Here is a 200,703-nt window from a genome sequence, read left to right as displayed (position 1 = left end):
CACAAGCACCCACACGAATTGCTTGATTCAGTTGTTAAAGAGCGGTTGGTTAAGATCTTTCGTCTCAACCGAGGCGCGCATTCTACAGCAGCCTCATTTGCTGTCAAGTGATTATTTTCAGAAGCTTTCGAGGTTTTCCTCAACAACTTCAACCACTTGCGCTTTCGATCTCTCGTCAGCGGGAGGCGAATTCTACAGCGTTACACGCTGCTGTCAACACCTCTTTTTCAACTTCCTTTTGGCTTCGATGCACTGAAGCAACCTGCTGCCGAAAACTACATAACTCTTTGTTTACCAAGGAGTTTTCCGTTTCGACTGCGCCGGAAGTGGGGCGAATTATAGACTTCTAGAATCTGCCGTCAACCATTAATTCAATTTATCTATCGAAGACCCCGAACCCCCTCAGAACCCTCTCTTTATAGAGAGAAGAACCCACTAATTGAGCAATATATTGCTCAATTAGTGGCAGTTGATCATCATAGTGCCTTCTGCCTCTATATGAACCTGGACGAACACCCCCAATGACCACTTCATCCCGCAGCCTGGGCTCAGCATTATTCCCCGTCGGCCTGCTGCTGATTGCCATGGCCTCGATCCAGTCGGGCGCCTCACTGGCCAAGAGTATGTTCCCGATTGTCGGCGCCCAAGGCACCACCACGCTGCGCCTGGTTTTTGCCAGCATCATCATGCTGCTGTTGCTTCGTCCCTGGCGCGCAAAACTCACCGCCAAAGCACTGCGCACCGTCATCGTGTATGGGATGGCGCTGGGCGGCATGAACTTCCTCTTCTATATGTCATTGCGCACCGTTCCCCTGGGTATCGCGGTAGCCCTGGAATTCACCGGCCCACTGGCCGTAGCCATCTATGCTTCGCGCCGCGCTGTCGACTTCCTGTGGATAGCCCTGGCCATCGTAGGCCTGCTGCTATTAATACCGGTTGGTGAAGCCAGCCAAGGCATCGACCTGACCGGCGCCGCCTACGCACTGGGCGCAGGCATCTGCTGGGCCCTCTATATTTTGTTCGGGCAGAAGGCCGGCGCAGACAACGGCGTCCAGACCGCCGCCCTCGGCGTGATGATCGCCGCGCTGTTCGTGGCCCCTATCGGGATCGTTCACGCCGGTAGCGCACTGCTGACACCCTCGCTGATTCCAATCGCCATTGGCGTGGCGATTCTTTCCACCGCCCTCCCCTATACCCTGGAGATGGTCGCCCTGACCCGACTGCCCGCACGCACCTTCGGCACCCTGATGAGTATCGAGCCCGCATTCGGCGCGCTTTCGGGGCTGTTTTTCCTCCAGGAATACCTGTCCCTGGCGCAATGGCTGGCGATCGCCTGCATTATCATGGCCTCCGTCGGCGCTACCCTGACCATGCGCAGCCAGTCGAAGCCAATCGTCGCGGCAGATTGAGACAGGATTTAACGAAGCTCTGGTATTTGCCGCTCAATTAGGCCATGTTTAGTCTGTAACTCAGTGTCAGTCATGGAGATTTTCGAATAAGGACATCCACGGACGCTACACTTGAGAGCGAGCAAAGCCAGCATCGGGCATTCCAACGGCGCGGCTATTAAGGATGGTAATGAAGCGAATTTTGATAGTGTTTGTCGTGATCGCCCTGGCTGGGTGTGCCGCGACCACCAAGACAGAAGTCAAACGCGGAAAGAAAGGGTTGCATATCAACTGCTCTGGCCTGTCCTCCTCCTGGGACCAGTGCTACACCAGCGCAGCCAATTCGTGCGGCAAGAAGGGCTACCGGGTCATCGCCAAGTCCGGCGACAACACGGAAGAGCCGGGTGATTATCCCTTCGGTATCAACCCTGCCGGCTATACCAGCCGCAGCATGATAGTGCTCTGCAAGTAAGAGCTCATTGTTGGGTGATTCTCTGGCTGAGCTCTTTATAGCTCGATGAAAGCACCTGCGCTTGAACGTGCGGGTCAACCATCATCCTGGCAACCACCAGCGCCCCCACACACTGGGACAAAATGGCCCAGGCCAGGCTGTCACTCTCCAACGTCCGCGCCCAGTTGGCCTGCAGCCGACAGATCCACGCTTGCGCCTGCTGGCGTACAGCTATATCCGCACGCGCAATATCCGCCCCCATGCTTGGCAACGCACACCCGTCCTGCACCTGCTCTACGTGGGTCATGCTCAAATAGATCTTCAGGCACCGCCCCAGGCGCTCCCGACTCTGCACTTCCCCCGCCCCCAAACGCTCAAGGCTTTGGCTCAATTCTCGTTCGACGATTGAACCGAACAGCGCATCCTTTGAGGAAAAGTGGCTATAGAACGCGCCCCCACTCAAGCCAATGGCTTTCATCAAGCCGTCTACACCAACGCTGGCAAACCCTTCTTTCTTGGCCAGTGCCGCGCTGCTCTGCAGAAGCTTGTCTCTGGTTTGCTGCTTGTGACTGACTGAATAGCGCATTGCCTCTCCCCCAAAATACATGACCTTGACGCCTGTCGAATCGTAGCATAACGTTCGTTTAGTTAACGATCGTTTACCCAAGGATCTGCCATGACTGAGAATAAGAAAATCGTACTGGTCGTCGGCGCAGGCGATGCTACAGGCGGCGCCATCGCCAAGCGTTTTGCCCGTGAAGGTTATGTCGCCTGCGTCACCCGACGCAGTGCCGACAAGCTGCAACCCCTGGTGGACAGCATCCAGGATGCCGGCGGCGAAGCCCATGGCTTTGCCTGCGATGCACGCAAGGAGGACGAGGTGATCGCGCTGATCGAGCAGATCGAACACGAGCTGGGTCCGATTGAGGCCTTCGTGTTCAACATCGGCGCCAACGTGCCGTGCAGCATCCTCGAAGAAACTGCGCGCAAATATTTCAAGATCTGGGAGATGGCCTGCTTCTCAGGCTTCCTCAATGCCCGGGAAGTGGCCAAGCGCATGGTGACGCGCCGACGCGGGACGATCCTGTTTACCGGTGCCACCGCCGGGCTGCGCGGCGCAGCGGGATTTGCCGCCTTCGCCGGGGCCAAGCACGGCATCCGCGCCCTGGCCCAAAGCATGGCGCGCGAACTGGGCCCGATGAACATCCATGTGGCCCACGTGGTGGTGGATGGCGCCATCGACACTGACTTCATCCGCGACAACTTCCCCAGCAAATACGCCCTCAAGGACCAGGACGGCATCCTTGATCCCGCGCATATCGCCGATAACTATTGGCACCTGCACAGCCAGCCACGGGATGCCTGGACCTTCGAACTGGACCTGCGCCCCTGGAACGAAACCTGGTAAGCACGCCTACATAACAATAAGCAGCGAGCATCCGACATGAGCAAAACCCTGGAATTCTTCTTCGACCTCGGCAGCCCCACCACCTACCTGGCGTATACCCAACTGCCCGGAATCTGTGGCGAAACCGGCAGCCAACTGGTGTACCAGCCCATCCTCCTGGGCGGCATTTTCAAGGCCACCGGCAACGCCTCGCCCATCACCATCCCGGCCAAGGGTCGCTACATGCTGCAAGACCTGGCACGCTACGCCAGACGCTACGATGTGCCCCTCAAGTTCAACCCGCACTTCCCCATCAACACCTTGACGCTGATGCGCGCCGTCACCGGCATTCAGCTACGCCAGCCAGAGCGCTTTGTCGACTTCATCGACTGCCTGTTCCAGGCGTTATGGGTGGAGGGGCGCAACCTCGGTGATCCGGCCGTCGTCGCGCAAGTCCTGACGGAACACGGCTTCGATCCGGCAAAGGTATTGGAGCTGACTCAGGATGAGGACGTAAAGGACGCCCTCAAGCGCAAGACCGAAGAGGCGATTGCCCGTGGCGTGTTTGGTGCGCCGAGCCTGTTTGTCGATCAACAACTGTTCTTTGGCCAGGATCGCCTGGACTTTGTCCGCGAAGCCTTGAGTTAAAATCTGCAAGCCGCTCGCAGGCCACACCTGCGAGCGGCCGGTCCTTATATAGCGGCCGTGCGCAGCTGCAACCATTCCAGCGCAGCGCCACTGAGCAACGGGCTCAGGCGTTGACGCACCTCGCCATGGTAGTCGTTGAACCACTGCCGCTCCTCGGTCGTCAGCAACGACGGCACCAGGCAACGGGTATCGATTGGGCACAGCGTCAGGGTTTCGAACTTGAGGAACTCGCCAAACTCGGTCTTGCCCGCCTCTCGGTTGAGCACCAGGTTCTCGATACGTACGCCCCAACGGCCCGGGCGGTAGGTACCCGGTTCAATGGAGGTGATCATGCCCGGCTGCATGGCGGTTTGCGGCGCGGCTGCGGCTTGGTACGCAATCACCTGCGGGCCTTCATGGACATTGAGGAAGTAACCCACCCCGTGCCCGGTGCCATGACCATAATCCACGCCTTCGGCCCAGATCGGCGCGCGAGCGATGGCGTCCAGCAAAGGCGAGAGGATGCCCTTGGGGAATTGCGCACGCGACAGGGCAATCACCCCCTTGAGCACCCGCGTGCAATCGCGCTTTTGCTCCTCGCTCGGCGTACCGATGGGCACCATCCGCGTGATATCAGTGGTACCACCCAGGTACTGGCCGCCCGAGTCGATCAACAACAGGCCATCACCTTCGATGACTGCATGTTCTTCTTCGGTGGCGTGATAGTGCGGCATCGCGCCATTACTGTTGAAGGCGGCGATGGTATTGAAGCTCAACGACACGTAATCCGGGCGCCGCGTACGCGCGGCCGTCAGGTGTTCGTCAATCGTCAACTCGGTGATGCGCTCGCGGCCCAGGGCCGAGTCCAGCCAGGCGAAAAACTCGCACAAGGCCGCGCCATCCTGCTCCATGGCCCGGCGAATATGCTCGGCGTCCGCCAGGCTTTTACGGGACTTGGCCAGCGTGGTCGGGTTGAGCCCTTCCACCAGCTTGACCCCACTGGCCAGGTTATCCAGCAACCCTGCGGTCACGCGTGCCGGATCAACCTGCAGGCTGGCACCGCTCGGCACCTCCCCCAGGGCCGCGGCCACTTCGCTGTAGTCACGCAGCGTCACGCCATCGCGCTCCAGCACCCCACGCAACTGGGTATCGACCTTGCCGAGAGCCACAAACAGGGTGGCCTGCTGCTGGTTGATCAGGGCAAATGACACAAACACCGGGTTGAACGAAACATCTGCACCGCGCAGGTTGAACAGCCAGGCGATGTCGTCCAGGGTGGCAATGAAATGCCAATCCGCGCTCTTTTCTTTGAGGCTGGCGCGCAGTGCCGCGAGCTTTTCGCCACGGCTGACCGTGGCCTGGGGTGGCAGGTGTTGATAGATCCGCTGGTTTGGCAGGGCCGGACGGTCAGTCCAGACCTCGTTCAACAGATCGATATCGGTCCGCAGGCGCGCGCCCCGCTCAGCCAGTTTGCCGCCCAGGGTGCGGGCGGACGCAACGGCCATCACCGCACCGTCCACCGCCACTACGCCGCCTTCCGGGGTTTGCTCACCCAGCCATTCCAGCGGGCCGGGCTGCCCTGGTTGCAGCTTCACCAACTCGATGCCGCTGCCGTTGAGTTCCTTGCTCGCCTGCTCCCAGTAACGGCTGTCAGCCCAGACCCCGGCAAAATCAGGCGTGACGATCAGCGTACCGACCGACCCATGAAACCCCGACAACCACTGCCGCCCCTGCCAGTAGCCCGGCAAGTATTCGGACAGGTGCGGGTCGGCCGATGGCACCAGCAAGGCATCGATGCCCTCCCGTTTCATCAACTCGCGGGTATGCGCCAGGCGCTGGGGAACCGTTCCATGGGTCAAAGGCTGCGTAGTCATCATGTCTCCTGCTAACCACTCATAATTGTTATGTGTTTCAAACTGCCCAGAAGGCCGGTGCGCTGGCCAGCGAGCGCTTGATCAATTGCACCGCCTGATCGATATCCTGCGCGGTGGTAAACCGCCCAAGGCTCAGGCGAATGGTGCGACCGGCGCTGCGCGCATCATGCCCGAGGGCAAGCAGAACATGGGACGGCGCATTGCTTGCCGAATTGCAGGCAGAGGTCGCCGAAAACGCGATATCGGCGCTCAAGGCCGCCGAGTTGAACTCACCTTCGCTGAACGTCAGGCTCAAGGTGTGAGGAATGCGCTGGGTGGCGCTGCCGTTCAGGCGCACACCGGGAATGCTCAGCAATTGTTCAAGCAGACGCTGGCGCAGGGCGACAATACCCGCCGACTCTTCGGCAAAAAATTGCCCCGCCAACGCGAAGGCGCTGCCCATGCCGGCGATCTGGTGTGTTGCCAGGGTGCCCGAACGCAACCCGCCTTCATGGCCGCCGCCGTGGATCTGCGCCGTGACGTTCTGCTGCGCCCGCGGCCCGACATACAACGCGCCGATACCCTTGGGGCCATACAACTTGTGTGCGGAAAACGACATCAGGTCGACCGGCCAGCGCGCCAGGTCGATCTCGACCTTGCCGGCGCCCTGCGCCGCATCCACATGCAACAGCGCCCCATGCTCACGCACCCGCGCGCCAATGGCCGGGATGTCGTTGAGCGTACCCAATTCATTGTTGACCAACATCAACGACACCAGGAACGTGTCTTCCCGCAGTGCCTGGCTGACGGCCTCGGCGGTGATCAGGCCCTCGGTGTCCGGCACCAGGTAGGTCACGGCAATCCCGGCTTCCTGCAATTGGCGTGCGGTATCCAGGGTCGCCTTGTGCTCGATCTGGCTGGTGATGATATGGCCACCGGCCACACCCCGCGCCTGGGCCACACCCTTGAGCGCAAGGTTGTTGGATTCGGTAGCGCCTGAAGTCCAGACGATCTGTTCGGCCTGGGCCCCCACCAGTTCCGCCACCTGCCGGCGCGCCTGCTCGACCGTGTGCCGGGCCTGTTGGCCAAAGGCATGGGAGCTGGACGCAGGGTTACCAAAGTTGGCGTTGAAACCCAGGCACTCGATCATGACCTGGATGACCCGCTCATCCACCGGTGTGGTGGCGGCGTAGTCGAAATACAAAGGACGTTTATTCATGACGTTAAAGACCCGCAGAGCATGTTCCCGAGAGCAGCGTCCCAGGGGCAGCGATCAGTACAGAGATCGTCAGGTTAACCCGATCGGATGCCGTTAAAGAATTTAAAAGTGCGTAGGAACGCTCCTGAAATTGAGCTTAACAGGCTCGATGAAAAGGATGGAAAACAAAAAGCCCGAAGTTCCTGCGGGGAACCTCGGGCTCGGGACCACCGCCAGTGCTTTTAGCTGGGGCGGTCATGCAACATCACGTTGCGTTCGGCATTCATTTCGCCCTGGCGATCAAAGCCAAACGGCTTCTGCGACCGGCCAGCCAGCTCGGCTTTCTTCTGTTGATATTCGTCAAACGACAGACCACGACGATTGAGCCCCTCCATCGCCAACTGCCTGGTTTCCTCGGCGGTATACGGGCGCAGTTCGGGGCCTGGCTGGGCGACACAACCGGCAAGGAAAGAGGCAATCAATAACAAGACAACAGAGAGGGAGTGGTTCATGGCGAAGGTCCGGCGAATGGGGCGTCAAGGCAATGAACACAGGCTACTCCTGCCCCCTCCCAGGGAAAAATCATCCGCTGTGATAGTCGCTATCAGCCAATCCTGCATATTCTTTACAGGTCTATAAATAGAGAAATACGTTCATTTACGGAATAAACAAGACGCTCTATAACGGTCCCCCAACGCCGCAACTGTTGTTTACACAACTGTTGGCCAGGCGACACTCTCTGTTGAACATCGCTCAAGGACTTGTCATGGATGTTTTCTGGTTCCTTCCGACCCATGGCGACGGCCATTTCCTCGGTACCACCCAAGGCGCTCGCCCGGTCACCCTCAACTATCTGAAACAAGTAGCCCAGGCCGCCGACAACCTTGGTTACCACGGCGTGCTGATTCCCACTGGTCGTTCCTGCGAGGACTCCTGGGTGATTGCCTCGGCGCTGGTGCCCCTGACCGAACGCCTGCGTTACCTGGTGGCGATCCGCCCTGGGATCATCTCGCCCACCGTGTCCGCGCGCATGGCCGCCACCCTTGACCGCCTGTCCAATGGCCGCCTGCTGATCAATGTGGTGACCGGCGGCGACCCCGATGAAAACCGTGGCGACGGCAGCTTCCTCGACCACAGCGAGCGTTACGAGGTGACCGATGAATTCCTCAAAATCTGGCGTCGGGTATTGCAGGGCGAATCCGTCGACTTTGAAGGCAAACACCTGAAGGTGCAGAACGCCAAGGCCCTTTATCCGCCGGTCCAGAAACCCTACCCGCCGCTGTATTTCGGTGGTTCGTCCGATGCCGCCCACGACCTCGCCGCCGAACAGGTGGACGTGTACCTGACCTGGGGTGAACCACCGGCAGCTGTCGCGGAAAAACTCGCCGATGTACGTGAACGCGCGGCGCGCCATGGGCGCACCGTCAAATTCGGCATTCGCCTGCATGTGATCGTGCGCGAAACCGAAGACGAGGCCTGGAAAGCGGCAGCCAGGCTGATCGAGCATATCAGCGACGAAACCATTGCCGCCGCGCAAAAATCCTTCTCGCGCTTTGACTCCGAAGGCCAGCGCCGTATGGCCGCCCTGCACGATGGGCGGCGCGACAACCTGGAAATCGCCCCCAACCTGTGGGCCGGCGTCGGCCTGGTACGCGGTGGTGCCGGCACCGCCCTGGTGGGCAACCCGCAGCAAGTGGCCGAACGGATCAAGGAATACGCCGACCTGGGCATCGAGAGCTTTATCTTCTCCGGCTACCCGCACCTGGAAGAGGCCTATCGCTTTGCCGAACTGGTGTTCCCGCTGCTGCCCGAACCCTACGCCAGCCTGGCCGGACGCGGCATCACCAACCTCACCGGGCCGTTCGGCGAAATGATTGCCAACGATGTACTGCCTGCCACCGCCAAAGCCGGCTCCTACGGTGGGTCCTCAGTGCATTTGATTTTTTCAGGAGCTGCGCGTGACAGCCAAACCCCATAGCGTCCTGCCGTCCCCCCTGCAGACCGCCAAGCTGCTGGCCGCCGAGTTCGCGCTCAGCGCCGTGGAGCGTGACGAGCGCGGCGGCACGCCCAAGGCTGAGCGCGATGCCCTGCGCCACAGTGGCCTGCTGGCCCTGAGCATTCCCAACCAGTACGGCGGCCTTGGCGCACGCTGGAGCGAAACCCTGGAGATCGTGCGCGAGTTCGCCAAGGTCGACAGCTCCATCGCCCATGTCTTCGGCTTTCATCACCTGATGCTGGCCACCGTGCGCCTGTTTTCCCGCCCGGAACAATGGCAGCCCTGGTTCGAGCAGACCGCCCGCAAGCACTGGTTCTGGGGCAACGCCCTCAACCCGCTGGACACCCGTACGGTGGTCAAGGACTTTGGCGGCTGGCGCGAATTCTCCGGCAAAAAAAGCTTCTGCTCCGGCGCCAGCGATTCACAAATGTTGATCGCCTCGGCGGTGGATGAAAGCGCCGGCGGCAAGCTGTTGATCGCCGCCATCCCCAGCGGGCGCAGTGGCATCACCGTGCACAACGATTGGAACAGTATCGGCCAACGCCAGACCGACAGCGGCAGCGCCAGCTTCGAACGCGTGCGGGTCGAAGAATCTGAACTGCTGCTCGACCCCGGCCCCTTGAGCACGCCCTTTGCCTGCCTGCGCCCGTTGATTGCGCAATTGACGTTCACCCATATGTTCCTCGGGATTGCCGAAGGCGCGTTTGAAGAAGCGCGCAACTACACCCTCGCCGAGACCCGGCCCTGGCACAAATCCACCGTCCAGGATGTGCGTCAGGACCCTTATGTGCTCAACCACTACGGCGAGTTCTGGGTCGCGCTGGAAGGCGTGCGCCTGCTGGTGCAGCGGGCCGCCGAGCTGCTGGACCAGGCCTGGGACAAGGGCCCGGCCTTGAGTGAACAGGAGCGCGGGCAACTGGCGATTGCCATCGCCACGGCCAAGGTCGCCGCCACCCGCAACGGCCTGGAGCTGTGCAGCCGCCTGTTTGAAGTCACCGGCGCCCGCTCCACCCATGCCTCGCTGCGCCTGGACCGCCATTGGCGCAACCTGCGCACCCAAAGCCTGCACGACCCGGTGGACTACAAACTCCACGAACTGGGCGACTGGGCCTTGAACCAGTCCCTGCCCACGCCAACGTTCTATTCCTAGAGGTGCCCATGCAGCTTTTGACCCTCCCGCCCTCGCCCGCCCTCGCCACGTCGATTCGCGCCACCGCGCAAGTCTTCGAAGACCCGAAATCCCAGGCCTTGCTCGCGCATATCCAGCAAGTGGCCCCCAGCGAAGCCAGCGTGCTGATCATCGGCGAGACCGGCACCGGCAAAGAGCTGGTGGCCCGCCATATCCACAACCTCAGCGCCCGGCGCAACCGGCCCTTCGTGGCGGTCAATTGCGGGGCGTTTTCCGAATCCCTGGTGGAAGCGGAGTTGTTCGGCCATGAAAAAGGCGCGTTCACCGGTGCCCTCAGCGCCAAGGCCGGCTGGTTCGAAGAGGCCGACGGCGGCACCCTGTTCCTCGATGAGATCGGTGACCTGCCCATGGCGATCCAGGTCAAGCTGCTGCGCGTTTTGCAAGAGCGCGAAGTGGTGCGCCTGGGCTCACGCAAGAGCATTGCCATCGATGTGCGAGTGCTGGCGGCGACTAACGTGCAATTGGAAAAGGCCATCAACGCCGGGCATTTCCGCGAGGACCTGTATTACCGCCTGGACGTGGTCAGCCTGGAACTGAGCCCGTTGCGCGAACGCCCCGGCGATATCCTGCCCCTGACCCGGCACTTTATCGACGCCTACAGCCAGCGCCTGGGCTACGGCCCCATCACCATCAGCCCCGAGGCCGAGCAAAAGCTCAAGAGCTACAGTTGGCCGGGCAACATTCGCGAACTGGAAAACGTCATTCATCACACCTTGCTGATATGCCGCAATGGCGTGATCGAGCGCGATGACCTGCGCCTGTCGAACATGCGCATCGAGCGCCAGGACGATAGCCAGCACGGCGTCGACAACAGCGCCGAAGCCTTGTTGGAGCGGGCCTTCCAGAAGCTGTTCGACGAACAGGCCGGCGCCCTGCATGAGAAGGTCGAAGACGCATTGCTGCGCGCAGCCTACCGCTTCAGCCACTACAACCAGGTACACACCGCCAACCTGCTGGGCCTGAGCCGCAATATCACACGCACCCGCCTGATCAAAATCGGCGAACTGGCGGTCAACAAGCGCCGCCCAGGGGCAAACCTGCAGGGCGAACGCATGTTGCACCTATCGATATAGGTTGGCGCTGCGCTCGGTGCAATCGTGCGCGCCGCTGCTTGATGAAATGTTCAGGGAGCCGTGACAGTCGTCGGCTAGCCAGAGGCCACGAAAGACCTGGCCTATAGTGAAAAGACCGGAAAACCGGCCCCTGGCAACCTTCAAGGAGAGCGACATGAGCGTCAAACCTATCCCCGAGGGCTATCACAGCATCACGCCCTACCTGGGCATCGACAAGGCCGCGCAAGCCATCGAGTTCTACAAAAAAGCCTTCGATGCCACTGTTTTCATGCGCCTGGACATGCCCGACGGCAAGGTCGGCCATGCCGAATTGCGCATCGGCGATTCGCCGATCATGCTGGCCTCGCCCTGCGATGAAATGGCCTTCGCCAGCCCAGGAGCGCACCCCACCAGCGTTGGCCTGCACCTGTATGTGAAGGACGTCGACGCCCAGTACAAACAGGCGATCGCGGCAGGCGCCATTGCGATTTCCGAACCCAAGGATCAGTTCTACGGCGACCGCTCTGGGACACTCAAGGACCCGTTCGGGCATGTCTGGTTCCTCGCCACCCATATAGAGGAGTTGACCGAGGAACAGATTCGCCAGCGCGCCAAGGATCTGTTCGCATAACCCCCATCACCTGTAGAAACCGGCTTGCCGGCGAAAAACCCGGGAACAACGCGGGGCAGCCAATACCCAGCGTTATCGCTGGAGATTTTCGCTGGCAAACCAGCGCCTACAGGGCGCTTGTTGCGCATCGGAAACATTTGCTTTCATTTGCGTCTTAGGGTTTTGCGATTCTCATCCGTCTTAACTTAGATACAGCCCGTCGCGTAAGCAAAAGCTACGACCGGCCTTTCCCGGGCCTCCTCTGCCCCCCTCCGATCAAGACCCCCATAGACATGTCGAAGAAGTCACGCTCCAAACTCTGGTTTCTCGTACACAGCTGGCTGGCGTTGCCCATCTGGTTCTTCGTACTGATCGTGTGCGTTACCGGGACCCTGGCGGTGGTCAGCCAGGAAATCGTCTGGCTGGTCAACCCGGAAATGCGCGCCAGCAAGCCGTCGGACGATGCCGAACTGCTCACCTACGACCAGATCCTCGCCGCGATCAAGCAGGCCGAGCCCAAGGCCATTGTCGAGTCCATCGTCCGCCCGGATGAGTCGCACTTTGCCCTCGACGTCGACATCAGTTACCCCGACGGCCGCTCCGTAGCGGTCTACGTCAACCCGTACACGGGGGTTATCCAGGGCATCAGCCCGTCGTTCAACTTCCGCCAGTTCACCCGCGCCCTGCATGGCTGGTGGCTGGTGCCGTTCACCAATGGCTTTAGCTGGGGCTGGTACCTGGTGTCGTTCCTCGGGCTGCCCATGCTCGCGTCGCTGGTCACGGGCCTGGTGGTCTACAAACGGTTCTGGAAGGGTTTCTTCAAGCCGACCCTGCGCTTCAAGCATGGGGCGCGGATTTTCTGGGGCGATTTCCACCGCCTGAGCGGCATCTGGTCGATCTGGTTTATCGCGGTGATTTCCATCACCGGCACCTGGTTCATGATCCAGGCGATTCTTTCGGACAACCAGATCACCATCTCCAGCGAGGCCATCGTGCCGGTGATTTCCCGGGACAAGGTGCCGCTGTCGGCCCCAGGCGTACCGCCGCCCATGATTGCCCTGGACGATGCCATCAACATCGCCACCCAACGCATCCCAGGGTTCGAAGTCAGCTTCGTCGGCCTGCCGAGCAATGCCTACAGCCACTTGAGCATCGGCGGCCGCGGCTGGTACCCGCTGATGTTCCAGACCGCCGACATCAACCCCTACAACGGTGAAATCGCCGCCACGCACCTGCTGTCGGACCGCTCGGGCCTGGAGTTCGTCACCGAATCCATGCGCCCGCTGCACACCGGCGACTTCGGCGGGATCTGGATCAAGCTGGTGTGGTTCTTCTTCGGCCTGTTGCTGAGCATGATGGTGCTCAGCGGTCTGTTGATCTGGAGCAAGCGCACCGCCCTGGCCACGTTGCACGCTCTCAAGCGCAGCGCCAAGGCCCCGCGCAACACGGCGCCGGCCAATCCTGTCGGCGCCATGCAGGCTGAAACCTCGGAGGGCAAATAATGAGCAAGGCCACCACCGTTCAGGCGCCCTCGCCGCTGCGCGCCTTCTGGCTCAAATGGCGCTTCCACATCAATATCCTGCTGTTGCTGGTACCCCTGGGCTTTATGCCCAAGTACTTTGCCGACGCCGCGCTGTTTCGCGGCGACAGTGGCCTGGGTGAGCGCGAGGTCGGCGAAGTGCAGGTCGGCCCGTGGAGCATCACCCTGGCCGAGCTGCGTAATGAAGCGCCCCGCCCCAATCCGGCCGGGCCGATGAAATCCTTCAATGCCGCCCTGTGCGCCACCTGTGGCGAGCAGGTCAAGGCCACCTACCTGCGCATCGGCAAGCCTCGCAGCCTGCGGGCCGCCGGGGTGATTTTCTTCGGCACCCCGTACCGCATGGGCGCCGCCCTGCCCATCCCTGAACGCACCCCACCCGACGCCGAACTGTGGATCACCATGGAAGGCTGGGACGGCAGCATGCAGCAGGCCTCCATTCCCTTGAGTCAGGCATCGCCTGCCACCGTCGCCTGGTTGAACAAGCAAGGAGTTAAACCATGACTTTACTGCGCCTGACCCGCGCCTGCGCCGCGCTGATCCTCAGCCTGGGTGCGAGCAACTACGCCCTGGCCCACAACCCGATGTGCGAATGCAAGGAAATCCCCGGCGAGCAGATCCAATGCACCGGCGGTTTTTCCGACGGCAGTGGCGCGCCCGGCGTGACCCTGGATGTGATCGGCTACGACGAGACCATCCTGGTGCCCGGCAAGCTGGGGGCCGACTCGACGCTGACCTTCAAGAAACCTGCCAGCGAGTTCTACGTGCTGTTTGACGCCGGTCCCGGCCATGTTGTCGAGATCGACCAAGCGGATATCCAGGCACCATGACCGGCACGAGCCCAGGCAGCACCCAGGTGGTCCGGCCCGCCGGCGCCGGCCATGAAACCCTCTACGTCCTGCTGCTGTGCCTGATCATCCTGGCCGTCGCCGGCACCGTGGTGTCCCTGCATGGCGAAACCCAGGCCGTCGAGGCCGTGGCCAGCCACCAACTGGACGCGCGCCGTGACCTGAGCGCCGCCGAGCAAGGTATCTACGCCGACCTGCGGGTGACCCTGGATGAAATCCAGTTGCTGGAGCAGGAACACAGCGCCCTGCCGACGCCCGCGCAACTGGCCGAAGAAGGCTTCGCGCCCTTCGCCCAGGACGCCAGTTCGGTCAGCCGTGGCGACCATCGCTGGCAGTTGCTGGCGCCTTCGGCGTACCTGGGCTTGAGCCAGGCCAATGACACCAGCGGTTCGCTGCTGATGCGCGTCAACGGAGCCGAGCCGGATATCTGGCTCAACCGCAGCGCCAACCTGGCTGCCCCCACCGACCTGAGCGATCAGGGGTTGATCGCCGCTGGCTGGCAGCAGGTCGTTGCGCAATTCGACGCTGGCGTCACCCGCCAGCATCGCCACTGAATTCACGCTGTTTCCGAGAGAAGATCGATTACCCATGTCTATGTCATCTCCCTTGCTCCGCCTGCTGCTGGTGGGCCTGTTCAGCGTCCTGCTGACACCCCTGGCCAATGCCGAGGCGGCCAAGCGCCTGCGTATCGGTATCACCCTGCATCCTTATTACAGCTACGTGGCCAATATCGTCGGCGACAAGGCCGAAGTGGTGCCGCTGATTCCGGCCGGCTTCAACCCCCACGCCTACGAGCCGCGCGCCGAAGACATCAAGCGCATTGGCACCCTGGACGTGATCGTGCTCAATGGCGTCGGCCATGACGACTTTGCCGACCGCATGATCGCCACCAGCGAGCGCCCGGACATCCCGGTGATCGAAGCCAACGCCAACGTGCCGTTGCTGGCCGCCACCGGCAACGCGGCCCGCGGCGCCGGCAAGGTGGTCAACCCGCACACCTTCCTGTCCATCAGCGCGTCTATCGCCCAGGTCAACAACATCGCCCGGGAACTGGGCAAGCTCGACCCGGACAACGCCAAGACCTACACCCAGAACGCCCGCGCCTATGGCAAGCGCCTGCGCCAGATGCGTGCCGATGCCCTGGCCAAGCTCACCAGCGCGCCCAACGCCGACCTGCGCGTGGCCACGGTGCATGCCGCCTACGACTACCTGCTGCGTGAATTCGGCCTGGAAGTGACCGCCGTGGTCGAACCGGCCCATGGCATTGAGCCAAGCCCGAGCCAACTGAAGAAGACCATCGACCAACTGCGTGAACTGGACGTGAAAGTGATCTTCTCGGAGATGGATTTCCCGTCCTCCTACGTCGATACCATCCAGCGTGAGTCGGGGGTCAAGCTGTACCCGCTGTCGCATATTTCCTACGGTGAATACAGCGCCGAGAAGTACGAAGTGGAAATGACCGGCAACCTCAACACCGTGGTCCGGGCCATCCAGGAGTCGGGGGCATGACGGCGGCTGAACACCTGAGCGTGGCCAGCATCGGCCCGACGCTTGAATTCGATAACGTCTCGCTGACCCTGGGCCGTACCGCGATCCTCGATAACGTCAGCTTCCAGGTGCGACCGGGCAGTATCCACGCCCTGGTCGGCCCCAACGGCGGCGGCAAGAGCTCGCTGATCAGGACCCTGCTGGGGCAGACGCCACACCAGGGCCAACTGAGCCTGCACTGGCCGAACACTCCCGGCACCATCGGCTACGTGCCCCAGGCCCTGGAGTTCGACCGTGGCCTGCCGATGACCGTTGACGACTTCATGGCTGCCATGTGCCAGCGGCGCCCGGCGTTTCTCGGTGTGTCCCGGCATTACGCCGGGGCGATTGGCGAGGCGCTGGAGCGCGTGGGCATGCAAGACAAGCGCAAGCGCCGGATGGGCGCGCTGTCCGGCGGCGAGCGCCAGCGTGTACTGCTGGCCCAGGGCTTGATCCCGGCGCCGCAACTGCTGGTGCTCGATGAACCGATGTCGGCCCTCGACGAAGCCGGGATCCAGGTGTTCGAACGCCTGCTGGGCGACTGGCGCCAGGCGGGGATTACCGTGCTGTGGATCGAACACGACCTGGAGGCCGTGGGCCGCCTGGCAGATCGCGTCACCGGCCTGAACCGCCGCTTGTTGTTCGACGCCACGCCCAAGGAGGCACTGACCCCGGAGCGCCTGCTGACGCTGTTTTCCACCCACCCACGGAGCGCAGCCCAATGAGCTACGAAGCCTTTCGCTTGATGGTCCAGGGCTGGGCCTCGTCCGGCTACCTGCCGGAAGCCCTGGCCTATGGGTTTGTGGTCAACGCCCTGCTCGCCGGCCTGCTGATCGGCCCTGTACTCGGTGGCCTGGGCACACTGGTGGTGGTCAAGCGCTTTGCGTTCTTCTCCGAAGCTGTCGGCCACGCCGCACTCACCGGCGTGGCCGTGGGCATTCTGCTGGGGGAACCCTACACCGGGCCTTATGGCAGCCTGTTCGGCTACTGCCTGTTGTTCGGCATCCTGCTCAACTACCTGCGCAACCGCACCGGCCTGGCCCCGGACACGCTGATCGGCGTGTTCCTCTCGGTGTCCCTGGCGCTGGGCGCGAGCCTGTTGCTGATCCTGGCGGGCAAGATCAACGTGCACATCCTGGAAAACGTGCTGTTTGGTTCGGTCCTGACCGTCAACGGCAATGACCTGCTGGTGCTGGCCGTTGTCGGCTCATTGGTGATGGCCCTGGCCTTGCCGCTGTACAACCGCATCATGCTCGCCAGCTTCAACCCGCAACTGGCCGCCGTGCGTGGCGTGGCGGTGAAGACCCTGGACTACCTGTTCGTGATCCTCGTCACCCTGATCACCGTGGCGGCGGTCAAGGTCATCGGCGCGATCCTGGTGGGTGCCCTGCTGGTGATCCCGGCCGCTGCGGCCCGCCTGTTGAGCCAGTCGCTCAAGGGTTTTTTCTGGATCTCGGTGGTGATCGCCACACTCAGCACCCTGTGCGGGATTCTGCTGCCGATCATCTTCGACCTGCCCATCCCGTCCGGCGCCGCGATCATCCTCGTCGCCGGCATCGCCTTCGCCCTGGCCGCCATCGCGCGCGGCACGGTCCCCAGCCTGAAAGGGAATCTCGGATAATGCGCCCTGTTCTACGCCCCCTCGCCCTGGCCATCGCCTGCCTGATCAGCACCCCGCTGCTGGCGGCCGGCACCGCCAAACCGCTGCCGGTGGCAGCTCAATCCGCCAAGCCGGTCAAAGTCCTGGCGGCCCTGCCCGTGACCTTCGGGCTGGCCGAAACCCTGCTCAAGGGCACCCAGGTCAAGCTTGAACGCGCGGCACCGGCCAACCTGCCGGGCTCGCGCCAGACCTCGTACTTTACCGGGCGTGGCGCGCCGGCCTTGCATACCCTGGCGCTGGATGCCGACGCGGCCATCGGCCTGCGTTCGCTGTGGCCGGACGACCCGCTGTACCCGGTGGCCCGGCGCAGCAATATCCGCATCGTCGAAGTGGACGCCGCCCGCCCGGTAGACGGCGGTTTGCCGGGCGTGGCCCTGCAACCGGGGACGGTGGATGGCCTCAATAGCCAGCCGTGGCAATCGAGCAACAACCTGGGGCGCATGGCCGATGTCATGGCCGCCGACCTGAGCCGCCTGGCGCCCGGCGCCAAGGCCCAAATCGACAGCAACCTGGCCAGCCTCAAGCAACGCCTGCTCAAGCTGACGGCTGACAGCGAGGCGCGCCTGGCCCAGGCCGACAACCTGAGCGTGGTCAGCCTGAGCGATCATTTTGCTTATCTGGTGAGTGGGTTGAACCTGGAGTTGCTCAGCACCGATCCACGGCCGGATGTCGAGTGGTCTGCGCAGGCGCTACAAACACTGACGACCAGCCTGAAGGACAACGACGTGGCGTTAGTGCTGCACCATCGTCAACCGGCTGAGGCAGTAAAAGCCGCGATCAGTGCAGGGGGGGCGAAGTTGCTGGTGCTGGCTACTGACGGCGCGGACCCGGTAGCGGAATTGGAAGGGAATGTGGATCAGGTGATCAAGGCCTTGGTGCCCTGAAAGCAACGCAATACCCCTGTGTGTGCGAGCTTGTGTGGGAGCGGGGTTGTGTGGGAGCGGGCTTGCCCGCGATGGCGGTGTATCAGTCAACTAATGTATCGACTGACACTCAGCCATCGCGGCATAGGTATCTACACAACTCTTTTATCTAGTGCTTATTGGGTTTGTGTACATATCCGTTGCTGCGGTCACGGCGGCTTAGGGTTCCGCCCTTACGGCGGGTCACTTTCGAAGAGCGCGAAAGTAACCAAAGCGCTTTTGCCCCACCACTCGGTGCCTCGCCTAGGCTCGGCATGCCCGCAGTCAGGCATTGCTCCGTGGGCCCGCCGCGATCGGCCATCCATGGCCGTGTCGCGGCTACCCCGGCATCCATGCCGGGGTGCCCACTGCGCAATACCTGCCTGCGGCCATCGTGGTTTAACGGGGCGCCTAAGATCAAAAGCCAGATCAAAAGCAGAGCAACAGCAGAACCAGAGCGCGAAGCTGCATTCCCCTGTAGGAGCTGGCTTGCCTGCGATGACGCCCGAAAGAACACATCAGAGTATCTGGTATTCATTCGTCATCGTTAACGACCATCGCAGGCAAGCCAGCTCCTACAGGGGTACGCGCACGCCTTGACGATCAGGTCGGCTGTCAGGCCGCCTCGCTTTGCTTGTGATTTTGATCTTAGGCGCCCCGTTAAACCACGCTGGCTCCTACATTTGCTTGTGTTCAGCCAGCAACAACCTGCGCATCCATCTTCTGGCGCAAGCTCAGCGGGCGCATATCAGTCCAGACCTCTTCGATGTAAGCCAGGCACTCTTTCTTCATCCCGCTTTTACCCACGGTGCGCCAGCCTTCTGGCACGGCCTTGTAGTCGGGCCAGATGGAGTACTGTTCTTCATGGTTGACCACCACCTGGAACAGGATGTCTTCGCGGTCAAATACTGAGGTCATTGCGGTTCTCCGTCACTTAAAGGCTGCCACGCACTGCGCGTGGCTGATGTATGTAGGAACGTATAGCGGTGCAGGAAAATTAGAGGCTCGCCACAGCCGCCGCCAAAGCCCGACCGAAGATCTCTGCCACGCGGTCGATTTCTGCCCCGGTGATGACCAGCGGCGGCAGGAAACGCACCACGCCGCCATGGCGCCCGCCCAGCTCCAGGATCAACCCGCGCTTGAGGCATTCGCGTTGCACCAGCGGCGCCAATTGCCGATGGACCGGCGGGTGGCCCTGGACGTCGAGCGTGCCGTTGGGGTTGACCAGCTCTACCCCGAGCATCAGGCCGCGCCCGCGGATATCCCCCAGTTGCGGGAAGTCCCGCTGCAGGATGCGCAGGTGTTCAGCCAGGCGCTCGCCCATGGCCGCCGCGTGGTCGGCGACGTTATGTTGCTTGAGGTAGCGCATCACCGCCGAGCCCGCCGCCATGGCCATCTGATTGCCGCGGAAGGTCCCGGCATGGGCGCCCGGCAGCCAGGTGTCGAGCCACTCGCGATACACCACCACCGCCAGCGGCAAGCTGCCACCAATGGCTTTGGACAACACCACCACATCCGGAACAATGCCGGCATGTTCAAAGGCAAACATCTTGCCGGTGCGAGCGAAACCGCTCTGGATCTCGTCGACGATCAACGCCACGCCGGCCTGCTCGGTAATGCGGCGCAGGCCGCGCAGCCAGTCGAGGTCGGCCGGGATCACGCCGCCTTCGCCCTGCACCACTTCGACGATCACCGCCGCCGGCAGCAAAACGCCGGCCTCCGGGTCGTTGAGCAGGTTTTCCAGGTAGTGCAGGTTGACCTTGACTCCCTCTGCCCCACCCAGGCCGAACGGGCAGCGGTAGTCATAAGGGAATGGCAAGAATTGCACGCCATTGGCCAGCAAGGCGCCCAACGGCTTTTTCGGCCCCAGGCTGCCCATCAGGCTCAATGCACCCTGGCTCATGCCGTGATAGCCGCCCTGGAACGACAACACCGTGCTGCGCCCCGTGGCGGTACGCACCAGTTTCAGCGCGGCTTCCACCGCGTCGGTGCCGGTGGGGCCGCAAAACTGGATCTTCGCCTCCCGCGCCAGTTCCGCTGGCAGCAGGCCGAACAGGTCCTGCACAAACTGGTCCTTGACCGGCGTGGTCAAGTCCAGGGTATGCAGCGGCAACTCGTCGAGCAGCACCTGCTGGATCGCCTCGATCACCACCGGGTGATTGTGCCCCAGCGCCAACGTGCCGGCTCCGGCCAGGCAGTCGATGAAGCTGCGACCTTCAACGTCCTCGACATAAATACCCTTGGCCCGCTTGAGCGCCAGGGGAATGCGCCGTGGGTAGCTGCGGGCATTGGATTCCTGCTGGCGCTGGCGGGCCAGCAGCGGCGATTCATCGAACTGGTAAAGCGCTTCCGCAGGCGTCGGGCTGGCCGACACCTGCAAATCTTCAATGCGACTGGTAGCGACTGACATCTCTAGATCCCTCAATACGCTGATGATGGTGACCAAACTGCCAACCCGTTGACGTCTGGCCCCCAAAGGGCGTGCGCACGGATTTCCTGTTCTGGAAACGCTTCAGCGGCGTGAGGATTTACACCCGGCTCAGTGAAAAACCGGCAAATGGCCGGTCACTCGCCGGCACTGGTGTACTTTTCGTTCAGTGCATACAGAATCGCGCAGGTCTCGATATCCAGTTGCCCACGATAATCGGCGGGCCGGAAGTGCATCTGGAACGCACGCAGGCGTTGCTGGAACGCCTGGCGGTTTTTCGCCGGGGCGTAGCCGTAGCGCTGGAAGGCCCGTTCGACCTCCACCTCCTGGGGCAACCCCATGCGAAAGCGCCGCTCATAGGCACTTTTGGCCTGTGCATCGAACCAGGCGCCAATGCCCGCTTCGAATAAACCGTGCCAGGGCAAGCGTGGCCCCGGGTCACTCTTGCGCCAGAACGCCACATCCGAATGGCCGACGATATCGGTGGCGCCGATCTGCGGATGACGGGCGCAAATGTCGCGCAGCAGCGCGATCAGCACGGCGATCTGCTGCGGATCATAGGCAGGAAAGGTAAACACCCCACCCTCATCGCGGGCCAGGTTGACGATCTCGATGCCGATGGAGCGACTGTTGACGTTATCGCGACCCGCCCAATGACTGGCGCCTGCATGCCAGGCGCGCTGGCGTTCATCCACCAGTTGGAACACCCGCAATTCGTCGTAGCCGGCACTTCGATAGCTGGCCTCATGGGGGGCGGGTAACAGGTAATGGGCACTGACACCCTGCTGCGTCAGGGTGCGCAGGGAGGAGGCAAAGGGCGCGGCGGTGTAATGCACCACCACCTGGCGCACGGCTTCACCATTGCGTTGATTAAAATCTTTGGCTGGATAAGTGGAATCGATGACCAACATAGGCGCTGTCCTTTTCAATACAGGCTGAGTCATTCAGCCGGCAAACCTGCAAACACAAAAATTGCCGCCATCCTGAAGCGTCGGGCCCCAGGATGGCGGTAGTTATGTGTATGCAAGCAAGGATCAGCGCCGCAGCGGCATCCCCAGGTCGACCCGCAGGCCGTCGGGCTGGCTGTCGAAGGCCAGGGAACAAGAGCATCGCTGGACAATCGCCTGCACGATGGCCAGGCCCAGGCCACAACCGCCGCTGTTGCCATTGCGCCAGAAACGCTGGGTCAGGTGTTGCAGGTCTTCGCTGGAGATCGGCGCGCCATGGTCACGCACGCGAAACACCACTTGATTGCCCTGGGTGAACACGCTCAACTCCACCCGCGTATCGGCCGGGGTATGGCGCAGGGCGTTATCCAGCAGGTTACGCAAGGCCGCCACCGCCAGGCCCACGGGCATTTCCACCGGATCCTGGGGCAGGTTGTCCGGCAGGATCAGGTCGATGCGGCGGTTGTCGCCGGCGTTGGCGTCCTGGATCGCCAGGCGCGCCACCTGTTCGGCACTGGACTGCAAACCATCATCAAACGACAGGCTGCCCTCGACCCGCGCCAGCAGCAGCAACTGCTCAAGGGTGCGATGCAGGCGGTCGGCGCCCTCCTCGGCATGGGCCAGGGATTGATCGCGGGCGGCGCCGTCGGTCATGCGTGCCACTTGCAGGTGGGTCTTGATCGCCGTGAGCGGGCTACGCAGCTCGTGAGCGGCATCGCCGGTCAGCCGGCGCTCGCGCTCGATGGTCTTGGCGATGCGTTGCAACAGTTGGTTCTGGGTGTCGAGCAGCGGCTTGAGCTCGCTGGGCAACGGGTGAATCTGCAACGGCTCAAGGGAGTCGGCACTGCGCCGCATCAAGGCATCGCGCATGCGGTTGAGCGGCACCAGGCTCTGGCCGATCCCCAGCCACAACAGGCACAGGCAACCCAGCAAGGCCACGCCCACCGGCACTGAGGCCGCCAGCAGGATCGACATGTTCAGCGCCTCGCGCTCCACCTGGCGGTCGGCGGTGGTGATGAACAAATCACCCCGGGCCAGGGTAAAGCTGCGCCAGGCAGCGCCGTCGATGATCTGGTCGCGAAAGCCACTTTGCCGCGATTCCAGCCCCTGATCCGGCGTGGTGTGGCTGCGGGCCAGCACTTCACCCCGCAACGAGCTGACCTGGCACGCCATGCCACCGGGCACATTCAGTTGTTCGGCGCCAAAACGCTTGCCCTCGCCCACGCTGGCCAGGCCCGGCATCTGCTCCATCAGCCCGGCCACCATGCGCGCCGAGGCCACCAGGCGCTGGTCCAGGGAAAACATCATCTGGTTGCGCAGGTCGTTGAGCATCCAGGCCGCCGCCAGCGCCCAGATCAGCACAAAAGCGGCGCCCAGCTTGAAGGTCAGACGCAGGCGCAGGCTCATCACGAGGCGTCGTCTCCAGTATCCGCCGGGCCCAGGCGGTAGCCCAGGCCGCGCACGGTCTCGACAATACCGTTGCCCAACTTGCGGCGCAGGTGGTGGATATGCACGTTGAGGGCGTTGCTTTCCAGTTCATCGTTGAACCCGTAGACGCTGTCCTTGAGCTGCTCGCTGGACAGCACCCGGCCACGGTTGTGCAGCAATGCCTGCAACAGGGCCTGTTCGCGGCGAGACAAGTCCACCGGCTGGCCGCCGAGCAAGGTTTCGCGGCTGCTGGGGTTGTAGCTCAGCCGGCCATGCTCGATCAGGTTGACGCTGCGCCCGGCCACCCGGCGCAACAGGGTTTGCAAGCGTGCAGCCAGCTCGCGCAGGTCGAAGGGCTTGAGCAGGTAATCGTCGGCACCGGCTTGCAGGCCGTCGACGCGGTTGGTCACCGAGTCGCGCGCGGTGAGGATCAGCACCGGGATCTCCAGCCCCGCACTGCGCTGTTGCTGCAGCAGTTTGAGGCCGTCTTCATCCGGCAGGCCGAGGTCGAGCACCATGATGTCGAACTCCGCCGCCTTGAGCATCGCCCGCGCCGCCGCGGCCGTGGCTACGCGCTCGACCGTAAAGCCCTGGGCCCCGAGACCGGCAACGATGCCACTGGCAATCAGGTCATCGTCTTCACAGACCAGTACGTGCATGCTGAACCCTTTGCAAAAATGCTGATTTAAAGGAGGGCGGATTAAGCACGCATTATGACGGCAAAAGATGCGCGCCTTGAAAATCCCTACACTCTAGAATAGCCCGGTTAATCATCGGTTAATCAGCACCACACATTGTGTGCCCACTTGCATCGAACTAAGGCTTGACCATGCGGCATCTGTTTATCTTCCTGTTGGTGTTGTTCACCGGATTGGCCCAGGCCGCGCCTGGCAACAATCCGTTCGAGACCAAAGCCGAGTTCCTCCCGGTAGGCAAGGCCTTTACCTTTACCTCCGAGCGCCTGGCGTCCGGTGAAACCCAGCTGTATTGGCAGATTGCCGACGGTTATTACCTGTACCAGCAACGCATGAAATTCGAAGGCCTGGCCGAACAGCCCGTGCTGCCCCAGGGCGAGGCCCATAGCGACGAGTTCTTCGGCGAGCAACAGGTGTACCGCCAGGGCCTGGAAGTGAAACTCCCGGCCGGTGCCACCGGCAAGGTCAAGCTGGGCTGGCAGGGCTGCGCCGATGCCGGCCTGTGCTACCCGCCGCAATCGCTCACCGTCGACCTGGGCGGCAACCCCGCCGTGGCCGCCACCGCCGAGGCCCAGGATGAAAGCCTGGCCAGCGGCCTGCAACAACGCAGCCTGGGCTGGAGCCTGCTGGTGTTCTTCGGCCTGGGCCTGCTGCTGGCGTTTGCCCCGTGTTCGCTGCCGATGCTGCCGATCCTCGCCGGCCTGGTAGTGGGCAGCGGTGCCAGCCCACGCCGTGGTTTTGCCCTGGCCACCAGTTATGTGGTGTGCATGGCGCTGGTGTATGCCGCCCTTGGCGTACTGGCCGCGCTGGCCGGCAGCAACCTGGCTGCGCTGCTGCAAACCCCGTGGATCCTCGGCAGTTTCGCCGCCCTGTTTGTGATCCTCGCCCTGCCAATGTTCGGCTTCTTTGAACTGCAACTGCCGGCCTTCCTGCGCGATCGCCTGGACAACGCCAGCCGTCGGCAAAACGGCGGCAGCCTGGTCGGCGCCGGCGTGCTCGGGGCCTTGTCCGGCCTGCTGGTAGGCCCGTGCATGACCGCGCCCCTGGCCGGCGCCCTGCTCTACATCGCACAAAGCGGCAATGCCGTGCACGGCGGCCTGATCCTGTTTGCCATGGGCATCGGTATCGGCGTGCCCTTGCTGTTGCTGGTGACGGTGGGCAATCGCTTCCTGCCCAAGCCAGGCACCTGGATGAATGTGCTCAAGGGCGTGTTTGGCTTCCTGTTCCTCGCGACCGCCGTGTTGATGATCCGCCCGGTCGTCGACGGAAGCCTGTGGCTCGGCCTGTGGGGCGTGCTGGCACTGGTGATGGCCTATTGCGGCTGGAGCCTGGCCCGCGAGTACGGGCTGGTCGCCAAGGCACTGGGCGCAGGTTCCCTGGTCCTGGGCCTGTGGGGCGCGATCCTGGTGATCGGCGCAGCCGGTGGCAGCGATGACCTGTGGCAACCGCTCAAGGTGTTCGGTGGCTCGCCGGTGGCCGGCGCGCCGACCGCCCATGACAGCTTTACCACCATCAACGCCCCGTCAGCCCTGCAAACCCAGCTCGACAGCGCCAAGGCCCAGGGCCAGTGGGTGCTGCTGGACTACTACGCCGACTGGTGTGTGTCGTGCAAGATCATGGAAAAACAGGTGTTCGGTAAACCCGAAGTCATGGAGGCCCTAAAAAACGTGCGCCTGCTGCGCCTGGACGTCACCGCCGACAACGCCGCCAGCCGTGAGCTGCTGGGCCGCTACAAAGTCCCCGGCCCACCGAGCTTTGTGTGGATCGGCCCGGACGGTGCAGAGCGCCGCGCCCAGCGCATCACAGGCGAAGTGGACGCCGCAGCCTTCCTGCAACGCTGGACCCAGACCCGGGACGCACCCTGATGCTGACCTTGACCATCGGCACCTTTGCCATTGCCTTGAACCATCTGCTGCTGATCAGTGCGCTGGTCCTCGCCACGGTGGTGGGCTGGCGCGTGGCCAAGCGTGGCGGCGAGAACCCCGAGTCGGTGCTGTTCAGCCTGTTCCTGCTGGGCATGCTCAGCGCGCGCATCGGTTTTGTATTGATGTACTGGTCGTACTACCGCGATGACCCGCTACAAATCGTCGACCTGCGCGACGGCGGCTTTCTCGTCTGGCCGGGGGTGATCGTGCTGATCATCGCCGCCCTGCTCTGGAGCTGGCGCCGCCCGGCCCTGCGCAAGCCGCTGACCGCCGGCGTGGTCAGTGGCCTGGCGTTCTGGGCGCTGGCCAGTTTCTCGTTGAACATCTATGAAAAAGGCACGCGCCTGCCGGATATCGCCCTGCGCAACGCCGATGGCGAAACCGTGCAACTGGCCGACTACCAGGGCGGCCCGTTGGTGATCAACCTGTGGGCCACCTGGTGCCCGCCCTGCCGGCGGGAAATGCCGGTGCTGGAAAATGCCCAGAAACAACGGCCTGACGTGACCTTCCTGTTCGTCAACCAGGCCGAAAGCATGCAAAGCGTCAGCACCTACCTGGCCACCCAGGGCCTGAACCTGGACAACGTCCTGTTCGACGCCAGTGGCCGCCTGGGCCAAGCCGTGGGTTCGATGGCGCTGCCGACCACGCTCTTCTATCAAGCCGATGGCCGGCTGATCAACAGCCACCTGGGCGAGCTGTCCCAGGCCAGCCTGGCCCGCGCCATGGAATATTTCGACCCCACGGACTCGACCGCCGCCAAGACGGCCCCTTCAAGGAAACCCTTATGCCCCGCCTCCGTCACCTGCTGACCCTGCTGCCCCTGGCACTCGCCGCCAACCTCGCCCACGCCGAAGAATGGCCGGCGCCGATCAAACAGATCGAAGCCAAGGGCGCCAAGATCATCGGCAGCTTCGATGCACCGGGCGGGCTCAAGGGCTATGCCGCGCAGTACCAGAACCGTGGCATGGCGCTGTACCTGACCGCCGACGGCCAGCACGTGCTGGCCGGCAACCTGTACGACGCCAAGGGCAATGACCTGAGCACCGCGCCCCTGGAAAAACTGGTCTACGCGCCGATGGCCAAGGAAATCTGGGCCAAGATGGAACAGAGCAGCTGGATCCAGGACGGCGATAAAAACGCGCCGCGCACCGTCTACCTGTTCAGCGACCCCAACTGCCCGTACTGCAACATGTTCTGGGAACAGGCGCGGCCCTGGGTCAAGGCCGGCAAGGTGCAGTTGCGCCACATCATGGTCGGGATCATCCGCGAGGACAGCCCCGGCAAATCGGCGGCGCTGCTGGCCAGTAAAGACACGGCCCAGGCCCTGCAAGAACATGAGTCTGCGGGCAAAGCCAGCAAGCTCAAGGCCCTGGCCAAGATCCCGGCCGAGATCCAGGCCAAGCTCGATGCCAATATGAAGTTGATGGAAGAGCTGGAATTGTCGGCCACCCCGGCGATTTTCTACCTGGATGACAAGGGCCAGTTGCAGCAGCAGCAAGGGGCGCCGTCGCCGGATAAACTGGGGAAAATCCTCGGCCCGAAATAATCGCTCGACGCTGGCCGGACAAGGCCTCCAACGGTTGGAGGCCTTGTTGCGCAGCTTACATCTCTGTCACAGTCAAGCCAGTCACGTCGTAGTCATTGCCCGGCCCCCCCCCCATCTGCAGGTTGTCCAAGGTGAGCCGCACCGTAGCGGCCTTGGCCTGGAACACGCCCTGGAGCAAGTACCAGGTGGCAGGAGGTAACATTTCCGCTGAGATTGGCACCCCCTGGGCCGTGAGGATCAAGCGCGGCCTGTTCACTAACAGCGGAATATCACGGATCCACGCACTGAACCGATAGGAACGCCCCACCTGCAGCCCGCTGAAGTCCTTGAACAGTTTCACACGCTGCGTGGCTGGATCGCTGGTATCGGTGTACCCCCAGTCCTGCAAGAAATACCCGTTCGCCGCTCCAGGCACAGCACCTAGCTTGAGCACCAGATCGCCAGGATTGGTGGCGCCGGGTCCTCTGTTCCAGCCATTCCAGCCTTTGCCGGCAGGATCGAAGTCGGTGTGGTCGGAGAATGCCTTACTTAACAGCAGCTGCAACACCGGAAACACCACCGCCGTACTTTCCTGGCTGCTTCCATCAGCAGTGACTTTGCAGGTGAACGTCAAGGTGCTGAGATCCTTCAAAAGCTCAAGCTCGATTCGCCTCAACGCTTGCTTGAGCCCGGCGCTGACTTCTGCCGCCGTCACGACCTTGCCCAGGTAAACATTAAAAATGTACGGGCTGCCATCCTCCCTGGTCCCAATCCCGCGCAGCCAGACTCTCTGGTTCGGCAAGATAAACCACCAGGGTTGCACGGTAATGTCCGCATCGGCGCTGAAAGTGCGCAAATCCAGAATGTTGTTGGTAGCCTGCGGCACCACCGGCGTCGGCAAACGTACGGGCACACTAATCTGCAGGTCGAGGTCCGGGGAAGTTGCCACTTTGCACAGACTGGTGACGGTGTAGTTGATCTTCACCGTCTTGCCGATCCCATGGATCACTGCTTCCCGGGGAATATGGAAATCCACGTAGCCTGGATCACTGCTGCCAGGCTTCGACATCAGTGGTAGGCAAGTACCGTCTGTGCGCGTCCAGCACACACTGATTGTATGACTAGGGTTGATCAGCTCGTAGGCCACGCGCACCGTCACGCCATCCCGGCCGTTGTAAACCGTGAGCTGGGTGCCCACCGCTTCGCACACCGTGGGCGCCTTGAGCTCCAGCCCCTCCTGTGCAATGTCCAGAGGCAATACCGGGAATCTGTGGGCACTGTCCTTGTCCAGCTGGCCGTTGAAGTTCACCGCAAAATGCACTTCAAAGGCGCTGCAATCCGCCAGCTTTTGCAGTTCGTGGCGCGGTAACGGCGCCTCGACACCGGTCAACCACTGTTCGGTGACCGGTACCCCCTCCAGCACCTCAAAGCTATATGGGCTGCCGTCTTCCAACTCTCCGGTCACCCACAACCAGCAGCGCTGGCCCAGGGCAATGTAAGGCCAGGCAACTACCGTTGCGCTAGCATCGCCGCCGAATGTACTGAGGTCCAGGGTGCTGCCCGTCGCCTGTTCCACCGCCAGGTTGGGCAGGCCGCTGATATCCAGGACATGTACCTTTTGTGGCGGCGACTCCCATTCGCCGCCACACACACGTGACACGCTGTAGCCCAGCAATATCTGCTGGCGCAGGTTGGCGCTGATCGCCGACGGCGCAACGGCGAATACCAGGCTCTGCTCCCCCTGCGCCACAACGCGACACTCCAGCCCCGGCGACCCAGGCCCAGGCGTGCCGATGAACGTGGGGCAAACCATATCCCCCGGGCACATACGCTCGTACGCCACCTGGATATGCGCGCCGTCCTGCGTGTTCACCGGGTTGACGATCCAGCCGTCGGCGCCGCAGTCCACCGCCTCGACAAGATGGGGCTTGGGCAACTCCAGGTGCGGTTCGGTGAGCAGGTTCACCAGCAGCGAAGGAAACGCACGATAGACCGGCCGCGAATCCCTGGGTGGCAGAAACTCAACGCTGAACAGGATGTACAACTCGCTGTCATGCTTGAGCGCCGCCAGTTCGGCCCGGGGCAAGGTCCGGGTCCAACCGTTGCGAATATCCTCTTCACTGACCGGCTCCCCATCAAAAAGGTACAGCCGGGCTTTTGAGCCATCCGGGTAGACACCACCGATATACAGCTGCACACGTTGCGTGGTGCCGATAAATGGCCAAGGCGCAACATGGATCGTCACCGGGTCATCACAGCACATCTGCCCAAGGTCCAGGCTGTTGAACGGGGCTTCGAGGATTTGCGGCCGGGGCAGGTTGGACGGCAGCGGGATCCAGACCACGCCATCAGGCGACGCTTGCTCGCCGCCATCACGGGTCACGGTGTAGCTGAAATTCGCGAAGTTATCCAGGCGCATACCCACGAACTGCGGCGGGATATGGAAGTCGATACAGCCTTCGTCCATACCGTTCTGTGGGGGGATAGGGGCACAATCGCCGTGGGTCGATTCCCAGCACAGGGAGATACTGTCAGTGCTGCGCATATCCTCGTAACAGACACGTACCGTTGCGCCCTCCAGCAATTTTAGCGGGTCCACCTCAGCCTGGCCTTGCGCCTCGACCAATTTCGGTTCGGGCAAGTGCAACGACGCATCCACAAACAACAGCACGGTTGTACGGGGATGAAACTCGTGGGCGTTTTCCGGAAGCTGGGTTTCGTAGATCGGATCAACCGGCACCGGCGGCTGGGGTGAGGTGCCATCAAAGATCACGGCCATGTGGATGGTCAGGGCCGAGTAGTCCTCGCGCCGTGCCATCCAACTGCGCGCGAGCTTGAATTCAAAGATATGCCCGGCAATGGCCTCGGCGGCCGTCACCACATGGTCCCGAGCGACCCAGCTAAACGCGAACGGCGGCTTGTGCTGATCGCCTGCCACATTGATAAACAGCCGCTGCCCGGCCTGGATCATCGGCCACGCCTTGACCCTGATGGTCTCATCGCCGCTGAATGCCTTCATATCCAGTTGCCAGGTGCTATGGATGTATTGCGCATGGGCAAACACCGGCAGCGATGCCTGGAGGTCCTGCTCGCGGATCTGTTGGACCTCCAGTTCCAGCACCAGCGACTGCTTGAGTTGACCGCCCACAGACGCTGTGTACCAGATCAACACGGTATGCCCGATGCAGGTACTGACCCACTGCCATGGAATGGGAATGTCAATGCTGCCAGTGGTACTGCCTGTTCGCACAATCGGCTCGAACACCGGCTCGTCCTGATCCCGGATGGCCCAGTACAACGTCACCGGTGTCGCGCCCATCCCGGCAAATGCAATAGTTGCGCGCGTGCCGTCGATGGCGTCGATGGGATACAGGATGTTGTTGTTGGCGGCGTATTGAATCTGCGGATAGGGTAATTCGACGGTGGCTTCAACAAGGGGCTGGGCAGCGGCCGGTGACGAACTTTGGGGCGCAGTTTTTTTAACCATGACAGGACCTCCAGTCCAGGGAAAGTTAACCAGCAGGCCTGACCGCCAGGCCAAAAACTGCTGTTATCTAACGCTTGGAATACAAGCCTTGCCTACTGTCAGAATTGACAGTTCACACACCGACAATGCGCATAACCGACCAACGGCGGACCGCCCGCTGCATCTGCGGGCGCCGCCTTTGCCGGCTTAAAGCCCCTCCAGCTCAGCCATCAAATCACTCAGCCGGTCCACTGTGCCGGCGCTGATGTCATGGGCCGCCAAACCCTCGATGTACGTCGCCAGTTCTGCCACCGTGCTGCATTCGAACATCGCCCGCAGCGGTACATCCCGTTGCAGGCTCTTCTGCACCCGCGAGGCGATTTGCGTGGCCAGCAGCGAGTGCCCACCCAGCTCGAAGAAGTTATCCAGCACGCCCACCTGCTCGACCTTCAGCACCTGGGCCCAGATCGTGGCCAGGGTCTGCTCCAGTTCGCTGCGCGGCGCCAGGTAGTCCTCGCTGTGCAACTGGCCAATCTCCAGGGCCGGCAGGGCCTTGCGGTCGAGCTTACCGTTGGCGTTCAGGGGCAGGCGCTCCAGCCACAGCCAGTGCAACGGCACCATGTACTCCGGCAGTTCGCTGCGCAGGCGCTGCTTGATGCGGTCCAGGCGCTCGCCAGGGTTAAGGCTGGCATCGCTCGCCACCAGGTAACCCACCAGGTGTTTGCCATTGACCCCCTCCTGCACGCCCACCGCAGCATCACGCACCTCGGGCTGCTCATGCAGGCGCGCCTCGATTTCACCCAGTTCGATGCGGTAGCCGCGAATCTTCACCTGATGGTCGATACGCCCGACGTACTCCAGCACCCCATCGCTGCGCCGCCGCGCCAGGTCGCCGCTGCGGTACAGGCGTTCCCCCGGCGCGCCAAACGGATCCGGCACAAACACTTGGGCGGTGCGCAGCGGATCGCTGACATAACCGCGCCCGACCCCGGTGCCCGCCACGCACAGCTCGCCCACCGCACCTTGCGGCACCAGCTCCAGCGCGCCGTCGAGCAAGTACAAACGGTTGTTGTCGGTCGGCGTGCCAATCGGCAAGTAGGTGCCACGGGTCGAGGCCAGGTCGACATGGAAGAACGCCACGTCATCCGAGCATTCCGCCGGGCCGTAGGCGTTGACCAGGCCGATGTCCGGATAACGCAGCAGCCATTGGTGCGCCAGCGCAGGCAACATCGCCTCGCCGGTCGGCAGCATCCAGCGCAGGCCGTCCAGGCTGATGTGGTCCTGGGCGAGCATGCCCTGAATCAGCGACGGCACGCTTTCCAGCACCGTGATGCCCTGGGCCTGCACATGCGCCAGCAAGCCCTGCGGGTCATGGGCAATGGTGTTGGGCACGATATCCACCCGCGCGCCAAACAAGGGCGCGGCAAGGAACTGCCACACAGAGATATCAAAGCTTTGCGAGGCGGTCTGGGCGATCACATCCTGCTCGCTCAAATGCAGGTACGGCACCTTGCTCAATTGGTTGTTGAGCATGCCGCGCTGCTCGACCATCACGCCCTTGGGCAGCCCGGTGGAGCCGGAGGTGTAGATCACGTAGGCGAGGTTGTCCGGGGCGCTGTAGATCCCAGGATTGCTGTCGATACCTGCCAACTCCTCCCACACCAGCAACTTCGGCCGCGCGCCACAGGCAAAATCCTCGAGCAACGCCTGCGCCTGTTCGCGGCAGGCCGCAGTACACACCAGCAACGGCGTGCGGCTCAGGTCGATGATCCGGCTCAAGCGCTGGCTCGGCAGCCCGGGATCCAGCGGCAAGTAACCGGCACCGGCCTTGAAGCTGCCGATGATCATGCCCAACAGATCCAGGCCACGCTCGGCCAGCAGCGCCACCGGCTGGTCGAGGCCGACACCCGCCGCGACCAGGGCATGGCCCAGGCGATTGCTGCGCTGGTTCAGCTCGGCATAGGTCCACTGCCGGTCCAGGCAACTGGCGGCAATGCGCTGCGGATGCTGCGCCACCTGCGCCTCGAACAGTTCGACGTAGCTGCGCTCAAGCGGGTAGTCATGGGCGCTCTGGTTGCAAGCGTCCACCAGGAACTCACGCTCCTGCGCGCCAATCAGCGGCAGGTCGGCCATATCGCCATGGAAGCCCTGCACCAGCGCCAGCAGCAGGCGCTTGAACTCGGCGAGCATGCCTTGCACGGTGCTTTGATCGAAATAACGCTGGTCATAGGACAAGTGCAAGCCCAGGTCATCGCCCGGGTAGCACACCGCCGTCAGCGGGAAGTTGGTGTGGGTGCGCCCCGAGTCCGAGGTCGCGTTGAGGCTTTGCGCGCGGTCCAGCACCGAGACTTCCACCGGAGCGTTTTCAAACACGAACAGGCTGTCGAACAGCGGCTGGCCCTTGGGCAGTTCGCTGTGCTCCTGGATGGTCACCAGCGGCAGGTATTCGTACTCGCGCAGCTGCATATTGCTGTCGAGCAAGGCGCTCAACCACTGGCGCACGCTGCACGGCTGATCGTCCTCGGGCAACTTGACCCGCAGGGCGATGCTGTTGATAAACAGGCCGACCGTGCGCTGCATGTGCGGCATGTCCACCGGGCGCCCGGCCACGGTGACGCCGAACAGCACGTCACGCTCGCCGCTCAAGCGCCGCAGCACCAAGGCCCACGCCGCCTGGGCGAAGGTATTGACGGTCAGTTGATGAGCCTGGGCCAACTCGCGCAATTGCGCCCCATCGCGTTCATCCAGGCGGGTATAGCAATCCCCCACCACCATGCCGCCGCTATGGCCGGCGTGTTCCCGCAGGAATGGCCGGTCGCTGGGGATCGGTGTGGTGCGCTCGAACCCTTGCAGGTTCTGCTGCCACCACTGCCGCGCCTCGGCCAGGTTCTGGCGTTGCAGCCAGGCAATATAGTCGCGATAGCGCGGCGGCGCGGCCAGTTGTGCCTCGCGGCCCTCACCCAGGGCGGTGTAGATATCGAAGAAGTCATTCATCAGCAACGAGCGGCACCAGGCATCGATCAGGATGTGGTGGTTGCTCATCATGAACCAGTAGCGAGCCTCGCCGACGCGGATCAGGCGCAGGTGGAACGGCGCCTGGTTGAGCAGATCGAAACCGGCCTCGCGCTCGCTTTTCAGCAGGGCTTGCAGGCGTGGCTCCTGTTGCTCGGCCGGGGTGCCGGTCCAGTCCAGGTACTCGATCGGCGTGCTGCCGGGCTTGTGGATCACCTGCAACATATCTTCGCCGACGTTCCAGCAGAACGACGCACGCAAGGCTTCATGCCGGGCGATCACGGCCTTCCAGGCCAGGGCAAAACGCTCGGGGTTGAGCTCGCTGTTGATGCGGTAGCGATCCTGCATGTAATAGAGGCCGGTGCCCGGTTCCAGCAGGGTATGCAACAGCAGGCCTTCCTGCATGGGCGTCAGCGGGTACACGTCCTCGATGGCGCAGGCCGGCACCGGCAACGCATCCAGCTGCGCCTGGGTCAGGTGCGCCAGGGGGAAGTCGGACGGCGTCAGGCCACCGGCATCGTCACGCAGGCAATGGGCGATCAGGCTGTGCAACTCGCCCAGGTAGGCATCGGCCAGTTCGCTGATGGTCTGGTGGTCGTGGCGCTCGCGGCTGAAGGTCCAGCGCAGCACCAGTTCGCCGCCGTACACCTGGCTGTCCACACTCAAGGCGTTGGGCAGCGGTGCGGCCGGGTCATGGGCCGGGCCGGCAGATACGTCCAGCGGGTGGAACAGCGCCTGGCTGTCGAAGCTCTGGTCGAACTGCCCGAGGTAGTTGAACGTAATCGAAGCGCTCGGCAACGCCGCCATGGCCTGGCGACAAGTGCTGTCGGCCAGGTAGCGCAGCACGCCATAGCCCAGGCCCTTGTGGGGCACCGCACGCAGTTGCTCCTTGATCGCCTTGATCGACGCGCCCTGCCCGCTGGCCTCCTCGATATCCACTGGGGTCAGGCGCAGCGGGTAAGCGCTGGTGAACCAACCCACACTGCGGGTCAGGTCGATTTCATCGAACAGCGCTTCGCGGCCATGGCCTTCCAGCTGGATCAGGGTCGATGCATGCCCGCTCCAGCGGCACAGCACGCGGGCCAATGCCGTCAGCAGCAGGTCGTTGACCTGGGTGCGATAGGCGCTCGGCGCCTGCTGCAGCAACTGCCGGGTGCGCTCGGCATCCAGGCGCACGCTGACCGTCTCGGCATCACGATTGCGCATGCTGCCGTGCGCCCGGTCCACCGGCAGCGCAACCGGCGGGCCGGCCAACTGTTGCTGCCATAGGCTCAGTTCTTCGCGCAGGGATTCGCTGCTGGCGTAGGCCTGCAAACGGGCGGCCCAGTCGCGCACGGCACTGGTCTTGGCCGGCAGGCTGACCGCCTGGCCGTCGCCCAATTGGCGATAGACGTTTTGCAGGTCTTCAAGCAAGACGCGCCAGGACACGCCGTCCACCACCAAGTGATGGATCGCGATCAGCAAGCGTTGCTGGCCAATCGGCCCGTCCACCAGCAAGGCGCGCAGCAGCGGGCCATGCTCCAGGTCGAGGCTGCGCTGGGCATCGGCGAACAGCGCCTCGCACTGCTGCATATCCGTCACCTGGGCCAGCCACAACACGCCGCCTTGCGGCACGGCCAGATGCTCGGCATGCCATTGCGCGTCGCGCTGGGTGAAACTCAGGCGCAAGGCGTCATGGTGTTCCAGCACGGCCAACAGCGCCTGCTCCAGGCGACGGGGATCGAGGGCCTGCACCGGCGCCAGCACCAGGGCCTGGTTCCAGTGCTGACGCGCCGGGATCTCGCTGTCAAAGAACCACTGCTGGATCGGCGTCATGCCCGAGGGGCCAGTCAACACACCTTGCTCGGCAGTGATCTGCTCACTGCGCGTGGCCACTGCGGCCAGGGCCTGCACGGTCTGGTGCTGGAACAGGTCGCGGGGGCTGAAGTGAATCCCCGCCTGCCGCGCCCGGCTGACCACCTGGATCGACAGGATCGAATCGCCACCCAGCTCGAAAAAGTTATCGTGCAGCCCGACCTGCTGCACGTTGAGCACCGCACACCAGATCGCGGCGAGGCTCAGCTCCAGCTCATTACTCGGCGCCACGTATGCTTGCCGATTGGCCTCGGGGTCCGGTTGCGGCAAGGCGCGGCGGTCGAGCTTGCCGTTGGCGGTCAGCGGCATGCTGTCGAGCACCATCAGGTGCGCGGGCACCATGTAGTCCGGCAGTTGCGCCTTGAGGTGGGTCTTGAGTGCCTCGCGCAAGGCGGTGTGGTCGCTGGCATCGCTGACCAGGTACGCCGCCAGTTGCTTGCCACTCGGCGCATCCAGGGCCAGGACCACCGCCTCACGGACCGCTTCATGCTCAAGCAGGCGGGTTTCGATTTCGCCCAGCTCGATGCGAAAACCACGGATTTTCACCTGATGGTCGATCCGCCCCAGGTACTCCACCAGGCCATCGGCGCGTTGGCGCACCAGGTCGCCCGTGCGGTAGAGCCGTCCGCCATCGGCATACGGGTCGGCTACAAAACGTTCGGCGGTCATGCCCGCACGCTGGTGATAACCCTGGGCCAGGCCAGCGCCGCCCACGTACAGCTCACCGGTGGCACCCTGGGGCACCAGCGCCAGGTCGGCATCCAGGATGTAGGCAACGCGCGCGCCGATGATGCTGCCGATCGGCACACTGGCGGCGCCCTCCTCCAGCACCTCGGGGGCCAGGCTGGCCAGGGGCATGACCACCGTTTCGGTCGGCCCATAGGCATTGAAGAACAGCGCCGGCTGGAACGCCGCGCGGATGCGCTGCAGGTGTTCGCCAGTCAGCGCCTCGCCGCCGGTGATGCACATGCGCACCGGTAGGGTCTGGTTTTGCGTGGCCAGCCATTGCGCCAACTGGCTGCCATAGCTTGGGGTAAAACCGAGGATATTGATGCGATGCTCACGGATCAGCCCGCAGATTTCTTCGGCATCCCATTGACCCTGGGCGCGCAACACCACCTGCGCGCCACTGAGCAGCGGCACCAGCAGACGCTCGGTGGCGGCGTCGAAGTTGATCGAATAGAAGTGCAGCTCGCAATCGTCGGGGCGCATGCCAAAGCGCTCGATCACCGCCTGGCAATGCATGGCGATTTCACCGTGGGACACCACCACGCCCTTGGGCTTGCCGGTGGAACCGGAGGTGTAGATCAGGTACGCCTGATGCTGCGCCAGGCTGATCGCCGGCAGGTCGCTGGCCGGGTAGTTGGCGAGCACCGGCAGGTCATCTTCCAGGCACCAGCAACTGACGCTGGCGGGCAACTCGCCAAGGGCCTCGAACATCGCCGCATCGCTGAGCAACAGGCCGATGCCGCTGTCTTCGATCATGTAGTGCAGGCGGTCCAGCGGGTATTCCGGGTCCAGCGGCACATAGGCGCCACCGGCCTTGAGGATCGCCAGCAGGCCAATGACCATTTCCAGGGACCGCGGCAGCGCCAGGCCGACCCGCACCTGCGGGCCCACCCCACGCTCGCGCAGCATCCAGGCCAGGCGATTGGCGCGGCTGTCCAGCTCGCGGTAGCTGAGGGTGTGGCCGGCGAACGTCAGCGCAGGCGCATCCGGACGGGCTTGCACCTGGGCGCTGAACAGATGATGGATGCACTGGTCGAGACGATGCTCGCCGGCCTCGATGCCGAGGCTGTCTTGCAGGGCGCGCTGTTCATCGACTTGCAGCAGCGGTAGCTCGCTCAGGCGCTGTTGCGGATCGGCGATCAGCGCCTCCAGCAGGTTGCACCAATGGGCGGCCATGCGCGCAATGCGCGGCTCGTCGAACAGGTCGGTGCTGTAGGTCAGGCAGCAACCCAGGCGATGGTCGAGGTCGGTGACTTCCAGGTTGAGGTCGAACTTGGTGGCACGCGCGTCGTTGGCCAGGTATTCGACCGTCATCCCGGCCAATTGCCGGCTTTGCTGGAACTCCCAGCGCTGCACGTTGCACATCACCTGGAACAGCGGGTTATACGCAGCACTGCGCGGCGGTTGCAGGGCTTCCACCAGGTGGTCGAACGGCAGGTCCTGATGGGACTGGCCTTCGATCACGGTGTGACGCACGTGCTCAAACAACTCAGCGACACGCATCTGCCCGTCGAGCTGGCAACGCAGTACCTGGGTGTTGAGGAACGCACCGATCAGCCCTTCACTTTCCGGGCGGATGCGGTTGGCCACCGGCGCACCGATGCGCAAGTCGGTCTGGCCACTGTAGCGGTAGAGCAGCGTCGCCAGGGTCGCGGTCATGGTCATGAACAGGGTCAGGCCATGCTCGGCATTGAAGGCGCGCAGCTTGGCGGCGAGTTCATCGCCAAGGTCAAAGCGGTACAGCTCGCCCTGGTGACTTTGCACCGCCGGGCGTGGCCGGTCGGCGGGCAGTTCCAGTAGCGGATGCTCGTTGCCCAACTGCGTGGTCCAGTAATCGAGCTGGCGCTGGCGCTCACCGGCCTCCAGCCATTGGCGCTGCCACACGCTGTAGTCCAGGTACTGCACCGGCAACGGTTCCAGGGGCGATTCGCGCTCATCGATAAAGGCTTCGTAGAGCGCGCTGAGTTCACGGGCAAAGATGTCCATGGCCCAGCCTTCGGTGACGATATGGTGCAGGGTCAGCACCAGGTAGTGCTCCTGCTCGCCCGCCTTGACCAGGCAGGCGCGCAACAACGGCCCGGTTTCCAGGTTGAATGGGCTGTGAGCTTCCTGATCGGCCAGTTGCTGCAAGCGCTGTTGACGCTCAGCCTCGTGCAGCGCCGAAAAATCCTGCCAGCTCATGCGTACGCTGCTTTGCGCGGCGACTTTCTGCTGGGCCACGCCATTGACACTTGGGAAGGTCGTGCGCAGGGTTTCGGGGCGCATGATCAGGGCTTGCAACGCTGCCTCGAAACGCCCCACATCCAGCACCCCGCGCAAACGCGCCATGCCGCCGACGTTATAGGCCGGGCTGTCCGGCTCCATTTGCCAGAGGAACCACATGCGCTGCTGGGAATAGGACAACGGCACCGCCTGGCGGCGGTCCACCTTGCCAATCGCGGTCTGCTGGTTGCGTTGGCCACTGGCCTGGATCCGCCGCACCTGCTCGACAAAATCCCCCAGCTCACTGGCTTCGAACAAGGTGCGCAGCGCCAGCTCCACATCACAGGCCTGGCGTGTGCGGGAGATGATCTGCGTGGCCAGCAGCGAATGGCCGCCAAGGGCAAAGAAGTCGTCGCGCAGGCCGATGCGCGGCAGGCCCAGGACCTGGCGCCAGATCGCAGCGATCTGCTGTTCCAGGGCGGTTTGCGGCTCCACATGTTCACGCACCTGCCACACCGGTTCCGGCAAGGCACGGCGGTCCACTTTACCGCTGGGGCTCAGGGGCATGACGTCGAGGCGGATCAGTTGTGCCGGCACCATGTACTCCGGCAATTCGGCGGCCAGGGCGGCTTTCACGTCCGGCTCATCCAACTCGCCGCTGGCTGTGTAGTAACCGATCAACTGCGCACCGCCGGCGGTGTCGCGGATCAGCACCAGCGCCTGGGCGATACCGTCCTGGGCCAGCAACCGCGCCTCGATTTCTTCCGGTTCGACCCGAAACCCGCGCAGCTTGACCTGCTGATCCAGGCGCCCGAGGTACTCCAGTACCCCGTCGGCCGCCCAGCGCACGCGGTCGCCGGTGCGGTACAGACGTGCGCCGGCCGCGCCCAGTGGGTCGGCAACAAACCGTTCGGCGGTCAGCCCCGCACGCCCCAGATAACCGCGCGCCAGGCCGATGCCGCCGATGCACAGCTCACCCGGCACACCTGCGGGCAGCAGGTTGAATTGCTCGTCCAGCACCCGGCAAATCACATTGCCCAAGGGGCGGCCAATCGGCGAGCGTTCGCCATCGGCACGCTGGCAGTGCCAATGGGTGACGTTGATCGCGGTTTCGGTGGGCCCATAGCGGTTGTGCAACTGCACCGCCGGCAGTAGCGCCAGGAGGCGATTGCGCAATTGGGCGGGCAAGGCTTCACCACCGGAGAATACCCGACGCAGGCTGGTGCACTCGGCCGCCAGCGGCTCATCGACAAACAGCTGCAACAGGGGCGGCACAAAATGCAGGGTAGTCACCCCATGTTCCTGGACCAGTTGCGCAATCCGATGGGGGTCACGATGTTCGCCGGGACCGGCCAGGACCAGGCGGCAACCAATGATCAGCGGCCAGAAGCATTCCCATACCGACACGTCGAAACTGATCGGTGCCTTTTGCATCAGCACATCGCTTTCATCCAACTGGTAGGTGGCCTGCATCCACTGCAAACGCTCCGCCAGGGCCCCATGGGTATTGCCCACGCCCTTGGGCTGGCCGGTGGAGCCGGAGGTGTAGATCACATAGGCGAGGTTGTCGGCATTGAGATGCAGGCCCGGCGCCTGGGTCGGCCAACTGTCGAGCTTGAGGCTGTCCATGGCGATCACCGACACGCCCGCGGCCACCGGCAACTGGTGCAGCAGGTGGGTCTGGGTCAGCAGCAATTGCACGCCGCTGTCGGCCAGCATGTAGGCCAAGCGGTCGGCCGGGTAGTCCGGGTCCAGCGGCACATAGGCGCCGCCGGCCTTGAGGATCGCCAGCAAGCCAATCAGCAATTGCGGCGAACGCTCGGCGGCAATCGCCACGCACACGTCCGGGCCGACGCCTTTGTCACGCAGGTAATGGGCCAGGCGGTTGGCCTGGGTGTGCAGTTGGCCAAAGGTCAGGCTAGCGCCGTGCCAGACCAGGGCGGTGCGCTCGTCGGTGTGCTGGTTGAGTTGCTCCGGCACCAGGCACTGCGCCGGCGCGCAGGGTGCCTCGCTCCAATGGCGTTGCTCGGCGTGTTCGTCGGCCTGCAACAGTGCCAGGTCGCCCACGGACTGCTGCGGTTGCGCGCAGACCGCCTGCAACAGGTTGACGAAATGCGTGGCCAGACGCGCGATGGTGCTGGCGTCGAACAGTTCGTCAGCGTAGTCGAACGACAGGCTCAGGCGCCCATTGCGGTCTTCTTCGCTGTGCAGTTGCAGGTCGAACTTGGCTTCGCGGCTGTGCCATGGCAGTTCTTCGGCCAGCAGGCCCGGCAGGCGGCGCAAGGCGCCGAGATCACGCTGCTGATGGTTGAACATCACCTGGAACAGGCCTTGCTCACGGGCTTGCGGGAAGGCTTCCAGCAGTTGTTCGAAGGGCAAGTCCTGATGGGCCTGGGCCTCGGTGGCTGCCAGGCGGGTGGCCGCCAGCAGCTCGCTGAACGGCAGGCGCCCATCCACTTCGGCGCGCATCACCAGGGTATTGATAAAGAAGCCGATCAGGCCCTGGGTTTCATGGCGCCCCCGGTTGGCGTTGGGCACGCCGATACGGATATCGCGCTGGCCGCTGTAGCGGTGCAACAGGCTCTGGAACGCCGCCAGCAACAGAACGAATGGCGTGGCCTGGTGGGCCTGGGCGGTCTGGCGGATGGCTGCGCCGAGGCTTACATCCAGGCGCACGCTGTAGCGTGAAGCGCTGCGTCGGTGCTGGGCCGAGCGCGGGTGGTCGGTGGCCAGGCTCAGGGTGGGATGGTCGTGCGACAGTTGCTGCTGCCAGTACGCCAACTGTCGCTGGCCCTCGCCTTCGGCCAGCCATTGGCGCTGCCAGCTGCCGTAGTCGGCGTACTGCACGGCCAGGGCCGGCAGCTCGAGGGCCTGGCCCTGGGACGCGGCGGCGTAGAGGCGCGAGAATTCGTCGAGCAGTACATTCAGCGACCAGCCGTCCGCAATGATGTGGTGCAGGGTCACCAGCAACTGATGATCTTCATCGTCCAGGCGCAACAGGGTGACCCACAGCAGCGGGCCCTGTTCCAGGTCGAACTGGGTGCGCGCCTCGTCCTCGCGGATCTGCGCGGCGCGGGCTTCACGCTCGGCCACGGGCAAGTCGCGCAGGTCGATGACTTGCACGGCAAACTCGCGCTGGGCATCGACACACTGCATGGCCTGGCCGTCGCGCTCATAGAAACGTGTGCGCAGCGCCTCATGGCGCTGGACCAATTGCGCGAAGCTTGCGTGCAGCGCGTCTTCGTCCAGCTCGCCGCGCAGGCGCAGGGCACCGGGGATGGTGTAGGCGCTGCTGTGCGAGTCCAATTGCCAGGTGATCCACAGGCGGTTCTGCGCCAGGGATTGCGGCATATCCTGCTGGCGTGACAAAGCGCTGATTGCGCCTTGGGCCACGCCACCGTCCTGTTGCAATTGGCCGACGCTGGCGGCGAAATCAGCCAGCACCGGCGCCTCGAACAGCAGGCGCAAATTGAGTTCCAGGCCCAGGGTCTCGCGCAGGCGGGCGACTACCTGGGTGGCGCTGATGGAGTTACCGCCGAGCAAGAAGAAGTGATCATCGGCCGCCACTTGTGCGACCTGCAACTGTTCGCACCAGATCGCGGCGATCTGCTGTTGCAACCCCGACGCAAGCGCCTCATCACTCGCCTGCACGGCCTGGCCAGGGAACTGCGCGTAGCTGTCGAGGCTGCCATCGGCCAAGCGGGTGCGGCAGGCCGAGCGCTGGACCTTGCCACTGGAGGTTTTCGGCAAAGCGCCGGGATTGAGCAGCACCACCACGCACGGCGCTTCTTGATAGGCCTCGGCCACGGCCTGGCGAATGGCTTTGACCAGGGCCTCGGGCGGCAGGATTTTCTGCACGCTGCGGCTGATTTCTGCGGCGATGCCGATGCCTTCCAGGCCCTGGTCATTCACCGCAAACGCGGCGACACGGCCCTTACGCACCACTTCCACTTCGCGCTCGACGGTTTGCTCGATGTCCTGGGGGTACAGGTTGTGCCCGCGCACGATCAGCAGGTCTTTCAGGCGCCCGGTGATAAACACCTCGCCGCCGCGCATAAAGCCCAGGTCACCGGTACGCAACCAGGTGCGACCGGCGTGCTGCACGAACGTCTTGGCGGTGGCTTCGGGGTTGCGCCAGTAACCGTGGGCAATGCTCGGGCCGGTGGCCCAGATTTCGCCGATGCAGTTGTCGGCCAGTTCGGCCAGGGTATGGGGCTCGACGATCAGCACCCCATGTTCGGGCTGGCTGCTGCCGCAGCTCATGATCGCACTGCCCTGCCCAGGCTCCGCCCGGTTGGCGGCCAGCGCCTGTTCGTCCAGGCGCAAGGCCGGAATGCCCTGGCCACGGGTACCACCGGCGACAAACAGAGTCGCCTCGGCCAGGCCATAGGAGGCAAAGAAGTTGCTGGGGGTAAAGCCGCATCGGGCGAATTTCTCGGCGAAGCGTTCCAGGGTGTCCAGGCGGATCGGCTCGGAGCCGGAATAGGCCACGCGCCAATGGCTCAGGTCGAGGCGCTCGAGGGCCGAGTCGCTGACCCGCTCGCTGCACAGGCGGTAGGCGAAATCCGGGCCGCCGCTGATGGTCCCGCGGTATTGGCTGATCGCTTCCAGCCAGCGCAAGGGGCGGCCGAGGAAGTATGCGGGCGACATCAACACACACGGCACGCCACTGAAGATCGGTTGCAACAGACCGCCGATCAGGCCCATGTCGTGGTACAGCGGCAGCCAGCTGACAATCACGTCATCGGGGTTGAGGTCGATGCCAAAGCCGCGACGGATCAGCAATTCGTTGGCCACCAGGTTGCCGTGGCTGACTTGCACGCCTTTGGGCAAGGCGGTGGAGCCGGAGGTGTATTGCAGGAAGGCGATATCGTCGTCCTGCAGGTGTGGCGCAACCCAATCGGCGGCGAGTTCGCTGTGCAGTTCATCCACGCAGAGCAACGGCGGCGCTGCCTGGATCTGCCCCAGGGCGTCGCGCAAGCCGCTGCTGGTCAGCAACAGGGTTGGCTCGGCATCGGCGATGATCGACAGCAACCGCTCCTGGTGATGACGGCGGGTGGACTCCGGCGGATAGGCCGGCACCGCGATCACCCCGGCGTACAGGCAACCAAAGAACGCCGCGACATAATCCGGGCCGCTGGGGAACAGCAGCACCGCACGCTCGCCCGGGCCGGCCGAGGCCTGCAAGGCGGCGGCGATGGTGCGGGCGCGCAGGTCCAGGTCACGGTAGCTGAGCACCACGGTGTCGTCGGCGGACTCGGCCAGGAAGCGCAGGGCCACCTGGTCCGGGGTCTGCGCGGCACGGCGCTGGAGGGACTGGACCAGGGTACGGGGAAGTTCGAAGGCGTCCATCATGAGGGGTTCCTGCCTGAAATCGGCTTACGGGGAAATCGGGGATAGAGGGCGTGGGCGTGTGGCGGCGTGTTCAGCCGGTCGCCAGGGCCGCCCGCCGTGCAGCGCCATGGCGCCAGCGGGTCAAATGTTCGTCGGCGTAGCGCCGCACGCAGCGCAGCAGCGAGCTTTGCTGCTGCACCAGGAAGAAGTGGTGCCCCTCGAACATGTCCAGGGAGAAACCGCTGGCAGTGTCTTCCTGCCAGTCGAGCAATTCGTCGGCGCGCACGTCATCCTGCTTGCCACCAAATACATGGATCGGCATCGACAGCGGCTCGCGCTCGCCGTACTGGAAGCTGCCGCACAAGAGGAAGTCGGCGCGCAGGATCGGCAATGTCAGCTGCATCAACTCGCGGTTGGCCAGAGCGTCCTCGGGGGTGCCCTTGAGCGTGCGCAGGCGCTCGATCAGTTGGGTGTCGTCTTTTTCCTCGGCGTATTCACTGACATCCCGGCGCGCCGGGCCGGCGGTGGCCGAGGCAAACAACGCCAGCGGCGCAGGCAGGCCGCGTTCGCGCAGGGCGTGGGCCAGCTCGAACGCCAGCAGGCCACCGAGGCTGTGGCCGAACAAGGCATAGGGGCCATCGAGTTCGGCGCTGATCTCGCCGGCCAATTGCGCGGCGAGCGCCTTGATATCGCGCTGCAAGGGTTCGTCCATGCGCATGCCACGCCCTGGCAACTCCAGCGGGCACACCTGCAACCACTCGGGTAACGCCCGGCGCCAGCGGCTGTAGAACATGGCGCTGGCGCCCGAATAGGGCAGGCAAAACAGGCGCAAGCGGGTCGACGTGCTCATCTCAGACCACCCCTGCCTGGAACGCTGGGTTCTCGCGATACAAACGCATGTCGTCGTCCTCCGGGTGCAAATCCATGGCCGGCGTGTTGGCTGGCCTGTCACCAATGAGAACGGATGGCACGGCAAAATAATTAGTCTGCAGGCCGGGGCCCGCACACAAAGAGATGCACCTCACAGTTTGCATTTCGGTATAAGATTAGTTCCACTTCTCATTTGACAATCATTATCATTAAGAATAATTTGTTGCCCGATGTGTAGGAGGCCTCAGCAGGGATGCCCTCCACTAACCTCATTTGCAGCAAGGTGATTTCCATGACGGAACAAGTATCCACAAGCAGGTGCGATTCACCGTTACTCCAGGCGTTTGTCGATAACCGGCTGATCCTGGTCAAGATCGCGGCGCGCATTACCGGCTGCCGTTCCCGCGCCGAAGACGTAGTGCAGGACGCCTACTTCAGACTGCAATCGGCGCCGCAGATCACCTCATCGTTCAAGGCGCAGCTGAGTTATCTGTTCCAGATCGTGCGCAACCTGGCTATCGACCACTACCGTAAACAGGCCCTGGAACTGAAATATTCCGGGACGGAAGAGGAAGGCTTGAATGTGGTTATTCATGGCGCTTCACCGGAAACCTCGCACATCAATTTTTCCACCCTGGAAAACATCGCCGACGCCCTGACCGAACTGCCCCAGCGCACGCGCTACGCGTTCGAGATGTACCGCCTGCATGGCGTGCCGCAGAAGGACATCGCCAAGGAACTGGGCGTGTCGCCGACCCTGGTCAACTTTATGATCCGCGATGCGCTGGTGCACTGTCGCAAGGTGTCGGGAACCCATAGCGATACCTTTGCCCGACGGGTCTGACCACCGGGCAAATGCAATGAGGGGTGAGCTTGTGTGGGAGCGGGCTTGTCGGATCGCCGCATCGCCGCGAAAGCAGTGGGTCAGGCAACATCAATGTTTGCTGGGCCGACGTCTTCGCGGCGATGCGGCGATCCGACAAGTCCGCTGCCACAGTTGATCTTCATTGCCCCGAAGATCTCAAGCCAACCCACACCGCTCAAAAAACCGCTCCCGCCCCAGAATCATCAGCGCCGCGCGCTTGTGGGGGAAATCGAATTCCTTCTCGCAGTGGAAGCACTGGTTCTGCATATGCCCGATCATCTTCCCATTGTCGGCCCTGGGCTCGGCTACCACGCGCTGGGTGCGCGGGTCGTCGAGAAACAGGTAGTGCACCAGCGCCGACAGCCAACTGGCAACCTTGTGCGGCCCGCGATGATGCTCCTCCCCCACCAGCATGTGGATACCGCGGTCGTAGTCGTCCACCTCATAGAACGGCGCGATGCGATCTTCCTTGGCCCAATACGCCTCGAAATAGGCAAAGGGCTCATCGTCGAAACAGCCGATCAGGGTCAGGGTATGCGGGTCGGCGGCAAGCTTGTGCAGATAGTCCCGGTGTTGCTCCAGGCTGCCGCTTTCCTGCCAGAAGTTGGCGACCCGCGCGCTGTTCTGCCAGCGATTGAAGCGAGCCAGGTCCACATCGATCTCAAGCGTGCGCAGTGAGATCCACGCGCCCAGGCGTGCGTCAAAACGTCGGTAGACTTCACCCTGCGGCTTGGGCGCACGCAGCGGGTGGCGCTTGCCCATGCTGAAGATCATCTGCTGTGGATAGGCACCGCTCGACGGCTGGCCCAGCCAGGGCTGTGGCAATTGCCAGAACAGCGTGCGCTCGCAACGCAACTGCCCCGCCACGTCCGTGGCCAGCAGCAGGCCGCTGCGCAGGGCCTCATCCGGGGCGTGTTCGAGGTGCCAGAAGAGTTGCTGGCGCCCAGGCTCCCGTGCAAACAGCCAGTAACACGCGGCCCACACGGCCTGTACCGACGGCACCTCAGCGGGGTTTTGCAAATGCAGGTGCAACGCGTCGCCGCGCTCCAGGCGCAGGCGCACCAGGGGCTGGCCTGCAAGGGTCAGGGTCAGGCGGCTATCGCTTTCATCTGCGTTCAGGGCGGGCCCTGCCGGCAGTGGCAGGGCTGACAAATCTTGGGGATTGGGCATGGAAGGGGCTCACGGTAATCGTCGACAGTTAGACGAAGTGACGTGAACCAGCCGCAAAAATTTAAGGCGCAGGTGTCGCGATCAGGGCGCGTCAGCCACCGGCAGCACATCGATGCGGTACGGTTCGAAGATCTTCACCAGTTCGCCGCTGTCGCGCAGGCCCTTGAGCAACGCGGCAAACGCCGGGCCGCTGATCGCCGCCTTGGGCCGCAGCAATGCGTAGTGGTGGTAGACCTGATCAATGCGCTCCGACACCAGGAACTGCCCGGCGGTGTCGACATTGCGCACCATGAAGTCGCTGAGGTAGGAGCGCGTCACCAGGGCGATATCCGCGCGGCCACGGGTGACCATCAGCAAGTTGCTGTCATGGGAATAGGTCAACGTGGCGTTGAACTGCGCGGCCATGGCCTTGGGGTCGGGGTTGAAGTTGGCAAAGGCGTAGTGATAACCGCTGAACACCGCCAGGCGCTTGCCCCTGAGGTCGGCGAAATACGCCTGGTCACGACCGGACTGGCGCTGGGCGACGAAAATCTCGGCGTCCTCCAGGCCCATGTCAACGCTGGTATGGGCAATATCCTGCCATCCCCACTGCGGGTTCTCGAAGATGGCCATGTCGACCCGACCCTGCTCGAAATCACGAAAGCGCCGGGGGATGGAAGTGGGTACCAGCACAAACTGGTAGTCGCTCTGCGCACGGTTCAGTGCCTCCAGCAGTTGCGGCAGCAACCCGGTGTCGGCACCCTGCTCCGGGCGCACGGTATACGGCGGAAAATGCGCGGCACCGATCCGTACCAATTGGGCCGCCCAAACCTGCGTTTGCCACAAGGTGCCCATCGCCAACACTGTAAGTCCTGCAGCCAGCCGCCATGGCGAAAACATCAGGCACGCACCGTTCAAATCTGAATCTCGCTAAGCTAGGCGTTTTTGTCTGTAGAGACAACTTTCTACCCGACAATTAATGACCTGCGCTCCCCGCCTAATCGGCCTTGAGCACCAGCAGCAACGCCTCGTCGGCCAATTGTTCGAGGGTCATGCTGCCCTGGGCGCGGAACCAGGTCGTGGTCCAGGACAACGCCCCGGTCAGGAAACGCCGGGTGATAAACACGTCGCCCTTGATATAACCCGCCTGCTTGGCCTCGCCCAGCACTTGCAGCCAGATGTCTTCGTAGACATCGCGCAACGCCAGCACCTGGGCCTGCCCTTCTGCCGACAGCGAACGCCATTCGTACACCAGCACCGCCATGGCTTCGCCGCTGCCCCCCATGATCGACTGCAACTCGCAGCGAATCAGCGCCAGCACCCGCTCGCGCACGTTGCTCGCTTGGGCCAGGGAGGCGCGCATCATCGCGGTGTTGTAGTGGATGGTTTCTTCCATCACCGCCCGCAGGATTTCGTCCTTGCTCTTGAAGTGGTGAAAGATGCTGCCGGACTGGATCCCCACCGCACTGGCCAGGTCACGCACGGTGGTGCGTTCAAAACCCTTGTTGCGAAACAGGTGAGCCGCGGTCTGCAGCAGCTTGCCCCGGGCGCTGTCGGGGTCGGTCAGTTGCCCGCCGTCCACCATGCTGCGCATTACCTCCAGGGCTTTTTGCTCGTCCATGCTGCTCTCCTCAACTACTTTGATTGCGTCATGGCCGGCAATTTAGGCCGTGACAGCCACCCAAGCAAGCGCTTGGGCAGAAGTTGTGCTCCCAGTTTACAAACCAAGCGCTTGCTTGGTAGTCTCGACCCAGCGATTTTCCAGAGAAGGACTTCCCATGGACAAGACCGTTCGTATCGGCTGCGCCAGTGCATTCTGGGGCGACACCAGCACCGCCGCCGCGCAGTTGGTGCAAGGCGGCGCGCTGGACTACCTGGTATTCGACTACCTGGCGGAAGTGACGATGTCGATCCTCGCCGGGGCGCGGATCAAAGACCCCCAGGCCGGCTACGCCACGGATTTCATCGAAGTGCTGGCGCCCTTGCTCGGCGATATCCAGCGCCAGGGCATCCGGGTGATCAGCAACGCCGGTGGCATCCACCCCAAGGCCTGCGCCGCCGCCTTGCAGGCCGCCTGCGACCAGGCCCGGGTGCCGCTGAAAATCGCCGTGGTGCTGGGCGACGACCTGCAACCACAGTTCAAGCAACTGCAGGGCATCGAGGATATGTTCAGCGGCGCGCCGTTGCCGGCGATGTGCGTGTCGACCAACGCCTACCTTGGCGCACCGGGCATCGTCCAGGCCCTGCAACTGGGCGCCGATGTCGTCATCACCGGGCGCGTGGTGGACAGCGCGGTGGTCAGCGCGGCCCTGGTGCATGAATTCAACTGGGCGTGGCAGGACTACGACCACCTGGCCCAGGCCGCGCTGGCCGGGCATATCATTGAATGTGGCGCGCAGTGCACCGGCGGCAATTTCACCGATTGGCGCCAGGTGCCGGACTACGAGCACATCGGTTTTCCGATTGTCGAAGTCAGCGCCGACGGCCAGTTCACTGTCAGCAAAGTGCCGGGCACAGGCGGCCTGATCAGCCAACTGAGCGTCGCCGAACAACTGCTGTATGAAATCGGCGACCCGCGCGCCTATCTGCTGCCGGATGTGATCTGCGACTTCAGCCAGGTCACCCTGGAACAACAAGGCGAAAACCGCGTGCGCCTGCGCGGCGCCAAGGGCCTGGCACCCACCGACCAGTACAAAGTCAGCGCCACCTACCCCGACGGTTTTCGCTGCACCGCCAGTTGCCTGCTAGCCGGCATCGATGCGGTGGCCAAGGCCGAGCGGGTCAGCCAGGCGATCATCAACAAGACCTCGCAGCTGTTCAGCCAACGCGGCTGGGCGCCCTACAGCGAGGTCAACATTGAACTGCTCGGCAGCGAAGCCACCTACGGCGCCCACGCCCGGCGCCAGGACTGCCGCGAAGTGGTGCTCAAGCTGGCGGTGCGCCACCCCAGCAAACAGGCGCTGGTGCTGTTCGCCCGGGAAATCGCCCAGGCAGCCACCGGCATGGCGCCGGGCCTGACCGGCATTGTCGGCGGCAGGCCCACGGTGTACCCACTGATCCGCCTGTTTTCATTCCTGATCGACAAGAGCGCGTGCCGTCTGAGCGTCGACTTCCAGGGCCAGTCCCACCCCTGCGAACTGCCTGCCAGCGCGGCCCTGGGTACGCCCCGCGCGCCCCTCGACCCGCCCAAGCCCGAAGGCCGCGCCGATGCCAGCGTGCCCCTGGTCAAACTGGCCGTGGCGCGCTCCGGTGACAAGGGCAATCACAGCAATATTGGCGTGATTGCGCGGCGGCCCGAATACCTGCCGTGGATCGCCGAAGCATTGACCCCAGAGGTGATCGTCGACTGGATGAGCCATGTGCTCGACCCGCTGCACGGGCGCGTCGAGCGCTGGTACCTGCCCGGCAGCCACAGCCTCAACTTCCTCCTCGAAAACGCCCTGGGCGGCGGCGGTATCGCCAGCCTGCGCATCGACCCGCAAGGCAAGGCCTTTGCCCAGCAACTGCTGGAAATCCCGATTGCCGTGCCCCGTCACCTCGCCGATCAACTCACCTAAGGAACTCCTGCCGTGGCCTTCGACTCGATCTTCAAAGCCGACCTGTTCCAGGGGCAAACCATTATCGTCACCGGCGGCGGCAGCGGGATTGGCCGTTGCACCGCCCATGAGCTGGCGGCACTCGGCGTCCATGTGGTGCTGGTGGGGCGCAAGCCGGAAAAACTGCAACAGGTCACCCAGGAAATCAGCGAGGACGGCGGCCGCGCCAGTTGGCAGGCCTGTGATATCCGCGATGAAGAGGCAGTGAAGGCGCTGGTCAGCCAGGTCATCGAAGCGCACGGGCCGATCCACGGCCTGGTGAACAATGCGGGCGGCCAATACCCCTCGCCCCTGGCGTCGATCAATCAAAAAGGTTTTGAAACCGTGTTGCGCACCAATCTGGTGGGCGGTTTCCTGATGGCGCGGGAAGTGTTCAATCAGTCGATGAGCAAACACGGCGGTGCCATCGTCAACATGCTCGCCGACATGTGGGGCGGCATGCCCGGCATGGGCCACTCGGGCGCGGCGCGCGCGGGGATGGACAACTTCACCAAGACCGCCGCGTTCGAGTGGGGTTACGCCGGGGTGCGGGTCAACGCAGTGGCGCCGGGCTGGATCGCCTCCAGCGGCATGGACACCTACGAAGGCGCATTCAAGGCAGTGATCCCGACCCTGCGCGAACATGTGCCACTCAAGCGCATCGGCACCGAATCGGAAGTCAGCGCGGCGATTGTGTTCCTGCTCAGCCCCGCCGCCGCATTCGTCAGCGGCAGCACCTTGCGCATCGACGGCGCCGCCAGCCTCGGCAGCCGCGCCTGGCCGCTGCACAAGGCCCAGCCGCCGAGCCCGTCGTTCAATGGTTTTCACCGCGCCTACCTGCCGGATGTGCTCAAGGAGGGCCAATAAACCATGCCGGTCATCGACTCCCAACTCGACACCCACAGCCCGCAGTTCGCCCAGAACCGCGAGGCCATGCTCAGCGCCATCAACCACCTGCGCCAATTGGAACAGAACCTGTTGGACAAGGCCGCCGAGGCCAAGGGCAAGTTCGACAAGCGCGGCCAACTGCTGCCCCGTGAGCGCCTCAACCTGTTGCTCGACCCCGGCGCTCCCTTCCTCGAACTGGCGAGCCTGGCCGGCTATAAGCTGCACGACGACAAGGACGGCAGCGCCGCCGGTGGTGGGCTGATTGCCGGTATCGGTTATGTCAGCGGCGTGCGCCTGCTGGTGGTGGCCAATAACAGCGCAATCAAGGGCGGGACGATCTCCCCCAGCGGCCTGAAGAAATCCCTGCGCCTGCAACAGATCGCCATGGAGAACAAACTGCCAGTGGTGACCCTGGCCGAAAGCGGCGGCGCCAACCTGAATTACGCAGCGGAGATTTTCGTCGAAGGCGCGCGCAGCTTTGCCAACCAGGCGCGGATGTCGGCCATGGGCCTGCCGCAGATCACCGTGGTGCACGGCTCGGCTACGGCCGGCGGGGCCTATCAGCCAGGGCTTTCGGATTACGTGGTGGTGGTGCGCGGCAAGGCCAAGCTGTTCCTGGCCGGCCCGCCGCTGCTCAAGGCCGCCACCGGCGAAGTGGCCACCGACGAGGAACTGGGCGGCGCCCAGATGCATGCGCAAACCGCCGGCACCGCCGAATACCTGGCACAAAACGACGCCGATGGGGTGCGTATCGTGCGTGAGATTGTCAGCCTGCTGCCCTGGGACGACCGGCTGCCGCCCCAGCCGGCGCGGGCCTATGCCGAGCCGCTGTATGCGATTGAGGAACTGCTGGGCTTGATCCCCGAGGACCCGAAAAAACCCTACGACGTACGGGAAATCATCGCGCGTATCGCCGACGCCTCCAACTTCCTGGAGTTCAAGGGCGAGTTCGATGCCCACACCGTCTGCGGCCACTTGCAGATCCAGGGCCGGGCCTGCGGGTTTATCGGCAACAACGGCCCGATCACGCCCAAGGGCGCGAGCAAGGCCGCGCAATTTATCCAGCTGTGCGACCAGAGCCAGACGCCGCTGCTGTTTTTCCACAACACCACCGGTTTTATGGTGGGCACCGAATCCGAACAGCAAGGCGTGATCAAGCACGGCGCGAAGATGATCCAGGCGGTGGCCAATGCCCGCGTGCCCAAGCTCACGGTGGTGGTCGGCGGCTCCTACGGCGCCGGCAACTATGCGATGTGCGGCCGTGGCCTGGACCCACGCTTTATCTTCGCCTGGCCCAACAGCCGCACCGCCGTGATGGGCGGCGCCCAGGCCGGCAAGGTGCTGCGCATTGTCACCGAGGCCAAGCAGTTGAAAGACGGCCTTGTGCCCGACCCCAAGGTGCTCGACATGCTCGAACAGGTCACCGCGCAGAGACTCGATAGCCAGTCCACGGCCCTGTATGGCAGCGCCAACCTGTGGGACGACGGGCTGATTGACCCGCGGGACACCCGCACGCTGCTGGGCTACCTGCTGGATATCTGCCAGCAAGCCCAGGTGCGCCAATTGCAACCCAACAGCTTCGGCGCCGCGCGCTTTTAACGATCAGGAGAACAATAAAAATGATCTTCACCCAGGAACACGAAGAGCTGCGCCGTACCGTACGGGGTTTTGTCGAACGCGAGATCAACCCCCACGTCGACGACTGGGAAAAAGCCGGGCGCTTTCCCATCCACGAGATTTTCCGCAAGGCTGGCGACCTCGGCCTGCTGGGCATTTCCAAGCCTGAGAAGTTCGGCGGCATGGGCCTGGACTACAGCTACTCGATTGTCGCCGCCGAAGAGTTCGGCACCATTCGCTGTGGCGGTATCCCCATGTCCATCGGCGTGCAGACCGATATGTGCACCCCGGCCCTCGCACGTTTTGGCTCCGATGAACTGCGCGACGAATTCCTGCGCCCGGCCATCAGCGGCGAACAAGTGGGCTGCATCGGCGTCTCGGAAACCGGTGCCGGCTCCGACGTGGCCGGCTTGAAAACTCACGCCCGCAAGGACGGCGACGACTACGTGATCAACGGCAGCAAGATGTGGATCACCAACTCCCCCAGCGCCGACTTTATCTGCCTGCTGGCCAATACCTCGGACGGCAAGCCCCATATCAACAAGTCGCTGATCATGGTGCCGATGAACACCCCCGGGATCAGCGTCAGCCCGCCCCTGGAAAAACTCGGCATGCACAGCTCGGAAACCGCCCAGGTGTTTTTCGATGATGTGCGCGTGCCCCAGCGCAACCGCATCGGCCATGAAGGCGCGGGGTTCATGATGCAAATGCTGCAATTTCAGGAGGAACGGCTGTTTGGCGCGGCCAATATGATCAAGGGCCTGGAGGCCTGCGTCGACAGCACCATCGCCTACTGCAAGGAACGCCAGACCTTCGGCAAGGCCCTGATCGACAACCAGGTGATCCACTTTCGCCTGGCCGAGCTGTCCACCGAGATCGAATGCCTGCGCGCGCTGGTCTACCAGGCCACCGAGCAATACATCAAGGGCCAGGACGTGACGCGGCTGGCCTCGATGGCCAAGCTCAAGGCCGGGCGCCTGGGCCGCGAAGTCAGCGACAGCTGCCTGCAATACTGGGGCGGTATGGGCTTTATGTGGGACAACCCGGTGGCCCGCGCCTATCGCGATGTGCGGCTGGTTTCGATTGGTGGCGGCGCCGACGAGATCATGCTGGGGATCATCTGCAAACTGATGGGCACGCTGCCGGGGAAAAAGTCGTGAAGGCCTGTGAAACCCTGGTGCTGGAACCGCACAACGGCGTGCTGCACATCACCCTCAACCGCCCGCAGAGCCGCAATGCCATGAGCGTGCAGATGGTCAGCGAACTGCGCGCAGTACTGGCGGATGTCGCGCCTGACGAGCAGGTGCGGGCATTGGTGATCAGCGGCGCCGGCGGGCACTTCTGTGCAGGCGGCGATATCAAGGACATGAGCGGCGCGGGCAGCCGTGAAGGCTTGCGTGATCTGAACCGGGTGTTTGGCGCGCTGTTGCAGGAAGTCGAAGCCCTGCCGCAGGTGGTGATTGTGGTGTTGCAGGGCGCGGTGCTGGGCGGTGGGTTTGGCCTGGCGTGTGTCAGTGACATCGCCATCGCCGATCACCAGGCGCAGTTCGGCTTGCCGGAAACCAGTTTAGGCGTGCTGCCGGCGCAGATTGCGCCGTTTGTGGTGCGGCGCATCGGCCTGACCCAGGCCCGGCGCCTGGCGCTGACTGCGGCGCGGTTTGACGGGGTCGAGGCGCAGCGCCTGGGGCTGGTGCATTTTGTCGAGCATGACCCCCAAGGGTTGGCGCAGCGCCTGGATGAGGTGTTGGGGCAGGTATTGCGTTGTGCACCGCGCGCCAATGCGCAGACCAAGGCGCTGTTGCTCCAGAGCCTGGATCAACCGTTGGAACTGCTGCTGGACCAGGCTGCCGATTGGTTTGCTGACGCGGTGACGGGGGAAGAAGGAATCGAGGGGACGCGGGCGTTTGTGGAGAAGCGCAAGGCCAGGTGGGTGAGTTGATCTTGAAAACACCACATTCCCTGTGGGAGCTGGCTTGCCTGCGATGCGGGCAGCTCGGTCTGTCAGGGATACCGAGATGATGCAATCGCGGGCAAGCCAGCTCCCACACAAGCCCGCACCTGCGCAACCAATCAAACAGGGAGCGAAAATGCCCAGTTTCAATAAAATACTGATCGCCAACCGCGGCGAAATCGCCTGCCGGATCCAGCGCACCGCCCAAGCCCTGGGCTACCGCACCGTGGCGGTCTATAGCGAGGCCGACGCCGACGCCCTGCACGTACACATGGCCGACGAAGCCGTGAACATCGGCCCAGCCCCGGTGCAGCAGTCGTACCTGAACATCCCGGCCATCCTCGAGGCCGCACGCCTCACCGGCGCGGACGCGGTGCATCCAGGCTATGGCTTTCTTTCGGAAAACCCGGAGTTCGCCAAGGCCTGCCTCGCCGCCGGCCTGGTGTTCATCGGGCCCAGTGCCCACGCCATCGAGTTGATGGGCAGCAAGCGCCTGTCGAAAATCGCCATGCTCGCCGCTGGTGTGCCGTGTATTGCCGGCTACCAGGGCAGCGCGCAGGACGACGCCACCCTGCAAAGCGAAGCCGAGCGCATCGGTTACCCACTGATGATCAAGGCCAGTGCCGGCGGCGGCGGGCGCGGCATGCGCCTGGTGCACACGGCTGCGCAGTTGCTCGAACAACTGCATACCGCACGCTCCGAGGCCCTCAATGCCTTTGGCAGCGACGAACTGATTCTGGAGCAGGCGCTGATCGCGCCGCGCCATGTGGAAATCCAGCTGTTCGGCGACGCCCACGGCAACCTGATCTACCTGGGCGAGCGTGATTGCTCGGTGCAGCGCCGCCATCAGAAGGTCATCGAAGAAGCGCCCTGCCCGGTCATGACCAGCGAGCTGCGCCAGGCCATGGGCGAAGCGGCGCTCAAGGCCGGGCGCGCCGTGGAGTATGTCGGCGCCGGCACCGTGGAGTTCCTGCTGGACCGGGACGGACGCTTCTATTTCCTGGAGATGAACACCCGCCTGCAGGTGGAACACCCGGTCACCGAACTGATCACCGGCCTGGACCTGGTGGACTGGCAACTGCAAATCGCCGCCGGCCAGCCCCTGCCCTTGCGCCAGGAGCAAGTGACGCTGAGCGGGCACGCCATGGAGGTGCGCCTGTACGCCGAGGACCCGGCCCAGGGTTTCCTGCCACAAACCGGCGAGGTGCTGCGCTGGGAGCCGGCGGCCGGGGTGCGGGTCGATCATGGCTTGCTGGCCTCCCAGCGCATCAGCCCGTTTTATGACCCGATGCTGGGCAAGATCATCGCCCACGGCGCCACCCGCGAAGAGGCGCGGCGCAAGCTGCTGCGCGCGGTGCAGGACTGCGTGCTGCTGGGGATTGCCAGCAATCAGCGCTTACTGGTGGACTTGCTCGAGCATCCGCAGTTTGTCGCGGAGGATTTCAGCACCGGGTTCATCGCCGAACACTTCAGCGACATTGCCCGCCCCGCCATCAGCGACGAACAACTGGCAGTGGCCGCCGCACTGTTCTATCGGCACAGCGCGGCAGCGCATCACCCTGCCCTGGCGGGCTGGCGCAACAATGCCAGCGTGCCCTGGACCTATCGCCTGGGTGTTGATGAGCAGCGTCATGAGGTCAGCGTGCGGGTATTGGCGCAGGATCACGTGCAAGTCGGCGCTGTCGATATCCACATCAAGGGCAGCGACGGGCGCTGGGCCAGCCTGGTCATCAACGGCATCCGGCGGCGGCTTGCCTATCACCAGCACGGCTCCCAGCTCTGGCTGTTGTACTCAGGTCACAGCCTGTGCGTGAGCAACCAGACGCAAACCGTGGCCAGTCGGGAAGAGGCCGCCAGCAGCGGCACGGTCAAGGCGCCGATGGACGGTGCCATCACCCTGCTGCAGGTGCAGGAGGGGGATGTGGTGAGCAAGGGCCAACTGTTGCTGGTGCTTGAAGCGATGAAAATGGAGCACCCGCTCAAGGCAGGGATCGATGGGGTGGTCAAGGCCATTGCAGTCACCGCCGGCGATCAAGTGCGTAATCGCCAGGTATTGCTGCAGATCGAGTAGCCCTGGGCGGAACTACCAGGCTTGGCTACGCTCTATCCCCATCAGAAAGGGATGAGTACGGGAACCTGCGATGCCTGATTGGCTGATTATTGATCTTGAAGCCACAACGGATGACGGCGGCTGGCCCGTGTCGGAGATGGAAATCATCGAGATCGGCGTGAGCCTGGTCAACCGCCAGGGCCGCGAGCTGGACCATTTCCAGCGCTTCGTGCGGCCCTTGCGCCGGCCATTGTTGACGCCGTTCTGCCGCCAGTTGACGCACATCAGCCAGGCCAATATCGACAGCGCGGCGCCCTTGACCGAGGTCTGGCCACTGTTTGAGCGCTGGCTGGGCCAGCATCATCCGCGCCTGGAAAGCTGGGCCAGTTGGGGCGACTATGATCGCCAGCAACTGGAACTGGAGTGGCAGCGCCATGGCCTGGCCAGCGTGCTGGCCCAGACGCCCCATGTGAACCTCAAGCAACGCTTCGCCAAGGCCCGGCGCCTGGACAAGCCATTGGGGCTCAATGGCGCCTTGCAACTGGCGGGCATGCAGTTCAACGGCCAGCAACACCGGGCACTGGAAGATGCGCGCAATACGGCGCGTTTGCTGCCGTTGATTTTGCCCGTGTAGAAGGCATACTGGCCGACCTTTCTTGCCCCTTTTTTCGAGGATTCACCCATGTTCAAAGTCAATGAGTACTTCGACGGCACCGTCAAGTCGATCGCCTTCGGCACCCCAGAAGGTCCGGCGACCATCGGCGTCATGGCCCCGGGTGAATACGAGTTCGGCACCGCCCAGCGTGAAATCATGCACGTGGTCTCGGGCGCGCTGACCGTCAAGCTGCCAGGCAGCGACAGTTGGGAAACCTTCGCCGCCGGCAGCCAGTTCAATGTGCCTGCCGACAGCAAGTTCCAGCTCAAGGTGGCTGTAGACACCGCCTACCTGTGCGAATACCGCGGCTAAGCCTTTCCCGCGCACAAAAAAATGCCCGTCTCGCTGAGACGGGCATTTTTCATAGGGCCTGGGTTATTCGAGGATCGTCACCGGCATACCGACTTCCAGGTGGCCCACCCCGTCATTGACCAGGTTCTGGCCGAACATCACACCATCGGGCTCCTTGCGGTAGGTTTCCAGGGTCGCCAGCGGCTGGCGGTCGGCGCTGCGCTCACCCGTTGCCGGGTCGATGGTGGTGAGGATGCACCGCGAGCAGGACTTGACCACCCGGAACTCCACCTCCCCGATGCGCAGGCGCTTCCAGCCGTCCTCGGCAAAGGCCTCACTGCCTTCGATCACCAGGTTGGGGCGAAAGCGCAGCATTTCCATGGGCCGGCCGATGCGCTGCGACAAGTCGTCGAGGGACGCCTGGCCGATCAGCAATAGCGGGAAACCGTCGGCGAATGCCACCTGGTCATCATCCTTGCCATAGCCGGCCGCCGTGGTGCGCGCGCGCTCCAGGGGCACCTGCACCAGGCGGGTCGGTTTGCCGATAAAGTCGCTGACCCAGCGCGCGGCTTCATCGCCGGCATCGGGAACCCGCAGGGTGTCGCGCCAGATGGTCACACCGCGCAACTCGGCGTCAGCGCCGGGCAATGCCACGTCCAGCGTGGGCTGGCCAGCAGCACTCAAGGTCAGGCCTCCAGCGCCGTTCCAGAGGGCCGACAACTGACTCATCTGCGCTACTGCGCGCTGGGTCAGGAAGCGCCCGCTGGCCTCGTCCACCAACATCCAGCGTCGATCCCCGTCCAGCCCCAGTTTATCCAGGCCGATATGCGCCAAGGTCTCTGCCTTGCCCGACTTCAAGGGGTACCGATACAACGCGCTGAGACGAAGCATGAGCCTGGGTTCCTGTGAACAAAAACGTCACCCTATACGAGCACGCTGCCAGAATCAAAACTTCCCCGGTCGGCAACGTGGCCAGAAGGTATCAGGCTGGGACTTCGTCCAGCATCAGGCGCTGGCGCACCACATCCACCAACTTGTCGGGCTGGAATTTGGAGAGGAAGTTGTCGCAACCGACCTTCTTCACCATCGAATCGTTGAAGCTGCCGGACAACGAGGTATGCAACACCACATAGAGGCCACGCAGGCGCGGGTCGTTGCGGATCTCGGTGGTCAGGCGGTAGCCGTCCATCTCGGGCATTTCGGCGTCGGTGAAGATCATCAGCAACTTGTCGGTCATTACCTGGCCGGTGTCCGCCCACGCCTTGAGCATGTTCAAGGCCTTGAGGCCATCACTGGCGATATGCATCTTCACCCCCAGTTGACCCAGGGTGTCACGCAGTTGCGACAGGGCCACGTTGGAGTCATCCACCAGCAACACTTCGCGGCCACGGGCACGTTCGAGGACCGGGTCCTCGAGTTTTTCCCGGGAGACCTTGGCGTTGTAGGGCACGATCTCGGCGAGGACTTTTTCCACGTCGATGATTTCTACCAACTGCTCATCCACCTTGCTGATGGCCGTGAGGTAATGCTGGCGACCGGCGCTGGCCGGCGGAGGCAGGATCGACTCCCAGGTCATGTTGACGATGCGGTCGACGCCGCCCACCAGGAAGGCCTGCACCGAGCGGTTGTACTCGGTAACGATAATGGTGCTGTTGGGCCCCGGCACCAGCGGACGCATGCCGATGGCCTGGGACAGGTCGATCACCGGCAGGGTCTGGCCGCGCAGGTTGACCACGCCGCAGACAAACGGGTGGCGCTGTGGCATCAGGGTCAGCTTGGGCAACTGCAGGACTTCCTGCACCTTGAACACGTTGATCGCGAACAACTGACGCCCGGCCAGGCGAAACATGAGGATCTCCAGGCGATTCTCACCCACCAATTGCGTGCGTTGATCTACCGTGTCGAGAATGCCAGCCATTGAAGACTCCTGGGTGTGCTGAAAGATTTGCTGCCTACTGGAGAAGGTTATCGGCAGACGGCGCCAGACCTTGACCCTGGGTAAAATGCCACGTAAATGCATTGATGTCACACTGACATCATGCTTTACTGGCATCACCTCCCATCCGAGAGTCAAGCGGCGTCGCCAGACCCTCAAACGGTCACAAGGTTCCGCCATCTAGGGGATTCCCCTAGTCGCAATCAGGTCCAACCTGATATTCGCAATATCCAATAGCCATTAATGTGACGCCATTCTCATTGCATGAATGGAGTCAGGCTTTTGTTTGCTATCGCAAGCCCGCGGCCCAAGGGCCTTCCAGGCGTTATCGCCTGGGCAATCGAAGTCATGCGAACACCCCTGGTTGTTTCCACTGCACGCAGCGCCAGCCATCGCGACGCTGATCACTCAAATAAAAGTACTACTCAAAATTCAGAAACGAACTACAGATTCCGGTCATATTTCGGCGCTAGTTTGAAGCCGTTGCTACGGTGCTACATCTCATTATCTGACCGTATGTTGTGGAGACTTTCATGATGAACGACGGTAAAGAGTGGCAAGACGCACTTCCCGAGTTCCTCCTGGAGGCAGAAATGCTGCTGGCCAAGTCAGAGGAATGCCTGAGCCACCTGCATTTGATCCGCAACGATAACGACGCCATCGATTGCATGAAAAGCAGCTTGGTCAAACTTGCCGAAAAAGCCGATGCCATGGCGCTGCCAGCCATTGGCAATTTTTCCCGGCACATCCAGGACCTGATCAGCAACGCCCAAAGCCCGATGCAACTCCACGACGCGGCACTTGCCGCCCTGCATGACTGCCTGACGCTACTGGCCTGGCAGTTGGAATTGATCGATATCAAGACCGGTAAACTCAGCCTGGACGACGCCGAGCAAACCATCTTGATTGAAACCGTTGCCCAGCAGATTCCCCAGAAGGACGCTGGCACGCACTTTCGCCAATCCTTGCACTGCGCCTCCTAAACCTTTCGTGCGATTAAGCCGGGCCGCCAGCGGGCGACCAACTAAGTCTGCGGAAGGTATTTAGCCAGCCAACTATCAATAAGCCTGTATTGGTAATAACGATGCAAGTCTCGTTTAATAGTACAACTTGAGCTCGCTGAACTAAGTACTGCACAGGCGACCAACGGTAATTGTTGGTGGTACTATTACCGCGCTCGACGTGGCTGCCCCAGATGTAAGAAAATCCGAGAAGCCCCTCGAACCAACACCCAACTCACTCGCTTTCCAAACAGAGCCCGGCCAGCGGTCATGACCGGTCTACCCGCAGCGAACCTCCATCGGCTCCATCTGCTATGTACGCCAGCCCCAAGTCACTTATCGCCAGGTTCGTCTCCCCGGGCACTACCCGTTGGGTCACGCTTGGCCTGTGCCTGTGCGCGACCCTGGTCAGCCTGTGGGTGTATGCCCACGAAGCGCCGCTGCCGATATTTTTGCTGCTGCTCAACCTCGCCGCCCTGGCCGCAGCGGGCCTGCAGCGATGGCGCTCGCGTAAATCGATCAAGTTCCAGCCCCAGGAGTTGGCCGACCGCCTGTTGCAGGTCCAGGAAAACGAGCGTCATCGCCTCAGCCGCGAATTGCACGACGATATCGGCCAATTGCTGACCGCCGCCAAGCTGCAAAGCGATTGGCTGCAGCGCCGCCTCCCGAAAGAATTGCAGGAACAGTGCGGCGTACTGTGCAACACCCTCAACGAAACCCTGGCCAAAGTGCGCGACGTGTCGGCCATTCTCAACCCACGGCAACTCACCAGCCTGGGCCTGGAAGCGAGCCTGCGCGCGCACCTGCTCAAGACCCTGGAAAACACCCCGGTGCACTGGAGCCTGGAATGCCAGCAACGCCTGACCGGGATTCCGGAAGAGATGGCCGTGGCAGCCTTCCGTATTACCCAGGAGGCCGTGACCAACATGCTGCGCCACGCCCAGGCGCGCAACCTGCTGGTGCGCCTGCGACGCTTGCCCCAGGGGCTCTCGCTGTTTATCAGCGATGACGGCCAGGGCTTCTCGCCCGCCACCGACCCAGGCCTTGCAGGGCAAAGCGGGATGGCGGGCATGTCCGAGCGCATTGATCAACTGGGCGGCCTGCTGACGGTCAATAGCCAACCCGGCTTTGGCACGCGGATCGAAGCGCTGTTCCCCTGGGCGCCGCGCACCCTCGAGCGGGCCAGTCCCCCTAAGGTTCTAGAGTGACCTGCAATTTACTCCTGGTAGATGACCACGCACTGATCCGCGCCGGCGTGCGCGCGCTGATCCTCGATATCCCCGGCTATGCGGTGATTGGCGAAGCCAACGACGGCGCGCAAGTGCTCGCACAATTCGACGCCTTGCAGCCCGATATCGTCCTGCTGGATTTGTCGATGAAGCACACCAGCGGCCTAGATGCGCTGCAGCAACTCAAGCACGCCTACCCCAAGAGCAAGGTGCTGATCCTTTCGATGCACACCGACCCGCAATTGATCATGCGGGCCCTGGAGGCCGGTGCCCACGGCTACCTGCTCAAGGACACCACCGCCAATGAGCTGGAACACGCGCTGCTGGCACTGCGCAACAACGAGCGCTACCTGAGCCCGGCGATCGCCCACACGGTGATCAACCAGGCCTTGATCCACAGCCAGTCCCACCCGGCACCTCCTACACAGCGCCACAACCTGACGGCACGCCAGCTGGAAATCCTGCGCCTGATCGTGCGCGGCAAGTCCACCCGGGAAATCGCCCACGGCCTGGGCCTGAGTATCAAGACCGTGGAAGCCCACCGCTCGCAGATCATGAAGCGCTTGCAGATTTTCGATGTGGCCGGCCTGGTGCTGTTTGCCGTGCGCGAACAAATCATCAGCCTGGACGATTAGCCAGCAACGGCGAATCCACCGGCAAGTGCACCTGCAAGGCCTTGGGCAAGGCGCAAAAACGCAGGTCATCGCCTTTGAGCGGCTCTCCATCGAGGTTGATGTCCAACCCTTCGGCCACCTTGATCTCCACCCACGGCAGGCGTGCCCGTACGAACAGGTTGTCCAGGCCCCAGCCGTCGGTCATCAGGCTGCGCAAGGTGCCGACCACTTCCTGGGGCGCGGGCAGAATGCTGATATCCAGCAGGCCATCATCGGCCAGGGCGCCCGGGCACAGCTCATGGCCGCCCCCGGCCTGGCGACCGTTGCCGATGCCCAGGGCCAGCAACTCGCCGCGCCAATGGAAGTCCGGGCCCACCAGTTCCCCATAGGCGGCCCGCAGCTCGCTGAAACGCGACAGGCCGGTGAACAGATAGGCCGCGCCACCCAATACCTTTTTCAGGTCTTCGGAGGTGTTGGCGGTAACCTGGCTGCCAAAGCCGCCGGTGGCCATATTGAGGAACACCTGCCCGCCCACCTCCCCCAGGTCGATGGCTTGCGGCGCCACGTCCAGCAGCTCCAGCGCCAGGCGCGGCTCCAGCGGCACCCCGGCCGCCCGGGCGAAGTCATTGGCGGTGCCCAGGGGCATCAGCACCAGGCTGGCGTCAGTCTTGGCGCGTGCCATGGCCTCGGCCACGTCGCGCAAGGTGCCGTCGCCGCCGCCCGCGATCAGGCGTGTGTAGCCGGCATCCAGGGCTTCACCTACCAGGCGCTGGGCATCGCCGCCCTCCCAGGTGACACGCACCGCCAGCTCCCACCCCTGCTCGCGCTTGCCTTGCACTGCCGCCCGCACGTCTTCGTTGAGGGCTTGCTTGCCGTGCAGAATCAACAGTGCCTTGGGTTTGCTCATGGGGTGAAGCTCCTATCTTTGGAGGGGACCTGAGGGATGTTGACCTTCAGCAGTCAGAAAAAAGCCATTGGGCTGTAAATTAATTCTTCAGCCCAACACTTCACTCAGGGGAATGAAATTCACCCGGTCACCGATGGCCAAGGTGCTGCCCTCCCGTACTTCCACCAAACCCTCGGCCCAGGCGGCGCTGCGCAATACACCAGAACTCTGGTTCTGGTAGATCACCGCCCGCCCTTGCTCCAGGCGCCCGCGCAGGTATTCGCGACGGTTGCCCGGCTTGGCCCAGACGAACCCTACCGGCACCTCGAAACGCAGGGGCTGCACCACCTCGACCCCCTGGCGGCGCAACAGGTATGGCCGTGCCAACAGGGCGAACGTGACCAGGGTGGACGCCGGGTTCCCCGGCAGACCGATCACCGGCACGCCGCGAAAGTGGCCGAAAGTCAGCGGTTTGCCAGGCTTGATCGCCAGCTTCCACAAGGCCAGCTCGCCCTCCTCGCGCAGTGCGATACCGAGGAAATCCGCCTCTCCCACCGAGACCCCGCCGGTGGACAAAATCAGGTCCACCGAACCCAGTGCGCCGAGGCGGGTACGGGTCAGTTCCAGGTCATCGGGCAGGATACCCGCGTCGATCACCTCGCAACCCAGGCGTTGCAACCAGCTGCACAACACCCGCCGGTTGCTGTTGTAGATCTGCCCCGGCCCCAACGGCAGGCCGGGCTCGATCAATTCATCGCCCGTCGACAGCACCGCCACACGCACGCGCCGCACCACCGCCAGGCGGTCGCGCCCCAGGGAGGCCGCCAGGCCCAGTTCAATCGGGCCGAGCCGCGTACCCGCCGTCAGGACTTCTTCGCCGACCGTAGTCTCCTGGCCCTTGGGCCGGATGTTTTGCCCTACGTGCAGCGCCTGGGTGAAGCGCACGCGCTGGTCGGCTTGCACCTCGGCGTTTTCCTGCATTTCTACGCAGTCGGCGCCTTGCGGGACCGGGGCGCCGGTGAAGATCCGCGCGCAGGTCCCCGCCGCCAGGGGCTCCGGGGCTTGCCCGGCGAAAATACGCTGGCTCACCGGCAGCGGCTCACCCGTCCAATCGGCAGTGCGCAAGGCGTAGCCGTCCATCGCACTGTTGGGCCAGGGCGGCAGGTCAAGGGTGGAGACCAGCGCCTCAGCCAATACGCGCCCGTCGCACTCAGCCAATGGCAGGTATTGCTGCTCACGGATTGGCGCGGCCTCGGCCATGTTCAACAAGCGCTCAAGTGCTTCTTCTACCGGCATCAACGCGCCGGTCTTGCCCGGCTTATCCACGGGATTCACACGGTTCGGCCAGCTTGAGGTGCGGCACAAAATTGCACGGGCGATGGCGGGCATCCAGTTGTTCGGCGAGAATCCCGTCCCAACCGGTACGCACCGCGTTGGTGGAGCCCGGCAGGCAGCACACCAGGGTGCCATTGGCCAGGCCGGCCAGGGCGCGGGACTGCACGGTGGAGGTGCCGATATCGGCCACCGAGATCTGCCGGAACAGCTCGCCAAACCCATCCACCTGCTTGTCCAGCAGGCAACTGACAGCTTCCGGGGTGCTGTCGCGGCCGGTAAAGCCGGTACCGCCGGTGATCAACACCACTTGCACCACGTCCTCGGCGATCCAGTGCGCCACTTGCGCACGGATTTTGTAGAGGTCATCTTTGAGCAGTACCCGCTCGGCCAGGCGGTGGCCGGCCGCGAGCAGGCGGTCAACGAAGACTTGCCCGGAGGTATCGGTTTCCAGGGTGCGGGTATCGCTGACGGTCAGTACAGCGATGTTAAGAGGTACGAAAGGCGCATCAGCCTTGGCTTTCATGGCTCGGTCCGGTTGTCTAAGAAACAGCCCGATGTTATATCACAGGCCCCTATTTCACTGCCTGCGCGGAGCCGTCATGCCATTCAATTCTTCGCCCCTGCCCTGCTCGATCCTGTTGCTGGCCGGCGGTCGCGGCCAGCGCATGGGCGGCCTGGACAAGGGCCTGCTCGACTGGCACGGGCAACCGCTGATTGCTCACCTGCACCAGTTGGTGCGGCCGTTGACCGATGACTTGATCATCTCCTGCAACCGCAACCAGGTGCAGTACGCCGCCTATGCCGACCAGTTGGTAAGCGACGACAGTCCGGACTTCCCGGGCCCCTTGGCCGGTATCCGCGCCGGGCTGACCGCCGCGCGCCATGAACATCTATTGATCTTGCCCTGTGATGTGCCGCACATCGATGGGCAGTTGCTGGCAGACCTGCTCGACACCGCACGGCAACACCCACAGGTGCCGGTGATGATCCGCCATGGCGAGTTCTGGGAGCCTTTGCTCTGCGTCATACCGACGCGCCTGCGCGGTGATGTGGAGCGCGCCTGGCAGGCTGCAGAGCGCAGCCCGCGCCAGATTCTCCTGAAACTGGGGGCAAAGGCGCTCGAATGCGCCGAAAACGATCCGCGCCTGGCCAACCTCAATACACCAGAGTTGTTGCACCCACGCCCCGGCGTGTCAGAATGAGCGCTAGAACAAGGAACTTTGCCGACGTTGCACACGTCACAAGGTCAGAACTCAACACAGCATTACTCTCGGAGAAGACTCATGACTCAACGGACCATCGCCGCTCTCATGCTTGCACTGGGCCTTGCCACCCTCGCCGGTTGCGCCTCGCCAACAGTGATCACCCTGAATGACGGTCGCGAAATCCAGGCTGTCGACACCCCTAAATTCGATCAGGATTCGGGCTTCTACGAATTCGAACAGCTGGATGGCAAGCGTACCCGCATCAACAAGGATCAGGTTCGCACCGTTAAAGACCTGTAAGTCTTAACGCCAGATACAACAAAGCCCGCTTTTGAGCGGGCTTTGTTGTATCTGGCGCGTGGGAAATATCACCAGTCCAGCACGATTCTGCTGCTGAAACTGCGCTGCTCGCCGGTTACCGGGTCGATAAACCGTACACCCTGGGCCAGCAACTTGAGCGGGTTGGCGTAGTCATCTACGGCATCCTTGATGACCTCGGGATAAAACGGGTCGTTGCAGATGCTCGCGCCCAGCGCCGTCATATGTACGCGCAGTTGATGCTTCTTGCCGGTCACCGGAAACAGGCCATAGCGCCACAGGTCGCCGTTTTTTTCGCGCACCTGCACCGCCGTTTCCGTGTTGCTTGCACCGGGCCCTTCCTGCATGCGGAAGAACGGTTCGCCCTCCACCAGGCGACTCTTGTGCACCAGCGGGAATGTCAGCGCAGGCAAGGCCGGGGCAATGGCTTCGTAGATTTTATCGATCTGGCGGGTAGGGAACAGTTGCTGATACGCCGAGCGGCTTTGCGGGTTGGCCGAGAACAACACCAGCCCTGCGGTATGGCGATCAATGCGATGCAGCGGCACCAGCGACGGGTTATCCAGGCTACGGATCAGGCGGCGCAGTAAAGTCTGCTCGACATATTCGCCGGCGGGCGTCACTGGCAGGAAGTGTGGTTTGTCAGCCACCACCAGATGCTCATCGGCGTACAGGATGGTTTCCTGCACCGGGATCGGTTTTTCATCCGGCACTTCGCGAAAGTAGTGGATGCGCAAGCCTTCCTTGTAGGCCAGATCCACGGCGATGGGCTGGCCGTTGCCATCCAGCACCCGACCACGGGCGATGCGGTCCAGCCATTGCTCGCGGCCGATGGCGCGAAAATGCTCGCACAGGCAATCGAGTACCGTCACCCAGGGGCCAGGCGGCAGGTACAAGGTACTGGCTTGGTTCTGGGCAGCGGAAAAACCGGTATCGGACATGCGTACGCTCAAGGCCTGGAAACAAAGGGGGCATTATCCCCCAGAAGCTCAAGCCCTGACCAATTCGGCCCGCAACACCGGCGAAGCACTGGCAGCCTCGGTGAATTCCTTGAGCCAGCGCAGCACGTCCACCGCCTCCCAGCGGCCAGGGTCGTACAAGGCATACAGCAATCCCTGGTATCCCACCACGTCCAGTTGCTTGTGATAACCGGCGCGCTGAAACAATGCTTCGATTTCGGCAAAGCAGGTATTGAAATGCACTTTGTTGAACGGCGTCTTGCCTTCCGTGACCAGGCCATCGAGCCGCAGTTCATTCACCGCATCGCGCACGACGTCGACAGACATGCGGTTGACGCTGCTTTTCAGTTGTTCGACATTCACCACGGGCGTTCCCTCTCACTCAATCGCTGTACAAACATACAGTAACCGAATAATCAGCAACCTGCCATGGGGATGGCGCTAGATTAGAAAGGCGACCACCTGTTCAGTGTCGAACGGCCAACCCAGTTCCGCCCCGGTATCCACCCGGCGCAGCACCGGAATACTTAGGCCGTAGGCTTCGAACAGTGCTTCGGAATCAGCGATATCCACCAACTCGACCAACAGCCCATGTTCGACCAACGGCATGATTTCATCTTCGGCAAGCTCACACAGATGGCAGCCCAGGGTGCCGAACAACTGGCATTCAGGAGGCATGATGTACAGACCCGATAAGAAACAGGTCCTCATTCTAGGCCGCGGGAAAAACCTCGTCGAGTCATGCCAAAGACCTGATCCAGATCACCATGGCCTATAACTGATTCAGCGATTCTCGCGGCTTTTTTCCTGCAACACCCCGACGGAGATGTCTGTGTTTGCCAACCTGCTGATCATTCTTGCCTCATCCCTGGTCGTCATTGCACTGTTCCGCCGGCTGCAACTGCCGCCGGTGCTCGGCTACCTGTGCGTGGGCCTGGCCGTCGGGCCAACCGCCCTGGACTGGGTCAATGACAGCGAAGACCTGCCAGACCTCGCCGAACTGGGCGTGGTGTTCCTGCTGTTTTCCCTGGGCCTGGAGTTTTCCCTGTCCAAGATGCTCAGCCTGCGCCGGGTGGTGTTTGGCCTCGGCAGCCTGCAAGTGTTGTGCTGCGCCGTGGTGCTGGGCGCCTTGCTGCTGTTGATGGGCATGTCGCCGGTGGCCGCATTGCTGCTGGGGGCAGGGCTCGCGCTGTCATCCACCGCGATTGTGAGCAAGGAGCTGACCAGCCTGGGGGAGATTTTCAGTAGCCATGGGCAAAACGCAATAGGCGTGCTGTTGTTCCAGGACGTGGTCGCGGTGCTGTTGCTGACCCTGGTGCCGGTGTTCGCCGGCAGCAGCGAGCAGGCCTGGTATTGGGCTCTGCCGCTGACCCTGGGCAAGACCGTGGTGCTGTTCCTCGGCCTGCTGCTTGCAAGCCGTTGGCTGCTGCCGCGCCTGTTCCACGAAGTGGCCGCCTCGCATTCGGCGGAGCTGTTCGTACTGCTGGCCCTGGTGATCGTGCTACTCACGGCCTGGCTCACGCACCTGCTGGGCCTGTCGCCGGCCCTCGGCGCGTTCCTGGCGGGCATGCTGCTGGGGGAAAGCCATTACCGGCACCAGATCGAAGCGGATATCCGACCGTTTCGCGACATTCTCCTGGGGCTGTTCTTTGTCAGTATCGGCATGCTGATCGACTTGCAGCTGTTCATCAGCCACAGCCTGCAGATCCTCGGGCTGACCCTGGCGCTGATGTTGATCAAGGGCTGCATCGTCGCCGCGCTGGTCAAGCTGCGCGGCAGCGACAGCGAAACCGCCTGGCGCAGTGGCCTGGCGCTGGCCCAGGGCGGCGAGTTCTGCTTTGCGCTGATGGCGCAGATGCAATTGAGCAATATGCTGCCCGGCGAAATCAGCAGCCTGCTACTGGCAGCGACGTTCTGCTCCATGCTGCTCACGCCCTTGCTGCTGCGGGCCGCGCCCGCGATCGCGCTGCGCCTGCATCGCAAACCCAACCAGCAAGTGCAACTGGAGGCCATCACCGCGCTCAATGCTGAGCTACGCGGGCATGTGGTGATCTGCGGCTATGGCCGGGTCGGTCAATCCATCGGGCGCTTCCTGCGCCGTGAACAACAAGCGTTCATTGCCCTGGACGATGACCCCGAGCGCGTGCAGGAAGCCGCCACCGAGGACAGCAGCGTGCATTATGGTGATTGCCGGCGCGGTGCCCTGCTCAGCGCCGTCGGCCTGGAGCGCGCGCGCCTGGTGGTGATTGCCGTGGACAATAGCGACGTGGCCCTGGCGGTGCTCAAGGAAGCACGGCGGATCAACCATAAAGTGCCGATCCTGGTGCGCACCCGCGACGACAGCCAGCTGACTGAACTGAAAGCCGCCGGGGCCAGTGAAGTGGTGCCCGAGCTACTGGAGTCAAGCCTGATGCTCGCCTCGCACGCGATGATCATGCTCGGCCTGCCCGACCAGCAGGTGCGCGACCGGGTCGACGAAGTGCGGCGCAACCGCTACCGCTTGCTCCACGGTTTCTACCAGCACACCGACGACAACCGTGCAGACCCGATCAATCCTGACTGACGGCGCCAATCTTATGGATCGACAAGTCCGCGCCGTAGTACTCCTCTTCCTGGCTCAAGCGCAGGCCGCAGATGCGCTTGAGCACGCCGTACACCAGCAACCCGCCAGCCAGGGCCACCACCACTCCCAGGGCGGTGCCGATCAACTGGCTGATCAGGCTTACGCCGCCCAACCCACCCAAGGCGCTCTGGCCGAAAATCCCGCAGGCAATCCCGCCCCACACGCCACACAGGCCATGCAGCGGCCAGACACCCAGCACATCATCGATCTTCCACCGGTCCTGGGCAGCGATAAAGCACCAGACGAACAAGCCGCCAGCCACCACGCCGGTAACCAGCGCGCCCACCGGATGCATCAGGTCGGAGCCCGCGCAGATCGCCACCAGCCCGGCCAACGGGCCGTTGTGCAGGAAGCCTGGGTCATTTCGCCCGATCACCAGTGCCGCCACGGTGCCGCCCACCATGGCCATCAGCGAATTGACCGCCACCAACCCGCTCACCCCGGACAAGGTCTGCGCGCTCATGACGTTGAAACCGAACCAGCCGACGATCAATATCCACGAACCCAGCGCCAGGAACGGGATGCTCGAAGGCGCGAACGCCACCAGGCGCCCATCGCGATAGCGGCCCTGGCGTGGGCCCAGCAGCAACACCGCCGCCAGCGCCAGCCAACCACCCATGGCGTGCACCACCACGGAACCGGCAAAGTCGTGGAACGTCGCACCAAAGGTCGCCAGCAACCAGGCTTGCAGGCCGAAGTTGCCATTCCACACCATGCCCTCGAAAAACGGGTAGATGAACGCCACGATCAACGCCGTGGCACACAGCTGTGGAACAAAGCGCGCCCGCTCGGCAATCCCCCCGGAGATGATCGCCGGGATGGCCGCTGCGAAGGTCAGCAGGAAGAAGAACTTCACCAGGCCGTAGCCATGGTCGGCACTGAGCACCGCGGCCGGCTGCATAAAGCTGACCCCATAAGAGATCCAATAGCCTATAAAGAAATAGGCCAGGGTCGAGACCGCAAAGTCACTGAGGATTTTCGACAACGCGTTGACCTGGTTCTTCTGCCGTACCGTCCCGACTTCCAGGAACGCGAAGCCGGCATGCATCGCCAGGACCATCACCGCGCCGATCAGAATAAACAGCGTATTGGAGCTGTGGACCAAGGTGTCCACCGCGCTTTGCACATTTTCCATGGGGATTGGCAGGCCTGCAGTTGAGGAAAAAGCACCAAAGCAGTTCATCGCCCTACGATCGCGCACTAAATTGGCACTGCGTGCTCTACCCTTCTACAGAGGATATGAACCGCTTTGGCGCGACGACTGTTGAAGACAGCAATGACTTGCGGGTTTTTCCACGGGTTTTAGTGATTTAGGGTAAGGTTTTTCAAGGCTTTGGCCGAAACCGCCCGCATTGCGCGCAAACCTTTGGGCTGGCGCACCATGGCAAAGCAAAAGCTGTACCAGACAATTGCAGTGAACCTTCAGCAATGCCGGCGACTCTCAAGCAAAACCCCGTTCAAGCACCAGACAGCCACTCACGGAGATAACCATGGCCAGAAAAACGGCGAAGACTGCTCAAGAAATACTGATGGAAGATTTCCAGACCCTGGTCAGCGATACCGAAAAGCTGCTGGATGACACCGCGATTCTGGCCGGTGACCAGGCTGATGAACTGCGCTCGAAGATCCACGACAGCCTGCTGCAGGCCCGGGAAACCCTGAAATTGACCGAAGATTCCCTGCGCGAACGCGGCAAGGCGGCGGTCACCGCCACCGAGGATTATGTACAGGCCAACCCTTGGCAATCCGTTGGCATCGCTGCCGGCGTGGGCTTTCTGATCGGCCTGCTGGCTACAAGGCGCTAATCATGTCTATCGGCGAAACCGGCTCGTCCACGGGCCCAAGTTCCTCATCGCGGCGCCTCGGCGCGGCTGTCCTGGGCTTGCTGCACAGCCATGTCGAGCTGTTCGGCATCGAGTTGCAGGAACAGAAGGCACGCACCGTCAGCCTGCTGCTGTTTGCCGGACTGGCACTGGTGTTCGCCCTGTTGCTGCTGGTGGGGTTGTCGGCGCTGGTCATGATCCTGGTCTGGGATACCTATCGCCTGACCGGGATCATCAGCCTATGCGTGTTTTACGTACTCGCCGCAGCGTTCTGCGGGTTGCGCTTGAAGGCCGCGGTGTTCGATGAATCCACGCCTTTCCACGCCACCCTCGAAGAGTTGGCCAACGACCGGGAGCGCCTGCTGCCATGAGCCTGACTGAACTGCCGCAAACCAATTCCCGGCGGGAAATGCGCAAGGCCTTGATCCGCCTGCGCATGGAAATGCACCGCCAGGAAATTCGCCACGAGTCCCAGCAATTGCTGCTGCCCTTGCAAAAAGTGCGCAACCTGGGCCAAAGCTGGCAGGACGGGTTCGGGATCAAGCATGCGCCGCTGTGGGGCGTCGCCGCTGTGACCCTGCTGGGATTCTTCACCGGCAAAGGCGCCAAGGGTGGCAGCATCGGCACCATGACCCGCCTGATAAGGCTCGGTGCGGGGCTGATCCCCTTGATCAAGCTCGCGATGCAGGGTGCCTCCCGCAAGTCCTGAGACAATTGGCTGCATTCTTGCAAACGGATCAGGCCCGGTTCCCTCCCTACAGGTACCGGGCTTTTTTCATGCCGAAGCACCCTAAGGAGGCTCTGTGATTGACGGGCAACCGCTCGCCTGTTTCCAACCATTTATCGACACCGCCACCGGGCGCATTGCCGGGGTGGAAGCACTGGGCCGCCTGCGCCAGGCAGATGGCCAACTGCACTCGGTCGGCCCCCTGTTCGCCGATGCCCGCACGCCCACTTCGGCGCTGCGGCGCCTGGATCGCAAGATCCGCGACAACGCCCTGAGCCGCCTGCATGAGGCGCCTGAAGACTGGTTCCTGAGCCTCAATATCTCGCCACGCTGGATCACCCTGCTGCGACCGGGTCAAGCCCTGCCCAGCCTGAAACAGCTACACGCCCATGACGTCGATCCAAAGCGCATCGTGTTTGAGATCACTGAACTGGGAGGCGACAGCCAGCGCCTGGCCGAGGTCGTCGCCCGCTACCGCGAGGCGGGAGCGCGGATTGCCATTGATGACTTTGGTGCCGGGTATTCCCAACTGGATCGGGTCCTTGCCCTGCGCCCGGATATCCTCAAGCTGGATATGCGCCTGTTCCAGGCAGCGGCCCTCGGCGGACCCAGCGGTGAGGTGGTGCGCGCCCTGGCGCAAATGGCGGAAAAAACCGGATGCTGGATCATTGCCGAAGGCGTGGAAACCGAAGCGCAACTGCGCTTTGCCCTTGAATGTGGCGCACGGTATGTCCAGGGCTACCTGTTTGCCCAGGCGCAACTGGAGTGGTTCGCCGCCGACGCATTCGTCCCGCGTTTCGCCGTGCTGCGCCAGGCTTACGTGCAGCACAAACTGGCCGAGCGCGGGCGAATCATGCTGCTGCGCCAGCAACTGATCGAACTGATGCAGATCCTGCAAGGCTGGGCGCTGGCCCAGGAGCCTCTCAGTCAATTGCCCTGGCTGCCGGGCTTTCCCCGGCTGCTGCGGTTTTATCAGTGCGATCGCCACGGCACCCAACTGACCCCCAACTTCGAGTGGCGCCAGGATGCCTGGCAAGCCGACAGCCACTACCTGGGCCACAACTGGTCATGGCGCCCTTACTTCTATCACCTGCTGGCCGAAGGCTGGGAGGAACGCCGTTTGATTCTGTCCAGTACCTACCGCGATGCCACGACCAATCAATACTGCCTGACAGCAGGACAATTCTTCGATAACGGTCAGCGCCTGCTGTTAATCGATATTGACGCCGCCGGCCTGTAGTTTTTCGCTTGCTCCAGGCCCGCCGAACCGGGAAGCTGGGGGTCGACATTCATCCCACGGAGAGCCCTCGCCTTGGATTGGCCTACCCTGCTTACCCGCGAACGCCTTGGAAAACCGCTGCACAGCCCAGAAGAGCTGGGCCGCAGCCCGTTTCACAAAGACCATGACCGGATCATCTTCTCCGGGGCCTTTAGGCGCCTGGGCCGCAAGACCCAGGTCCATCCGGTGACCAGCAACGATCATATCCACACCCGGCTGACCCATTCGCTGGAAGTCAGTTGCGTGGGGCGCTCCCTGGGCATGCGCGTGGGCGAAACCATTCGCAGCGCCCTGCCTGACTGGTGCGACCCCAGCGACCTGGGCATGGTGGTGCAATCGGCCTGCCTGGCCCATGACATCGGCAACCCGCCGTTCGGCCATTCCGGCGAAGATGCGATCCGCCACTGGTTCCAGCAGGCAGCCGGCCGTGGCTGGCTGGACGACATGAGCAGCGCCGAGCGCAATGACTTCCTCAATTTCGAAGGCAACGCGCAAGGGTTCCGCGTGCTGACGCAATTGGAATATCACCAGTTCGACGGCGGTACGCGCCTGACCTACGCCACCCTGGGCACCTACCTCAAATACCCATGGACCGCCCGCCACGCCGACTCCCTGGGCTACAAGAAACACAAGTTCGGCTGCTACCAGAGCGAATTGCCGATCCTTGAACAGATCGCCCAGAAACTCGGCCTGCCGCAACTCGAGGAACAACGCTGGGCACGCCACCCACTGGTGTACCTGATGGAGGCCGCCGACGACATCTGCTACGCCTTGATCGACCTGGAAGACGGCCTGGAGATGGACTTGCTGGAGTACGCCGAGGTCGAGTCGCTGCTGCTGAACCTGGTGGGCGATGACCTGCCGGAAACCTACCGGCAACTGGGGCCCCAGGACTCCAGGCGACGCAAACTCGCGATCCTGCGGGGCAAGGCCATCGAGCACCTGACCAACGCCGCCGCGCGGGCGTTCGTCGAGCAACAGCAGGCGCTACTGGCCGGGACCTTGCAAGGCGACCTGGTGGAACATATGCATGGCCCGGCCAAACGTTGTGTACTGAATGCCAAGGACATGGCACGCAAGAAAATCTTCCAGGACAAGCGCAAGACCCTGCATGAGATCGGCGCCTACACCACCCTGGAGATCCTGCTGAACACCTTCTGCGGCGCTGCCCTGGAACAGCATGGCGGCCGTACTCCATCCTTCAAGAATCGACGCGTCCTGGATTTGCTGGGCAACAGCGCACCCCATCCTGACTGGCCGCTGCATCGCTCATTCCTGCGCATGATCGACTTCATCGCCGGCATGACCGATAGCTACGCCAGTGAGATGGCCCGGGAAATGACCGGGCGCTCCTACCCTCAATGACCCATGGCCCAGGCAGGTTTTCCTGCCTGGGCGCTTGCCTCGAAGAATCGACCTACGCAAGCACCAGAGCAGCCTGATCGAATTTGCCCCAACACCCGATGAATAATCACCCCTCTCTTATCCACCCCAGCGCTCAGCTCCTACATTCACGCAAACCCAAGATAGCCCGACGTCTTGCTCACAGGGCAAACAGACACAGGCACTGGCTGGCATCTTTGCGCCTACAGCTACTTCCACGGAACTTCCTATGCCCGAACGACAATTGCGCATCCTGCTGGTGGAAGATCACCCGTTTCAACTCCTGGCCATTCAGTGCCTGCTCAAGAGTTTCGGCTACGACCAACTGACACCCGCCGCAAATGCCGAGCAGGCAATCAAGTTGATGCGTACAACCGAGGTCCCCTTCGACGTGATGTTATGTGATCAATGCCTGCCCGACCTCACCGGGTTGGAGCTGGTGGAGATAGCCAGCCATGCAGGCTTTGTCAAAAGTGCTGTATTGCTAAGTGGCCTGCCCGCCCTCGAACTGGAATATTTGAAAACCCTGGCAATACAACGTGACTTGCGTCTGCTTGGATATTTGGCTAAGCCCTTGAACAAAGAAGCCTGGATCGAATTGATCAACCAATCAGCGCTAGCCCACGACTAAAGAGCCCCCATCTGGCATTTACCCCCAAATCACCCGGCAAAGCTGAAGTACCCTACTGCATCAACATACCGAGAGCTGCCAAAGTAACTTTTCAAAATTTAACGTAGGACATTAAACGCATTCACAAATGAAATATCGCCCCCATCCCTCTTACAAATAACACTGCACAGCTTTCAAACCTTTCACCTAGGAAACTCTTACAACACGGCCAACAAAGCCTTAGCGCGTTGTAGTCCAATACCTTTTTTATGGTAGGAATTTTCCTGTTTTATATCTGCTCAGCCTTCCCTTCATGCTCCTACCCTACCTTCTGAGCTAATGTGCGCGCTTATTTGCACTAGTATGGAATTGGCTCATGAATACAGTCTTTATTATTGACGACCACCCGGTTATTCGACTTGCAATCCGAATGTTGCTGGAACATGAAGGTTACAAAGTTGTCGGCGAAACAGATAACGGTTGTGATGCAATACAAATGGTCCGCGAATGTCTGCCAGACCTCATCATACTTGATATCAGCATCCCCAAGCTCGACGGACTGGAGGTTCTCTGCAGGTTCAATGCAATGAGTACTCCAATGAAAACGTTGATTCTGACCGCCCAGTCCCCGACACTTTTTGCCACACGCTGCATGCGTTCAGGGGCCGATGGTTATGTCTGCAAAGAAGGTGATCTGAGTGAACTACTAAGTGCCATCAGGGCTGTACTTTCAGGTTACAACTATTTCCCAAGTCAAGCATTGAACACCACCGGCGCCGAACTCGGCGAAAATGAAGAACTGAATCTTTTCAAGTCAGTCAATGACCGAGAACTTATGGTCTTACAACTTTTTGCACAAGGCCGTACAAACAAGGAGATTGCCAAAGGTATGTTCCTCAGCAATAAAACGGTCAGCACTTATAAAAAACGACTAATGCAAAAACTCAAGGCCAAGTCCTTGGTAGAACTTATCGAGATGGCAAAACGCAACGCGTTAGTGTGAGAAACAGGATGCCAAGGCGTTTAAAGGACTATCTAATCATTTTGAGTGCCGGGCTGTGCTTGAGTACAGCCGTGTCAGCCACTCAAACCGCTCCAGAACGCTACTCATTGCTGAGTCGTGCCGGTACCGTTCAGTTGGACACCCAACTGAACCCCACGCAGCGCCAATGGCTACAAAACAAACGTGAGTTGGTGCTGGGAACCTCGACACCCGACTACCCGCCCTTCGACATTACCGCCAGCGGCCACGATTACGAAGGTATTACTGCCGACTACGCGGGGATCCTGGCCAAAGCCCTGGCATTGCCCGTCACGGTGTTGCGCTACCCCTCGCGGGAGGCGGCCATCCAGGCGCTGGAAGACGGGAAAATCGACTTGCTGGGCAGCGCCAACGGATTTGAAGCGAGCAACGCCGACATTGTCCTGTCAACGCCCTACGCGGTCGACCAGCCGGTACTGGTCACCCGTGACGCAGAAACCCGCCCGCTCAATGACGGGCTGGCGGGCATGCGCTTGAGCCTTGTCTACCACTACCTGCCGCTAAAGGACGTCGAAGCGCTGTACCCGAATGCGATCATCCAGGTCTATCCGTCTTATTTGAATGCGCTGAACGCCGTGGCCTTCGACCAGGCCGACGTGTTCCTCGGCGATACTATTTCCACCCATTACATGATCAACAAGGGCTACCTGAAGAACATCCGCATGGCCACTTTCGGCAAGCACGAAGCCTACGGCTTCAGCTTTGCCGTACACCGCAACCAGCAAACCCTGCTAGGCATCGTCGATGCGGTCCTGGCAGGCGTAGGGACCTACGAGCGGGAAAACATCGCCAAACGCTGGAGTGCGGGTAGCGATATCCTGTTGACCGACCACAAGCTGCAGTTGAGCCAACGTGAAGAGCGCTGGCTTAAGGACCACCCGGTGGTAAAAGTGGTCATCAACGGAACCCTCGCGCCACTGACGTTCATCGATTCCGACGGCCAGTTGCGTGGCATGACCGCTGACCTGCTGGAGTTGATACGGCTACGCACGGGCTTGCACCTGGAGTTCCAGAACACCCGTAACGTCAACCAAATGATCGAGCAGGTCGAAAACGGCAACGCCGATATTATTGCCGCCATCAGTCCCAGCCGCGAACGCGAAGCCAAGCTCGACTTCAGCCGTCCCTACCTGCAGAACTCCTACGTTCTACTGACACGCAAGGAGCCTGGAGCGCCCTCGACTCTTGAGCAACTAGCGGGAAAAAAACTCGCGATCACCGAAGGCAACCCCTTGGTGGACTATCTGCGCCGGGAGTATTCGCAGATCACCCTGGTGGAGGCCAGCGATACCTTCAAGGCCTCGGAAATGCTGGCCCAGGGGCATGTGGATGGGGCCGTCAACTCGTTGGTTGTCGCCAACTACTTCCTCTCATCCCATTTCTTCCAGGGCCAATTGCAGATCAGTTCGAGTATCGGTACACAACTGGCCTCGTTCTCCCTGGCCACCTCACGCAGCGCCACCGAACTGGCCTCGATCCTCGACAAGGCACTGCTGAGCATCGCGCCGGATGAACTTGGGGTGATCAACAACCGCTGGCGTGGCTACACAGCCGCCTCCGACAGCTACTGGCGCAACTACCACCGCTTGATTATCCAGATCATCAGCGCCGCCGGGCTGCTGCTGCTTACATCCCTGGCCTGGAACGGCTATATGCGCCGGCAAATCAAGCACCGGCAGATGGCAGAGCGGGCCCTGAGCGATCAATACGAGTTCATGCGTGCCCTGGTCAATGAAACCCCGCACCCGATCTACGTGCGCGATCGCAACGGTTTGCTGCAGACCTGCAATGACAGTTACCTGCAGGTCTTCGGCGTCAAGCGCGAGGAGGTCATCGGCAAGAGTGTCATGCAGAGCAGCCTGGCCAGCGAGGCGCAAGCCAACCAGTATCACGCCGACTATCTGCGGGTGGTGGCCGAAGGCAAGCCGCTGATCGTTGACCGCCCGCTGCATATTCGCGGGCAACACCTGACGATCTACCACTGGATCCTGCCTTACCGTAACTCCGTTGGTGAGGTCCAGGGCATCATCGGCGGCTGGATCGACATCAGCGAACGTCGCCAATTGTTCGATGACCTGCGCGCAGCCAAGGACCGCGCCGATGAGGCCAATCGCGCGAAAAGCACGTTCCTGGCAACCATGAGCCATGAGATCCGCACCCCCATGAACGCGGTGATCGGCATGCTGGAGTTGACCCTCAAGCGTGCCGACCACGGGCACCTGGATCGCCCGGCCATCGAGGTGGCCTACAACTCGGCCAAGGACTTGCTGGAATTGATTGGCGATATTCTCGACATCGCGCGCATCGAGTCGGGCCGCCTGAGCCTGGCGCCGGAGCGCGTCAACCTGCGCGAACTGATCGAGTCGGTAGTGCGAGTGTTCGATGGCCTGGCACGCCAGAAGAATCTCAACCTGCTGTTGGCGTTCAATCCCGGCGTCGACGAGCGTGACGTACAGATCGATCCGCTGCGCTTCAAGCAGATCCTCTCCAACCTGGTGAGCAACGCCATCAAGTTCACCGAACAGGGCGAGGTAAAGATCAAGGTGGATATCCAGGCCACCGGGCAGCCGCAGCAAATCCAGATGAAACTGGTGGTCGAGGACACCGGCATCGGTATCAGCCGCGACGACCAGCAACGCCTGTTCGAACCTTTTTCCCAGGCCGACAATTCCGGGCACCTGGCCAGGAGCGGCGCGGGTCTTGGACTGGTGATCTGTCGCAGCCTGTGCGAGATGATGGGCGGGCAACTGGCCTTGAGCAGCGTGCCCAGTGTCGGCACCCAGGTATTTGTCTCGCTGCAGATGACCAGCCTGGCACCTGCCTACCCGCTGATCGAGCTCAAGCCTGCGCCCCAGGATGCGGCAGCAATCCTGAATGTGCTGGTGGTGGACGACCATCCGGCCAACCGCCTGCTCATGTGCCAGCAACTGGGCTTCCTCGGGCACCGGTTCACCGCGGTCCAGCACGGCGCGGCGGGGTTCCAGGCCTGGCGCCAGGAACACTTCGACCTGATCATCGCCGACTGCAACATGCCGGTCATGAACGGCTATGAACTGGCCCGTGCGATCCGTGAACATGAACAACGGGAAAACATGCCGCCCTGCATCATCCTGGGCTTCACCGCCAATGCTCAGCCGGAGGAAAAACAGCGCTGCCGGGATGCGGGGATGAGTGACTGCCTGTTCAAGCCCATCAGCCTTACGACACTGGAGCGCCACCTGGCCGAGATCACCCCGCTGGCGCCAGCGCGGATCTTCGACCTCGATAGCCTGAACGCCCTGACTGGCGGAGATCCGTTGTTAAGCCGGCGCCTGCTGGAAGAACTGTTGAGCAGCAGCCGTCGTGATCGCGAGGAACTGATGGCATTGCTCGCACAAGGCGCTCACCAGGACCTGATCGATCAGGCCCATAAGATCAAGGGCGCCGCCAGGATCGTCCAGGCCCGCACGCTGGCCGAGCAATGCGAGATGCTGGAGCAGGCTGGCGAGGATGCGGATCGGGCCCAACTGGCCATCTGGGTCAAGGCCATCGAAAACGCCATGTTCGATCTTGAGCAAGTGCTGCAAGAGCAACTGGATACCCTCACCCTGTAGGAGCCGGTTTGCCGGCGATGGTCGCTAACGAAGACGTGGGGCACCTGACGCCCCCACGCCATCGCAGGCAAGCCAGCTCCCACAGGCAATGCAGCTCATTCAGCAGGCAGTCAACCGCAGAAAAATTGCCGCCAGCCGCTCAATGCCCGCCTGATCCTCTGGCCTGAAACGCGCCAGTTTCGGACTGTCCAGGTCCAGCACCCCAATCAACCTCCCATCCTTGACCAAGGGCACCACCAACTCGCTGTTGGACGCACTGTCGCAGGCAATATGCCCAGCAAACGCATGTACATCCTCCACCCGCTGGGTTTGCCGTGAAGCCGCCGCCGCACCACACACCCCTCGACCAAACGGAATCCGCACACAGGCGATCTGCCCCTGGAAAGGCCCGAGGACTAGTTCCTCATCACGGTTGAGATAAAAGCCCGCCCAGTTCAAGTCATCTAGCTGGTTGAACAGGAACGCCGAAAACTGCGCCGCGTTGGCGATAAAGTCACGCTCATCGGCCAGCAGCGATTCCAGTTGCGCACAAAGCATGGCGTAGCCATCAAGGCCGCTGCCCGCCTTCTGTAAATCGATCATGGCTGGCGCTCCAGCAATTTAAGGCCCACCCAGTACCGGGCGAATTGGTAGGCGCACCGGCCGTTGCGATTGCCGCGACCCGTGGCCCAGCGCACCGCAAGGATGTCGAGGGCTTCATCGCGCTGCCACTGCAAACCCGCCTTGTTCGCCAGCTCGCCGATCCAGTGCTCCACCACGTCCAGGAAGTGTTCCTGGGTGAACGGGTAGAACGACAACCACAGGCCAAAACGGTCGGACAAGGCGATCTTGTCTTCCACCGCCTCACTGGGATGCAACTCACCATCCACACGTTTCCAGTTGTCGTTGTCGCTCTGGTTTTCCGGCACCAGGTGACGACGGTTGGAGGTCGCGTACAGCAACACGTTTTCCGGGGCCTGCTCCAGCGAACCGTCGAGCACGCTCTTGAGCACACGGTAGTCGCCTTCGCCAGCCTCGAACGAGAGGTCATCGCAGAACAGGATAAAACGCTGTGGCAGCTTGAGCAGTTGCTCGACCACACGCGGCAGGTCGGCCAGGTGGTCACGCTCGATTTCGATCAGGCGCAAGCCGGCCTTGGCATGCTGAGCCAGCAAGGCGCGGACCATCGACGATTTGCCCGTGCCACGCGCCCCCCAGAGCAACGCATGGTTGGCGGGCAGGCCGTCGAGAAACTGCTGGGTATTGCGCGCCAATTGCTCGCGCTGTTTGTCGACACCGATCAGGTCGGACAGGCGCATATCCAGGCTGACTTCCAGGGGCAGCAAAAAGCCGCTGCGCCCCTCGCGCTGCCAGCGGGCCGCCAGGCAGTGGTTCCAGTCAACCGCCACGCGAGGTGCGGGCAACAGGGGTTCCAGACGAGCAAGCACCGCATCGGCCCGCTCAAGAAAGGCATTCAATCGAGAATCCATGACTATTCCTGTGGCAAGTTCTTGAAAAAGATGGCGTATTGGCAACCCTGACGCAGTTGCCAGACGGCTGCACCTTAAAAAACGATTCATACCGGGCAAGGCTGGCGCTGAGGATGTTCAGCTATGCTTGCCGGGCGAAGGGAAACGTGAAGTGGCTCAGCACCCAATGGATATCAAGTTCGCCCACCGCTTGTCTTATAAACAAGCCAGACTGACTGTGCTGGTTGGTTTCGTGTTGGGAACCTTACTCAGCCTGATCCAAATCGGCATTGATTATGCCAGCGAAGACGCGTCCATCAACCGTGAAATACACGCGCTGCTTGAAATCAGTCACAACCCCGCCTCACGTATTGCCTACAACATCGACGCCGAACTGGCCCAGGAGTTGACCCTGGGCCTGCTGCACTCCCCCGCCATCACGCGGGCACAGTTGGTCGACAACAATGGCCTGGTGCTGGCTGACGTTGATCGGCCCCGCAAGGAGAGCAGCTACCGTCCTATCAGCGACTTTTTGTTCGGCGCCAACCGCCAGTTCGAAGACCGCCTGTACCTCACCCATATGCCCGGCGAGTCCCTCGGCGTGTTACGCCTTGACGTCGACACCTACGCATTCGGCAGCCGATTCCTACGTCGAGCAGAGATCACCCTACTCAATGGCTTTGCCCGTAGCCTGATCCTGACCGGCATCCTCCTAGGCCTGTTCTACGTGATGCTGACCCAGCCCCTGGTGCGGATCATCCGTGAGTTGAGCACCCGCAGCCCCGGCAGCGCGCCCCTGGCTCGCCTGGATTGCCCGCCGGGGCACGAACATGATGAGATCGGCGTGCTGGTCAACGTCGCCAACCAACAGTTCGAGAACATGGAGACCGAAATCCAGCAGCGGCGCCACGCCGAGGACCGCCTGACCGAGTACCTTGGCCAGTTGGAAGACATTGTTTCGGCGCGTACCACCGAACTCAAGGCGATCAACCACCGGCTAAGCCAATCCAACGAAGAGCTGGAGGCCTCGAAAATCAACGCCCTGGGCATGGCCCAGGCGCGCGCGGCGTTCCTTGCCAACATGAGCCATGAAATCCGCACCCCGCTCAATGGGCTGCTTGGCATGATCGCGCTGTCTCTGGACAGCGCGCTGAACGCCGAGCAGCGCCAACAATTGTCGATCGCCCATGACTCCGGCAAGGTTTTGGTAGAACTGCTCAACGATATTCTCGACCTGTCCAAGTTTGACGCCGGGCAACTGGAACTCGAAAGCATCCCCTTCGACCTCGGCTCCCTGGTGGAAGACACCGCCAACCTGTTGTCGCAGAACGCTGCGCCCAGCGTGGAGTTGACCTGCCTGATCGATCCGCAGTTTCCTGCCCAGGTCGTGGGTGATCCGACGCGGGTCCGGCAGATTGTCAGTAACCTGCTGTCCAATGCCTTGAAGTTCACCCGGTTCGGTCGCGTCGATGTGCGCCTCAGTGCGCAACCCGACGGCGTGCGCATCGAAGTGTGCGACACCGGCATCGGCATTGCGCAGGAAGCCCAGGCGCGGATCTTCAAACCCTTCACCCAGGCGGGCGCCGGCATTACCCGCCAGTTTGGCGGGACCGGCCTGGGGTTGGCGCTGACCCACAATCTTTGCGAAGCCATGCGCGGTCGGCTGACCATCAGTTCGGAAACCGGCTTCGGCAGCCAGTTCTGCGCCGAACTGCCACTTCCTGCACACACCCCAGCGACACGACTGGCGCCATTGAGCGGTGAAGTCGCGGTGATTACCGGGGCCAGCAGCGGGCTGGCAGAACTGCTGCACACCCTGTTGCCGCACTGGGGGCTGACGCCGCACTGCTACACCATCGACGATGACTTGACGGGCCTGGCACCGGACATCCTGATCACCGACTGCCCCGAATGCCTGTTCCGCCTGCGGCCGACCGTCAGCGCTCCGATCCTGCTGGTCACCGCCTACGGCAATTTCATGCCCAGCGAAGAAGTGGCCGCCCTGGCGCCGCTGCAACAGCAGGCGCGCCCGCTGAGTCGCACGGCGCTGTATCAGGTCTTGCACCGTACCCTGCGCGCCGACAGCGAAATCGTCCTCGACCTGGCCCAATTGGAGACCAGCCCGGTTGCCCATCGGGCGCGTATCCTCTTGGTGGAGGACAACCCGGTCAATCAACTGGTGGCCAAGGGCATGCTCGGCAAGCTGGGCTGCGAGGTGGTGGTCGCGGCCCATGGCGGCGAGGCGCTGAAGCAGCTGGAAGAACAACGTTTCGATATGGTGCTGATGGACTGCAACATGCCGGTCATGGATGGCTACGAGGCGAGCCGGCAGATTCGCCGCAGCGGGCGCTGGCCGCAGCTGCCGATCGTCGCGCTGACCGCCAATGCCCTGGCCGAGGAACGCGAACGGTGCCGGGCCGCCGGCATGAACGACTACCTGGCCAAACCCTTTCGCCGCGAAGAACTCAACGCCCTACTCGACCTCTGGGTGCCGACTACGACAAATCTGTGATCTGCCGGAGCAACTGGTCCAGGCCATGGCGCAGGGTGTCCGCCTGGCTCAGGTCCACGCCGCTGTCGCACAACAAGCGAGCCTTCAGCGGCTGGACGCGCTCACGCAGCGCCTGGCCCGCTTCGGCAAGGCTCAAGTGCACTTCACGCTCATCATGGGTACTGCGCCGGCGCGTGATCAACGTCAGTTGCTCCAGGCGTTTGAGCAGCGGCGTCAGCGTCCCGGAATCGAGCAACAGCCGTTCCCCCAGCGCCTTGACCGTCGGCTGCGGCGGGGCAGCGGCATGCCACTCCCACAACACCAACATCACCAGATATTGCGGATACGTCAGGCCCAACTGGTCGAGCATTGGCTTATAGGCTCGTGTCACCGCCCGGGAGGCGGCGTACAGCTTGAAGCACAGCTGGTCATCCAGGGCCAGGGATACGGCAGGCAAGTCAGTCATTTGAGCAGCGCTTCGATCTCTTGGGTCAATTCCTGGGGTTTGGTGGTCGGGGCAAAACGCTGGACCACCTGGCCGTCGCGGCCGATCAAGAACTTGGTGAAGTTCCACTTGATGCCCTTGGAACCCAGCAGGCCCGGCGCGCGCTGTTTGAGTTGCACAAACAGCGGATGGGCCTCGCCCCCGTTGACATCGACCTTCTTGAACAGGGGGAAACTGACGCCGAAATTCAGCTCGCAAAACTCGGAAATAGCCCCCTCGTCACCCGGCTCCTGCTTGCCGAACTGGTTGCACGGAAAGCCCAGCACCACCAGGCCCTGGTCCTTGTACTGCTGCCAGAGCTGCTCCAGGCCTTTGTACTGCGGAGTGAAGCCGCATTTGCTGGCGGTGTTGACCACCAGGATCGCCTTGCCGGCGAAATCCGCCAGGGTCTTTTGCTCGCCCTTGATGGTGGTGCAAGGGATGGACAGCAGGTTATCGCTCATGAGATCGCCTCGGACACAAAGAAGAACATGAAACATAGTGTGCAATTGAATTGCATGCAATTTAATTGACCAGACTAATGACTCGACATCACCCCGCAGGAACCGGCTTGCCGGCTCCTACGAGGGGCATGATGTCAGCGCGGAACCAGGTCCAGGCACACCGAGTTGATGCAATAGCGCAGGCCTGTAGGCGGCGGGCCATCAGGGAACACATGGCCCAAATGCGCATCGCACTTGGCACAGGTCACTTCCGTACGGATCATCCCGTGGCTCACATCACGAATCTCAATCATCGCGCTATCAGCAATCGGCTCATAAAAACTGGGCCAGCCACAACCGGCATCGAACTTGGTCTTCGAGTCGAACAGCGGCTCATTGCAGCAAATGCAGTGATACACGCCATCGGTCGTAGTGGCGTTGTACTTGCCAGAAAACGGCCGCTCGGTGCCCTTGAGACGGCACACCTGATACTGCGCCGGGTCGAGCATTTCCCGCCATTCATCCAGGGTTTTATCCAACTTTTCCATCAATGCACCTCGACAACTGAAAAAGCCTGATCTGTGTCTTTTCCATGGATCAGGCGGCACGTATGATTGCGCCTCTTCAAAGCGCCAGTCTGGCACCCGCGTTATCGGCATTCAAACGTATTTATGGGTCAGGCCACACGCAGGATTCCCAGCACGGTAGTCTTCACATCGTCTGGATCGTTCATTTTCGGGATCACATCGCCATGCAGGTCAGCAAATCGAACAAGCTCGCCAACGTCTGCTACGACATTCGCGGCCCAGTGCTCAAGCACGCCAAGCGCCTGGAAGAGGAAGGCCATCGCATCCTCAAGCTGAACATTGGCAACCCGGCGCCCTTTGGTTTCGAAGCACCGGACGAAATCCTCCAGGACGTGATCCGCAACCTGCCCACCGCCCAGGGCTACAGCGACTCCAAGGGGTTGTTCAGCGCGCGCAAGGCAGTCATGCAGTACTACCAGCAAAAGCAGGTAGAAGGGGTTGGTATTGAAGATATCTACCTCGGCAATGGTGTCTCCGAGCTGATCGTGATGGCCATGCAGGCCTTGCTCAACAACGGCGACGAAGTGCTGGTGCCGGCGCCTGACTACCCGCTGTGGACCGCTGCCGTGACCCTCGCCGGTGGCCATCCGGTGCATTACCTGTGTGACGAGCAAGCCAACTGGTGGCCGGACCTGGCCGATATCAAGGCCAAGATCACGCCCAACACCAAGGCGCTGGTGATCATCAACCCGAACAACCCGACGGGCGCGGTGTACTCCAAGGAAGTGCTGCTGGGCATGCTCGAACTGGCGCGCCAGCACAACCTGGTGGTGTTCTCCGACGAGATCTACGACAAGATCCTCTACGACGACGCCGTGCACATCTGCACCGCCTCCCTGGCCCCGGACCTGCTATGCCTGACCTTCAACGGCCTGTCCAAGTCCTACCGGGTCGCGGGCTTCCGTTCCGGCTGGGTCGCCATCTCCGGGCCCAAGCACAATGCCCAGAGCTACATCGAAGGCATCGACATGCTGGCCAATATGCGCCTGTGTGCCAACGTGCCGAGCCAGCACGCGATCCAGACCGCCCTGGGCGGCTACCAGAGCATCAACGACCTGGTGCTGCCCGCCGGCCGCCTGCTGGAGCAGCGCAACCGCACCTGGGAGCTGCTCAACGATATTCCCGGCGTCAGTTGCGTCAAACCCATGGGCGCCTTGTATGCGTTCCCGCGGATCGACCCGAAAGTCTGCCCGATCCACAACGACGAGAAGTTCGTCCTCGACCTGCTGCTCTCGGAAAAGCTGCTGGTGGTCCAGGGCACGGCGTTCAACTGGCCGTGGCCTGATCACTTCCGCGTGGTGACCTTGCCCCGTGTGGATGACCTGGACATGGCCATCGGCCGCATCGGCAACTTCCTGAAGTCCTATCGCCAGTGACCTCGCTTTCGCTGTACGACCCACAAGAGGTCGTACAGCGAGTATCTGGCAACACATCTACGCGCCACACCGACAGAAACACTCGTTGGCCTCACTCTCGTCCCTTCTACCCTGCACTTTCCAGTAATCACGGGGCCCAACGGCTTATGGAGGGGAATTTCCATGGGCATAAAGCCTCGGAAAATCCCTGCAAGGTTCTACATTCGCGCTGTAGGACACAGTTTGAAATAGTCGCCCGGTTGAATAGCCCACTGCCGCACCTTATATACCCCGCAGTACGCGACATATTAAGCATGAGGAGAATTCTACAACCATGATGCGCATCCTGCTGTTCTTGGCCACTAACCTGGCGGTCGTGCTGATTGCCAGCATCACCCTGAGCCTTTTCGGCTTCAACGGGTTCATGGCGGCCAACGGGGTTGATCTGAACCTCAATCAGCTGCTGGTTTTCTGTGCCGTCTTTGGTTTTGCCGGCTCGATCTTCTCGCTGTTCATCTCCAAGTGGATGGCGAAGATGAGCACCAGCACCCAGATCATCACCCAGCCGCGCACCCGGCATGAGCAATGGCTGCTGCAAACCGTCGAGCAACTGTCCCGCGAAGCCGGGATCAAGATGCCTGAAGTCGGGATCTTCCCGGCCTACGAGGCCAACGCCTTTGCCACTGGCTGGAACAAGAACGATGCTCTTGTTGCCGTCAGCCAGGGTTTGCTCGAGCGTTTCTCGCCCGACGAAGTGAAGGCCGTGCTGGCCCACGAGATCGGCCACGTCGCCAACGGTGACATGGTTACCCTGGCACTGGTGCAGGGCGTGGTGAACACCTTTGTGATGTTCTTTGCGCGGATCATCGGCAACTTTGTCGACAAGGTGATCTTCAAGAACGAAGGCGGCCAGGGTATCGCCTACTACGTGGCGACCATCTTTGCCGAACTGGTACTGGGCTTCCTCGCCAGCTCCATCGTGATGTGGTTCTCGCGCAAACGCGAGTTCCGCGCCGACGAAGCCGGTGCCCAACTGGCCGGTACTGCCGCGATGATCGGTGCCCTGCAACGCCTGCGCTCCGAACAGGGCCTGCCAGTGCACATGCCTGACACCCTGAATGCCTTCGGCATCAACGGTGGCGTCAAGCAAGGCCTGGCGCGGATGTTCATGAGCCACCCGCCACTGGAAGAGCGGATCGACGCACTGCGTCGTCGCGGCTGACAGCCAAAGGGTAGAAAAAGGGGCGACTGAATCGCCCCTTTTTTGTGGGTGCGTGTTTTACCGCTGCGCCAACTGGTAAACCCGCTCCTCAAGGCGCGTGACACCGTCCTGGGCGAACTTCGGGCTCTCGGCCAGGATATCCCGCTGCTCCAGGACGCTCAGGCGCCAGCGTCCTGCCAGCAGCCTCCGGACTTCCTCGTCACTGACCGCAAACGGCGGCCCGGCCTTCAGGGCCTGCTCATAATCCAGGCTGATCAACAGGCCACTTTGCACCTGGGGCGCAATCGCCTGCAAATGCGCGGCATAGCGCTCACGCATCAACGGCGGCAAGGCAATCAGCGCCGCACGGTCATACAGGGCGGCGCACCCTGCCACATCTTCACGGCTCAACTCGAAGAAATCGCCGCACCACAACTCGATAGTGCCAGCCTGATAAACCTTGAAACTGCCCCGCTGGCTGACTTGTGCAGCCAGGCACTGCTCCTGGAAAAACTCCTCCACGGCCTTTTCCGACAGTTCCACACCCAGGACCTGGCAGCCCTGCTGCGCCAGCCACATCAGGTCCAGACTCTTGCCGCACAGCGGCACGAGCACCCGGGCCCCGCCGACCAACCCCAGCCCCGGCCAGTGTCGCTGCAAATAGGGATTGACCTCAGGCAGGTGAAAGCCGATCTGATTACGTGCCCAGCGGTCATGCCAAAAGGTGGATTCCATGAATAGCCCAAAAAATTCGATCAAATGGCGCTAAAACTTATATTAGATTTAGATCAATGATCTGATTAATGATGGTCCCATCTTAACCTTGAGGACCCTGCTCATGCTGCCCAGCCTGTTTATTTCCCACGGCTCGCCCATGCTTGCCCTACAACCTGGCGCCAGCGGGCCGGCTCTTGCACGCCTGGCCGCCGCCCTGCCCCGCCCCAAGGCAATCGTGGTGATGTCCGCACATTGGGAAAGCCGTGAACTGCTGGTCAGCGCCAGCCCTGCCCCAGAGACCTGGCACGACTTCGGCGGTTTCCCTCGCGAGCTGTTTGCGGTGCAGTATCCAGCGCCCGGCGATCCGGCACTGGCGCAACAGATCGTCGAGCTGCTCGCCGCCGATGGCCTGCCCGCCCGCCTAGACCACCAGCGCCCGTTCGACCATGGCACCTGGGTGCCGCTGTCTTTGATGTACCCGACGGCCGATATCCCTGTGGTGCAGGTCTCCCTGCCCAGCCACATGGGTCCGACGCTGCAAACCCGAATCGGCCAGGCATTGCGCAGCTTGCGCGAACAAGGCGTGTTGTTGATCGGCTCGGGCAGCATCACCCATAACCTCGGTGAGCTGGACTGGCGGGCCGGCCCGGAAAGCATCGAGCCCTGGGCACGAGAGTTCCGCGACTGGGTCGTCGACAAACTCGACACCCAGGATGAAGCCGCCTTGCACGACTACCGCCGCCAGGCGCCCCACGCGGTGCGCAGCCATCCCAGCGATGAGCACTTATTGCCGCTGTACTTCGCCCGCGGCGCGGGTGGGCAGTTCAGTGTGGCCCATCAGGGGTTCACCCTGGGCGCGTTGGGGATGGATATCTATCGCTTTGATTAGCCGCGGCTTTTTGTAGGGGCCCGGTAAAACCCAGGCATAAAAAATCCCCGAACCAGTCGGGGATTTTTTATGTTCGATCAATCAACCCAAGGGTCGATCAATCTTCGCGATAGCGACGCAGCTTGAGCTGCTTGCCAGCAACACGGGTGTCCTTCAGCTTGGCCAGCAATTTCTCCAGGCCATCTTCCGGCAGCTCCACCAGGGAGAAGCTGTCACGCACCTGGATGCGACCGATCGCTTCACGTGCCAGGCCACCCTCGTTGAGGATAGCGCCCAGCAGGTTCTTGGCTGCGATGCCATCACGCGCGCCCAGCGCGGTACGGCAGCGAGCACGGCCTTCGGCCAATGGAACCGGAGCACGACGCTCACGATCACCACGGTCCGGACGATCACCGGTACGCTCTGGACGATCACCGCGCGGAGCGTTGTTCGGCACCAGTGGACGTTCTTTCTCGATCGCTGCCAGAGTCAGGGCCTGACCGTTGGTAGCCTTGCGCAGCAGGGCCGCAGCCAGGGCACGCGGGGTGCAACCGATATCGGCGGTCAGGCGGTCCAGCAGGTCGCCGTGGGTCGATTCAGCGTCAGCCACCAGCGGCGACAGGCTGTTGGTCAGTTTCTTGATGCGCGCATCGAGAACAGCCTGGGCATCCGGCAGACGGACTTCGGCAACTTTCTGACCGGTTACACGCTCGATCACTTGCAGCATGCGGCGCTCACGTGGAGTCACCAGCAGCAGTGCACGACCTTCGCGACCGGCACGGCCAGTACGGCCGATACGGTGAACGTAGGACTCTGGATCGTACGGCATGTCCACGTTGAACACGTGGGTGATACGCGGAACGTCGAGACCACGAGCCGCTACGTCGGTCGCCACAACGATGTCCAGACGGCCATCCTTGAGGGAGTCGATCACGCGCTCACGTTGGTTCTGGGCAATGTCACCGTTCAGCGCAGCGGCTTTGTAGCCTTTGGCTTCCAGGGCACTGGCCAGGTCCAGGGTCGCTTGCTTGGTGCGCACGAACATGATCAGGGCGTCGAAGTCTTCGACTTCCAGCAGGCTCAATACAGCCGAGGTCTTCTGGTCAGCGTGAACCAACAGGTGAGCCTGTTCGATCGCGGTAACGGTCTGAGTCTTGGTCTGGATCTTCACGTGTTGCGGATCGCGCAGATGGCGTTCGGCAATGGCGCGGATAGACTGTGGCAGGGTGGCCGAGAACAGTACGGTCTGACGGGTCGGTGGCAGTGCCTTGAAGATGACTTCCAGGTCATCCATGAAGCCCAGCTTCAACATTTCGTCAGCTTCGTCGAGAACCAGGTGGTTCACGGTCGACAGTACTTTTTCGTCACGGCGCAGGTGGTCGCACAGACGGCCCGGAGTGGCGACAACGATCTGTGCGCCATTACGGATTGCTTTCAGTTGTGGGCCCATAGGCGCGCCGCCGTAAACGGCCACAACGGTAACGCCTGGCATTTGCTTGGCGTAGGTTTCGAAAGCGGTTGCTACTTGCAGCGCCAACTCACGGGTTGGCGCCAGGATCAGGGCTTGCGGCTCGCGCTTGGCAGGATCGATGCAGTGCAGGATAGGCAGGGCGAACGCGGCGGTTTTACCGGTACCGGTTTGCGCCTGGCCAATCATGTCTTGGCCGGCCATGATGATCGGGATCGATTGCTGCTGAATAGCCGAAGGTTCTTCGTAGCCGGTCGCGATGACGGCAGCAAGAATGTTCGGGTTAAGATTAAAAGCGGCGAAGCCGCCGGTTTCCTGGGTCATGGGTCTGCCTCTAAGTGCATCCGCAAAGACCCATGCTCCAAAGCTGCGCATGCCGTGTTGAGACTCAAGAGTCGCCCTGGCTGCTTTGTCGGCGGGGATTTGCGAAAACGAATGAATGAAAAAGATTCGTCAAGGGAGAGTCCGCTGTGCGGACGTGCAGCCGAAGCTGACTTCGGGGAATTGCGCTACCTAAACGCGGCCCGGTTAAAGGCCGGCGCGCACTATACCGGAAATCCCTGAAAAAGGGAGCTTTTTTTATCGGAAAAGACCATTCGACTGCTCTGCGTCACAGGCTTTGCGCATCCTCGCAGGAGCGTCTATTTTTCAAAGGCCCGGCCCTGTTGGTCATTGCGCTTAAACGCTTCACCTTTTGCAGCGGGCCCTTCGGTCCGAAACTGCCTTTCGCGCCCGAGGATCCAGCCATGAGTCAAGCCAGCAGCAGCCGCGTCAGCCGTGAACTACAAGGGCATGTCCTGCTGCTTGGGCTGGATCGGGTAGCCAAGCGCAACGCCTTTGATCTCGACCTGCTCAACGAACTGAGCCTGGCCTATGGCGAATTCGACCGCAACGAAGAAGCACGGGTGGCCGTGGTGTTCGGGCATGGCGACCACTTCACCGCCGGGCTGGACCTGATCAACGTCGCGCACACCATGGCCCAAGGCTGGCAACCGCCGCTGGGCGGATGCGATCCGTGGGGTGTGTTCGCCGGGCCCAGGGTCAGCAAACCGGTGATCGTGGCCGCCCAGGGCTACTGCCTGACCATCGGTATCGAATTGATGCTCGCAGCAGACATCAACCTGTGTGCCAGCAATACGCGCTTTGCGCAGATGGAAGTACAACGTGGGATCTTTCCTTTTGGTGGCGCCACCCTGCGCCTGCACCAGATTGCCGGCTGGGGCAACGCCATGCGCTGGCTGCTCACGGGTGACGAGTTCGATGCCCATGAGGCCCTGCGCCTGGGGCTGGTGCAGGAGGTCATGGCCAGCGAAGACCTGCTGCCCCGGGCGCTGGCGCTGGCCAACCGGATTGCCAGCCAGGCGCCGTTGGGCGTGCAGGCGACGTTGACATCGGCACGCCAGGCGCGAGATGAGGGCGAGACCGCTGCGGCGGCCGGGTTACCGGCGCTGGTGGAGAAACTGCTGGGCAGCGAGGATGCCAAGGAAGGGGTACGGGCGATGCTGGAGAAGCGGCCGGGGGTGTTCAAGGGGTTGTGAACAGACAGTGATGGCCTCATCGCCGGCAAGCCAGCTCCCACAGGGGGAGATCTTGGCCATGCAGAATAGCCACAGAACAAATGTGGGAGCGGGCTTGCCCGCGATGAGGCCAGTGCAGGCACCTAAGTCGCCGGCCGAACCGCCTTGATCAACGCCTGCAACGAATACCCCAGGCGCGGCGCCAGCGCCTCGGCCCGCGCAGAAACCGCCGCCAGGTCCAGCGTCTGGTCCAGGTCCGCCGGCACGATCAGGATCACATTGCCCTCCTTCACCGGCAACTCCCAGTAATGTCGATGATAAAGCCCACGCAACAACGCAGCGCCCAGGGGCTTGCCATCATCGGTGGCCCACTGGTTGATCACCAGCCAGCCACCCGGATTGAGCTTCTTCTGGCAGTTTTCCAGGAAAGTCCAGGCCAGGTGACCAACCCCCGGCCCGACATCGGTATACAAGTCGACGAAAATCAGGTCCGCCGGCTCCGCTGTCTCCAGCAATTCCAGGGCATCGCCAACACGGATGTACAGCCGTGGATCATCATCCAGCCCCAGGTATTCAATGGCCAGGCGCGGCACATCCGGGCGCAGCTCAATGGCCTCGACATCTTCCAGCGGCAGGAACTTGAGGCAGGCCTGGGTCAGCGTCCCAGCCCCCAGGCCAAGAAACAGCGCACTTTCGGGCTGCTCATGGCACAAGGCGCCAATCAACATGGCACGGGTGTAGTCGTACTCCAGCCAGCTGGGGTCGGCAGTGAACACACAGCTCTGTTCGATGGCATCGCCAAACTCGAGAAAGCGGTAATCAGCCACTTCCAGCACACGGATCAAGCCGAAGTCATCATGGACCTCAGCCAACAGGCGCTCGACGCGCTCCTCAGTCATTTCATCTCCTAATGGGCCCGGGCACGGGTTCAAGCCGCCTGGTAGCAAGCGGGAAAGGCGCGATTGTCGGCCAAGCGGCGCCAGCAGGTCACGCACTAATTGCTGATAACATGCACGCTCCCGACATTCATTCGAGTTCACGATGAGCCAACCCTGGAGCCCCGACAGCTGGCGCGCCCTGCCGATCCAGCAACAACCCCGCTACCCCGACGCCGCGCACTTGCTGCAGGTCGAGCAGAGCCTGGCCAGCTACCCGCCGCTGGTGTTCGCCGGCGAAGCCCGGGAGCTGCGCCGCCAGTTTGCCGAGGTGACCCAAGGTCGCGCGTTCCTGCTGCAAGGTGGCGACTGTGCCGAGAGCTTTGCCGAGTTCTCTGCCGCGAAAATCCGCGACACCTTCAAAGTGTTGCTGCAGATGGCCATTGTCATGACCTTCGCCGCCGGCTGTCCGGTGGTCAAAGTCGGGCGCATGGCCGGCCAGTTCGCCAAGCCGCGCTCGGCCAACGATGAAACCATCGATGGCATCACCCTGCCCGCCTACCGTGGCGACATCGTCAACGGTATTGGTTTCGACGAGAAAAGCCGCGTCCCGGACCCCGACCGCCTGTTGCAGTCCTATCACCAGTCCACCGCCACCCTGAACCTGCTGCGCGCCTTCGCCCAGGGCGGTTTTGCCGACCTGCACCAGGTGCACAAGTGGAACCTGGACTTTATCGCCAACTCCGCCCTGGCCGACAAGTACAGCCAACTGGCAGACCGTATCGACGAGACCCTGGCCTTCATGCGCGCCTGCGGCATGGACAGCTCGCCACAATTGCGCGAGACCAGCTTCTTCACCGCCCACGAAGCACTGCTGCTCAATTACGAGCAAGCCTTCGTGCGTCGTGACAGCCTGACCAACGATTACTACGACTGTTCGGCCCATATGCTGTGGATCGGCGACCGCACGCGCCAACTCGATGGCGCGCACGTCGAGTTCCTGCGCGGGGTGAACAACCCGATCGGGGTCAAGGTCGGCCCGAGCATGAACCCCGACGACCTGATTCGCCTGATCGACATCCTCAACCCGGATAACGACCCCGGCCGCCTGAACCTGATCGCGCGCATGGGCGCCAACAAGGTCGGCGATCACCTGCCCGACCTGATCCGCGCCGTGCAGCGCGAAGGCAAGCAGGTGTTGTGGAGCAGCGACCCGATGCATGGCAACACCATCAAGGCCAGCAGCGGCTACAAGACCCGGGACTTCGCGCAGATCCTTAGCGAAGTGAAGGAATTCTTCCAGGTCCATGAAGCCGAAGGCACTTATGCCGGTGGGATTCATATCGAAATGACCGGGCAGAATGTCACCGAGTGCATCGGTGGCGCGCGGCCGATTACCGAGGATGGCTTGTCGGACCGCTACCACACCCATTGTGACCCGCGGATGAATGCCGATCAGTCGCTGGAGCTGGCGTTCTTGATTGCCGAGACGCTCAAGCAGGTCAAACGCTAGGGCAGGCGTGGCCTGATCCACCGCTATCGCGGGCAAACTCGACTCCCACCGTGGTCAATGTGGGAGCCGGGCGTGCCCGCGATAGCGCCCTATCTGCCAGCCTCCATTGCCAGCATCGCCACCCGCAACCGGGTCGCGCTATGCCGCTGACAATTGATCTGCACCTGCTCCAACCCCAGCCAATCCGCCATCTGCCGCAAGCTCAATGCCAGCGCCAACATCCCCGCCTCGTCCAACCCCGGCTCTTGCTCGTGCACGGCATGCACCGCCAGCCGGCCATTGGCTCGCTCGGCGCGCAAGTCCACCCGTGCGGCGATCCGTTCGTTATGCAGGAACGGCAGCACGTAATAGCCGTACACCCGCTTGTCCTGCGGGGTGTAGATTTCCAGGCGATAGCGAAAGTCGAACAGGCGCTCGGTACGGCTACGCTCCCAGATCAATGAATCAAAGGGCGACAGCAAGGCACTGGCCGCGACCTTGCGCGGGACGGTAGGCTCGGGCAGGCAATACGCTGGCTGTTTCCAGCCCTGGACCTGGCACACCTGCAATTGCCCGTCCTCGACCAATTCGGCGAGGCGCCCACGACTGTCTGCTGGGTCCAGGCGAAAGTAATCGCGCAGGTCCTTTTCCGTAGCAATACCCAGCGCCGTCGCGGCATGCCGCAGCAGGCCACGCTGGGCGCTGTGTTCACTCAAGGGCGCCTGTTGCAGAATCGCCGCCGGGATGACGCGCTCCGGCAGGTCGTACAGGCGCTCGAAACCACGGCGCCCGGCCACCGTCACCAGGCCTGCGGCAAACAGCCATTCCAGCGCGTGCTTTTCATCACTCCAATCCCACCATGGCCCGGCGCGCTCTTCACGGGTCGACAGGCTGCCCGCGCCCAACGCGCCCTGCTGCTCGACGATGGCCAGCACGCGTCGGATAGTGGCCTGTTGCTCGCGACCAAAACGCGCCATCTGCTGATAGATCCCCTGCCCCTCGGATGCGCGCTGCATGCGCCAGCGCATCAGTGGATAAAGGGCCATGGGCAGCAGCGAGGCTTCATGCCCCCAATACTCAAACAACGTGTGCTGGCGCCCCTGGCTCCAGGCCGCCTGCTCGAGCAACAACGGCGAGTAACTGCCCAGGCGGGAAAACAGCGGCAGGTAGTGGGAGCGCACCACGGCATTGACCGAATCAATCTGCAACACGCCCAGGCGCTCGATCACACGGTTAACCTGGGCGGCCTTGATCTGCGCGGGCGGCTGGCGCCCGGAAAAGCCTTGGGCCGCCAGTGCCAGGCGGCGCGCCTGCTTGAGGGAAAAACTCAGTTCTGCGGGCATGTGCATCTCCTGATTGCGCCCGCGAACTGTAGCGCGATGCCGGTCATTTACCCAACGGGTCGTTCCAGAAATGGCGGTGGCGTTCCTGCTCGACATCGGCCCGGGTCAAGCCAATATCCTTGAGTGAGTCATCGCTCATTTGCGCCAGCACCTGACGCTCGCGCTGCATGGCGTACCAACGAAATACCCTTTGAAACAGCCCGGCGAATGGACGTCTCACCAGCAACACATAACCTTTTTGGCCTTTCATCATCTCGCCCTCCAGTGGGGATGACTAAAGTCTGTGCCCAGGACTATGATCAATCCAACGAATGTTTCTTATGCAATACATCTCTGAGATTGATCAATTGAACCACTACCCGAGCATCGATACCGACGTGCTGCGCACCTTCGTCGCCATCGCCGACCAAGGTGGCTTCACCCGCGCCGGCGAGAAAGTCAATCGCACCCAGTCGGCGGTGAGTATGCAAATGAAGCGCCTGGAGGAGGACGTGCTGCAACGCAAGCTGTTTGAGCGCGACGGCCGGCAGGTCCGGCTCACGCCCGAGGGCCAGGTGTTGCTGGGGTATGCGCGGCGCATCCTGAAGCTGCACAGCGAGGTGTTCAATACCTTGCGCGAGCCGCATATGGTCGGGCTGGTGCGCATCGGCACGCCGGACGACTACGTGATGCGCTACCTGCCCGGTATCCTCAAGCGCTTTTCCAAGGCCTACCCGCTGATCCAGATCGAGATGCACTGCGAAGGCACGCCAGTGTTGATGCAGCGACGTGACCTGGCGTTGACGGTGGTCAGCCGCGAACCGGGAAATGAAATCGGCGAACTGCTGCGCAACGAGCGCATGGTCTGGGTAGCGTCACCGTGCTTCTGCGTGGATGAACACGAGACCCTACCCCTGGCGATCGCCGGCCTGGACAGCTTTTGTACGCAATGGGCCCGAGCCTCGCTGGACGCCGTGGGGCGCGAGTACCGCCTGGCCTATCACAGCTCCAACGGTGCGGCGATCCAGGCAGTGGTCGGAGCCGGGCTGGCGGTGACGGTCATGATGGAAAGCCTGGTCACCGAAGACCTGCGCATACTTGGCAGCGACGAAGGTTTCGGCCCGCTGCATACGGTCAACCTGCGCCTGCTGCGCAACCCGAACATGACCTCGCCCATCACCGAATGCCTGGCCGAGTACATCCTCGACGGCTTCAGACTTTAAAGGTCAACATCACCGCGCACACCACCAGGAAGCCGCAGAACAGACCGCGCAGCAGGCGCTCTGGCAATGCGTGGGCGATTTTCACCCCCCAACTGATACTCAGCAGCCCACCGACCGCCAGGGGCACGCCGATCAGCCAGTCCACTTCCTGATGCCATGCGTAGGTCACCAGGGTCACGCCGGTACTGGGCAAGGCCAGTGCCAGGGACAGGCCCTGGGCAACCACCTGGGTGGTGCCGAACACACTGGTCAAGACCGGCGTTGCAACCACCGCGCCGCCGACACCGAACAGGCCTCCCATGGATCCCGACGCCGCGCCCAACACACCCAGCCATGGCCAGGAATAGCGCATCTGCGCAGAAGGTGGCGCATTGCTGGTGACCATGCGCAACAGGTTGTATGCCGACAGGGCCAGCAAAAATGCGATAAAGCCAATGCGCATCACGCCCGCATCGATGCCCACCGCCCAGATCGACCCCAGCCAGGCAAAGCAAAAACCCGTGATTCCAAGCGGCAAGGCATGGCGCAGCTCAATGCGATTGCGCTGGTGATAACGCCACAACGCCAGCATCACATTGGGTACGACCATCACCAGCGCCGTGCCTTGGGCAATCTGCTGATCCAGGCCAAACAGCACGCCGAGCACCGGAATCGCGATCAGCCCGCCACCAATGCCAAATAGCCCGCCCACGGTACCCAGGGCTATGCCCAGCACCACATACATCGCCATATCCACCACAACCGCACCCCCTGCACTGTCTCAAGCCCTGCATGCTACGCAGTCCACTCTGGCATGGATACGCATAGCAACGCACAATGGCTATGCCAAATCCGCACAAGCGAGCGCCCTATGAGCCCCACTACCCTGACCGATCAACTGGGACTGTTTCTCGATGTGCTGGAGGCCGGCAGCTTTTCCGCAGCGGCGCGACGCCATCCGCTGACCCCCTCCGCCGTGGCCCGGCGCATCGACAGCCTGGAAAGCGCCTTGGGCAGCCAACTGTTCCTGCGCAGCACCCATGCGGTATTGCCCACCCCTGCCGGGCTCGCGTTTGCCGAGCGCGCGCGGCGGATTGTGCGAGAGCTGCAATTGGCTCGGGCCGAGGCCGTGTCGCTGAGCCACGCGCCCGAAGGCCTGATTCGCGTGGACGCACCCGCCGCGTTTGGCCGGCGACACCTGGCGCCGGCAATTGCGGACTTCCTGACGGTCTACCCGGGCCTGGACGTACACCTGCATCTGATCGACAGCTTTGTCGACATGCAGGGCGAGCACCTGGGCAAGGTGGACCTGGTGCTGCGCGCGGGGCATATCGTCGACACGCGGTTGATCGCCACACCCTTGGCTAGCATTGTGCGAATCGCCTGTGCCAGCCCGACCTACCTAAAAAACCGTGGTACACCGACCCATCCCAGCCAGCTCAACGAACACGACGGCCTGGATTGGGAAGGCCTGGCGCCGATGTTCGCCTGGCGCTTTGAACTTGATGGGCGCAAGAACATTTACCGTCCGCAGCGTATCCGCATGAGTGCCAACAATGCCGAAGCCTTGCTGTCCGGTGCCCTGGCCGGGCTGGGCATCGCTCACCTGCCTACCTGGCTGGCCAGCGAATACCTGGTTCGCGGAGAACTGGTGCCGTTATTCTGCGAAAATGGCCTACCGACCGCAGAAAGTGCCGGCATCTACGCCCTGCGCCTGGAGCAGCAGGCCAACGCCCGCAGCCGCCTGCTGCTGGAGTACCTCAAGAGCCGTTTCAGCCCCGTCCCACCGTGGGATCTGGCGTTGCAAAGTAGCTGGGGCTGACTGCTGCTATAGCCACCGCCATCAACCCGGAGCAACTGTTCGCCGCTCATGCAGGCATCGGCCAGATTCCCGGTGGTTTTGGCCTGGATATCGACTTTTACGTACCCCTCCCCAGCCGGGAGCAAGACGAAGCGCAAAGCCTGGTGGACGCCGCGCATCAGGTCTGCCCGTACTCCAACGCGACCCGTGGCAATGTCGATGTGCGTTTGCATATCACCGTGTGACTGGCCAGCAGGCATAAAAAAACCCGACTCTTGGCCGGGTTTTTTATCAGTAACGCCAGAATTACTTCTTGGCGCGACCTTTGTACGAACCACCTTCACGGGTGTCGATCTCGATCATGTCGTCGATTTCGATGAAATCAGCAACTTGCAGTTCGGTACCGTTAGCCAGCTTGGCAGGCTTCATCACTTTGCCCGAAGTGTCACCGCGAGCGGAACCTTCGGTGTAGGCAACCTTACGCACGATAGTGGTCGGCAGCTCTACGGAAACCAGACGATCTTCGAAGAAAATAGCTTCGCAGACGTCGGTCATGCCTTCTTCGATAAACGGCAGAACGCCTTCGATATCTTCAGCGTTCAGTTCGTACATGGTGTAGTCGGTGGTGTCCATGAACGTGTAGGTGTCGCCGCTGATGAAGGACAGGGACGCTTCCTTGCGGTCGAGGATCACGTCTTCCAGCTTGTCATCGGCACTGTAAACGGTTTCGGTCTTGTAACCGGTCAGCAGGTTCTTCAGCTTGGTCTTCATGATCGCGCTGTTACGGCCCGATTTGGTGAACTCAGCTTTTTGAACCAACCATGGATCGTTGTCGATCTTAATTACGGTACCGGGTTTCAGTTCTTTACCAGTTTTCATTGCATATATCCGAAATTTGGATGGGATTGACAAAAATCAAGGTGGCGTATCATATCCAATTTTCATAAAACTGTACCAGCGCCGTCGCAAGATCAGCCTGCGAGGCCTGTTCCAGACACCATTTCTCGGCATGCACGGCCAGTTCCGGCCAATGTTCAAGCACGGTTTCCCAGCTTGAGGCCATGTCGCTATCCGTGTTCCAGGCCTGCCATAGGGCAATCAGCGCAGTTTTCGCGGGTGCAGACAGGTCCTGGGTGTACAGCGCGAGGAACGCATCGAGCTTGTCCAGGTGAATGTCTTCATCCTGGCGGTAGATATGCCATAGCAACGGGCGCCCAGCCCATTGCGCGCGCACAAAGGAGTCTTCACCGCGCACGGCATTGAAGTCGCAGCACCACAGCAGGCGGTCGTACTGCTCCTGGCGCACGAACGGCAGCACCTGCACCGTCAGCATACCGCGCACATGAATATCCCCTGCCGCCAATGCCTCCACTCCCAGCCAGCGCTGCACATCGCCGAGGATGCGCCCTTCCGGCACGAGCAGATGGGTGGCTTGCCCGTCCGCTGCCAATACCTGCAGCCAACTGGCCAGGCCGGCATTTTCGTAGGCAAACAGCGAGATCAACCGCGCGCCCACCGCCGGAAAAACACCCAAGCACTGTAGGAACTGTTGCTGGGCCTGGGGATCACCCTGAAACGCCTGACGCCGCTCGATCAACCCGGCCTCACGCAGCAAGCCGCCTGTGCCCGGACGGAAGCCTGGAAAGAAGAAGTACTTTTGCACGCCCTTGAACTTGACCGATGGCAGACCGTGACAGCCGACCACCCACTCCTCGGCACTCAGGTAATCCAGGTTCATCCACAATGGCATGCGCTCGCGGGCTGCCATGGCCTCCATGTAGTCCGGTGGCAATTGGCAGGCGAAGGCGGCGATCACCACGTCCGCCGTCGGCGTGGCCGGCCAGTCTGCGGGCCAGTGGCGCACATCCACACCCTCGCGCCACTGCTGCGCCAACTGCACATCCACCTCGGGGCACATGCGCTCGAATGCCCGCAGATCATCGACCCACAGTCGCACCGCACAGCCCTGTTCTGCCACCAGTTGCCGGGCCAGGCGCCAGGTCACGCCAATGTCGCCGTAGTTGTCGACGACGCTGCAAAAAATATCCCAGCGGGCTTTCATTCCGGGCTCCATCAGTCAAAGGCTCGATTGTCCGCATAAATGCCGCCAGGCAGAAGGGTTGATCGCGATTATTCTGCACACAGGCTGTGCGACAATCCAAAGCTTGCCGCAACCGCCCGCCAGGAGGCCGTCATGTCCGATCGTCCGTTGTCGATGTTCAAACTCAGTATTGCCGTGGCCCTGGGCCTGTGGCTGGGCTTTGTCGCCATCGCGCTGACAGGCTGGCTGGCCTCGCGCTACCTGCTTGAACAACCCGTGGCCGCCGTCACCCAGGCCGTTCAACAACTGGGCAAGCCGCCAGCCGCAATCCCAGAGCCGCCAAACCGGATGTTCGAGCAATACCAGCAAAACCTGCACAAGCAGGAACAACAACAGGCGCTGGATCAGGCCCGGGACAACCCGCGCAACCTGGCCAACCCCGAATGCCAGTTCTGGCTCCAGCAGGACCAGAACGCCCCCAACGACAAGAGCCGGGCCAACGTCCTGCAATTTTGTGATTGAGCTGTAAGCCCCCATGAATAAAAACGCCGTCCTCCAGTTGATCCTGGAAAAACTCGCCGCCGACCTGGATGTGGCGCAACGCGCCGCGCAAACCGCCTACGAAACCGCAACCCACGAAGAAAACATCGCCGAGAACAAGTACGACACCCTGGGCCTGGAAGCCTCTTACCTCGCCGCCGGGCAAGCCAAGCGCGTCGAGGAAATCAAGCAGTCACTGGTGGTGTGCCAGAACCTCAACCTGCGGCCCTACGAGGAACAACGGGGGATCGAGGTGGGCGCCCTGCTCGGCCTGGAAGATGACAACGGCCGTCAGCAATGGCTGTTCCTCGCGCCGGACGCGGCAGGCCTGAAAGTCTATGTAGTGGGGCAGTTGGTGACCGTCATCACCCCTCGCTCGCCGCTGGGCAAAAGCCTGCTGGGCAAGTTCGAGGGCGATGAGGTGGAGATTCTGGTGGCAGGCGCCCGGCAACAATTCGTGGTGACCGAGGCCCGCTAGGCCGATCAGTGAACCGGCAGTTCAACGCCGTCGAACAGTTCTTCGAGTTCCTGCTTGTTATGGCACTGGATCGCCTTGGCCATGACTTCACGGGTCAGGTGCGGGGCGAACTTCTCGATAAAATCGCACATGAAGCCGCGCAGGAACGTGCCCCGACGGAAGCCGATCTTGGTCACGCTGGACTCGAACAGTTCGCTGGCATCCAGCACCACCAGGTCGCTGTCAAGCTTGGTGTCGACGGCCATCTTGGCCACGATGCCGACGCCCAGGCCCAGGCGCACGTAGGTCTTGATCACGTCGGCATCAGCCGCAGTGAACACCACTTTTGGCGTGAGGCCGCGATGGCTGAAGGCTTCGTCGAGTTTGGAGCGGCCGGTGAAGCCGAACACGTAGGTCACAATCGGGTATTCCGCCAGCGCTTCGAGGGTCAGCTTCGGCAGTTTGGCCAGTGGGTGGCCCTGGGGCACCACGACGCAGCGGTTCCAGCGATAGCACGGCATCATCACCAGGTCACCGAACAGCTCCAGGGCTTCGGTGGCGATGGCGAAGTCGACGGTGCCATCGGCCGCCATCTCGGCGATCTGCATCGGCGACCCCTGGTGCATGTGCAGGGCCACGTCCGGGTACTGCTTGATGAACGAACTGATCACCGGCGGCAGCGCGTAACGGGCCTGGGTGTGGGTGGTGGCAATCGACAGGGTGCCTTTTTTCTCGTTGGAAAATTCCTGGGCGATCTGCTTGATGCTTTCAACCTTGCGCAGGATTTCGCCGGCAGTAGTGATGATGCGCTCACCGGCAGGCGTGACGCGGGTCAGGTGCTTGCCGCTGCGGGCGAACACTTCGACGCCCAATTCATCTTCGAGCAGGCGGATCTGTTTACTGATACCCGGTTGCGAGGTGTAGAGGCTTTGAGCCGTGGCGGAAACGTTGAGGTCGTGGTGCGCCACTTCCCAGATGTAGCGCAGTTGTTGAAGCTTCATATGTGTCCCTCAAAGCAGATAGACGCCACGGATATCAGCGACGGTATATAACTATATTAAAGGTTGGATTGATAAATCTAGAACTTTTTATCGTTTACGCCCCATCACACATCTTCACTGCGTCGACGCTGCAACAAAGGCACCAGATACACCGGCACCTGGGACAACTGCAACACCCGCGCCGCCGTCCGCCCCAACGGGGTCGAGATTCCTGCGCCCTGGCTATGACTTCCTACGATCAACAAATCCACCGAGAGTTTCTGCGCCTGGTCGAGAATCACTTGGGCGGGGTCCCCCTGGATCACCCGCACCGAACGAATCGCCTGCAAGTCCTGCTCGCCGTCCTGCAACTCTTCACGAAAACTGTCCAGCACCCGCTGTTCGATGTTCGCCATTACCGTGTTCAGCCCCTGGCTCTGCCATTCGCTCAAGGCCTGCTCATCAAGATAGGTTTGCAGCACCGATTCTGCGAACAGTCCGATCGGCTCCACCACATGAATCACATACAGGTCCGCCTTGAACGTACGCGCCATCGCCAGCGCATGTTGCATCACGTAAGGCGCATACACACCCAGGTCTGAGGCATACAACATCGACCGAATCATAGAACCTCCTGGACTGCCAGGATGGCGGGGATTGTTTCAGCTTAGCAGCGCCTCCGCGACTGCGATGAACTTAGCTCTGGACCTGGACTTTGGGCTCATTGCTCACGCCATGGGGCACATGTCCGGTGGCCACGACCTCCCTGGCTTTTTCGCAATGGCCGGCCTGGTCGTCAAAAAAAACATCGGCAGCGAACGCTTCTAGGAACGCTGATTTTTCCAGGCCGCCGAGAAACAGCGACTCGTCCAGGCGGATATCCCACTCACGCAAGGTGCGGATCACCCGCTCGTGGGACGGCGCCGAACGTGCCGTCACCAGCGCCGTGCGGATCGGGCATGACTCATCGGGGAACTCGCGCTGCAACAGATTGAGGGCCGCCAGGAATCCCTTGAATGGCCCACCCCGTAGCGGTTCGCGGGCCGCTTGCCGCTCGCTGGCCTGGAAGGCTTCCAGGCCGCCACTTTGGTAGACGCGCTCGGACTCGTCGGAAAACAGCACCGCGTCACCATCAAAGGCAATCCGCAGCTCGGCACTGGACGCGCGACGGGCGCCGCCGGACAAAATGGTCGCTGCCGCAAAACCGGCATCCAGCGCGCTGCGCACATCTTCGGCGTGAGTCGAGAGAAACAGGTGGCTGCCAAACGCCGCCAGATAAGGGTGGGGGTTACGCCCACCGACAAAGGCTGCGCGGGAAATATCCAGGCCGTAGTGCTGGATCGAATTGAACACGCGCAGGCCGGTATCGGCACTGTTGCGCGACACCAGCACCACTTCGACCCGCGCACGGCCGAGGCTGGCATTGAGGGTCAGGAGTTTCTTGACCAGAGGGAACGCATCCCCCGGTTCAAGAATTTCTTCCTCGTGGTCGATCTGGTATTTGCGGTAGGCCTCGACGCCCTGGGCCAGGTAAACCTTATGGCTTTCGCCCAGGTCGAACAGGGCCCGCGAGGAAATCGCCAGTACCAGTTTGTCGCTCATGCCTTTGGCCATGTCTGCTCCTCAGCTCTTGCGTCGATCAATAAAGCCCAAGGCCTGATACAGCGCCTGCATCCGCGGCAATTGGCAGCCGGCGGCCCGGGCGGCGGCCAGCGGGCGGGCGTAGATCGCGGCCAGTTCCAGGGGGCGCTGGTGCAGGTGATCGTGATACATGCTGGGCCAGTAATCCGTCAAACGCTCGGTCATGCTGAACATCTGCTCAGCGTACCCCGGCGCGATCTCATGGCCGCACGCGTGGGCGCCCTGCACCACTTCGGCCATCAGGCCCTGGATCAACTCCCGACTGGATTCGTCGGCCATCAACTGCGAGGTATTGGCACCGAGCAACACCGACAGGCCGTTGTACGGCACATTCCACACCAGTTTATGCCAGCGCGCCTGGTCCAGGTCTGGCATGGCCTGGGAGTCGATCCCGGCCTGGCGGAACAGGCCCGCGCCCTCCTCGACAATCGCCTGGCGACGTACAGCATCATCCGTCGCATTACCGCTGTGATAGCCAAGGCTGACCCGGCCCATGGCCTGGTGCTCGACGATCCCCGGCCCGGAACGGTGCACGCAGATGTAACAAAGACCGCCAAGCAAATGCAGGGACGGCGGCAGATGCTCGCGCAGGCCATCTTCGACACCCAGGCCATTTTGCAACAGGACAACCTTGGCATCGGGCGCCGCCACCTGGGCAATGGTTGGCGCCAGTTCAACGTTGCCGGTGGTCTTGGTGCCCACCAACAGCCAGTCGCAAGGCGGCATGTCGGCCGCATTGGTGTAGGCCTGGACCGGGTGCAGGCTCAAGGCGCCATGCACCGCGCTATTAAGTTGCAAGCCGCGCTCACTGACCGCTGCGAACTCACTGCGCAGCAGGAAATGTACGTCGAACCCGGCGCGCGCCAGCATCAACCCGTAAAAACCACCGATGGCACCGGTGCCGATAATCCCAATGCGTGGCCCTGGCTCAACTGCATTCGTCATGGCAACTCCTCTGGTTCCTGTTTGAGCGCCTCATCTATAGCGGCACTGAGCTCGCCGGCGTTCAGGCCAACCTGTAGCGCACCGTGCAGTTGACCCTCGCACACTACAAATATGGCCGGCAAATGAAAGATCCCGTAACGCTGCACTGCGCCACCATTATGCCCAGCGTCGACCCAGCAGATGCGCGCAACCGGCAGGTTCCACCCCGGCATCTGTTGGCGTGCCCAGCGGCAACTGGCACAGCCAGCGCCGGTAAATACCAGCAGCGAAGCGCCAGGTAGCGCCAACAACTGCTGGTCGATATCCAAATCCGTCAATTCAAACGCTTTCACTCGATCTGCACCACGACCTTCAACCAGGCAACACACTATCAGGCCGCACGACAACGCGCGCAATTGCCCATTGTCGAGCAGGCTTGTACGCGCTAAGGTTCGGCTCCCCGCTGCATTTAAATCATGCTGTGCTCCGCCGCACGGGGTTCGCTGGCGGCCGGCACCCGTGACCCTGACGAGTAACACGATGGCTGATTTACCGATCAACGACCTAAACGTCGAATCCAACGAGACCCTGATCACGCCCGATCAGCTCAAGCGCGAAATCCCTTTGAGCGACGCTGCCCTGCAGACCGTCACCAAGGGCCGCGAAGTCATTCGTGACATCCTCGACGGCACTGACCACCGCCTGTTCGTGGTGATCGGTCCTTGCTCGATCCACGACCTCAAGGCTGCCCACGAGTACGCCGAGCGCCTCAAAGTGCTGGCGGCGGAAGTGTCCGACACCCTGTACCTGGTGATGCGCGTGTATTTCGAGAAGCCGCGCACTACCGTCGGCTGGAAAGGCCTGATCAACGATCCGTACCTGGACGACTCGTTCAAGATCCAGGACGGCTTGCACATCGGTCGCAAGCTGCTGCTGGACCTGGCTGAAATGGGCCTGCCAACGGCCACCGAAGCCCTGGACCCGATTTCCCCGCAATACCTGCAGGACCTGATCAGTTGGTCAGCGATCGGTGCGCGTACCACCGAATCGCAAACCCACCGCGAAATGGCCTCTGGCCTGTCCTCGGCCGTGGGCTTCAAGAACGGGACCGATGGCGGCCTGACCGTGGCGATCAACGCGCTGCAGTCGGTTTCCAGCCCGCACCGTTTCCTGGGGATCAACCAGGAAGGTGGCGTGTCCATCGTCACCACCAAGGGCAACGCCTATGGCCACGTGGTCCTGCGTGGCGGCAATGGCAAGCCCAACTATGATTCGGTCAGCGTGGCCCTGTGCGAACAGGCCCTGAGCAAGGCGAAGATCAAGCCGAACATCATGGTCGATTGCAGCCACGCCAACTCCAACAAGGACCCGGCCCTGCAGCCGCTGGTGATGGAGAACGTGGCCAACCAGATCCTGGAAGGCAACCAGTCGATTATCGGCCTGATGGTCGAGAGTCACCTGAACTGGGGCTGCCAGGCGATTCCCAAGGATCTGGCCGACCTGCAATACGGCGTATCGATCACCGATGCCTGCATCGACTGGTCCGCCACCGAGACCACCCTGCGCAGCATGCACGCCAAGCTCAAGGACGTATTGCCCAAGCGCAAACGCACCTGACGCACACAAAAACGCCGGGCTAAGCCCGGCGTTTTTTTTGCCTGCATGCTGGCTTTTACAGCTTCGCGGCGTGGCGCTGGTGGCGCTCCATGTAGCGCTCCACGTAGGAGCAGGACGGGATTACCGTATAGCCCATGCTCTCGGCGTATTGCAGCGCCTCTTCGGTCAGCGCAGCGGCAATGCCACGCCCACGCAGGACATTGGGCACAAACGTGCGGTAGATATCCAGGGTCTGCTTCCCCAGGTCCATGTAGGTCAGATAGGCACGATGACCGTCCACATTGGTCTCGAACTGATGACCAGCCTGGTCATGGTGGATGGACAACGCCTCGCTCATCACTACTCCTCGCGGGTCTTGGTTTCTGACCCCTACCTTACCGATGTTTTTCCGGCGAAGGAACATCTACGCCACCCCGTGCCGGTTTCGACAACGAGAAAAGCCCTACAGCACTCACGCCCCGCACCAAGGAATAGTAGGCACCAATCCTGTCATTGCTCAAGAGACGCTCGTCATCCATCGGGCTGGCGGACATAGAAAGGGCTGATCGAACATCCTGTGGTCGATAGCCTGAACATTGCCGACAGTTGAAGCTTGAGACGAACCACCGCTTTTAAAGTCACCTCTACATGCGCGAAAGATGCCCATCAGCGTCTGGACAATCTGAACAATAGTATTGGCGCAGATATATAAATTGACATCGACTTACAACGTTTAACACTTGCCAGGCGGCGCTTTCAGCCTGGATCCAATCTTTGACCGCGCAGCACAAACTGGATAATTTTTATACAAACTCGCTAAAGATTAGCCAAAATAGATTCGGCACAAGAATTTTTTTTGCTTCTTGCGCTACGTCAGTTTACTTACTACAAGTAATGGGTAGTATGTACGCCGGCTATTAGCTCACTCTGAGATACTAGCCATTAAATAGAAAGTCCTTGAAGGGGAACACGATGAACAACGTTCTGAAATTCTCTGCTCTGGCTCTGGCCGCAGTTCTGGCTACCGGTTGCAGCAGCGTCTCCAAAGAAACCGAAGCTCGTCTGACTGCAACTGAAGACGCAGCAGCTCGCTCCCAGGCTCGTGCAGACGAAGCCTACCGTAAAGCTGATGAAGCTCTGGCTGCTGCTCAAAAAGCACAACAGACTGCTGATGAAGCTAACGAGCGCGCTCTGCGCATGCTTGAAAAAGCTAGCCGCAAGTAATAATCCTTCGGGGTTGTTATCAAGCCGATCCATTTTTGGATCGGCTTTTTATTGCCCGGGATTGGGCTTTAGATTCCAGGCAATAAAAAGCCCGCCAGGGGCAATCCGTGGCGAGCTTCGTCTGGCATCAGTCACTACTGCTGCAGATCGACCGGCATGCTGCTGACCATCGGCGCCGTGCCTGGCTCGCCGATTTGCGCGGGCAAGCCATCTTCGGCCGCCACCACATCACGCACCTCATCCCAGTTGACCCGCAGGTTATTGGCCAGGTCTTCACGCTTAAGCATGGCGTTGATCACAGCGGTGTGCTTGTCGACCACCGACGGCGTACCGTCGTCATTCAAGGGCGCGTGCGCCTCCAGGTAGACCTTGCCGCCGCTGATACCGAACTTGTAGGCATCATTGATGATCCGCACAGGCGTGCCCACCGGAACCATCTTGGCCATCTCCAGCACGTTGCTGTTGAACATGCGGAAGCAGCCATGGCTGGTACGGGTGCCGATGCCGAACTTCTTGTTGGAGCCATGAATCAGGTAGCCCGGCGTCCCCAGGGTGAACTTGAACGGACCCAGGGGGTTGTCGGGACCGGCCGGTACCACGTTGGGCAGCGGGTCGCCGTCTGCCGCGTGCTCGGCCTTGATCGACGCGGGCGGGGTCCAGGTCGGGTTGGGGGTCTTGGCAATGATGCTGGTATGGGCAATCGGCGAGCCCCAGCCCTCACGACCGATCCCCAACGGGAAGGTGTACACCACGTCCTGGCCCTTGGGGTAGTAGTACAGACGGTACTCGGCCAGGTTGATCACGATGCCTTCCCGGGGACCCGGTGGCAAAATGAAACGGGTCGGCAGCACAATCTCCGCCCCAGCCCCCGGCAACCAGGCATCCACGCCGGGGTTGGCCGCGACCATCTCCGAATAGCCCAGGTCATAGGTAGCACCCAGGTCGGCAAAGGTGTCTTCGTACTTGGCCTTGATCACCTGGACCTGGCCGACAATGTCTTCACCCGGCGGCGGCAGGGGCAGTTGCAGGGCCGCGACAGGACCGGCTGCACACAAGGCAGCGAGAGACAGGCAACGGGTGACGACAGGCAAGCGCGACAACATCCGGAAAATCCTTCGCAGATCGACGGGGGGTAAAATGGCGATTGTAGCGTGTACCTGCCCTTAAAGCTCGAAGCGCAGCTCAGGCCAGATAGGCGGCGTACCACGTTTTTGCGATTCGAGAATCGCCCGGCACAAGGGGCACAGGCGCTGGTCCTGGAAGATCGAGCGATCCACCGAGGACCAGCGTGGCTGGGCTGGCAGCAATGTGCCGCAGAGCGTCCGGTCGATGGTACCGCCCAGTTCCAGCTGGCGCGTCACCAGGTGTACCTTCACTTCCTGGCAGGCGAACAGATCCAACTGCTCGTCGGGCTCGATCAGTTGGTAGGCAAACAGGGACCAGGCGGGACGCGACGACATCGGGGGCTCCAAATCGGGGGCGCCACCTTAGCCGAAAGACCGCTGCTAGAAAAGCGTCATAACAGCGGTTTTAGCGTCGGCCAGACATTTTCCAGCAACTTGGCCTGGGCACCGACTGCCGGGTGCAGCTGATCAGCCTGCATCATGTCCGGATGGCCACCCACGCCCTCCAGGAAAAACGGCACCAGCGGGACGTTTTTTTCCTTGGCCAGCACACCATAGACCTCAGCAAATGCCGTGGTATATCGCGGGCCATAATTGGGCGGCAACTGCATCCCCAGCAGCAACACCTTGGCGCCACCGGCCTTGGACTGGTCAATCATCGACGCAAGATTTTGTTGCAATTGCGCTGGAGGCTGCCCGCGCAAGCCGTCGTTGCCGCCCAACTCGATCACCACCACGTCCGGCTTATGCTCTGCAAGCGCCGCCGGCAGCCGCGCCAAGCCTCCGGCGCTGGTGTCGCCGCTGATGGAGGCATTGACCACCTTATCGTCGAAACCCTCCTTCTTGAGCCGTTGCTCCAGCAGTGCCACCCACCCTTTGCTGGTATCCAGGCCGAAACCGGCACTGATACTATCGCCAACGATCAGGACAGTACCCGCCGCTGCGTTCTGGGCCATGCACATCAGGGCCAGGCCAGCACTCAAAAACCATATTCGCATCGGATTCTCCATGGGCGCATGCATTCTCACCGCGCAGAACCTTAGCAAAGTGGTTCCCAGCGCGGAAGGTGAACTGACCATCCTGCACGAACTGAGCCTGGAACTGAACAAGGGCGATAGCCTGGCTATCGTCGGCAGCTCCGGTTCCGGAAAATCCACGCTCCTTGGGCTGCTGGCCGGGCTCGACCTGCCCAGCAGCGGTGAAGTAACCCTCGCCGGCCAGGCGCTGAGCGTCCTCGATGAGGACCAACGGGCACGTATCCGCGCCGAACACGTCGGCTTTGTGTTCCAGTCATTCCAATTGCTCGACAGCCTCAATGCCCTGGAAAACGTCATGCTGCCCCTGGAGCTGGACGGTCGCAAGGATGCCCGCGAACGCGCCCGGCACTTGCTCGAGCGGGTCGGCCTGGGCCAGCGCCTGACCCATTCGCCCCGCCAGCTTTCCGGTGGAGAACAACAGCGGGTCGCGATTGCCCGGGCGTTCGCGGCCGAGCCGGACGTACTGTTTGCCGATGAACCCACCGGCAACCTCGACAGCCATACCGGCGAGCGCATCAGCGACCTGCTGTTCGAGCTCAATAAAGAGAACGGCACCACCCTGGTGCTGGTGACCCACGACGAGCGCCTGGCCCATCGCTGCCGACGCCTGATCCGCCTTGAAGCCGGCCTGATGGTCGAGCCCCTGGAGCCTTGATGGCACGATTGCCGCTGTTGCGTCTGTTCAGCCTTGCCCTACGCCAATTACTGCGCGATGCCCGCGCCGGTGAATTGCGTGTGCTGTTCTTCGCCCTGCTGGTGGCGGTGGCCGCCAGCACTGCCATCGGCTACTTCGGTGCACGGCTCAACGGTGCGATGCTGCTGCGCGCCACCGAATTCCTCGGTGCCGACCTGGTGCTGGAGGGCAGCTCGCCGGCTCGCCCCGAGCAGATAACCAGCGGCACACAACTGGGCCTGACGCACGCCAGAGTGGTGGAATTCTCCAGCGTTATCGCCACTGACAACGGCATTCAGTTATCGAGTATCAAGGCGGTCAACGAGCAGTACCCGCTGCGCGGCCAACTGAAAAGCGCGGCCGAACCCTTCGCCGAAGAAACCTCGGGCGGGGGGCCGAAAGCCGGCGAGGCCTGGGTCGAGGCACGCCTGCTGACGGCACTGGACCTGAAAGTCGGCGACAGTATCGATGTCGGCATGAAAACCCTGCGCCTGGCCCGGGTGCTCACCTATGAGCCAGACCGGGCCGGCAACTTCTATAGCCTCACCCCACGGGTGATGATCAACCTGGCCGACCTTGAGGCCACCGGCGTAGTCCAGCCGGGCAGCCGGGTCAGCTACCGCGAACTGTGGCGCGCGCCACAAGCCAGCACCGCCCTGCAAACCTACCGCGATCAGATCACCCCGGGGCTGGCCGCCAACCAGCGCCTGCAAGACGCCCGGGACGGCAACCAACAGATCGGCGGCGCCCTGGGCAAGGCCGAGCGCTACCTGAACATGGCCAGCCTGGTCGCTGTGCTGTTGTCCGGGGTGGCTGTGGCCTTGTCGGCAAACCGCTTTGCCAGCCGCCGCTTCGACGCCAGTGCGCTGTTGCGCTGCCTGGGTCTGTCGCGCCGGGAAACCATGCTGCTGTTCAGCCTGCAACTGACCGTCCTGGGCTTGCTGGCCAGCCTCGCCGGTGCGGCGCTGGGTTGGCTCGCGCAACTGGGCCTGTTTTACCTGTTGCATGATCTGCTGCCGGCAGACGTGCCACCCGGCGGATTGCTGCCCGCTGTCGCCGGCATCGGTACCGGGCTGGTGGCCCTGGCCGGCTTCGCTTTGCCGCCATTGGCCGCCCTGGGCCGAGTGCCGCCGCTGCGGGTTCTGCGCCGCGACTTGCTGCCGATCCCCTCCAGTACCTGGATGGTGTATGGCGCGGCATTGTTTGCCCTGGGCCTGATCATGTGGCGCTTGAGCCTGGACCTGGTGCTGACCTTCGCCCTGCTGGGCGGCGGGGTGATCGCCGCGCTGATCCTCGGTGGCCTGCTGCTGTTGCTGCTGCAAAGCCTGCGCCGCCTGCTGGCGCGCGCCGCCCTGCCCTGGCGCCTGGGGCTGGGCCAGTTGTTGCGTCACCCGCTGGCGGCGGCGGGCCAGTCCCTGGCATTTGGCCTGATCCTGCTGTCGATGGGCTTGATCGCCCTGCTGCGTGGCGAGTTGCTCGACACCTGGCAGAACCAGTTGCCCAAGGATGCACCCAACTATTTCGCCCTCAACATCCTGCCGGCCGACAAGGATGCCTTCGGTGCTCGCCTGCTTGCACTGCAGGCCCAGGCCGCGCCCTTGTATCCGGTGGTGCCGGGGCGCCTGATCAGCATCAACGGTGAGCCGGTGCAGGAAATAGTCAGCAAGGATTCCAGTGGCGATCGTGCGATACAACGGGACCTGAGCCTGACCTGGGCGGCGGACCTGCCCCCTGGTAACACCCTGACATCGGGCGCCTGGTGGGCGAATCAGCCGGGCGATGAAATACCTGGAGTCTCGGTAGAAGCCAAGGTCGCCGAAAGCCTCAAGCTCAAGCTCAACGACCACCTGATCTTCACCGTTGGTGGGGAAAACCGTGAGGCTCGGGTCACCAGCCTGCGGGAAATCAACTGGGATAACTTCCAACCCAATTTCTTCATGATTTTCCAACCGGGCACCCTGAAGGACCTGCCGGCCACGTACCTGACCAGCTTCTACCTGGCCGCCGGGCATGACCAGCAGATCGTCGATCTGTCCCGGGCTTTCCCGGCAGTGACCATCCTGCAGGTCGAGGCACTGCTGGCCCAACTGCGTAGCATCCTGGCCCAGGTCACGCTGGCTGTGGAATACGTACTGCTGTTCGTCCTGGCGGCGGGCATGGCGGTGCTGTTCTCCGGCCTGCAGGCCACCCTGGACGAGCGCATTCGCCAGGGTGCCCTGTTGCGCGCCCTGGGGGCGGAGCGCAAGTTGCTGGTCAAGGCCCGGCGTATCGAGTTCGGGCTGCTGGGGGCGGTCAGCGGACTACTGGCGGCGCTGGGTACCGAGTTGGTGACCCTGGTGCTGTATCGCTATGCCTTCGACCTGGCCTGGCACCCACACCCGTGGCTGCTAGTGCTTCCGCTGATCGGCGCCGTGCTGATCGGCGGTGCCGGGGTATTCGGCACCCGCCGCGCGTTGAACGCCAGCCCGCTGGCGGTACTGCGCGAAGGCTGAGGAAAAAACCGGCTCCCCTCTGGGAGCCGGGACGGCAATCTTGCAGGCGCCATCGCCGGCAAGCCGGCTCCTACGTGATGTACTCGATGCCGGTGATCCACCAGCACACTTCGCCGCCTGGCGTCTGCACAATGGCCTCATCGTCCACCTCCTTGCGCAACAGGGCCCTGGCCATGGGTGAGTCAATGGAGATGTAGTCCATGCGCTCATAGATCTCGTCATAACCCACGATCCGGAAACGCTTGGTCTCGCCCTGCTCGTTCTCGATATCCACCCAGGCCCCGAAGAACACCTTGCCCTCCTGCTCGGGCATGTACTCCACCACCCGCATGTCTTCCAGGCGCTTGCGCAGGTAACGCACCCGGCGATCGATTTCGCGCAGCAGCTTCTTGTTGTACTGGTAGTCGGCGTTCTCGCTGCGATCTCCCAGCGAAGCGGCCCAGGTCACCTTGCGCGTAGTATCCGGACGCTTTTCTCGCCACAGGTAATCCAGCTCTTTCTTCAGCGCCTCATGACCTTCTTTGGTAATCAGCTTGGTACTCAAAAGCGTCACATCCCCAGGAAATATCCATTGGTTCAAACCAGCCTTGCATCAGCCACGGATGCACTGGCTGGCTGCCGGCAACCGGTCAGGTTTGATAATAAATGAACGCCAAAAAGTAGCCAGGCCTGATTCCCTCAGGTCAGTCGGCCCTAGGCACGTTGCCCGGCTCCTGCTCGACCTTTCCCACAGGAAACAAGGTTCCATCCAGGCGATAGAGCAACGCCTTTAGATCCCCCCTGAAACCCGACAATTGCCCCAGGCCATTCGCCAACTGTTCAGCCTGCTGTTGGGATGCCCTGTCATGGGCCTGTAGCCTGAACGACTCATCTTCCAGCTGTCGCGCCCAATCTTCCAGGCGCCGTTGTTCCGCCTCCTGCAACTGCGTATCCCGGACCAGATTTGCCTCGCGGCTATCCAAGGCTTCTGTACGCTGTTGCAAGGTAACTTCCTGGGCGCTGACTTGTTGGTGAGCCCGCTCCAATGTTGCTTTTTCCTGGAGCAACTGGCTGCGCTGTTCCTCCAACTCCTCCTGTTGCTGGAGCACCGCGCGCTTTTGCTGCGTCAACTCATGTGCCACTCGGGCCAGATTGGTCAGGGTGGTGTCTACTTCAACCAGGGTCGACTGATCCGCGACTACAGGTGGCCGCTCCTGCACCTGCTGAACGGGGGCGGTTGGCGTCGGCAATGGCAAGGACTCAACGGCCCGGATGGCGGGCACCACCACCGGCGGTTCTTCCTGGGACTCAGGCGGCAAATCCTCCGCATGACTTGCTATACCGGGTGGCGACACCATTTTTGATGAGAAGCGAATAGACGGCACAATCAACTCGGTGCTCTCAATCGCGGGCAAGCCAATGACTGACGTCCCAAGGGTGATCACCTTCATCACCAATGCTTTCTTGATCATCAGCGAATGGTGATCCTCCGGCCGAGCCGTCGGCAGCTTGCTGCCCTTCAGGTCGATGAAGTGATAAGGCACCTGCGACTCTGAGGCGTTGCCATCCTTAGCGCCAGATGCCGTGGCCAGGGTGATGATCTGCTTGAGGACGCTCATTGCCAGTTGCAGGCTCTCCTTGGACTCGATGCCTCCAAGAAAATACCGCTCGGCTTTTTTGCGCAAGGCGGCGAGATAGACCCGGGAGCTTCCGGGCTCGACCTCTTCATCCAGGCTATAGACAAGAAAGTTCGATGCGATTTGCGGTACCGCAAAACAACAGAGCAATGCACCGTTAACCGGGGAATCATGACCAGAGTGTTCAAGAACAAGAGTACGTAGAAGCATCATGAGTGTCGAACTCCATTACGGTAGTACTTCATATACACGCCATCTATAAAATCAAAAATCAACACCACACCAAGAGCAATGCAATTGTTTCAGCGAGTGATTGGGGCACATGTAGGACTTACCTTATTCGCGCGTCCTAGCGTTTCCAAGCGCCCCCATTGAACGTACCATTTTTTAACAATGCCGCAGATCAATACTTTTCATCTTAAACCTTTGGCAACTCGCAGCCTGAAGACACAGGTTAATTGAGGCCGTGTCCAACCTGGCGCGTCCTGGCAAACAACCAAGCAGAAAAGAATAATGATCGAAATAACAAATCTAACAAAGAAAGCCGGACGCACTACGATCCTCGACAACTTGACATTCAGCGCTCAGCCCCGGGAATGCATAGGATTGTTCGGACATGATGGCGCCGGCAAAAGCACCCTACTAAAACTACTTTCAGGTGGCATTCCGGCAACTTCCGGAAATATAAAAATACACGACCTGGCTATATCCACACACCCTATAAAGACCAGAAAGATAATAGGTTACCAGCCTGAATCCGCACTCAGCCATGGCAGCATGAAGGTTAAGAGCTTTCTGGGTTTCATGGCTGAAGTTCGTGGGTTCCGGGGCCTGGAAAAACGCAAGATGGTGGATCGCGCCATCACCCGCCTGGAGCTATGGCGGGTACTCAACTCACCCGTCGCCGCCTTGCCTGCGGGGCACCGACGCAAAGTGGCACTGGCCCAGGCCATTGTGCATGACCCCAAGCTGCTGCTGCTCGATGAACCCACCGAAGGCCTGGACGCCCTGCAAAAACATAAGGTCGGGATGCTCATTCAGTCACTGACCGAAGACATGACCGTGATGATCGCCTCGCGTAACCCCGAGGAGTTTTCCTCAATCTGCCAGCGGGCGCTGGTCCTGGCCGAAGGCCGCCTACTGGCTGATGCCCCGGTCACGCAACTGCTGCGCAGCTCGCGTCATTACCAGGCAATCACCCTGGCCGCCGATGCTCCCCTGGACCTGCTGGCGCTGGCCGTACTTCCTGGGGTGGCCGGTATTGAAGAAGACCGGCATGCCGACGGCAGCGTGACGGTACTCGCGATGCCGGGGCAAATCATTTATCCCCACGTCAATGCCCTGGTCGCCAATCGTCGTTGGAAGATCAACGCCTTGAGCATTGAGCCGGGACGCCTAAGCGATGTCATCCACCATATGAGCCAGGAGGCACCCAATTGAAACGTCTACCCGTGATATTCAAGCGCCAACTCAGCAGTTACTTGTCGAGCCCAGCCACTTACTTCGGCATCGCACTCTTCCTGCTGACCAATGCTGCGCTGGGTTTTTATGTAGGACACTTCTTAGATAAAGCCCCGACTAATTTACATGCTTTTTTTCAGTTCCATCCCTGGCTCTATCTAATTTTCATTCCATTTATTTCCACATTACTTTGGCTGGATGAGCATAAAGATACTGCACTGGTCTTTACCAACACCCTGCCAGTTTCCGCATTAGAACTGACATTGGGCAAATTTTTCGCCGCATGGGTCCTGTGTGCCCTGACCCTGCTGTTAAACTTTCCGCTGATTATTGCCATCAACTATCTGGCCCCGGCGGACAACTCAACGATCCTCGCGCAATGTATCGGGAGTTGGCTGCTGGCTGGGGCCTATCTTTCGTTCTCCGGTCTGATCTGCGTACTGGCCTGTAACCGACTGATTATCTTCAGCCTCACCCTTACGTTGCTATTGATAACCAGCACTTTATCATCCGTGCTGGATATGCTGGCCCATCAGACACCGATCTGGATTATTGACAGTTTGATCTCACTCAATCCACGGCTACGTTTCAGCGCCATCGACAGCGGCCTGTTGACGCTGCAGGACACCTCGTACTTCGTCAGCATGATCATCGCTTTCCTCACTGCAACCACCCTCACTTTAAATTTCAGAAAAGGCTGAGAACGGATATCCCATGAGGAACCTTATAAACTTTGGCGTGACGTTGGTCGTCATCGCCCTGCTTTTTCTCGCCTTCAATCTGGTCTGGGTCCTGAAACTGCCCAACTATCGCCTGGACCTTTCCGGGCACCAAATCCATACCCTGTCTCCCTCCACCGATGCCCTGCTCGCGACACTTGAAATGCCCATGGACCTGTACTTTTTCAACGCCAGCCACCCCCGTAAAAGTGAAGTTTTGAACAATCATGGCGAACACATCGCAATGCTGCTCAAGGCTTATGAGAGCGCGGCAAACGGCAACATCAATCTGCACCTGATCGACCCCCGGCCCTTTTCCGAAGATGAATATAAGGCGCAGGTATTGGGACTGGACAGTAAACAAGGACTGTTTGGCCTGATCGGCATCCGTGCAAACCAGGAGCCGCAGAAAATCGAAAGGTTCGACCCCAGCCAAGCGGACTTCCTGGAATATGAGATCAGCCGCCTGATCCACAACGTCGCCCGCCAGGAGCAACCGACTATCGGGCTGATCTCCGGATTACCCATAGATGGCAGCCGGGACGAGCTCAATCAGGCCACCGCGCCGCCGTGGCAGTTGCTCAAGGAGTTGCGCAGCCATTTCAACCTGATGAGCCTGGGCAACGACATCCCGCGCATCCCCGAACACATCAAGACCTTGATGGTCGTCCAACCCGCTCGACTCGCGCAACAAACACTTTTTGCCATTGACCAATTTGTCCTGGCAGGGGGCAGGTTGATGATGTTTATCGACCCGCTGAACGATCTGGACTCGACCGCCCACACCGCCATCCAGCAAAGCCTGCTCGCGGCTTGGGGCGTGCAGATGCCGGCGAATATGGTATTGGCGGACAGCCTCTATGCAACCCCGGTAGTCATGACCAGCGGCCAGCCGCCTGTACGCCACCCCGGGGCAATTACCCTGCCCAGAGAGGCGATGGCGCAGCACGATATCAGTAGCTGGGGCGTCGACAGTGTGACGCTGTTAAATCCCGGCACGCTCATGCCACTGAAAAAAAGCCGCACCACCTTCACCCCGCTGCTGCAAAGTTCCGAGCAAGCCAGCACGTTCGATGGGGCACGTTTCACTCAAAAGGACGCTTTCGACGCCATGCTCGGCGAGGCGGCCAATCGTGGTCGGAGGAATGTAATCGCCGCCCGCATCGAAGGGCCCGCCTATTCCGCGTTTGCGGACGGTATCAACGGCCAGAAAGCTACGCTGCAAAAGGCCACGAATATCCAAGTAGTTGTGGTTGCCGACATTGACCTGCTCAGCGATCGCGTCTGGCTGGCCCCACGCAATGCCAACGGGCAAAAAGCGCCGCGTCCAGGCAATGCCAGGTTTGTCTTGAATACCCTGGACAACCTCGCAGCACCCGACACGCTGCGCGCGATCAGCCCACGTGCGAGTGACCAGCGACCACCAGGGTTGCTGGAACGGCTGCGCAACGAGGCCGCACAAACCTACCGAAAAAAGGCGGCCCTGCTGGAACAACGCCTGGACCAGGCAGAAAAGGAATGGCAATTACTGAACACGCCGCCATCAATGCTGGGGGGGCAGGCTGTCCCTTCGAGCGCGCTGTTGCAGGCGCTGAACAAAGAACGCCTGCGATTACGCATGGAGCTTCACACCTTGGAAGATACGGCCTACAAGAGCGTCCGCCAGTTGGAGCTCGGCGTGGTGCTGCTCACCAGCATCACCGTTGCGCTGATCGTAAGCCTGTTGGGCTTTGGGATCTTCGTCTCGCGTCGCCGTCGCCAACACCCGCCTGCCGCAGCGTTCTACTGAGCGTCGCGGCTTAACGCCGGGTAATCAAACCCTGGCGCGCCACGCGGGTCAGGTGGCGGATGAACTCGCTGGCATCCTCGGCGTTCGGCGCCTGGATCACCGCTAGGTCAAAGCTGTTGGTGGCAAAGCGCGCCAGGGACTCGCCGTCCTCGACAAACTGGATCAGGAACGCCGAAGGACGGCCAGTGCGGCGGGGCCAGCCATCCAGGTAACGCAATAGCGTCGGCTGGTGCTTGCCGCCAAGGAGGATTTTCGGGTTGCGCTGAGTCAGGCCCGCAGTGATCGGGGCCAGGCGTACAAGAGGTCGTAGTGCATTCATCGTGTCGTGTCTCTGCCTCAAAAGTCTGCGGGCAGGTGAGAGGCAACACCGAACCAGCGCTTTAGCGGTATTTCGAAACCTGGAGCAGGCTTCTATCGGGACTGCAGCGAGTCCCTGTGGCGCCCCGCAATTAGCTGTTTAAATCGGCGCATGCAGCATCCTAGAGAAGCCGGTGGGGCGGTGTCAAGAATCCCGTACAACGAAAAAGGCCCGCACGGGGCGGGCCTTTAACACGTGTGCAGCGCGATCAATTGGCGATGGCGCGGTCAGCAGACAGTTTGCCAGCACCTTCGAACAGCACCGCCACTGTGCCACCTAGCAGTGCCAGGGCGAACTCATAGCCGTTGTTGGCCATGAACAAACCGTTGCTGATATGCACCGAGAAGATCGCCACCAGCGAGACAATGGTCAAGCCCAGCGCCGCTGGACGTGCCAGCAAGCCAATGATCAGCGCCAGCCCGGCAAAGAACTCAGTACCGCCCGACAACAGTGCCATCAGGGTACCCGGGGCCAGGCCGATGCTCTCCATCCACTGCGCCGTGCCTGCCAGGCCGCCGCCGCCGAACCAGCCGAAAAGTTTTTGCGAACCGTGGGCGGCAAAAATGATACCGACGAAAATCCGCAGGACTGTCAGGCCGTAGCCTGCGCGGGTGGACAGAAGGTTTTTGATCATTGGGCTCATAGTGATAATCCTTTTCGAAGTAGGGGTTGGTTGGCCGCTATATTAATCAGTTTAAATAATGATAAAAGCCGAAAAAAGCGCTAATCAATATCGATAAATTAGATTATTTGCGTGAGACGATCTTGGCCCCCACCGGCTCCAGGGAGTCCCGTTCCCGATCAAAGGCCAAGTAGTACTTGTTCACGCTATTAACATAGCTGACGCCGCCCATTCCGACCTGCTCCATGGCGATGCGCTCGACCTGGAAGAACCACTGATTGGGGTTCAAGCCCCGGCGTCGCGCCTCGGCGCGCATGCCCTGCACCCGTTCCGGACCCATGTTGTAGGCCGCCAGGACGAACGCCATGCGCTCGCGCTCATTGAGCTTGGGGCTGGCGAAGAACTTGCGCCGAATCAGCGCCAGGTAGCGCGCACCCGCCTGGACATTGCTGTCCAGGGTCTGAATATTGTTGACCCCTACCCGCTGGGCGGCCGACGGAGTGATCTGCATCAGGCCGGTTGGCCCGCTGCCGCTTTTCGCGCCGGGATTGAGGGACGATTCCTTGAAAGCCAGGGCCGCCAGGTTCAGCCAGTCCATGCCTTGCTCACGTGCATGCTTTTGCAGGATCGGGCGCAGTTTTTCCAGGCGCTGTCGATCCGCCCGCGCCAAGGGGTAACGCACCTGATAGAGGCGGCGATAAATACGCTGGAAGGCCACATCCTGGTCTGACGGAGTCTTGTAGGTTTTCAGGAAGCGATCGATGCTCGCCCGCAGCATCGAGGCATCCTGACGTACGAACCAGTACTCCTCCCCCGGCTCGCTGATCGCTACTTGCTTGTCAAAACGCAACTTGGGCAGGATCTTCGACCAACGCTCGGCAATCGGCCGCTCGACAATGGTCAGGTGGAAGATCCCCGCCTGGACCATCTCCAATACATCTTCCACCGCCAGGCTGGGGTCCACCCATTCCACCTTGACCGGCGGCAGTTTGCGCAGCGCCAGTTTCTGGTTGATCTGGTTGACCGCCTCCCCCGCTGCACTCCCCGTCGTCAGGGCCAGGGTGCGCCCCGACAACTGCTCCAAGCGGGTAAACCGTCGCTCGCCCTTGAGGCCCACCAGCCACAGCGGCACATCGCTGGCAATCGGGTCACTGCTGCTGATCTTGTGGGCCGCGGTCGCATCCAGCAGTTCACCGGGCGCCACCAGGTCACCTTCACCACGGGCCAACGCGCCCAGCAACTGATCCTTGGCCTTGGGGATGATTTTGAGGTTGATTTCCTGGCCATCGCGGGCACGGCCATTGAGGTAGTGTTCGAAGGCGCGCAGGCGGTGGTACTCAACGCCAATGGACTGGCCCTGGACCTCACCGGAACTGTTACGGCTCTGGTTGACCAGCACCCGCAAGGTGCGGCTGCTGCGGATTTCTGCCAGGTCCCGGACTTTGCTCGGCTTGGTCACTTCCAGCGGCCCGTCCAGACGCGCAACCGCCGCCGTGGGCAGCAGCAGGGTCAGGCACACCATGAGCATTGCCGAGGGTCGGATCATCCGCTCTCCGGAAAGAACAAGGCCCCATGCACCGCGAAAAACGCCGCATTGGGGGACAGAAACAGAGCGCCAGAGGCGCAGACTTTGCACGCAAGGGTGTCACAGCAGCAGGCCATCGGCCAACCACGGTGTTACTTGCGACGTTCAAAGACAGCGATAACTCGTTGTAGTTCTTGGTTTTTCTTATAAATCTACAGCTCTGATAGACTTTCCGGCCGCAGGCGGAGATAGCACCATGCAACTCATTGATATTGGCGTCAACCTGACCAACCCCAGTTTCGACGACAAGCACCAGGCCGTGCTCGACCGCGCCTATGCCGCTGGCGTGGGCCAATTGGTCGTCACCGGCACCAGTGTGCAAGGCAGCGAGCAGGCCCTGGAACTGTGCCAGCGTTGGGATGAAAGCGCCCGGCGACTGTTCTCCACTGCGGGCATTCACCCCCACAGTGCCAGCGACTGGAACGCCGACAGCGCCCGGCAACTGCGTGATCTGCTCAGCCAGGACCGGGTACGCGCGGTGGGTGAATGCGGGCTGGACTTCAACCGTGACTTCTCACCCCGCCCCCAGCAGGAAAAAGTCCTCGAAGCCCACCTGGCATTGGCCGTCGAATTGCAGTTGCCGGTGTTTCTCCATGAACGGGACGCCAACCAGCGCCTGCTGGAGATCCTGCGCGACTACCGTGATCAACTGCCCGCCGCCGTGGTGCACTGCTTCACCGGCGAGCAACGCGCGCTGTTCAGCTACCTCGATCTGGACCTGCATATCGGTATCACCGGCTGGATCTGTGACGAACGCCGTGGGATGCACTTGCACCCGCTTGTAAGGGAAATCCCTCGGGGCCGCCTGATGCTGGAAAGCGACGCGCCCTACCTGCTGCCACGCACCCTGCGCCCCAAACCGAAGAACGGGCGCAATGAGCCGGCCTATCTGCCGGAAGTCTTGCGCGAAGTCGCCCTGCACCGCGAAGAAAGCCTGGAAGACCTGGCCCAACACAGCACCGCCTGCGCCCGCGCTTTTTTCGGCCTGCCTGCGTTGGATTGACGCGGTGCATTGACCCATATCAACACCCATTTCCCGGATAGCGGCACAATAATGGCACCTTGCCAATACTGTTTCCGCTATCAGAGAAAACCTTCCATGGGTGCCTGGCTTAGCAATATCTCGCTGAAGTACAAATTCTGGGCCGTGAATGCGGTCGCGTTCATCACCACACTGCTGCTGGTGCTGTATGCCGTGCAGCTTGAACAACAGGCCCGCAGCCATGCCTCCCAAGCCTCGGCACAAGCCCAGGGCCGCTTGCTCGGTGCCTGGCCGGCCGGGCAAGCGCTGCCCACAGGCGAGCACTGGCTGACATTTGCCCGGGGCCAGGTTCCCGAGTTGGCGGACCAGGACTTGTCCGCCCTCAGCGAAGCCAGCGGCTGGGTCGAGTTCAATCACATGCCGCTGTTCGGCGAGAACCCGTTGATGGGCGCCGAAGTCGTCTCCCGCGCCGATGGCCAGCAAGTCGCCGTATTGGCCTATGCACCGAGCCTGAGCCAGGTGTTTACCGAACGTTTCACCAACTACGCGGTGGCGGTGCTGATCCTGATGCTCGCCATGCTCTGCGCCTCGCAGTTACTGATCCGCTTTTTGCTGGCCCAACTCAACACCTTGAAAGACGTAATGCTGCACGTCGAGAAAACCGGCGACCTCTCGGCCCGCGTGCCCCTGGCGTGCAAGGACGAAGTCGGGCAGATGGCCAGTGCCTTCAACGCCATGCAGGCCGGGTACCAGCGGGTGGTCAGCACCGTGGCACGCACCGCCAAGCTGTTGGACGATGGCGCCGCGCGCCTGGCCAGCAGCATGAATGAGGTCCAGCACGGCATGCTCGGCCAGCAAAGCGAGACCGACCAGGCGGCCACCGCGATCAATGAAATGACCGCCACCGTGTATCACATCGCCCAACACGCCGGTGCCACCCGCGACTTGTCCCAGACCGCCGACACCCTGGCCGGCAGCGGCCAGGAAGTGGTGAGCCGGGTCCAGCGCTCGATTGCCGGGTTGTCCACCGGAGTGCAGCAAACCGCCGAGATGATCCAGAAGCTGGCCGAGGACAGCCAGAAAATCAATGGCGTGGTCGGCGTGATCCACAGCATCGCCGAACAAACCAACCTGCTGGCCCTCAACGCCGCCATCGAAGCCGCGCGCGCCGGGGAAATGGGCCGCGGCTTTGCGGTGGTGGCCGATGAAGTACGCAACCTGGCCAAGCGCGTGCAAAGCTCCACCGATGAGATCACCCGCATGGTCTCGGCCCTGCAGGCCGGTACCCGGGATGCGGTGGACTTTATGCAGGAAAGCTCGTTCAAGGCCGACGACTGCGTGCAGCAGGCCCAGGAAGCCGGCGCTTCACTCGCCGAAATCACCAGCGCCGTGGCGCAGATGCGCGAGAGCAACACGCAAATTGCCGTTGCCGCCGAGCAGCAGAGCCATGTGGCCGAAGAGATGAACCGCGCGGTGGTGAGCATTCGCGATGTCACGGAAAACACCGTGCAACAGACTGTGGATTCGGCCACCACCAGCAACGAACTGGCGACCCTGGCCGGCGAGTTGAGCAAGGCTATCGGCCAGCTCAAACTGTAACGTTTGCCCACCGATCAGCCAGCGCACGCCGCTGGCTTGCTCCATCAAAACGCTATAACCCCCATAGCCAACCCCAATTCGCCGCCCCTGCCCGCCCGACCTAAACTCTGTTCATCAAGTATCAATGGACAGAGGATTTATCATCATGGGCAAACGTCACCCCAATCTCCCGGCCTGGCAATGGCGCGCCTACCCGCAAAACCATCAGCACCCGACCAACCTGGTATTGCACCTGATTGCCGTGCCGTTTTTCATCGTCGGGTTCCTGCTGATTGTGTCCGGCGTGTTCAGCCTGAGCCTGGCCAGTTTCGCCATCGGTGTGGTCGGCGTAATGGCCGGCCTGGCGCTGCAACGCCACGGCCATAGCCTGGAAGCCCAGGCCAGCGAGCCGTTCAGTGATCGTAAAGATGCAGTGCAGCGCCTGGTGGTCGAGCAGTTCGTGACCTTCCCGCGCTTTGTCCTCAGCGGTGGCTGGTGGCAGGCCTGGCGTCAGCGCCACCGCCACTGAGGATGGCTCAGGCGAAGACCACCACGGTCTGGCGGCTGATGGCGATCAATTGGCCGTCAGGCCCCCACAACATCGCCGCAGCATGGCCGTAACCGTCGCGGGCATGCTCGATCTGGACGTGGTACTGGCACCAGTCCAGCGTCGTCAACTGCGCCAGGGGCTGGATGAATTCGATGGTCCAGGTCAGGGTGCTGCCGGGTGCCGGCTTCTTCAGGTGCGGCAAGAGCGCCGGCGGCCAGGCATCCACCAGGGCGAGGATATGGGCTTCGGTCAGAGGCTCTTCTTTCACATCCCCCCGCAAGCGCACCCAGCCGCCCATTTCCCGGGATTTGTTGCCGGTGAACGGCAAGCCACCGACACTCCAGCGCATCGCCAGGTGGCGCATGAATTCAGGCGTCACGCCTTTGATATAGGGCAGTTCCTGGCACTCGTCCCAATGCTTGAAGGCCGGCGCGGGCAAGGCCGGCACGTCGATCTCTGAAGGCCGCGATGCGCCGAAGCTGGCCTGGGCCAGGGTCATCACTTCACCGCCCTGCACCACCCGCCCCAGCAACTGGCTGACCGCCTTGCCTTCGCGCAACACTTCCACTTGATAGCTCGCCGATAGATCTGGCGCCACTGGCCCGACAAAGGTCACGGCCAACGAACGCAATGGGCGATCAGCCGGCACCTGGGCGCGCAACGCTTCGTATTGCAAGGCGGCAACCAGCCCGCCAAACGTGGCGCGACCCTGGGCCCACTCGGCCGGAATAGACACGTCCAACGGGTTGTTACGGGCAGCGTCGAGCAAATCACTAAAGCGCATGGCGACCTCACATCAAGAAAACCGATGAGCGATCTTAACCAGCGCGCCAGCCCGGTACAGCACTTATTCCGGCCAAATACCCAGACAGATAAGCCGCAGACTCAGAAACAGTCCGCCGCCAGCTTGTCGAGGACCCGGTCCGCCTTGCCCTCGGCCTGAGCCATGGTGCGCTGCCAGACCGCGACACAGGGCTGTAGATCGGCCTGCTGCGCGGCTTGCGCCAGCCATTGCCAGCAGTCATGCCAATCCCCCAGCGCGCCCTGGGCAGACTTGAGGCGGGACATGGCCTTGGCCGGCACCTGGCCCAATTGCGGGTAGGCCTCGGCCGCGTAGCGCACGCGCTTGATCAACAAGCGCAGGCGATGGCGGTCGTGATCGGGATCGGGATCGTGCAGTGCCACTTCCAGTGCCTGCCATTGCTTGGCCAGGCGCTTTTCGATGCGCGTGCGCAGGCCCTTGAGCAGTTTTTGCTGCTGGGATGCGCGGATAAATCGTGGAAAGGCTTCGAGGATCAGCAGCAGTCGCGCCAACTCCGGGCTTTTCGCCACCTGTTGATAGGTCTGCGACTGCAGGCGCAAGCGCCGGGCGGCTGCTTGGTGATAACCGTGCTGCTGCAGATACGCCGCCAACACCTCGCGATCGCGCAGCGGCGTGGTCAATTGGCCGACTGCGCTGGCGGCCGTCTCCAGTTGCTCGACGCCGGGCAGCCCGCGCAAGGGCCGCAACAGGCTGCGCAAACGGCGCACGGTGGTGCGCAGGTCGTGCAACGCTTCGTCATCGGTAACCGCCGCCAGACGCGCCTGGCAACTCAACAATCCGACTTCCAGGCCAATGACCTGGGCGACTAACTGATCCACCAACGCCGACATGCCGCTTCCCCTGTTAAACAACGTCCATGCACCTGCGCAAAACAGGTGTCTGGAACCACCTTAACCATTCCCCCCGCAGGTTGCGCTGACTCGGATCAACGCCCGGCGCGCGACTCACGGATATAGAAACGGGCTTTTTCGGCTTTGCTGGCACAGCCTTCAAACGCTTCGAATTGCTGCTGGGTCTTGGCGCCGGTCAGCAACGACAGGGCCTTGGAATAGCTGACCGTGCCGGCAAACCCTTCGGCCTTGGCCAGGTCCAGTTCATGCCACGCAGCATCCAACTGGCTGCCACAGCTATCGCGATAGGCCGTTTTGCCGGCACAACCGGCCAGGGCCAACACAATCACAGGCAAACACATCCAGGCTTTCATCAATGACACCTCAAGAAAAGAAAACAGTCGTGGGATGTAGACGCTGCCTACATCGAAAAGTGCCTTGTCACACAGCCTGAAATGCCCAGTACTGATAGCCAAAGCATACCCGAGCAAATAGGTCGGTTTACGAAATTTATCGCTCCGGTCAACTAGGATTGAAGCAGCCCCCTGGTTAGGTGCATTGTGGACAGCTGTTTTGCGAAGGATCCGGTCATGAAAAAACGCGTTGCATTGGTCCTGGGCTCCGGCGGAGCAAGGGGTTATGCCCATATCGGGGTGATCGAAGAGATCGAAAAACGAGGCTATGAAATCGCCTGTATCGCCGGCTGTTCCATGGGCGCGGTGGTAGGCGGGATCTATGCGGCGGGCAAGCTGCAGGACTACCGGAACTGGATCGAAAGCCTGGATTACCTGGATGTGCTGCGCCTGGTGGATGTGAGCTTTCGCCTGGGGGCGATACGCGGCGAGAAGGTCTTCGGGCAGATCCGCAAGATCGTCGGCGAGATCAATATCGAAGACCTGCGCATTCCCTACACCGCGGTGGCCACCGACCTGACCAACCAGCAGGAAATCTGGTTCCAGGAAGGCTGCCTGCACCAGGCCATGCGTGCCTCGGCAGCGATCCCCAGCCTGTTTACCCCGGTGATGCAAGGCAACCGCATGCTGGTGGACGGCGGCCTGCTCAACCCGCTGCCTATCGTGCCGGTGGTGTCGAGCCATTGCGACCTGATCATTGCGGTCAACCTCAACGCCACCAACCAGAAACACTACACCCTGCCGGTGATCCAGCGCCCGCCGGCGTTCAAGAGCCGCTTCGATAACCTGGTGCGTTCACTGGGCTCGCACCTGCCGTTTCGGCGCAAGCAGGCCGAGCAATTATTGTTGCTGGAACAAGAAGCGCTGCAGGCGCAAGCCGCCGATATCAACCCTTGGCTCGAAGGCGCCGAGCCCGAATCCCAGCAACCGGCTGCGGCCCCGGAAACGCCCGGCGCCCCCAAGTCGGCCACCGGTTCGTTCATCATCGACAACGTGGGGCCGGCATCGCTGCTGGACTTGATCAACCAGAGTTTCGAGGTGATGCAGACGTCGCTGGCCCAGTACAAAATTGCCGGCTACCCGCCGGATGTGCTGATCAACGTGCCCAAGCGCGTGTGCCGGTTCTTTGAGTTCTACAAGGCGCCGGAACTGATCGCGTTGGGGCGGGAGATTGCCAGTGATACGCTGGATCGGTATGAGAGTGAGCAGAGTTGAGCTCTGCGGCGGGTTTTATGGCCTCATCGCGGGCAAGCCCGCTCCCACCTTTTGAAGGTATTCACACACCTAAATGTGGGAGCGGCTTGCCCGCGATGAGGCCGGCCCAGCAACCACAATCCCTCAGCAGCCCCCAACAACCAATACCCCACCTTTTGCATGTATTCACACAGCTAAATGTGGGAGCGGGCTTGCCCGCGATGAGGCCGGCCCAGCAACCACAATCCCTCAGCAGCCCCCAACAACCGATACCCCACCTTTTGCATGTATTCACACAGCTAAATGTGGGAGCGGGCTTGCCCGCGATAGGGCCGGCCCAGCAACCACAATCCCTCAGCAGCCCCCAACAACCAATACCCCACCTTTTGCATGTATTCGCACACCTAAATGTGGGAGCGGGCTTGCCCGCGATGAGGCCGGCCCAGCAACCACAATCTTTCAGCCCTCCCCCCCCAACAACCGATACCCCACCCCCGCCTCGGTCACGATAAAACGCGGCTGGGTCGGGTCATCCGCCAGCTTTTGGCGCAAGTGCCCCACCACAATCCGCAGGTAATGGCTGTCTTCGGTATGGGTCGGGCCCCAGATATCCTTGAGTAGTTGCTGCTGGGTGATCACCCGGCCCGGATGACGCGCCAGTTGCGCCAGGACCGCGTATTCCTTGCGGGTCAGGGCCACATCGACACCGTCCAGCAACACCCGCCGATACGCCAGGTCGACCGTCAGCGGGCCAAACTGCAGAGCGGCTTGCTGCGCTTCGCCGGTGGGCGCCTGGCGCAGCAGCGCACGCACCCGGGCGAGGAACTCCTGGATGCCAAATGGCTTGGTCACATAGTCGTTGGCGCCCCCATCCAGGGCCTGGACCTTCTGCCCTTCGCTGGCACGCACCGACAACACCAGCACCGGGGCGCTCGACCATTCTCGCAGCTCGCACAGCACCTGTTGGCCGTCCATGTCCGGCAGGCCCAGGTCCAGCACCACAAGGTCCGGCTTGCTCAAGGCCGCCTGGGCCAGCCCTTCGGCGCCGGTCCCGGCCTCAATCACTTTGTAGCCCTGGGAGGCCAGGCTGATGCGCAAGAACTTGCGGATCTGCGGCTCGTCGTCAATGACCAAAATCGTCGCAGTCTGGCTCATGGTGTTCCATCACAATCGCTGAAAAAAGATAAGAGTAGCGCAGCGGGTATCACGCTTCACTCTCCAGGCTCGGCTGCGTCTGCAACGGCAGGAACAAGGTGATGCAAGTGCCCCGCCCCTCGATGCCCTCGGCCACGCTGATATGCCCGCCGTGGGCGCCAACCATGCCCTGGCAGATTGCCAGGCCGAGTCCGGTGCCCTGCCCACCCCGGTCGCCCCGTGCGGCGGTGTAGAACATATCGAAAATCTTCGCCCGTTCGTCTTCGGGAATCCCCGGCCCTTCGTCACTGACCGAGAAAAACAGCGCCTGCTCCGCCACGCCGGCGCGCAGTTGCAAGCGGCCATGGGGCGGTGAAAAGCGTGCGGCGTTTTCCAGCACATTCACCAGTGCCTGCTCGATCAACGCGGCATGTACATAAAGCAGCGGCAACTCGGGCGGCACATCGGTGCTCACCTGCAACGGCGCCAGCACCGCGCGCAAACGGGCGAGGGAACTGCCAACGATATCGCCGGGCGACACCCAGTCCCGCGCCAGCTTCAAGGCGCCATGGCCCAGGCGGGTCATGTCCAGCAGGTTCTGGATGTAGCGGTCCAGGCGCTCGGCTTCATCGCGGGTGCCTTCCAGCAACTCACGCCGATCTTCCAGGGGAATCGCTTCGCCCAGCGCCAGCAGGCTGTCGATGCTGCCGCGCATGGAGGTCAGCGGCGTGCGCAAGTCATGGGACACCGAGGCCAGCAAGGCGCTGCGCAGTTGTTCGGTCTCGCCGTGCAAACGGGCGGCCTCCAGGTTCTGGGCCAGTTGCGCGCGGGCCAGTGCCTGGGCCAACGGTTGGCTCAAGGCCGTGAGCAGGCGCCGACGTTGGCCACTGAGTTCCAGGCCGGCCTTGGGGCTGACGCCGAGCAGGCCCAGTGGACCGTTTTCAGCAGACAACGGCCACCACCACCAACGCCCAAACGGCAAGGTGCCGGTGCCCATGCCCGCTGGCTGATCGTGCTGCCAGGCCCAGTCGGCGGCGGCACGTTCAGCCTCGGTAAAGGTGATCGGCCCACCGGTCTCGACCTTCCAGTCACTGGGCCCGTCGCGATTGACCAGGCACAGCTGCAAATCGCTCCAGCCCTGCAGATGATGGGCCGCAGCGCTGACCACCGCCTGGCGATCGGTGGCGGCGGTGAGTTTGCGCGACAGATCGAGCAGTTCACTGGTTTCTTCCTGGGTGTCGCGCAGGGCCTGCAACTGCAGACGCTGGCGCGCAGCCAGGTTGCCGGTCAGCGCCGCCATCAGCAGAAAGAACAGCAAGGTCAGCACATCCTCTTCACGCTGGATGGCGAAGGAGAAATTCGGCGGGATAAACAAAAAGTCATAGGTCATGAACGACAACGCCGCACACGCCAATGCCGGCCCCAGGCTGCTGCGCACCGCCACCAGCAGCACCGCCGCGAGGAACACCAGGGAGATATTGGGCAGCGGCAGGACACTCGACACGCCCCATGCCAATGCACTGGCCAGCACGGTTGCCAGCAGCGCCAGGGCGTAGTCGAACCACACCAGACCACGTACATCGGGCAAGCGCGGCGGCACCGGCGTTTCATCGCTATCGAGGACGTTGATCTCCAGGCCCCGGGCATTGCGCAACAGGCGCGCCGCCAAGCCACCGCCGAACAGCCGGCGGCGCCAGCGTGGGCGTGACTGCCCCACCAGCACCAGGCTGGCACGGCGTTCGGCCGCGTGCTGGATCAGGGTCTTGGCCACTTCGCCGGCCCGCAGCAACACCACTTCGCCGCCCAGGCGCTCGGCCAGTTGCTGGGCGTTTTGCAGGCGCAGCCGCGACTGTTCGTCACGTACCCGGCCGTTGTCCACATGCACCAGGCTCCAGGGCAAATGCCGGCGCTGGGCCACACGGCTGGCGTGGCGCACCAGGCGTTCGGCCTCGGCATCGCCATCCACCCCCACCAGCAAGCGCCCGCGCACGGTGGGCGCGGCCTGGCCCAGTTGCCGGTAGCCCTGGGCCAGATCGTCATCGACGTGCGCGGCGGCGGTCTGCATTGCCAGCTCGCGCAGGGCCATGAGGTTGGTCTGGGTAAAGAACGCATCGATGGCCGCGCGCGCCTGCTCCGGCACGTAGACCTTGCCGTCACGCAGGCGCTCCAGCAGCTCGCGGGATGGCAGGTCGATCAGCAATAATTCATCGGCTTCCTGCAATACCCAGTCCGGCAGGGTTTCACGCACCTGCACGCCGGTGATGCCACGTACCTGATCATTGAGGCTTTCCAGGTGCTGGACGTTGACCGTGGTGAACACGTTGATCCCGGCAGAGAGCAGCTCCTGGATGTCTTGCCAGCGCTTTTCGTGGCGGCTGCCGGGGGCGTTGCTGTGGGCCAGCTCGTCCACCAGCACCAGCTTGGGCTTGGTGGCGAGCAAGCCGTCGAGGTCCATCTCTTCGAGCATCACCCCACGGTATTCCGAGCGCAGCAGCGGCTGCTGGGGCAAGCCACTGAGCAAGGCCTCGGTCTCGGCGCGGCCGTGGGTTTCCACGACGCCGGCCACCAGTTTGACGCCCTGGCGCAGTTGGGTGTGGGCGGCCTGGAGCATCGCGTAGGTCTTGCCCACGCCCGGTGCGGCACCGAGGAACACTTTGAGCCGGCCACGGCCGTGCTTGGGTAGGTCGGCTAGAAGGGCGTCGGCGCGGCCGGAGTCACTCATGGGGCAGTCTTCTTTCAGTTAGGGATGTTGGGAACAGGTTGGCGCCATCGCGGGCTTGCCCTAATGCCAGTCAGTTAAGCGCAGACCCCCTGTGGGAGCGGGCTTGCTCGCGAAAGCAGTGGGTCATGGGCCGGCGTCTTCGCGGCGATGCGGCGATCCGACAAGCCCGCTCCCACATTTGATCTTCACTGCTTTGAGCATTGCGTTCGCTTAACTGATCGGCACCAGGGCAAGCCCTCGATGGCGGCGCAACGGTCTACAACTTTTCCAGCGCCATATTCAGCGCCAGTACATTCACCACCGGCGGCCCCACCAGCGGCTGTTCGATATGCTCGTCCATCAAGCGCTCCAGGGTCGACACCGGCAACTGGCGTGCCGCCGCTACCCGCGCCAGTTGATAGGCAATCGCCTGCGGTGGCAAGTGTGGATCAAGACCGCTGCCGGAGGTAGTCAATAGCGCCAGGGGCACCGGGCCCTGGCCGGGGCCCGGGATTTTCGCGGCGTCGTCAAACACCCGCGTCGCCAGCGCCGGGTTGCTCGGGCCGAGGTTGCTGGCGCTGCTGGACACGGTGGCAAACGCACCCGCCGAAGGCCGCGAGTGGAACCAGCGCTCGCCGGTAAATTCCTGGGCAATCAGGCTGGAACCGCGCACCTTGCCTTGGTCGTCACGCACCAGGCTGCCATTGGCCTGGTCGGGAAAGGCCACCTGGGCGACACCGGTCACTACCAACGGATAGGCCACGCCCGTGATCAGGGTCATCAATACCAACAGGCTCAAGGCCGGACGGATCATGCTGGACATTTCATCTTCCTCAATTGATTCGGGACCTGTAGGAGCCGGCTTGCCGGCGACAGCGGTGTGTCAGTTACACCGCGTCAAGCGGATCGCCGGCAAGCCGGCTCCTACAGGGTTGGGTCAGACCAGGTGCAGCGCGGTCAAAAGCATGTCGATCGCCTTGATCCCGGCGAACGGCACCACAAGCCCGCCCACGCCATAGATCAACAGGTTGCGTCGCAGCAGCGCCGCCGCACTCGCCGCCTGCACCCGCACACCGCGCAGGGCCAGCGGGATCAGCACCACGATGATCAGCGCGTTGAACACAATCGCCGAAAGGATCGCGCTCTGCGGGCTGTTCAGGTGCATCACGTTAAGCACCCCCAGTTGCGGGTAGATCGAGGCAAACAGCGCCGGCAGGATCGCGAAGTACTTGGCCACGTCGTTGGCAATGGAAAAGGTGGTCAGCGCGCCCCGGGTCACCAGCAATTCCTTGCCGATCTGCACCACGTCCAGCAGCTTGGTCGGGTCGCTGTCGAGGTCGACCATGTTCGCCGCCTCGCGGGCCGCCTGGGTCCCGTCATTCATGGCCATGCCCACGTCCGCCTGGGCCAGGGCCGGGGCGTCGTTGGCACCGTCGCCACACATGGCCACCAGGCGCCCGTCGTTCTGCTCATGGCGGATGCGCGCCAGTTTTTTCTCCGGCGTGGCTTCTGCCAGCACATCATCCACGCCGGCTTCAGCGGCAATCGCGGCGGCGGTCAATGGGTTGTCGCCGGTCACCATCACCGTGCGGATCCCCAGCTTGCGCAGCTCGGCAAAGCGCTCACGGATACCCGGCTTGACCACGTCCTTGAGGTGGATTGCGCCAAGCAATTTACCGTCGGCACACACCAGCAACGGGGTGCCGCCGCTCTGGGCGATCTTGTCGATTTCCCGGGACAGCGCGGGCAACAGGTCTTGGCGTTGCAGGCCGATAAACGCCAGCAGCGAATCGACCGCACCTTTACGGTAGACCCGGCCCTGATAGTCCACACCAGACAAGCGCGTTTCGGCGCTGAACGGCACGCCTGTCAGCTCTTGCACGGAGGGCTCGTTGTACGGATGCAGGGCGCGCAGGTATTCGACGATGGATTTGCCTTCCGCCGTATCGTCGGCCAGCGAGGCCAGCAGCGCGCCTTCGGCCAGTTCCTTGCCGTTGACGCCAGGCGCGGCATAAATGCCTGCACAGCGACGGTTACCGAAGGTGATGGTGCCGGTCTTGTCCAGCAGCAGCACATGCACGTCCCCCGCCGCCTCCACGGCGCGCCCGGACTTGGCGATCACATTGAGGCGCACCAGGCGATCCATGCCGGCGATGCCGATGGCCGATAACAGGCCGCCGATGGTGGTGGGAATCAACGTCACCAGCAGTGCCACCAAAAACACCAGCGGCAGGCTGCCATTGGCGAAATGGGCGAAGGGCTGCAAGGTCACCACGACCAAAAGGAAGATCAGGGTCAGGCCGATCAGCAGGATATCCAGCGCCACTTCGTTGGGGGTTTTCTGGCGCTTGGCACCTTCGACCAGGGCGATCATGCGGTCCAGCGTCGACTCACCGGGGTTGGCGGTGATGCGAATCAGCAGCCAGTCCGAGACCAGCCGGGTATTGCCGGTGACGGCCGAGCGGTCGCCGCCGGACTCGCGGATGACCGGCGCGGACTCACCAGTGATCGCCGCCTCGTTGACCGCCGCGATGCCTTCAATGACTTCGCCGTCGCCAGGGATCATTTCCCCGGCCGCAACCCGCACCACATCGCCTTTGCGCAGGCTGGTGGCAGGCACTACCGTGAAGCTGCCATCGGCCTCCTGGCGCCGCGCACTCAGGCCTTCGCTGCCAGCCTTGAGGCTATCGGCGCGGGCCTTGCCACGGCCTTCGGCCAAGGCTTCGGCGAAGTTGGCGAACAGCACGGTGAACCACAGCCACAGGGCGATCTGCACCGCGACAAAGGTCGGCACGCTGCTGTCCGGCACCAGGCACAACACGGTGGTGAGGATCGCGGTCAGCTCGACCACCAGCATCACCGGCGAACGCTTCAGCTGGCGCGGGTCCAGCTTGACGAACGCCTGGATCAGCGCCGGGCGCCACAGGGCCGAGATCGCGGTCTTGGCCGACTCCTGGGTCTTGACCGCAGCGGTATTGTTTACAGGCATATTCATGTTCATACCCCTTAGAAGCCCATGCTCAGGTGTTCAGCAATAGGGCCCAGTGCCAGCGTCGGCAGGAACGTCAGGCCGCCCACCAGCAAAATGGTCACGGTCAGCAGCGTCACGAACAACGGGCCGTGGGTCGGGAAGCTGTTCTGGCCAATCGGTGCGCTTTTTTTCATCGCCAGGCTGCCGGCCAGGGCCAGGACCGGGAGGATGTAGCCAAAGCGGCCGATCAACATGCCCAGGCCCAGCATCAGGTTGTGAAACGGGGTGTTGGCGCCCAGGCCACCAAAGGCCGAACCGTTGTTGGCACTGGCCGAGGTGTAGGCATAAAGCAACTGGCTGAAGCCGTGGGGGCCGGGGTTGCTAATGGTCGCGGCGGTGGCCGGCACGCTGGCGGCAATCGCGCCGAGTACCAGTACGCCGACAGGCATCACCAGCAGGGTCACCACCAGCAACTGCACTTCCCGGGCCTGAAGTTTCTTGCCGAGGTATTCCGGGGTGCGGCCGATCATCAAGCCGGCGAGGAATACCGCGATCAGCACGTTGAGCAACATCCCGTACATACCGGCACCGACGCCGCCGAAGATCACTTCGCCGACCATCATATTGACCAGCGCGACCATCCCGCTCAGGGGGTTGAGGCTGTCCTGCATGCCGTTGACCGAACCGTTGGACGCCGCCGTGGTGGTCACCGACCACAACACGGTGCCGGTGGTACCGAAGCGCGTTTCCTTGCCTTCCAGCGGCGCAGTCTGCTCGACGGCCGGGTTGTTCAGGGTCGGGTTGGGCTGGTACTCAGACCACAACGACACCGAGCCACCGATCAGGAACAGCGCCAACATGCAGCCGAGGATCGCGCGGCTCTGGCGCAGGTCCTTGACGTAGTGGCCAAAGGTGAACACCAACGCCACCGGGATCATGATGATCGCCGCCAGTTCAAACAGGTTGGCCCAGGCGGTTGGGTCTTCAAACGGATGCGCCGAGTTGACCCCGAAGAAGCCGCCGCCGTTGGTCCCCAGTTGCTTGATCGCAATCTGACTGGCGGCCGGACCGAGCGGGATCACCTGATCGACGCCTTGCATCGTCAGGGCGTCGACATAGTGGGCGAAGGTTTGAGGCACGCCCTGCCAGACCAGAAACAACGCCAGCACCAGGCACAATGGCAGCAGGCCATAGAGGGTGGCGCGGGTCATATCCACCCAGAAATTGCCCAGGGTGCTGGCAGACTTGCGACCGATCCCACGACACAGGGCGACAAGCACCGCAAGGCCAGTGGCCGCACTGACAAAATTCTGCACGGTCAGGCCGACCATCTGGCTCAGGTAGCTGAGGCTGGCTTCACCGCTGTAGGACTGCCAGTTGGTGTTGGTCATGAAACTGACGGCGGTGTTGAACGCCTGCGTCCACTCCTGACCCGGCAATTGCTGCGGGTTGAGCGGCAAGTAACCCTGGAACAATAGGATTGCAAACAACAACAAAAAGCCCGCCAGGTTAAAGGCCAGCAGGGCCAGGGTGTACTTCTGCCAACTTTGCTCTTGTTGCGCATCAACCCCGGCCACGCGATAACACACGCGCTCCACCGGTCCGAACACCGGCGTCAGCCACGTGCGCTGCCCTTCCATCACCTTGTAGTAGAACCGCCCCAGAAATGGCGCCGGAACCAGCACCACGGCGAAGAAGGCGATGATCAGCCAATAGTCATAACTGTGCATAGCCGCTCCTAACCCCGGTCCGCGCGCAACAGCGCAACCAGCAGATAAATGAACAGCGCCACGGCCAGTAGCAGTGACACCCCGTCCAGAACACTCATGGAAGTTTCTCCGTCAAACGGCGACTGCCGCGTATGGGGCATTGTCCGCAGGAGGCGCGTAAAGGAGCGAGGGCGAGTGGGTGGTGGAGGCGTAAAGACGGCGTAAAGAGTGGGCTGGGCTTAGGTCTGCGAGATGGCTATCGCGGCTAAGCCCGGCGCCTGCGCTTGAGCGTGTTCACCGAGCCCATGTGGGAGCGGGCTTGCCCGCGATAGCGCCAGTGCAGCCACCACCGCCCTACCCTAGTGCACGAAATAACAGTCTCAAACAACAAACTATCTCCCGGGCGACAGTTCCTGCCCTTTACGACGCCCTTTTCCAAGCTGGCATGGCCGCTGCAATGTCCTGAAACATTCCAAACCGTTCAGGGAGCAGCACGATGAACACACAACTCAAGCCCACCTTGGGCACCTTGCACCTGTGGGGCATCGCCGTCGGGCTGGTGATCTCCGGCGAGTACTTCGGCTGGAGCTATGGCTGGGGCGTGGCCGGGACGCTGGGCTTTTTGGTGACGTCATTGATGGTCGCCGCCATGTACACCTGCTTTATCTTCAGCTTCACCGAACTGACCACCGCGATTCCCCATGCAGGCGGGCCGTTTGCCTACAGCCGCCGAGCGTTCGGCGAGAAAGGTGGGTTGATTGCCGGGCTGGCCACCTTGATCGAATTCGTCTTCGCGCCCCCGGCGATTGCCCTGGCGATCGGCGCCTACCTGAATGTGCAATTCCCGGTACTCGACCCGAAACACGCAGCGGTCGGGGCCTACTTCGTGTTCATGGGCTTGAATATTCTCGGGGTCAAACTGGCTGCGACCTTTGAATTGGTGGTGTGTGTGCTGGCCGTGGCCGAACTGCTGGTGTTTATGGGCGTGGTCGCCCCGGCGTTCAGCTTCAGCAACTTCGCCCTCAACGGCTGGGCGGGCGCCGACACATTTGGCGCACCGGCCGTTGCCGGGATGTTCGCGGCGATCCCCTTTGCCATCTGGTTCTTCCTCGCCATCGAAGGCGCCGCCATGGCCGCCGAAGAAGCCAAGGACCCGAAACGCACGATTCCCAGGGCTTACATCAGCGGCATCCTGACCCTGGTGTTCCTGGCCATGGGCGTGATGTTCTTTGCCGGCGGCGTGGGCGACTGGCGCACCCTGTCGAACATCAACGACCCCCTGCCCCAGGCGATGAAAACCGTGGTGGGCGACAGCTCCGGCTGGCTGCATATGCTGGTGTGGATCGGCCTGTTCGGCCTGGTCGCCAGCTTCCACGGCATCATCCTCGGCTACTCGCGGCAGTTCTTCGCCCTGGCCCGCGCCGGGTACCTGCCCTCCTCCCTGGCCAAACTGTCACGCTTCCAGACACCCCACCGGGCCATCCTCGCCGGCGGCGTGGTGGGCATCGCCGCAATCTACAGCGACGGCCTGATCAACCTTGGCGGCATGACCCTGACCGCCGCGATGATCACCATGGCCGTGTTCGGCGCCATCGTCATGTACATCATGAGCATGCTCAGCCTGTTCAAACTGCGTAAGAGCGAACCGCTGCTGGAGCGCACCTTCCGCGCGCCGGTCTACCCTATCGTGCCGGCCATCGCCCTGATTCTGGCGCTGGTGTGCCTGGTGGCCATGGCGTGGTTCAACACCCTGATCGGCCTGATCTTCCTCGGGTTCATGGCCGCAGGTTTCATCTACTTCCAACTAACCGCCCAAGACCGCGCCGATGCACCGGCAGATGCAATGTTGACCGGGCTCTAAACCAGCGAGGCAGAACGGGCCTACAATGGAACGACTGACGAATGCCGTCACTCAAAGCTGATAGTGCCGTGGGGAATTTTCCCCATGGCAGTCGGCCTCAAGGAGAGCCCTATGCCCTGGTATGCCTGGTTGATCATGGTGGTCGCTATCGGTTCGATCGTCGGTGGCTTGATGATGCTGCGTGACAGCGCCAACAAAGTGGAACTGACCGACGAACAACGCAAACGCGTCGCCGAGCGCAATGCTCAGGCGGACGCCAAGGATGCGCAGGATCGCTGAAACAAACGCCTCGTGCTGACCGCTACTGGCAGCACGCCAGGCGAATCGATTTAGAGTAGTGCAAATTTGTAATCGCACCGAGAAACACCGCCAAACCTTGGTTAATATGGCCTGATGTTTCAGAGGGCCTTCTTATGCGCTACTCGCAAAATCACAAAGCTCAAACCCACCAGCGCATCATTAAAGAGGCGTCGGTCCGGTTTCGTCGCGATGGCATCGGCGCCACCGGCCTGCAACCCCTGATGAAAGCCCTGAACCTGACCCATGGCGGGTTCTACGCCCACTTCAAATCCAAGGACGAACTGGTGGAAAAGGCCCTGCAAGCAGCCTCCGCCGAGCTGGACGCACATTGTGCGATGCTCTTCAGCCAGGAACGACCGCTGGAAGCCTTCATCGACAGTTACCTGTCCGAGTGGCACCACACCTCCCCGGACCAAGGCTGTCCGTTACCCACCATGTCCTCGGAACTGGGACAGCGCGGGCAACAGAGCCCCACCACCGATACAGTTCTCGGCGCCCGTCTCAATCAAATCGAAACCGCATTGGGCAACCCCAACGCAGACGAGCAAAGCCTGGTGATGATGTCCACACTGGTGGGCGCGCTGGTCCTGGCGCGCAGCGTCGAAAACCCGGAACTGGCGACACGCATTCTCGACGTGGTGCGAGAAAGCCTGAAAACCGGGGTCAATACAGCCTCTGCAGACATAAAAAAGGCCGGTCAATGACCGGCCTCGTGCCTTGATTACTTAACCTCCAGCCTGTCGCGATTCTTCTCCAGCAGCGACTTGCCAATCCCCTTCACTTCCAGCAACTCATCCACCGCCGTGAACGATCCATTGGACTCGCGATAAGCAATGATTGCCTTGGCCTTGGCGGCGCCAATGCCGAACAGATCACGGCGCAGGGTTTCAGCGTCTGCTGCATTGAGGTTGACCTTGGGGGTTGCTTGTTCGCTTGCACTCAACTGGGCCGCGAGCGGTACAGGCGCCTCGGGTTTGGACGATGGGGCGGCGATGGCCGTGATGGAAAGGCTGGTGAGAATGGCAAAAAACAGGGAGGAAAAAACCGATCTACGCATTGGAGACGCTCCATGACATCAGTGGGAAAAGCAGCTTTGCGAAGCTGCTTTTCAAACTTAGGTGATGTGGGATGGCTGTCAAAAATGGAGGTATTGCAAGATGTAGCTGCACTGGCTTTGGCGCTCAAAAAGCGACAAATGTTTTCGGCACTCTGTAGATTGGACTATAGATAGAACTTTTCGACTTAGACATAGGGACGTATCATGTCTATCCGGCCCTAAGCATCGTCAGCCCGAATCAAAACTTCGACGCAGCGCCTGTGAAAAACATGCACCATATATTAAAAAAACCAGTTAAATGGAAAAAAAATGAACTTAGAATCAAAAACGGTAAGACTACGACTCATTGAAGAGAGCGATGCTGGATTTGTTCTGAAGCTGCGCCTCGACAACAACTACAACCAGTTCCTCTCTTCTGTAAACCCAAGTGTTGAGGCTCAAAGAGAGTGGATCAACAAATACAAGGGCGATGAGCAGAAAGGCGTTCAATATTACTTCATCATTGAACGCCTTGATGGCGTACCTTGCGGCACGGTCAGACTTTATGATTTCAAAGAAAAATCATTTTGTTGGGGCAGCTGGATTCTCAACGAAGACAAAACCAGATATGCAGCCCTGGAGAGTGCTTTCCTGGTTTATCAGTTTGCCTTTGAAAATCTCGAATTTGAAAAGTCACACTTTGAAGTTAGAAAAGGCAATGATCGAGTTATCTCATTTCATGAGAAAATGGGAGCAATCAAGACAGGTGAAACCGAACTCGATTTTCTCTTTGAAATCACTAAAGATGCAGTCAATAAAACCAGAGTCCGTCTATCGAGCAAAATATAAAACCAACTTGCCAGGCATTATGCCTGGCAACATTGACGCACACCTTGCGCTCTAAGGCTCGAGGCGACGCTGCTGATAGATCCAGTCCACGATCTCGCCATCCGGAGCATACCCACTGACCGTATCGCGTAGCAGTTGACGGACCCGGCTGTAGTCGTCCGCATCAACCGCGGCGAGCAGCTCTGTCAGCTTCCCTTTGAGTAACTCCCAATCCAGATGATCCTCGTTGGCACTCATGATCATCGGGTGCTGGGTGGCCACGACGTTGTCGCCAATCAGCAACTCCTCGTAGAGCTTTTCACCGGGACGTAGCCCTGTAAACTCGATGGCGATGTCACCATGTGGGTTTTTATCCGAACGAACACTCAGGCCGGACAGGTGAATCATCTTCTCTGCCAGCTCGACGATTCTTACCGGCTCGCCCATATCGAGCACGAACACATCTCCGCCCTGCCCCATAGAGCCCGCCTGGATCACCAACTGGGCAGCTTCGGGAATAGTCATGAAGTAACGCGTGATCTTGGGGTGAGTGACCGTAAGCGGCCCACCAGATTTGATCTGCTTGTGAAACAACGGAATAACCGAGCCAGACGAGCCTAATACATTGCCAAAGCGGACCATGGTGAAACGGGTCTTGTTGACGCGGGAAACATTAGCCTTGTCGCCAAACAATACCGGGGCCAACTCACGGCTCAACGCCTGCAACGTCAACTCGGCCAAACGCTTGGTACTGCCCATGACATTGGTCGGGCGCACAGCCTTGTCCGTGGAGATCAGCACAAAGTTGGAGACCCCCGCCTGAAGCGCCGCCTGGGCGGTATTCAATGTACCAATGACATTGTTAAGGACACCCTCGGCAATGTTGTGCTCAACCATCGGTACATGTTTGTAGGCTGCCGCGTGGTAGACCGTATCAACATGCCAGGTCTTCATCACGTCGAGCAATTTTGCCTGGTTGCGTACCGAGCCTAGGATCGGTAGCAAGCGAACAGGCAGCGACTCACGAGTGATGCGCTGCTCAAGCTCGGACAGAATGCTGTAAAGGTTGAATTCACTGTGCTCGAACAGCAACAAGGTAGTAGGACGCAATGCCAGGATCTGGCGGCAAAGCTCTGAACCAATCGAACCACCCGCCCCCGTGACGAGCACGCTCTGACCTTTGATGCAATGCTCCAGCAAATCGCCCTGGGCAGGCACGGCATCCCGCCCCAGCAAGTCGGCAATGTCTACTTCCTGAATGTCATCGACCTTCACCCGGCCGCTGGCAAGATCCATGAAACCCGGCACACTCCGTACGTGCAGCGGGAACCCTTCCAACAGGCCGAGAATCTCGCGCCGCCGCGCACGATTGGACGACGGAATGGCCAACAGGATTTCCTGGGCCCCCGTGGTGTCGATCATCTGTTGAATGTGCTTGGGCTTGAACACTTGGAGGCCGGAGATGACGCGATCGGAAATACTGCTGTCGTCATCGATAAACGCCACCGGACGCATGACCCGCCCCATGCGAAGCGCAGCCACCAGTTGATTGCCGGCAGCACCTGCGCCGTAGATCGCAACCTTGGTCAGGCCATCATCGCGACTGGTAAACGGCACATGCTGGGCTGCTGCAAACCAATCCCCCAGAAAGTACTGGCGCATGGCCAGGCGCAAACCACCAATCATGATCAGGCTGAGCCACCAGTAGTTGAACACGATAGAGCGTGGTACGACGTTCTCGTGGTTGCTGTACCAATAGACTACAACCCCCAAGATCAACGCCGACAGGCTGACCGCCTTGATAATCGCGATAAGCGCATCATTACCGAAGTACCGCATCACGGCGCGATACATGCCAAAACGAATAAACAGCGGGATCGAGACGATTGGCGCGCTGATGAACAGCCATGAATGCAACACGACGGGGTTGACCAACTCGTCGATCCCCAGACGAACCACAAATGCCATCCAGAGGGCGAGCCAGACCAGCACGATGTCGGCAATGACCTGGAGGATGCGTTTGCGTCTGCGAGGAAGGCTCAGCAAATATGCCCGTAATTTATCCATGTTATTCCCGACTACCCCTTACTGCATACAATTGAAAAAACGCCCGGCTGGAGACTTCCGACAGTTATTCTGATCCGGCGTAAAAAGCATGTTGCCACGGTTTAGCTCCTTGATACTAAGAATGTAAAGCCCGTAGAAAAAAACTGCCGGTGATTTACATATATCAGTGCCGAATCCAAGCCCACCTAGCAGCAAGGAAAATTGACGCTTTGGCCAGCGGCGCTACTCTCTCTGCCCTGCACTATATTTGACAGCCAGGAATACTAGGGGAAGATACGCAATAACTGTTCCCACCCCTGCGTCCAGCCCAAAAAGCGCCACCGCCAATGCCAACGGCAACAGCCAAACTACATTGATAACGGCAACCGCAAGTGTGACGGGCAGATGGCGGCCATATTGGCGGCTGGCAAATTGGTAGGCATGGCTGCGATGGGCCTCATAGACTTTATCGCCCCGGGCAAGCCGTCGGATGAGAGTAAAGGTCGCATCCACGATAAAGACACCCAGCATGATCAGCCAAGCGAAGAAAAACTCACTACCGGCCCAGGCAGCCTGAACAGAAAGACCTCCCAGAATGATCCCCAGAAACCCACTACCTGCGTCGCCCATGAAAATACGGGCCGGCGGGAAATTCCAATACAGGAAGCCAGCCACAGACACACTCAACAACAAGGGTGCCCACATCATCGACGGCTGCCCGCTCAAAAAGTAAATCAGCGTCAGCGCAAGACAGGCACAGATAGCCTGCAGACTGGCAAGACCGTCAATACCGTCCATGAAGTTGTAGAGATTCAGCATCCAGACCAGGTAAAACACGGCCAGGACATGGCCTACCCAACCAAGATCGAACGTAACGCCAAAAGCTGAAATTGCCGGTAGTCCCTGCATCCAGGACAACATCCAGATCGCGGCGGCAAAATGCCCCAACAAGCGCCAACGAGCGGCGATATGACCATGATCGTCCATAAAGCCGATGATTGCGATCAACAACCCTGCACCTAGCAGAGCAGCACTCTCAGCAACCGTTATCAACTGGGCACCCGCCAGCCACACGAGTGCAAAGGCAAACGTCAGTACAATCGCCACTCCCCCACCGCGAGGGGTGGGGACCGTGTGCGAACTGCGGGCATTGGGAATATCAATGATGCTGCGGCGCAACGCGTATTGACGCAAGAGCGCCGTTAGCGCCAGGGAAACCAAGGCGACAATGGGAAAGATGTACCAGTACTTCATTCAGTTCGCTCGCTGACATAGTGTTGCGCAGTAACAGCAAGACCTTGCTCGAGTGTAAGTGGCGGCTGCCAACCCAACACCTGGCGCGCCTTGGTGACATCGACTTGCAGCGAGCCGCAAAGACGTTGGGACAGCGCTTTTTTGCCTAACAAGGTCGCCCCCCAGACCAGTACCCACTGTGGAACCGGTATCAACCTGGCTGGGGCGCCCAGGGCTTTTGCAAGTTTACGTAGCAGCTCACTGGTCGACACGTCATCCCCGTCGCTCGCCAAGAAGGTCTCATTGGACGCAGCCGGGTGAGTCGTACAGGTCAAGATCAGGCTCACGAGATTGTCCAGCGCAACGAGGCTTCTTTGGTTGCGTATGGCACCAAATGGCAGAGGAACGCGCTTCACGAGCCATTTCATCATGCTTTCAAAGTTGGCTTTGACTCCCGGTCCATACACAAGTACCGGTCGGATTATCACCACTTCAAGCCCGGTCTCAAGCGCAAGAGCTTTCAACGCCTCCTCCGCCTCCATCTTGGAAACACCATAAGGATCAACGGGCGCCGACGGGTCTGTTTCGCGAAAAGGTCGGCCCGGGGCGGTTTGCTCGCCGTTGACTTTCACCGAACTGACGAACACAAATCGCCTGGCTCCTGCGGACGCTGCGCTACGGGCCAACGCAAGGGTATGCCCGACATTGACCCGCCGAAACGCCGTAAGAGGATCCGTTTCGGTGTCGTTCATGACGTGAACGCGTGAAGCGAGATGAACAACAACATCTACGCCCTGCAAAGCTGGGTGCTCTGGTGACACAGCCGAGAAATCGGCAAGCACGACGTACTCGACATCAGAAGCAGAAGCATCCGGCAAACGACGGACAAGGGCACGCACCTGATAATCAGTGCTCCCCTGCAATTGTTGAATCAGATGACGGCCGACAAAACCGCTGCTGCCGGTGACCAATAACTGGGTTTTCATTTCTTTTGCCTCAAAACCGCCAACACCAGACACAAACCAGCGAATACCAACTTATCCCGTGGGCGTCTGCGGCACTTCGCGGCACTGCTCGCCAAGCGCAGCAGGTCCAGGCGCCCCAGCCCGATCCAGCGCCGGACAAAAGGTTCGTCAGCCATACCGACCATGCCGGCGATCAGTGCAGCCTGATTCAGCCACCAACCATCTAGCACTTGGGAAAGGCGTTTCTTGAACGCCTTTGAGCCGCTATTCACCCCGACCTGGTTACCACCATGCTGGCGATAGCGCATATAAGGCCGGCTATCGATCACCCACTTGAATCCGTGTGAACGGCTATAGGCATAACAATACCAATCATGCAGCGTCACACCCTGTACTTGTACAAAACGACTGTTGATATGCTGTTGAAGCTCAACAAACAGACGCTGGGAAAAGACGTAAGTGCACCCAGGGCCGGCTGCCTCGAACAAATGATCGTACGCAACCTGAGGCTGCGATTTGACAATGGTCGACTCACGACCATCAGGCCAGAATGCCGTTACATTGCCGGAGTAGCCGTCAGCCCCTGTATCGTTCATGTGCTGCGTGGCGCTGACAAGTTTGTCTGGCAGCCAGATATCGTCCTGGTCGGCGAATGAAAAATAATCAAAGTCTTCAGTGGGTGCTTCATTGACCAGGCGGAAAAAGTTTCGTGCCGCACCACCAATTTTTTCACCGTGGGCCAGGGATTTGACCCTTGAGTCTCTCTGGCACAGTTGATCGACCCATTCTTCGGTACCGTCGTTGGAGCTGTCCACACTGATCAGAATCGAGACGGATACACCCACTTGCCCCAAGATCGAGTCAACTTGTTCGGCCATCCAACGCATACCGTTGTAGGCAGCGAGCAGAACCAGAATACGTGGCTGCATCAGAATCCACCCTTAGTACTTGATCCAAAAACAATCCTTGAAAAATTACGTCCTGAAAATAGCATTCAACGCACCCCGCCCAACTTTTTCTGCCAGCCATGGCTTACGCCGCGAATCATCATTCTCAGCGATTTGAGCTTATTGTCGTCAATCAGCAGATTAACGAAAAAACGCAGTACCAATGCAGACAGCAGACGTTTTTTCCAACAGGTCGGCGTATGGCGCATACGGCAAACAGCGACGGTATTACGAAAGAAAAAATAACGGCGCACGGGGGAGTATCTAAAAAAACTCAAGCCAAAAATCTTGACGGGAGGAGCATCAGACAATGCATGGCCCATTTCCACATTCAGGCAACCATACAACGTATAGCCCTGGTCACGGACCCGAAAGCACCACTCCGTATCCGTAAAGTCGACGAACATACCTTCGTCATAGCGAATACCCTCGATCCACGCCTGAGTGCTGATGAACATCCCCGAGGTAATGAGCGCATCCGCTTTTACCAAGCCGTGCTCATCATCAGAGCTGAAAACCGGCTTGATTGCGCCGTCGATTGAACTGTAAAAAGGGAAATTGATTTTCTTTCCATCACGACGGTCAAAAAACGCCGGGCTAACAGCAATACAACTGGCGTCCTTTGCCTTGGCGCTCATCATCGCCTGATACAACCGCGCAATCAGATCGGGTTCAGCATGACTGTCCTGGTCGAACGTCACGACGTATTGCATACCCGCTTCAATCGCCATGGCAAAGCCGGTATTGAGCGCGGTGCCCAACCCCTGGTTGCCATTGAGCGAGACATAGTTGACCCGCGCACGCACTTCAGGCTCCTGCGCCAGAAATGATTCGCTCCCGCCGTTATCGACCAACACCAGAAACTCAACCTGAGCTGCCAGGGACGTCAGCAGCTCATCAAGTATCTTAATATCGGGATTATAACCGACGACTATTGCTGCAACAGTATTCAACTTACCTCCTGACCTCGGCATGCAACGCCGAAGGTTCTTGATTTTTTAACACGACAGACCAGTACCACAATATCACTAAGAACCCGAAGGAATTAAAAAGAACGGGATTACTTAAAGACATTATAAGATACATAAAAATTATCAAGCGGCTGGACGAGCCTTGCACGCTTGGCACATACCTGCGAGTAGGAAAAAGCAGAATACTAAACAAGAGAATCGATAAAGGAAGGCCAACATACCGGATTGAATCCATCCAGGTAATTTCAGTTTGCGACACCAGCCTTTGATAGCCTTCAGTATAAAAAAATGAGCCAAGGCCATTACCGAACACCAGCATTTTCCAATCCACAACATTCAGAAACGACAAAAAGTGGCCAATCTTGATACTGTTAGACGCTTCATCGGAGCTGAATACGCTAGTTTCCGCGACCAAGTATCCCACAACCAAAGAAACCGCAGGAACCAAAGCACTTAACACCAACAGGCGCACAGCCCAACTTTGGTTATAAAAGTACAAGACAAACATCGAAATCATACCCATCACCATCAACCCTCTAGAGGCTGACGAGACAATAGCGACCATTATCACAATCATAAAAAATAACGAATGAAGTCTTTTAGACTTCAAAAAATCAATAAAAAACAAAGATAAAGGAAGCAACATAAACGGAGAGGAGCGATGATGAAGCATAAACATTTCCAACCCGCCAAAATTACGCAGACCGTAATATCCAAGTTCATTAGCATTATAAAAATCGAGCAGTGCCACCGCCAGAAATGATCCTGGCTCGACCATCAATATAAAAGAAAATGTACACATGATAAGCGCGAAGATAGCACCTACAGATTTGACAATTTCACCCATATCCACCCTGAACTCAGCGATGGTATAGATCAGAAAGAGTGAGACAGCGCCCAACAGCATTTGCCGGGAAAAATCAGCGTCTGTGTCACCGATCAGCCCTAGAAGGAAACCATATAAAAAAATCGAAACCACAATAATCGGCGCAATCGTTCTCAGTGGCCGAGCCAACAAAACATAAACCGCCATCAAAAAAAGCGGTATGAAAAACAATTTATTCAGTACAAAGATCGGCACCAGCACGGTCGACAGACAATAAAAGAACAAAAGCCAACGTATAATCCGACTAGTCATTGAAAACCCACGCTCGATCAACGAAAACAATATTCATCGAAACTTCCTCGCCAAGATCATCTTCGCCAACAGCTTAAATTTTTTCCCCATAGATAGCGCAGCGAACAAGCGGCACGCCAAATTCCGCTCGAATCTGGACAGTAGTAAAAAAGTATCCAAGGCAATATCCACATTTAAAGAGCCTTTTTGCTCCTCAAAAAAAGCTGCATCTCCTGCCCAATTACCGTCTAAATCCAGTGGGTTCACGCAAAGCTGCCCGTCGTACAGACACTTCAGATAGCGCTCCTTTACCGAGTCGTACGCATTAACTTTCTCAATAGCAAAAAAAGTTTCCTTGTCAAATCTGTAGTCTGCTATAGATTCCATAACAGCGTTGATATCGGCTCGCTTGAGCCTGTCCGCCGGGGAGTAGCCCTGGACCGGGGAGATCAGCCCGACACACCGCTGCCCTTTGACGAATTGCTCTGCGAAAGCAGTCCCGCCTGGCAGTGGGTGGCTATCAACGTAAAAGTCCGCCTTAGCGACCAACTTACTGTACTCCTGAAAATCAAGGTGTGCCCTGATACTCAGCCTGGAGCCATATCGAAGTTTTAATGGCCACCACCAGAACGCTTTTTTAACGTCACTGCCAATAACCATGAATGTGGAAGCGGGGTAATCATCAAGAATACGTGCTACTAACTTGAAAATACTAAAGCCTTTGCGGGGCTTGTACTTGATATCTGAGCCTGCAGAAATGAAAAGCAACGCAGCCTGCGTGGTTGGTTTGAAATCACCAGCCATCTGCGCACGTGGCATGTTCAGCGGGATACCCAGGAAGCTCTTACGCCCCTGAATACACTTCGTTAAATCAAAACGGCGGCCGTGGCCGCTGAGCTCAAAGTAATAGTCCGCGACCGAACTCCCATAGGAGAAAACGTGGTCCGCATGATTGACAAAAAACACTTCAAGCCCGGAAAGGCGTTTTGCTACTCCACACGCGATGACTACCAGGATATCGTCAGGATGGATGTGCAGGACGACCTTTTTATAGCCCGACAATAGACCAACCATCTCCGCCAGCGCATCGACAGGACACGAAGCACTAACGACTCTGGTTTTATCAAAAAATCTACAAACCTGGGCCTTGGCATCTGGTGCAGCTTGGCGTGAGATCAACAGATCGGCAGGTTCTGCATGCATGGAGGCAAGCTTTTCCATCAACCTCGTATGCCCACCGGTCATGAAGGGCTCGCTCACAACATGCAAAACCTCCCCACACTCATTTAGCGCCGCCACAGAACCTGTATCCGACATCGAAAGACAGCGCTCAATGAGGTCCGCTTCGATAAGCGGCGCATCGTGAATCCCAACATCCGCAAACCAGAGAAGGTTGCCGTAGGCACACGCCAGTGCGAGCGCCTGATTCAGGTCAGCCGTCTCGCGAATAGCAACTTCAAAATCCTTAAATATTTTTTTCAAGCTTTATGTTCCAGCTTATTATGAAAATAGTTATCCAACCTTAAATAGACAAAAATATACATAACTAAACTATACAACGCATAATTTACCGCATAGGCCCAGGTAGCCGACTCAACCCCCCACCATTGCGTGAATACTATGGTCAACAAATACAACGAAATACTAAATATTATTTCAGTGATGATAAAAACCTTAACCATGGCTCGACTGAGCATGACATATGCCATTATCCAACTAAATATTTTCAAGGAGTCGCCCACGACTTGCCCGGCGAAAAAATTCCGAACAGGGTAGAAGTCAGAGGTGAACAGCACTGCCACTACAAAATCCCGAAGAACATATATTGTCCCAGCGGCTAACAAAGCAACCGGAAAAATCAGCTTATAGCCCTGTATAATCTCCGCTCTTACCTCATTCGCCGTTTTTAACTCAGAAAGCTTAGGAAGATAGTAAACACTTAATGTTGTCGTTACCAGTAATAGGTAAGCAGCGCTCAAGCGCCACATAGCCTCCCAATAGCCAGCCATTTCCCAGCCATATTCTGTCCCGATATGACTACGGACCAGCATCTGCGCTAACGGTGCGCACGCTGCAGAAACAACCGCCATCAAGAAGAAGGCAAATAATTTCTTCGCGATCTGTTTGTCCGGGCACCCAAATAGGTATGAGATCTTAAACCATTGAGTTCTCAGGCAAAGCAGCAATGTCACAATAAAACTGATAGATTGGTAAATAACCAGCGCTACCAACGCGCCATACAAACCGAAGTTGGTTGCCAGATAAAAAGTCACACCAAATGATAGAAAACTGCCCGCGATATTAGCAACGATATATAGTACAATTTCCTTTCTCCCGTTCAATATCGCAAGCAGCAATATATTCAGCGAAAAAAAAACAACAACACAGGAAAACCAAAGAAAGACACCACTCAAGTCGGTATTCTTTAAAAACAACGATGCAAGCTCTTTACTGTAAACCGCAACAAGTAATGCAACAGCAACACTACCCACCACTGCAACAAACCCTGCTGTTTTCCATAGTTTAATCTGCTGCTCAGGCTCTTCATGATATTCAGCTGTATACTTGACAACGCCATTGGTAATAGCGCCACCAGTAAATATCGTTATAACCTGCAACGCATTCTGAAATTGCCCTATCGCGGCATATCCAGCCGGCCCCACATAAATGGCCAAGACTTTATTAAGACCCAACAAGGTAATCATTTTAATGGCAACAGCAATACCATTTAACAAGCTGGTCTTAACAAGATTCATACAGTGTCCGGTCGAAAGCTATTACAGGCATCGATAACAACGCGAGCCTCTTCGAAGGACAATGTCGGTCCTATTGGCAAGCTGAGAATTTGCTCATGTATCTGTACCGATACAGGAAGTTTTTGCTCCTTCAAATCAGCATATGCCTGTTGGAAGTGAGGCGGAATTGGGTAATGGATGAGTGTTTGTATACCTTGTGCGCCGAGGTGGGCTTGAAGAGCATCCCTATGGGCACACAGCACAGTGTATACATGCCATACATGGCTGTCGTTACTCGAGGCGTTGAATGCCGCCCCCACAGGCAATGTAATAGCTGGGTTACTGATCAACTGGCCATACAACTCAGCGATTTCACGACGATGTGCTGTTTGTTTATCCAAGTATTTCAATTTCACCGATAAGCATGCAGCCTGCATTTCATCCAGCCGGCTGTTGATACCGCGATAAATATTCTTATATTTTTCGTGCGACCCGTAGTTGCCCAACGCTCGAACTGTCTTGGCCAGGACTTCGTCATTAGTCGTGACTGCCCCAGCGTCACCCAGCGCGCCTAGATTTTTCCCGGGATAGAAGCTAAATCCGGATGCATGCCCCCAACTACCGGCCTTCTTCCCATCGAGAGTTGCCCCATGGGATTGCGCCGAATCTTCAAGAACTAGTAAGTCATGGGCGCGAGCAAGCTCCATGATTTTCGGCATATCAGCCAGCCGACCGTAAAGGTGAACAGGCAAAATCATCCGAGTTTTTGATGTAATCGCTGCCTTTGCGTTCACTGGGCATATATTGAACGTCTTCGGATCAGGCTCAACCAATACGGGGGTCAATCCATTCTCTGAAATGGCGAGGATACTAGCAATATAAGTATTGGAGGGAACAAGAACCTCATCGCCCTCCGCAAGGAGACCCAACTCCTTCCAGGCACGAATGACTAATACCAACGCATCCAGCCCGTTAGCAACACCAATGCAGTGTTCAACACCACAGTATTGAGCAAACTCCTGTTCGAATGTCTGTAGCTCTTTCCCACCGATATACCAGCCAGAATCAACAACGCGCGCACAGGCTGTCACCAACTCATCACGGCAGAGATCATTTACAGACTTCAAATCAAGAAATTTTATCATTTATAAAACACTCTTTACTTTAACGCGCCAGAAATCGGATTGACTGTAACCATCATATTAATTAACTGGCCGTTTCACCAGAAAATCGGAATACCATCTATATTTTAGAAATTATTAATCAAATTTTTGAATACCGAGTATTCCCTTAGATAATCACTCTCATCATAAATATCACTCGCCAATACCAGCAGTACGCAATCCGGGCTGAAATCATGCATCTCGTGCCAAATCATGCGATCGATAATGATGGCCTTATCAGGCGCGTCCAGCCACACCTCCTCTTTGCTCACCCCATCATCAAGCTTCATCAAACAGCGTCCAGAAACACAGACGGCCACCTGCAGCAGTTCCTTATGGGCATGAAATCCACGCGGAACTCCTTGTTTAGTTCCAGTGAGGTAATAAACACGTTTAATTTCAAACGGAATATCATTTTCATACTCCAGCGCAACCAGTTGGCCCCGCTCATCACCTTTGGAGGTGATGTCCAGAAACTTGATCAAACTCATGCTTGCTTCTCCGAGAGGCTATCGGATGTCGGAGCCTTGTCATCTTTATCACTAACGTTAAAGCCGCCGGTAGCAGGCCAATTTATCCCAAGCCTTTCATCACTCCAGTGCAGCGCCCCTTCAGAGTCTTTATCGTAATAATCTGTCGTTTTATACAAAAAGTGCGTGTCATCTTCCAAAGCAACAAAACCGTGGGCAAAACCCTCAGGAATCCATAGCATCAAGTTGTTTTGGGTGTTTAGCTCCACGCCGACCCATTGCAGGTAAGTGCTGGACTCAGGCCGAATATCCACTGCCACATCAAAAGCGGCACCGCGTACCACACGCACCAGCTTGCCCTGGGCATGCGGTGCGCGCTGGAAGTGCAGCCCCCTTAGAACGCCCTTTGCCGAGCAGGAATGATTGTCCTGGACAAATGCTCGCGGAATAGGCAGGTCAAGCTCTTTAAGTGCTGTATGAAACCGCTCTTCGTTAAAGCTCTCCATAAACCAGCCGCGATCATCGCCAAAAATTTTTGGCTCAATGATTACAACGTCAGGAATAGCAGTCTGAATCAGTTTCATGCCTTTGAGGTCTCTTCCAGAAGTTTCTGCAAGTACTGGCCATAGCCTGTCTTTTTCAGTTTTTCCGCCTGAGCACCCAGTTGCTCTGGGGTGATCCAACCTTTATGGAATGCAATTTCTTCAAGGCAGGCGACTTTCAACCCCTGGCGGTGCTCAATGGTATGGACGAAATGACTCGCTTCCAGGAGCGACTCATGAGTACCTGTGTCCAACCAGGCAAAACCACGGCCCAGCATCTCGACGGTTAATGACTTGTCATCCAGATAGGCGCGGTTGACGTCAGTGATTTCAAGCTCGCCACGCGGCGACGGCTTGATGCTCTTGGCAATGTCCACCACTCGATTGTCGTAGAAGTACAAGCCTGTAACTGCATAGTTGGACTTCGGTTTCGCCGGTTTTTCTTCGATGCTCAATGCTCGACCAGTGGCATCGAACTCAACAACACCAAAACGCTCAGGATCTGATACGTGATAACCAAAGACTGTCGCACCTGATGTCTGGGACATGGCGGAGCGCAAGTTATCGGAAAAGTGCTGACCGTAGAAAATATTGTCGCCAAGGATCAGGCAGCAAGGATCGTCACCAATAAACTCCTCGCCAATCAGGAAGGCCTGGGCCAAACCGTCCGGACTGGGTTGCTCTGCATAGCTGAGCTGGATGCCGTACTGGCTGCCGTCTCCCAGGAGCTTTTTAAAGCAAGGCAGATCTTCAGGGGTAGAGATGATCAAGATTTCGCGCATGCCAGCCAGCATCAACACCGACAACGGATAAAAAATCATCGGCTTGTCGAAAATAGGCAACATTTGCTTGGATACACCCAGGGTCAGCGGGTGCAAGCGCGTCCCGGAGCCGCCAGCGAGGATGATGCCTTTACGTTTGATGTCCATCATATCTTTAGAACTTCCTTAAATATCTGCATTACACCAGGCCAACACGCAGGTTGACGGGTGAAAAATAGCGCGTAGCTTCTCGGTATTGAGCCACAATTTCAATGCCTGCGGCCGGCAATCCGAAATCGCCAATATGAAAATTTATTCTTTTCTGGGCAGAGCCCTCAGCTGCTCCAGCCTCCTGCGCAACGCAGACAACTGTCTACGCCGGTAAATAACCGCCCAGGCCAGGTAGATCGACTTGCGTGATTATGAGCCATCCGCCGCAGGTCGCCGCCGTTTTTTTACATGAAATAACCCGACAAGCAGGAAGACCGACCCACAAACGCCAGTCACACCGGCCGGCTCCAGGCCTCACACAAGGCCTGAAGCCGAGAAACCCTTAACCGGTGCGCAATAGACAACAAGTTGCGAGCTAGTTTCCAAATGAAATCAAATCTCGCACTGGCCGGGGAGCACAGTGCAGATTGCGCTGATACCTATTGCGGCCTGTTCAAACCTGTATCGCTACCCACCATGGTCGGTGAGCCCGGTTGCACGGACAGCATTACCGACTGGGGCTGAGGCTGGCGATTTTTGACGAGATGACGAACTACCGCAATGAAGGCCCCGACAAAGCCACCCAAGACCAGACCAAGCAGGATAATCAAGGCCTTCTGAGGCTTGACCGGGCGCAAAGGTTCCAGCGCCTGCCTATCGATAGTTACCAGCTTCAGCCGGCTCATATCAATGCTTAAGTTACGCAATCGAGCCACTTCGGCGCGCACCGGCTGAACACCGGCCAGGAATAGATCCTCGTTTTCACGACGATTCAGCACTTCAATCTCGCGGTTTGACTGGAGCAATTGAAGCTCCCTGGCAATCTGCGCGATACGACCCTCAGTAAAATCATCAGACTTACGCTGCATCAACGCAGTGCGTTCAGCCTCGAGCGCCTCGACGCCCATGAAGTACAGAGGGATTTGCTGATTGTTTATTTCGGTACGCATCACACTTGATGAGCCATTACGGTCTGACTCACCCAGAGCGGAAGGCGTGCTGGGTTTTCTGATTCCCAGGGACTTGGCGATTCCGATGGCCTCGTTCAACTGCGCCACTCGGTCAGTGCGCCCAGTCTTCAGCTGTGCTCGCAATGCTTTGAGTTCATCCTGCAACTGCGCACGTCGCAGGCTGTCCGTTTCTCGCAGCGATGCTATCCGCGCCTCTTTATCAACCTCGTAGCTGGAACGGGCGGCATCAATCTTGCCCTTGAGCTCGTTCAACCGGTTTTTTACGATGACGTCCAGATCCGCCGCAATCTGCTCACGCTCCGTTGCAATCGCGTAATCGATGAAGCCATTGAGTATGGCGACGCCATCCACGCCTTTCGGATAACTCATCTCAAGCTTGATATAGGCACTGAGGGAGTTGGCTTTTTTGGGGTCGGGCAGACTGAGTTCGATAGAGTTGCGGTTGAACTCTTCGAAACTCTGCTCCAAGGTCCTGCCAGGCTGCTCAAAGGCCTTGAACAGCTTCTGGTTTGAACGGAAAAACCCCAAGCGGGTATCGTAGGACTCCAGAGATGCGCCCACTCTGACCAGGGCATCACCAGGAGGTAGTGCATAAATCTCCGAGCGATTCAAAGCATCCAGCTCATTGATTGCGGCCGGGCGCAGCACACTGCTGACTTCGTACTGAGGAGGCGTGAGGAACGCATAGATAGCAGCAATCAGCCCGGCACCTGCGGTAGCGGCCATAACTAACTTTTTCTGCTTCCAGATAGCCTGAAAAAGCACAACGAGATCAATCTCGCCGGACGAAGGAATCGGGGGCGCGCGGAAGCTACTACTCACAACAAAAACCTGCCTTCAAAGAGAAACTGCGGGCTCGTTATGCAGACGATCTTGTGGTTTTTTTGTATTTATAAGGGTCGGCCAAAAAGCCCAGCGTCGCTGCCAGGCCCTAGACACACAAAATGACTGGAATCGAGAACAGGTTGCATTTTGCCATCTATCGATAACATTGCAAGACTTGACATGACTGTAAGGCAATTCCTACTTATTGCAGAGTTGTCAGGGAAAACACGTCAGAGGAGCCCTAAAGCCACTATTTCCTGAAGACAGAGAAGCGTTAACGCAGTCTAGTCGTAGTAGCAAAGCCCCACTGCACAGCTTGAACCCGCAATACAGGCGACAAACGGTCTACGCTGTCAGATTGACCCTACAACACGGGTTTAGGGTGCCTCTTGCGCCGCATCAGCAGACTCAAGAGCGGCCCCACCAACATCCCGACAATCAACGCCAACGTCACAAACACCGAGACCGGCAGTTGTGGTGTAGACCACCCCAAAAACGCCAGGCTGACGTCTTGCTGGTTTTCCAGCACGAATGCCAGGATCGCCAAGGCAGCGATCAGCACAATCAGTACCAGGGCGACGCGCTTTACACCGCGCATAAACTTCTCCTATCCCCAAAAAAACTCAGACGCTTTCGTCTTCGTCTTCGTTCACTCGATCCCGTAATTCCTTGCCCGGCTTGAAATGGGGCACGAATTTGCCGTCGAGGCTGACGGATTGGCCGGTTTTCGGGTTGCGACCCACGCGCGGGGCACGGTAGTGCAGCGAGAAGCTACCAAAGCCGCGGATCTCGATTCGATCACCAGTGGCCAGGCACTGGGACATTTGCTCAAGCATGGTCTTGATGGCCAACTCCACATCCTTGGATGAGAGCAGCCCTTGATGGGTGACAATTCGTTCGATCAACTCCGACTTCGTCATATTTTTCCCTTCTTTTTCAAGCAGCTAGGAAAAGCGCTCCGAAGGTTTTAGCATGACCAGATGAATTTGAACAGCCTGTGGCTTGACTTATCTTGCGCAAATTCTGACGACACCCACCAGACCAAGGATAAGAGCGGGACGAGCCCAGGAAAGCGCAGGAGACGCTTCCCGGAAAAAGCGCTGGAAGTGACTGGATAACAAGATCACCTCCCGCAGACAGCCCCAGGGGCGATCACACCACATCAGCCGCTCTGTCCTACTGTAAAAACCAAATCCCAGGCACAAAAAAGGGCGACCGAAGCCGCCCTTTTTCTATGGTCTAACAGAACTTAGTTCTGTTTTTCCATTTGTGCACGCAACAGGTCGCCCAGAGTGGTCGGACCCGAAGCAATGTCAGAGGTCGCTGGCTTATCGCGCAGGCTCTGGATTGCTTCTTTCTCTTCGATCTCGTCCTTGGACTTGATGGAGAGTTGGATCACGCGGCTCTTGCGGTCAACGCTGATGATCTTGGCTTCTACTTCCTGGCCTTCTTTCAGAACGTTACGCGCGTCTTCAACGCGATCACGGCTGATTTCGGAGGCTTTCAGAGTCGCTTCGATATCGTCACCCAAAGTGATGATGGCGCCTTTAGCGTCAACTTCCTTCACGATGCCTTTAACGATTGCACCCTTGTCGTTCTCTTGAACGTACTCGGAGAACGGATCGCTTTCCAGTTGCTTGATACCCAGGGAGATGCGCTCGCGCTCTGGGTCAACCGACAGGATAACGGTGTCCAGCTCGTCGCCCTTCTTGAAACGACGAACAGCTTCTTCGCCAACTTCGTTCCAGGAGATGTCGGACAGGTGAACCAGGCCGTCGATGCCGCCGTCCAGACCAATGAAGATACCGAAATCGGTGATCGACTTGATGGTGCCGGAGATTTTATCACCCTTGTTGAACTGGCCAGAGAAATCTTCCCATGGGTTAGATTTGCACTGCTTGATGCCCAGGGAGATACGACGACGCTCTTCGTCGATGTCCAGAACCATAACTTCCACTTCGTCGCCGACTTGTACGACTTTCGAAGGGTGGATGTTCTTGTTGGTCCAGTCCATTTCGGAAACGTGTACCAGGCCTTCCACGCCTTCTTCCAGCTCTGCGAAGCAGCCGTAGTCAGTCAGGTTGGTAACACGCGCGGTAACGCGAGTGCTTTCTGGGTAACGGGCTTTGATAGCAACCCATGGATCTTCACCCAGTTGCTTCAGGCCCAGGGAAACACGGTTGCGCTCGCGATCGTATTTCAGAACCTTGACATCGATCTCGTCGCCAACGTTGACGATTTCGGAAGGATGCTTGATACGCTTCCAAGCCATGTCGGTAATGTGCAGCAGGCCATCGACGCCACCCAGATCGACGAATGCGCCGTAATCGGTGAGGTTCTTGACGATACCTTTGACTTGTTGGCCTTCCTGCAGGGATTCCAGCAGAGCTTCACGCTCGGCGGAGTTCTCTGCTTCCAGGACGCTGCGACGGGAAACGACAACGTTGTTGCGCTTCTGGTCGAGCTTGATGACCTTGAATTCGAGCTCTTTGCCTTCCAGGTGCGTGGTGTCGCGCACTGGACGAACGTCGACCAAAGAACCTGGCAGGAACGCACGGATGCCGTTAACGTCGACAGTGAAGCCGCCTTTAACCTTACCGTTGATAACGCCCTTGACCACTTCTTCAGCTGCGAAGGCTGCTTCCAGAACAATCCAGCATTCAGCGCGCTTGGCTTTTTCACGGGAGAGCTTGGTTTCACCGAAGCCGTCTTCAACCGAGTCCAGAGCAACGTGAACTTCGTCACCGACATTGATAGTCAGGTCGCCAGCGTCGTTGTAGAACTGCTCAAGCGGGATGAGTGCTTCAGACTTCAGACCAGCGTGAACGGTTACCCAGCGAGCTTGGTAATCGATATCAACGATAACACCGGTGATGATGGAGCCAGCCTGAAGGTTCAGGGTTTTTAGGCTTTCTTCAAAGAGTTCCGCAAAGCTTTCGCTCATTTTAATTCCTGTTGATAAGGGCGAAGAATACGCCCATCTGCCACACCCCAGACGGTGTGGGTTACGTTCATATAAGAGAAGAAGCGCAGGTCTAGGACTGGTCCCCTGCACTTCCTCTGAGTCATCCGGCGATATCGCGCAGGGCGATTTCACTCAAGATGCGTTCCAACACCTGCTCGATGGACAATTCCGTGGAATCCAGCTGTATGGCGTCAGCCGCCGGTTTAAGCGGGGCTACCGCACGCTGGGTGTCGCGCTCATCGCGCGCACGAATCTCATCTAGCAGACTCGACAGACTAACACCATCCACCTTGCCCTTCAACTGCAAGTAACGGCGGCGCGCCCGCTCCTCGGCACTGGCCGTCAGGAAAATCTTCAGCGGCGCCTCGGGGAACACCACGGTGCCCATGTCACGACCATCGGCTACCAGGCCCGGCGGCTCTTGAAACGCCCGCTGGCGCTGGAGCAAGGCATCGCGCACCGCCGGCAATGCGGCGACCTGCGAGGCCCAGGAGCCGACCTGCTCGTTGCGCAGGTCATCCGTTACATCATCCCCTTCCAGGATAATGCGCAGCGAGTGGCCTTCGGTCGCGCCGACGAACTGCACGTCAAGGTGCGCCGCCAACAACACCAACGACTCTTCATTGGTCAAGTCGACACCATGGTTACGCGCAGCGAAAGCCAGCAGGCGATACAACGCCCCGGAATCCAGCAGGCACCAACCCAGGCGCTTGGCCAGCAGGCCCGCGACAGTGCCTTTGCCAGAGCCGCTTGGGCCGTCGATGGTAATCACCGGTGCTTTGATATTCACAATTGAGCCTCTTGGGCTACACGCATGCCTACTTGGGCAGACAGTGTAAGAAAATTCGGAAAAGATGTAGCTACGTTGGCACAGTCATGGATACGAATCGGCGCAGTGGCACGCAGGGCCGCGACGCTGAACGCCATGGCGATCCGATGATCACCGTGGGCATGCACCTCGCCACCAGCCAAGCCGCCACCATCAATGATAATCCCATCAGGGGTCGGCACACACTTCACACCCAGCGCCAGCAGACCGTCGGCCATCACCTGGATACGGTCGGACTCCTTGACCCGCAACTCCTCGGCACCCCGCAATACCGTGCGCCCTTCGGCACAGGCGGCGGCGACAAACAGCACCGGGAACTCGTCGATAGCCAGGGGCACCAGCGCCTCGGGAATCTCGATCCCCTTGAGCGGTGCCGCGCGCACACGCAGGTCTGCAACCGGCTCGCCACCCACTTCACGCGGGTTTTCCAGGGCGATATCAGCACCCATCAGGCGCAGGATATCGATCACCCCGGTGCGGGTCGGATTGATGCCCACATGCTCCAGCAACAATTCGGAACCCTCGGCGATCGTGGCGGCCACCAGGAAGAATGCCGAGGAAGAGATATCGCCCGGCACCTCGATACGCGTGGCGACCAACGCATGACCCGACTCTACCGCCGCCGTCGCACCATTGACCTGCACCGGACAGCCAAAACCGCGCAGCATTCGCTCGGTATGGTCACGGGTAGGCGCAGGCTCGGTCACTGCTGTCCGGCCCTCGGCATACAGCCCGGCCAGCAACAGGCTGGACTTGACCTGGGCACTGGCCATCGGCAGCGTGTAACTCATACCCTTGAGCACTTGCCCGCCACGAATGGTCAGGGGCGGCCGCCCCTCCGGCCCGGTCTCTATCACTGCACCCATTTCTCGCAACGGTTTGGCCACGCGATTCATCGGCCGCTTGGACAGCGAAGCATCACCGGTCAGGACACTGTCAAAACCCTGCGCCGCCAATAAACCGGACAACAGACGCATGGAAGTACCCGAGTTACCGAGATAAATCGGCCCTGGCGCTGGTTTCAAGCCGTGCAGGCCAACGCCATGGATAGTCACCCGACCATGGTGCGGACCTTCGATCACCACGCCCATGTCGCGGAATGCCTGCAGGGTCGCCAGGGCATCTTCACCCTCGAGAAACCCTTCGACTTCGGTAACCCCGTCCGCCAGCGACCCGAGCATGATCGAGCGATGGGAAATCGACTTATCCCCCGGCACCCGGAGCTTGCCCTTCAGTTGCCCACCTGGGCTGGCGACAAACACTACATCGTCAGCGGTGGCGGCCGCATCCATATAGGCCCGGCGCGCCAGGATCTTACTGAAATGCTCGCGCGCTACCCGCGCACGGGTAAAGACGCCCAGCAACTGATGGCCATCCCCCGCATCAACCGCGTCGCGCAAGGCATCCAAGTCACTGCGAAAGGTGTCCAGGGTCCGCAGCACAGCCTCGCGATTGGCGAGAAAAATGTCGTGCCACATCACCGGGTCGCTACCGGCAATCCGCGTGAAATCGCGAAAGCCACCGGCGGCGTAACGGAAAATCTCCAGGTTTTCGTTGCGCTTGGCCAGGGAGTCGACCAGGCCAAAGGCCAGCAGATGCGGCAAATGGCTGGTCGCCGCCAGCACTTCGTCATGGCGCTCGACCTGCATATGCTCGACATCCGCCCCCAGCTCGCGCCACAACCGGTCCACCACGGCCAAGGCTGCCGGGTCGGTTTCTGCCAGCGGCGTGAGGATCACCTTGTGTCGACGGAACAGCTGGGAATTGGACGCCTCCACCCCACTCTGCTCGGAGCCGGCAATCGGGTGCCCTGGCACGAAGCGCGGCGGCATGCCGCCAAACGCCTGGCGCGCCGCACGCACCACATTGCCCTTGGCGCTGCCGACATCCGTGAGAATCGCCTGGCCCAGATCCATGCCGGCCAACAGCGCCAGCAGTTTTTCCATGGCCAGGATCGGCACCGCCAACTGGATGACATCGGCGCCCTGGCAGGCAACAGCCAAGTCCGCCTCACAGCGGTCCACCACGCCCAGCTCAACCGCCAGTTGGCGCGATTGCGGGTCAAGATCCACACCGACCACTTCGCCACACAGGCCGCTTTCCCGCAGGCCCTTGGCAAAGGAGCCGCCAATCAATCCCAGACCGACCACCACCAGGCGGCCGATCACAGGCACAACAGGTTGCATTGCAATCACATCAACCACGAGCCAGAACCTTGGCCAGCGCCTCAAGGAAGCGACTGTTTTCAGCCGGCAAACCGATGGTGATGCGCAAGTGGTTCGGCATGCCGTAATTGGCCACCGGACGCACGATCACGCCTTCGCGCAGCAAACCCTGGAAGACCGGGGCGGCCTCTTGGGCGAGATCCACGCAAATAAAGTTGCCCTTGGACGCAATCCAGCCCAGGCCCAGTTCGCGGAAGCCTTGCTGCAGCTGCTGCATGCCGCTCTCGTTGATCCGTCGCCCTTCTTCCAGATACTCGGCATCCTTGAGCGCCGCACAGGCCGCCGCCAGCGCCAGACTGTTGACGTTGAACGGCTGGCGCACGCGGTTCAGCACATCCGCGACGACGGCTGTGGATAACCCGTAGCCGACCCGCAGCGACGCCAGGCCATAGGCCTTGGAGAAAGTGCGTGAGACCAGCAGGTTCGGATAGGCCGCGAGGAAATCCAGGCCGTCGGGCAAGTCGCCACCTTCGGCGTATTCGATGTAGGCCTCGTCCAGCACCACCAGCACGTGCCCAGGCACATCCTGCAGGAACTCGTTCAGCGCATCGGCACCGAACCAGGTACCGGTCGGGTTGTTCGGGTTGGCGATAAACACCACGCGGGTCTGGGCATCGATGGCTGCGAGCATGGCCGGCAGATCATGCCCCCAGTCCCTGGCCGCAATCACCCGCGCCTCGGCACCGACGGCCTGGGTGACAATCGGATACACCGCAAATGCGTGCTCACTGAACACCGCATTCAGGCCAGGCGCCAGGTAGGCACGCGCCACCAGCTCCAGGATGTCGTTGGAACCATTGCCCAGAGTGACCTGGCTCAACTCGACCCGGCAGCGCTCGGCCAACAGGGACTTGAGGGCAAAGCCGTTGCCGTCGGGGTAACGGGTCAGCTCCGCCAACTCTTCACGGATCGCCGCCAGCACCTTGGGACTTGGGCCCAGGGGGTTTTCATTGCTCGCCAGCTTGACGATCTTCGCCGGATCCAGATTCAACTCGCGCGCCAACTCGTCCACAGGCTTGCCTGGAACGTAAGGCGACAGTTGTTGCACGCCCGGCTGTGCCAGGGCGAGGAAGTTGCCACTCATGTCAAAGCCTCACAAAACCGCTTTCGGGTAGGAGCCCAGCACCTTGAGTGCCACGGCTTCCTGACTGATTTTCTCCAGCACACTCTTGACCAGCGGATCACGGTGGTGACCGACGAAGTCGATAAAGAACACATAGGTCCATTTACCGCTGCGCGAAGGACGCGTCTCGATGCGTGTCAGGTCTATCCCGTTGTCGTGGAACGGCACCAGCAGTTCATGCAGCGCACCCGGCTTGTTGCTCATGGAGACAATGATCGAGGTCTTGTCGTCGCCGGTCGGCGGTACTTCCTGGTTGCCGATCATCAAAAAGCGCGTGGAGTTATCCGGGCGATCCTCGATTTTCTCGGCCAGGCGCGTCAGGCCGTACAGGCCCGCAGCCATATCCCCGGCAATCGCCGCCGAATTCCACTCACCCTTGACCCGCTTGGCCGCTTCGGCGTTGCTGGACACCGCCACACGCTCGACATTCGGGTAATGGGCATCCAGCCACTTGCGGCACTGGGCCAGGGACTGGGCGTGGGAGTAAATGCGGCTGATGCTGTCGGTCTTGGTGTTTTCACCCACCAGCAAGTGGTGGTGGATGCGCAGCTCGACTTCGCCACAGATCACCATGTCGTGCTCAAGGAAGCTGTCGAGGGTGTGATTGACCGCGCCTTCGGTGGAGTTTTCCACCGGCACCACGCCAAAATTCACCGCACCGGCCGCCACTTCGCGGAACACTTCGTCGATGGCTGCCATCGGCTTGCTGATCACCGCATGGCCGAAATGCTTCATCGCCGCCGCCTGGGTGAAGGTCCCCTCGGGGCCGAGGTAAGCCACTTTCAATGGCTGCTCAAGGGCCAGGCACGAAGACATGATCTCGCGGAACAACCGCGCCATCTCTTCATTGCCCAGCGGCCCCTGGTTACGCTCCATCACCCGCTTGAGCACCTGGGCTTCGCGCTCCGGACGGTAGAACACCGGCACTTCACCTTCAGCCAGGGAGGCCATCTTGACCCGCGCCACTTCCTGGGCACACCGCGCGCGCTCGCTGATCAGCTCCAGGACTTTGGTGTCCAGGGCGTCAATGCGCACACGCAGGGCCTTGAGTTCTTGCTCAGACATTAGCCGTGTTCCTTCTCGAACTCTGCCATGTAGGCTACCAGCGCCTTGATGGCATTGATGTCGACTGCGTTGTAGATCGAGGCGCGCATGCCGCCTACCGAACGATGGCCCTTGAGGTTCAGCAGGCCACGCTCGTCGGCGCCGGCCAGAAATGGCTTGTCCAGGCGGTCATCGGCCAGGCGGAACGGCACGTTCATCCACGAGCGGTCGCTCAGGTTGATCGGGTTGCTGTACAGGCCGCTGGCGTCGATGAAGTCGTACAGGGTGCGCTTCTTCTCTTCGTTGAGCTTGCCCATGGCGGCCACGCCGCCCTGCTCTTTGAGCCACTCGAACACCAGGCCCGACAGATACCAGGCAAAGGCCGGCGGGGTGTTGTACATCGAGCCGTTGTCGGCTGCGACTTTGTAGTTGAGCATGGTCGGGCACACCGAACGGGCACGGCCGAGCAGGTCTTCACGGATGATATTGACCAGGATGCCGCTGGGGCCAATGTTCTTCTGTGCGCCGGCGTAAATCATGCCGTAGCGCGACACATCCATCGGGCGCGAGAGAATGTCCGAGGACATGTCGCACACCAACGGGACGTCACCGACTTCAGGCACCCAGTCGAACTCCAGGCCGCCGATGGTTTCGTTCTGCACGTAGTGAACGTAGGACGCGTCCTTGGATAGCTTCCACTCGTTCTGACCCGGGATAGCGAAATAATCGTAGGGCTTGGCAGTACCGGCCACATTGATATTGCCGTAGCGCGAGGCTTCTTCAATGGCTTTTTGCGACCAGATACCGGTATCGATATAGTCGGCAGTGCCGTCTTCCGGCAGCAGGTTCAGCGGCAATTGGGCAAATTGCTGGCTGGCGCCACCTTGCAGGAACAACACCTTGTAGTCCGACGGGATATCCAGCAGGTCACGCAGATCCTGCTCGGCCTTGGTGGCAATGGACACAAACTCATCACTGCGATGGCTCATTTCCATGACCGAGAGGCCTTTGCCATGCCAGTCGAGGAGTTCACCCTGCGCGCGCTGCAGGACTGCTTCAGGAAGTGCCGCGGGACCAGCACAGAAGTTATAGGCTCTCTTGCTCACATCCAATCTCGCTCTGATCTGGTGGTCACATAATTCGTGTTCGACATATAACCCCATGTGGGAGCGGGCTTGCTCGCGAAGGCGGAGTCTCAGCCAGCACATGTGTTGACTGACACGCCGCCTTCGCGAGCAAGCCCGCTCCCACAGGGGAATGCGCAGTATCGCAAATTTTCAAAAGGGACAAATAACAAGGGGGCGAATCTTCATCCGCCCCCTTGGTTGTCCGCTTATTCCTGCGGTTCTTCCTCGTCTGCGGCAGCATCGAGGGTTGGCTCGTCGACGCTGTCATCGCCGGCTGCGATCACCTCGCCATCAAACTCCTCGCCTTCCAGCTCCTCGCCTTCGACTTCCGATGGCTCCTGGACACGCTCCAGACCCACCAGGGTCTCGTCGCTGGCCAGCTTGATCAAGGTCACGCCCTGGGTGTTACGGCCCAGGCTCGACACTTCATCAACCCGGGTACGCACCAGGGTGCCCTGGTCGGAAATCAGCATGATTTCCTCGCCATCCAGCACCTGCACCGCGCCGACCAGACGGCCGTTGCGATCGTTGCTGACCATGGCGATAACGCCCTGGCCGCCACGCTTGTACTCGGGGAACTCGCTGATGGCGGTGCGCTTGCCATAACCACGAGCCGAAGCAGTAAGGATCTGGCTGCCTTCTTCCGGGATCAGCATGGAAATCAGCTTCTGCCCTTCCGGCAGGCGCATGCCGCGCACACCACGGGCGGTACGCCCCATGGCACGTACGTCGGATTCCTTGAAGCGCGTCACCTTGCCACCGTCGGAGAACAGCATGACTTCACGCTCGCCATCGGTAATGGCGGCGGAAATCAGTACGTCGCCCTCGTCCAGCTCCAGGGCGATCAGGCCCACGCTGCGCTGGCGGCTGAAGGATTCCAGCGGGGTCTTCTTCACGGTGCCTTTGGCGGTGGCCATGAAGATGAAGTGACCCTCGGTGTATTCCTCGACCGGCAGCATGGTGGTGATGTATTCGTCGGTGTCCAGCGGCAACAGGTTGACCAGCGGACGACCACGGGCAGCGCGGGACGCTTCCGGGATCTCGTAGGTCTTGAGCCAGTACACCTTGCCTTTGCTGGAGAACAGCAGCAGCGTGGTGTGGCTGTTGGCTACCAGCAGGTGAGCGATGTAGTCCTCATCCTTGACGCCAGTCGCCGACTTGCCTTTACCACCACGACGCTGGGCCTGGTACGCAGCCAAAGGCTGGGTCTTGGCGTAGCCGCCGTGGGAAATGGTCACCACGCGCTCTTCTTCCGGGATCATGTCACCCAGGGTCAGGTCCAGGCGCGCATCGAGAATTTCGGTGCGGCGCACGTCGCCGTATTCGGCGCGGATCACTTCCAGTTCTTCGCGGATCACTTCCATCAGGCGCACGGCGCTATTGAGGATGCGGATCAGCTCGCCGATCTGGTTGAGGATCTCCTGGTACTCGGCCAGCAGCTTCTCGTGCTCCAGACCGGTCAGGCGGTGCAGGCGCAGTTCCAGGATGGCCTGGGCCTGTTCCGGCGACAGGAAGTACTTGCCATCGCGCAGGCCGTATTGCGGATCCAGGGTCTCCGGACGGCACGAATCGGCACCGGCACGTTCAACCATCGCCACGACGGCGCTGGATTCCCACGGCATCTTGATCAGTGCTTCCTTGGCTTCCGACGGGGTCGGCGAGGCCTTGATCAGGGCGATGACCGGGTCGATGTTCGACAGCGCAACCGCCTGGCCTTCCAGGATGTGCCCACGTTCACGGGCCTTGCGCAGCTCGAACACGGTACGGCGGGTCACCACTTCGCGACGGTGACGGACGAAGGCTTCCAGCAGATCCTTGAGGTTCAGGATGCGCGGGCGACCGTCGATCAAGGCCACGACGTTGATACCAAACACGCTTTGCAGCTGGGTCTGGGCGTAGAGGTTGTTGAGGATCACCTCAGGCACTTCGCCACGACGCAGCTCGATCACCACGCGCATACCGTCTTTGTCGGACTCGTCGCGCAGCTCGGTAATACCTTCGAGTTTCTTCTCTTTAACCAGCTCGGCGATCTTCTCGATCAGACGCGCCTTGTTCAGCTGGTAAGGCAGTTCGGTGATGACGATCTGCTGGCGGCCACCGACCTTGTCGATGTCTTCGATCATCGAGCGCGCACGCATGTAGATGCGGCCACGACCGGTGCGGTAGGCTTCGATGATGCCGGCACGACCATTGATGATCGCGGCGGTCGGGAAGTCCGGGCCAGGGATGTACTGCATCAGCTCATCGACGGTCAGCTCAGGGTTGTCGATGAGGGCCAGGCAACCGTCGATGACTTCACCGAGGTTGTGTGGCGGGATGTTGGTGGCCATGCCCACGGCGATACCGCTGGAGCCGTTGACCAACAGGTTGGGAATACGGGTCGGCATGACCGCCGGGATCATTTCGGTGCCGTCGTAGTTCGGCACCCAGTCCACGGTTTCCTTGTGCAGGTCGGCCAGCAGCTCGTGTGCCAGCTTGGTCATGCGCACTTCGGTGTATCGCATGGCCGCCGCGTTGTCGCCGTCCACCGAACCGAAGTTGCCCTGGCCGTCTACCAGCAGGTAGCGCAGGGAAAACGGCTGGGCCATCCGAACGATGGTGTCGTACACCGCAGTGTCGCCGTGAGGGTGATACTTACCGATCACGTCACCGACAACACGGGCAGATTTCTTGTACGGCTTGTTCCAGTCGTTACCCAGCTCGCTCATCGCGAACAGCACACGCCGGTGCACGGGCTTCAAGCCATCGCGCGCATCAGGCAGTGCCCGCCCGACAATTACGCTCATCGCGTAGTCGAGGTAGGACTGTTTCAGCTCGTCTTCGATATTGACCGGGAGGATTTCTTTGGCCAGTTCGCCCATGAGAAGCCTGATTCCTTTTTCGGGTGAAACCTCGTCACATCCATTTGGGACGAACGAAGCTCGCCGCCGCCGACATGATGCCTGGCAACGACTTACGACAAATCAACGAGTTATGACACGGATCTGCGCATTAAGGGCCGCCCCTTGGGGTGACCCTGGAAACCGCCGAATGGTATCACAATCGCCGCCACGCACCTATCCCCCAGATGCGCATGGAGCGTAGTAAGTTGACCGATGACAGGCTTGAGGGCGACGAGAGGGGCTCAGAGCTGAATCTAGGCTTGGATTTGCCTATGGAACCGAGGGTTTTGTTGGCTTTCGAAGCCCATCGCGGGCAAGCCCACTCCCACAGTTGATTTGCAAATGCATTCAACGTGTGGAACCACGCGTGCCCGAGATTGCAATCTGCCAGATATTACAGCCCTTAATGCAGACGCTTGCGACACATCAACTGGGCCAGCTTGGCCGCGTCCGGCCGCTCGACAATGCCTTTTTCGGTGACGATCACGTCGATCAGGTCCGCCGGCGTGACGTCAAACACCGGGTTAAAGGCTGCGACATCGGCGGCAAACCGCTGACCGGCGACCTCCAGCAGCTCGCCGGCATCCCGCTCTTCCAGGGCAACGTCATCGCCAGTGGCCATCATCAGGTCCAGCGTAGAGCTGGGGGCCACTACCATGAAGCGCACACCATGGTGCATGGCGCTTACCGCCAGTTGGTAAGTGCCGATCTTGCTGATCACATCGCCATTGGCCGCGATGCAGTCGGCGCCAACAATTACCCAGGTCACGCCTTTGGTCTTGAGGATATGCGCGCCGGCCGAGTCGGCATTCACCGTAACCGGGATGCCCTCGCTCGCCAGCTCCCAGGCAGTCAGCCGCGAGCCTTGCAACCAGGGGCGGGTTTCGTTGGCATAGACCTGCTCGACCATTCCTTCCAGAAACGCCGCGCGGATCACCCCCAGCGCCGTGCCCACGCCACCGCTAGCCAAGGCCCCGGCATTGCCGTGGGTGAGGATGGCCTGGGCATTGCCCTGGTGTTTGCGGATCAATTCGACGCCCAATTGCGCCATGGTCAGGTTGGCTTCACGGTCGCTTTCATGGATCGCGATAGCTTCGGCCTCCAGCACCGCCAACGGGTCGGCGTGCTTCTTGAGGCGGTCGAGGCGATCGCGCATGCGCTTGAGGGCCCAGAACAGGTTTGACGCTGTGGGCCGGGATTCGGCCAGCAGCGCGTAGTCCTCCTCCCATGCAGCCTGCCAGTCACCGCCCTCGGCAATCCGTGCACGGGCGGCCAGCACCAGGCCGTAGGCCGCGCTGATGCCAATGGCCGGCGCGCCGCGCACCACCATCATACGAATGGCTGCGGCCACTTCGTCGACCGACGAGCATATGACCCAGCTTTCCCGGGACGGCAGCGCACGCTGATCGAGCAGGTGCAGTGCGCCATCACGCCAATCGATGGCCCTCACTTTCTCCGCCGCCAACAGTCGATCGCGCATCCCTCACCCCGTACTCATCAACAAAAGCCGCGGATTATAGCGATCCGCCAGCCAGGACGCTCGGGTATACTTCGCCCTCTTTATATGACCGCCCCGGACGATGCCCGCTATGACGCCACCTGCCGCCCCGCTCGACTTACTGCTGCTGCCAAGCTGGCTGGTACCGGTCGAGCCTGCGGGCGTGGTGCTCAAGGCACATGGCCTGGGCATTCGCGATGGCCGCATCGCATTTATCGGCCCGCGCGCCCAGGCGCTGAAGCTGGCAGCCCACGAAGTACGCGAGCTGCCGGGGGTGCTGCTCAGCCCGGGCCTGGTGAATGCCCACGGCCATGCGGCGATGAGTCTGTTTCGCGGCCTGGCCGACGACCTGCCGCTGATGACCTGGCTGCAAAACCATATCTGGCCGGCCGAAGCCAAGTGGGTCGATGAAGCCTTCGTGCGCGACGGCACTGACCTGGCGATCGCCGAGCAGATCAAGGGCGGCATCAGTTGCTTCTCAGACATGTACTTCTTCCCCAAGGTCGCCAGCGAACGCGTGCACAACAGCGGTATGCGCGCGCAGATTGCGATGCCGATCCTCGACTTCCCGATCCCCGGCGCCGCCACCGCCGATGAGGCGATCCGCCAGGGCGTGGAGTTGTTTGGCGACCTCAAGCATCACCCACGGATCAAAATCGCCTTTGGCCCCCATGCGCCCTATACCGTCAGCGATGCGAACCTGGAAAAAGTCCGGGTGATCGCCGAGGAGCTGGACGCCGCCATTCATATGCATGTCCACGAGACGGCCTTTGAAGTGCAGCAGTCCATCGAGCAGTATGGCGAACGGCCCCTGGCCCGCCTCGCACGCCTGGGCTTGCTCGGCCCGCGGCTGCAGGCCGTTCATATGACCCAAATCAGCGAAGACGACCTGGCGTTGCTGGTAGAAAGCAACAGCAGCGTGATCCACTGCCCGGAATCCAACCTGAAACTGGCCAGTGGCTTCTGCCCGGTGGAACGTCTGTGGCAGGCCGGCGTCAATGTGGCAGTAGGCACCGACGGCGCGGCAAGCAACAATGACCTCGACCTGCTGGGTGAAACCCGCACCGCCGCGCTGCTGGCCAAGGCCGTTGCTGGCTCGGCCAGCGCCCTGGATGCCCATCGCGCGCTGCGCATGGCCACCCTCAACGGTGCGCGGGCCATGGGCCTGGAAACAGAAATCGGCTCGCTGGAAGTGGGCAAGGCCGCGGATATCGTAGCCTTCGACCTTTCTGGCCTGGCCCAGCAACCGATCTACGATCCGGTCTCGCAGCTTATATATGCCACCGGCCGCGATTGTGTGAAACACCTTTGGGTCGGCGGCAAGCAACTGCTCGACGACCGGCAACTGACCCGCATGGATGAACAGCAACTGAGCGCCACGGCCGCTGCCTGGGGCCGGCGCATCAGCGGACACCCAGAATAACGCCGCCCCCGGATCAGCCTTCCGGGCCAGGCACACCGTTTTATCGGATTTAGAGGACTACCCATGAGTAACGTCGACCACGCCGAAATCGCCAAATTCGAAGCCCTGGCTCACCGCTGGTGGGACCGCGAAAGCGAGTTCAAGCCGCTGCACGACATCAACCCGCTGCGGGTCAACTGGATCGACGAGCGCGTCAACCTGGCCGGCAAGAAGGTCCTCGACGTGGGCTGCGGTGGCGGCATTCTCAGCGAGGCCATGGCCCAGCGCGGCGCCACGGTGATGGGCATCGACATGGGCGAAGCGCCCCTGGCCGTGGCCCAGCTGCATCAGTTGGAGTCGGGCGTGAGCGTGGAGTACCGGCAGATCACCGCCGAAGCCCTGGCCGAGGAAATGCCCGAGCAGTTTGACGTAGTGACCTGCCTGGAAATGCTGGAGCACGTGCCCGACCCATCGTCGGTGATCCGCGCCTGCTTCCGCATGGTCAAGCCCGGCGGCCAAGTGTTCTTCTCCACCATCAACCGCAACCCCAAGGCCTACCTGTTCGCGATCATCGGCGCCGAATACATCATGAAGCTGCTGCCACGCGGCACCCATGACTTCAAGAAGTTCATCCGCCCTTCCGAACTGGGCGCCTGGAGCCGCCAGGCCGGGCTGACCGTCAAGGACATCATCGGCCTGACCTACAACCCACTGACCAAGCACTACAAGCTGGCCAGCGACGTCGACGTCAATTACATGATCCAGACCCTGCGAGAGGAATAAGCCTGTGAAGTTGAAAGCGGTTCTTTTCGACATGGACGGTACGCTGCTCGATACCGCGCCGGACTTTATCGCCATCTGCCAGGCCATGCGCACCGAGCGCGGGCTTGCGCCGATCAACGACCAGCATATCCGCGATGAAATTTCCGGCGGTGCCCGGGCCATGGTCGCCGTGACGTTTTCCATGGATCCGCAGTCCCCAGGCTTTGAAGAGCTGCGCCTGGAGTTCCTCGAACGCTACGTCAAGGGCTGCGCAATCCACAGCAAGTTGTTTGATGGCATGGCCGAACTGCTGGAAGACATCGAGCGTTCCAAGCTGATCTGGGGCGTAGTCACCAACAAGCCCCTGCGCTTTGCCGAGCCGATCATGGAACAACTGGGCCTGGCCCAGCGCTCGGCGCTGCTGATCTGCCCGGACCACGTAAAAAACAGCAAGCCCGACCCGGAGCCGCTGATCCTGGCCTGCAAGATGCTTGACCTGGACCCGGCCAGCGTACTGTTCGTGGGCGACGACCTGCGGGATATCGAGTCGGGCCGCGACGCTGGCACCCGTACTGCGGCCGTCACCTACGGCTACATCCACCCTGACGACAACGCCCGCAACTGGGGCGCCGACGTCGTGGTCGATCACCCGCTGGAACTGCGCAAGGTGCTCGATAGCGCACTCTGCAGCTGCTGACACTGAAACACTGAGATCAATGTGGGAGCTGGCTTGCCAGCGATAGCGGTGAATCAGTTGCCGACTTATTGACTGACACTGTGCTATCGCGAGCAAGCCCGCTCCCACATTCAGACTGAATTTTTGTTGAGGTCGATTATGTTTGATTACTCCGCACGCCCAGAATTGCTCAAGGACCGGGTCATCCTGGTCACCGGTGCCGGTCGCGGGATTGGTGCAGCGGCGGCCAAGACCTATGCCGCCCACGGTGCCACCGTACTGTTGCTGGGCAAGACCGAAGCCAACCTGGCCCAGGTCTACGATGAAATCGAAGCCGCCGGTCACCCGCAACCGGTGGTGATCCCGTTCAACCTGGAAACCGCCCTGCCCCATCAATACGATGAGCTGGCGGCAATGATTGAAAAAGAATTCGGTCATCTCGACGGGCTGCTGCACAACGCCTCGATCATCGGCCCACGCACCCCGATCGAACAGCTGTCGGGCGAGAATTTCATGCGGGTCATGCATATCAACGTCAACGCCATGTTCATGCTGACCGCCACCCTGCTGCCGCTGCTCAAGCTGTCCCAGGACGCTTCGGTGGTGTTCACCTCCAGCAGCGTCGGGCGCAAGGGCCGGGCCTACTGGGGCGCCTATGGTGTGTCGAAATTTGCCACCGAAGGCCTGATGCAAACCCTGGCCGACGAACTCGACACCGTCGCGGCAGTACGTGCCAACAGCATCAACCCCGGCGCCACCCGCACCAGCATGCGCGCCCAGGCCTATCCAGGGGAAAACCCGGCCAACAACCCGCTGCCGGAGGAGATCATGCCGGTGTACCTGTACCTGATGGGCCCGGATAGCTCGGGGATCAATGGGCAGGCGTTCGACGCGCAATAATCTTCGGACATGACACCACGCCATTGTGGGAGCGGGCTTGCCCGCGATGGCGCAGTGTCGGGCTCAATGGGCCTGCGCCAAATTCCCACCGCTCCCTTTCCTCAATAAATCCCATCCCCTTGTTTTATAAGCACTAAAAACTAATTGCACTAACTGGCACGGTTTTCGCTCCAATATGCTTAAGCAGGCAGCGCGACATCAAGACGTGCGGCATGGGATCAGGGGTTATAACCCCCGGCAAAGCGGACTAGACTGTTACCTAAGTTTTACGGAACTGAAGGAACAGTAAGACGCCCGCCAGTGGCCGCTCCCATCGAGCCTGTAAGACAGCATTCTGTGCTTAGAGACCTGCCCGTTTATGAAAACACCGACCCAGACCAACGCAATTGACTTCGATAGTGCCAAATTGCAACGCCTGGGCTTTGGCCAGCCTTCCCTTATCGCACGGCGCCCCATCAGCCTCGCGCAACTGCGCCAGCAGCTGAACCTGCAATTGCAGACCAGCCTGGAAGCCGAGCGGATCCTTGGCCTGTTCTTTCGCGAAGTGCAGCGCCTGGTGCCCCTGGACGCCCTGCAATACCGCCATGAAGCCAGCGACCTGCGCCTGGAATATGGCCAGCGCGGCCATCACTCCGTGAGCTATAGCCTCAGCCACCAGGGCGAGCATCTGGGAGAGCTGGTGTTTCGCCGCAACCAGCGTTTCAGCGAAGAAGAACAGGGCAACCTGGAGTCGCTGTTGGCCAGCCTGCTCTACCCGATGCGCAACGCCCTGCTGTATCGCACCGCGACCCGCAGCGCCCTGCGTGACCCGCTGACCGAGACCGGCAACCGCATCGCCATGGACCAGACCCTGGGCCGGGAGATCGAGATGGCCAAGCGGCACCTGCATCCGCTGTCCTTGCTGATGCTCGATATCGATCACTTCAAGCGCATCAACGACAGCCACGGCCACGCCACCGGCGACAAGGTGCTCAAGGCCGTCGCAGCCTCGATCAAGGGCCAGTTGCGCAATGTGGACATGGTGTTTCGGTTTGGCGGGGAAGAGTTCCTGATCCTGCTGTCCAACACCGGGCGCGATGCCGCGGCCATGGTGGGCGAACGCCTGCGCCAGGCAGCACAGGCCCAGGACTACTGGGCGGACACCACGCGTATCGAATTGACGGTGAGCCTGGGTTGCGCGACCTTGCTGGCAGGCGAGTCGGCCGAGAGCCTGCTGCGCCGGGCCGACAATGCCTTGTATGTGGCCAAGCGCGAAGGCCGCAACCGCCTGGCAATGGCGGGGTAAACGCTACCCCGCCCTGCCTGGGTCAGGCTTCGCTGGTCGCCAATACCTGGCGCTCGCGGGTCACTGGGGTTTTCTCCAACTGCATGCAGCGTTCCAGGAACAGGTACATGTAGTCGTAGCTCTTGCACACGGCCTGGCGCAACTCCACTTGCAACGCCTTGCTCGGGTTCATCCCCGCCAGGGTGCAGATGATTTCCAGTGCTTCCCACGGGTGGGCATCATCGTACTGGGCATGCATCTTCAGCCACTTCATGGCGCGCTTGCGATCTTCTTCGGGGAAAGCTGCGGCATACACGCCCGTCGAACACACCAGCGCAGACCACTCCCCAGTGGCCCCCTCGATGGCGTAGTTGGTGGCCGCAATCGCGACGATCAACGAGTCGGCCGAACTGGTGTGCCAGCACCAATGACTCAGTGCATGCAACTCGGGCGGTACGTTCTGCGCCTGCAACTCTTCCAGGCCAACACCATGGGCGCGCGCCCAATGCACCCAATAATCGGCATGGTTCAGTTCCACGCGAATATTGCGCATCAACCAACGTCGCGCCATATCCTCGCCGGGGTGACGGGCAAACTTGGTCTTGGTCAGGTTTTGTGCCATGTACAACGCGAACTGTTCCACCACTGGCCAGCCACCAATCAGGTAATGGCGCATGGTCTTGGCACTGAGCTTGTTATCGCGCATGCGCTGGTACAGTTCGTGTTCGACAACTCGGCGCTTGCTCTCGCTACAGTCCTGGATCAGTTGCTGAGCCCAGGCGGGGTAACTTGAGGCTTCCATAAGCGGGCCGGTTCTGCTGAATGTGTCGATCACTGTCGGGCTCCTTTTGATGTGTGATGTGTACAGACCAGCAGATGTTTCAGCGGAACGTGCCGGGCGCCCTGAACAACAGAGGCTGCGGGCGCGCAGGTCGACACTGCAAACTATCGAAGGTAAACAATTGCGGGCGTTCAATCAGGTAGCCCTGAGCGTAGTCCACGCCGATCTCGAGCAATGCCTGCTCGATGTGCGGCGTTTCGACAAACTCGGCAATAGTGCGCTTACCCATGACATGGCCGATGTGGTTGATCACTTCGACCATGGCGCGGTTAATCGGGTCGTCCAGCATATCCTTTACGAAACTTCCATCGATCTTCAGGAAGTCTACAGGTAAATGTTTGAGGTAGGCGAATGAGGACATCCCCGCACAAAAGTCATCCAGGGAGAAGCAACAACCCAAGGCCTTGAGCTCATTGATAAAACGAATCGCGCTGCCCAGGTTGGAAATTGCACTGGTTTCAGTGATTTCAAAACAGATCATCCCCGGCGGAATGCCGTAGGCGCTGAACTTCTCCCGCAAAAAGCGCAGGAAGTCGTCATCGCCGATGGTAATGCCCGACAGGTTGATCGCACACATCGCCATGGGCCTGCCCGGTCGCTCGACCATGCAGCGGGCAATCAGCTTGAACACGTTCTCCACCACCCAGCGGTCCAGGGAGGTCATCAACCCGTAACGCTCGGCGGCCGGGATAAAGCTGTCGGGCAAGATCATCCGCCCGGCCTCATCGTGCAGGCGCAGCAAAATCTCGATATGCCCGTTGCCCGCCTCGGTGTGGCCCAAGGGGGCGATTTCCTGGGCATACAGGCAAAAACGGTCCTCTTCCAGGGCCATGTGCAAGCGCTGGATCCAGGCCATTTCGCCAAAACGCAGGGACAATTCGGTATCATCGGCGTGATAGACCTGCACCCGGTTGCGTCCCTTCTCCTTGGCCATGTAGCAGGCCATATCGGCAGCACGCAACGAAGTTTCCAGGGTGGTCGGGGTGTGGGTGATATGCACCAGGCCGATACTGACCGTGGTGACAAACGGTCGGCCTTTCCAGACGAAGTGCAGGTTTTGCACGGTGTGACGCAGGCTCTCGGCGATTTTCTCGGCCACCGGCGCCGGGCAGTTCTCCAGCAGAATGCCAAACTCATCACCGCCCAGGCGGGCCAGGGTATCGCCTTCGCGCAGGTCCGATTGCAGCAGGGCGCAGATATGCCGCAGCAATTCATCGCCTGCCGCATGGCCACAGGTGTCGTTGACCAGTTTGAACTGGTCCAGGTCGAGGAACATTAAGGCATGCCGCGCCGACTGCTGGCGCCCGATGCCGTGTAGCACCTGCTCCAGGCGATACTCAAATTCGCGCCGGTTGGCCAGCCCGGTCAATGCATCATGGGTCGCCTGCCAGGACAGGTTGGCAATGTATTGGCGCTCCTGGGTCATGTCGTGCAACACCAGCACCGCCCCGCTGACCTTGCCAGCACTGCGGATCGGTGCGCCCACCAGGGTCACGGACACGGTACTGCCATCCAGGCGCTGGATCAGCTTGGAGTGCTCGCTGCCGCCACTGAGTTGGCCGTCAAGAATGTGATCGATCAGGGTAAACCCATCGGCCTGGGCGTGTTCATCCCGCAGATTGAACAGCGCGGCCAACGGCAAGCCCTGGGCCTGGGCCGCGTTCCAGTGGGTCAGGGATTCCGCCGCCGGGTTCATATAGGCGATCGCCCCGTCGACATCGGTGGTGATCACCCCATCGCCAATGGACTCCAGGGTGATCTGCGCCCGCTCCCTCTCCAGTTGCAAGGCATCGGCAAACGCGTGCCGCTGGGCCAAGAGCTTGCGGGTGCGCAGCAACGCCAGGGCGATCAGGCCGAGGGCGGTGGCCAGGTTGGTGGTCACCAGCAGGCGCAGAATCATCCTGGAGCCTTCGCCCAGGGCATCGCTGAAGGCCTTGGCCGCCGGTGTCACGCCATCGTTGATGGCGATAATCCGCTCTTTCCAGGCATGGATGTCGGCGCTGCTGACCCGATTGGCAATGATCCCCCTGTGCATCTCCTGCGCCAGGTCATCGAGTTGCACCAGGTAGCCATCACCGATGGTCCACAGTTCGATGGCTTTTTCCAGGTAGCTGAAATGGCGAAAGTTGAGATAGAGCCAGATCAGACTCGACACATCATCTGGATGGTTACCACCCTTGAGAATCCCCAGGCGCGCCGCCGCGAGGTCAGGGCTGGGGCGATCCAGGGCAACCCGCAACTCGTGCCCGCCCTGGGGCACCGCAATCGCATTCTGGTATTTGAGAAAGGTCGCCTGGTCGCGGTTGTCGGCGTATAGCGTCAGATAGTAGATGGCGTCTTTCTGGCCCTTGGACCACAGGCTCTCGCCCGCCACATAGCCGCGCACGGCCGACAGCATGTAGAGGCTGACGCAGCCCAGCAGTGCCTGAAACAGGACGACGGCAATAAAGGGCCAGACAATGCCCAGCAACCTTGGTGTTCCGAGAGTTCGCTTCTGCTTCATGAGGTCCCTTGCATCAGCACAGGCGAGTAAAAACTGCTCCTGACAGCACAGCCGAGGCCAAACGCGATCCCTCCAGGATCGGATACGGGATCGATTCAGCGAACTTGTTGCAAGTGTCCATAAAGCTTGGCGTACAAACCGCCATCGGCTATCAGTTGCTGGTGGTCGCCATCTTCGGCAATGTGTCCACCGTCAAACACCAATACCCTATCAGCCTGCTTCACCGCCGACAAACGGTGAGCAATGATCAGTGTAGTACGCCCACTGAGAAACCGCGCCAGCGCCTGGTGCAGGTTGTATTCGGTGGCCGCATCCAGGGCCGAGGTGGCTTCGTCGAGGATCACCACCTTTGGCTCGGCCAGTACCATTCGGGCAATCGCCAGGCGTTGGCGCTGGCCACCGGACAAGCGCACGCCAGAGCGCCCGACAATACTGTCCAGGCCCTGGGGCAACCCTTTGACCGTAGCCTCCAACTGGGCGATTTCTAGGGCCTGCCAACAGGCCTGGTCGCTGCGTTCGCGGCCCATGGTCAGGTTGGCGCGCACGGTATCGTTGAACAGTGCCGGGTGCTGCAGCACCACCGCGACATGCTCGCGGATGGTTTCCAGGCCAATCGCCTGCTGGGTCGCGCCGCCGAAGCGGATCGTGCCTGCCTGCGGGGTGTAGAGCCCCAACAGCAGTTGCACCAGGGTGCTTTTACCGCCGCCACTGGCGCCGACAATCGCCACCTTCTCGCCGGGAGCGATGGCCAGGTTCAGTTGGTTGAGCACCAGGTCTTCGCCGTAGCCAAAGTCCAGGCCCCGCACCTCGATACCCACGGTTTCGTGCCCGGTAAACGGATCCTCGCCCCCGGCATATTGCGGCTCGTCGGCGCGGGCCAGCAGTTCGTTGATGCGCGTCAGCGCGCCACCGGCAGCGTAGTAGGCGTATTGCAGGTTCAGCAGTTGCTCCACCGGGCCGATCATGAACCACAGGTAGCTGAACACCGCGAGCATCTGGCCGATGGACAGGTCGGAAAACAGCACGGTGAGCATTGCCGCCGCGCGAAAGATGTCGATACCAAACTGGAACAGCAGGCCACTGGCGCGGCTGGAGGCGTCGCTTTTCCATTGGGAGTTGATGGCAAAGTCGCGCACTTCCTGGGCACGCTGCCCCAGGCGCCCGAGGAAAAAGCCCTGGCGATTGCCGGCGCGCACTTCCTGGATCGCATCCAGGGTTTCCGTCAGCGCCTGGGTAAACCGCGAGGTGCTGTCGTTTTCCAGCTTCTTCAGGTGCTTGACCCGCTTGCCCAACTGCACCGTGGCATAGATCACCAACGGGTTGAACAGCAGGATCAACAGCGCCAGCTTCCAGTGCATCCACATCAGGATCCCGGAGGTGCCGACCAGGGTCAACGTGGCCACCAGGAACCGGCTCAAGGTTTCACCGACAAACTTGTCCACCGTGTCCAGGTCGGTGACCAGGTGCGTGGTCACGGTGCCGCCGCCCAGGCTTTCGTATTCGCTCAGGGAGATACGCTTGAGCCGTTCGATCAACCGCACACGGATGCGATAGACAATGTCCTTGGCCAGCCCGGCAAACAGGCGCGCCTGGACCACGTTGAACACCAGGGCCGCGCAACGCAGCACCAGGGTGATCAGCAGCATCAGGCCGATATAGCCGGCGGCCTGCTGCCAGGCTGCTGGCAACGCATGGTTCATCACTTTCAACGCGCCATCGCCATTGCCCAGCAGCACCTCGTCCACCAGCAGAGGCAGGAGCAAGGGAATCGGCACGCTGCACAGGGTCGCCAGAACGGCGACACCATTGGCGATCCACAGGGCTTTTTTATGGCGCAGGGCCAGGCGGCGGATTTCTGCCCAGGTCAGCCGATCAACCCGTGGCGTTGGCTGATCATGCACAGGCAGCTCGCTCCAGCCAGCGACCGAGCAAAGGTGCGAGCTCGGACAGCGGCTGGTAGCCGTTGGTCAACAAGGCCAACTGGCCATTGCGCTCGGCCAGCAAGGTGGGGAAGCCGGCAATGCCCAGATCCTGCACCCAGGTAAAATCGGCGGCCGTGGCTGCATGCTGCTCGGCACGGTCAAAGGCCTCGGCAAACTCGATACGCGGCACCCCGGCGGTCTCGGCCAGTTCCACCAGCACACTGGCGCGGGTCACATCGCGGCCCTCGACATAAAACGCCTGCTGGATCAGCCCGAGCAAGGTCCAGGCGCAATCCGGCGCCAGGCCGCGCGCGGTGACCAGGGCCCGGCAGGCCGGCTCCGTGTCATACACAAAGCCATCAGGCAAGGCGCCCTCCAGGCGGAACGGCTGGCCAGTGGCTTCAGTCACCGCCTGCCAGTGCTCCAGGATATAGCGCCGGGTGGCCGGCTCCAGCGCCGCGCCACTGCCGGTGCGCAAGCCGCCCACCACCAGGTGCAGCTCCACGCCCGCTGCCTGGGCCTGCTCAACCAGGGCCTTGGCCACCGGGGCAAAACCCCAGCACCAGGAACACATCGGGTCCATCACATAGAGCAGGCGCGCAGACATGGTTCAAGCCTCGGTGGATGATTGCTTGTAGTTGTAACCAATCGGGTGCGGCATGTTGCGGGCCTTGGCCAGCTCGATCTGCTTCTGACGGTCGATCGCACTGCGACGGGTCTTCTCGGACAGCTTATCCCAGCAGTGCGGGCAACTGATGCCGGCCACGTAATGCTCGGATGCGCGGTCCTCTACGCTAACCGGAGTACGGCAGGCATGACATTGATCGTAGTCACCTTCGCTCAAGTCGTGGCGCACGGTCACGCGGTTATCGAAAACAAAGCAGTCGCCCTGCCACTTGGTCTCTTCCTGGGGCACTTCTTCGAGGTATTTGAGGATGCCGCCCTTGAGGTGATACACCTCATCGAAGCCCTCGCTGAGCATATAGCTCGAGGCTTTTTCACAACGAATGCCGCCGGTGCAGAACATGGCGACTTTCTTGTGCCGGGCCGGGTCGAAGTTAGCTTTGATGTAGTCGGGAAATTCGCGAAAACTCGTAGTCTTCGGGTCGATTGCGCCTTCAAAGGTGCCGATCGACACTTCATAGTCGTTACGGGTATCGATCAACAGCACTTCTGGATCGCTGATTAACGCGTTCCAGTCTTGTGGATCAACGTAGGTCCCGACTTTCTTGTTCGGGTCGACGCCTTCGACGCCCAGGGTCACGATCTCTTTTTTCAGCTTGACCTTGGTGCGGTAGAACGGCTGCTCGTCGCAGTACGACTCTTTGTGATCGATATCGACCATGCGTGGGTCGTTCTTCAGCCAGGCCATCAGGCCATCAATGCCTTCGCGGCTGCCGGAAACGGTACCGTTGATGCCTTCTTCGGCGATCAGCAAGGTGCCCTTGATGCCGTTGTCGACCATGGCCTGCAACAGCGGCTCGCGCAGGGCCACGTAATCTTCGAGGGTGACGAACTTATACAGTGCCGCCACGACGATGAGTTGTGTCATGGGTGTTCTCTCCAGGTGGCTACCCTCGTAAAGGGTGAACCGGATGCAAAAAAAACGCGCCGACTAAGCGGCGCGTTGCGGATTCTAGCAAAACATAGGCCTTTGTAGGAGCCGGCTTGCCGGCGATGGCGGCGGGTCAGCCACTGAGGGTGGCGCCTGGTTAACCGCTATCGCCGGCAAGCCGGCTCCTACAGAACGGTGGGTGTCAGTGCTTGCTACCGCCAGCGCAGGTCGGCGAGGCCGGGGCTGCGTCGGTTTTTGCCCATTCTTCAGGCGTGTAGGTGTGCAGCGCCAGCGCATGGAACTCGCTCATCAGGTCACCCAACGTGGCGTAGACCTTCTGATGGCGCTTGACCCGGTTGAGCCCCTCGAACTGCTGGCTGACCAGCACGGCCTTGAAATGCGTCTGCAATCCACGGCTGTGCATATGGCTTTCGTCCAGCACACTCAGGTGTTCCGGGCTCAGGGCGGCAAGTGCCGATTCGATACGCTGCTGCATGGTCATTGCTTACTTCTTCTTGGCGGGTGCGGCTTTGGGGGTCAGCTCGTTGGTCATGTCTTCCAACAGCTTGTTCACGACAGGTACCGCGCTTTCCAGCTTGGCCTGGGTCAGTTGGGCCGATTGCTGGGTCAGTTGCGGCATTTTCTCCAAAACTTTCTTGCCCAGTGGCGACTTGTAGAAGGCAACCAGGTCTTTGAGTTCGGACTCGCTGAAGTTGCTGGTGTACAGCTTGACCATGTCCGGCTTGAGCTTGTTCCAGCCAATGGCCTGGTCCAGGGCGGCGTTGGCCTTGGCCTGGTAGGTGTCCAGAACGGTTTGCTTGGCGGCAGGCGCCTTGGTCTGCTCGAAGCGCTGGGCGAACATTTGTTGCACTTGCATGTACACCGGGGTGCCCAGCTTGTCTGCGTGAGCCAGGGTCAGGAAGGCTTCGGCACTGGCGTTGTGGCTGGCGGTATCGGCAAGAACCTGGCCGCTGGCACAGACCAGAGCAACCGCGGTACAGATGGCACGAAGACGAGTCATCGAGTTTCCTTTTCTAGCAGGCGAGGTAAGACCCCAAGGGCGACCATTCTGCGCCTAAAAAACGCCGGCACTCAACCCCACGCCTTGTAGGGCCTGGTTTTGCGAGGGTTTGCCCGATGAAATGGCTTTTATGGAACCCAAACGTGCCGCCAGGGCCTAAACTGCGCAAACCGACTACAAGGAGAGTCCCTGCGATGAGCCGTATCGAAACCGACAGCCTGGGCGAAGTACAAGTCCCGGATGACGCTTACTGGGGCGCACAGACCCAGCGTTCACTGGTCAATTTCGCCATCGGCGAGCAACGCATGCCACTGGCGGTACTCCACGCCCTGGTCCTGATCAAGAAAGCTGCAGCGCGGGTCAACGACCGCAACGGCGACCTGCCCGCCGACATCGCCCGGCTGATCGAACAGGCTGCTGATGAAGTGCTCGACGGCAAGCATGATGACCAGTTCCCGCTGGTGGTCTGGCAGACCGGCAGTGGCACCCAGAGCAACATGAACGCCAACGAAGTGATCGCCGGCCGTGCCAACGAGCTGTCGGGCAAGGCCCGTGGCGGCAAGAGCCCGGTGCACCCCAACGATCACGTCAACCGTTCCCAGAGCTCCAACGATTGCTTCCCCACCGCCATGAGCATCGCCACCGTGCAGGCGGTGCACGAGCAATTGCTGCCGGCGCTGCGTGAGCTGTCCGGCGGGCTGGCGGAGTTGTCGGCGCGCCATATGAAGCTGGTCAAGACCGGCCGCACCCATATGATGGATGCCACGCCCATCACCTTTGGCCAGGAGGTCTCGGCGTTTATCGCGCAACTGGATTATGCCGAGCGCGCCATTCGCAGCGCCCTGCCCGCCGTCTACGAACTGGCCCAGGGCGGCACGGCGGTCGGCACCGGCCTGAACTCGCCCCATGGCTTTGGCGAGGCGATTGCCGCAGAAATCGCCGCGTTGTCCGGGTTGCCGTTTGTCACCGCGCCCAACAAGTTCGCCGCACTGTCGGGCCATGAGCCGCTGACCACCCTGTCTGGCGCCCTGAAGACCCTGGCCGTGGCCTTGATGAAAATCGCCAACGACCTGCGCCTGCTGGGCTCGGGCCCACGTGCGGGGCTGGCCGAAGTGCGCTTGCCGGCCAATGAGCCGGGCAGCTCGATCATGCCCGGCAAGGTCAACCCGACCCAGTGCGAAGCGCTGTCGATGCTGGCCTGCCAGGTGCTGGGCAACGACGTGACCATCGGCATTGCCGCCAGCCAAGGGCATTTGCAGTTGAACGTGTACAAGCCGGTGATTATCCACAACCTGCTGGAGTCGATCCGTTTGCTGGCCGACGGCTGCCGCAACTTCCAGGAGCATTGCATCGCCGGCCTTGAGCCCGACGCCGAGCAAATGGCCGCGCACCTGGAGCGTGGCTTGATGCTGGTGACGGCGTTGAACCCGCATATCGGCTATGACAAGTCGGCGCAGATTGCCAAGAAGGCCTATACCGAAGGGCTGACACTGCGCGAAGCCGCGCTGGAGCTGGGCTACCTCACCGATGCCGAGTTCGACCAGTGGGTACGCCCGGAAAACATGCTCGAAGCCGGGCACTGATCCCCTCTCCTGTAGGAGCCGGCTTGCCGGCGAAAAACGTCAACGATAACGCGGGGTGACTGATGCCCCGCGTTGCCCTTGGGTTTTTCGCCGGCAAGCCGGCTCCTACAGAGGTTGTATCAACCTTGCGCGCCGGGCCTTGAGCCCGGCGATCAAGGACGGCGCCAGCGCCACCGACGCTGACCCCAGCACCACCAGCACCGCACCGCCGTAACCCAGGCCGTTGATCTGCTCGGCATGCACATAGTCGGGCCACAACCACGCCGCGATCGCCACAGCGACAAAAGTCACCAACGGGGTGATTGCCAGGGTCGCACTGACCCGCGACGCCTCCCAGTGGGCCAGGGCCTCGGCAAATGCGCCATAGGCAATCAGCGTATTGAAGCAGCACGCCAGCAACAGCCAGCCTTGCAAGGGGCTCAGTTGCAGCGCCTCCATGGGATGCACCCACGGCAACAGGAGAAACGCGCAACACAGGTAAATCACCATCATCACCTGCAACGAATTCCACACCGTCAGCAACTGCTTCTGGCCCAGGGCGTAGAACACCCAGATGGTGGTCGCCAGCAGAATCGTCAGCACCCCGGCGGTGTAGGTGCCCAGGGACGTCAACAGCTCCGCCAGGCGCTGGTTGAAGAACAGCCCAAAGCCGATGATCAATACCAGCAAGCCAACGCCCTGCCCCAGGCTGAAACGCTCCTTGAACAGGAACACACTGGCAATCATCAAGAAGATCGGCCCCATCTGCACCACCAGTTGCGCCGTGCCGGGGCTCAACATCTTCAGCCCGACCAGGTAGAGCACGTAGTTGCCCAGCAGGCCGCACACCGCCATCGCCACCAGCCAGCCACCGCGCTTGCCCAGGACTTTCGGGCTGGGCAGGCGCTTGACCGCGGCCAGGTAGACGAACAGGCAACTGCCGGACACCATCAGGCGAAACCAGGTCACGGTGATCGGGTCCATCACCTGCAGTACCTGTTTGAGCTTGATCGGCAAAATGCCCCAGAGCAGCGCGGTCAGCAGGGTCAGGGATAAGCCGTAGACCCAGCGGCCGGAAGAGATGTGCATGAGTGCCCCAAGAGCCAGAGGTAGAGGAACCCGCATTCTAGGGGGATGTGGGTAAACCTTGGCGAAGTTTTTTATCAGGCACACCACAAACCAACTGTGGGAGTGGGCTTGTCGGATCGCCGTATCGCCGCGAAGACGTCGGCCCAGTAAACATTGATGTTGACTGACCCACTGCTTTCGCGAGCAAGCCCGCTCCCACAGGGGATCTGCGCTTAACTGACTGGCATTAAGGCAAGCCCCCCACATTTGATCTGCGGTGTTTAATAGATCAGCGCACGGCTTCAAACAACCCGGTCGCCCCCATCCCGCCGCCGACGCACATGGTGACGATGCCATAGCGCAAATTGCGCCGTTGCAGCTCCCGTACCAGATGCCCCACCTGCCGCGAGCCGGTCATGCCGAACGGATGGCCGATGGAGATCGAGCCGCCATTGACGTTGTACCGGGCATTGTCGATCTCCAGGCGATTGCGCGCATACAGGCACTGCGAAGCAAACGCCTCGTTGAGTTCCCACAGGTCGATGTCCGCCACTTGCAGGCCACGGGCCTTGAGCAATTTGGGCACCGAGAACACCGGGCCGATGCCCATCTCGTCCGGCTCACAACCGGCAACGGTAAAGCCACGGAAAAACGCCTTGGGCTTGAGCCCCAGTTCCAGGGCTTTTTCCAGGCTCATCACCAGGGTCATCGATGCGCCATCGGACAATTGCGACGAGTTTCCCGCTGTCACCGAGCCGTCCTCGGCAAACACTGGCTTGAGCCCGCTCAGGCTGGCCAGGGTGGTGTCCGGGCGGTTGCAGTCGTCGCGGTCGACCACGCCATCGAGAATCTGCACCTGGCCAGTGTTCTTATCCTCGACCTTGTACTTGACCGCCATGGCCACGATTTCATCGTCAAACAACCCGTCGGCCTGGGCCTGGGCGGTGCGTTGCTGGCTTTGCAAGGCGTACAGGTCCTGCTCCTCGCGGCTGACGTTATAGCGGCGGGCGACAATCTCGGCGGTCTGGCCCATGGGGAAATAGATGCCCGGCACCTGCTCCTTGAGCAAAGGGTTGATCAGGTTGTCGGTATTCACGCTCTTCATCGTCAGGCTGATGGACTCGACGCCACCGGCGACAATGATGTCGCTGCACCCCGAGGCAATCTGGTTGGCCGCAATGGCAATCGCCTGTAGCCCTGAGGAGCAGAAACGGTTGAGGGTCATGCCGGCGGTGCCGGTGCCCAGGCGCGACAGCACCGCCACGTTGCGACCGATGTTGTAGCCCTGGGCGCCTTCGTTGGAGCCGGCACCGACAATGCAATCCTCGACACTGGCCGGGTCGATGCCGCTGCGGCTCAGCAGCGCATTGACGCAATGCGCGGCCATGTCATCGGGGCGGGTCTGGTTGAACTTGCCGCGAAAGGACTTGGCCAGGCCGGTTCGCACGCTGTCGACGATCACTACTTCACGCATGGGCTACCTCAATCTTGTCGTTGTTGGGAGACAGATCGAGGATAGATCCAGCGCCGGGTGATCGCGACGATCATTCACCTGGCGTATGCAAAAGCATGGCGCTATTTGTGCTTCTTCTTTTTGTCGTGCTTGTCAGACTTGGCGAACGCCTCTTCCAGCGCCAGGTTGATGGTGCGCAACACCTTGACCCGCGCCCAGCGCTTGTCATTGGCTTCCACCAGGGTCCAGGGCGCGATCTCGGTGCTGGTGCGATCCACCATGTCGCCCACCGCCGCCCGGTAGGCATCCCACTTGTCGCGGTTGCGCCAGTCGTCTTCGGTGATCTTGAAGCGTTTGAACGGAATTTCTTCCCGGGCCTGGAAGCGCTCCAGCTGGGTCTGTTTATCGATGGCCAGCCAGAACTTGACCACGATCACCCCGGAATCGCGCAGTTGCTCCTCGAAATCGTTGATCTCGGCGTAGGCGCGCATCCAGTCGGCCGTGGTGCAAAAGCCTTCGATGCGCTCTACCAGCACGCGGCCGTACCAGGAGCGGTCAAACACCGTGAACATGCCCCGCGCCGGGATCTGCCGCCAGAAGCGCCACAAATATGGCTGGGCGCGTTCGTCTTCAGTAGGCGCGGCAATCGGCACGATGCGGTACTGGCGTGGGTCCAGCGCCGCCGCGACCCGGCGGATCGCCCCGCCCTTGCCCGCCGCGTCGTTCCCTTCAAAAACCGTGACCAGCGCGTGCTTGCGCATGCGCTTGTCACGCATCAGGCCCGAGAGCCGCGCCTGTTCGGTAATCAGTTGCTCTTCGTAGTCGTCCTTTTCCAGGCGCTGGGTCATGTCCAGGCTGTCGAGCAGGCTCATCTGGTCCACCGACGACGGCAATGGCGCCGGCTGGATCCCGCTGGCCCTGGCCTTGGGCACCTTGAGGGCATTTTGCAGGCCCTCCAGGAGGATCTTGCCCACGGTCAGGCCGCGGTAATTGGCGTCCACGCCTTCGATCACATGCCAGGGCGCATAGTCACGGCTGGTGCGGCGCAGCACGCGCTCACCGAAATGCACAAACTTGTCGTAGGTCTCGGACTGCTGCCAGTCCAGCGGGCTGATGCGCCAGCTATGCAGCGGGTCGTCCTGCAGGGCCTTGAGCCGCGCCTTCATTTGTTTCTTGGACAGGTGGAACCAGAACTTGAAAATCAGCGCCCCTTCATCGCAGAGCATCTGCTCCAGGCGTTCGGCCCCGGCAATGGCCTGGTCCAGGCGCGCATCCTTGATCTGGCCGTGGACCCGCGCCTGCAACATCTGGCTGTACCAGTTGCCGAAAAACACCCCCATGCGCCCCTTGGCCGGCAATTGCCGCCAGTAGCGCCAGGCCGGTGGGCGGGCCAGTTCTTCGTCGGTCTGCTGGTCGAAGGTGCGCACCTCGATCAGGCGCGGGTCCATCCACTCATTGAGCAGCTTGACGGTTTCACCCTTGCCGGCGCCCTCGATGCCATTGATCAGCACGATGACCGGGAAGCGCCCCTGCTGGTGCAACTCGAACTGCGCCTCCAGCAAAGCTTCCCGCAAGGCCGGGACTTCAGCGTCGTAAGTGTCCTTATCGACGGCGTGACCGATTTCGGCAGATTCAAACATGGGCGACTCCCTTCCAAGATGGATCAAGACTAGCGGATTGGGCAGCGTGGCGGGCAAGGAATTCCAGGCCACTTGCCGTGGATCAATGGCTCAGCCCTCGGGCACATGGCAGATGCCCAGGTCCTGGTGTTTCAGCATCTGTAGGGTCAGGCGCTCTACCACCTCGGCGATGGCCTGCCGGCGTGGGGCCTGCAGGTCTTGCATTTGCCTGAGGTAGTCGCCGTCGGTGAGGTTCTGGCTGTTCTCGAAGAGCAGTTGCTGCTGTACATCAAAAGGTTCAGTCGCGGCCAGGAAGGTGCTGGGAAATTGCTGCTTGAGATGGGTTTTCCAGAATGACAGTTGCGTCAAAAACTGCAGGAGTGCAGGTGACAGCTCGGCCGTGCGCACCTGGGAATGGGCGAGTGCCAGCCCTTCGGGGGTCACATTGGCAATCGACACATACTGCGCGTATTTGGGTTGCCTCGGCAGCTCCAACTCCTTGGCCAACCCCATGCGAAACGCCAGGCTGACCTCCAGCGGATCCTCGCTGGCATGCTCGGCCGCATAGCCCAGGGCAATTTTTTCCAACTCGCCCAGGCGAAACAGGCGCCGGCCCAGGCTCAGGAATCCGCCGGGGCTGCCCTGCCTGCGTCCGGCCTGTAGCATCGCCTGCTCGACCTCGATCAAGACTTCGATCTGGCTGAAAATATCAGCGGCTCCATCGCCACAATTCACCGGATGCGCCGCCAGCTGAAACACCCGCTCGCGCAGCTCGATACTGTCATGGCTCGACTGCAAGACGTCCCACACCCGCCGGCTCAAATCCTCGCGCACATGCCGGCTGTCAGCGGTCCTGGACAATTGCGCAAGCAACTCGAACAGCGGCGCGCAGTCCGGGTCATCGCGCAGGTTGGCCCAGATGCCGCGCTTGATCGCATTGCGATTGGCCACTTCATCCGGCAGCCACAACGCCCGGGCTTTCAACTCGGTGAAGCGCGATTGATCGTCATCGACATAGCCCATGCCAATACCCACCGCCTCGCGGTAGCGCGTGAGCGCCGTCACCGCCGAGGTGGACAACGGGTTGCCCGCCAGGTTGAGTGCCTGGCTGAAACTGCGGGTGGCGCTAAACAGCCATTCGGGCAGCAGGGTGATCCAGTTGTCGCGCAGGTCCACCTGGTCCAGATAGGCCAGGCGCCCGAGCCCGGAGGGCACGTCGACGATGCGGGTATCCTGTAGCAACAGCGTATGCAAGCCGCGCATGGCGCTGACATCCAGGTGCCCTTCCACCGGGTTGTGGCTCAGGTCCAACAGCTGCAACGTGCTCATATCGGCGAGCTTGCGCCGGGTGTATTCGGTCAACGCCAACTGATTGTGGGACAACGACAGGCTGCCCAGATCAGGCATGCGCGACAGATATTCCGGCAACCGGGTCAGGCGGTTACGGTCCAGGTCCAGGCGGCGCAGCCCCTTGAAGCACTTGAGGAAATAAGCCACGTCATCACCCAGGCGCATATTGCGCAGTGACAGGCGCTGCACATGGTCGAAGCGAATTTCAGGCGGCAGGTTCGGCAACGAGCCCACGCGCATCCCGTCCAGGGACAGGCCAGCAACGGGCAGCTCGCGCTCATTGGGCATAAAGCTCTGCTGGCGCCAGCAGGCCTCGATACGCTCGGCCACTTGCTGGCGGCTCTGGCGGATGTTCCTCAGGCCCGGTTGCTGCTCCAAGCCGCCGATGTCGTTTTTCCAGTGTTTGAGTACCGCACGCAGGCGCCCAAGCTCGGCGCGCAGACGCTCTACCGCATGGGCACGAGCAAGTTCGTCGGCCCCCAGGCCCTGCAGCAACGCAGAGGCTTGAGCCTGCGTGAACAGCGGATAAAGCCACTGCAACTTGCGCACCAGGGGCGAGTTTTGGGTAATAGAGCCGGTGGGTGAATCCGCCACACGGCAAGGTGCTTGCACTGCCTGGGGCTCCAGTGCCCCATCGGAAAACGCCTCGGCGGCGCGATCACGCTCACTCTGGGCCCTGGCGGCAATCAAGCGGCGCAACCGCCATCCATGCTCGGCCTGCGCCTGGGGCCTGCCCAGGGTGCTTGCGTCTTCAATGGCCTCAAATAGCCCGTCCACTCCAGAACGCACACTCCCCAGGCTCAGGCCACTGGCATCGAACGCCTGGAACCCTGCAGCCGTACGCACCACCACCAGCCGCACACTGGCACCTTCGACGGCGCCCACGGCCAGTAACGCCCCCTGGGGTGAATCTGCGCGCATCTCCAGGTGCAGCCGGGGATCCCAACCCTCGACGCGCGGCAGCGTGCGCACCGCCACGCACTGGGTGTCGAGGCCGGCCAATTCCGGCTGTTCGAAACCGGCCAAGGCGCGGTCCAGGCGTTGTTCGGCCAGCGCAGCACGCACCGCCTCTGCCAGGCCCATGGGCACTCGCTGCTGCTCGCGCAGCAACTCGAGCTCCACCGACGAGGCGCGCGCCATCAACTCGCGCATCACCCTGGACGGCAATTGCGCATAGGTGCTGCGCAGTACCGCCCACTCCTCGGGCACTGGCCCGTCGTAGGCCTGGTACATCTGCTCAAACAGCGGCTTGCGATCCGCCTTGAGGTGCGCCAGTAAGCGCCGCGCCAACACCCCATGTTGCTGGTCGGCAGCAACGTCCTCCCCCAACAGGGCGAGTTTTTGCGATTCGTCGAGCTCCGACAGCAGCACATCAAACACTTGCCCTTCAGCCACTGCATGCTGCGTGATTGGCAGCCGATGAGTGCCACTAGCGGGGTAACGCGCCGTCACCGCGCCCTGCGCATCCACCACCTCGAAATAGCGTCCCTCGGGCCAACCCGGCAACAGCGCCAAGGCCTGCATCTGCGCGGTCGCGTGTTCGGCGTTGAGGTACACACCACGCTCCAGCAGCCAGATCAGGTCGCGAATCGATTGCTCCACCCGGAACCGCTCATACACATCACGAAAGCGCGCGGGAAAGGGCAAGCACTCGCGAGCCAGGTGGTACGCCCAGGGGGGCTGCATATCCAGGATGTCGCTGACCAGGCGCAGCTTGCGCGAATCCAGGTGGGGGTGACGACTGCCGGGCTCCAGGCGCGAGAACAGGTAATCCTGGTCCTCCCAGCGTTCAGGCTGTTCGAATGCAAAGCGCCAGGCGCCCTCGCCGTTGTGCAGGAGCGCAGGGCGATAGGCATCCTGGCGTGTCGGATGGAGGGCGTGCCATTGGCCCAGCTTGGCGTCAAAGGCAATCCGATGAACGAAACCGACCACTTTGACGTAGCAATGGCCGCCAATCCGGTAGATGCCTTCTGCGTCCGCCATCACGTTCTCGGGCAACTGCTGACGGTGCGCGTACCGGGCAATATCGGGCCGCCAGAGCCGCAGATGTCCATCGGTCGAACGCACCGCTTCCAGCTCCGCAAAAAAGCGCCCCATGCTCAACTGCGCACGCTTCAACACGTTGCCCACCACTTTGGCGCCGGCTGCGAACACCACCATCGAGGTGATACTTTGCGCCACCGCTCCCAGTTGCCTGAGCGCCTCGCCCTTGTCCCCCCGCCGCCAGTCCTCGATGCCGTCATACACCTCGCCGAGCAGTTGCCCCACCGCCACGCCCGTCATCAGCAGGGCCAAGGCCGGGACGACAAAACCGGCGAGGTTGAGCAAGGTCAATCCAGCCTCCAGATACTCCATCAGGCGCTGCTTGCGCACCTCTTCGTCCACGTCCGCCACGGGCACCGCCAGCGTGCGCGCATCGATCTGCAACTTGCCCACGTAAGTACTGAAAAAGTGCCTGGCCAGGCTCACCATGACGGGCCGGGCCTCCAGCACGCCAAGGCTGCGGTGCTCGTCGAATCGCGAGAAAAACCCCACCCGGTCAACCTCCCCCAGGTAGCCGGTAAAGAAGCGCCGATAGCTGCTCACTTCCAGCTTCAGTTCCAGGTAAACCTTGAAGTCGTTGAGGGATGGGTACTCGAAAAACGGCCGCTGCGGTTCATTGGGCATGTAGACCACACAAGGCTGCTGGGGGTATTCGCCAATCGGGCGGGCCGAAAACACCAGCACGCTCCACAGGCAGCAATCGCGTGCATTGAGGCCTTGCCAGAGCACGGGGCGCCCCTGGTACAGCTGGCTCTTCGCCGCGGCCGGGCTGAGGTCCTGCTCCAGCAATGCGCACAACATGGCGTAGGTTTCGCGGCTGATATCGCCGCGCATCAGGGCGATATGGGCATCGATCTTTACGTCCAGGGTTTTCATCCGGCCGATCGACAGCGCCACGTCACTGGCAACGCCCTCGTCGCGATCGAGGTGGAACACCTCATTGATGTGCTGCTGGTACCGACGCCCGAGGTCGAGCGACCGGCAACCTTCGGCAAACTCATGGGGCGCAACGCCGATAACGCTGCGGTCTTGCGCTTGCAGCCGCGACTCGACGGGATATCGCTCGGCAAGGGCCTCATCCGCCGAAAAGTTCTGCATGGCCCTATGCAACAGGCTCTGTTTTTCCAGGCGCACGGTGCGCTCATACTCGCGCGGCAACACATCTGCCTGATACTCGTAGAAGGCCCGGATAAACAGGTCCTTTTTTGGCTCCAGCGTGACCTGCCACTGCGCCTGGCCGTAGGCCTGCAACTGCTCGCTGCAAAACTCGTCCAGACTGCGCAATGCCTGCAAGTGCTGCGTGACGCCAGCCTTGGCCTCTTCAACATACGCCGCGTCCCGCTCCAGCGCCTCCAGCAACCCTGGCGGGGAATTGATCATCCAGCCCGGCAGGCGCTGTTGCAGGACCTGGGCCTTGGCCAGGTCGCCAGTCATCTCCAGCAAGGCAGCTTGCAACTGCTGCCGGGTCAATTGAGTGAATGTGTGGGTCAAATCAGCCTGTGCCTGCATGCGCAATGTTCCTTATTGCCATGGATCAAAACACCACGATACCCGCTGCGCCATGCTCGATTAACGCTGATTCCTGATCGCTGGCGCGCCATTGCAGAGGTTTTTTGCATGGATCAAATAGCCGGCTAACACCCGCGCCAACCCTGGCCCCCGTGATCGACTAGAATGGCCGCCTTGCCTTTGCCGAGTTGCCCATGAACCCCGTACAGCCCAATGCCCAGCTCGACTGGGACGACCAGGGACGCCCGCGCTCGCGGGTGTTCGACGACGTGTATTTTTCCGACCAGTCGGGCCTGGAAGAAACCCGCTACGTGTTCCTTGAACAGAACCGCCTGCAAGAGCGCTTTGCCGCGCTGCCGGTGGGTGGGCGCCTGGTGATCGGGGAAACGGGGTTTGGCACCGGGTTGAATTTTCTGTGTGCCTGGCAACTGTTTGCACAGCACGCGACGCCGGGGGCGCGCCTGCATTTTGTCAGTGTGGAAAAGTACCCGCTGAGCCACGCCGACCTGCAACGCGCCCTCGCCCTCTGGCCAGAGCTCAAACCGTTGGCCGAGCAATTGCTGGCGCAGTACATCGCCATCCACCCGGGTTTCCAGCGCCTGGTCCTGGATAACGGGCGGGTGACGCTGACGCTGCTGATCGGCGATGCCCTGGAGCAACTGCCGCAGCTCGACGCCCAGATCGACGCCTGGTTCCTCGATGGTTTTGCCCCGGCGAAAAACCCCGAGATGTGGACCGCCGAGCTGTTCGCCGAACTGGCGCGCCTGGCTGCCCCCGGCTCGACCATCAGCACCTTCACCAGCACCGGCTGGGTACGGCGCCTGCTCAATGGCGCCGGGTTCAAGATGAAACGCACGCCGGGCATCGGCCATAAGTGGGAAATCCTGCGCGGTGAGTTTCTTGGCTGGCCGGCCGACGCGGCGCCAGTTGCGGCGATCAAGCCGTGGTTCGCCAGGCCACCGGCCCCCAAAGGCGAACGGCGGGCCCTGGTGATCGGCGGCGGCATGGCCGGTTGCGCCAGCGCGGCCAGCCTCGCCGCACGGGGCTGGCAAGTCAGCCTGCTGGAACGGCATGCCGGCCTGGCCCAAGAGGCCTCGGGCAATCCGCAAGGGGTGCTCTACCTCAAGCTGTCGGCCCATGGCACGGCCCTTTCGCAGATGATTGTCAGCGGGTTCGGGCATACCCGGCGCCTGCTGGAACACTTGCAACGGGGGGTGGATTGGGACGGTTGTGGCGTGCTGCAACTGGCGTTCAATGCCAAGGAGGCCGAACGCCAGGCGCAACTGGCCCAGGCATTTGCCCCTGACTTGCTGCACCTGCTGGACCGGGATCAGGCCCAGGCCCGCGCCGGGATTGGCCTGGAGCATGGCGGGCTGTTTTTCCCCGAGGGCGGCTGGGTGCATCCGCCGGCGTTGTGCCAGTGGCAGGCAAGTCAGCCGGGGATCACGGTGCATGTGCATCATCAAGTGTTGGCGCTGCGCAAAGTCAACGATCAATGGCAGGCCTGGGACGGCGACCGGTTGCTGGCCAGCGCCCCCGTGGTGGTGCTGGCCGGGGCGGCCGAGGTCAAGCAGTTTGCCGCCAGCGCCGAGCTGCCCCTCAAGCGCATTCGCGGGCAGATCACCCGCTTGCCACAGACTGCCGCCAGCCAGGCATTGGCTACCGTGGTCTGCGCCGAAGGCTATGTGGCACCGGCCCGCCTGGGCGAACATACCCTGGGCGCCAGCTTTGATTTCAAGAGCGATGACCTGACCCCCACCGTCGCCGAGCACGCGGGGAACCTGGAACTGTTGCAGGAAATCTCCCCCGACCTGGCCCAGCGCCTGCGCACCGCCATGCTCGACCCGCACACCCTGAAGGGCCGCGCGGCGTTTCGCTGCACCAGCCCGGACTATCTGCCGATTGTCGGGCCACTGGCCGATCCCCAAGCCTTCGCCCTGGCCTTTGCCGCCCTGCGCAAGGACGCCCGCCACACACCAGACACCGCCTGCCCATGGTTGGACGGCCTGTACGTCAACAGCGGCCACGGTTCACGGGGCCTGATCACCGCGCCGCTGTCGAGTGAACTGCTGGCGGCATGGCTGGACAACGAACCGCTGCCCCTGCCCCGCAGCGTGGCCGAGGCCTGTCATCCCAACCGTTTTGCGCTGCGGGCGTTGATTCGCAGCAACGTGGCAAAAACACCTGGCTAAGCTCGCGGCCCGCCACTTTCGGCATACGCCTGCTCAATGGCCAGGAGCACCTGGGAATCAGCGTTGACCAGCCAGGTCGGCAGCCGGTCTTACAAGACCTGCGCCTTGTCCAGGTCACCGGTGAGATCCAGCAGCGTTGCCATCAATTCGTCCTGAGTCACAGGTTCGACAACCTGGCTCAAATGACCTGTTTGCGTGATTCACAACGTTCCTTCATTGCATTGTTCAATGACGCCAGACGATAAGCCCACGCTCGCCTTGAAAAGGTTCAAATAGCTGGGGAGTTGCCTGGCGAAACACCCCATTATTTGCATCTGAGCTCGACCTAATTACCCCCCGTTTCACCCACGCCCCGCAAGCCGCGGCGTGGCCCGCGACACAAGCAGGCCGTTTGCCATATAACTTATTGATCTAAAACTCCCCCTATAGCCACGGGTCAGTCCTTGGGTACCCGCCGTTTTGGCGCGTGCATGTTTGCCCCTCCCCAACGGAAAAACCGGTAAGGACTTTATGTGCGGATTAGCTGGAGAACTGCGTTTCGATCATCAACCTGCCGACCTGGCAGCGGTGGAACGAATCACCCATCACTTGGCGCCACGCGGACCTGACGCGTGGGGCTTCCATGCCCAAGGGCCAATTGCCCTGGGCCATCGTCGCCTGAAAATCATGGACCTGTCGGACGGCTCGGCCCAACCGATGGTCGACGCCCAACTGGGCCTGTCCCTGGCGTTCAATGGCGCGATCTACAACTTCCCGGAGTTGCGTACCGAGCTTGAAGCCCTGGGCTACGCCTTCTATTCGGGCGGTGACACCGAAGTGCTGCTCAAGGGCTATCACGCCTGGGGCGAAGCCTTGCTGCCCAAGCTCAATGGCATGTTTGCCTTTGCCATCTGGGAGCGCGACAGCCAGCGCCTGTTCATCGCCCGCGACCGCCTGGGCGTCAAGCCGTTGTACCTGTCGCGCACCGGCCAGCGCCTGCGCTTTGCCTCGGCATTGCCGGCGTTGCTCAAGGGCGGTGATATCAACCCGATCCTCGACCCGGTGGCGCTCAATCACTACCTGAATTTCCACGCCGTGGTGCCGGCACCGCGCACCTTGCTGGCGGGCATCGAAAAACTGCCGCCGGCCACCTGGATGCGTATCGAGGCCAACGGTGCCACCGAGCAGAAAACCTGGTGGACCCTGCCCTACGGCCCCCATGACGATGAAAAACACCTGACCCTGGAAGACTGGACCGACCGCGTGCTCGACAGCACCCGCGAAGCCGTGGCCATTCGCCAACGGGCGGCGGTGGATGTGGGCGTGTTGCTGTCAGGCGGTGTGGATTCGAGCCTGCTGGTGGGCCTGCTGCGTGAAGTCGGGGTGCAGGACCTGTCGACCTTCTCCATCGGTTTTGAAGATGCCGGCGGCGAGCGTGGCGATGAGTTCCAGTACTCCGACCTGATCGCCAAGCATTACGGCACCCGACACCACCAACTGCGCATCGCCGAAAGCGAGATCATCGAGCAGTTGCCGGCCGCGTTCCGTGCCATGAGCGAGCCGATGGTCAGCCATGACTGCATTGCCTTCTACCTGCTGTCGCGGGAAGTGGCCAAGCATTGCAAGGTGGTGCAAAGCGGCCAGGGCGCCGATGAACTGTTCGCCGGTTACCACTGGTACCCTCAGGTGGACGGCGCCAGCGACCCTTACGCGGCTTACCGCGAGGCCTTCTTCGACCGCAGCTACGACGACTACGCGGCCACCGTGGCCCCGCAATGGCTGACTGCCAATGACGCCGCCGGCGACTTCGTGCGCGAGCATTTCGCCCAACCTGGCGCCGAGGCGCCTGTGGATAAGGCCCTGCGCCTGGACAGCACGGTGATGCTGGTGGATGACCCGGTCAAGCGTGTGGATAACATGACCATGGCCTGGGGCCTGGAAGCGCGCACGCCGTTTCTCGACTACCGCCTGGTGGAGTTGTCGGCGCGGGTGCCGGGCCGATTCAAGCTGCCGGACGGCGGCAAGCAAGTGCTCAAGGAAGCCGCGCGCCGGGTCATCCCCAGCGCGGTGATCGACCGCAAGAAGGGCTACTTCCCGGTGCCCGGCCTCAAGCACTTGCAGGGCGATACCTTGAACTGGGTGCGTGACCTGCTGCTGGATCCGAGCCAGGACCGTGGCTTGTTCAACCCGGCGATGCTCGACCGCCTGCTCACCGACCCCCAAGGGCAACTGACGCCGCTGCGCGGCTCCAAGCTGTGGCAATTGGCAGCGCTGAACCTGTGGCTCAGCGAACAAGGAATCTGATTGATGAAACCTCACGCCACGGCCTACAGCCAACGCCTGCTGCGCGGCCAGGCGCCGTCCTACGAACGCCTGCAAGCGCGCCTGGCCGAAGACGGCAGCGAACCGAGCGCGCAACCGATTGCCGTGCATTGCGGGTGGGGCCGGCTGTTGATCGGCCATACCTTCCCCGACCCGGCGAGCCTGGCCCTGGAGCTGCTCAACGAGCAGCCGGGAGAACGGGATATCGCCCTGTATGTGGCCGCGCCCCAGCAGATCCTGGGGATCGATCCGCAACAGTTGTTCCTCGACCCCTCCGACACCTTGCGCCTGTGGTTCACCGACTACCGCCCGGCCACCCGGGTGTTTCGCGGCTTTCGCATTCGCCGCGTCCAGAGCGAAGCCGACTGGCAGGCGGTCAATCGCCTGTACCAGGGGCGCGGTATGTTGCCGGTGGATGCCAACCTGCTGACCCCGCGCCACCAGGGTGGCCCGGTGTACTGGCTGGCCGAGGATGAAGACAGCGGCGCAGTGATCGGCAGCGTCATGGGCCTCAATCATCAAAAGGCCTTCCATGATCCGGAAAGCGGCAGCAGCCTCTGGTGCCTGGCCGTGGACCCGCAATGCTCGCGGCCTGGCGTCGGCGAAGTGCTGGTGCGCCACCTGATCGAGCACTTTATGAGCCGCGGCCTGAGTTACCTGGACCTGTCGGTATTACACGACAATCGCCAGGCAAAAAGCCTGTACGCCAAGCTCGGCTTTCGTGCGCTCACCACGTTTGCCATCAAGCGCAAGAACGGCATCAACCAGCCGCTGTTCCTCGGGCCGGGGCCGCAGGCGGGGTTCAACCCCTATGCGCGCATCATTGTCGAAGAAGCGCACCGACGCGGGATTGATGTGCAGGTGGACGATGCCGCAGCCGGGTTGTTCACCCTCAGTCATGGCGGGCGCCGGGTGCGCTGCCGTGAGTCGTTGAGCGACCTGACCAGTGCGATCAGCATGACCCTGTGCCAGGACAAAAGCCTGACCCATAAAGTATTGAGCGCCGCCGGCTTGAAATTGCCAGCGCAACAACTGGCGGCCAGCGCCGACGATAACCTGGAGTTTCTCGACGAACACCAGCGCATCGTCGTCAAGCCCCTGGACGGTGAACAGGGCCAAGGCGTGGCCGTGGACTTGCAGACCATCGAAGAAGTGCAAGGCGCCATCGAGGCGGCGCGCCAGTTTGACTCGCGGGTATTGCTCGAGAGTTTCCACGAAGGCCTGGACCTGCGCATCCTGGTGATCGGCTTTGAAGTGGTGGCCGCCGCGATCCGCCGCCCGGCCCAGGTGATCGGTGACGGCAAGCATAGCGTCGGCGCCTTGATCGAGGCGCAAAGCCGCCGACGCCAGGCGGCCACCGATGGCGAAAGCCGGATCCCCCTGGACGACGAAACCCTGCGCACCTTAAAGGCAGCGGGTTACGACTACGACAGCATCCTGCCTTCGGGCGAAGTGCTGGCGGTGCGGCGTACCGCCAACCTGCACACCGGGGGTTGCCTGGAAGATGTCACGGCGACGCTGCATCCGACGCTGGTGGATGCAGCGGTGCGTGCGGCGCGCGCCCTGGATATTGCGGTGGTCGGCCTGGACCTTATGGTGCCGGCCGCTGACCAGCCGGAGTACGTATTTATCGAAGCCAACGAACGCGCAGGATTGGCCAACCATGAACCACAGCCCACGGCAGAACGGTTTGTGGATTTGTTGTTTCCCCACAGCCAAACCACGGCTTGAGACACGAGCTGTCTGGACGGGGCTCATCGCGGGCAAGCCCGCTCCCACAGATTGATGTGTGAACACATTTAAAGGTGGGAGCTGGCTTGCCTGCGATGGGGCCGGCCGAGGCAACACATACCCAGCCCCTCATCGAAACCATCGATGCCCTCAACTCATCAGGAGTTTCCATGACCCGAACCATCCCCGAACCGGATCTCAACTACCTGCAGAAAGTGCTGCTGGAAATGCTCGCCATCCCCAGCCCCACCGGGTTTACCGACACCATCGTGCGCTACGTCGCCGAGCGCCTGGAAGAGCTGGGCATCCCCTTTGAGATGACCCGGCGCGGCACCATCCGCGCCACCCTCAAGGGCCAGAAAAACAGCCCGGACCGCGCGGTTTCCGCGCACCTGGACACCATCGGCGCCGCCGTGCGGGCGATCAAGGACAATGGCCGCCTTACCCTGGCCCCGGTGGGCTGCTGGTCCAGCCGTTTTGCCGAGGGCAGCCGCGTCAGCCTGTTCACCGACAATGGCGTGATCCGTGGCAGCGTCCTGCCACTGATGGCCTCCGGGCACGCGTTCAATACCGCAGTGGATGAAATGCCAATCAGTTGGGACCATATCGAACTGCGCCTGGACGCCTACTGCGCCACCCGCGCCGATTGCGATTCCCTGGGGATCAGCGTCGGTGATTTCGTGGCCTTCGACCCGCTGCCGGAATTTACCGAAAGCGGCCATATCAGCGCCCGCCACCTGGATGACAAAGCCGGCGTCGCAGCCTTGCTCGCGGCCCTCAAGGCCATCGTCGACAGTGGCGAACCGTTGCTGATCGACTGTCACCCGCTGTTCACCATCACCGAAGAAACCGGCAGTGGCGCGGCCGCCGCCTTACCCTGGGATGTCAGCGAATTCGTCGGCATCGACATTGCCCCGGTCGCCCCCGGCCAGCATTCCAGCGAGCATGCAGTAAGCGTGGCGATGCAGGACTCTGGCGGCCCGTACGACTATCACCTGTCCCGCCACTTGCTGCACCTGGCGGCGGAAAACGACCTGCCGGTACGCCGTGACCTGTTTCGCTATTACTTCAGCGAC

170 protein-coding genes and 3 pseudogenes (1 of these 173 only partly in view) are annotated in these 200,703 nt (G+C 61.0%); 78 read left to right on the top strand and 95 right to left on the bottom strand.

Annotated features, from left to right (window positions below):
* Positions 1–521: 521 nt before the first annotated feature.
* Both rhtA and HBO11_RS20170 read left to right on the top strand, forming a co-directional pair.
* The gene (gene rhtA / locus HBO11_RS20175; RefSeq protein WP_169957215.1) at positions 522–1,409 is read left to right on the top strand and encodes a threonine/homoserine exporter RhtA; all 888 of its coding nucleotides are present in this window, start codon (positions 522–524) and stop codon (positions 1,407–1,409) included.
* Positions 1,410–1,578: 169 nt separating this feature from the next.
* Positions 1,579–1,860, top strand: a complete 282-nt coding sequence (locus HBO11_RS20170) for a hypothetical protein (RefSeq protein ID WP_169957217.1) — start codon at positions 1,579–1,581, stop codon at positions 1,858–1,860.
* 4 nt (positions 1,861–1,864) lie between these two features.
* Here the strand turns inward: HBO11_RS20170 and HBO11_RS20165 are convergent, their stop codons facing one another.
* Entirely contained in the window at positions 1,865–2,425 is a 561-nt protein-coding gene (locus tag HBO11_RS20165) for a TetR/AcrR family transcriptional regulator (RefSeq protein ID WP_169957240.1), read from the bottom strand.
* Between the two features lie 90 nt (positions 2,426–2,515).
* On the opposite strand from HBO11_RS20165, the gene HBO11_RS20160 reads away from it, so the two are divergent.
* Both HBO11_RS20160 and HBO11_RS20155 read left to right on the top strand, forming a co-directional pair.
* A complete protein-coding gene (locus HBO11_RS20160; RefSeq protein WP_169957218.1) occupies positions 2,516–3,247 on the top strand; it encodes an SDR family oxidoreductase in 732 nt (243 codons plus the stop codon).
* A gap of 36 nt (positions 3,248–3,283) precedes the next feature.
* Positions 3,284–3,874 (top strand): 2-hydroxychromene-2-carboxylate isomerase, encoded by a 591-nt coding sequence (locus HBO11_RS20155; protein ID WP_169957220.1) that lies wholly within the window; start codon positions 3,284–3,286, stop codon positions 3,872–3,874.
* A gap of 44 nt (positions 3,875–3,918) precedes the next feature.
* Here HBO11_RS20155 and HBO11_RS20150 read toward each other — a convergent pair whose 3' ends face one another.
* From HBO11_RS20150 to HBO11_RS20140, 3 genes are all read right to left on the bottom strand, one after another.
* Complete coding sequence (locus tag HBO11_RS20150; protein WP_169957221.1) at positions 3,919–5,727, bottom strand: aminopeptidase P family protein; 1,809 nt, start codon at positions 5,725–5,727, stop codon at positions 3,919–3,921.
* Positions 5,728–5,764: 37 nt separating this feature from the next.
* On the bottom strand, positions 5,765–6,925 hold the full coding sequence (locus HBO11_RS20145; protein WP_169957223.1) for an aminotransferase class V-fold PLP-dependent enzyme: 1,161 nt from the start codon (positions 6,923–6,925) through the stop codon (positions 5,765–5,767).
* A 221-nt stretch (positions 6,926–7,146) separates the two neighbouring features.
* The gene (locus HBO11_RS20140) at positions 7,147–7,416 is read right to left on the bottom strand and encodes a hypothetical protein (RefSeq protein WP_169957224.1); all 270 of its coding nucleotides are present in this window, start codon (positions 7,414–7,416) and stop codon (positions 7,147–7,149) included.
* 254 nt (positions 7,417–7,670) lie between these two features.
* On the opposite strand from HBO11_RS20140, the pseudogene ssuD reads away from it, so the two are divergent.
* The 12 genes and pseudogenes from ssuD to HBO11_RS20080 form a co-directional block, all read left to right on the top strand.
* Positions 7,671–8,813: pseudogene (ssuD, locus tag HBO11_RS20135) on the top strand (FMNH2-dependent alkanesulfonate monooxygenase); the annotation flags it as partial.
* A 49-nt stretch (positions 8,814–8,862) separates the two neighbouring features.
* Positions 8,863–10,050 carry an acyl-CoA dehydrogenase family protein gene (locus HBO11_RS20130; RefSeq protein ID WP_169957226.1) on the top strand — a complete coding sequence of 396 codons (1,188 nt, stop codon included), beginning with the start codon at positions 8,863–8,865 and terminating at the stop codon, positions 10,048–10,050.
* Between the two features lie 8 nt (positions 10,051–10,058).
* Positions 10,059–11,162 (top strand): sigma-54 dependent transcriptional regulator, encoded by a 1,104-nt coding sequence (locus HBO11_RS20125; RefSeq protein WP_170042846.1) that lies wholly within the window; start codon positions 10,059–10,061, stop codon positions 11,160–11,162.
* Between the two features lie 154 nt (positions 11,163–11,316).
* Positions 11,317–11,772 (top strand): VOC family protein, encoded by a 456-nt coding sequence (locus tag HBO11_RS20120; protein ID WP_169957228.1) that lies wholly within the window; start codon positions 11,317–11,319, stop codon positions 11,770–11,772.
* Between the two features lie 272 nt (positions 11,773–12,044).
* Entirely contained in the window at positions 12,045–13,253 is a 1,209-nt protein-coding gene (locus HBO11_RS20115; RefSeq protein WP_169957229.1) for a PepSY domain-containing protein, read from the top strand.
* On the top strand, positions 13,253–13,792 hold the full coding sequence (locus HBO11_RS20110) for a thiamine pyrophosphate-binding protein (RefSeq protein ID WP_169957231.1): 540 nt from the start codon (positions 13,253–13,255) through the stop codon (positions 13,790–13,792). Before HBO11_RS20115 ends, HBO11_RS20110 begins: the two co-directional genes overlap by 1 nt.
* Positions 13,789–14,118: a hypothetical protein gene (locus tag HBO11_RS20105; RefSeq protein ID WP_169957232.1), complete on the top strand. Its 330-nt coding sequence runs from the start codon at positions 13,789–13,791 to the stop codon at positions 14,116–14,118. Before HBO11_RS20110 ends, HBO11_RS20105 begins: the two co-directional genes overlap by 4 nt.
* On the top strand, positions 14,115–14,690 hold the full coding sequence (locus HBO11_RS20100; protein WP_169957234.1) for a DUF6162 family protein: 576 nt from the start codon (positions 14,115–14,117) through the stop codon (positions 14,688–14,690). Before HBO11_RS20105 ends, HBO11_RS20100 begins: the two co-directional genes overlap by 4 nt.
* Before the next feature lie 34 nt (positions 14,691–14,724).
* On the top strand, positions 14,725–15,645 hold the full coding sequence (locus HBO11_RS20095) for a metal ABC transporter substrate-binding protein (RefSeq protein ID WP_029300635.1): 921 nt from the start codon (positions 14,725–14,727) through the stop codon (positions 15,643–15,645).
* Positions 15,642–16,388, top strand: a complete 747-nt coding sequence (locus HBO11_RS20090; protein WP_169957236.1) for a metal ABC transporter ATP-binding protein — start codon at positions 15,642–15,644, stop codon at positions 16,386–16,388. Before HBO11_RS20095 ends, HBO11_RS20090 begins: the two co-directional genes overlap by 4 nt.
* Positions 16,385–17,284, top strand: a complete 900-nt coding sequence (locus HBO11_RS20085; RefSeq protein WP_169957238.1) for a metal ABC transporter permease — start codon at positions 16,385–16,387, stop codon at positions 17,282–17,284. Before HBO11_RS20090 ends, HBO11_RS20085 begins: the two co-directional genes overlap by 4 nt.
* Entirely contained in the window at positions 17,284–18,207 is a 924-nt protein-coding gene (locus HBO11_RS20080) for a zinc ABC transporter substrate-binding protein (RefSeq protein ID WP_169957239.1), read from the top strand. Before HBO11_RS20085 ends, HBO11_RS20080 begins: the two co-directional genes overlap by 1 nt.
* Before the next feature lie 711 nt (positions 18,208–18,918).
* On the opposite strand, the gene HBO11_RS20075 is transcribed toward HBO11_RS20080, so the two are convergent.
* From HBO11_RS20075 to HBO11_RS20055, 5 genes are all read right to left on the bottom strand, one after another.
* Entirely contained in the window at positions 18,919–19,143 is a 225-nt protein-coding gene (locus tag HBO11_RS20075) for an MbtH family protein (RefSeq protein WP_032862749.1), read from the bottom strand.
* Positions 19,144–19,222: 79 nt separating this feature from the next.
* On the bottom strand, positions 19,223–20,635 hold the full coding sequence (locus HBO11_RS20070) for an aspartate aminotransferase family protein (protein WP_169952533.1): 1,413 nt from the start codon (positions 20,633–20,635) through the stop codon (positions 19,223–19,225).
* Positions 20,636–20,790: 155 nt separating this feature from the next.
* The gene (locus HBO11_RS20065; RefSeq protein WP_169952534.1) at positions 20,791–21,564 is read right to left on the bottom strand and encodes an N-acetylmuramoyl-L-alanine amidase; all 774 of its coding nucleotides are present in this window, start codon (positions 21,562–21,564) and stop codon (positions 20,791–20,793) included.
* Between the two features lie 123 nt (positions 21,565–21,687).
* Positions 21,688–23,007, bottom strand: a complete 1,320-nt coding sequence (locus HBO11_RS20060; protein WP_169952536.1) for an ATP-binding protein — start codon at positions 23,005–23,007, stop codon at positions 21,688–21,690.
* Entirely contained in the window at positions 23,007–23,687 is a 681-nt protein-coding gene (locus HBO11_RS20055) for a response regulator (protein WP_169952538.1), read from the bottom strand. Before HBO11_RS20055 ends, HBO11_RS20060 begins: the two co-directional genes overlap by 1 nt.
* A 170-nt stretch (positions 23,688–23,857) precedes the next feature.
* Here HBO11_RS20055 and dsbD point away from each other — a divergent pair, with 170 nt between their 5' ends.
* From dsbD to dsbG, 3 genes are read left to right on the top strand one after another with little or no spacing between them, the layout of a single operon-like run.
* Positions 23,858–25,588 carry a protein-disulfide reductase DsbD gene (gene dsbD / locus HBO11_RS20050; RefSeq protein ID WP_169952540.1) on the top strand — a complete coding sequence of 577 codons (1,731 nt, stop codon included), beginning with the start codon at positions 23,858–23,860 and terminating at the stop codon, positions 25,586–25,588.
* Complete coding sequence (locus HBO11_RS20045) at positions 25,588–26,457, top strand: TlpA disulfide reductase family protein (RefSeq protein WP_169952542.1); 870 nt, start codon at positions 25,588–25,590, stop codon at positions 26,455–26,457. The genes dsbD and HBO11_RS20045 overlap by 1 nt, the downstream gene beginning before the upstream one ends.
* Positions 26,433–27,194 (top strand): thiol:disulfide interchange protein DsbG, encoded by a 762-nt coding sequence (dsbG, locus tag HBO11_RS20040; protein ID WP_169952544.1) that lies wholly within the window; start codon positions 26,433–26,435, stop codon positions 27,192–27,194. The genes HBO11_RS20045 and dsbG overlap by 25 nt, the downstream gene beginning before the upstream one ends.
* Before the next feature lie 55 nt (positions 27,195–27,249).
* Here the strand turns inward: dsbG and HBO11_RS20035 are convergent, their stop codons facing one another.
* From HBO11_RS20035 to HBO11_RS20025, 3 genes are all read right to left on the bottom strand, one after another.
* Positions 27,250–30,660 carry a hypothetical protein gene (locus HBO11_RS20035; RefSeq protein ID WP_170058944.1) on the bottom strand — a complete coding sequence of 1,137 codons (3,411 nt, stop codon included), beginning with the start codon at positions 30,658–30,660 and terminating at the stop codon, positions 27,250–27,252.
* A 186-nt stretch (positions 30,661–30,846) separates the two neighbouring features.
* Positions 30,847–43,791: a non-ribosomal peptide synthetase gene (locus tag HBO11_RS20030; RefSeq protein WP_170058943.1), complete on the bottom strand. Its 12,945-nt coding sequence runs from the start codon at positions 43,789–43,791 to the stop codon at positions 30,847–30,849.
* 70 nt (positions 43,792–43,861) lie between these two features.
* Positions 43,862–44,620: an alpha/beta fold hydrolase gene (locus HBO11_RS20025; protein WP_169952550.1), complete on the bottom strand. Its 759-nt coding sequence runs from the start codon at positions 44,618–44,620 to the stop codon at positions 43,862–43,864.
* Positions 44,621–44,932: 312 nt separating this feature from the next.
* Between HBO11_RS20025 and HBO11_RS20020 the strand changes: the two genes are divergently transcribed.
* Complete coding sequence (locus HBO11_RS20020; RefSeq protein ID WP_029298131.1) at positions 44,933–45,484, top strand: RNA polymerase factor sigma-70; 552 nt, start codon at positions 44,933–44,935, stop codon at positions 45,482–45,484.
* A 177-nt stretch (positions 45,485–45,661) separates the two neighbouring features.
* Here HBO11_RS20020 and HBO11_RS20015 read toward each other — a convergent pair whose 3' ends face one another.
* The 3 genes from HBO11_RS20015 to HBO11_RS20005 all read right to left on the bottom strand — a co-directional run bounded on the left by HBO11_RS20015 (position 45,662) and on the right by HBO11_RS20005 (position 48,275).
* Complete coding sequence (locus HBO11_RS20015) at positions 45,662–46,675, bottom strand: GNAT family N-acetyltransferase (RefSeq protein WP_169952552.1); 1,014 nt, start codon at positions 46,673–46,675, stop codon at positions 45,662–45,664.
* Positions 46,676–46,756: 81 nt separating this feature from the next.
* On the bottom strand, positions 46,757–47,554 hold the full coding sequence (locus tag HBO11_RS20010; protein WP_169952554.1) for an ABC transporter substrate-binding protein: 798 nt from the start codon (positions 47,552–47,554) through the stop codon (positions 46,757–46,759).
* Positions 47,555–47,651: 97 nt separating this feature from the next.
* Positions 47,652–48,275 carry a TetR/AcrR family transcriptional regulator gene (locus tag HBO11_RS20005; RefSeq protein ID WP_169952556.1) on the bottom strand — a complete coding sequence of 208 codons (624 nt, stop codon included), beginning with the start codon at positions 48,273–48,275 and terminating at the stop codon, positions 47,652–47,654.
* A 157-nt stretch (positions 48,276–48,432) separates the two neighbouring features.
* On the opposite strand from HBO11_RS20005, the gene HBO11_RS20000 reads away from it, so the two are divergent.
* From HBO11_RS20000 to HBO11_RS19965, 8 genes are all read left to right on the top strand, one after another.
* Entirely contained in the window at positions 48,433–50,211 is a 1,779-nt protein-coding gene (locus tag HBO11_RS20000; RefSeq protein ID WP_169952558.1) for an acyclic terpene utilization AtuA family protein, read from the top strand.
* Between the two features lie 12 nt (positions 50,212–50,223).
* Positions 50,224–51,096 carry an SDR family oxidoreductase gene (locus HBO11_RS19995; RefSeq protein ID WP_169952560.1) on the top strand — a complete coding sequence of 291 codons (873 nt, stop codon included), beginning with the start codon at positions 50,224–50,226 and terminating at the stop codon, positions 51,094–51,096.
* Positions 51,097–51,099: 3 nt separating this feature from the next.
* Complete coding sequence (gene atuC, locus HBO11_RS19990; protein WP_169952563.1) at positions 51,100–52,716, top strand: geranyl-CoA carboxylase subunit beta; 1,617 nt, start codon at positions 51,100–51,102, stop codon at positions 52,714–52,716.
* A gap of 20 nt (positions 52,717–52,736) precedes the next feature.
* Entirely contained in the window at positions 52,737–53,894 is a 1,158-nt protein-coding gene (gene atuD / locus HBO11_RS19985; protein WP_169952565.1) for a citronellyl-CoA dehydrogenase, read from the top strand.
* Complete coding sequence (locus HBO11_RS19980) at positions 53,891–54,673, top strand: enoyl-CoA hydratase-related protein (RefSeq protein ID WP_169952567.1); 783 nt, start codon at positions 53,891–53,893, stop codon at positions 54,671–54,673. Before atuD ends, HBO11_RS19980 begins: the two co-directional genes overlap by 4 nt.
* A 148-nt stretch (positions 54,674–54,821) precedes the next feature.
* On the top strand, positions 54,822–56,756 hold the full coding sequence (locus HBO11_RS19975; RefSeq protein WP_169952569.1) for an acetyl/propionyl/methylcrotonyl-CoA carboxylase subunit alpha: 1,935 nt from the start codon (positions 54,822–54,824) through the stop codon (positions 56,754–56,756).
* A gap of 70 nt (positions 56,757–56,826) precedes the next feature.
* Positions 56,827–57,369, top strand: a complete 543-nt coding sequence (locus HBO11_RS19970) for an exonuclease domain-containing protein (RefSeq protein ID WP_169952571.1) — start codon at positions 56,827–56,829, stop codon at positions 57,367–57,369.
* A gap of 48 nt (positions 57,370–57,417) precedes the next feature.
* Positions 57,418–57,702, top strand: coding sequence for a pyrimidine/purine nucleoside phosphorylase (locus HBO11_RS19965; RefSeq protein ID WP_169952573.1), 285 nt, complete (start codon positions 57,418–57,420; stop codon positions 57,700–57,702).
* A 63-nt stretch (positions 57,703–57,765) separates the two neighbouring features.
* On the opposite strand, the gene HBO11_RS19960 is transcribed toward HBO11_RS19965, so the two are convergent.
* Together HBO11_RS19960 and HBO11_RS19955 are read right to left on the bottom strand one after the other, a co-directional pair.
* Positions 57,766–58,572, bottom strand: coding sequence for an MOSC domain-containing protein (locus tag HBO11_RS19960; RefSeq protein WP_169952575.1), 807 nt, complete (start codon positions 58,570–58,572; stop codon positions 57,766–57,768).
* 91 nt (positions 58,573–58,663) lie between these two features.
* Positions 58,664–59,599, bottom strand: coding sequence for a chemotaxis protein CheV (locus HBO11_RS19955; RefSeq protein ID WP_169952578.1), 936 nt, complete (start codon positions 59,597–59,599; stop codon positions 58,664–58,666).
* Between the two features lie 551 nt (positions 59,600–60,150).
* Here HBO11_RS19955 and HBO11_RS19950 point away from each other — a divergent pair.
* The 3 genes from HBO11_RS19950 to HBO11_RS19940 all read left to right on the top strand — a co-directional run bounded on the left by HBO11_RS19950 (position 60,151) and on the right by HBO11_RS19940 (position 62,482).
* Complete coding sequence (locus HBO11_RS19950) at positions 60,151–60,600, top strand: hypothetical protein (protein WP_169952581.1); 450 nt, start codon at positions 60,151–60,153, stop codon at positions 60,598–60,600.
* A 332-nt stretch (positions 60,601–60,932) separates the two neighbouring features.
* On the top strand, positions 60,933–61,826 hold the full coding sequence (locus HBO11_RS19945; protein WP_169952583.1) for a sensor histidine kinase: 894 nt from the start codon (positions 60,933–60,935) through the stop codon (positions 61,824–61,826).
* Positions 61,823–62,482, top strand: coding sequence for a response regulator transcription factor (locus tag HBO11_RS19940; protein WP_169952586.1), 660 nt, complete (start codon positions 61,823–61,825; stop codon positions 62,480–62,482). The genes HBO11_RS19945 and HBO11_RS19940 overlap by 4 nt, the downstream gene beginning before the upstream one ends.
* Here HBO11_RS19940 and yegS read toward each other — a convergent pair.
* The 3 genes and pseudogenes from yegS to moaB all read right to left on the bottom strand — a co-directional run.
* Positions 62,444–63,368, bottom strand: a pseudogene (gene yegS / locus HBO11_RS19935) (lipid kinase YegS); the annotation flags it as partial. The gene HBO11_RS19940 and the pseudogene yegS sit on opposite strands and share 39 nt — an antisense overlap.
* 87 nt (positions 63,369–63,455) lie before the next feature.
* On the bottom strand, positions 63,456–64,682 hold the full coding sequence (gene glp / locus HBO11_RS19930; RefSeq protein ID WP_169952592.1) for a gephyrin-like molybdotransferase Glp: 1,227 nt from the start codon (positions 64,680–64,682) through the stop codon (positions 63,456–63,458).
* Positions 64,666–65,205: a molybdenum cofactor biosynthesis protein B gene (moaB, locus tag HBO11_RS19925; RefSeq protein WP_029298095.1), complete on the bottom strand. Its 540-nt coding sequence runs from the start codon at positions 65,203–65,205 to the stop codon at positions 64,666–64,668. The genes glp and moaB overlap by 17 nt, the downstream gene beginning before the upstream one ends.
* Positions 65,206–65,281: 76 nt before the next feature.
* Here moaB and mobA point away from each other — a divergent pair, with 76 nt between their 5' ends.
* Complete coding sequence (mobA, locus tag HBO11_RS19920) at positions 65,282–65,884, top strand: molybdenum cofactor guanylyltransferase MobA (RefSeq protein ID WP_170058942.1); 603 nt, start codon at positions 65,282–65,284, stop codon at positions 65,882–65,884.
* Positions 65,885–65,965: 81 nt separating this feature from the next.
* Positions 65,966–66,187 (top strand): YgdI/YgdR family lipoprotein, encoded by a 222-nt coding sequence (locus HBO11_RS19915; protein ID WP_029298091.1) that lies wholly within the window; start codon positions 65,966–65,968, stop codon positions 66,185–66,187.
* A 68-nt stretch (positions 66,188–66,255) separates the two neighbouring features.
* On the opposite strand, the gene HBO11_RS19910 is transcribed toward HBO11_RS19915, so the two are convergent.
* The 3 genes from HBO11_RS19910 to HBO11_RS19900 all read right to left on the bottom strand — a co-directional run bounded on the left by HBO11_RS19910 (position 66,256) and on the right by HBO11_RS19900 (position 67,842).
* Positions 66,256–67,146, bottom strand: a complete 891-nt coding sequence (locus HBO11_RS19910; RefSeq protein ID WP_169952597.1) for a pseudouridine synthase — start codon at positions 67,144–67,146, stop codon at positions 66,256–66,258.
* Positions 67,147–67,194: 48 nt separating this feature from the next.
* A complete protein-coding gene (locus HBO11_RS19905; RefSeq protein WP_169952600.1) occupies positions 67,195–67,530 on the bottom strand; it encodes a transcriptional regulator in 336 nt (111 codons plus the stop codon).
* 75 nt (positions 67,531–67,605) lie between these two features.
* Positions 67,606–67,842 carry a glutaredoxin family protein gene (locus HBO11_RS19900; protein WP_169952603.1) on the bottom strand — a complete coding sequence of 79 codons (237 nt, stop codon included), beginning with the start codon at positions 67,840–67,842 and terminating at the stop codon, positions 67,606–67,608.
* 154 nt (positions 67,843–67,996) lie between these two features.
* Between HBO11_RS19900 and HBO11_RS19895 the strand changes: the two genes are divergently transcribed.
* A complete protein-coding gene (locus HBO11_RS19895) occupies positions 67,997–69,727 on the top strand; it encodes a monovalent cation:proton antiporter-2 (CPA2) family protein (RefSeq protein ID WP_169952605.1) in 1,731 nt (576 codons plus the stop codon).
* Here HBO11_RS19895 and HBO11_RS19890 read toward each other — a convergent pair.
* Positions 69,714–70,922, bottom strand: coding sequence for an ammonium transporter (locus HBO11_RS19890; protein ID WP_169952608.1), 1,209 nt, complete (start codon positions 70,920–70,922; stop codon positions 69,714–69,716). The genes HBO11_RS19895 and HBO11_RS19890 overlap by 14 nt on opposite strands.
* Before the next feature lie 355 nt (positions 70,923–71,277).
* Here HBO11_RS19890 and HBO11_RS19885 point away from each other — a divergent pair, with 355 nt between their 5' ends.
* The 8 genes from HBO11_RS19885 to HBO11_RS19850 all read left to right on the top strand — a co-directional run bounded on the left by HBO11_RS19885 (position 71,278) and on the right by HBO11_RS19850 (position 80,244).
* Positions 71,278–71,592, top strand: a complete 315-nt coding sequence (locus HBO11_RS19885; protein WP_029298079.1) for a YqjD family protein — start codon at positions 71,278–71,280, stop codon at positions 71,590–71,592.
* A gap of 2 nt (positions 71,593–71,594) precedes the next feature.
* Positions 71,595–71,981: a phage holin family protein gene (locus HBO11_RS19880; RefSeq protein ID WP_169952610.1), complete on the top strand. Its 387-nt coding sequence runs from the start codon at positions 71,595–71,597 to the stop codon at positions 71,979–71,981.
* Entirely contained in the window at positions 71,978–72,319 is a 342-nt protein-coding gene (locus HBO11_RS19875) for a hypothetical protein (protein ID WP_169952612.1), read from the top strand. Before HBO11_RS19880 ends, HBO11_RS19875 begins: the two co-directional genes overlap by 4 nt.
* A gap of 94 nt (positions 72,320–72,413) precedes the next feature.
* Positions 72,414–73,577, top strand: coding sequence for an EAL domain-containing protein (locus HBO11_RS19870; protein ID WP_169952614.1), 1,164 nt, complete (start codon positions 72,414–72,416; stop codon positions 73,575–73,577).
* Between the two features lie 72 nt (positions 73,578–73,649).
* Complete coding sequence (locus tag HBO11_RS19865; RefSeq protein ID WP_169952616.1) at positions 73,650–74,981, top strand: deoxyguanosinetriphosphate triphosphohydrolase; 1,332 nt, start codon at positions 73,650–73,652, stop codon at positions 74,979–74,981.
* A 247-nt stretch (positions 74,982–75,228) separates the two neighbouring features.
* Entirely contained in the window at positions 75,229–75,630 is a 402-nt protein-coding gene (locus HBO11_RS19860; protein WP_169952618.1) for a response regulator, read from the top strand.
* A gap of 355 nt (positions 75,631–75,985) precedes the next feature.
* Entirely contained in the window at positions 75,986–76,612 is a 627-nt protein-coding gene (locus tag HBO11_RS19855) for a response regulator transcription factor (RefSeq protein ID WP_169952620.1), read from the top strand.
* 8 nt (positions 76,613–76,620) lie between these two features.
* Positions 76,621–80,244 carry a transporter substrate-binding domain-containing protein gene (locus HBO11_RS19850; protein ID WP_169952622.1) on the top strand — a complete coding sequence of 1,208 codons (3,624 nt, stop codon included), beginning with the start codon at positions 76,621–76,623 and terminating at the stop codon, positions 80,242–80,244.
* A gap of 99 nt (positions 80,245–80,343) precedes the next feature.
* Here the strand turns inward: HBO11_RS19850 and HBO11_RS19845 are convergent, their stop codons facing one another.
* Together HBO11_RS19845 and HBO11_RS19840 are read right to left on the bottom strand one after the other, a co-directional pair.
* Positions 80,344–80,826 carry a GAF domain-containing protein gene (locus HBO11_RS19845; RefSeq protein WP_169952624.1) on the bottom strand — a complete coding sequence of 161 codons (483 nt, stop codon included), beginning with the start codon at positions 80,824–80,826 and terminating at the stop codon, positions 80,344–80,346.
* A complete protein-coding gene (locus HBO11_RS19840; RefSeq protein WP_169952626.1) occupies positions 80,823–81,713 on the bottom strand; it encodes an ATP-binding protein in 891 nt (296 codons plus the stop codon). Before HBO11_RS19840 ends, HBO11_RS19845 begins: the two co-directional genes overlap by 4 nt.
* A 166-nt stretch (positions 81,714–81,879) precedes the next feature.
* Between HBO11_RS19840 and HBO11_RS19835 the strand changes: the two genes are divergently transcribed.
* Positions 81,880–84,204, top strand: coding sequence for a response regulator (locus HBO11_RS19835; protein ID WP_169952863.1), 2,325 nt, complete (start codon positions 81,880–81,882; stop codon positions 84,202–84,204).
* On the opposite strand, the gene HBO11_RS19830 is transcribed toward HBO11_RS19835, so the two are convergent.
* The 3 genes from HBO11_RS19830 to msrB all read right to left on the bottom strand — a co-directional run bounded on the left by HBO11_RS19830 (position 84,188) and on the right by msrB (position 85,658).
* Positions 84,188–84,649, bottom strand: coding sequence for a MarR family transcriptional regulator (locus tag HBO11_RS19830; protein WP_169952628.1), 462 nt, complete (start codon positions 84,647–84,649; stop codon positions 84,188–84,190). The two genes, HBO11_RS19835 and HBO11_RS19830, sit on opposite strands and share 17 nt — an antisense overlap.
* Positions 84,646–85,131: a glutathione peroxidase gene (locus HBO11_RS19825; RefSeq protein WP_169952630.1), complete on the bottom strand. Its 486-nt coding sequence runs from the start codon at positions 85,129–85,131 to the stop codon at positions 84,646–84,648. Before HBO11_RS19825 ends, HBO11_RS19830 begins: the two co-directional genes overlap by 4 nt.
* A 134-nt stretch (positions 85,132–85,265) precedes the next feature.
* Complete coding sequence (gene msrB, locus HBO11_RS19820) at positions 85,266–85,658, bottom strand: peptide-methionine (R)-S-oxide reductase MsrB (protein ID WP_029298046.1); 393 nt, start codon at positions 85,656–85,658, stop codon at positions 85,266–85,268.
* Between the two features lie 203 nt (positions 85,659–85,861).
* On the opposite strand from msrB, the gene HBO11_RS19815 reads away from it, so the two are divergent.
* Entirely contained in the window at positions 85,862–87,073 is a 1,212-nt protein-coding gene (locus HBO11_RS19815) for a pyridoxal phosphate-dependent aminotransferase (protein WP_029298044.1), read from the top strand.
* A gap of 313 nt (positions 87,074–87,386) precedes the next feature.
* Entirely contained in the window at positions 87,387–88,274 is an 888-nt protein-coding gene (htpX, locus tag HBO11_RS19810) for a protease HtpX (RefSeq protein ID WP_029298042.1), read from the top strand.
* A gap of 57 nt (positions 88,275–88,331) precedes the next feature.
* On the opposite strand, the gene HBO11_RS19805 is transcribed toward htpX, so the two are convergent.
* Positions 88,332–88,988, bottom strand: coding sequence for a thiopurine S-methyltransferase (locus HBO11_RS19805; RefSeq protein WP_169952633.1), 657 nt, complete (start codon positions 88,986–88,988; stop codon positions 88,332–88,334).
* Positions 88,989–89,091: 103 nt separating this feature from the next.
* On the opposite strand from HBO11_RS19805, the gene HBO11_RS19800 reads away from it, so the two are divergent.
* Positions 89,092–89,859, top strand: coding sequence for a class III extradiol ring-cleavage dioxygenase (locus HBO11_RS19800; protein WP_169952635.1), 768 nt, complete (start codon positions 89,092–89,094; stop codon positions 89,857–89,859).
* Positions 89,860–89,956: 97 nt separating this feature from the next.
* Here HBO11_RS19800 and HBO11_RS19795 read toward each other — a convergent pair whose 3' ends face one another.
* The gene (locus HBO11_RS19795) at positions 89,957–91,630 is read right to left on the bottom strand and encodes a DEAD/DEAH box helicase (protein WP_017136163.1); all 1,674 of its coding nucleotides are present in this window, start codon (positions 91,628–91,630) and stop codon (positions 89,957–89,959) included.
* 422 nt (positions 91,631–92,052) lie between these two features.
* Here HBO11_RS19795 and HBO11_RS19790 point away from each other — a divergent pair, with 422 nt between their 5' ends.
* Positions 92,053–92,844, top strand: coding sequence for a crotonase/enoyl-CoA hydratase family protein (locus tag HBO11_RS19790; RefSeq protein WP_169952637.1), 792 nt, complete (start codon positions 92,053–92,055; stop codon positions 92,842–92,844).
* Positions 92,845–92,966: 122 nt separating this feature from the next.
* Here HBO11_RS19790 and HBO11_RS19785 read toward each other — a convergent pair whose 3' ends face one another.
* Positions 92,967–93,722, bottom strand: a complete 756-nt coding sequence (locus tag HBO11_RS19785; protein WP_169952639.1) for a spermidine synthase — start codon at positions 93,720–93,722, stop codon at positions 92,967–92,969.
* A 142-nt stretch (positions 93,723–93,864) separates the two neighbouring features.
* Here HBO11_RS19785 and HBO11_RS19780 point away from each other — a divergent pair, with 142 nt between their 5' ends.
* Positions 93,865–95,211, top strand: a complete 1,347-nt coding sequence (locus HBO11_RS19780; protein WP_169952641.1) for a 3-deoxy-7-phosphoheptulonate synthase class II — start codon at positions 93,865–93,867, stop codon at positions 95,209–95,211.
* A gap of 89 nt (positions 95,212–95,300) precedes the next feature.
* Here HBO11_RS19780 and HBO11_RS19775 read toward each other — a convergent pair whose 3' ends face one another.
* Positions 95,301–96,533, bottom strand: a complete 1,233-nt coding sequence (locus HBO11_RS19775) for a winged helix-turn-helix domain-containing protein (protein ID WP_169952643.1) — start codon at positions 96,531–96,533, stop codon at positions 95,301–95,303.
* Between the two features lie 43 nt (positions 96,534–96,576).
* Positions 96,577–96,783, bottom strand: coding sequence for a DUF1127 domain-containing protein (locus HBO11_RS19770; protein WP_169952645.1), 207 nt, complete (start codon positions 96,781–96,783; stop codon positions 96,577–96,579).
* A gap of 70 nt (positions 96,784–96,853) precedes the next feature.
* On the opposite strand from HBO11_RS19770, the gene HBO11_RS19765 reads away from it, so the two are divergent.
* Complete coding sequence (locus tag HBO11_RS19765) at positions 96,854–97,735, top strand: LysR family transcriptional regulator (protein WP_169952647.1); 882 nt, start codon at positions 96,854–96,856, stop codon at positions 97,733–97,735.
* Here HBO11_RS19765 and HBO11_RS19760 read toward each other — a convergent pair.
* Positions 97,725–98,474, bottom strand: a complete 750-nt coding sequence (locus tag HBO11_RS19760; protein WP_169952650.1) for a sulfite exporter TauE/SafE family protein — start codon at positions 98,472–98,474, stop codon at positions 97,725–97,727. The two genes, HBO11_RS19765 and HBO11_RS19760, sit on opposite strands and share 11 nt — an antisense overlap.
* A 111-nt stretch (positions 98,475–98,585) precedes the next feature.
* On the opposite strand from HBO11_RS19760, the gene HBO11_RS19755 reads away from it, so the two are divergent.
* Positions 98,586–99,536, top strand: coding sequence for a LysR family transcriptional regulator (locus HBO11_RS19755; protein ID WP_169952653.1), 951 nt, complete (start codon positions 98,586–98,588; stop codon positions 99,534–99,536).
* Between the two features lie 44 nt (positions 99,537–99,580).
* Positions 99,581–99,760, top strand: a pseudogene (locus tag HBO11_RS19750) (organic hydroperoxide resistance protein); the annotation flags it as partial.
* Positions 99,761–99,821: 61 nt separating this feature from the next.
* On the opposite strand, the gene HBO11_RS19745 reads toward HBO11_RS19750, so the two are convergent.
* Entirely contained in the window at positions 99,822–100,394 is a 573-nt protein-coding gene (locus HBO11_RS19745; protein WP_169952655.1) for an elongation factor P, read from the bottom strand.
* Positions 100,395–100,443: 49 nt separating this feature from the next.
* On the bottom strand, positions 100,444–101,577 hold the full coding sequence (gene earP / locus HBO11_RS19740) for an elongation factor P maturation arginine rhamnosyltransferase EarP (protein WP_169952657.1): 1,134 nt from the start codon (positions 101,575–101,577) through the stop codon (positions 100,444–100,446).
* Between the two features lie 132 nt (positions 101,578–101,709).
* Here earP and HBO11_RS19735 point away from each other — a divergent pair, with 132 nt between their 5' ends.
* Both HBO11_RS19735 and HBO11_RS19730 read left to right on the top strand, forming a co-directional pair.
* On the top strand, positions 101,710–102,078 hold the full coding sequence (locus HBO11_RS19735; protein ID WP_169952659.1) for a hypothetical protein: 369 nt from the start codon (positions 101,710–101,712) through the stop codon (positions 102,076–102,078).
* A 13-nt stretch (positions 102,079–102,091) separates the two neighbouring features.
* Positions 102,092–102,574, top strand: a complete 483-nt coding sequence (locus HBO11_RS19730) for a GreA/GreB family elongation factor (protein WP_169952661.1) — start codon at positions 102,092–102,094, stop codon at positions 102,572–102,574.
* 5 nt (positions 102,575–102,579) lie between these two features.
* On the opposite strand, the gene cysB is transcribed toward HBO11_RS19730, so the two are convergent.
* The 5 genes from cysB to HBO11_RS19705 form a co-directional block, all read right to left on the bottom strand.
* Positions 102,580–103,554 carry an HTH-type transcriptional regulator CysB gene (gene cysB, locus HBO11_RS19725; RefSeq protein ID WP_010176165.1) on the bottom strand — a complete coding sequence of 325 codons (975 nt, stop codon included), beginning with the start codon at positions 103,552–103,554 and terminating at the stop codon, positions 102,580–102,582.
* 104 nt (positions 103,555–103,658) lie between these two features.
* Positions 103,659–104,159 carry a universal stress protein gene (locus tag HBO11_RS19720; protein ID WP_169952663.1) on the bottom strand — a complete coding sequence of 167 codons (501 nt, stop codon included), beginning with the start codon at positions 104,157–104,159 and terminating at the stop codon, positions 103,659–103,661.
* Between the two features lie 70 nt (positions 104,160–104,229).
* Positions 104,230–105,147, bottom strand: coding sequence for a 5'-nucleotidase (locus HBO11_RS19715; protein ID WP_169952665.1), 918 nt, complete (start codon positions 105,145–105,147; stop codon positions 104,230–104,232).
* Positions 105,148–105,156: 9 nt separating this feature from the next.
* The gene (locus HBO11_RS19710) at positions 105,157–106,119 is read right to left on the bottom strand and encodes a putative 2-dehydropantoate 2-reductase (protein ID WP_169952667.1); all 963 of its coding nucleotides are present in this window, start codon (positions 106,117–106,119) and stop codon (positions 105,157–105,159) included.
* The gene (locus HBO11_RS19705) at positions 106,116–106,451 is read right to left on the bottom strand and encodes a thioredoxin (protein ID WP_346266478.1); all 336 of its coding nucleotides are present in this window, start codon (positions 106,449–106,451) and stop codon (positions 106,116–106,118) included. Before HBO11_RS19705 ends, HBO11_RS19710 begins: the two co-directional genes overlap by 4 nt.
* 187 nt (positions 106,452–106,638) lie before the next feature.
* Between HBO11_RS19705 and HBO11_RS19700 the strand changes: the two genes are divergently transcribed.
* Positions 106,639–107,715, top strand: coding sequence for a 3-deoxy-7-phosphoheptulonate synthase (locus HBO11_RS19700; protein WP_099169512.1), 1,077 nt, complete (start codon positions 106,639–106,641; stop codon positions 107,713–107,715).
* Positions 107,716–107,770: 55 nt separating this feature from the next.
* On the opposite strand, the gene HBO11_RS19695 is transcribed toward HBO11_RS19700, so the two are convergent.
* Positions 107,771–108,052 (bottom strand): GNAT family N-acetyltransferase, encoded by a 282-nt coding sequence (locus HBO11_RS19695; RefSeq protein WP_169952669.1) that lies wholly within the window; start codon positions 108,050–108,052, stop codon positions 107,771–107,773.
* Between the two features lie 614 nt (positions 108,053–108,666).
* Between HBO11_RS19695 and oprI the strand changes: the two genes are divergently transcribed.
* Positions 108,667–108,918, top strand: a complete 252-nt coding sequence (gene oprI, locus HBO11_RS19690) for an outer membrane lipoprotei OprI (protein WP_003172710.1) — start codon at positions 108,667–108,669, stop codon at positions 108,916–108,918.
* Between the two features lie 134 nt (positions 108,919–109,052).
* Here the strand turns inward: oprI and HBO11_RS19685 are convergent, their stop codons facing one another.
* From HBO11_RS19685 to HBO11_RS19675, 3 genes are read right to left on the bottom strand one after another with little or no spacing between them, the layout of a single operon-like run.
* Positions 109,053–110,021 carry a L,D-transpeptidase family protein gene (locus tag HBO11_RS19685; RefSeq protein ID WP_169952671.1) on the bottom strand — a complete coding sequence of 323 codons (969 nt, stop codon included), beginning with the start codon at positions 110,019–110,021 and terminating at the stop codon, positions 109,053–109,055.
* A 60-nt stretch (positions 110,022–110,081) separates the two neighbouring features.
* Complete coding sequence (locus tag HBO11_RS19680; protein WP_029297976.1) at positions 110,082–110,378, bottom strand: hypothetical protein; 297 nt, start codon at positions 110,376–110,378, stop codon at positions 110,082–110,084.
* A gap of 56 nt (positions 110,379–110,434) precedes the next feature.
* On the bottom strand, positions 110,435–111,040 hold the full coding sequence (locus HBO11_RS19675; protein WP_169952673.1) for an arylesterase: 606 nt from the start codon (positions 111,038–111,040) through the stop codon (positions 110,435–110,437).
* A gap of 10 nt (positions 111,041–111,050) precedes the next feature.
* On the opposite strand from HBO11_RS19675, the gene HBO11_RS19670 reads away from it, so the two are divergent.
* Both HBO11_RS19670 and HBO11_RS19665 read left to right on the top strand, forming a co-directional pair.
* Complete coding sequence (locus HBO11_RS19670) at positions 111,051–111,734, top strand: ABC transporter ATP-binding protein (protein WP_029297972.1); 684 nt, start codon at positions 111,051–111,053, stop codon at positions 111,732–111,734.
* Entirely contained in the window at positions 111,734–114,244 is a 2,511-nt protein-coding gene (locus HBO11_RS19665) for an ABC transporter permease (protein WP_169952675.1), read from the top strand. The genes HBO11_RS19670 and HBO11_RS19665 overlap by 1 nt, the downstream gene beginning before the upstream one ends.
* A gap of 70 nt (positions 114,245–114,314) precedes the next feature.
* Here the strand turns inward: HBO11_RS19665 and greB are convergent, their stop codons facing one another.
* Together greB and HBO11_RS19655 are read right to left on the bottom strand one after the other, a co-directional pair.
* A complete protein-coding gene (gene greB / locus HBO11_RS19660; protein WP_169952677.1) occupies positions 114,315–114,788 on the bottom strand; it encodes a transcription elongation factor GreB in 474 nt (157 codons plus the stop codon).
* 139 nt (positions 114,789–114,927) lie between these two features.
* A complete protein-coding gene (locus HBO11_RS19655; protein WP_178121056.1) occupies positions 114,928–116,073 on the bottom strand; it encodes a hypothetical protein in 1,146 nt (381 codons plus the stop codon).
* A 300-nt stretch (positions 116,074–116,373) separates the two neighbouring features.
* On the opposite strand from HBO11_RS19655, the gene HBO11_RS19650 reads away from it, so the two are divergent.
* Genes HBO11_RS19650 through HBO11_RS19640 form a run of 3 tightly spaced genes read left to right on the top strand, consistent with a single transcriptional unit; the run spans position 116,374 to position 119,829 of the window.
* On the top strand, positions 116,374–117,300 hold the full coding sequence (locus HBO11_RS19650) for an ABC transporter ATP-binding protein (RefSeq protein ID WP_169952679.1): 927 nt from the start codon (positions 116,374–116,376) through the stop codon (positions 117,298–117,300).
* Positions 117,297–118,022 carry an ABC transporter permease gene (locus HBO11_RS19645; protein ID WP_169952681.1) on the top strand — a complete coding sequence of 242 codons (726 nt, stop codon included), beginning with the start codon at positions 117,297–117,299 and terminating at the stop codon, positions 118,020–118,022. Before HBO11_RS19650 ends, HBO11_RS19645 begins: the two co-directional genes overlap by 4 nt.
* 37 nt (positions 118,023–118,059) lie before the next feature.
* Positions 118,060–119,829 carry a Gldg family protein gene (locus HBO11_RS19640; RefSeq protein WP_346266878.1) on the top strand — a complete coding sequence of 590 codons (1,770 nt, stop codon included), beginning with the start codon at positions 118,060–118,062 and terminating at the stop codon, positions 119,827–119,829.
* A 10-nt stretch (positions 119,830–119,839) separates the two neighbouring features.
* Here HBO11_RS19640 and HBO11_RS19635 read toward each other — a convergent pair whose 3' ends face one another.
* The 3 genes from HBO11_RS19635 to HBO11_RS19625 form a co-directional block, all read right to left on the bottom strand.
* A complete protein-coding gene (locus HBO11_RS19635) occupies positions 119,840–120,148 on the bottom strand; it encodes a class I SAM-dependent methyltransferase (RefSeq protein WP_169952685.1) in 309 nt (102 codons plus the stop codon).
* 247 nt (positions 120,149–120,395) lie between these two features.
* A complete protein-coding gene (locus HBO11_RS19630) occupies positions 120,396–120,830 on the bottom strand; it encodes a DoxX family protein (RefSeq protein ID WP_057439195.1) in 435 nt (144 codons plus the stop codon).
* A 103-nt stretch (positions 120,831–120,933) separates the two neighbouring features.
* Positions 120,934–122,355, bottom strand: a complete 1,422-nt coding sequence (locus HBO11_RS19625) for a transglycosylase SLT domain-containing protein (RefSeq protein ID WP_169952687.1) — start codon at positions 122,353–122,355, stop codon at positions 120,934–120,936.
* A 235-nt stretch (positions 122,356–122,590) separates the two neighbouring features.
* Between HBO11_RS19625 and HBO11_RS19620 the strand changes: the two genes are divergently transcribed.
* The 3 genes from HBO11_RS19620 (at position 122,591) to HBO11_RS19610 (ending at position 125,483) form a co-directional block, all read left to right on the top strand.
* Positions 122,591–123,397, top strand: a complete 807-nt coding sequence (locus tag HBO11_RS19620; protein WP_169952689.1) for a TatD family hydrolase — start codon at positions 122,591–122,593, stop codon at positions 123,395–123,397.
* 96 nt (positions 123,398–123,493) lie between these two features.
* Positions 123,494–124,975 (top strand): methyl-accepting chemotaxis protein, encoded by a 1,482-nt coding sequence (locus tag HBO11_RS19615; protein ID WP_169952692.1) that lies wholly within the window; start codon positions 123,494–123,496, stop codon positions 124,973–124,975.
* 145 nt (positions 124,976–125,120) lie between these two features.
* Complete coding sequence (locus HBO11_RS19610) at positions 125,121–125,483, top strand: Mpo1-like protein (RefSeq protein ID WP_169952694.1); 363 nt, start codon at positions 125,121–125,123, stop codon at positions 125,481–125,483.
* 7 nt (positions 125,484–125,490) lie between these two features.
* Here the strand turns inward: HBO11_RS19610 and HBO11_RS19605 are convergent, their stop codons facing one another.
* The 3 genes from HBO11_RS19605 to HBO11_RS19595 form a co-directional block, all read right to left on the bottom strand.
* Positions 125,491–126,288: a thioesterase family protein gene (locus HBO11_RS19605; RefSeq protein WP_169952696.1), complete on the bottom strand. Its 798-nt coding sequence runs from the start codon at positions 126,286–126,288 to the stop codon at positions 125,491–125,493.
* Between the two features lie 101 nt (positions 126,289–126,389).
* Complete coding sequence (locus HBO11_RS19600) at positions 126,390–127,157, bottom strand: CHAD domain-containing protein (protein WP_169952697.1); 768 nt, start codon at positions 127,155–127,157, stop codon at positions 126,390–126,392.
* Positions 127,158–127,252: 95 nt separating this feature from the next.
* Complete coding sequence (locus HBO11_RS19595; protein WP_029300795.1) at positions 127,253–127,531, bottom strand: hypothetical protein; 279 nt, start codon at positions 127,529–127,531, stop codon at positions 127,253–127,255.
* Positions 127,532–127,747: 216 nt separating this feature from the next.
* Here HBO11_RS19595 and HBO11_RS19590 point away from each other — a divergent pair, with 216 nt between their 5' ends.
* Positions 127,748–128,785 carry a patatin-like phospholipase family protein gene (locus tag HBO11_RS19590; protein WP_169952699.1) on the top strand — a complete coding sequence of 346 codons (1,038 nt, stop codon included), beginning with the start codon at positions 127,748–127,750 and terminating at the stop codon, positions 128,783–128,785.
* A 438-nt stretch (positions 128,786–129,223) separates the two neighbouring features.
* Here the strand turns inward: HBO11_RS19590 and HBO11_RS19585 are convergent, their stop codons facing one another.
* The 6 genes from HBO11_RS19585 to kdpF form a co-directional block, all read right to left on the bottom strand.
* On the bottom strand, positions 129,224–129,919 hold the full coding sequence (locus HBO11_RS19585; protein ID WP_169952701.1) for a response regulator: 696 nt from the start codon (positions 129,917–129,919) through the stop codon (positions 129,224–129,226).
* A 49-nt stretch (positions 129,920–129,968) separates the two neighbouring features.
* Complete coding sequence (locus tag HBO11_RS19580; protein ID WP_169952703.1) at positions 129,969–132,620, bottom strand: sensor histidine kinase KdpD; 2,652 nt, start codon at positions 132,618–132,620, stop codon at positions 129,969–129,971.
* 256 nt (positions 132,621–132,876) lie between these two features.
* Positions 132,877–133,422, bottom strand: a complete 546-nt coding sequence (kdpC, locus tag HBO11_RS19575; RefSeq protein WP_169952705.1) for a potassium-transporting ATPase subunit KdpC — start codon at positions 133,420–133,422, stop codon at positions 132,877–132,879.
* A gap of 114 nt (positions 133,423–133,536) precedes the next feature.
* Positions 133,537–135,594 (bottom strand): potassium-transporting ATPase subunit KdpB, encoded by a 2,058-nt coding sequence (gene kdpB / locus HBO11_RS19570; RefSeq protein ID WP_169952707.1) that lies wholly within the window; start codon positions 135,592–135,594, stop codon positions 133,537–133,539.
* Positions 135,595–135,605: 11 nt separating this feature from the next.
* Complete coding sequence (kdpA, locus tag HBO11_RS19565) at positions 135,606–137,300, bottom strand: potassium-transporting ATPase subunit KdpA (protein ID WP_169952708.1); 1,695 nt, start codon at positions 137,298–137,300, stop codon at positions 135,606–135,608.
* An 8-nt stretch (positions 137,301–137,308) separates the two neighbouring features.
* A complete protein-coding gene (kdpF, locus tag HBO11_RS19560; protein ID WP_032863112.1) occupies positions 137,309–137,398 on the bottom strand; it encodes a K(+)-transporting ATPase subunit F in 90 nt (29 codons plus the stop codon).
* Between the two features lie 377 nt (positions 137,399–137,775).
* Here kdpF and eat point away from each other — a divergent pair, with 377 nt between their 5' ends.
* The 3 genes from eat (at position 137,776) to HBO11_RS19545 (ending at position 140,144) form a co-directional block, all read left to right on the top strand.
* A complete protein-coding gene (gene eat, locus HBO11_RS19555; RefSeq protein WP_169952710.1) occupies positions 137,776–139,140 on the top strand; it encodes an ethanolamine permease in 1,365 nt (454 codons plus the stop codon).
* A 111-nt stretch (positions 139,141–139,251) separates the two neighbouring features.
* A complete protein-coding gene (locus HBO11_RS19550; RefSeq protein ID WP_003172675.1) occupies positions 139,252–139,419 on the top strand; it encodes a DUF2897 family protein in 168 nt (55 codons plus the stop codon).
* 134 nt (positions 139,420–139,553) lie between these two features.
* Positions 139,554–140,144, top strand: a complete 591-nt coding sequence (locus HBO11_RS19545; protein WP_169952712.1) for a TetR/AcrR family transcriptional regulator — start codon at positions 139,554–139,556, stop codon at positions 140,142–140,144.
* 17 nt (positions 140,145–140,161) lie between these two features.
* Here the strand turns inward: HBO11_RS19545 and HBO11_RS19540 are convergent, their stop codons facing one another.
* Positions 140,162–140,497, bottom strand: a complete 336-nt coding sequence (locus HBO11_RS19540) for a helix-hairpin-helix domain-containing protein (protein WP_170042796.1) — start codon at positions 140,495–140,497, stop codon at positions 140,162–140,164.
* A gap of 309 nt (positions 140,498–140,806) precedes the next feature.
* Here HBO11_RS19540 and HBO11_RS19535 point away from each other — a divergent pair, with 309 nt between their 5' ends.
* Positions 140,807–141,325: a GNAT family N-acetyltransferase gene (locus HBO11_RS19535; RefSeq protein WP_169952716.1), complete on the top strand. Its 519-nt coding sequence runs from the start codon at positions 140,807–140,809 to the stop codon at positions 141,323–141,325.
* A 51-nt stretch (positions 141,326–141,376) separates the two neighbouring features.
* On the opposite strand, the gene HBO11_RS19530 is transcribed toward HBO11_RS19535, so the two are convergent.
* The 23 genes from HBO11_RS19530 to mtnA all read right to left on the bottom strand — a co-directional run bounded on the left by HBO11_RS19530 (position 141,377) and on the right by mtnA (position 169,935).
* Positions 141,377–143,371 carry a nucleoside-diphosphate sugar epimerase/dehydratase gene (locus HBO11_RS19530; protein WP_169952718.1) on the bottom strand — a complete coding sequence of 665 codons (1,995 nt, stop codon included), beginning with the start codon at positions 143,369–143,371 and terminating at the stop codon, positions 141,377–141,379.
* Positions 143,372–143,593: 222 nt separating this feature from the next.
* The gene (locus HBO11_RS19525) at positions 143,594–144,604 is read right to left on the bottom strand and encodes a glycosyltransferase family 4 protein (RefSeq protein ID WP_169952720.1); all 1,011 of its coding nucleotides are present in this window, start codon (positions 144,602–144,604) and stop codon (positions 143,594–143,596) included.
* On the bottom strand, positions 144,601–145,569 hold the full coding sequence (locus HBO11_RS19520; protein WP_169952722.1) for an SDR family oxidoreductase: 969 nt from the start codon (positions 145,567–145,569) through the stop codon (positions 144,601–144,603). The genes HBO11_RS19525 and HBO11_RS19520 overlap by 4 nt, the downstream gene beginning before the upstream one ends.
* Positions 145,566–146,477: a glycosyltransferase gene (locus HBO11_RS19515; RefSeq protein WP_170058941.1), complete on the bottom strand. Its 912-nt coding sequence runs from the start codon at positions 146,475–146,477 to the stop codon at positions 145,566–145,568. Before HBO11_RS19515 ends, HBO11_RS19520 begins: the two co-directional genes overlap by 4 nt.
* A gap of 65 nt (positions 146,478–146,542) precedes the next feature.
* Positions 146,543–147,448, bottom strand: a complete 906-nt coding sequence (locus tag HBO11_RS19510; protein WP_169952726.1) for a glycosyltransferase family 2 protein — start codon at positions 147,446–147,448, stop codon at positions 146,543–146,545.
* Between the two features lies 1 nt (position 147,449).
* Positions 147,450–148,553 (bottom strand): hypothetical protein, encoded by a 1,104-nt coding sequence (locus tag HBO11_RS19505; RefSeq protein ID WP_169952728.1) that lies wholly within the window; start codon positions 148,551–148,553, stop codon positions 147,450–147,452.
* An 84-nt stretch (positions 148,554–148,637) separates the two neighbouring features.
* Complete coding sequence (locus HBO11_RS19500) at positions 148,638–150,065, bottom strand: group 1 glycosyl transferase (protein WP_169952730.1); 1,428 nt, start codon at positions 150,063–150,065, stop codon at positions 148,638–148,640.
* Entirely contained in the window at positions 150,062–151,339 is a 1,278-nt protein-coding gene (locus HBO11_RS19495; protein ID WP_169952732.1) for an O-antigen translocase, read from the bottom strand. Before HBO11_RS19495 ends, HBO11_RS19500 begins: the two co-directional genes overlap by 4 nt.
* On the bottom strand, positions 151,336–152,463 hold the full coding sequence (locus HBO11_RS19490) for a DegT/DnrJ/EryC1/StrS family aminotransferase (protein ID WP_169952734.1): 1,128 nt from the start codon (positions 152,461–152,463) through the stop codon (positions 151,336–151,338). Before HBO11_RS19490 ends, HBO11_RS19495 begins: the two co-directional genes overlap by 4 nt.
* 104 nt (positions 152,464–152,567) lie before the next feature.
* Positions 152,568–152,972 carry an FdtA/QdtA family cupin domain-containing protein gene (locus tag HBO11_RS19485; RefSeq protein WP_169952736.1) on the bottom strand — a complete coding sequence of 135 codons (405 nt, stop codon included), beginning with the start codon at positions 152,970–152,972 and terminating at the stop codon, positions 152,568–152,570.
* Positions 152,969–153,535 (bottom strand): dTDP-4-dehydrorhamnose 3,5-epimerase, encoded by a 567-nt coding sequence (rfbC, locus tag HBO11_RS19480; RefSeq protein ID WP_169952738.1) that lies wholly within the window; start codon positions 153,533–153,535, stop codon positions 152,969–152,971. Before rfbC ends, HBO11_RS19485 begins: the two co-directional genes overlap by 4 nt.
* Positions 153,532–154,425 (bottom strand): glucose-1-phosphate thymidylyltransferase RfbA, encoded by an 894-nt coding sequence (gene rfbA / locus HBO11_RS19475; RefSeq protein ID WP_169952740.1) that lies wholly within the window; start codon positions 154,423–154,425, stop codon positions 153,532–153,534. The genes rfbC and rfbA overlap by 4 nt, the downstream gene beginning before the upstream one ends.
* Before the next feature lie 479 nt (positions 154,426–154,904).
* Entirely contained in the window at positions 154,905–156,257 is a 1,353-nt protein-coding gene (locus HBO11_RS19470) for a Wzz/FepE/Etk N-terminal domain-containing protein (RefSeq protein ID WP_169952742.1), read from the bottom strand.
* A gap of 367 nt (positions 156,258–156,624) precedes the next feature.
* Positions 156,625–156,858: a lipopolysaccharide assembly protein LapA domain-containing protein gene (locus HBO11_RS19465; protein ID WP_169952744.1), complete on the bottom strand. Its 234-nt coding sequence runs from the start codon at positions 156,856–156,858 to the stop codon at positions 156,625–156,627.
* Between the two features lie 25 nt (positions 156,859–156,883).
* On the bottom strand, positions 156,884–157,180 hold the full coding sequence (gene ihfB / locus HBO11_RS19460; protein ID WP_169952746.1) for an integration host factor subunit beta: 297 nt from the start codon (positions 157,178–157,180) through the stop codon (positions 156,884–156,886).
* A gap of 329 nt (positions 157,181–157,509) precedes the next feature.
* Complete coding sequence (gene rpsA / locus HBO11_RS19455) at positions 157,510–159,204, bottom strand: 30S ribosomal protein S1 (protein ID WP_029298694.1); 1,695 nt, start codon at positions 159,202–159,204, stop codon at positions 157,510–157,512.
* A gap of 121 nt (positions 159,205–159,325) precedes the next feature.
* Positions 159,326–160,015, bottom strand: coding sequence for a (d)CMP kinase (gene cmk, locus HBO11_RS19450; RefSeq protein WP_032863151.1), 690 nt, complete (start codon positions 160,013–160,015; stop codon positions 159,326–159,328).
* Entirely contained in the window at positions 160,012–162,222 is a 2,211-nt protein-coding gene (locus HBO11_RS19445; protein WP_169952867.1) for a bifunctional prephenate dehydrogenase/3-phosphoshikimate 1-carboxyvinyltransferase, read from the bottom strand. Before HBO11_RS19445 ends, cmk begins: the two co-directional genes overlap by 4 nt.
* A 28-nt stretch (positions 162,223–162,250) precedes the next feature.
* A complete protein-coding gene (gene hisC, locus HBO11_RS19440) occupies positions 162,251–163,363 on the bottom strand; it encodes a histidinol-phosphate transaminase (protein WP_169952748.1) in 1,113 nt (370 codons plus the stop codon).
* A 9-nt stretch (positions 163,364–163,372) separates the two neighbouring features.
* Complete coding sequence (gene pheA, locus HBO11_RS19435; protein ID WP_025113086.1) at positions 163,373–164,467, bottom strand: prephenate dehydratase; 1,095 nt, start codon at positions 164,465–164,467, stop codon at positions 163,373–163,375.
* On the bottom strand, positions 164,467–165,552 hold the full coding sequence (gene serC / locus HBO11_RS19430; RefSeq protein ID WP_169952750.1) for a 3-phosphoserine/phosphohydroxythreonine transaminase: 1,086 nt from the start codon (positions 165,550–165,552) through the stop codon (positions 164,467–164,469). The genes pheA and serC overlap by 1 nt, the downstream gene beginning before the upstream one ends.
* Positions 165,553–165,779: 227 nt before the next feature.
* The gene (gene gyrA / locus HBO11_RS19425; RefSeq protein WP_029298707.1) at positions 165,780–168,434 is read right to left on the bottom strand and encodes a DNA gyrase subunit A; all 2,655 of its coding nucleotides are present in this window, start codon (positions 168,432–168,434) and stop codon (positions 165,780–165,782) included.
* A gap of 424 nt (positions 168,435–168,858) precedes the next feature.
* Positions 168,859–169,935, bottom strand: a complete 1,077-nt coding sequence (mtnA, locus tag HBO11_RS19420) for an S-methyl-5-thioribose-1-phosphate isomerase (protein WP_169952752.1) — start codon at positions 169,933–169,935, stop codon at positions 168,859–168,861.
* Positions 169,936–170,044: 109 nt separating this feature from the next.
* Between mtnA and HBO11_RS19415 the strand changes: the two genes are divergently transcribed.
* The 5 genes from HBO11_RS19415 (at position 170,045) to HBO11_RS19395 (ending at position 174,978) form a co-directional block, all read left to right on the top strand.
* On the top strand, positions 170,045–171,376 hold the full coding sequence (locus tag HBO11_RS19415) for a TRZ/ATZ family hydrolase (RefSeq protein ID WP_169952754.1): 1,332 nt from the start codon (positions 170,045–170,047) through the stop codon (positions 171,374–171,376).
* A 63-nt stretch (positions 171,377–171,439) separates the two neighbouring features.
* Positions 171,440–172,138: a bifunctional 2-polyprenyl-6-hydroxyphenol methylase/3-demethylubiquinol 3-O-methyltransferase UbiG gene (gene ubiG / locus HBO11_RS19410; RefSeq protein WP_003172645.1), complete on the top strand. Its 699-nt coding sequence runs from the start codon at positions 171,440–171,442 to the stop codon at positions 172,136–172,138.
* Between the two features lie 4 nt (positions 172,139–172,142).
* On the top strand, positions 172,143–172,814 hold the full coding sequence (mupP, locus tag HBO11_RS19405) for an N-acetylmuramic acid 6-phosphate phosphatase MupP (protein ID WP_169952756.1): 672 nt from the start codon (positions 172,143–172,145) through the stop codon (positions 172,812–172,814).
* Positions 172,815–172,952: 138 nt separating this feature from the next.
* On the top strand, positions 172,953–173,693 hold the full coding sequence (locus tag HBO11_RS19400; RefSeq protein ID WP_032863166.1) for a YciK family oxidoreductase: 741 nt from the start codon (positions 172,953–172,955) through the stop codon (positions 173,691–173,693).
* A 358-nt stretch (positions 173,694–174,051) separates the two neighbouring features.
* Positions 174,052–174,978, top strand: coding sequence for a GGDEF domain-containing protein (locus HBO11_RS19395; protein WP_169952758.1), 927 nt, complete (start codon positions 174,052–174,054; stop codon positions 174,976–174,978).
* A 22-nt stretch (positions 174,979–175,000) separates the two neighbouring features.
* On the opposite strand, the gene HBO11_RS19390 is transcribed toward HBO11_RS19395, so the two are convergent.
* From HBO11_RS19390 to HBO11_RS19360, 7 genes are all read right to left on the bottom strand, one after another.
* Positions 175,001–175,792, bottom strand: coding sequence for an iron-containing redox enzyme family protein (locus HBO11_RS19390; RefSeq protein ID WP_169952760.1), 792 nt, complete (start codon positions 175,790–175,792; stop codon positions 175,001–175,003).
* Between the two features lie 46 nt (positions 175,793–175,838).
* Positions 175,839–178,301, bottom strand: coding sequence for an EAL domain-containing protein (locus HBO11_RS19385; protein WP_169952762.1), 2,463 nt, complete (start codon positions 178,299–178,301; stop codon positions 175,839–175,841).
* Positions 178,302–178,396: 95 nt separating this feature from the next.
* Positions 178,397–180,202, bottom strand: coding sequence for an ABC transporter ATP-binding protein (locus HBO11_RS19380; protein WP_169952763.1), 1,806 nt, complete (start codon positions 180,200–180,202; stop codon positions 178,397–178,399).
* A complete protein-coding gene (locus tag HBO11_RS19375; RefSeq protein WP_169952869.1) occupies positions 180,195–180,797 on the bottom strand; it encodes a DsbA family protein in 603 nt (200 codons plus the stop codon). Before HBO11_RS19375 ends, HBO11_RS19380 begins: the two co-directional genes overlap by 8 nt.
* 36 nt (positions 180,798–180,833) lie before the next feature.
* Positions 180,834–181,775: a rhodanese-related sulfurtransferase gene (locus HBO11_RS19370; protein ID WP_169952764.1), complete on the bottom strand. Its 942-nt coding sequence runs from the start codon at positions 181,773–181,775 to the stop codon at positions 180,834–180,836.
* Positions 181,776–181,980: 205 nt separating this feature from the next.
* On the bottom strand, positions 181,981–182,280 hold the full coding sequence (locus HBO11_RS19365; RefSeq protein WP_115127821.1) for a BolA family protein: 300 nt from the start codon (positions 182,278–182,280) through the stop codon (positions 181,981–181,983).
* A 3-nt stretch (positions 182,281–182,283) separates the two neighbouring features.
* Positions 182,284–182,799 carry a DUF2059 domain-containing protein gene (locus tag HBO11_RS19360; protein WP_115127820.1) on the bottom strand — a complete coding sequence of 172 codons (516 nt, stop codon included), beginning with the start codon at positions 182,797–182,799 and terminating at the stop codon, positions 182,284–182,286.
* 194 nt (positions 182,800–182,993) lie between these two features.
* Here HBO11_RS19360 and HBO11_RS19355 point away from each other — a divergent pair, with 194 nt between their 5' ends.
* Positions 182,994–184,382, top strand: coding sequence for a class II fumarate hydratase (locus tag HBO11_RS19355; RefSeq protein ID WP_169952765.1), 1,389 nt, complete (start codon positions 182,994–182,996; stop codon positions 184,380–184,382).
* Positions 184,383–184,487: 105 nt separating this feature from the next.
* Here the strand turns inward: HBO11_RS19355 and HBO11_RS19350 are convergent, their stop codons facing one another.
* The 4 genes from HBO11_RS19350 to HBO11_RS19335 all read right to left on the bottom strand — a co-directional run bounded on the left by HBO11_RS19350 (position 184,488) and on the right by HBO11_RS19335 (position 193,403).
* Positions 184,488–185,450: a DMT family transporter gene (locus HBO11_RS19350; RefSeq protein WP_169952766.1), complete on the bottom strand. Its 963-nt coding sequence runs from the start codon at positions 185,448–185,450 to the stop codon at positions 184,488–184,490.
* A 268-nt stretch (positions 185,451–185,718) separates the two neighbouring features.
* The gene (locus HBO11_RS19345; protein ID WP_169952767.1) at positions 185,719–186,903 is read right to left on the bottom strand and encodes a thiolase family protein; all 1,185 of its coding nucleotides are present in this window, start codon (positions 186,901–186,903) and stop codon (positions 185,719–185,721) included.
* Positions 186,904–187,004: 101 nt separating this feature from the next.
* Positions 187,005–188,522 (bottom strand): polyphosphate:AMP phosphotransferase, encoded by a 1,518-nt coding sequence (gene pap / locus HBO11_RS19340; protein WP_169952768.1) that lies wholly within the window; start codon positions 188,520–188,522, stop codon positions 187,005–187,007.
* A gap of 90 nt (positions 188,523–188,612) precedes the next feature.
* Positions 188,613–193,403 (bottom strand): NEL-type E3 ubiquitin ligase domain-containing protein, encoded by a 4,791-nt coding sequence (locus HBO11_RS19335; RefSeq protein WP_170058940.1) that lies wholly within the window; start codon positions 193,401–193,403, stop codon positions 188,613–188,615.
* A 194-nt stretch (positions 193,404–193,597) separates the two neighbouring features.
* On the opposite strand from HBO11_RS19335, the gene mnmC reads away from it, so the two are divergent.
* From mnmC to HBO11_RS19315, 4 genes are all read left to right on the top strand, one after another.
* The gene (gene mnmC / locus HBO11_RS19330; protein ID WP_169952770.1) at positions 193,598–195,595 is read left to right on the top strand and encodes a bifunctional tRNA (5-methylaminomethyl-2-thiouridine)(34)-methyltransferase MnmD/FAD-dependent 5-carboxymethylaminomethyl-2-thiouridine(34) oxidoreductase MnmC; all 1,998 of its coding nucleotides are present in this window, start codon (positions 193,598–193,600) and stop codon (positions 195,593–195,595) included.
* Between the two features lie 510 nt (positions 195,596–196,105).
* Positions 196,106–197,878, top strand: a complete 1,773-nt coding sequence (locus HBO11_RS19325; protein WP_169952772.1) for an N-acetylglutaminylglutamine amidotransferase — start codon at positions 196,106–196,108, stop codon at positions 197,876–197,878.
* Between the two features lie 3 nt (positions 197,879–197,881).
* Complete coding sequence (ngg, locus tag HBO11_RS19320; protein WP_169952774.1) at positions 197,882–199,627, top strand: N-acetylglutaminylglutamine synthetase; 1,746 nt, start codon at positions 197,882–197,884, stop codon at positions 199,625–199,627.
* Positions 199,628–199,797: 170 nt separating this feature from the next.
* Positions 199,798–200,703, top strand: partial view of an osmoprotectant NAGGN system M42 family peptidase gene (locus tag HBO11_RS19315; RefSeq protein WP_115127811.1) — the 5' portion only. It continues 279 nt past the right edge of the window; only the first 906 of its 1,185 coding nucleotides appear in the window; its start codon is at positions 199,798–199,800; the stop codon falls past the right edge of the window.

Source organism: Pseudomonas sp. WS 5010, assembly GCF_012985565.1.
Taxonomy (GTDB): domain Bacteria; phylum Pseudomonadota; class Gammaproteobacteria; order Pseudomonadales; family Pseudomonadaceae; genus Aquipseudomonas.
The sequence above is the reverse complement of the archived record's forward strand: the minus strand, read 5'-3'. Positions and strand labels throughout refer to the sequence as shown.

Coding starts and splice junctions, on each gene's coding strand:
- rhtA (WP_169957215.1), top strand. CDS start 522: ATGACCACTTCATCCCGCAGCCTGGGCTCAGCATTATTCCCCGTCGGC.
- HBO11_RS20170 (WP_169957217.1), top strand. CDS start 1,579: ATGAAGCGAATTTTGATAGTGTTTGTCGTGATCGCCCTGGCTGGGTGT.
- HBO11_RS20165 (WP_169957240.1), bottom strand. CDS start 2,425: ATGCGCTATTCAGTCAGTCACAAGCAGCAAACCAGAGACAAGCTTCTG.
- HBO11_RS20160 (WP_169957218.1), top strand. CDS start 2,516: ATGACTGAGAATAAGAAAATCGTACTGGTCGTCGGCGCAGGCGATGCT.
- HBO11_RS20155 (WP_169957220.1), top strand. CDS start 3,284: ATGAGCAAAACCCTGGAATTCTTCTTCGACCTCGGCAGCCCCACCACC.
- HBO11_RS20150 (WP_169957221.1), bottom strand. CDS start 5,727: ATGACTACGCAGCCTTTGACCCATGGAACGGTTCCCCAGCGCCTGGCG.
- HBO11_RS20145 (WP_169957223.1), bottom strand. CDS start 6,925: ATGAATAAACGTCCTTTGTATTTCGACTACGCCGCCACCACACCGGTG.
- HBO11_RS20140 (WP_169957224.1), bottom strand. CDS start 7,416: ATGAACCACTCCCTCTCTGTTGTCTTGTTATTGATTGCCTCTTTCCTT.
- HBO11_RS20125 (WP_170042846.1), top strand. CDS start 10,059: ATGCAGCTTTTGACCCTCCCGCCCTCGCCCGCCCTCGCCACGTCGATT.
- HBO11_RS20120 (WP_169957228.1), top strand. CDS start 11,317: ATGAGCGTCAAACCTATCCCCGAGGGCTATCACAGCATCACGCCCTAC.
- HBO11_RS20115 (WP_169957229.1), top strand. CDS start 12,045: ATGTCGAAGAAGTCACGCTCCAAACTCTGGTTTCTCGTACACAGCTGG.
- HBO11_RS20110 (WP_169957231.1), top strand. CDS start 13,253: ATGAGCAAGGCCACCACCGTTCAGGCGCCCTCGCCGCTGCGCGCCTTC.
- HBO11_RS20105 (WP_169957232.1), top strand. CDS start 13,789: ATGACTTTACTGCGCCTGACCCGCGCCTGCGCCGCGCTGATCCTCAGC.
- HBO11_RS20100 (WP_169957234.1), top strand. CDS start 14,115: ATGACCGGCACGAGCCCAGGCAGCACCCAGGTGGTCCGGCCCGCCGGC.
- HBO11_RS20095 (WP_029300635.1), top strand. CDS start 14,725: ATGTCTATGTCATCTCCCTTGCTCCGCCTGCTGCTGGTGGGCCTGTTC.
- HBO11_RS20090 (WP_169957236.1), top strand. CDS start 15,642: ATGACGGCGGCTGAACACCTGAGCGTGGCCAGCATCGGCCCGACGCTT.
- HBO11_RS20085 (WP_169957238.1), top strand. CDS start 16,385: ATGAGCTACGAAGCCTTTCGCTTGATGGTCCAGGGCTGGGCCTCGTCC.
- HBO11_RS20080 (WP_169957239.1), top strand. CDS start 17,284: ATGCGCCCTGTTCTACGCCCCCTCGCCCTGGCCATCGCCTGCCTGATC.
- HBO11_RS20075 (WP_032862749.1), bottom strand. CDS start 19,143: ATGACCTCAGTATTTGACCGCGAAGACATCCTGTTCCAGGTGGTGGTC.
- HBO11_RS20070 (WP_169952533.1), bottom strand. CDS start 20,635: ATGTCAGTCGCTACCAGTCGCATTGAAGATTTGCAGGTGTCGGCCAGC.
- HBO11_RS20065 (WP_169952534.1), bottom strand. CDS start 21,564: ATGTTGGTCATCGATTCCACTTATCCAGCCAAAGATTTTAATCAACGC.
- HBO11_RS20060 (WP_169952536.1), bottom strand. CDS start 23,007: ATGAGCCTGCGCCTGCGTCTGACCTTCAAGCTGGGCGCCGCTTTTGTG.
- HBO11_RS20055 (WP_169952538.1), bottom strand. CDS start 23,687: ATGCACGTACTGGTCTGTGAAGACGATGACCTGATTGCCAGTGGCATC.
- dsbD (WP_169952540.1), top strand. CDS start 23,858: ATGCGGCATCTGTTTATCTTCCTGTTGGTGTTGTTCACCGGATTGGCC.
- HBO11_RS20045 (WP_169952542.1), top strand. CDS start 25,588: ATGCTGACCTTGACCATCGGCACCTTTGCCATTGCCTTGAACCATCTG.
- dsbG (WP_169952544.1), top strand. CDS start 26,433: ATGCCCCGCCTCCGTCACCTGCTGACCCTGCTGCCCCTGGCACTCGCC.
- HBO11_RS20035 (WP_170058944.1), bottom strand. CDS start 30,660: ATGGTTAAAAAAACTGCGCCCCAAAGTTCGTCACCGGCCGCTGCCCAG.
- HBO11_RS20030 (WP_170058943.1), bottom strand. CDS start 43,791: ATGATGGACGCCTTCGAACTTCCCCGTACCCTGGTCCAGTCCCTCCAG.
- HBO11_RS20025 (WP_169952550.1), bottom strand. CDS start 44,620: ATGAGCACGTCGACCCGCTTGCGCCTGTTTTGCCTGCCCTATTCGGGC.
- HBO11_RS20020 (WP_029298131.1), top strand. CDS start 44,933: ATGACGGAACAAGTATCCACAAGCAGGTGCGATTCACCGTTACTCCAG.
- HBO11_RS20015 (WP_169952552.1), bottom strand. CDS start 46,675: ATGCCCAATCCCCAAGATTTGTCAGCCCTGCCACTGCCGGCAGGGCCC.
- HBO11_RS20010 (WP_169952554.1), bottom strand. CDS start 47,554: ATGTTTTCGCCATGGCGGCTGGCTGCAGGACTTACAGTGTTGGCGATG.
- HBO11_RS20005 (WP_169952556.1), bottom strand. CDS start 48,275: ATGGACGAGCAAAAAGCCCTGGAGGTAATGCGCAGCATGGTGGACGGC.
- HBO11_RS20000 (WP_169952558.1), top strand. CDS start 48,433: ATGGACAAGACCGTTCGTATCGGCTGCGCCAGTGCATTCTGGGGCGAC.
- atuC (WP_169952563.1), top strand. CDS start 51,100: ATGCCGGTCATCGACTCCCAACTCGACACCCACAGCCCGCAGTTCGCC.
- atuD (WP_169952565.1), top strand. CDS start 52,737: ATGATCTTCACCCAGGAACACGAAGAGCTGCGCCGTACCGTACGGGGT.
- HBO11_RS19975 (WP_169952569.1), top strand. CDS start 54,822: ATGCCCAGTTTCAATAAAATACTGATCGCCAACCGCGGCGAAATCGCC.
- HBO11_RS19970 (WP_169952571.1), top strand. CDS start 56,827: ATGCCTGATTGGCTGATTATTGATCTTGAAGCCACAACGGATGACGGC.
- HBO11_RS19965 (WP_169952573.1), top strand. CDS start 57,418: ATGTTCAAAGTCAATGAGTACTTCGACGGCACCGTCAAGTCGATCGCC.
- HBO11_RS19960 (WP_169952575.1), bottom strand. CDS start 58,572: ATGCTTCGTCTCAGCGCGTTGTATCGGTACCCCTTGAAGTCGGGCAAG.
- HBO11_RS19955 (WP_169952578.1), bottom strand. CDS start 59,599: ATGGCTGGCATTCTCGACACGGTAGATCAACGCACGCAATTGGTGGGT.
- HBO11_RS19950 (WP_169952581.1), top strand. CDS start 60,151: ATGATGAACGACGGTAAAGAGTGGCAAGACGCACTTCCCGAGTTCCTC.
- HBO11_RS19945 (WP_169952583.1), top strand. CDS start 60,933: ATGTACGCCAGCCCCAAGTCACTTATCGCCAGGTTCGTCTCCCCGGGC.
- moaB (WP_029298095.1), bottom strand. CDS start 65,205: ATGAAAGCCAAGGCTGATGCGCCTTTCGTACCTCTTAACATCGCTGTA.
- mobA (WP_170058942.1), top strand. CDS start 65,282: ATGCCATTCAATTCTTCGCCCCTGCCCTGCTCGATCCTGTTGCTGGCC.
- HBO11_RS19915 (WP_029298091.1), top strand. CDS start 65,966: ATGACTCAACGGACCATCGCCGCTCTCATGCTTGCACTGGGCCTTGCC.
- HBO11_RS19910 (WP_169952597.1), bottom strand. CDS start 67,146: ATGTCCGATACCGGTTTTTCCGCTGCCCAGAACCAAGCCAGTACCTTG.
- HBO11_RS19900 (WP_169952603.1), bottom strand. CDS start 67,842: ATGCCTCCTGAATGCCAGTTGTTCGGCACCCTGGGCTGCCATCTGTGT.
- HBO11_RS19890 (WP_169952608.1), bottom strand. CDS start 70,922: ATGGAAAATGTGCAAAGCGCGGTGGACACCTTGGTCCACAGCTCCAAT.
- HBO11_RS19885 (WP_029298079.1), top strand. CDS start 71,278: ATGGCCAGAAAAACGGCGAAGACTGCTCAAGAAATACTGATGGAAGAT.
- HBO11_RS19880 (WP_169952610.1), top strand. CDS start 71,595: ATGTCTATCGGCGAAACCGGCTCGTCCACGGGCCCAAGTTCCTCATCG.
- HBO11_RS19875 (WP_169952612.1), top strand. CDS start 71,978: ATGAGCCTGACTGAACTGCCGCAAACCAATTCCCGGCGGGAAATGCGC.
- HBO11_RS19860 (WP_169952618.1), top strand. CDS start 75,229: ATGCCCGAACGACAATTGCGCATCCTGCTGGTGGAAGATCACCCGTTT.
- HBO11_RS19855 (WP_169952620.1), top strand. CDS start 75,986: ATGAATACAGTCTTTATTATTGACGACCACCCGGTTATTCGACTTGCA.
- HBO11_RS19850 (WP_169952622.1), top strand. CDS start 76,621: ATGCCAAGGCGTTTAAAGGACTATCTAATCATTTTGAGTGCCGGGCTG.
- HBO11_RS19845 (WP_169952624.1), bottom strand. CDS start 80,826: ATGATCGATTTACAGAAGGCGGGCAGCGGCCTTGATGGCTACGCCATG.
- HBO11_RS19840 (WP_169952626.1), bottom strand. CDS start 81,713: ATGGATTCTCGATTGAATGCCTTTCTTGAGCGGGCCGATGCGGTGCTT.
- HBO11_RS19835 (WP_169952863.1), top strand. CDS start 81,880: ATGGATATCAAGTTCGCCCACCGCTTGTCTTATAAACAAGCCAGACTG.
- HBO11_RS19830 (WP_169952628.1), bottom strand. CDS start 84,649: ATGACTGACTTGCCTGCCGTATCCCTGGCCCTGGATGACCAGCTGTGC.
- HBO11_RS19825 (WP_169952630.1), bottom strand. CDS start 85,131: ATGAGCGATAACCTGCTGTCCATCCCTTGCACCACCATCAAGGGCGAG.
- msrB (WP_029298046.1), bottom strand. CDS start 85,658: ATGGAAAAGTTGGATAAAACCCTGGATGAATGGCGGGAAATGCTCGAC.
- HBO11_RS19815 (WP_029298044.1), top strand. CDS start 85,862: ATGCAGGTCAGCAAATCGAACAAGCTCGCCAACGTCTGCTACGACATT.
- htpX (WP_029298042.1), top strand. CDS start 87,387: ATGATGCGCATCCTGCTGTTCTTGGCCACTAACCTGGCGGTCGTGCTG.
- HBO11_RS19805 (WP_169952633.1), bottom strand. CDS start 88,988: ATGGAATCCACCTTTTGGCATGACCGCTGGGCACGTAATCAGATCGGC.
- HBO11_RS19800 (WP_169952635.1), top strand. CDS start 89,092: ATGCTGCCCAGCCTGTTTATTTCCCACGGCTCGCCCATGCTTGCCCTA.
- HBO11_RS19795 (WP_017136163.1), bottom strand. CDS start 91,630: ATGACCCAGGAAACCGGCGGCTTCGCCGCTTTTAATCTTAACCCGAAC.
- HBO11_RS19790 (WP_169952637.1), top strand. CDS start 92,053: ATGAGTCAAGCCAGCAGCAGCCGCGTCAGCCGTGAACTACAAGGGCAT.
- HBO11_RS19785 (WP_169952639.1), bottom strand. CDS start 93,722: ATGACTGAGGAGCGCGTCGAGCGCCTGTTGGCTGAGGTCCATGATGAC.
- HBO11_RS19780 (WP_169952641.1), top strand. CDS start 93,865: ATGAGCCAACCCTGGAGCCCCGACAGCTGGCGCGCCCTGCCGATCCAG.
- HBO11_RS19775 (WP_169952643.1), bottom strand. CDS start 96,533: ATGCCCGCAGAACTGAGTTTTTCCCTCAAGCAGGCGCGCCGCCTGGCA.
- HBO11_RS19770 (WP_169952645.1), bottom strand. CDS start 96,783: ATGAAAGGCCAAAAAGGTTATGTGTTGCTGGTGAGACGTCCATTCGCC.
- HBO11_RS19765 (WP_169952647.1), top strand. CDS start 96,854: ATGCAATACATCTCTGAGATTGATCAATTGAACCACTACCCGAGCATC.
- HBO11_RS19755 (WP_169952653.1), top strand. CDS start 98,586: ATGAGCCCCACTACCCTGACCGATCAACTGGGACTGTTTCTCGATGTG.
- HBO11_RS19745 (WP_169952655.1), bottom strand. CDS start 100,394: ATGAAAACTGGTAAAGAACTGAAACCCGGTACCGTAATTAAGATCGAC.
- earP (WP_169952657.1), bottom strand. CDS start 101,577: ATGAAAGCCCGCTGGGATATTTTTTGCAGCGTCGTCGACAACTACGGC.
- HBO11_RS19735 (WP_169952659.1), top strand. CDS start 101,710: ATGTCCGATCGTCCGTTGTCGATGTTCAAACTCAGTATTGCCGTGGCC.
- HBO11_RS19730 (WP_169952661.1), top strand. CDS start 102,092: ATGAATAAAAACGCCGTCCTCCAGTTGATCCTGGAAAAACTCGCCGCC.
- cysB (WP_010176165.1), bottom strand. CDS start 103,554: ATGAAGCTTCAACAACTGCGCTACATCTGGGAAGTGGCGCACCACGAC.
- HBO11_RS19720 (WP_169952663.1), bottom strand. CDS start 104,159: ATGATTCGGTCGATGTTGTATGCCTCAGACCTGGGTGTGTATGCGCCT.
- HBO11_RS19715 (WP_169952665.1), bottom strand. CDS start 105,147: ATGGCCAAAGGCATGAGCGACAAACTGGTACTGGCGATTTCCTCGCGG.
- HBO11_RS19710 (WP_169952667.1), bottom strand. CDS start 106,119: ATGACGAATGCAGTTGAGCCAGGGCCACGCATTGGGATTATCGGCACC.
- HBO11_RS19700 (WP_099169512.1), top strand. CDS start 106,639: ATGGCTGATTTACCGATCAACGACCTAAACGTCGAATCCAACGAGACC.
- HBO11_RS19695 (WP_169952669.1), bottom strand. CDS start 108,052: ATGAGCGAGGCGTTGTCCATCCACCATGACCAGGCTGGTCATCAGTTC.
- oprI (WP_003172710.1), top strand. CDS start 108,667: ATGAACAACGTTCTGAAATTCTCTGCTCTGGCTCTGGCCGCAGTTCTG.
- HBO11_RS19685 (WP_169952671.1), bottom strand. CDS start 110,021: ATGTTGTCGCGCTTGCCTGTCGTCACCCGTTGCCTGTCTCTCGCTGCC.
- HBO11_RS19680 (WP_029297976.1), bottom strand. CDS start 110,378: ATGTCGTCGCGTCCCGCCTGGTCCCTGTTTGCCTACCAACTGATCGAG.
- HBO11_RS19675 (WP_169952673.1), bottom strand. CDS start 111,040: ATGCGAATATGGTTTTTGAGTGCTGGCCTGGCCCTGATGTGCATGGCC.
- HBO11_RS19670 (WP_029297972.1), top strand. CDS start 111,051: ATGGGCGCATGCATTCTCACCGCGCAGAACCTTAGCAAAGTGGTTCCC.
- HBO11_RS19665 (WP_169952675.1), top strand. CDS start 111,734: ATGGCACGATTGCCGCTGTTGCGTCTGTTCAGCCTTGCCCTACGCCAA.
- HBO11_RS19655 (WP_178121056.1), bottom strand. CDS start 116,073: ATGATGCTTCTACGTACTCTTGTTCTTGAACACTCTGGTCATGATTCC.
- HBO11_RS19650 (WP_169952679.1), top strand. CDS start 116,374: ATGATCGAAATAACAAATCTAACAAAGAAAGCCGGACGCACTACGATC.
- HBO11_RS19635 (WP_169952685.1), bottom strand. CDS start 120,148: ATGAATGCACTACGACCTCTTGTACGCCTGGCCCCGATCACTGCGGGC.
- HBO11_RS19630 (WP_057439195.1), bottom strand. CDS start 120,830: ATGAGCCCAATGATCAAAAACCTTCTGTCCACCCGCGCAGGCTACGGC.
- HBO11_RS19625 (WP_169952687.1), bottom strand. CDS start 122,355: ATGATCCGACCCTCGGCAATGCTCATGGTGTGCCTGACCCTGCTGCTG.
- HBO11_RS19620 (WP_169952689.1), top strand. CDS start 122,591: ATGCAACTCATTGATATTGGCGTCAACCTGACCAACCCCAGTTTCGAC.
- HBO11_RS19615 (WP_169952692.1), top strand. CDS start 123,494: ATGGGTGCCTGGCTTAGCAATATCTCGCTGAAGTACAAATTCTGGGCC.
- HBO11_RS19610 (WP_169952694.1), top strand. CDS start 125,121: ATGGGCAAACGTCACCCCAATCTCCCGGCCTGGCAATGGCGCGCCTAC.
- HBO11_RS19605 (WP_169952696.1), bottom strand. CDS start 126,288: ATGCGCTTTAGTGATTTGCTCGACGCTGCCCGTAACAACCCGTTGGAC.
- HBO11_RS19600 (WP_169952697.1), bottom strand. CDS start 127,157: ATGTCGGCGTTGGTGGATCAGTTAGTCGCCCAGGTCATTGGCCTGGAA.
- HBO11_RS19595 (WP_029300795.1), bottom strand. CDS start 127,531: ATGAAAGCCTGGATGTGTTTGCCTGTGATTGTGTTGGCCCTGGCCGGT.
- HBO11_RS19590 (WP_169952699.1), top strand. CDS start 127,748: ATGAAAAAACGCGTTGCATTGGTCCTGGGCTCCGGCGGAGCAAGGGGT.
- HBO11_RS19585 (WP_169952701.1), bottom strand. CDS start 129,919: ATGAGCCAGACTGCGACGATTTTGGTCATTGACGACGAGCCGCAGATC.
- HBO11_RS19580 (WP_169952703.1), bottom strand. CDS start 132,620: ATGAGTGACTCCGGCCGCGCCGACGCCCTTCTAGCCGACCTACCCAAG.
- kdpC (WP_169952705.1), bottom strand. CDS start 133,422: ATGTCCAGCATGATCCGTCCGGCCTTGAGCCTGTTGGTATTGATGACC.
- kdpB (WP_169952707.1), bottom strand. CDS start 135,594: ATGAATATGCCTGTAAACAATACCGCTGCGGTCAAGACCCAGGAGTCG.
- kdpA (WP_169952708.1), bottom strand. CDS start 137,300: ATGCACAGTTATGACTATTGGCTGATCATCGCCTTCTTCGCCGTGGTG.
- kdpF (WP_032863112.1), bottom strand. CDS start 137,398: ATGAGTGTTCTGGACGGGGTGTCACTGCTACTGGCCGTGGCGCTGTTC.
- eat (WP_169952710.1), top strand. CDS start 137,776: ATGAACACACAACTCAAGCCCACCTTGGGCACCTTGCACCTGTGGGGC.
- HBO11_RS19550 (WP_003172675.1), top strand. CDS start 139,252: ATGCCCTGGTATGCCTGGTTGATCATGGTGGTCGCTATCGGTTCGATC.
- HBO11_RS19545 (WP_169952712.1), top strand. CDS start 139,554: ATGCGCTACTCGCAAAATCACAAAGCTCAAACCCACCAGCGCATCATT.
- HBO11_RS19540 (WP_170042796.1), bottom strand. CDS start 140,497: ATGCGTAGATCGGTTTTTTCCTCCCTGTTTTTTGCCATTCTCACCAGC.
- HBO11_RS19535 (WP_169952716.1), top strand. CDS start 140,807: ATGAACTTAGAATCAAAAACGGTAAGACTACGACTCATTGAAGAGAGC.
- HBO11_RS19530 (WP_169952718.1), bottom strand. CDS start 143,371: ATGGATAAATTACGGGCATATTTGCTGAGCCTTCCTCGCAGACGCAAA.
- HBO11_RS19525 (WP_169952720.1), bottom strand. CDS start 144,604: ATGAAGTACTGGTACATCTTTCCCATTGTCGCCTTGGTTTCCCTGGCG.
- HBO11_RS19520 (WP_169952722.1), bottom strand. CDS start 145,569: ATGAAAACCCAGTTATTGGTCACCGGCAGCAGCGGTTTTGTCGGCCGT.
- HBO11_RS19515 (WP_170058941.1), bottom strand. CDS start 146,477: ATGCAGCCACGTATTCTGGTTCTGCTCGCTGCCTACAACGGTATGCGT.
- HBO11_RS19495 (WP_169952732.1), bottom strand. CDS start 151,339: ATGAATCTTGTTAAGACCAGCTTGTTAAATGGTATTGCTGTTGCCATT.
- HBO11_RS19490 (WP_169952734.1), bottom strand. CDS start 152,463: ATGATAAAATTTCTTGATTTGAAGTCTGTAAATGATCTCTGCCGTGAT.
- HBO11_RS19485 (WP_169952736.1), bottom strand. CDS start 152,972: ATGAGTTTGATCAAGTTTCTGGACATCACCTCCAAAGGTGATGAGCGG.
- rfbC (WP_169952738.1), bottom strand. CDS start 153,535: ATGAAACTGATTCAGACTGCTATTCCTGACGTTGTAATCATTGAGCCA.
- rfbA (WP_169952740.1), bottom strand. CDS start 154,425: ATGATGGACATCAAACGTAAAGGCATCATCCTCGCTGGCGGCTCCGGG.
- HBO11_RS19465 (WP_169952744.1), bottom strand. CDS start 156,858: ATGCGCGGTGTAAAGCGCGTCGCCCTGGTACTGATTGTGCTGATCGCT.
- ihfB (WP_169952746.1), bottom strand. CDS start 157,180: ATGACGAAGTCGGAGTTGATCGAACGAATTGTCACCCATCAAGGGCTG.
- rpsA (WP_029298694.1), bottom strand. CDS start 159,204: ATGAGCGAAAGCTTTGCGGAACTCTTTGAAGAAAGCCTAAAAACCCTG.
- hisC (WP_169952748.1), bottom strand. CDS start 163,363: ATGAGTGGCAACTTCCTCGCCCTGGCACAGCCGGGCGTGCAACAACTG.
- pheA (WP_025113086.1), bottom strand. CDS start 164,467: ATGTCTGAGCAAGAACTCAAGGCCCTGCGTGTGCGCATTGACGCCCTG.
- gyrA (WP_029298707.1), bottom strand. CDS start 168,434: ATGGGCGAACTGGCCAAAGAAATCCTCCCGGTCAATATCGAAGACGAG.
- mtnA (WP_169952752.1), bottom strand. CDS start 169,935: ATGCGCGATCGACTGTTGGCGGCGGAGAAAGTGAGGGCCATCGATTGG.
- HBO11_RS19415 (WP_169952754.1), top strand. CDS start 170,045: ATGACGCCACCTGCCGCCCCGCTCGACTTACTGCTGCTGCCAAGCTGG.
- ubiG (WP_003172645.1), top strand. CDS start 171,440: ATGAGTAACGTCGACCACGCCGAAATCGCCAAATTCGAAGCCCTGGCT.
- HBO11_RS19400 (WP_032863166.1), top strand. CDS start 172,953: ATGTTTGATTACTCCGCACGCCCAGAATTGCTCAAGGACCGGGTCATC.
- HBO11_RS19395 (WP_169952758.1), top strand. CDS start 174,052: ATGAAAACACCGACCCAGACCAACGCAATTGACTTCGATAGTGCCAAA.
- HBO11_RS19385 (WP_169952762.1), bottom strand. CDS start 178,301: ATGAAGCAGAAGCGAACTCTCGGAACACCAAGGTTGCTGGGCATTGTC.
- HBO11_RS19375 (WP_169952869.1), bottom strand. CDS start 180,797: ATGTGTTCCTGGTGCTGGGGTTTTGCCCCGGTGGCCAAGGCCCTGGTT.
- HBO11_RS19370 (WP_169952764.1), bottom strand. CDS start 181,775: ATGACACAACTCATCGTCGTGGCGGCACTGTATAAGTTCGTCACCCTC.
- HBO11_RS19365 (WP_115127821.1), bottom strand. CDS start 182,280: ATGACCATGCAGCAGCGTATCGAATCGGCACTTGCCGCCCTGAGCCCG.
- HBO11_RS19360 (WP_115127820.1), bottom strand. CDS start 182,799: ATGACTCGTCTTCGTGCCATCTGTACCGCGGTTGCTCTGGTCTGTGCC.
- HBO11_RS19355 (WP_169952765.1), top strand. CDS start 182,994: ATGAGCCGTATCGAAACCGACAGCCTGGGCGAAGTACAAGTCCCGGAT.
- HBO11_RS19350 (WP_169952766.1), bottom strand. CDS start 185,450: ATGCACATCTCTTCCGGCCGCTGGGTCTACGGCTTATCCCTGACCCTG.
- HBO11_RS19345 (WP_169952767.1), bottom strand. CDS start 186,903: ATGCGTGAAGTAGTGATCGTCGACAGCGTGCGAACCGGCCTGGCCAAG.
- pap (WP_169952768.1), bottom strand. CDS start 188,522: ATGTTTGAATCTGCCGAAATCGGTCACGCCGTCGATAAGGACACTTAC.
- HBO11_RS19335 (WP_170058940.1), bottom strand. CDS start 193,403: ATGCAGGCACAGGCTGATTTGACCCACACATTCACTCAATTGACCCGG.
- mnmC (WP_169952770.1), top strand. CDS start 193,598: ATGAACCCCGTACAGCCCAATGCCCAGCTCGACTGGGACGACCAGGGA.
- HBO11_RS19325 (WP_169952772.1), top strand. CDS start 196,106: ATGTGCGGATTAGCTGGAGAACTGCGTTTCGATCATCAACCTGCCGAC.
- ngg (WP_169952774.1), top strand. CDS start 197,882: ATGAAACCTCACGCCACGGCCTACAGCCAACGCCTGCTGCGCGGCCAG.